This is a genomic window from Paenibacillus sp. MMS20-IR301 (genome assembly GCF_032302195.1).
In the GTDB taxonomy this organism is placed as follows: Bacteria; Bacillota; Bacilli; order Paenibacillales; family Paenibacillaceae; genus Paenibacillus_AQ.
Genome location: NZ_CP135275.1, coordinates 7138015 through 7368700 on the forward strand (window position 1 = coordinate 7138015; position 230686 = coordinate 7368700).

Annotated in this window: 199 protein-coding genes, 1 pseudogene and 2 riboswitches (2 of these 202 running past the window's edge); of the genes and pseudogenes, 156 read left to right on the top strand and 44 right to left on the bottom strand. The window is 51.4% G+C overall.

What is annotated here, in order from left to right; genetic code table 11:
* Window positions 1-1054, bottom strand: partial view of an NAD(P)/FAD-dependent oxidoreductase gene (locus tag LOS79_RS30705; protein WP_315414728.1) — the 5' portion only. Its footprint begins 8 nt before the window's first position; the window shows 1054 of its 1062 coding nt (coding positions 1-1054); it begins with the start codon at window positions 1052-1054; its stop codon lies beyond the left edge, outside the window.
* Between the two features lie 71 nt (window positions 1055-1125).
* The gene (gene mqnE / locus LOS79_RS30710; RefSeq protein ID WP_315414729.1) at window positions 1126-2232 is read right to left on the bottom strand and encodes an aminofutalosine synthase MqnE; all 1107 of its coding nucleotides are present in this window, start codon (window positions 2230-2232) and stop codon (window positions 1126-1128) included.
* Window positions 2233-2609: 377 nt separating this feature from the next.
* Between mqnE and LOS79_RS30715 the strand changes: the two genes are divergently transcribed.
* The 45 genes and pseudogenes from LOS79_RS30715 to LOS79_RS30925 all read left to right on the top strand — a co-directional run bounded on the left by LOS79_RS30715 (window position 2610) and on the right by LOS79_RS30925 (window position 45623).
* Window positions 2610-2969, top strand: a complete 360-nt coding sequence (locus tag LOS79_RS30715; RefSeq protein WP_315414732.1) for a HesB/IscA family protein — start codon at window positions 2610-2612, stop codon at window positions 2967-2969.
* A 348-nt stretch (window positions 2970-3317) separates the two neighbouring features.
* A riboswitch (cyclic di-GMP riboswitch) is annotated at window positions 3318-3418 on the top strand.
* 52 nt (window positions 3419-3470) lie between these two features.
* Window positions 3471-7631, top strand: coding sequence for a fibronectin type III domain-containing protein (locus LOS79_RS30720; protein ID WP_315414733.1), 4161 nt, complete (start codon window positions 3471-3473; stop codon window positions 7629-7631).
* 19 nt (window positions 7632-7650) lie between these two features.
* Complete coding sequence (locus LOS79_RS30725) at window positions 7651-10935, top strand: VWA domain-containing protein (protein WP_315414734.1); 3285 nt, start codon at window positions 7651-7653, stop codon at window positions 10933-10935.
* 30 nt (window positions 10936-10965) lie between these two features.
* Window positions 10966-11913: a hypothetical protein gene (locus tag LOS79_RS30730; RefSeq protein ID WP_315414735.1), complete on the top strand. Its 948-nt coding sequence runs from the start codon at window positions 10966-10968 to the stop codon at window positions 11911-11913.
* A gap of 14 nt (window positions 11914-11927) precedes the next feature.
* Window positions 11928-12815: a hypothetical protein gene (locus LOS79_RS30735; RefSeq protein ID WP_315414736.1), complete on the top strand. Its 888-nt coding sequence runs from the start codon at window positions 11928-11930 to the stop codon at window positions 12813-12815.
* Between the two features lie 26 nt (window positions 12816-12841).
* Window positions 12842-22570 carry an RHS repeat-associated core domain-containing protein gene (locus LOS79_RS30740; RefSeq protein ID WP_315414738.1) on the top strand — a complete coding sequence of 3243 codons (9729 nt, stop codon included), beginning with the start codon at window positions 12842-12844 and terminating at the stop codon, window positions 22568-22570.
* A gap of 15 nt (window positions 22571-22585) precedes the next feature.
* Entirely contained in the window at window positions 22586-23071 is a 486-nt protein-coding gene (locus LOS79_RS30745; protein ID WP_315414740.1) for a hypothetical protein, read from the top strand.
* Window positions 23072-23436: 365 nt separating this feature from the next.
* Entirely contained in the window at window positions 23437-23802 is a 366-nt protein-coding gene (locus tag LOS79_RS30750) for a hypothetical protein (protein ID WP_315414741.1), read from the top strand.
* Between the two features lie 15 nt (window positions 23803-23817).
* The gene (locus tag LOS79_RS30755; protein ID WP_315414743.1) at window positions 23818-24138 is read left to right on the top strand and encodes a hypothetical protein; all 321 of its coding nucleotides are present in this window, start codon (window positions 23818-23820) and stop codon (window positions 24136-24138) included.
* Between the two features lie 324 nt (window positions 24139-24462).
* Window positions 24463-24684: a hypothetical protein gene (locus tag LOS79_RS30760; RefSeq protein ID WP_315414744.1), complete on the top strand. Its 222-nt coding sequence runs from the start codon at window positions 24463-24465 to the stop codon at window positions 24682-24684.
* Between the two features lie 11 nt (window positions 24685-24695).
* A complete protein-coding gene (locus LOS79_RS30765) occupies window positions 24696-24947 on the top strand; it encodes a hypothetical protein (protein ID WP_315414745.1) in 252 nt (83 codons plus the stop codon).
* Window positions 24948-25009: 62 nt separating this feature from the next.
* Window positions 25010-25339, top strand: a complete 330-nt coding sequence (locus tag LOS79_RS30770; protein WP_315414746.1) for an RHS repeat-associated core domain-containing protein — start codon at window positions 25010-25012, stop codon at window positions 25337-25339.
* On the top strand, window positions 25266-25700 hold the full coding sequence (locus LOS79_RS30775) for a hypothetical protein (protein WP_315414747.1): 435 nt from the start codon (window positions 25266-25268) through the stop codon (window positions 25698-25700). The genes LOS79_RS30770 and LOS79_RS30775 overlap by 74 nt, the downstream gene beginning before the upstream one ends.
* A complete protein-coding gene (locus LOS79_RS30780) occupies window positions 25666-26355 on the top strand; it encodes a hypothetical protein (protein WP_315414748.1) in 690 nt (229 codons plus the stop codon). The genes LOS79_RS30775 and LOS79_RS30780 overlap by 35 nt, the downstream gene beginning before the upstream one ends.
* A gap of 143 nt (window positions 26356-26498) precedes the next feature.
* The gene (locus LOS79_RS30785; protein ID WP_315414749.1) at window positions 26499-26900 is read left to right on the top strand and encodes a hypothetical protein; all 402 of its coding nucleotides are present in this window, start codon (window positions 26499-26501) and stop codon (window positions 26898-26900) included.
* Window positions 26901-27046: 146 nt separating this feature from the next.
* On the top strand, window positions 27047-27361 hold the full coding sequence (locus LOS79_RS30790; protein ID WP_315414751.1) for an RHS repeat-associated core domain-containing protein: 315 nt from the start codon (window positions 27047-27049) through the stop codon (window positions 27359-27361).
* A gap of 238 nt (window positions 27362-27599) precedes the next feature.
* Window positions 27600-27938, top strand: coding sequence for a hypothetical protein (locus LOS79_RS30795; protein WP_315414753.1), 339 nt, complete (start codon window positions 27600-27602; stop codon window positions 27936-27938).
* An 8-nt stretch (window positions 27939-27946) separates the two neighbouring features.
* The gene (locus tag LOS79_RS30800; protein ID WP_315414755.1) at window positions 27947-28435 is read left to right on the top strand and encodes a pentapeptide repeat-containing protein; all 489 of its coding nucleotides are present in this window, start codon (window positions 27947-27949) and stop codon (window positions 28433-28435) included.
* Between the two features lie 290 nt (window positions 28436-28725).
* Window positions 28726-29610 carry a hypothetical protein gene (locus LOS79_RS30805; protein WP_315414756.1) on the top strand — a complete coding sequence of 295 codons (885 nt, stop codon included), beginning with the start codon at window positions 28726-28728 and terminating at the stop codon, window positions 29608-29610.
* A gap of 10 nt (window positions 29611-29620) precedes the next feature.
* The gene (locus LOS79_RS30810; protein WP_315414757.1) at window positions 29621-29995 is read left to right on the top strand and encodes a hypothetical protein; all 375 of its coding nucleotides are present in this window, start codon (window positions 29621-29623) and stop codon (window positions 29993-29995) included.
* A gap of 332 nt (window positions 29996-30327) precedes the next feature.
* Complete coding sequence (locus tag LOS79_RS33150; RefSeq protein WP_397386712.1) at window positions 30328-31656, top strand: toxin C-terminal domain-containing protein; 1329 nt, start codon at window positions 30328-30330, stop codon at window positions 31654-31656.
* The gene (locus LOS79_RS30820; protein WP_315414759.1) at window positions 31649-32215 is read left to right on the top strand and encodes a hypothetical protein; all 567 of its coding nucleotides are present in this window, start codon (window positions 31649-31651) and stop codon (window positions 32213-32215) included. Before LOS79_RS33150 ends, LOS79_RS30820 begins: the two co-directional genes overlap by 8 nt.
* Window positions 32216-32731: 516 nt before the next feature.
* Entirely contained in the window at window positions 32732-33130 is a 399-nt protein-coding gene (locus LOS79_RS30825) for a hypothetical protein (protein ID WP_315414760.1), read from the top strand.
* 17 nt (window positions 33131-33147) lie between these two features.
* Window positions 33148-33771, top strand: coding sequence for a hypothetical protein (locus tag LOS79_RS30830; RefSeq protein ID WP_315422540.1), 624 nt, complete (start codon window positions 33148-33150; stop codon window positions 33769-33771).
* A 313-nt stretch (window positions 33772-34084) separates the two neighbouring features.
* The gene (locus tag LOS79_RS30835; RefSeq protein WP_315414762.1) at window positions 34085-35275 is read left to right on the top strand and encodes an HNH/ENDO VII family nuclease; all 1191 of its coding nucleotides are present in this window, start codon (window positions 34085-34087) and stop codon (window positions 35273-35275) included.
* Window positions 35276-35290: 15 nt separating this feature from the next.
* Window positions 35291-35713, top strand: coding sequence for an SMI1/KNR4 family protein (locus LOS79_RS30840; protein ID WP_315414763.1), 423 nt, complete (start codon window positions 35291-35293; stop codon window positions 35711-35713).
* Window positions 35714-35920: 207 nt separating this feature from the next.
* Window positions 35921-36199: pseudogene (locus tag LOS79_RS33155) on the top strand (RHS repeat-associated core domain-containing protein); the annotation flags it as partial.
* A 67-nt stretch (window positions 36200-36266) separates the two neighbouring features.
* Window positions 36267-37025: a hypothetical protein gene (locus LOS79_RS30845; protein WP_315414764.1), complete on the top strand. Its 759-nt coding sequence runs from the start codon at window positions 36267-36269 to the stop codon at window positions 37023-37025.
* The gene (locus LOS79_RS30850) at window positions 36998-37369 is read left to right on the top strand and encodes a hypothetical protein (protein WP_315414765.1); all 372 of its coding nucleotides are present in this window, start codon (window positions 36998-37000) and stop codon (window positions 37367-37369) included. Before LOS79_RS30845 ends, LOS79_RS30850 begins: the two co-directional genes overlap by 28 nt.
* On the top strand, window positions 37366-37725 hold the full coding sequence (locus tag LOS79_RS30855; protein WP_315414766.1) for a hypothetical protein: 360 nt from the start codon (window positions 37366-37368) through the stop codon (window positions 37723-37725). Before LOS79_RS30850 ends, LOS79_RS30855 begins: the two co-directional genes overlap by 4 nt.
* Before the next feature lie 73 nt (window positions 37726-37798).
* The gene (locus LOS79_RS30860) at window positions 37799-38005 is read left to right on the top strand and encodes a hypothetical protein (protein WP_315414767.1); all 207 of its coding nucleotides are present in this window, start codon (window positions 37799-37801) and stop codon (window positions 38003-38005) included.
* 305 nt (window positions 38006-38310) lie between these two features.
* Complete coding sequence (locus LOS79_RS30865; protein WP_315414769.1) at window positions 38311-38841, top strand: hypothetical protein; 531 nt, start codon at window positions 38311-38313, stop codon at window positions 38839-38841.
* Between the two features lie 325 nt (window positions 38842-39166).
* A complete protein-coding gene (locus tag LOS79_RS30870; protein ID WP_315414770.1) occupies window positions 39167-39472 on the top strand; it encodes a hypothetical protein in 306 nt (101 codons plus the stop codon).
* 94 nt (window positions 39473-39566) lie between these two features.
* A complete protein-coding gene (locus LOS79_RS30875; RefSeq protein WP_315414772.1) occupies window positions 39567-39851 on the top strand; it encodes a hypothetical protein in 285 nt (94 codons plus the stop codon).
* A gap of 96 nt (window positions 39852-39947) precedes the next feature.
* Window positions 39948-40199 (top strand): hypothetical protein, encoded by a 252-nt coding sequence (locus tag LOS79_RS30880; protein WP_315414773.1) that lies wholly within the window; start codon window positions 39948-39950, stop codon window positions 40197-40199.
* 62 nt (window positions 40200-40261) lie between these two features.
* The gene (locus LOS79_RS30885; protein ID WP_315414775.1) at window positions 40262-40543 is read left to right on the top strand and encodes an RHS repeat-associated core domain-containing protein; all 282 of its coding nucleotides are present in this window, start codon (window positions 40262-40264) and stop codon (window positions 40541-40543) included.
* 9 nt (window positions 40544-40552) lie between these two features.
* Entirely contained in the window at window positions 40553-40990 is a 438-nt protein-coding gene (locus tag LOS79_RS30890; RefSeq protein ID WP_315414777.1) for a hypothetical protein, read from the top strand.
* 120 nt (window positions 40991-41110) lie between these two features.
* On the top strand, window positions 41111-41992 hold the full coding sequence (locus LOS79_RS30895) for a hypothetical protein (protein WP_315414778.1): 882 nt from the start codon (window positions 41111-41113) through the stop codon (window positions 41990-41992).
* 220 nt (window positions 41993-42212) lie between these two features.
* On the top strand, window positions 42213-42380 hold the full coding sequence (locus tag LOS79_RS33160; protein ID WP_397386824.1) for a hypothetical protein: 168 nt from the start codon (window positions 42213-42215) through the stop codon (window positions 42378-42380).
* Window positions 42381-42436: 56 nt separating this feature from the next.
* Complete coding sequence (locus LOS79_RS30900; protein WP_315414779.1) at window positions 42437-42838, top strand: YxiF family protein; 402 nt, start codon at window positions 42437-42439, stop codon at window positions 42836-42838.
* 792 nt (window positions 42839-43630) lie between these two features.
* Window positions 43631-43882 carry a hypothetical protein gene (locus LOS79_RS30905; protein ID WP_315414780.1) on the top strand — a complete coding sequence of 84 codons (252 nt, stop codon included), beginning with the start codon at window positions 43631-43633 and terminating at the stop codon, window positions 43880-43882.
* Between the two features lie 133 nt (window positions 43883-44015).
* Window positions 44016-44513: a hypothetical protein gene (locus LOS79_RS30910; RefSeq protein WP_315414781.1), complete on the top strand. Its 498-nt coding sequence runs from the start codon at window positions 44016-44018 to the stop codon at window positions 44511-44513.
* Between the two features lie 144 nt (window positions 44514-44657).
* Window positions 44658-44945, top strand: coding sequence for a hypothetical protein (locus LOS79_RS30915; protein ID WP_315414782.1), 288 nt, complete (start codon window positions 44658-44660; stop codon window positions 44943-44945).
* 86 nt (window positions 44946-45031) lie between these two features.
* Window positions 45032-45307, top strand: coding sequence for a hypothetical protein (locus LOS79_RS30920; protein WP_315414784.1), 276 nt, complete (start codon window positions 45032-45034; stop codon window positions 45305-45307).
* The gene (locus LOS79_RS30925) at window positions 45279-45623 is read left to right on the top strand and encodes a hypothetical protein (RefSeq protein ID WP_315414785.1); all 345 of its coding nucleotides are present in this window, start codon (window positions 45279-45281) and stop codon (window positions 45621-45623) included. The genes LOS79_RS30920 and LOS79_RS30925 overlap by 29 nt, the downstream gene beginning before the upstream one ends.
* Before the next feature lie 1848 nt (window positions 45624-47471).
* Here LOS79_RS30925 and LOS79_RS30930 read toward each other — a convergent pair.
* A complete protein-coding gene (locus tag LOS79_RS30930) occupies window positions 47472-47732 on the bottom strand; it encodes a hypothetical protein (protein ID WP_315414787.1) in 261 nt (86 codons plus the stop codon).
* 114 nt (window positions 47733-47846) lie between these two features.
* Here LOS79_RS30930 and LOS79_RS30935 point away from each other — a divergent pair, with 114 nt between their 5' ends.
* A complete protein-coding gene (locus LOS79_RS30935) occupies window positions 47847-48098 on the top strand; it encodes a hypothetical protein (protein ID WP_315422541.1) in 252 nt (83 codons plus the stop codon).
* 213 nt (window positions 48099-48311) lie between these two features.
* Complete coding sequence (locus tag LOS79_RS30940) at window positions 48312-48911, top strand: pentapeptide repeat-containing protein (RefSeq protein WP_315414788.1); 600 nt, start codon at window positions 48312-48314, stop codon at window positions 48909-48911.
* 193 nt (window positions 48912-49104) lie between these two features.
* On the opposite strand, the gene LOS79_RS30945 is transcribed toward LOS79_RS30940, so the two are convergent.
* The gene (locus LOS79_RS30945) at window positions 49105-49323 is read right to left on the bottom strand and encodes an S-layer homology domain-containing protein (RefSeq protein WP_315414789.1); all 219 of its coding nucleotides are present in this window, start codon (window positions 49321-49323) and stop codon (window positions 49105-49107) included.
* Window positions 49324-49673: 350 nt separating this feature from the next.
* Here LOS79_RS30945 and LOS79_RS30950 point away from each other — a divergent pair, with 350 nt between their 5' ends.
* From LOS79_RS30950 to LOS79_RS30960, 3 genes are all read left to right on the top strand, one after another.
* On the top strand, window positions 49674-50048 hold the full coding sequence (locus LOS79_RS30950) for a hypothetical protein (protein ID WP_315414790.1): 375 nt from the start codon (window positions 49674-49676) through the stop codon (window positions 50046-50048).
* Between the two features lie 218 nt (window positions 50049-50266).
* Window positions 50267-50758 (top strand): SitI3 family protein, encoded by a 492-nt coding sequence (locus tag LOS79_RS30955; protein WP_315414791.1) that lies wholly within the window; start codon window positions 50267-50269, stop codon window positions 50756-50758.
* 119 nt (window positions 50759-50877) lie between these two features.
* Complete coding sequence (locus tag LOS79_RS30960) at window positions 50878-51408, top strand: hypothetical protein (RefSeq protein WP_315414793.1); 531 nt, start codon at window positions 50878-50880, stop codon at window positions 51406-51408.
* A 207-nt stretch (window positions 51409-51615) separates the two neighbouring features.
* Here LOS79_RS30960 and LOS79_RS30965 read toward each other — a convergent pair whose 3' ends face one another.
* Window positions 51616-57516, bottom strand: a complete 5901-nt coding sequence (locus tag LOS79_RS30965; RefSeq protein WP_315414794.1) for a right-handed parallel beta-helix repeat-containing protein — start codon at window positions 57514-57516, stop codon at window positions 51616-51618.
* Between the two features lie 269 nt (window positions 57517-57785).
* On the opposite strand from LOS79_RS30965, the gene LOS79_RS30970 reads away from it, so the two are divergent.
* Window positions 57786-58265, top strand: coding sequence for a DinB family protein (locus LOS79_RS30970; RefSeq protein WP_315414795.1), 480 nt, complete (start codon window positions 57786-57788; stop codon window positions 58263-58265).
* Window positions 58266-58784: 519 nt separating this feature from the next.
* Window positions 58785-59495, top strand: a complete 711-nt coding sequence (locus tag LOS79_RS30975) for a hypothetical protein (RefSeq protein WP_315414796.1) — start codon at window positions 58785-58787, stop codon at window positions 59493-59495.
* 162 nt (window positions 59496-59657) lie between these two features.
* Here the strand turns inward: LOS79_RS30975 and LOS79_RS30980 are convergent, their stop codons facing one another.
* Complete coding sequence (locus tag LOS79_RS30980) at window positions 59658-62492, bottom strand: PglL family O-oligosaccharyltransferase (protein WP_315414797.1); 2835 nt, start codon at window positions 62490-62492, stop codon at window positions 59658-59660.
* A gap of 262 nt (window positions 62493-62754) precedes the next feature.
* Window positions 62755-62958, bottom strand: a complete 204-nt coding sequence (locus tag LOS79_RS30985) for a hypothetical protein (protein WP_315414799.1) — start codon at window positions 62956-62958, stop codon at window positions 62755-62757.
* 212 nt (window positions 62959-63170) lie between these two features.
* Between LOS79_RS30985 and LOS79_RS30990 the strand changes: the two genes are divergently transcribed.
* Window positions 63171-63833, top strand: a complete 663-nt coding sequence (locus tag LOS79_RS30990; RefSeq protein WP_315414800.1) for a YheC/YheD family protein — start codon at window positions 63171-63173, stop codon at window positions 63831-63833.
* A gap of 337 nt (window positions 63834-64170) precedes the next feature.
* On the top strand, window positions 64171-64314 hold the full coding sequence (gene sda, locus LOS79_RS30995) for a sporulation histidine kinase inhibitor Sda (RefSeq protein ID WP_315414802.1): 144 nt from the start codon (window positions 64171-64173) through the stop codon (window positions 64312-64314).
* A gap of 137 nt (window positions 64315-64451) precedes the next feature.
* On the opposite strand, the gene LOS79_RS31000 is transcribed toward sda, so the two are convergent.
* Window positions 64452-65426: an NAD(P)/FAD-dependent oxidoreductase gene (locus tag LOS79_RS31000; protein ID WP_315414803.1), complete on the bottom strand. Its 975-nt coding sequence runs from the start codon at window positions 65424-65426 to the stop codon at window positions 64452-64454.
* A gap of 324 nt (window positions 65427-65750) precedes the next feature.
* On the opposite strand from LOS79_RS31000, the gene LOS79_RS31005 reads away from it, so the two are divergent.
* Together LOS79_RS31005 and LOS79_RS31010 are read left to right on the top strand one after the other, a co-directional pair.
* The gene (locus LOS79_RS31005; protein ID WP_315414805.1) at window positions 65751-66944 is read left to right on the top strand and encodes an NAD(P)/FAD-dependent oxidoreductase; all 1194 of its coding nucleotides are present in this window, start codon (window positions 65751-65753) and stop codon (window positions 66942-66944) included.
* 1 nt (window position 66945) lies between these two features.
* A complete protein-coding gene (locus tag LOS79_RS31010; RefSeq protein WP_315414807.1) occupies window positions 66946-67224 on the top strand; it encodes a hypothetical protein in 279 nt (92 codons plus the stop codon).
* 100 nt (window positions 67225-67324) lie between these two features.
* Here LOS79_RS31010 and hemQ read toward each other — a convergent pair whose 3' ends face one another.
* Window positions 67325-68083, bottom strand: coding sequence for a hydrogen peroxide-dependent heme synthase (hemQ, locus tag LOS79_RS31015; RefSeq protein ID WP_315414808.1), 759 nt, complete (start codon window positions 68081-68083; stop codon window positions 67325-67327).
* A gap of 227 nt (window positions 68084-68310) precedes the next feature.
* Between hemQ and LOS79_RS31020 the strand changes: the two genes are divergently transcribed.
* From LOS79_RS31020 to dnaI, 3 genes are all read left to right on the top strand, one after another.
* On the top strand, window positions 68311-68607 hold the full coding sequence (locus LOS79_RS31020) for a YuiB family protein (RefSeq protein WP_315414809.1): 297 nt from the start codon (window positions 68311-68313) through the stop codon (window positions 68605-68607).
* Window positions 68608-68788: 181 nt separating this feature from the next.
* Window positions 68789-70342 carry a replication initiation and membrane attachment family protein gene (locus LOS79_RS31025; protein WP_315414810.1) on the top strand — a complete coding sequence of 518 codons (1554 nt, stop codon included), beginning with the start codon at window positions 68789-68791 and terminating at the stop codon, window positions 70340-70342.
* An 18-nt stretch (window positions 70343-70360) separates the two neighbouring features.
* Window positions 70361-71317 carry a primosomal protein DnaI gene (gene dnaI / locus LOS79_RS31030; RefSeq protein ID WP_315414811.1) on the top strand — a complete coding sequence of 319 codons (957 nt, stop codon included), beginning with the start codon at window positions 70361-70363 and terminating at the stop codon, window positions 71315-71317.
* A 666-nt stretch (window positions 71318-71983) separates the two neighbouring features.
* On the opposite strand, the gene LOS79_RS31035 is transcribed toward dnaI, so the two are convergent.
* Complete coding sequence (locus tag LOS79_RS31035) at window positions 71984-72142, bottom strand: YqzM family protein (protein ID WP_315422543.1); 159 nt, start codon at window positions 72140-72142, stop codon at window positions 71984-71986.
* A 422-nt stretch (window positions 72143-72564) separates the two neighbouring features.
* Here LOS79_RS31035 and trxA point away from each other — a divergent pair, with 422 nt between their 5' ends.
* Together trxA and uvrC are read left to right on the top strand one after the other, a co-directional pair.
* Window positions 72565-72882, top strand: coding sequence for a thioredoxin (trxA, locus tag LOS79_RS31040; protein ID WP_039306971.1), 318 nt, complete (start codon window positions 72565-72567; stop codon window positions 72880-72882).
* Window positions 72883-73097: 215 nt separating this feature from the next.
* Window positions 73098-75185 (top strand): excinuclease ABC subunit UvrC, encoded by a 2088-nt coding sequence (uvrC, locus tag LOS79_RS31045; protein WP_315414813.1) that lies wholly within the window; start codon window positions 73098-73100, stop codon window positions 75183-75185.
* 150 nt (window positions 75186-75335) lie between these two features.
* Here uvrC and LOS79_RS31050 read toward each other — a convergent pair whose 3' ends face one another.
* The 4 genes from LOS79_RS31050 to LOS79_RS31065 all read right to left on the bottom strand — a co-directional run bounded on the left by LOS79_RS31050 (window position 75336) and on the right by LOS79_RS31065 (window position 79855).
* A complete protein-coding gene (locus tag LOS79_RS31050) occupies window positions 75336-77045 on the bottom strand; it encodes a CPBP family intramembrane glutamic endopeptidase (RefSeq protein ID WP_315414815.1) in 1710 nt (569 codons plus the stop codon).
* A gap of 119 nt (window positions 77046-77164) precedes the next feature.
* Entirely contained in the window at window positions 77165-78733 is a 1569-nt protein-coding gene (locus LOS79_RS31055; protein ID WP_315414816.1) for a hypothetical protein, read from the bottom strand.
* Window positions 78730-79473, bottom strand: a complete 744-nt coding sequence (locus tag LOS79_RS31060; RefSeq protein WP_315414817.1) for an ABC transporter ATP-binding protein — start codon at window positions 79471-79473, stop codon at window positions 78730-78732. Before LOS79_RS31060 ends, LOS79_RS31055 begins: the two co-directional genes overlap by 4 nt.
* 1 nt (window position 79474) lies before the next feature.
* Entirely contained in the window at window positions 79475-79855 is a 381-nt protein-coding gene (locus LOS79_RS31065; protein WP_315414818.1) for a GntR family transcriptional regulator, read from the bottom strand.
* Between the two features lie 213 nt (window positions 79856-80068).
* On the opposite strand from LOS79_RS31065, the gene LOS79_RS31070 reads away from it, so the two are divergent.
* On the top strand, window positions 80069-81430 hold the full coding sequence (locus LOS79_RS31070; RefSeq protein WP_315414819.1) for a TrkH family potassium uptake protein: 1362 nt from the start codon (window positions 80069-80071) through the stop codon (window positions 81428-81430).
* Between the two features lie 14 nt (window positions 81431-81444).
* Window positions 81445-82113 (top strand): potassium channel family protein, encoded by a 669-nt coding sequence (locus tag LOS79_RS31075; protein WP_315414821.1) that lies wholly within the window; start codon window positions 81445-81447, stop codon window positions 82111-82113.
* Between the two features lie 126 nt (window positions 82114-82239).
* Here the strand turns inward: LOS79_RS31075 and LOS79_RS31080 are convergent, their stop codons facing one another.
* From LOS79_RS31080 to LOS79_RS31090, 3 genes are read right to left on the bottom strand one after another with little or no spacing between them, the layout of a single operon-like run.
* Complete coding sequence (locus LOS79_RS31080; protein WP_315414822.1) at window positions 82240-82929, bottom strand: hypothetical protein; 690 nt, start codon at window positions 82927-82929, stop codon at window positions 82240-82242.
* The gene (locus tag LOS79_RS31085; protein WP_315414824.1) at window positions 82926-83867 is read right to left on the bottom strand and encodes an ATP-binding cassette domain-containing protein; all 942 of its coding nucleotides are present in this window, start codon (window positions 83865-83867) and stop codon (window positions 82926-82928) included. Before LOS79_RS31085 ends, LOS79_RS31080 begins: the two co-directional genes overlap by 4 nt.
* Window positions 83864-84223 carry a GntR family transcriptional regulator gene (locus tag LOS79_RS31090; RefSeq protein WP_315414826.1) on the bottom strand — a complete coding sequence of 120 codons (360 nt, stop codon included), beginning with the start codon at window positions 84221-84223 and terminating at the stop codon, window positions 83864-83866. The genes LOS79_RS31085 and LOS79_RS31090 overlap by 4 nt, the downstream gene beginning before the upstream one ends.
* Before the next feature lie 337 nt (window positions 84224-84560).
* Here LOS79_RS31090 and LOS79_RS31095 point away from each other — a divergent pair, with 337 nt between their 5' ends.
* From LOS79_RS31095 to LOS79_RS31110, 4 genes are all read left to right on the top strand, one after another.
* The gene (locus LOS79_RS31095) at window positions 84561-86828 is read left to right on the top strand and encodes a helix-turn-helix domain-containing protein (protein WP_315414827.1); all 2268 of its coding nucleotides are present in this window, start codon (window positions 84561-84563) and stop codon (window positions 86826-86828) included.
* A 351-nt stretch (window positions 86829-87179) separates the two neighbouring features.
* Complete coding sequence (locus LOS79_RS31100; RefSeq protein ID WP_315414828.1) at window positions 87180-88136, top strand: ABC transporter permease; 957 nt, start codon at window positions 87180-87182, stop codon at window positions 88134-88136.
* Window positions 88137-88150: 14 nt separating this feature from the next.
* A complete protein-coding gene (locus LOS79_RS31105) occupies window positions 88151-89050 on the top strand; it encodes a carbohydrate ABC transporter permease (RefSeq protein WP_315414830.1) in 900 nt (299 codons plus the stop codon).
* 61 nt (window positions 89051-89111) lie between these two features.
* On the top strand, window positions 89112-90770 hold the full coding sequence (locus tag LOS79_RS31110) for a type 2 periplasmic-binding domain-containing protein (RefSeq protein WP_315414831.1): 1659 nt from the start codon (window positions 89112-89114) through the stop codon (window positions 90768-90770).
* A 166-nt stretch (window positions 90771-90936) separates the two neighbouring features.
* On the opposite strand, the gene LOS79_RS31115 is transcribed toward LOS79_RS31110, so the two are convergent.
* Complete coding sequence (locus tag LOS79_RS31115) at window positions 90937-91836, bottom strand: LysR family transcriptional regulator (RefSeq protein WP_315414832.1); 900 nt, start codon at window positions 91834-91836, stop codon at window positions 90937-90939.
* Between the two features lie 549 nt (window positions 91837-92385).
* Between LOS79_RS31115 and LOS79_RS31120 the strand changes: the two genes are divergently transcribed.
* From LOS79_RS31120 to LOS79_RS31145, 6 genes are all read left to right on the top strand, one after another.
* Window positions 92386-93051, top strand: a complete 666-nt coding sequence (locus LOS79_RS31120; RefSeq protein ID WP_315414833.1) for a succinate dehydrogenase cytochrome b558 subunit — start codon at window positions 92386-92388, stop codon at window positions 93049-93051.
* Between the two features lie 217 nt (window positions 93052-93268).
* Entirely contained in the window at window positions 93269-95011 is a 1743-nt protein-coding gene (gene sdhA / locus LOS79_RS31125; protein WP_315414835.1) for a succinate dehydrogenase flavoprotein subunit, read from the top strand.
* A 436-nt stretch (window positions 95012-95447) separates the two neighbouring features.
* Complete coding sequence (gene sdhB, locus LOS79_RS31130; protein ID WP_315414837.1) at window positions 95448-96212, top strand: succinate dehydrogenase iron-sulfur subunit; 765 nt, start codon at window positions 95448-95450, stop codon at window positions 96210-96212.
* Window positions 96213-96560: 348 nt separating this feature from the next.
* Window positions 96561-98246, top strand: a complete 1686-nt coding sequence (locus tag LOS79_RS31135) for a carbohydrate-binding protein (RefSeq protein WP_315414838.1) — start codon at window positions 96561-96563, stop codon at window positions 98244-98246.
* A gap of 105 nt (window positions 98247-98351) precedes the next feature.
* Window positions 98352-99644: a family 43 glycosylhydrolase gene (locus LOS79_RS31140; RefSeq protein WP_315414839.1), complete on the top strand. Its 1293-nt coding sequence runs from the start codon at window positions 98352-98354 to the stop codon at window positions 99642-99644.
* Between the two features lie 639 nt (window positions 99645-100283).
* The gene (locus LOS79_RS31145) at window positions 100284-100472 is read left to right on the top strand and encodes a hypothetical protein (RefSeq protein WP_315414840.1); all 189 of its coding nucleotides are present in this window, start codon (window positions 100284-100286) and stop codon (window positions 100470-100472) included.
* Here the strand turns inward: LOS79_RS31145 and LOS79_RS31150 are convergent.
* From LOS79_RS31150 to LOS79_RS31160, 3 genes are read right to left on the bottom strand one after another with little or no spacing between them, the layout of a single operon-like run.
* Window positions 100463-101314 (bottom strand): NAD-dependent epimerase/dehydratase family protein, encoded by an 852-nt coding sequence (locus tag LOS79_RS31150; RefSeq protein WP_315414841.1) that lies wholly within the window; start codon window positions 101312-101314, stop codon window positions 100463-100465. The two genes, LOS79_RS31145 and LOS79_RS31150, sit on opposite strands and share 10 nt — an antisense overlap.
* A 39-nt stretch (window positions 101315-101353) precedes the next feature.
* Window positions 101354-102577 carry an enolase C-terminal domain-like protein gene (locus LOS79_RS31155; RefSeq protein ID WP_315414842.1) on the bottom strand — a complete coding sequence of 408 codons (1224 nt, stop codon included), beginning with the start codon at window positions 102575-102577 and terminating at the stop codon, window positions 101354-101356.
* A 5-nt stretch (window positions 102578-102582) separates the two neighbouring features.
* On the bottom strand, window positions 102583-105393 hold the full coding sequence (locus LOS79_RS31160; RefSeq protein WP_315414844.1) for an alpha-mannosidase: 2811 nt from the start codon (window positions 105391-105393) through the stop codon (window positions 102583-102585).
* Between the two features lie 215 nt (window positions 105394-105608).
* On the opposite strand from LOS79_RS31160, the gene LOS79_RS31165 reads away from it, so the two are divergent.
* The 10 genes from LOS79_RS31165 to LOS79_RS31210 all read left to right on the top strand — a co-directional run bounded on the left by LOS79_RS31165 (window position 105609) and on the right by LOS79_RS31210 (window position 123039).
* Window positions 105609-107252: a response regulator gene (locus LOS79_RS31165; RefSeq protein WP_315414846.1), complete on the top strand. Its 1644-nt coding sequence runs from the start codon at window positions 105609-105611 to the stop codon at window positions 107250-107252.
* Window positions 107245-109056: a cache domain-containing sensor histidine kinase gene (locus tag LOS79_RS31170; protein WP_315414847.1), complete on the top strand. Its 1812-nt coding sequence runs from the start codon at window positions 107245-107247 to the stop codon at window positions 109054-109056. The genes LOS79_RS31165 and LOS79_RS31170 overlap by 8 nt, the downstream gene beginning before the upstream one ends.
* Window positions 109057-109255: 199 nt before the next feature.
* A complete protein-coding gene (locus LOS79_RS31175; protein ID WP_315414848.1) occupies window positions 109256-110233 on the top strand; it encodes an ABC transporter permease in 978 nt (325 codons plus the stop codon).
* 23 nt (window positions 110234-110256) lie between these two features.
* Window positions 110257-111141, top strand: a complete 885-nt coding sequence (locus tag LOS79_RS31180) for a carbohydrate ABC transporter permease (protein WP_315414849.1) — start codon at window positions 110257-110259, stop codon at window positions 111139-111141.
* 75 nt (window positions 111142-111216) lie between these two features.
* Window positions 111217-112776: an extracellular solute-binding protein gene (locus LOS79_RS31185; protein ID WP_315414850.1), complete on the top strand. Its 1560-nt coding sequence runs from the start codon at window positions 111217-111219 to the stop codon at window positions 112774-112776.
* Window positions 112777-112870: 94 nt separating this feature from the next.
* Entirely contained in the window at window positions 112871-118900 is a 6030-nt protein-coding gene (locus LOS79_RS31190) for a glycosyl hydrolase family 28-related protein (protein WP_315422544.1), read from the top strand.
* A gap of 278 nt (window positions 118901-119178) precedes the next feature.
* Window positions 119179-120021: a DUF3891 family protein gene (locus LOS79_RS31195; RefSeq protein WP_315414851.1), complete on the top strand. Its 843-nt coding sequence runs from the start codon at window positions 119179-119181 to the stop codon at window positions 120019-120021.
* Between the two features lie 390 nt (window positions 120022-120411).
* Window positions 120412-121311 (top strand): metallophosphoesterase, encoded by a 900-nt coding sequence (locus LOS79_RS31200; RefSeq protein ID WP_315414852.1) that lies wholly within the window; start codon window positions 120412-120414, stop codon window positions 121309-121311.
* A 235-nt stretch (window positions 121312-121546) separates the two neighbouring features.
* Entirely contained in the window at window positions 121547-122074 is a 528-nt protein-coding gene (locus LOS79_RS31205) for a GNAT family N-acetyltransferase (RefSeq protein ID WP_315414853.1), read from the top strand.
* A gap of 218 nt (window positions 122075-122292) precedes the next feature.
* Window positions 122293-123039, top strand: coding sequence for an NADPH-dependent oxidoreductase (locus LOS79_RS31210; protein WP_315414854.1), 747 nt, complete (start codon window positions 122293-122295; stop codon window positions 123037-123039).
* Window positions 123040-123208: 169 nt separating this feature from the next.
* Here the strand turns inward: LOS79_RS31210 and LOS79_RS31215 are convergent, their stop codons facing one another.
* Window positions 123209-124018 (bottom strand): histidinol-phosphatase, encoded by an 810-nt coding sequence (locus tag LOS79_RS31215; RefSeq protein ID WP_315414855.1) that lies wholly within the window; start codon window positions 124016-124018, stop codon window positions 123209-123211.
* Between the two features lie 60 nt (window positions 124019-124078).
* The gene (locus LOS79_RS31220) at window positions 124079-124981 is read right to left on the bottom strand and encodes a LysR family transcriptional regulator (RefSeq protein ID WP_315414857.1); all 903 of its coding nucleotides are present in this window, start codon (window positions 124979-124981) and stop codon (window positions 124079-124081) included.
* A gap of 397 nt (window positions 124982-125378) precedes the next feature.
* On the opposite strand from LOS79_RS31220, the gene LOS79_RS31225 reads away from it, so the two are divergent.
* The 5 genes from LOS79_RS31225 to LOS79_RS31245 all read left to right on the top strand — a co-directional run bounded on the left by LOS79_RS31225 (window position 125379) and on the right by LOS79_RS31245 (window position 130220).
* On the top strand, window positions 125379-125834 hold the full coding sequence (locus LOS79_RS31225; protein WP_315414858.1) for a chemotaxis protein CheX: 456 nt from the start codon (window positions 125379-125381) through the stop codon (window positions 125832-125834).
* A gap of 28 nt (window positions 125835-125862) precedes the next feature.
* Entirely contained in the window at window positions 125863-126639 is a 777-nt protein-coding gene (locus LOS79_RS31230) for an SDR family NAD(P)-dependent oxidoreductase (RefSeq protein WP_315414859.1), read from the top strand.
* A gap of 129 nt (window positions 126640-126768) precedes the next feature.
* The gene (locus LOS79_RS31235; RefSeq protein WP_315414860.1) at window positions 126769-128325 is read left to right on the top strand and encodes a DEAD/DEAH box helicase; all 1557 of its coding nucleotides are present in this window, start codon (window positions 126769-126771) and stop codon (window positions 128323-128325) included.
* A complete protein-coding gene (locus LOS79_RS31240; RefSeq protein ID WP_315414861.1) occupies window positions 128252-128998 on the top strand; it encodes an ABC transporter ATP-binding protein in 747 nt (248 codons plus the stop codon). Before LOS79_RS31235 ends, LOS79_RS31240 begins: the two co-directional genes overlap by 74 nt.
* A 1-nt stretch (window position 128999) precedes the next feature.
* Entirely contained in the window at window positions 129000-130220 is a 1221-nt protein-coding gene (locus LOS79_RS31245; RefSeq protein ID WP_315414862.1) for an ABC transporter permease, read from the top strand.
* Window positions 130221-130399: 179 nt separating this feature from the next.
* Here LOS79_RS31245 and LOS79_RS31250 read toward each other — a convergent pair whose 3' ends face one another.
* Window positions 130400-130510 (bottom strand): YjcZ family sporulation protein, encoded by a 111-nt coding sequence (locus LOS79_RS31250; RefSeq protein ID WP_238652264.1) that lies wholly within the window; start codon window positions 130508-130510, stop codon window positions 130400-130402.
* A 139-nt stretch (window positions 130511-130649) separates the two neighbouring features.
* Complete coding sequence (locus tag LOS79_RS31255; RefSeq protein WP_315414865.1) at window positions 130650-131510, bottom strand: helix-turn-helix transcriptional regulator; 861 nt, start codon at window positions 131508-131510, stop codon at window positions 130650-130652.
* Between the two features lie 133 nt (window positions 131511-131643).
* Between LOS79_RS31255 and LOS79_RS31260 the strand changes: the two genes are divergently transcribed.
* Entirely contained in the window at window positions 131644-132855 is a 1212-nt protein-coding gene (locus LOS79_RS31260; protein WP_315414866.1) for an MFS transporter, read from the top strand.
* A gap of 82 nt (window positions 132856-132937) precedes the next feature.
* Here LOS79_RS31260 and LOS79_RS31265 read toward each other — a convergent pair whose 3' ends face one another.
* Both LOS79_RS31265 and LOS79_RS31270 read right to left on the bottom strand, forming a co-directional pair.
* Complete coding sequence (locus tag LOS79_RS31265; protein ID WP_315414867.1) at window positions 132938-134239, bottom strand: aminotransferase class I/II-fold pyridoxal phosphate-dependent enzyme; 1302 nt, start codon at window positions 134237-134239, stop codon at window positions 132938-132940.
* Between the two features lie 59 nt (window positions 134240-134298).
* On the bottom strand, window positions 134299-134874 hold the full coding sequence (locus LOS79_RS31270; RefSeq protein WP_315414868.1) for a hypothetical protein: 576 nt from the start codon (window positions 134872-134874) through the stop codon (window positions 134299-134301).
* Between the two features lie 255 nt (window positions 134875-135129).
* Here LOS79_RS31270 and LOS79_RS31275 point away from each other — a divergent pair, with 255 nt between their 5' ends.
* Together LOS79_RS31275 and gpmA are read left to right on the top strand one after the other, a co-directional pair.
* Window positions 135130-135915 carry a helix-turn-helix domain-containing protein gene (locus tag LOS79_RS31275; RefSeq protein ID WP_315414870.1) on the top strand — a complete coding sequence of 262 codons (786 nt, stop codon included), beginning with the start codon at window positions 135130-135132 and terminating at the stop codon, window positions 135913-135915.
* Between the two features lie 88 nt (window positions 135916-136003).
* The gene (gene gpmA / locus LOS79_RS31280; RefSeq protein ID WP_315414871.1) at window positions 136004-136753 is read left to right on the top strand and encodes a 2,3-diphosphoglycerate-dependent phosphoglycerate mutase; all 750 of its coding nucleotides are present in this window, start codon (window positions 136004-136006) and stop codon (window positions 136751-136753) included.
* Between the two features lie 64 nt (window positions 136754-136817).
* Here the strand turns inward: gpmA and LOS79_RS31285 are convergent, their stop codons facing one another.
* Window positions 136818-137723 carry a ketopantoate reductase family protein gene (locus LOS79_RS31285; protein ID WP_315414872.1) on the bottom strand — a complete coding sequence of 302 codons (906 nt, stop codon included), beginning with the start codon at window positions 137721-137723 and terminating at the stop codon, window positions 136818-136820.
* A 146-nt stretch (window positions 137724-137869) separates the two neighbouring features.
* Here LOS79_RS31285 and LOS79_RS31290 point away from each other — a divergent pair, with 146 nt between their 5' ends.
* Window positions 137870-138421: a TetR/AcrR family transcriptional regulator gene (locus tag LOS79_RS31290; RefSeq protein ID WP_315414874.1), complete on the top strand. Its 552-nt coding sequence runs from the start codon at window positions 137870-137872 to the stop codon at window positions 138419-138421.
* Between the two features lie 148 nt (window positions 138422-138569).
* On the opposite strand, the gene asd is transcribed toward LOS79_RS31290, so the two are convergent.
* Both asd and LOS79_RS31300 read right to left on the bottom strand, forming a co-directional pair.
* Window positions 138570-139361 (bottom strand): archaetidylserine decarboxylase, encoded by a 792-nt coding sequence (asd, locus tag LOS79_RS31295; protein ID WP_315414876.1) that lies wholly within the window; start codon window positions 139359-139361, stop codon window positions 138570-138572.
* A gap of 91 nt (window positions 139362-139452) precedes the next feature.
* On the bottom strand, window positions 139453-140547 hold the full coding sequence (locus LOS79_RS31300) for a YheC/YheD family endospore coat-associated protein (RefSeq protein ID WP_315414878.1): 1095 nt from the start codon (window positions 140545-140547) through the stop codon (window positions 139453-139455).
* 283 nt (window positions 140548-140830) lie between these two features.
* Between LOS79_RS31300 and LOS79_RS31305 the strand changes: the two genes are divergently transcribed.
* From LOS79_RS31305 to LOS79_RS31325, 5 genes are all read left to right on the top strand, one after another.
* The gene (locus LOS79_RS31305; RefSeq protein ID WP_315414879.1) at window positions 140831-145597 is read left to right on the top strand and encodes a WIAG-tail domain; all 4767 of its coding nucleotides are present in this window, start codon (window positions 140831-140833) and stop codon (window positions 145595-145597) included.
* Window positions 145598-145849: 252 nt separating this feature from the next.
* Window positions 145850-146683 carry a glycosyltransferase family 2 protein gene (locus LOS79_RS31310; RefSeq protein ID WP_315414881.1) on the top strand — a complete coding sequence of 278 codons (834 nt, stop codon included), beginning with the start codon at window positions 145850-145852 and terminating at the stop codon, window positions 146681-146683.
* Entirely contained in the window at window positions 146683-147657 is a 975-nt protein-coding gene (locus LOS79_RS31315) for a glycosyltransferase family 2 protein (RefSeq protein WP_315422546.1), read from the top strand. Before LOS79_RS31310 ends, LOS79_RS31315 begins: the two co-directional genes overlap by 1 nt.
* Window positions 147654-148391 (top strand): glycosyltransferase family 2 protein, encoded by a 738-nt coding sequence (locus tag LOS79_RS31320; protein ID WP_315414884.1) that lies wholly within the window; start codon window positions 147654-147656, stop codon window positions 148389-148391. The genes LOS79_RS31315 and LOS79_RS31320 overlap by 4 nt, the downstream gene beginning before the upstream one ends.
* Before the next feature lie 47 nt (window positions 148392-148438).
* On the top strand, window positions 148439-149170 hold the full coding sequence (locus LOS79_RS31325; RefSeq protein ID WP_315414885.1) for a sugar phosphate nucleotidyltransferase: 732 nt from the start codon (window positions 148439-148441) through the stop codon (window positions 149168-149170).
* A 126-nt stretch (window positions 149171-149296) separates the two neighbouring features.
* Here LOS79_RS31325 and LOS79_RS31330 read toward each other — a convergent pair whose 3' ends face one another.
* The gene (locus LOS79_RS31330; RefSeq protein WP_315414887.1) at window positions 149297-149824 is read right to left on the bottom strand and encodes a GNAT family N-acetyltransferase; all 528 of its coding nucleotides are present in this window, start codon (window positions 149822-149824) and stop codon (window positions 149297-149299) included.
* Window positions 149825-150545: 721 nt separating this feature from the next.
* Here LOS79_RS31330 and LOS79_RS31335 point away from each other — a divergent pair.
* From LOS79_RS31335 to LOS79_RS31385, 11 genes are all read left to right on the top strand, one after another.
* Complete coding sequence (locus LOS79_RS31335) at window positions 150546-150839, top strand: nucleoside-diphosphate sugar epimerase (RefSeq protein ID WP_081751236.1); 294 nt, start codon at window positions 150546-150548, stop codon at window positions 150837-150839.
* A 27-nt stretch (window positions 150840-150866) separates the two neighbouring features.
* On the top strand, window positions 150867-151205 hold the full coding sequence (locus LOS79_RS31340; RefSeq protein WP_315414889.1) for an alpha-helical endospore appendage domain-containing protein: 339 nt from the start codon (window positions 150867-150869) through the stop codon (window positions 151203-151205).
* Window positions 151202-151492, top strand: coding sequence for a hypothetical protein (locus LOS79_RS31345; RefSeq protein ID WP_315414890.1), 291 nt, complete (start codon window positions 151202-151204; stop codon window positions 151490-151492). Before LOS79_RS31340 ends, LOS79_RS31345 begins: the two co-directional genes overlap by 4 nt.
* 20 nt (window positions 151493-151512) lie before the next feature.
* Window positions 151513-151914 carry a FliH/SctL family protein gene (locus tag LOS79_RS31350; protein ID WP_315414892.1) on the top strand — a complete coding sequence of 134 codons (402 nt, stop codon included), beginning with the start codon at window positions 151513-151515 and terminating at the stop codon, window positions 151912-151914.
* Between the two features lie 163 nt (window positions 151915-152077).
* Window positions 152078-152590 carry a GNAT family N-acetyltransferase gene (locus LOS79_RS31355; RefSeq protein WP_315414893.1) on the top strand — a complete coding sequence of 171 codons (513 nt, stop codon included), beginning with the start codon at window positions 152078-152080 and terminating at the stop codon, window positions 152588-152590.
* A gap of 183 nt (window positions 152591-152773) precedes the next feature.
* Window positions 152774-152872, top strand: a riboswitch (purine riboswitch).
* Between the two features lie 65 nt (window positions 152873-152937).
* Window positions 152938-154275, top strand: coding sequence for a 5'-deoxyadenosine deaminase (locus LOS79_RS31360; protein WP_315414895.1), 1338 nt, complete (start codon window positions 152938-152940; stop codon window positions 154273-154275).
* A 174-nt stretch (window positions 154276-154449) separates the two neighbouring features.
* Window positions 154450-155028: an RNA polymerase sigma factor gene (locus tag LOS79_RS31365; protein ID WP_315414896.1), complete on the top strand. Its 579-nt coding sequence runs from the start codon at window positions 154450-154452 to the stop codon at window positions 155026-155028.
* Window positions 155028-156278, top strand: a complete 1251-nt coding sequence (locus LOS79_RS31370) for a hypothetical protein (protein WP_315414897.1) — start codon at window positions 155028-155030, stop codon at window positions 156276-156278. The genes LOS79_RS31365 and LOS79_RS31370 overlap by 1 nt, the downstream gene beginning before the upstream one ends.
* A gap of 195 nt (window positions 156279-156473) precedes the next feature.
* Window positions 156474-158369, top strand: a complete 1896-nt coding sequence (locus tag LOS79_RS31375) for an LTA synthase family protein (protein ID WP_315414899.1) — start codon at window positions 156474-156476, stop codon at window positions 158367-158369.
* Between the two features lie 8 nt (window positions 158370-158377).
* Entirely contained in the window at window positions 158378-159811 is a 1434-nt protein-coding gene (locus LOS79_RS31380) for a glycan biosynthesis hexose transferase WsfD (protein WP_315414900.1), read from the top strand.
* A 96-nt stretch (window positions 159812-159907) separates the two neighbouring features.
* Complete coding sequence (locus LOS79_RS31385) at window positions 159908-160072, top strand: aspartyl-phosphate phosphatase Spo0E family protein (RefSeq protein ID WP_315414902.1); 165 nt, start codon at window positions 159908-159910, stop codon at window positions 160070-160072.
* A 99-nt stretch (window positions 160073-160171) separates the two neighbouring features.
* On the opposite strand, the gene LOS79_RS31390 is transcribed toward LOS79_RS31385, so the two are convergent.
* Window positions 160172-160954, bottom strand: coding sequence for an AAA family ATPase (locus LOS79_RS31390; RefSeq protein ID WP_315414904.1), 783 nt, complete (start codon window positions 160952-160954; stop codon window positions 160172-160174).
* Window positions 160955-161239: 285 nt separating this feature from the next.
* Here LOS79_RS31390 and LOS79_RS31395 point away from each other — a divergent pair, with 285 nt between their 5' ends.
* The 11 genes from LOS79_RS31395 (at window position 161240) to LOS79_RS31445 (ending at window position 172694) form a co-directional block, all read left to right on the top strand.
* Window positions 161240-162337 (top strand): CgeB family protein, encoded by a 1098-nt coding sequence (locus LOS79_RS31395; protein WP_397386713.1) that lies wholly within the window; start codon window positions 161240-161242, stop codon window positions 162335-162337.
* Between the two features lie 32 nt (window positions 162338-162369).
* A complete protein-coding gene (locus LOS79_RS31400) occupies window positions 162370-163503 on the top strand; it encodes a CgeB family protein (protein WP_315414906.1) in 1134 nt (377 codons plus the stop codon).
* A gap of 413 nt (window positions 163504-163916) precedes the next feature.
* Complete coding sequence (locus LOS79_RS31405) at window positions 163917-165404, top strand: glycosyltransferase family 4 protein (protein ID WP_315414908.1); 1488 nt, start codon at window positions 163917-163919, stop codon at window positions 165402-165404.
* A gap of 255 nt (window positions 165405-165659) precedes the next feature.
* A complete protein-coding gene (gene wecB, locus LOS79_RS31410; protein WP_315414910.1) occupies window positions 165660-166754 on the top strand; it encodes a non-hydrolyzing UDP-N-acetylglucosamine 2-epimerase in 1095 nt (364 codons plus the stop codon).
* Window positions 166744-167730, top strand: a complete 987-nt coding sequence (locus LOS79_RS31415; protein ID WP_315414911.1) for a polysaccharide biosynthesis protein — start codon at window positions 166744-166746, stop codon at window positions 167728-167730. The genes wecB and LOS79_RS31415 overlap by 11 nt, the downstream gene beginning before the upstream one ends.
* On the top strand, window positions 167727-168566 hold the full coding sequence (locus tag LOS79_RS31420) for a dTDP-4-dehydrorhamnose reductase family protein (protein ID WP_315414912.1): 840 nt from the start codon (window positions 167727-167729) through the stop codon (window positions 168564-168566). The genes LOS79_RS31415 and LOS79_RS31420 overlap by 4 nt, the downstream gene beginning before the upstream one ends.
* On the top strand, window positions 168563-169561 hold the full coding sequence (locus tag LOS79_RS31425) for an NAD-dependent epimerase/dehydratase family protein (protein WP_315414913.1): 999 nt from the start codon (window positions 168563-168565) through the stop codon (window positions 169559-169561). Before LOS79_RS31420 ends, LOS79_RS31425 begins: the two co-directional genes overlap by 4 nt.
* Before the next feature lie 2 nt (window positions 169562-169563).
* Complete coding sequence (locus LOS79_RS31430; RefSeq protein WP_315414914.1) at window positions 169564-170280, top strand: glycosyltransferase family 2 protein; 717 nt, start codon at window positions 169564-169566, stop codon at window positions 170278-170280.
* Window positions 170281-170324: 44 nt separating this feature from the next.
* Window positions 170325-170900 carry a class I SAM-dependent methyltransferase gene (locus LOS79_RS31435; protein ID WP_315414915.1) on the top strand — a complete coding sequence of 192 codons (576 nt, stop codon included), beginning with the start codon at window positions 170325-170327 and terminating at the stop codon, window positions 170898-170900.
* Window positions 170901-170931: 31 nt separating this feature from the next.
* The gene (locus LOS79_RS31440) at window positions 170932-171654 is read left to right on the top strand and encodes a glycosyltransferase family 2 protein (RefSeq protein ID WP_315414916.1); all 723 of its coding nucleotides are present in this window, start codon (window positions 170932-170934) and stop codon (window positions 171652-171654) included.
* Window positions 171651-172694, top strand: a complete 1044-nt coding sequence (locus LOS79_RS31445) for a glycosyltransferase family 4 protein (RefSeq protein WP_315414917.1) — start codon at window positions 171651-171653, stop codon at window positions 172692-172694. Before LOS79_RS31440 ends, LOS79_RS31445 begins: the two co-directional genes overlap by 4 nt.
* Before the next feature lie 147 nt (window positions 172695-172841).
* On the opposite strand, the gene LOS79_RS31450 is transcribed toward LOS79_RS31445, so the two are convergent.
* Window positions 172842-173918, bottom strand: coding sequence for a glycosyltransferase family 4 protein (locus LOS79_RS31450; protein WP_315414918.1), 1077 nt, complete (start codon window positions 173916-173918; stop codon window positions 172842-172844).
* A gap of 183 nt (window positions 173919-174101) precedes the next feature.
* On the opposite strand from LOS79_RS31450, the gene LOS79_RS31455 reads away from it, so the two are divergent.
* Complete coding sequence (locus LOS79_RS31455; RefSeq protein WP_315414920.1) at window positions 174102-175040, top strand: YhcN/YlaJ family sporulation lipoprotein; 939 nt, start codon at window positions 174102-174104, stop codon at window positions 175038-175040.
* Between the two features lie 163 nt (window positions 175041-175203).
* Here the strand turns inward: LOS79_RS31455 and nagA are convergent, their stop codons facing one another.
* The 7 genes from nagA to LOS79_RS31490 all read right to left on the bottom strand — a co-directional run bounded on the left by nagA (window position 175204) and on the right by LOS79_RS31490 (window position 184466).
* Window positions 175204-176406 (bottom strand): N-acetylglucosamine-6-phosphate deacetylase, encoded by a 1203-nt coding sequence (gene nagA, locus LOS79_RS31460; protein WP_315414921.1) that lies wholly within the window; start codon window positions 176404-176406, stop codon window positions 175204-175206.
* The gene (gene nagB, locus LOS79_RS31465; RefSeq protein ID WP_315414922.1) at window positions 176394-177122 is read right to left on the bottom strand and encodes a glucosamine-6-phosphate deaminase; all 729 of its coding nucleotides are present in this window, start codon (window positions 177120-177122) and stop codon (window positions 176394-176396) included. The genes nagA and nagB overlap by 13 nt, the downstream gene beginning before the upstream one ends.
* Window positions 177122-178000, bottom strand: coding sequence for a MurR/RpiR family transcriptional regulator (locus tag LOS79_RS31470; protein ID WP_315414923.1), 879 nt, complete (start codon window positions 177998-178000; stop codon window positions 177122-177124). The genes nagB and LOS79_RS31470 overlap by 1 nt, the downstream gene beginning before the upstream one ends.
* A 1118-nt stretch (window positions 178001-179118) precedes the next feature.
* A complete protein-coding gene (locus LOS79_RS31475; protein ID WP_315414924.1) occupies window positions 179119-180939 on the bottom strand; it encodes an FTR1 family iron permease in 1821 nt (606 codons plus the stop codon).
* Between the two features lie 104 nt (window positions 180940-181043).
* Window positions 181044-182399, bottom strand: a complete 1356-nt coding sequence (gene efeB, locus LOS79_RS31480; protein ID WP_315414925.1) for an iron uptake transporter deferrochelatase/peroxidase subunit — start codon at window positions 182397-182399, stop codon at window positions 181044-181046.
* 5 nt (window positions 182400-182404) lie between these two features.
* Window positions 182405-183298 carry an iron uptake system protein EfeO gene (gene efeO / locus LOS79_RS31485; protein ID WP_315414926.1) on the bottom strand — a complete coding sequence of 298 codons (894 nt, stop codon included), beginning with the start codon at window positions 183296-183298 and terminating at the stop codon, window positions 182405-182407.
* 190 nt (window positions 183299-183488) lie between these two features.
* Window positions 183489-184466: a LacI family DNA-binding transcriptional regulator gene (locus LOS79_RS31490; protein ID WP_315414927.1), complete on the bottom strand. Its 978-nt coding sequence runs from the start codon at window positions 184464-184466 to the stop codon at window positions 183489-183491.
* Window positions 184467-184947: 481 nt separating this feature from the next.
* On the opposite strand from LOS79_RS31490, the gene LOS79_RS31495 reads away from it, so the two are divergent.
* The 4 genes from LOS79_RS31495 (at window position 184948) to LOS79_RS31510 (ending at window position 189098) form a co-directional block, all read left to right on the top strand.
* Entirely contained in the window at window positions 184948-185172 is a 225-nt protein-coding gene (locus tag LOS79_RS31495; RefSeq protein WP_019908812.1) for a helix-turn-helix domain-containing protein, read from the top strand.
* Between the two features lie 316 nt (window positions 185173-185488).
* Window positions 185489-186748 carry a copper amine oxidase N-terminal domain-containing protein gene (locus LOS79_RS31500; protein WP_315414949.1) on the top strand — a complete coding sequence of 420 codons (1260 nt, stop codon included), beginning with the start codon at window positions 185489-185491 and terminating at the stop codon, window positions 186746-186748.
* A gap of 314 nt (window positions 186749-187062) precedes the next feature.
* Window positions 187063-188343, top strand: coding sequence for a GHKL domain-containing protein (locus LOS79_RS31505; protein WP_315414950.1), 1281 nt, complete (start codon window positions 187063-187065; stop codon window positions 188341-188343).
* Between the two features lie 29 nt (window positions 188344-188372).
* Entirely contained in the window at window positions 188373-189098 is a 726-nt protein-coding gene (locus LOS79_RS31510; RefSeq protein ID WP_315414951.1) for a LytR/AlgR family response regulator transcription factor, read from the top strand.
* Here the strand turns inward: LOS79_RS31510 and LOS79_RS31515 are convergent.
* Window positions 189070-189774 carry a PIN domain-containing protein gene (locus LOS79_RS31515; RefSeq protein WP_315414952.1) on the bottom strand — a complete coding sequence of 235 codons (705 nt, stop codon included), beginning with the start codon at window positions 189772-189774 and terminating at the stop codon, window positions 189070-189072. The two genes, LOS79_RS31510 and LOS79_RS31515, sit on opposite strands and share 29 nt — an antisense overlap.
* 182 nt (window positions 189775-189956) lie before the next feature.
* Here LOS79_RS31515 and LOS79_RS31520 point away from each other — a divergent pair, with 182 nt between their 5' ends.
* The 5 genes from LOS79_RS31520 to LOS79_RS31540 all read left to right on the top strand — a co-directional run bounded on the left by LOS79_RS31520 (window position 189957) and on the right by LOS79_RS31540 (window position 193591).
* Window positions 189957-190718 carry a SagB/ThcOx family dehydrogenase gene (locus tag LOS79_RS31520; RefSeq protein WP_315414953.1) on the top strand — a complete coding sequence of 254 codons (762 nt, stop codon included), beginning with the start codon at window positions 189957-189959 and terminating at the stop codon, window positions 190716-190718.
* A gap of 99 nt (window positions 190719-190817) precedes the next feature.
* Window positions 190818-191225: a hypothetical protein gene (locus LOS79_RS31525; RefSeq protein WP_315414954.1), complete on the top strand. Its 408-nt coding sequence runs from the start codon at window positions 190818-190820 to the stop codon at window positions 191223-191225.
* Between the two features lie 52 nt (window positions 191226-191277).
* Entirely contained in the window at window positions 191278-191700 is a 423-nt protein-coding gene (locus LOS79_RS31530; RefSeq protein WP_315414955.1) for a MarR family winged helix-turn-helix transcriptional regulator, read from the top strand.
* A 54-nt stretch (window positions 191701-191754) separates the two neighbouring features.
* A complete protein-coding gene (locus tag LOS79_RS31535) occupies window positions 191755-192582 on the top strand; it encodes an alpha/beta hydrolase (protein ID WP_315414956.1) in 828 nt (275 codons plus the stop codon).
* Between the two features lie 127 nt (window positions 192583-192709).
* A complete protein-coding gene (locus LOS79_RS31540; protein ID WP_315414958.1) occupies window positions 192710-193591 on the top strand; it encodes a DMT family transporter in 882 nt (293 codons plus the stop codon).
* 563 nt (window positions 193592-194154) lie between these two features.
* Here the strand turns inward: LOS79_RS31540 and LOS79_RS31545 are convergent.
* Window positions 194155-194340 (bottom strand): hypothetical protein, encoded by a 186-nt coding sequence (locus tag LOS79_RS31545; RefSeq protein ID WP_315414959.1) that lies wholly within the window; start codon window positions 194338-194340, stop codon window positions 194155-194157.
* Window positions 194341-194604: 264 nt separating this feature from the next.
* Window positions 194605-195066: a histidine kinase gene (locus LOS79_RS31550; protein ID WP_315414960.1), complete on the bottom strand. Its 462-nt coding sequence runs from the start codon at window positions 195064-195066 to the stop codon at window positions 194605-194607.
* Between the two features lie 400 nt (window positions 195067-195466).
* Between LOS79_RS31550 and LOS79_RS31555 the strand changes: the two genes are divergently transcribed.
* The 13 genes from LOS79_RS31555 (at window position 195467) to LOS79_RS31615 (ending at window position 213940) form a co-directional block, all read left to right on the top strand.
* The gene (locus tag LOS79_RS31555) at window positions 195467-196501 is read left to right on the top strand and encodes an ABC transporter substrate-binding protein (protein ID WP_315414961.1); all 1035 of its coding nucleotides are present in this window, start codon (window positions 195467-195469) and stop codon (window positions 196499-196501) included.
* Window positions 196482-197264, top strand: a complete 783-nt coding sequence (locus tag LOS79_RS31560; protein WP_315414962.1) for an ABC transporter ATP-binding protein — start codon at window positions 196482-196484, stop codon at window positions 197262-197264. Before LOS79_RS31555 ends, LOS79_RS31560 begins: the two co-directional genes overlap by 20 nt.
* Complete coding sequence (locus LOS79_RS31565; protein ID WP_315414964.1) at window positions 197258-198010, top strand: ABC transporter permease; 753 nt, start codon at window positions 197258-197260, stop codon at window positions 198008-198010. Before LOS79_RS31560 ends, LOS79_RS31565 begins: the two co-directional genes overlap by 7 nt.
* Before the next feature lie 500 nt (window positions 198011-198510).
* Window positions 198511-201045, top strand: coding sequence for an alpha-L-arabinofuranosidase C-terminal domain-containing protein (locus tag LOS79_RS31570; protein WP_315414965.1), 2535 nt, complete (start codon window positions 198511-198513; stop codon window positions 201043-201045).
* Between the two features lie 95 nt (window positions 201046-201140).
* The gene (locus tag LOS79_RS31575) at window positions 201141-202577 is read left to right on the top strand and encodes an ABC transporter substrate-binding protein (protein ID WP_315414966.1); all 1437 of its coding nucleotides are present in this window, start codon (window positions 201141-201143) and stop codon (window positions 202575-202577) included.
* Between the two features lie 222 nt (window positions 202578-202799).
* Entirely contained in the window at window positions 202800-205769 is a 2970-nt protein-coding gene (locus tag LOS79_RS31580) for an extracellular solute-binding protein (RefSeq protein ID WP_315414967.1), read from the top strand.
* Window positions 205766-206731 (top strand): carbohydrate ABC transporter permease, encoded by a 966-nt coding sequence (locus LOS79_RS31585; protein WP_315414969.1) that lies wholly within the window; start codon window positions 205766-205768, stop codon window positions 206729-206731. The genes LOS79_RS31580 and LOS79_RS31585 overlap by 4 nt, the downstream gene beginning before the upstream one ends.
* A 1-nt stretch (window position 206732) precedes the next feature.
* A complete protein-coding gene (locus LOS79_RS31590; protein ID WP_315414971.1) occupies window positions 206733-207593 on the top strand; it encodes a carbohydrate ABC transporter permease in 861 nt (286 codons plus the stop codon).
* 11 nt (window positions 207594-207604) lie between these two features.
* Window positions 207605-209092 (top strand): hypothetical protein, encoded by a 1488-nt coding sequence (locus tag LOS79_RS31595; RefSeq protein ID WP_315414973.1) that lies wholly within the window; start codon window positions 207605-207607, stop codon window positions 209090-209092.
* The gene (locus tag LOS79_RS31600) at window positions 209092-209706 is read left to right on the top strand and encodes a Yip1 family protein (protein ID WP_315414975.1); all 615 of its coding nucleotides are present in this window, start codon (window positions 209092-209094) and stop codon (window positions 209704-209706) included. Before LOS79_RS31595 ends, LOS79_RS31600 begins: the two co-directional genes overlap by 1 nt.
* A gap of 18 nt (window positions 209707-209724) precedes the next feature.
* A complete protein-coding gene (locus tag LOS79_RS31605) occupies window positions 209725-212064 on the top strand; it encodes a DUF5696 domain-containing protein (RefSeq protein WP_315414976.1) in 2340 nt (779 codons plus the stop codon).
* Between the two features lie 4 nt (window positions 212065-212068).
* Window positions 212069-212944 carry a carbohydrate ABC transporter permease gene (locus LOS79_RS31610; RefSeq protein ID WP_315414977.1) on the top strand — a complete coding sequence of 292 codons (876 nt, stop codon included), beginning with the start codon at window positions 212069-212071 and terminating at the stop codon, window positions 212942-212944.
* Between the two features lie 3 nt (window positions 212945-212947).
* On the top strand, window positions 212948-213940 hold the full coding sequence (locus LOS79_RS31615) for a carbohydrate ABC transporter permease (protein ID WP_315414979.1): 993 nt from the start codon (window positions 212948-212950) through the stop codon (window positions 213938-213940).
* Window positions 213941-214120: 180 nt separating this feature from the next.
* Here LOS79_RS31615 and LOS79_RS31620 read toward each other — a convergent pair whose 3' ends face one another.
* Window positions 214121-214948, bottom strand: a complete 828-nt coding sequence (locus LOS79_RS31620; protein ID WP_315414980.1) for a TerC family protein — start codon at window positions 214946-214948, stop codon at window positions 214121-214123.
* A 734-nt stretch (window positions 214949-215682) separates the two neighbouring features.
* Between LOS79_RS31620 and nifB the strand changes: the two genes are divergently transcribed.
* The 14 genes from nifB to LOS79_RS31690 all read left to right on the top strand — a co-directional run.
* Window positions 215683-217050 carry a nitrogenase cofactor biosynthesis protein NifB gene (gene nifB / locus LOS79_RS31625; RefSeq protein WP_315414981.1) on the top strand — a complete coding sequence of 456 codons (1368 nt, stop codon included), beginning with the start codon at window positions 215683-215685 and terminating at the stop codon, window positions 217048-217050.
* Window positions 217051-217056: 6 nt separating this feature from the next.
* Window positions 217057-217923 (top strand): nitrogenase iron protein, encoded by an 867-nt coding sequence (nifH, locus tag LOS79_RS31630; RefSeq protein WP_315414982.1) that lies wholly within the window; start codon window positions 217057-217059, stop codon window positions 217921-217923.
* A gap of 36 nt (window positions 217924-217959) precedes the next feature.
* A complete protein-coding gene (gene nifD / locus LOS79_RS31635) occupies window positions 217960-219417 on the top strand; it encodes a nitrogenase molybdenum-iron protein alpha chain (protein WP_315414984.1) in 1458 nt (485 codons plus the stop codon).
* Window positions 219414-220973: a nitrogenase molybdenum-iron protein subunit beta gene (gene nifK / locus LOS79_RS31640; RefSeq protein ID WP_315414985.1), complete on the top strand. Its 1560-nt coding sequence runs from the start codon at window positions 219414-219416 to the stop codon at window positions 220971-220973. Before nifD ends, nifK begins: the two co-directional genes overlap by 4 nt.
* A gap of 175 nt (window positions 220974-221148) precedes the next feature.
* Window positions 221149-222513, top strand: a complete 1365-nt coding sequence (gene nifE, locus LOS79_RS31645; protein WP_315414987.1) for a nitrogenase iron-molybdenum cofactor biosynthesis protein NifE — start codon at window positions 221149-221151, stop codon at window positions 222511-222513.
* The gene (gene nifN, locus LOS79_RS31650) at window positions 222503-223831 is read left to right on the top strand and encodes a nitrogenase iron-molybdenum cofactor biosynthesis protein NifN (RefSeq protein ID WP_315414988.1); all 1329 of its coding nucleotides are present in this window, start codon (window positions 222503-222505) and stop codon (window positions 223829-223831) included. The genes nifE and nifN overlap by 11 nt, the downstream gene beginning before the upstream one ends.
* On the top strand, window positions 223806-224216 hold the full coding sequence (gene nifX, locus LOS79_RS31655) for a nitrogen fixation protein NifX (RefSeq protein ID WP_315414990.1): 411 nt from the start codon (window positions 223806-223808) through the stop codon (window positions 224214-224216). The genes nifN and nifX overlap by 26 nt, the downstream gene beginning before the upstream one ends.
* Entirely contained in the window at window positions 224200-224766 is a 567-nt protein-coding gene (locus LOS79_RS31660; RefSeq protein WP_315414991.1) for a DUF269 domain-containing protein, read from the top strand. The genes nifX and LOS79_RS31660 overlap by 17 nt, the downstream gene beginning before the upstream one ends.
* A 15-nt stretch (window positions 224767-224781) precedes the next feature.
* Window positions 224782-225561: a HesA/MoeB/ThiF family protein gene (locus tag LOS79_RS31665; protein ID WP_315414992.1), complete on the top strand. Its 780-nt coding sequence runs from the start codon at window positions 224782-224784 to the stop codon at window positions 225559-225561.
* The gene (locus tag LOS79_RS31670) at window positions 225558-226700 is read left to right on the top strand and encodes a homocitrate synthase/isopropylmalate synthase family protein (RefSeq protein ID WP_315414993.1); all 1143 of its coding nucleotides are present in this window, start codon (window positions 225558-225560) and stop codon (window positions 226698-226700) included. Before LOS79_RS31665 ends, LOS79_RS31670 begins: the two co-directional genes overlap by 4 nt.
* A gap of 166 nt (window positions 226701-226866) precedes the next feature.
* A complete protein-coding gene (locus LOS79_RS31675; protein ID WP_315414994.1) occupies window positions 226867-227643 on the top strand; it encodes a Cof-type HAD-IIB family hydrolase in 777 nt (258 codons plus the stop codon).
* A 360-nt stretch (window positions 227644-228003) separates the two neighbouring features.
* The gene (locus tag LOS79_RS31680; protein ID WP_315414995.1) at window positions 228004-228498 is read left to right on the top strand and encodes a hypothetical protein; all 495 of its coding nucleotides are present in this window, start codon (window positions 228004-228006) and stop codon (window positions 228496-228498) included.
* A gap of 105 nt (window positions 228499-228603) precedes the next feature.
* Window positions 228604-230304: a glycoside hydrolase family 13 protein gene (locus LOS79_RS31685; protein WP_315414996.1), complete on the top strand. Its 1701-nt coding sequence runs from the start codon at window positions 228604-228606 to the stop codon at window positions 230302-230304.
* 112 nt (window positions 230305-230416) lie between these two features.
* Window positions 230417-230686, top strand: partial view of a class I SAM-dependent methyltransferase gene (locus LOS79_RS31690; protein WP_315414997.1) — the start only. It continues 465 nt past the right edge of the window; the window shows 270 of its 735 coding nt (coding positions 1-270); its start codon is at window positions 230417-230419; the stop codon falls past the right edge of the window.

The window sequence follows — 230686 nt, forward strand, 5'->3', positions numbered from 1 at the left end:
AATGGCGTTTGGACATCCAGAGCACACCGCTCTTGAGCAGGCGCGGAACGCGGCCCATAACAGAGCGGCGGCCCATCAGGCCGAAGCCGGCATTTTTACCAAGTGAACCGAGTGTTCCCTTGAGCTTGATCTTATGCAGCCTTGGTGTTTCATCACGCCACAGGGCCTGAATAATCTGCCCCACCTGCTCTCCCTGCGCCCCTGCCGCCTGTGCGCTGGGTGCAAAGGGCAGGCTGGCGCAGTCGCCGATGACGTATACCTCCGGGTAGTCAGCTACATTATAATACTGGCCGACGATAATCCGTCCTCCGCGGTCCTTCGGAAGCTCCAGCTGCTGCACGACCTGTACCGGCTGAATGCCGGCAGTCCAGACCGTAACATCAGAAGGAATTGCCTGGGTGCCATTGAAGATGGCATCCTTTTCTACATGAGAAACCGATACCCGTCCGATTGTCTCCACCTGATGCTCATTGAACCATTCCTCCACATAGCCGGACAGCTTGGCCGGGAAGGAGGATAATACCCGTTCCCCCCGGTCCAGAATCGTGATGTTGAGGTCCGGCCGGCTCTCCCGCAGCTCCGCAGCAATCTCGACCCCGCTTAGACCCCCGCCGACAATATTCACCTTTCCATAAGGCTTCACATCATTCAGCCGGCGGTACGTTTCCCGGGTTCCAGCGAAGCTCTGAATGCTGCCGGCGTATTGCTCAGCTCCGGGAATGTTATGATAATTATCCGTGCAGCCCAGAGCAATGGCCAGAATATCATAGGCTACGGGCTCTCCGGTGTCGAGAAAAATCAGCCGGCTCTCGAGGTCAATGGAGCCAACCTGCCCATAACGTACAGTCAGCCGGGGATGAACCGGAAACTGAATACGCAGATGATGATCGGCTACAGTCCCTGCGGCCAGTGCATAATATTCTGTCTTGATTCCCTGATACGGCATCCGGTCAACCAGGACGATTTCCACATCATGGGGGAGATGATGATTGAGCAATTGCTGAATGAGGGCAAGACCGCCGTAGCCGCCGCCCAGGACAAGTAGAGTTCTCATGCGTACTGATCTTCCTTTCGGATATGATGCAAGCTGTACATGCAGTTCCGCAGTCCTTGAAGCAGTATTAATTATTCGTATACTTTAATTTCGTTGTAGAAGGTATCGCGTTCTACCGGAATCCGTCCCGCTCCTTTGACAAGCCAGATCAGCTCTTCACGGGTCAGTCCTTCCGGTGTCAATGCGCCTGCAGCGTGGCTGATCCGTTCCTTCAGAATGGTGCCGTGCACATCCGATGCCCCGAAGCTAAGCGCCACCTGGGTCAGCTGTGCTCCGATATTAATGAAGTAAGCTTTAATATGGTCGAAATTATCCAGCATTAAACGGCTGACCGCAATGGTCTTCAGATCCTCATAAGCAGAGTTGCGGCGCATAATGCCTGCATTCTTGTTCTTAGGCTGCATGGAGAGCGGAATGAACACCATGAACCCGCCTGTTTCGTCCTGCAGCTCGCGGATTTGCAGCATATGGCGGATGCGGTCCTCGCGGGACTCAATGGAGCCGTACAGCATCGTGGTATGGGTCTTCATCCCCATCTGATGCGCTGTCCGGTGAACCTCCAGATATTCCTCGACATTCGCTTTGTCGACACGCATTTTTTTGCGGTACTGGTCAGACAGGATCTCAGCCCCGCCTCCGGTGAGTGTCTTCAGTCCGGCAGCGCGCAGCTGCTCCAGCACCTCGCGGATGCTGAGCCCGCTGATGCGGGTGAAGAAGTCGATTTCAGCGGCAGTATAAGCCTTAAGCGTAACTTCAGGGAAGCGCTCATGTAAGGCTCTTAGTGAATCAACATAATACTGGAAGGGTACATGATCATTATGACCCCCGACAATATGGAACTCCCGCACGCCGGGATGGATATGCTGCTCGACATATTGCACCATTTCCTGGCCGGAAAGGGTATAGGCGCCTTCTTCGCCCTCATCCTTGCGGAAATTGCAGAAGGCGCAGCGGGATTCGCAGACATTGGTGAAGTAGAGGCTCATATTTTCAATAAAATAAACTTTATTGCCGTTTTTACGCTGGTTAACCTCTCCCGCCAGCTGTCCGATCGTTAACAAATCGTTGCTCTCATATAAATAAACGCCATCTTCCAAATTTAATCTTTCTCCGCCGCGGACCTTCTCAATGATGTTCGCCATCCGGGCATCCATGTGTGGTGTTATAATAGTAGACATATGATTTCCTCCTGAAGGTAGGCGAGGCGAATGCATCGCAGAATCTTGTGCTAAAAACTAAGCCGGAAACGGTCTCCGTGACAAATTTCCGAATTTTTGCGTATAGCGCTTTACCTATTATAAACCTCTCCCGGGGGGTGAGCAACCGCTGGCAAAGACAGGATAATCCGCTGTAAAGCGCAAATCCGGAGAGTGTTTGTGACTTGAGGGTAAGGGAATAGTGGAGTATACTTAGTTTAAATCAGAATAAAGCTAGGATATACCTCATATTTACCCGTTTCTTAGCTGAATCGTTAGATTGTTACTTACAGCCTGAAGGCTGCTTGATACAAGGGCGTTAGAAGAGGCTGAACCATTTCAATTAGAGGAGGACAATCATGATTACAATCAGTGATACTGCAGCAGTACAATTGAAAGCTATGCTGGCTGAACAGGAAGTGCCGGATATGTTTCTCCGCCTGGGCGTAACAGAGGGGGGCTGCAGCGGCTTCTCCTACGCTATGGGCTTCGACGACAACGAGACTGAGCAGGATGTGTACATGGATGTTGCAGGCCTTAAGGTTATCGTAAGTAAAGATGATATCCGTTACCTGAACGGCCTTGAGATCGACTTCGAGGAATCGGGCATGACGGGCGGCTTCACCATCAATAACCCGAACGCCAGCGCCACCTGCGGCTGTGGTTCGTCGTTCCGTACGAAGGAAGAGGCGGGCAATCCGGCAGCGGAGCCTTGCTGATAGGCAAGTTCGACAACTTCTGAAATTAATGTTATACAATGATAAATTACCTCCTGAAATTGTGTTGATGCTCAGCACAAATTCGGGAGGTTTTTTTATGGAGCAGCAGGGTTTTGAAGAGACCAATTTTGAAATGGAAATATGCGCACTTCTGCATAACATGCGAAATTCCCGGGTTTTGCATCCGTTTTTCGTAAGTTTTCATGTTTTTATTGAAAAAATAGATAAAATACGACAATGTTCACAATAACGACGATATCTTCCTTTATAACTTTAGGGTATTATTACCATGCAGAGAATAGATTGTATATAGAGTTATGTAATGTTATTCGCAATAAAGACTATTTGAATTACCAAAGGCAAACCTGTACGAAAGTCAGGGACGCAAAGCCACGGGCCTTACATTACTGCATCTCACGATGCTGGATTATGGCAGCCGGGCCGCTTTTTCCGGTGGTTTTTTTGCGTTTTTTTGTTTGAAGAATGGAGTGGAGGGAATTTATGGGCAGGAACAAAAAATTTCTGGTTAAGCTGCTGTGTCTGCTGCTGGTAAGCCAGCTGGGGACGTCCTTCATAGGGGGGACAGCAATGAAAGTTTTGGCTCAGGGGGATACATTGAAAATTCATTTTCAGCCCCTTCATGGTTCAGTTCCTGCGGGATATATAGCTGACTATGGGGACATCTATGCTGCAAGGAATGGTCATGAGTATGGCTGGAATAAGGATCACACTACGGCAACAGTAACAAGAAGTACATACCGGGATTCATATAACAACGTATCTGCAACAGAAAGTACATACAGTGACAATATTCATGACACGTTAACGCGAATCAGCCCTGGTGGAGAGTGGGAGATTCAGGTGGATAACGGTAATTATGAAGTAGCTGTAACAGTAGGGGATGCTGTATATGACAGTAAGAATGCACTTGCTGTGGAAGGAACGGAATTTTGGAGCGATATGAACCTGAAGGCTGGAGAGCATGCGACCCGGTCAAAGATTGTAACAGTCACAGACGGGAAACTTACAGTGAGCCAGATTGACGGTCCAGATGTAGAGACGGCACTGAATACGGTAGAGATTACACTGGTGAATATGTTTACTCCGGTAATTTCACCTCCGAGGATCGGACTTCCCGCTGAGCAGAACAAGATTGCCGGGAACAAGGTTCTAATGTCCGGCACAATGATAAATGTACATAGTGCACCGCCGTATACATATGTAAATGGATTACGGGAAGAAATCTCCCGGCACATGAGTGAACAGGTTGCAGGCATCAGCGAGCAGGTACAGCAGTATGAGCATGCTGCAACTGTGGTGAACGGATCAGATGCTGCTGCTATACAGCAGAAGATTCTCTCAGAAACACAGAGTCCTGCTGTCATCAGATCCGGACACTTAAATCTGGAAGCGAGCGTTACCTTCGGAAGTCCGGATAAGCCGGTAATCCTCATCGTTGACGGGATCAATTCGAATCAGAATTTAACTATCACAGTCTATGGATCATTAATTCTGCGCGGCGGGCTTAATGCGAATGCACCCTTGACTGTTCAAATCATGAATAGCAGCAATACTGTACCGGATGGAAATCTGTGGGTACAGGGGGCTTTTCAACTGAATAATAACTTAAAGTTCCATGTGGATAATGAACTGTATGCCGGCTCACTGACTTATAACGGAGGAACCCTTCAGATTGAGGCCAAACGTGTACTGGTACAGGGCAATATGAATATCAACACTAATGTAACCATGAACATAGAAGAAGAGATGTCGGCAGGAGAGATCGTCTCTAATAATCTATTAGCTAATCTGAATGTTAAGAAAGGCGATTTGTTTGTTCGTGATAACGTCAGTGTAAATAATAATTTGAATATTACTACGGGAGGCTTGTTTGCTGTAGGCGGCAATCTGATTACCAATCAAAGACCGCAGATTCATACAGGAAATGGTACGGAAGGGCAGACCCTGCTGAAATATGTCCTATCGGGTCTGAAAGCGGAATATTTCAGCGGCAACAACTTTACCGGGCAAAAAGCTGTGAAGCTGGATGAGTCCGTCTTCTTGTCGGGACAACCAGTGCTTCCGGTATCCGGTATTGCCAATCAGCATTTCTCAGTCAGATGGACCGGGCAAGTACAGCCTAAGTATTCCGGTCTATATACCTTCTCTGTTAATACCGGCGGCGGGGTCCGGCTATGGGTAGATAATCAGCTGCTCGTCGATAAGTGGAATGCTCAGAACAATACCGGTCAAGGACTTGTTCAACTGCAGGCCGGAGTAAAATATGATCTGAGAATGGAATACGCAAACGATCAGGGAAATCCGCAGGCGAACCTGTTCTGGGAAAGCGACAAACAGTCCAGGGAGGCAGTGCCGTCTGTCTATTTACGTCCATTCGGAATTCCCGAGCCTATTCCAATTCCAGCCGCTACGGCCATCACCTTACAGTGGCCTGCCCAGTTCAATGCGGATGGATATGAAGTGGAGATAGATGGTGAAATTTCGCCGCTCGGGCCTGAAACCGGTTATGTGGCGGATCATCTTAGTCCCGGTACGGAGCATACCTACAGAGTCCGGGCGAATAGTGAAGATATAAAGGGAGAATGGTCACTGCTAACTCCTTATTGGACGCTTCCCGCTGTCCCTCAGAATATCAGCATGGCCTCAACGAGTAATTCTATAACACTGAATTGGGAGCCTGTTATTGGAGCAACCAGCTATGAGGTGGAGGTGAATAACAGCATTCAGAATATTGGAAATGTTACAAGCTATCTGGAAGATCAACTAATCCCGAATATGCAAAAAATCTTCCGTATACGGGCTGTAAACAGCAGCGGTCCGGGAGCCTGGAGCGGGATTATAGCCAAGTCTACTATTGTGGCTGCCCCGGGTAATCTGTCAGGTACTGCTGCAGATCAGTCAATTGCACTGCAGTGGGATGCTGTCTCCGGAGCCATTGCCTATGATGTAGAGGCTGATGGGACGCAGATTGAGAATATTACAGAAACCTCCTATTCGCACAACGGCCTGGAGCCGAACAGCATCCATGAATATAGAGTAAGAGCACACAACGAGAATGGAATAAGTGATTGGAGCAGTAAGATTACTGTATACACTACGCCTGGCATTCCCCGGAATCTTAGCGCCACCGTGGAAGGAAGTGCTATCCGTGTTACCTGGGATACGGTTAAGGGAGCATCGGGATATGACATAGAAGTAGATGGAAGCATCATAGATAACGGAACGGATACAGAATATAACCATACGGAACTAAGCTTGAATTCTGAACATACTTACCGGGTCCGGGCCAAAAATCAACAGGCGGCAGGGGAATGGACCTCCCTGATTGTATATACAACCCATGCAGGGGTTCCCAATAATGTACGAAGCACTGCAACCAGCAGCGAGATTACATTAACCTGGGATCCGGTGCCAGGTGCAACAGGCTACGATATAGAGGTGGATGGTACGGTAGTTCATGGCGGTTTGGATAACAGCTATATTCACAGCGGGCTTAAGCCGTTCTCCACTCACAGTTATAGAATCAGAGCGAGAAATGCCGGAGGTACAGGAGAGTGGAGCAGAGAGGTATCTGCAAAAACAGTTTTTGGTAAACCTGAGAACCTTACAGCAGTTGCCTACAATAGCAGCATTAAGCTTTCGTGGGACAAGGTGGAAGGGGCGACGGGTTATGATCTTCTGGTCGATGGAGAAATCATTGACAACGGTCAAATGACCAGCTATGAGCATACAGGATTAGAGCCGTATTCATGGCATGTCTACAGGGTTAGGGGCAAATATGGAGAGAGCCTTGGAGAATGGAGCAGTGCACTTACCAAATCTACGATTCTGGGCATTCCCGGGAATATTAAGGTGAAAGCACTGAGTGATCAGATTACGTTATCCTGGGATGCTGTTATAGGAGCAACAGGTTATGAGATTGAAGCTGACGGCAAAACGATAGATAACGGAGCAAAGCTCAGCTTCACGGACAGCAAACTGTCATCCAACACAAAGCATACCTACCGGATCCGGGCGAAGAACAGCCAGGTGATGGGAGAATGGAGTGACTGGACAACGACAATTACCAGTGTTACTGCTCCAGGAGTACCGCAGAATTTCACAGGTGTGGCAACTATAAATTCTATCGAATTATCTTGGGATAGTGTGGAAGGGGCGGCTCTGTACGATCTGGAGGTTGACGGCAAAATTATCACTGATATCACAGTCACAGAGTATAAGCATCTCGGCCTGGAGCCTAACACAATGCATAATTACCGTGTAAGGGCACGGAATTCCGGTGCGAGCAGTGATTGGACCGACAAGCTGAAGAAGGTCACTACCCCGGCCTTAACCATCCAGCCGGAGAAGGACAGCCAATTTAATTTTGTCATTATTGTTCCGCAGAAATCGGGGCTGACAGAGCGCAAGGTTACGGTCACCTACAGTGCTGAGGATCTGGAGGTTATTGATCTCCGGGCGGAGACGCCGGAACTTGAGACAGCCGCTGGGGCAATATCCGGAACTCCTATCGTTATCACCAGTTATGAGCCTGGAAGAATCGTCTATACCATTCAAAGCACAGGGAAGACGGTTATGAATACGATCAAATTGTCGGCCCGCACGAATGAGCTTACTAAAGTGACTTACAAGATAGAGTAAGGCTAAAGGAGAAACATAGATGAAAAAAATAATATGGCTGTTATGCCTGTGCCTAATATGCACAACAGTTATCCTTCCATCCCCTGCTCATGCCAACAGCAAGGTGGACATTGTGTTCATTATTGACCGTTCAGGAAGTATGGGCGGTTCGATTACAAATGTTCAGGATAATATTAATGCCTTTTGTAACCAATTGAATAACCAAGGTATAGATTTTCGTTTAGGACTTGTAACTTATGAATATGAGACTACAACTTATGATTTCACTTCTAATGTTAATGTGTTCAAGCAATATTTGAGCAGTATCGTTATCGACGGAGGTGATGAGGTCGGTCTGGATGCGATCAAAAAAGCAATGGACTATTACGCATTTGATGTGAATTCGACGAAGTATTTCATCTTGATTGGTGATGAAGAGATTAAGTCGCTATCTATGTACAACACTACAGATAGTGTGAAAAGCCAGCTTGTCAGCAATAACATTAAACTTACTTCTATAGGTGTAGAGTCTATAAAATGGCAGTTTGAGCAGCTTTCTAACGCCACCGGCGGGCTTTATTTAGATCTGTACAGCAATTTCAATCAAAATTTGACGACTATCTTTCAACAGATTCAGAAAATCCCTACGATGGAGATTGTTTCTCCTTACGGTGGACAACTCATTAGTGAGGGCTCGTTCATACCCGCACTTAAGGTAGCCGACTTGGATAATGAGCTTTTGACTCTCCGTTACTATCTCGATTCCGAACCCTGGGCCCGGGAAGAGAAGTCAGTAACCAATACGGCTACCGCCCAGATAGTTTCCTTCAGTGCGGCTAACATGGGGGCGATATCAGAAGGGGCACATACGCTCCGCTTCACAGTCAGCGACAGTTCAGCAACCGTACAGGATGTTGTGTCCATCTTCGTTGATAAATCCAATCCCTTGCTTGGCAGTATAGAAGTAAGCTCAACAGACTCCCAAATACAAATTACCGGGTCGGCTTCGGATACAGGCTCAGGGCTGGAAAGTGCACCTTACCGGTATACGATCGGAAGCCAGAGCAGCGGCTGGACAACAGCACCCGGTTATAGCGTAGGCGGCTTGTCTCCTAATACATCCTATTACACTAAGTTTGAAGCCAGGGACAAGGCGGGACATATTTCTGTAAAAGAGCAAAATATGCATACGAAAGCCCAAATCCCTGCTGTATCGGTGCAAACTACGGGTGAAACCACACTTAAGCTGGTGGTGAATGATTGGAATGCTTCAGGAGTGAAGTATGTCATTCAGTCCGGTTCTTCTTATGTAAGCTCGTCCGGGACACTGGTGGGTTCTCCTGCCTGGCTGACACTGGACGGCAAGAGTCTGGCGGTCAGCGGACTAAGCGCGAATACCGGCTACAGCTTTCAAGCCAAGGCCAGGAATAGCGAGGGTCTGGAGACCGCTTATGGGGCGGCAGTCAGCGGAACAACCTTAGCGTCTGCACCCGCGGGTATTACGCCAGACGTGTCGCAGCAGTGGATTAAGCTAACATGGCCCGCAGTACCGAATGCTTTGGGCTACGATGTAGAAGCAGACGGCACGGTAATCAGCAATGGTACGTCTAGTACGTTTATACATAATGGCTTGTCGCCCAATACACAGCATACCTACAGGGTCCGGGTGCGGAATTCAGGCGGAACAGGGAACTGGAGTACGCTAGTAACAAAGCTGACGCTGCCCGATCCTCCGGCCATTCCGGGACAGCTCTTCACGCTGCCCAGCCAGAGGCAGGTGACCCTCGGCTGGGACCTGGTGGCAAAAGCAACGAAATATGAGGTGGAAGCCGACGGGAATATCGTGGATAACGGCAACAGCAACAGCTATGTTCATCAAGGGCTGCAGCCCCAGACCGATCACAGCTACCGCGTGCGGGCCAGCAATCCGGGAGGCACCAGTGAGTGGAGCGCCCCGGTGAAGCAGCAGACCTGGCCGGATCCTCCGGCTACACCAACGAATATATCAGCGGTTACCGAGATTCATAAGATTGCGGTGAAATGGGACGGTATGGAGCGGGCGACCGGCTATGAAATTGAAGTGGACGGGTTAATCCTAGAGAATGACGGGCTAAGCAGCTATACCCATGAGGGGCTTGATGCGCTAAGCGGTCATACCTACCGGATACGGGCCAAGAATATCGGCGGAAAAAGCGCCTGGAGTGCGCCGCTGGATATTACAACTCACCCGGAAATCCCGGATGTTCCAACGAATATTATGACTACTTCGGATCAGACCGCAATTACGGCATCCTGGTATACCGTACCGCATACGGATAGCTATGATGTGGAAATCGACCACAACAAAGTGGTGAATGTTCCTGACAATTCTTTTGTACATGATCAATTGGCAGCGGATAGCGCACACACCTACAGAATCCGGGCCAATAATATCAGCGGCTCCAGCGGATGGTCCAAGCTGGTAACGATGAGCACAATGCCGGCAGGAACAGATGCGCTGGCGCTGACTAATATGGCGGCAATCGTCACCAACAAATCAATCACCTTGTCCTGGGATACAGTAGCGGCAGACGCCCGGTATGATATCGAAGTGGACGGCAAGCTGCTGGATAACGGTGCGAATACCATCTACAGCCACACTGGGCTGGGGGCAGAAGAATTCCATGTCTACAAGATCCGCGTGAAGCAGGGAACGGATGCCGGGGAATGGGTAGCGGTGCTGGCACTTTCCACGCTCTCGAATCTGCCGGATGCCCCGGAGAAGCTCGATGGCTTCGCCAAAGATACATCCATAGAGCTGCAGTGGAAGAAGATCGAGGGCGCTACAGGCTACCAGCTTGAAATTGACGGCAAGGTAGAGGAGTTAGCAGGGGCAAGCAAATATATTCATAACAATCTTACGTCGGGGACGGCACATACGTACCGTATCCGGGCAATGAATGCAACAGGAGTTACGGCCTGGAGTCCGGCTTTGCAGAAGAGTACAACCAGCCCGGATTATACCCTTGCAGTGAAGAAGGACAAGGAATACAGCCTGACGCTGCTGGCCTCGAGTGTTCAGGACTTTAGCGAACTGGTCTTCACGGTAACTTACGATCCGAATGAGCTTGAATTAGCAGATCTGTATGATTTCACACCAGCCCATGACCTATCGAGCGGCGTCATTCCAGACTCCAATCTGAGCGCGGTGTACAGCAGCGGGAAGATCATCTTCACGATTAACCAGAATGTGGTGCCAGGCTCTTCCTGGTCGGGTGAAATCACAACGCTGCTATTTAAATCCAAAATAAATGGAACAGCGAACGTGCATGTGACAGTAGATTAACAGATTGGCTTAAGGGAGCAATGAATTGAAATGAGCAAAAAGCGGATAAACAAATACATTGCGATCGCCGTAATGATTGCTCTGGTGGCAGAGCTGGCAATTGTTACTTTTCCCAAGCAGAAAAAGGACATGGCAGATCAAATGATTACTCAGCAGGATCAGCAGATTGCGGCAGACCTATCCAATCTGACTGGAGTTACCGCGGATCAGATTATCAAGATTAAACAAACAGGGATCACCTGGAATGAAGTATCCGAGCGGCTGAAGGATCAGACACCTGAGAATAGCAGTACGGATAAGCAGGACCGGAGTTCGCTGCTGAATGAAGCAGGAATCGGAGAGGAGCTGCTGGAGCAGCTTCGCCGGCAGGGGTTCAAAGATGGCGAGATCATGGAAGCCAAACTGTTGACGGAACGGGTTATGCAGCAATTAAAGGAAATTCAGGATAAAGACTCTGTAACCGGTATTGTACAGAAGCCTGCCGCGGGGATGTTCACGGGACAAACCGAGGATTCCGTTCTTCAAGAGGCTTACAGTACAATCAACGGAAGGTTTGTGGAGGGGCAGGCCGTCCGGCTGCTCCTTACCCTGCAGAAGGATTTCGGGTCTATGGAATCGGTGATGAATGAATACCTGCTCACTTTGCAGACAGGCCTGGAGCTTGAAATGTACCTGACCGATAAGAAGAAATATCTTGAGAATAAAGAAGAACATCTTGCAGGTCTGCAAGAGAATATGATCGTTACGATGGAGCTGCTGGAGAAAGCTATGCTGGAGCAATTGCAGCCAGACCATTCAGTAGCCGGGAACATCGGGGGAACGGAAAATACAAGTTCAGATACTACGCTTACTTCAGGTGCGGATGCAGGTTCACCGCTGCCTGAGATTGTCCCGCCGAGTCCGGGCGATGTCATGCCGCAGAGTCCTGCTGAAGCTGTGAGAGAAGAAATTCAAGCGATTGATCCTAACCGCAGATAGAGGAGTCCATAAGAATGAATAAACGCAGAGTAATTCAAATTACAGCATGCTCAATGATTATAGCGCTTGTGCTTCAAGCAGGTGTGTTTGCCTATTCCAAGGTGGCGGGCACCGAGAACAGCAAGACGGCCAATCCGGCGAAGAGCATGAAGACAACCGATAAACTGCAGGAGATTGCCAAAGTAACCGCTTCTTCCGGAGATATACCTGCTCAAGTATCTACAGCTCAAGCTGTTCAGAATGCTCAGCCGCTCCAATCTGAGGTCGTTCACGTAAGCTATCAGCAATTTCTTAATGCCTTTGATGTTCAGGATGTTTACCGGGAGAAGCTGAAGCAGTTGGCCGCCAGCGGGTATTCACGTGGGGATATATGCACAGCATATGATTTTTTGTATCAGAATTTTGGCAGTGAAGCAGATTTAGAAGCTATGCTTGCCTCTAAGTCTTCAGGGAAGACCTGGGAGCAGATTTTTACTGCCTTTACAGCGGAGCAGCCTAAGTTTGAGCCCCGTGCCTTTGATTCTGACGAGCTGGAGAATTTAATGAAGGCACAGAGTCTCACATCGGACGATATCATGATTGGTGACCATCTATCTTTTGTGACTGGTAAACCGTTCAAAGATCTGATCGGTGAAAGAATCGAAACGGGGGATTGGGGCGCTATTTTTGCGCGGGAGAAGGTCCTATATAGTGGTAAATCATTACCACGGGTTCAGATAACACAGGAGGAACTTCATCAATATACACAGCAAGGAACGTTTAGCGAGCAGCAGGTAGTCAAGGCATTTGTACTGGCACAGAAGGTCGGCGAGGCACCTGAGGTTGTGGTAGCTAAGCTGAAGGAAGGGACTTCTGAAGCAGCCATTATGGCTGACAGCTATTTGAAGAAATACGCTGAATAAATCCGGCAGCAGAAAGGGGTAGCTTTGTGAAACAATCGAAGGCATTATTACGGGTATTAACAGCAACTATGTTCATGATGATCTTGTTCCTGCCGGCAGTGCATGCCGAGACTTTGCAGGACCAGTTAAATAATCTCGTCGGACCGAAGCAGCAATATAACACAATGCTCTCGCCTGTATACTTGAGAACTAACGAAACAGTAGATGAAGTAAGTCCTCAGGGCGGATCATTAACGATTACACAGACGGATTACGTACTGCCGGGCAAGAACGGGCTGGATCTGGAATTCAAGCGGATTTACAAAAATGAATCGGCCAACGTCCAGGACATGGAGGTAGAATACATTGACGGAGCCTGGGTGGACAAAGTCCGCTCGAGCGCAAAGACCTCGTCTTTTTATGAAGACCGCTATAATCTCGGGATTGGTATGCGGTTCTCTTTTCCCGGCATGGAAATCAAGGCTAACACAGACGGCAGCAGCCACAAATTCCTGCACACGGAGAGCGGCGATGTCTACCGGCTGAAGCAATATACAATGGATGGCTCACTCGTCTATTTGCCTGAAGGCCAAACGGTGAAGGACGTTGTAGTCCGAGAGTCGGCAGCCTATCAGAATGGCCAGACCGATGGCACATCCAAATACCTAATGACCGGAAAAGACGGTAAAAATACATATTTCGCCGAAGATGGACGGATACTCGGGATTGTGGATCGGTATGGGAATAAGATTAATTTTGAATACAGCACGCTCAGCTACCAGCTGGACGGAGAGACGATTACCAAGAAACTGATATCTAAAGTCACAGACTCTGTTGGCCGTGTATCTACCCTGGAATATGTGGAGGATCCCGCCTTTACCGTTGGCCCTATCAATAAGCTGGAAGCGCTAGGTGCGAATGATTACTTCAAGGCTTCTGAGAATCCCAATACAACCGATTCAGGGGATTTAAACGGAAAATTCAAAGTTATTCTGCATCTCCCTGGAGACAAAAGCATTGTGTACGATAAATCGGCGGTGCTGGTCAGCGCCTCCAAGCATGTTATCCGCACCCGGCTGCAGCGGGTATACGATACAGATAACAAACCGAAATATTTCTACTGGTACGAGCAGCCTGATCTGGGCTTCACTTATTACAATAAGGCTAACTATTCCGCCTATAACAGGTATGAGAATCTCGTGCTTGTTGATGAAGTGAAAACGAATAAAGCAAAGCGTTTTGTCTACAACACATATACGAAGAAGCTGAATGAAGGCAGCATGCAGTACAGGAAGATTTTTGAGGTTAAGGAGCTTGTGAAGACAGGCTTTGATCCGGCCCAGGCAAATTTCCTTGATAAATTAATTACAGATACCAAGAATAAGAGTACTTATACATACACTAACGAAGCCGATGGATACGGAACTACCGGTTACAAGGAATACGATGATGCTTATCTTAAGGATACCTACCGTTACTATACAACAATCACAGATATTAACGGCAGCACAGTCAAATATACATATAACGGCAAGCAGGAACTGATTCTAACCGAAAAGCTGGGCAAGAATCATAAAGAGACGGTTACGAAAGAGCATGATGAGCTGAAGCTGGTCAAGAAGCAGGAGACTCTGACCTATCAAGTGACTGGCGGGCAGGCAACAGGTGAGCCGGTCCGTAAGATTGAGAATTACCGGTACGATGAATATGGTGATATGACCAGCTATACAGGGCCGATTGCTGAGCGGGACAGCAAGGGTTACCCGGTTAATAATGAGCACACTGTGCTCTACACCTATGATATTAACAAATTTCATATTCTGACCCAGAAGACCTGGAAGCTGGATCAGGATACAACGGCTCAAACCAATTATGAGCTGGACAGCAAGGGAAATGTGCTTAAAGAGAGTAAAGCAAATGACGATCCGGCGCATCCTTGGCTGATCACAGAATATGCCTACGATACCTCCGGCAATCTCATCCGCAAAACTGCGCATGACACTGCTCAGGACTTCACAACTTATTATGAGTATGGTATTGACGCCAATGGTACGGATACCAAAGGGGCATATCTGACTAAGCAGGTTCAGCAGTCTGAAGGTAAGAGCTATGCCAAAACCTATGCTTATGATATGCAGACAGGGAATATCCTTAGCGAGATTGATCCGAACGGCAATAAGACCTCCTATCAATACGACACGGTTGGCCGGCTGCTGAAGAACATCAGGCCGGATAACAAGGTGCTGCAGTACGAGTACCTGGAGAGTCCTTATGCCAACTTCAAGATTCAGTATACGGATGCCGGCAATTATAAATATCTGAACGAGTATGATATTCAGGGGAATTTGCTGAACAATAGTGTGAATAGCCAGGGAGTATGGAAAAGGTTATCCACACTGGAGTATGATGCTTTTGGCAATCAAACTAAAGAAATTAACAGTAACGGGCACAGCACCCGCTATGTCTATGACAGTAATCAGCAGATTGTAGAGAAATCCTACTATGAGAATGATAAGACACTTAAAGCTGGCGTGAAAGTAGATTACCAGATTGCTTCTTCACCCCAGGTTCCGCTGCTGATGACTATTACGAATGAAGAAGGTTATGGTAAGCGGTACTACTACGACCTTGAGAATCAGCTGGTGAAGCAGGAGGTTACACCAGATCATCAGAATTATTATGCCTCTGTCTTTAGTTATGACTATGTTGGCAACCTTATAACGGATACCGATGAAGGCAAGCATACTACCCAGTATTCGTATGATGCGTTGGGACGTAAGACTAGTACCGCGGATGCGCTGGGTAACACGACAACTTATACCTATAACATTATGGAGCAGCCCGTCTCCGAGAAAGCTCCCGGCGGCAAAATTACAGAATGGACTTATGATGGGCTGGGACGAAATTCAGTTCAAAAGATCTATCAAGCCGGGTCACCGGATTATTTCTACACTAATAGTCAATATGATGCCGGAAATAACAAAATTAAGATTACCCAAGGAATGTATTCTGCTGGATTAAGCAGAGATTCTTCAGTGGTTTCGTTCGCTTATGATTCTCTTAACCAGGTGACGGATCAATATACCAGCATTGACTCTGCTTCCAGTACACATACACATAACGATTATGATGCGAATGGCAACAAAGTGAAGGTTGTGGAATATGCAGATTCAGCCGGCAACAAGCTGATCGTGTACAATTATCAATTTGATTTTGCCGGAAATACAACTTCAGAGACAGGCTCATCCAAAGAAAAAATGGATGATGGAACATTCGTTGAAAGAGGTGCTTATGAGACATTAAATGAATACGACCTCGAAGGCAACCTGACTAAGAGTAAACAATTCAATGGTACTGATTATGACACAGAAGAAAATACGTACAATTATAGAAATCTCAAGGCTTCTACATCCAAGCCGTTTAATGACAAGGGGACAAGGCTTACCCGCTATCAATATGACAAGCAGGGCAATCTGATTACCGAGACGGCAGTGGTCGGCGGATCAGAGCAGACAACCTCTTATACCTATGACGGATTGGGTTTTGCAACGGGAACAACCGATCCTATGGGGAATACGATCCGTTATCTTTATGATACGATGGGCAATCTGCTTAAGACGGTTGATGCAAGATATTCTGCGCTTGCTATGGAGCAGGCTCCCGGTATTGAGAATGAGTATGATGCAGACAACCGGTTAATGAAGTCCGTTGCTTTTGACGGGACCAACCGTGAAGTTATTGCTTACAGGGAATATGATGGCAGAGGCAACGTAGTCAAGGATGTTGATGGAGAAGGGTACAACGCCAATCATCCGGAGCAGTCTGTAGGTACTCTCTATCAATATAACGTCATAGATAAGCCTGTTGAGAGCATCTCGGCTCAGATGGCTTATGACAATCAGCAGTTAGGTATCCGGAAAGTCAGCCAAAAGATAACCTATGATGGATCAGGCAATGTGTTGAGTGATACAGATGGGCTTGGTCATACCACCTCATATACCTATGATCTGGGGGGACGACTGAAGCAAACTACCTATGCTGACGGTACGCGTACAACAACTAATTATGATTTGACAGGTAAGTGGATTACTGTCAATACGGATAAAGCAGGACACCAGACCAAAATCTACAACAGTGTATTTGGCACCCCTTATCTGGTGGAGTACCCGGATGACACCACTGAAACCTTCCGTTATTCAGCCAAAGGAGAACTGCTGGAGCATATCGATCAGAATGGTAAATCCATATATTACGCTTACGATTCGGCAGGTAACCAGATTTCCCAAAAAGAATATATTCGTGCGGATGAAGCCAATTCTTATTACCGGCTGACCGTCATGAAATATGATGAGGCTGCCAAGCTGCTCTCTACAGAAACCTTCCAATATACTGTTTCTAAGAAAAATGGAGCTGCAACCCAGTCCAGTGCCGGTGATCTTACCCAGCAGATCTATGACAAGGGCGGAAAATTGATCCAGGTTACAGGACCTTTTGGCAGAGAGAGTAAGCAGGATTATGACCGGGCCGGGAATATTGTAACGACTTATCAGAAGATTAGCGATAATAATTATGATGTCACCCGGAACAGCTATGACTCCAGATCACGGCTTACAAAGACTGCCCTGCTGGTCAAGACTTCTGACATCAGCTCAGGTTTTTTGCCTGGCGCAGTTTTTGACAATGAATATGCGGACCGTCTGCAGGTGAATACCACCTACACCTATTCAAAGAATGATCAGGTGGTGACCCAGAGCGATGCTAAGGGAAATACGATTTCTTTTGAGTTTAATTACAATAAACAATTATTGAAGAAGACGGATGCACTTAAGGGTGCAACGTTGTATCAATATGACGATGCCGGCAATGTGCTCACTGAGACGAATCCCAAGGGAACAGTCACCGGTTATGCTTATGATTCGCTTAACCGTGTGCTGCGTAAAAGCCTTCCCGCTGCGGATGGGGAATTAGCAGTAACACGTTACGTATATGATTTAAGCGGGAATCTAATCCGGGAAATCTCGCCTAACCAATATAATAAAGAACTGGATAATACCGTTCAGGTTCTGGATATGAAGGGGATATCTTATACTTACGATACGATGAATCGGAGGTTGTCCACTGTATCTCCAGAAGGCGCAGGTCAGGAGTACATTCAGTATGACGCCAAAGGCCAGATATCCAAAAAAGTGGATGGTCTTAGGTACTCAGGTAATATGGGATCTTCCAAAGGTACAACCTATTTGTACGATGGGCTTGGCCGTCTAATCAAAGAAACCAATGCTTTGGGCGGCAGCAGGGTGTACGAATACGATGTACTTGATCATTTGCTCGCTCGGACGGATGAACTTGGGAATACAACCTCCTATGAAGTGAACCCTGACGGGACACCGGGCAGAATTATTAACGCTGATGGCGGAATTTACAAATATGCGTTTGATAAGCTGGGACGAAAGACTTCAGAGACGAACCCGCTGGGAGCTGTAACCACCACCAGTTATACTGCTTTTGGCAAAGAAAAAGTTGTGAAGGACCCTTACGGATATACGGTTGAGAACAAATATGATCCTAACGGAAATCTGGTATCGGTGAAAGATCAGGCAGGCAGCGTAAGCTTGTTCAACTATGATGCTGCAAACCGGCTTATCGAAAAGAAGTCGCCGCTTGCGCTCGATGACAGTACAAACGTTGTTTATGCTGTAGAGCACTACGCTTATGATGCCGCTGGAAATATGATCAGGAAAGTCCTGTCAGGAACTAAAGAGGACTCTGCTAACCGGGAAACTACTTATATCTATTATGATAATAATCTGCTCAAAAGCGTGGCGGACAACAGCGGAGCCAGCTCTTCTATGGAGTATGACAAGAATGGTAACCTCATCAAATCGGAGAGATTAAGAGATGCTGATCTTTCAGATGTGGAGCAATATGAGTATGATGCCCAGAACCGGATGGTCAAACGGATAGCATGGCTGGATAAGGACACCGTTGAAGGGTATTCGTCACTGCCTAATTTGGCTAGTCTACTGGATTCCTCCTATCAAGATCGAATCCGGCAGATTACTACTTACAGCTACGATGTGCTTGGCAACAAAATTCAGGAACTGGATCCTAGGGCGAATAGCTTCTTGTCCACGGATGTAGCTAACCAGAAGAATTACACAGTAAATTATACCTATGATGCTATGAACCGCCTGGAGAAGATTATTCGTACTCAAGGGTCAGCTGATATCATCAGACAATATGGTTATGATGCAGCCGGGAATAGAATTTCCGATAAGAATGAGCGGGGACACATAACAAAATATGCATATGATCCAGTTAACCGGATCACTGTGGTCACGGATGCGGAGGGCAGAAAGTTTACTACAGCCTACGATCTGGCAGGAAACAAGACGTCAGATACCAACGCCAAGGGCTACACCATGTCATATACCTATGACAAGCTAAACCGGCTTTCGTTAACGATTGACCCGTATGATAAGGTAGTCGGCAAGAAGATTTATGATGCGAAAGGCAATACTGTCAAGGTAATAGATGCTAAAGGTTATGCTGCAGGAGATACGGATGACTCACGGTATGGGACTCTTTACCGTTATGATTTAAGCAATCGTGTGACTGCTGTTATCGACCCTGTACTGGCTGACAAGAACGGAACAGACAAATTCACTACTGTTTATCAGTACAATACTTATGGCAACCTGACGCAAAAGACGGATGCTCTTGGCAACTCTATTCGCTATGAGTATGATAACGCCGGGCGTTTGACTAAAGTAATTGATGCACTGGATGTGGAAGTCAGCTATAGCTATGACCGTATGGGCAACAAGCAGTTTATGAAAGACGGACGGGGCAAAGTTACCCAATACCGCTACGGGGCCTTTGGGATGCTGCAATCCGTCACGGATGCCGGCAATGCAACCATTAGCTATACCTATGATCTAGCGCTGAACAAGCAGCGTATGATCGACCATCAGGGAAATAACACTTTGTATATCTACAATAACCAGAATCTGCTGAGTGAAATGAAAGTGGTTGAAACTGGCGACCGGATTAGCTACGGCTATGACGAAGCTGGGAACCGCATCCGTATGAATGACGAGAGCGGGGCGTACAGCTACATCTACAATTCCCGGGATCAACTGCTGAAAACCATGAAAGACGGCAAGGTTCAGATTCTGTACACGTACGATGAGATTGGCAATGTGGAGACAGTGACAGATGCGCTGGGCCTCACTACGGCTTACCATTACGACAAATCAAGCCGGATGGACCGTGTTGTCTATGAGGGCAAGGAAACGGCCTATACCTACGACAAGAACGGTAACCGGACAATGGTGCAGTATGAAGATGGCGTCAAAGAGGTCTATGCGTACGATCTGAACAATCGTCTGCTAACTTTAATTAACAAACGGAACGGCGGTTCTGAAATATCCAGCTACCGCTATACCTATGATGATGCCGGCAGACAGATTACCAAGACAGACAGCTTTGGAAAAACTTCATACAGCTACGATGACGCAGGCCGTATTGAGCAGGTGGAAGCTCCGGGGAAGACAACAGTCTATGCTTATGACGGAGCGGGAAACCGCAAATCTATGCTGGAGACCTATACTTCACTGCAGCCCAGCAGTTATATCAACCCGGATACCAAGCTGGCGCTTCAGTACAAACTGAAGAAGAGCGAATACCTGTATTCCTCCAGCAATCAGCTGGTGAAGCTGGAAGAACGGATGAGTGAAACGGCAGGCAAGGAGCTGCTGCTTAAAACGGTTGATTATCTCTTCGATAAGAACGGCAATGAGCTCAGCCAACGGACAGCCTATACGCAGCCGCACACAGCGGGGATGCACCAGTCAACCGGAGGAGATGCTTACGAGGCAGAGACTAAGGAGATTAACAGTCTCATCGAAAAAGTGAATCAAACCTACGACGGGTTCAACCGCTTAACGAAAGCGGTCAAGGTGAAGGCGGGAGACCGTACGACCGTAGACTATGTTTATAATGGTGACGGCTTACGGGTGAAGAAAACGGTGAGCAGTGCCAAAGCAGGAAGTGCAGTAACAGAAACGAATTATGTATATGACCGTCAGCACGTGATCCTGGAGACGGACAATAGCGGCAAGCTTGGTGTCCGTTACATCCGCGGCATCAATTATATCGCCAGAATGAATCAAGGCCACGCCTATAGCTATTATCTGTACAATGGCCATGGGGATGTCGTGCAGACCGTTACGCCGGGTGGCGAAATACAGAACCAGTATGACTACGATGTCTTTGGTAATCCGACCCTAAGTATCGAAACGTACACGGAATCCATCCGTTACGCTGGGGAGTACTATGATGGGGAGACAGGACTTTACTATCTGCGGGCACGTTACTACGATCCATATATCGGACGCTTCCTGTCAGAGGACAGCTACTGGGGTGAGGACAATAACCCGCTCAGCCTGAACCTGTATACGTATGCCAATAATGATCCGGTTCAGTATATCGATCCGACAGGACATGCGGCAACGGCAAGTTCACTCCAGAGTAAGATCAAGCAGAATGAAGCCGCGATGGATCGCCAAGAGCATCTGTATTTGGCACAAAAGAAGGCATCGACACCAGCGCCAGCGAAGCCAGCATCACCAGCCCCAGCGAAGCCTGCACAGACTACGAAGCCAGCGGCAACAGTGTCAGCGAAACAGGCACCAGCCAAAGCGGTCACCGCGGCACCGGTAACGCCGAAGCCAGCTGCAAAGACAAGTGCGCCAGCGACATCAGTGGCGCAAAGTAAGACAGCCGCTACAATGGCTAATCTGACAAAGCAGAATCAGCTGCTGGCGGCAGAATTGAAGATAGCGAAAAAGAATGAACAAGCCGCCCAGGCCACCAAAGCCGCAGCGAAGAAAGACCCCGTGCCGGTGAAGCCAGCAGCATCGGGAAAGGGAAGTACATCGGTACTTGATAAGGTTGCAACTGGAGCGAAAAACTTAGGTGTTGGAACCTATAACTTACTCGTTGGTGACGATATCAAGGGGGCATTCGGGAAGAACTCAACGACAACAGAACGATGGATAGGTTCGGCTTCCTTGGCCTTCACAGTAGTAACATTAGGTGAAGGGGCCTTAATTAAGGGAGGCATTAAGGTTGTAGCGCAGGGATTAGAAAAAGCGGTAGCAAAGAATTTGGTGGTAAAAGCTACTGTGAAGGAAACTGCGGAAGTAGTAGGGAATAAGGTAACGCAGCAAGGAGTGAAGCAAACAGGTACAGGAGTTGGGCGACAGGTACAGGAGACGTTGTCGGACAGTTCCAGTGCGCTAAATAAGCTTCAAAAGGGTAGCGTTCCTGCTGCTACGACTGCTGAAAGTACGAATAAAGCAGTTGTGGACGAATATGGTATCTTGAAGAAAAACACAAATATTCCAGGACAGGCTCATCATTTGAACCAAGATGCTGCTTATAGAGATGTAATCCCTTCAAGTAAAGGGATGTCAACAAAGCTAGAAGGGAACGCTTTTACAGAAGTGGATTCTCCACATTATAATGCACACGAAAGCCTAGAGCAGTTCTGGAATCAATATAGAAAGGGTGGAGCAAAATATCGTGAAGCACCCACAAATTTGGAGTACTCAAAGGCCATGGTTGATTCCTTAAAATCAGCCGGGTATACTCAACAGGAAGCGATGCAAATAGCAGCTAAAGCCGTTGAACAGCGCGTCCAACATGGTGTACTTGGAGGAATGCCAGTGCCAAGAATACCTGGTAGAATAAACCAAACCACAAGACCCTAAAAGAGGTGAGCTATATTGAAGATAAACAGACAGATTTTTGACAGAATTGATAACATTAACTGGTTCACGAATTGTGGCACACCACTTACGATGGAAAATGTTATTCAAGTTAGTAGTTGGGAAGAGGCTAAAAATTGGTATTCGGATCCTAATTGGGAAGATACAACACTAGAGGCGGGGAATGTTCTAACGGAATTCCTACACAATAAATATCCCAATAAATATTTAGAATGGAATAACATCGTAAGGGATGCAAAAAGGTATATTGAATCATCTTTGTCAGTCAAATTACTGAACTACCAGGAGCAATATAATCTAGATAATATCTTTGTTAATTGTGTTAAATGGGACGTGGTTAGTGCTATTATGGAGTTTGCATATTCTGATTGCAAGGGAATTTCCCATTTCTTCCTCGATTTACTCCTAGTTTACGAGAATGGAAATTTTCCGTGCGGGTGGGATGGGATTTATCCAAACAGTGGGAAATTAGTTGTATACTAAGATAGAGATTACCTTGAGCGGCTTAATGCCTTTCAAGGTTTCTTTTTTTGTGAGGGTGACGATTGAATCCATCAGTTAATCATTATTGGGGTAAACCATATTTTTTATCATTGAGCTGTATGAAAATGCAGGAAGGTTAAGACTATGCGTTGGGAAATGAAAATACCGATACAATTCGCAGGGCAGTTAGACCCAGCTTGAAGTTAAAGGCAAAGTCTCTTGGTATAAAGTGAATGAATCCGAGTATCTGAACATGGTGGAAGTCAGCGCAGAGGGAAAGTTGTCGGATAGTTCCAGTGTGCTAAAGAGCTTCAAAAGGGCAGTGTTCCTGCTGCTTCGATTGCCGTGGGGGGGAAGGTGGATGGTTGTCTGGAAAAACTGGAGAAGTAAACTGGAAGAGCAAACCTAACTTTGGGCATACTTTTGATACACATGGAGCAGGTAATAAGAATTTAGAATCATTAAAAGGACGCTCAAGAACTGTTAATGAAGTTGGGGAAACGACAGAACAAGGTCAATGGCTTGATAATCAGAAGTCAGCAGAATTTTTGAATTCGTATGGTAAAGTTGATAAGCCAACTATACTAGACATACCAGAAGGTTTAGGACAAGTAATAAAGCCTTCATGGGATATAGCATCAGTAACAAGATCTGTTATTCTTTCTAATTCAAAAACAGGAACACTAAAAACTGCGTATCCTGTAAATGACACATTCAAATTGAAAGAATAAAAGGTGGTGAAACCGGTGTTTAGAATGAATCTACATCATGAAAATAACTTTGATAAAGTTACGATTGAAGAAAAAGAGTATAGTGATGATCTTGATGATCACACAAGTATAATATCTGATATTTCCTTATTAACCACTTGTTCGACTTTTAATTCCTTTGATAATACTATTAGTAATTCTCGTAAACTTGCACTAGTTCTGTATAGTATGCCTCAGATGATCAGAAATACATTTTTGAGTTTCACAGCTCATGATGTTAAAGATTCAGAACTATTAAACAAACTAGAGGATGTTTGGATGGAGTTGGACGAACTAGTTATTGAATATCTCTCTTGAGTTTCAAACCTTGATGAGATTCGTTCTTATCAAGGTGTTTTTTGGTGGGATACAAGCGAACCCTAGTCATACCGCCTCGATAACTGGCGGAAAAGTCTAAGTGGGTATCTGGTAGAGCTGAATGCCTGCTGGAATATGGTGCATGTGATCGACGGAGAATCGACAGCTGCGTACATGTACGATTTGCGGAGTCGTTTGGTGAAGGCGGGGAAGCTGAAGCATCGAAAATGTATGATAGCATAAGAACATTAACTTCCGATGGTCAGCGATTTCTAAGATACAGAAATTAAAGAAAGTCGGATTCAACGTATCAAAGACCATGTATTGAATAATGAGCATATCAAGTCAAATGGATATGGTAAATTCGACCCTGACTTTGAAATCGCTCAAGCATGGCAAAGATTACAGAATGGTACACATACTCCAAATGATAAAACACTTTTGAAACATGAAATTTTTGAATCGAAATTTGAAGGTGTTTTCAAAACAGACTATAAAACAGCACATGATGCAGCAGAAAGCTCCGGTAGAATTTGGAGACCATAGGAGGGAATTAAATGGCGTCCTTTGTATTATTACTTAAAGAATTTGAGGACAATGAAAAGGTTGTTTACAGATTCGGGCCGAATGAACAAGTAATGGGGAAAATTGAATTAAATAAAGAAAAAGAGACTATCCAAGAAATTGAGCCAGTTCAAAATGCTAATAATGAATCAAAATTTTATTTCAAAAGGGCGGCACAAAGATTAGCTAGGTGTTTATATAATGAAGGCGGACATTTTCCTGAAAGAACTACATTTGAATCATAATGTAATTCTAACCTTGATTGGCTTCATGCCTTTCAAGGTTTTTTCTTTGCTGGGACTACCCAGTGCCGAATGAACTTATCATTCAACTAATAACACATCGAGAGATACAGAACCAGTATGACTACGATGTCTTTGGTAATCCGACCCTAAGTATCGAAACGTACACGGAATCCATCCGTTACACCGGAGAGTACTATGATGGAGAGACGGGACTGTATTATCTGCGGGCACGTTACGATTCGTATATCGGACGCTTCCTGTCAGAGGACAGCTACTGGGGGGAGGACAATAACCCGCTCAGCCTGAACCTGTATACCTATGCCAATAATGATCCGGTTCAGTATATTGATCAGGGCGGGACATGCGGCAACGTCAAGTTCACTCCAGAGTAAGATCAAGCAGAACGAAGCCGCGATGGAGCGCCAAGAGCATCTGTATTTGGCACAAAAGAAGGCATCGACACCAGCGCCAGCGAAGCCAGCATCACCAGCCCCAGCGAAGCCTGCACAGACTACGAAGCCAGCGGCAACAGTGTCAGCGAAACAGGCACCAGCCAAAGCGGTCACCGCGGCACCGGTAACGCCGAAGCCAGCTGCAAAGACAAGTGCGCCAGCGACATCAGCGACATCAGTGGCGCAAAGTAAGACAGCCGCTACAATGGCTAATCTGACAAAGCAGAATCAGCTGCTGGCGGCAGAATTGAAGATAGCGAAAAAGAATGAACAAGCCCCCAGGCAACCAAAGCCGCAGTGAAGAAAGACCCCGTACCGGGAAGCCGGCAGCATCGGGTAAGGGAAGTACATCTGTAATCAATAAGGTTGCAACGGGAGCGAAGAATTTAGGTGTTGGAACCTATAACTTACTCGTTGGTGACGATATCAAGGCGGCTTTCGGGAAGAACTCAACGACAACAGAACGATGGATAGGTTCGGCTTCCTTGGCCTTCACAGTAGTAACATTAGGTGAAGGGGCGTTAATTAAGGGAGGCATTAAGGTTGCAGCGCAGGGATTAGAAAAAGCGGTAGCAAAGAATTTGGTGGTAAAAGCTACTGTGAAGGAAACTGCGGAAGTAGTAGGGAATAAGGTAACACAGCAAGGAGTGAAGCAAACAGGTACAGGAGTTGGGCGACAGGTACAGGGGACGTTGTCGGATAGTTCCAGTGCGCTCTATAATAATCTAAAAAAACAAGGTATTCCTACTACATTAACGGACCAGGAGGTTAAAGCAGCTAACGCGGCGGGTCTGAAGATGCAGGCTGGGGGAGCGGGTAAATTTGAAGATTTTGCTGAAAAACCTTTCCTGCCCGATCAGTATTACAAAAATAATTATGCTCCAATGCAAGGAACTCCAGAAGCTAGGGTTGATTTCAGCCGATTAGGTTCAAGTCACAGACCCACATATGCATGAGTATATCTATCAGGATGCTGGAAAAAGTGTTAAAACTGAAACGAAATATTTTATGGACTTTTCTACAGGTAGACTGAGACAAGGCATAATTGATGAAGGAACAAACAAGATAAAATTTATTGGTAAGTGAGGAGGAATGTCTTTTGATTTCTATAAAAAATTACGAGAGTATTACAGATCAGTTAAATGCCCTTGGTTCTTGGACGTTTAAGGAAATAGTCGGAATTGAGTATGCTGTGGACCTTGATTATGAAGATAATTATACAACGCTATTAACCCTTTCATTTCATATTATGGTTATTGAAACAGGGCAAAAATTTAGCATGAAAATTAGATACATTAATGTTTCAGATTTTAGTGTAAGAAAAATAACAAATCTTTACCTGACAAGGAGTTTGATAGTGCATGATAAGAAAGAGTTAGGGTGGGATACGAGTCAACGATACCATGTTCATGACGATAGTGGGTATGGTGAGAACGACGGATACAACTTTATTGAGTTTTACTGCAGTTCTATGGAAGCTATATCATTGGAAGAATTCTAATTCTTCAAACCTTGATTGGTTTAATGCCTTTCAAGGTTTCTTTTTTTAAGAGAATGATGATAAATCCATAATTTAGGCATTATTACAACCGTCGAATACGTCACCCTAGTTTAATTTGTTCGCAACAAAGCTAAGCACAAAAGTGATTGTTACGACATGGAGGAGAATGCTGTGATTCGGGATCAGGACTGTACTATTTGCTTAAGCGTTACTACGATCTGTATATCGGACGCTTCCTGTCAGAGGACAGCTACTGGGGTGAGGACAATAACCCGCTCAGTCTGAACCTGTATGCCTATGCCAATAATGATCCGGGTCAATATATTGATCAGGCGGGGTATGCGGCAACGGCAAGTTCACTCCAGAGTAAGATCAAACAGAACGAAGCGGCCATGGATCGCCAAGAGCATCTGTATTTGGCACAAAAGAAGGCAAGGTTGCAACGGGAGCGAAGAATTTAGTTGTAGATACGTTTAACCTAGCGATTGGTGATGATGTCAAACTAGCTTTTGGTAAGAAAAGTACAGAGATCGCAGGAACCAAGGCGGTGCAACAAGGAGCGAAAGAAGCGGGACAGGTTGTAAAGAGGGGAATGTTGTCTGACAGTTCCAGTGCGCTCTATAATAATCTAAAAAACAAGGTATTCCTACAACACTAACGGATCAGGAGGTTAAAGCAGCCAATGCGGCTGGCCTGAGGATGCAGGCCGAGGGGACAGGGAAGTCTACTTGGAAACCTGGAATGGAGGTTACTGAAGAACATATTAGAGAAGCGATGAAAGATGCTCCCTTACAAACTCAACAATCAGCTGTGTCATTACCTGCGATTAATCTTTATACTCAACGTCTATCAAATGACGAGATGCCACCTCCAATCAAAGTTGACAATAAAATTATTGTTGATGGTAACCATCGTTATATCTCAGGTAGAGTGTCTGGAGTTGATATAACTATTACTCCTTATCTTGGTGGTATGCCTAATAGTGTTGTTAAATGGGGAAATGTGAAAATTGATCCTTTTGATTGGGGAAACAAATAATAAAGAGGGTGAACAAAATTATTATTATTAATAGTATTGCAAATGAACCAATACAACTTCAAATGGATTCCCTTGAAAATTCAAATTTAGACAATCTTAACCTGCACAGAGCTATTCTCAATAAAGAAAATTTATGCGGATCAAGTCTAGTAGGAACAAATTTACGGGGTGCTGAGATAAAAGAGGCAAATTTAAGTAGAACGAATTTAACAGGTGCTTTGCTAATGGTGGCAATGCTTGGATATTCTAATTTAAAATCTTCAAATCTTACAATGGCAAAACTTGCAGGTGCTGATCTAAGCAATGCTAACTTAATTAACGCTATTTTAGCTGGAGCCGATGTATGGAATGCTAATTTTAAATGCGCAAAATTAATGGGAGCTAATATGTTGTGTGAAAGATTACAAGATAGCATGCTCGAAGGTGCCTTATTTGATGATAATACCGTTTGGCCATTAATGTTTAACCCTTTGGAGTATGGAGCGATTAAGATTTGAAATTAAGTTCGTTAAGTAATAAATTTAGATATTATTTTTTGGACCTTGACTGGCTCTTGCCTTTCAAGGTTTTTTTTAATGTCAGATGCTCCATAGAATTTTAAATCATCCGCACGTTCATTTAGCTTATGCAACTGTTCTTTCTCAAATGGACATAATTGTAAGGAAGACAGTTGTTGATTTATTAATAGCCTTAAACAAGAAGACCCTGACATGTTTGCAATTTATGTAGATGATGTGCTGGCAACTGACGGCGAGTGGGAAAAAGGAAATCAGTTCCTGCGGCAGAATTGAAGATAGCAAAAAAGAATGAACAAGCCGCTCAGGCCACCAAAGCCGCAGTGAAGAAAGACCCCGTACCGGTGAAGCCGGCAGCATCGGGTAAGGGAAGTACATCTGTAATCAATAAGGTTGCAACGGGAGCGAAGAATTTAGGTGTTGGAACCTATAACTTACTCGTTGGTGACGATATCAAGGGGGCATTCGGGAAGAACTCAACGACAACAGAACGATGGATAGGTTCGGCTTCCTTGGCCTTCACAGTAGTAACATTAGGTGAAGGGGCGTTAATTAAGGGAGGCATTAAGGTTGCAGCGCAGGGATTAGAAAAAGCAGTAGCAAAGAATTTGGTGGTAAAAGCTACTGTGAAGGAAACTGCGGAAGTAGTAGGGAATAAGGTAACGCGGCAAGGGATAAGGGAAACAATTACAGGAACTGGCCGACAGGCAGCGCAGGAAGCTATGTCTGAGGCGAATCTGGGAACTAAGGGGCTGCCGAAAAAGCAAAACTCTGGTAGTGGTTTGTCGTCTCCGGGTTCTAGCAAACCTACACAAGGTGCTCCTGAACCAGAAGTTCAAAATTTCATTGAAAAATTCAAACAAGAATATCCAAACAGAGAATTTGACTCTGGACATAAACGTCAACATTCTGATGGTAGAGATATTGAGATAGACTTTGAAACAGATAATTCTATACTTGAATTTAAAGCCGGAAATGGTAATGGTCTTACAAGACAAGTGACTGATCGATTAGATTCTGTACTAAATCCACAAGGAAAGGTTGTTATAGGTGTACCTGGTTTGAAAATGAGCAAGCATGCTGCTCAGAGTGTTGAAAAAGCCGGAGGATTAATGACAAACGATATTAAATCTCTACTGGAGCTAATAAAGCCTTAGGAGGAAAACAATGAATGATATTTTCTTTTTAACCAATAAAATCATCTCCATAATAGACATAGAGAAAGTAATAAGCTCGCTAAAAATAATTCACAGTAGTTCTTCAAAAGTAGCTCAAATTTATTATACTATGGAAAGTTATGCAGAATGGGCGGAAATGAAATTAGAAGAATTTGATGATTCGGAAAACAGTGATATGTTAAAAGCAAAAGGAATAAAAAGTATTTTATGCATCTCACATCATCCAAGAGATATCAGCTTAATTATTCCTCAAATCAAGTCTGTGTTAATTACTTATGGCGGTTGGATAGGTAGTGATAGTGAGTCATTCGAACCATTATACAACATTGAGAATATCGATCAATTTGAGTATTTTTCGTCTTAAGATTCTTCTTAGTGAAATTCTTTAGTTGTCTGTACTCTTTAAAGGTTTTCTTGAGCAATTCAGTTTTAGATGGACGTATAACTCAATCAATATAATACCCTTACTTGGATTTCTCTATTTTGTTTTGACGTAAATCAGGGTTTTAATTGTATAACTTCGTCAAGTCAAACAGGTCGATTATGGTTATACCATGATTGATCTGTTTTGTTCTACAGTTGACAATTTCTTTAAAGATGAGGGCTCGTTAATACGATTCTTATATCGGACGCTTCCTGTCAGAGGACAACTATGAGGTGAGGACAATAACCCGCTCAGTCTGAACCTGTATACGTATGCCAATAATGATCCGGTTCAGTATATTGATCAGGGCAGGACATGCGGCAACGGCAAGTTCACTCCAGAGTAAGATCAAACAGAACGAAGCCGCCATGAATCGCCAAGAGCATCTGTATTTGGCGCAAAAGAAGGCATCGACACCAGCGCCAGCGAAGCCAGCATCACCAGCCCCAGCGAAGCCAGCGCAGACTACGAAGCCAGCGGCAACAGTGTCGGCGAAACAGGCACCAGCCAAAGCGGTCACCGCGGCACCGGTAACGCTGAAGCCAGCTGGAATGACAAGTGCGCCAGCGACATCAGTGGCGCAAAGTAAGACAGCCGCTACAATGGCTAATCTGACGAAGCAGAATCAGCTGCTGGCGGCAGAATTGAAGATAGCGAAAAAGAATGAACAAGCCGCCCAGGCCACCAAAGCCGCAGCGAAGAAAGACCCCGTACCGGTGAAGCCGGCAGCATCGGGGAATGCGGCCAGCAAGGCACTTACGGTAGCGAAGACGGGCCTCGCGGCCGATATGAAAAAAGTTGCATCGAACGTAACTACGGCCGTATCAGGAGCAGCGAGGGCAACGCTGAATGTAGCGGTAGGCGCGGCGCATTCGATCGTCAGCAATAACAGCACCGCTGGAGTAGCAAGTGCGCTGTATAAACCAACGGCTTCGCAAGGAGCATCGACCAGCTATAAAGTCGGAAAGATCATTGGACACGTAGCCACGCTGGCGCAGTCCGCTGTAGAACTGGCACTGGCGGCCGGCGGGGATGTCGGAGGCGGGGCGTTAAGCCTGAGCGGAGTCGGAGCAACAATCGGGGTTCCAGTCATCGCAGTATCGACTGCGTTGGGCGTGCATGGCGCAGCTGTAGGAGCCCAAGCAGGCTCCAACCTGCTGGGTGATATTAAGGTGAGTAAGAGCTCCAGCGGATCGAGTTCGGGTTCAAGCTCTAGTTCGGCTAAAAGCTCGGGGACTGGTAATGATGCTTATGGTGGATATTATGATCGTAAGCAACAAAGAACCGATGATTACAATAATAAAACAGGGACATGGACCCCGGCAGAAAAGACATCACCACCTAATGGACCGTATCGAACTGATAAAGAAGCGGACGTTGCAGCTGAAATGCTGGGTTATAAGCGAGTTCCAGAAAAGTCACATGGCAGAGCGGTGTACACTAACGGAAAGGATTATATCTCTCCAGATACACCAAGAAAAACAACTGGTTCTACAGATAACGGTGGGGTTTGGAAAAAGGCAGTATCTCCGGAAGAGTTGATTAGTAAAGGTACCAGACAAGGGACTTTTGATAAATATCTAAATAGAATAGGTGATTGATATTAAACATTATTGGCAGATTAGCAAGTATAAGGAGATTGAACTTCCTTTATATGGGCAAGGGGCAATCCCATCTTGGACATCAGTTTCCGATATTGGGAAAGAGATAAATGGTAAAGTCCTAACTGTTAATGAATATTTAACTGTTGAGGATTTATATATTCAAGCTATTAAGATTTTTATGATGTATTCAAACATAAGTACTTTGATTATTGAGCAACTAGAGAAACCATTTGATATAAATGTAATAAAAGAAAAAAATTCTCGAAAAGGGATAAATGACAGTAATTCAAATGTATTATATGATTTTTACCAATTAGTCACAGAAGGAATGGTTGTTGGTATACATGAAATAGAATATATCAGTCGGTTAGCTCTCAGAGAAAATTTATGGGCTCAGTTACAATCTGAATCAATGTTTTTAAGATTTGATTATGATTATTACATGGATATTGGAAGTACAGAAGTATGTGAAGAGGTTATAACAAAAATACGTGAATTGGGACTTACTATAAATCAATGGGATGAACCTTATCCATTTCCCCCATCTACTAATTAGAGGGATTAACCTTGATGGCTTCGTGCTTTTCAAGGTTTCTTTTTTTGGTGGGTGACGAATGAACTCAATATTCAACCAAAAACACGTTTAACCACTGATATCTGCATGAAGATTTCATCATTTTACCAATAAGGCAGTCGCCACTATAGCAGCCAGAGCGAAGAAGACAGTGGCTGTGGTCGTGAACACGGCCAAGAAAACAAAACGTCGGCGCATTCGATCGTCAGCGATAACAGCACCGCTGGAGTAGCAGGTGCGCTGTATAAACCAACGGCTTCGCAAGAAGCATCGACCAGCTATAAAGCGGGAAAGATCATTGGACACGTAGCCACGCTGGCGCAGTCCGCTGTAGAACTGGCACTGGCGACCGGCGGAAATGCCGGAGGCGGAGCGTTAAGCCTGAGCGGAATCGGGGCAACAATCGGGGTTCCAGTCATCGCAGTATCGACTGCGGTGGGCGTGCATGGCGCAGCCGTTAGAGCCCAAGCAGGCTCCAACCTGCTGGGTGAGATTAAGGTGAGTAAGAGCTCCAGTGGATCAAGTTCGGGTTCAAGCTTAAGTTCGGCTAAAAGCTCGGGGACTGGTACTGAGGGTGCGGGGGATATTCCAAAAAGGAATTATGAGCTTAGCCCTAAGCATGGCCCTCAAAGTGGATGGGGAAGCCCTAATCCAATACCTGATGTGAAAACTGGGCAAGAGCTACTAGATGGCGCTTATTCGTCCTCAAAGAACAAACAACTTTACAATATTTATGAAGACAAGTTGGTTAAGTTTCAACCTGATGGTGAAGCAGGGTGGCATCCTTATGAAGTTGTTAATCCTGCTAAGGAAGTACCTGCCGATGTGCTGAGACAAATGGTTAATGACGCAAAAATTTCTAAAGCAGATAATAAAATGATAAAAAATAATAAGTGAGGTGATTAGGCTTGAGAGTGTTTGGTGATACTCATATATTTGCAATTAAATATGACTTTACAAAGAATCCCTTTAACGAAAGGGGATTGCTTGCTGAATCGTGGGGGAAGTTTGAGCTTTGGGTCAATGGGAAAGAACTTTGTAAGTTTTCTAGGAACAATCAAGATACCACTTATGAATGGAACTTGATTCACTTAGTAGAATGGTTAAGTGAAAATCTGCCGACCATTTTAACTGATGAAGAGTTTCCTTTACCTGTTCAAGGTAAAACCTCGATTGAACTATTAGCTAGCAGTTTGGAATTTGATTCAGACAACGATGATGAATTTGATGAGTGGTTTAGCACAAAACAAGACTGGGAGTTCAAACATTCTTGGTTTTCTAGTAGGGGAGGCTCATACCTGTCTGAGGTTTATTTCAGAAATTTTGGTAATAAAATAGAAATATCGTGGAATAATGAAAGTTTATATTCAGATGAGATTTCTTTTCCATATTCGACTGGATTAGAATATGTTCCAATCTATGTGTTTGAATCAGTTATTAAGGATTATATTCATGACTTTTTGCAGATACTGGGACTAAAAACTGAATGTAATGATGAATATGTGAAATTTTCGGAAAAAGTATTGAAAGTTAAATAATATATTGCTCTCTTCCTTACCTTGATTGGCATTATGCCTTTCAAGGTTTTTTTCTTGCTGAGGGAGCGGATTATGCTCATAATCTATACAATTTCATCTGGATGATTTCAATTATATTTAACTCATGTATAACGGTTTGAAGTTTTCTCCATTTCAGTTGTACTTATATCGATTACAGTAAGAGGACAATAACCCGCTCAGCCTGAACCTGTATACGTATGCCAATAATGATCCGGTTCAGTATATAGACCCGACGGGACATGCGGCAACGGCAAGTTCACTCCAGAGCAAGATCAAGCAGAACGAAGCCGCCATGGATCGCCAAGAGCATCTGTATTTGGCACAAAAGAAGGCATCGACACCAGCGCCAGCGAAGCCAGCATCACCAGCCCCAGCGAAGCCAGCGCAGACTACGAAGCCAGCGGCAACAGTGTCAGCGAAACAGGCACCAGCCAAAGCGGTCACCGCGGCACCGGTAACGCCGAAGCCAGCTGCAAAGACAAGTGCGCCAGCGACATCAGTGGCGCAAAGTAAGACAGCCGCTACAATGGCTAATCTGACAAAGCAGAATCAGCTGCTGGCGGCAGAATTAAAAATAGCGAAAAAGAATGAACAAGCCGCTCAGGCCACCAAAGCCGCAGCGAAGAAAGACCCCGTGCCGGTGAAGCCGGCAGCATCGGGGAAGGGAAGTACATCTGTAATCAATAAGGTTGCAACGGGAGCGAAAAATTTAGTTGTAGATACGTTTAACCTAGCGATTGGTGATGATGTCAAACTAGCTTTTGGTAAGAAAAGTACATTTTTGGAGCAAAGTATAGGTTCTGCATCCTTGCTCTTGAATGTGGTTACTCTTGGTGAAGCGGGAGCTATTAAATCAGCGATCAAAGGTGCAATTCAAACGACGGAAAAAGCTATCACAAAGAATTTGGTCGTAAAAGCTACTGTGAAGGATGCTGTAGAAGTAGGGAATAAGGTAACGCAGCAAGGATTGAAAGAGACAGGACAGGTCCTTAAGAAGGAGACGTTGTCGGGTAGTTCTGGGGGGGTAGGGAATGGAAAACTAAAACCTACAAAACTAACTTCGGATAAAATTCAATTAGACTCTCTACCAGATAAATACACTGCTGTAGAAGTAACTGGATCTGTTAAGGTGGCAGGACAAGATGTGGATGTATCAAGAAGAGTGTACCAAATCGAGATTGATAAAAATTATGTGCCGAAAGATCCAGCTGCAATCGTGCAAAGTAATAAGGAGTTAATGTCTAAAGGGAAATCTCCTTATGTTGTAAAAGACGGAGTGGAAAGTAAAGTTGAATTGCACCATTTGATCCAAAAAGAACCAGGAAATATGGTTGAAATTGCTGAATCTACCCATGATAAATTCAGCAGCCAATTGCATGGTTTAATAGAAGATGGAAACAGCTTCAGGAATAATCCATCGCTTGAAAAACAGTATAATAATTTTAGGAATAATTACTGGAAAATGCGTTCAAATGAAGATTAGAAAAGAGGTTATGCCATGAATCAGGAGATAATCAAAATGATTGAAGAACACGGTGAAGAAAAGGATTTTTTCGGAGGAACATCGGAGCAAATTATTGCGAATTCTGAGAAAATACTTAATTTAAAGTTTCCTCAAAAATACCGAGAATTTCTAAAACAATATGGCTCAGGAGGAATATGTGGTGTTGAAATTTTAGGCGTTGAAGGTGATTTTGGGGCGTCTGTAGTAAAGGCGACTGAAAGATGGAGGGAAATGGGGCTTGATATGGGGCTTATTGTGATTGAAGATTCTGGGGAATTTGTTCGATGTATGTATTCTGCTGATTTTAATGATGAAAGAGTATTTAGTTGGAATAGAGGGGGGGGGCTTTCTGAACGCTATGATACCTTTGATGATTACACAATAGATATGTTTCAAGAAGGTATTGATAACTTATAAATATGATGGTCTTGCCAGTACCAAAGCACATTAACTGTTCTGAACAAACCTATGATTTAATAAGTAGCAAATATAACCTGAGAAATGCCCATATATAGATTTCTTCAGTTTGTTTATCTACACATCATTAAACAGGTCGTTTATGGTCAAATCCTACCATGATTGACCTGTTTTTTTATCTTAGTTTATTTATTTTTTTCATAATCAATTGCAACTGTAACTGCGCTTTCAGAGGGCGAAGTACAGAACCAGTATGACTACGATGTCTTTGGTAATCCGACCCTCAGCATCGAAACGTACACGCAATCCATCCGTTACGCTGGGGAGTACTACGATGGAGAGACGGGACTGTATTATCTGCCGGCACGTTACTACGATCCATATATCGGACGCTTCCTGTCAGAAGACAGCTACTGGGGTGAGGACAACAACCCGCTCAGCCTGAACCTGTATACGTATGCCAATAATGATCCGGTTCAGTATATTGATCAGGGCGGGACATGCGGCAACGGCAAGTTCACTCCAGAGCAAGATCAAGTAGAACGAAGCCGCCATGGATCGCCAAGAGCATCTGTATTTGGCACAAAAGAAGGCATCGACACCAGCCCCAGCGAAGCCAGCGCAGACTACGAAGCCTGCAGCAACAGTGTCAGCGAAACAGGCACCAGCCAAAGCGGTCACCGCGGCACCGGTAACGCCGAAGCCAGCTGCAAAGACAAGTGCGCCAGCGACATCAGTGGCGCAAAGTAAGACAGCGGCTACAATGGCTAATCTGACGAAGCAGAATCAGCTGTTGGCGGCAGAATTGAAGATAGCGAAAAAGAATGAACAAGCCGCCCAGGTCACCAAAGCCGCAGCGAAGAAAGACCCCGTGCCGGTGAAGCCGGCAGCATCGGGAAAGGGAAGTACATCTGTAATCAATAAGGTTGCAACGGGAGCGAAAAATTTAGGTGTTGGAACCTATAACTTACTCGTTGGTGACGATATCAAGGCGGCTTTCGGGAAGAACTCAACGACAACAGAACGATGGATAGGTTCGGCTTCCTTGGCCTTCACAGTAGTAACATTAGGTGAAGGGGCGTTAATTAAGGGAGGCATTAAGGCTGCAGCGCAGGGAGCCTTGAGCGAAAATCCTCAACACCTAGTAAAGTTGAAGTTCCAAGTCCGAAAAAGCCATCTGTTGAAGGAACTCCTAAAGCAGGTTCGGGATCGAGTAAGCCTAATTCATCGGGAATTGTTGCGAATGAGGTTAAGGCGGCTGAGGGTGCGGGTAAGATTGAAGGAATGCCTCCGATTGTTCAGTCTAGAGTAAACTTAAGAAATGGGAGTGCAGAAGAGGGGGCAGGTTTTAATCATGTACTAGATAGACATTTTAACCCTTCAAAGAATGCTTCCCAATTCTCAATTACACCTGATGAACTAAAGGGAGTTCTTCAAAGTAAAGAAGTTGTGAACACTCCAGTTTCGAGAGTTTTATACTCAGACATAAAGTTAGCAAATGGGACAATTGAGAAGCAGGCTAGATATGTAAGGGAAGTTACATTAGACTCAAACATAGGTATTGACAAGTTTAGTGGTTCTCCTACAAATATTATGACGGTATTAACTGATAAGTATGGGAATCTAGTTACTGCTACTCCAGGGGTGATAAAATGAAACTAATAGGAAGCAAACAGGAACAGGATTTCAGAAAGGAGTTAGAAGGCTCGAATATAGTTCTGGCTCAAGATGCTAAAGCAGAAGCGATATTGAATGTTTTAAGAACTACTTTCGGAGAAGTGAAAAGTGCATATATTTTGAATTGGACACCTGAACAAGGCGAAGATATTTTCACTATTTTAGTTGACCTTGATAGAATTGCTAAAGTTGAAATTAGCAGAGTCAATCCTTCGGAAGCTCCTATAATCGAAACTTTTAATCTGAAGGATTTCCAAAGAAGGTTAAGTAAAATCTTTCAAATTAAATTAGCAGTGGCGATTGATTTGGCGAAAAAGGAAGATCAAAACGGTTAAATAATGTATTGTGAAACCTTGATTGGCTTCGTGCCTTGAATTTTCAATGTATCTTGGGAGCGCTAATTTTGTTGTGATTACTGGTAAATATTCAGGCGTACTTACAGGGAATGTACTAGTGGATTCAAATGATAGTTCAAAGGAATTTGTAATTAATAATGTAGTGCACATGGGTTATAAAAATCCACAAATGTATAAAGATACTATTTCCTTAAATCTCAAACCAAACGGGTATGAGGCAGAGGAATTAGTAGGTAAATGCTTAATAAGTCCCAATTAACTTTCTAAAAACCTTGATTGAGTTAGTACCTTTCAAGGTTTTTTTCTCTCATAGAACTTAAATTTGTCTACACCGCCAGCACCAGCCCCAGCGAAGCCAGCAAAACTTTTGAATTCGTATGGTAAAGTTGATAAGCCAACTATACTAGACATACCAGAAGGTTTAGGACAAGTAATAAGCCTTCTTGGGATATAGCACCAGTAACAAGATCTGTTATTCTTCCTAATTCAAAAACAGGAACACTAAAAACCGCGTATCCTGTAAATGACACATTCAAATTGACAGAATAAAAGGTGGTGAACCCGGTGTTTAGAATGTATCTACATCATGAAAATAACTTTGATAAAGTTACGATTGAAGAAAAAGAGTATGATGATGATCTTGATGATCACACAAGTATAATATCTGATATTTGTGGGTATTTGCATCAAACTGGAGAGATATATTTTATTGTTTCAGGCTTTGGAAGTGAGAGATGGCCTGTAGATTGTAGATTTGATCTTCCAATGATAATTGAGGAATTGCCAGATATAATTCAAATTTTTAACAAAAATGAATTTAGTTTCTGCTTAGGTTTTTATGAACAAAATGTGATGAGAGAGATAACTTTTAGTGAAAAAGAGGGGAGTCTACATCTAGCTTGCAAAAGTCTAACGCAAGGATGGTTACCTTCTCCATCACATTTAATAATGGAAAAATTATCTGTTAAAAAAATGTTAGAAGGATTATTCCGGGATTTTATTTTTTGTAGCCAAAAAATATGTCCAGGGCTGCTAGATGAAAAGCTTTTTAGGGATTGGATTTCCTTGTATCCTATCCGAATATATGAACAATAAATGTGGTAACTGTAAGAAACACTTCTTGTATGATGGTGGGCTACCCAGTGCCGATTAAACCCATCATTTAACCAATAACACATCTAACTATGTAGTACCCGTATAAAGATTTCTCCATCTTGGTTGTATGCACATCCAATGCTATTATTTTATAACCTAAATAACGCTATTACGTTACATCAAACAGGTTAATTATGGTCAGATACCAACGTAATTGACCTGTTAATTATGTCTGCTTTCTCTCGGATTTTTTTTAAATGCTTCGCAACTATTGGATAAGCAGTTTCCAGATGCTATTAATCTTTTTCTACCATAGGAGGATAAAGTGGATAGTGAGTTAAAGGGGAAAATATTAAATAATACTTTTATTGATAAAGTCAGGAATGAAATGGTTGTTGATGAAGTCGAGTTTGAAGCACTACGAGAATTATTAATTGAATTATCAAAGGAGTTAAAAGCCGAACAAGTGGTTAATAAGGAGCTTGCACTAGTTCTGTATAGTATGCCTCAGATGATCAGGAATACATTTTTGAGTTTCACAGCTCATGATGTTCAAGATTCAGAACTGTTAAACAAACTTGAGGATATTTGGATGGAGTTGGATGAACTAGTTATTGAATGTCTCTCTTGAGTTTCAAACCTTGATGAGATTCGTTCTTATCAAGGTGTTTTTGGTGGGATATAAAAGAACCCTAGTCCTTACAATAGCGCCTTGATAATTGGCGGTGAATTCTAAGTGGGTATTAGGTAGAGCTGAATCCCTGCTGGAATATGGTGCATGTGATCGACGGAGAATCGACAGCTGCGTACATGTACGATTTGGGGAGTCGGTTGGTGAAGGCGGGAAAGCTGAAGCATCGAAAATGTATGATAGCATAAGAGCATCAACTTCAGATGTTCAGGGGATTTCAAAGAATACAGGAATTGCAGAAAGCCGGATACAGCGCATCAAAGACCATGTATTTAATAATGAGCATATCAAGTCAAATGGATATGGTAAAAATCTTTGAATCCAAATTCGAAGGTGTTTTCAAAACAGACTATAAAATAGCACATGATGCAGCAGAAAGCTCCGGTAGAATTTGGAGACCATAGGAGGGAATTAAATGGCGTCCTTTGTATTATTACTTAAAGAATTTGAGGACGATGAAAAGGTTGTTTACAGATTCGGGCCGAATGAACAAGTAATGGGGAAAATTGAATTAAATAAAGAAAAAGAGACTATCCAAGAAATTGAGCCAGTTCAAAATGCTAATAATGAATCAAAATTTTATTTCAAAAGGGCGGCACAAAGATTAGCTAGGTGTTTATATAATGAAGGCGGACATTTTCCTGAAAGAACTACATTTGAATCATAATGTAATTCTAACCTTGATTGGCTTCATGCCTTTCAAGGTTTTTTCTTTGCTGGGACTACCCAGTGCCGAATGAACTTATCATTCAACTAATAACACATCGAGAGATACAGAACCAGTATGACTACGATGTCTTTGGTAATCCGACCCTAAGTATCGAAACGTACACGGAATCCATTCGTTACACCGGAGAGTACTACGATGGAGAGACGGGACTGTATTATCTGCGGGCACGTTACGATCCGTATATCGGACGCTTCCTGTCAGAGGACAGCTACTGGGGGGAGGACAATAACCCGCTCAGCCTGAAGGGTTTCTCAATTAAATTTAAGCCATCAAGTAAATAGGAGGTCAACATGCAGAATGCGGATAAAGTATATGGTGCTTACACAAAGGTATTTATTCAATACGAAGGTTCTTTACAAGACTTAGGTTCAAAATTAGAAAAAGAGCTAAATATACCTAGATTAAGATATGAGAATATGGACGATGAACCTTATGATTTAGTGGGTTATTCTGAGGTTTTAGGTTTTGAGGTTGAATTAAGAAGCATACAGGAGAGTGAAAAATGGTCTGATTATCAATATTTCCTTGGAACAACTACTACTGATTCATTCCAAGAAGTATTTAATGACCGAATGTTCGATATTTCACTTTGGATGGCACGGTACATTTCACTTATTTGTGGGGTAACCACGATGGCGGAAAACTTAGATAAACAAACAGGTCAAGCATTCTATTTCAATAAAACTACCTCCAAAAGAGAAAGTAGTATCATTGAAGTAAGGAAATAGTTAGGTAAGCCATAGGGAATCCTTTTTCTCTATGGTTTTTCTTTTTTGGTGGGGGCTACCCTGTCAGAGGACAACTATGAGGTGAGGACAATAACCTGCTCATCCTGAACCTGTATACCTATGCCAATAATGATCCGGTTCAGTATATTGATCAGGGCGGGACATGCGGCAACGGCAAGTTCACTCCAGAGCAAGATCAAGCAGGATGAAGCCGCGATGGAGCGCCAAGAGCATCTGTATTTGGCACAAAAGAAGGCATCGACACCAGCGCCAGCGAAACCAACATCACCAGTCCCAGCGAAGCCAGCGCAGACTACGAAGCCTGCAGCAACAGTGTCAGCGAAACAGGCACCAGCCAAAGCGGTCACTGCGGCACCGGTAACGCCGAAGCCAGCTGCAAAGACAAGTGCGCCAGCGACATCAGTGGCGCAAAGTAAGACAGCGGCTACAATGGCTAATCTGACGAAGCAGAATCAGCTGCTGGCGGCAGAATTGAAGATAGCGAAAAAGAATGAACAAGCCGCCCAGGCCACCAAAGCCGCAGCGAAGAAAGACCCCGTGCCGGTGAAGCCAGCAGCATCGGGGAAGGGAAGTACATCTGTAATCAATAAGGTTGCAACTGGAGCGAAAAACTTAGGTGTTGGAACCTATAACTTACTCGTTGGTGACGATATCAAGGCGGCTTTCGGGAAGAACTCAACGACAACAGAACGATGGATAGGTTCGGCTTCCTTGGCCTTCACAGTAGTAACATTAGGTGAAGGGGCGTTAATTAAGGGAGGCATTAAGGCTGCAGCGCAGGGATTAGAAAAAGCAGTAGCAAAGAATTTGGTGGTAAAAGCTACTGTGAAGGAAACTGCGGAAGTAGTAGGGAATAAGGTAACGCAGCAAGGAGTGAAGCAAACAGGTACAGGAGTTGGGCGGCAGGTACAGGAGACGTTGTCGGACAGCTCCAGTGCGCTCTATAATAATCTAAAAAACAAGGTATTCCTACAACGCTAACGGACCAGGAGGTTAAAGCAGCTAACGCGGCTGGCCTGAAGATACAGGCTGAAGGGACGGGGGAAACTACTAGAAAACAAGCCTTTAATCAAGCTAAACGTGACTCTGAAATACCTAGCTCAGCTACTACTACGAAACAAGGCCAAGTAAAAGACTATAAAAACTCTGCGAATGATAGAAGAGTATATGAATATAATGTTGATGGACAAAAAAGTATATCATCGAGCATCAGAATGATCCATTTGGTAGAGGGCCGCATTTTCATGGTGCTAAACAGAAGTATCCGGGGCAAGATTTATTTAAGGTAGATGAGAGGTATAGACGGCTACCTGATACACAAGGCCACTATCTAGAAGACTTTGGAGGGTTTAGGAAAAATGGAAGATAATGTGGAAAAAAATGGCGAGGCTAAGGTCTTTGAATAAAATGAACCAGTCCAGAATATTGGTGATTAATAAATTCTTTGATTATACAGGGATGAGCTTGACCGATGAATATTTTTTGAACCCAGAGGAATCTATCACCGCTAGAACAATGGTATATAATCTAGTGAAGAAATATTGTAACACAAAGCCATTAAAGGATATCAGAGAAGTAATTAATGATTTAAAATCAATTCTTGGATCAAATCAACATATGAATAACAAAAAGGTCGCACTACTACATTACCATGATGTTGAATCAGGGGCACTTTCTTTGACCTTTTCAGAGTTCGCGGCTCATTTTGAGGGAATTATTGAATTCCTAAGTGGACAAGAGATCGTTTTATTTCAAATTGAAGGGGATTTCGGTATTTGTTTTGAGGCCGAAGAATACAATTATTTGAGAACAGTTTGGGGAATTTGATGGGCATGACCTGGGAGGGGGTCAATCTTTCCAGGTTTCATTTATTGGGGTTACCCAACATTAATTGAATTAATTATTCAACAAATAGGACATCAACCTATGTAAAACCTGTATAAAGATTTCCATTTTCGTTTGTATGCACAAATTATTTAAATTAAATATCGAAATTTCCTTATGGAATACAGGTCGGTTATGGTCAGACACATCCATAATTGACCTATTTTTTGTTAGCTTCGTTTTCTAGGGTTTTCTTTAATAGCAACATATTAGAATATATAATTGTTGGAGGTAATTAATTCTAAAATGACAAATAACATGATTGACCTGTTTTATGTTAGCTTCATTTTCTACATTTTTTCCAAAATCCATCGCGACTGAACAATACCTTATCTCGATATAGACACAGTATGACTACGATGTCTTTGGTAACCCTACCTTAAGTATCGAAACGTACACAGAATCCTGAGTTTTTGTATGAAACTACATTAAGGTTTAAAAATAACATATATAATAACGAATTATGTTTTTTTTGCAAAAGAAAATATATACTTAGAAAACTATTCGTATGTTTGGGATAATGGATGTTTTGCTGAAGTTCTTAAGGGGCGTAGATTGGGACAGGCATATACTTTAAGTGAAAAAAGAGAAGTCAGGCTAATTACTGACCTTTCTATCAAATCAAAGAAGCCGAGAGAGTATTTACAGGTAATGTCCTATCATTATATAGAGCAGGGGCTATAATTAACCATAGAATCAGGTCGTCCATGGAACCCTTAAAGGGAGGAAACGATCTTGGCTGCATTCGTATTATTGCTCAAAGAAATGGAAGATGAAGAAAGAGTAGTATATAAATTTGGACCAAATGAAGAAGTGATGGGCAAAATAGAACTTAATAAACTAACAAGGAAGTCTGCTGAGATAGAACCTATCCCTGATAATAATATCTCCACTAAATTTTATTTCGATAGGGCCGCTCAAAGGATATCATTTTGTTTAATTAGGGAAAACGGACGGTTCCCCGATAGAAAAACATTTGAATCTTAATATCGTTAACCTGTATTGATTGTGTGCCTTTTAAGAATTTTCTTTAAAAGACGGTATCACTCCAAGTATAGAAGAGTTAGGTGAACTTGTTACGCCTACAGGTTTGCTTATAATTTTGAAGGAAGTGAGTTTATTGAAAATAAACAGACAGATATTTGAAAGAATTGATAACATTAATTGGTTTTCAAAATGTGGAGTTCCTATAACTGGTGAAGGTATTAATCAAAATGCCGTTCAAGTTAGCAGTTGGGAGGAAGCTCATGTATGGTACTCAGATGTTAATTGGGATAACACAACATTAGAGGCGAGAAATATACTAACTGTATTTTTGCACAATAAATATTCCGATAAATATCAAGAATGGAACAACATAGCGAGAGATGCTAGTGGATATATTGAATCATCTCTGTCATCCGGATTAGAAAGTTATAGAGAACAATATAATCTCGATAATATCTTTGTTAATTGTGTTAAGTGGGATGTGCTTAATGCTATTATGGAATATACTTATTACAATTGCAAAAAGCTTCCTTTATTTTTCTTAGACCTACTCCTAGTTTACGAGAATGGGAACTTTCCGTGTGGGTGGGATGGAGATTATCCAAAGACTGGAAAGTTAGTCGTGTACTAAGATATTACCTTAATCGGCTTAAGGCCTTTCAAGGTTTTCTTTATTTTTGCGCACAACAATCCGATTCTGTTCCTGGACCCAACGGGTCACTGGGCAGCAGGAGACGAGAAATTAAATGTAGAGGCGCAAGCAAAGATCATTGCGTTGACGAATGCGTATTATAAGGCTGAGACCAAGGGTGAAAAGGCAGCTATAACAGCACAAGCCCAAAAACTTAGAGATGATAAAAACAATACAAAGCCAGTGGATACGCCGCTACAGATTCAAAGTCAGCAGATCACGCAGATCGTAGTGAAAGGAACGTCAAAAGGGTACGCGACTGAATCAGAGTGGGATAAAGCATTAAAGAGTGTGGGAATAGGAACTTCAACCAATACCACCCATCAAGATAAAATGGGTACAGAACTTTTACTTCAACCGACAAATATGTAGGTGAAACTGCTAATGCAATTGAAGCAAGATTTCCTGGTAAAGTCGTTGATGTAAATAAGAAAGTTTATAGAGCAGATGGAACACCTTTGACAGATTATGATATAGAACTTGATAACGCGATAATTCAAGTTAAACAAGGTGGCGGAAAGGGTGCGACTCGGCAAGCAATAAATACTGCCTCAAGTACGAATAAAGAGGTTATTGTTTATTTACCTAATCAGAGTCCGAATTCCGCTGTTGTAAAAGGGCTTCAAAAAGAAGGAATCCAAGTGTTTACAAATGAAGCGGACTTAATTAATCATGTTGTAGATAACAAAGAAGGGAGAATGCGATGTGCAATGGATAATTCTAATTGGAAATGAAGGCTTTAATCTTAACCTAATTCGTAATCTACAACATTATGGTGAGAATAAATCCACCAGTCTTACTGAGAATAGGTTTGTTGTAGATTACGGTAACGATCATGTTTTCTATGACAGTGCAGAAGATATTATTAATGATTATGAGGAAGGTGATAAAGTACGAATTCCATTTCCGAATCCTCAATTCATTATGATGACGTATACGAGTGAAAATTTGATGAAACAAATATTGTCTCAAGAAAATTTTCCGAGTGGCATCTATATTGATGATGACAATGGAAATATAATGCCAATAGAAGATTTTATTGTGTCTTAATTTTTAATTCGACTTGACCTTGATTAGCTTTATGCCTTTCAAGGTTTTTTTCTTTGGGAGCTACCCAGTGCCGAATGAACCCATCATTCAACCATTGTACGCACATCAATGCTTGAATTTTGTAACCTAAATAGTACTATGACGTTACATCAAACAGGTCGATTATGGTTAGTTACCACCATGATTGACCTGTTTCTTGTTAGCTTTGTTTTCTGCGGTTTTTTTAAAATCCATCGCATCTGAACAATGCCCTATCTCGATATAGACACTGAGAAGGCAATCTTCCGAAAAACTATCGCAACTAATCGAAGGGATAGCCCGACTACTATACTGTCAGTACGTAACTGAACATTCTTTATCGGGAAGGTCATGTGTTAAAGGCTAGCCACCAGCCCTCTAATTAAGCGCAAAATTCATCAAAAAATTCGGGAGGGGGCGGCACATGAAAGGGGTCAGTCTATCCATTGACTGTATTGTCATTGCTTTTTAGGCGTTCATTGGGATTTATTCAATGGGTTCCATAAACGTATCTGCCACTTCTGCGGGGGCAGGATGATGGTGAGGGAAAGAGGTTTTCAATACCTTATCAGAATCAATATGGGCGAACACTTCCTGATTACCTCCAAAAGTTGGTATTTACTCCGAAAACTCGTAAGAACACGCTCAGGATAGAAGCCTATCCAAAGTCGCTTGTTTATTTCTGTTATTGACTCGAACAAATCCGAGAAGATGCCAATCAAGTTTTGTTTGTAAGGTGCGATGTAGCTTTTGACATTCCCGTTCGCATAAGCGACCTATTCACGAAGTCTACGAAGGGTCGTATGCTACGGCTTGTAAACATTATCTACAGCATGATGAAGCACAAGACGGAGTATCGGGCGGTAAGTATAACCGAGCATCTGGGACATATTCTAACAAAACAATTCCCGGAAAGGTTGAAATCTGGACAAATGAAGGAACTATTACACATCCATAGTAGGAGGGGTGTCAGTGGCAAGATTACAATGTAAGTGTGGTGTGTTACACTTTCGAATTCAAATTCACCTAATGACATAGAATTAAGGGTTTATACAGATAGAGAATGGGATAATATTATTAATTTAGGAGATTCGATTGACCCAGTTACAATACCATTTCCTCGATACGATGTTTGGAGATGTACTGGATGTGAGAGAATTTATGTATTTGATGGAAATACAGTAATAAAGACATATGTGTTAGAGAAGGATGAATAATCAGCTGCTGGCGGCAGAATTGAACGAACGTAAATAAAATAAAAAAAACCTAGAAGGCTTCCCAAGTTGGTATGACCAAGTCCTCTAGGTTTTTTTAAAAATTCATGCCATTATTTTTTTGCTTTTAAAAATAAAACATAGATAAAAAGTACAATCATTACTAATATTGGCCAGATAAGAGGTTGCATAAGGTTGCCGATTGGCATGGAACTGACGAAAGAAATGATATAGTTCATAAGAGCAATGCCTATAAATAAAACAGTGTTCAACAATAAAAAATGCATTAATATTTTTGTGTTTTTTCCCTTGTGAATATGAATAACCATAAAAGATATAAGGAAAATAACGAAAAAAATAATTTCAAAGGTCGATACCCACGTTCCAAACTGTTTAATGGAAGTGAACTCTTCGGGACTGATTCCATTTTTTGATGATAAATAGAATGACTTATTTAATCGATGTCTATCCAGGAGTACATAAGTATAATAAATAACTGCCATTAAAATGATATATCCGCTGGATATTTTTACGTTCTTGTTGGAGAAAGAATTCAATGTACCCACTCCTTAAGACTTAAAAGCTGAAAAATTAATAATATTTTAGCATAAAGGAGCTAATGTTGCATTGCTGATGGATATGCGTTAAATGAATCTGTATAGCTTCCAAAGTCATATGTTACGACACCATTAGTTCCTCCAGGAAAAGGAACGCTAAGGGATGCTTTCAATTGGTAACTTGCAACAAACGTTGCTGTGTAGCCAGAATAGTAACTATTAGTATTAACATTATTAAGAGATGCAACGAATGCTGCTCCGAAGTTTGCATATAAATTAGCGGTTGGACCTTGAATTGATACATTATCTCCCATGGCCATAACCGATAATTCTAGACCGGTTTGAAGGTATATTTAAGACAAACTATGAAACTGCTCACGAAGCTTCTGTTAGGCTAGGCCGTCCGTGGGAAATAGATGAGAGGTGACAAAAAAATGGGGGCGTTTGTTCTACTTTTGAAAGACTACGAGGACGAATCGGTTGTAATTTATAGATTCGGTCCAAAAGAAGATATAATGGGGAAAATTCAACTAGACAAAGAAAGAAGTATGTTCTCCGAATTAGAATCAATAAACAATCCAAATCATTCAAATCAATTTTACTTTGATAGAGCTGCTCAAAGAATGGCAAAATGTTTCATTAAAGAGGGTGGTGTCTTTCCTGAGAGAATGACATTTGAATCCTAATGAAGTGATCTTGATTGGTTTCATGCTTTTTAAGATTTTTTTGAGGGGAGATCACGAATGAGACTATCTTACACCAATAACACAGAATGTGATGGTAGACACCCGAAGCCTATCTTCTTCTGATTTGACACAACTTAAAAACGAGGTTGTGAAACAAGGTTTGGGAGACAGAGTCAAATTTTTGCCATAATAAATGAAAGGTCTATAGTGCTAATGAATGATGTGATAAATGAAAAAATTAAGCTTCATCGAACTTGGCTTAAGTCATTGGGGAATAATGGTACTCCATTGTATTTATCTGAAATCGACTTATCTGGTATAGATTTATCAAATGAAAATTTAACATCAGTAATATTACCAGAAGTAACTTTTAAAAGCGCCAATTTAGAAAATGTGATTTTTAATTATTCGAATTTAGCATCCTGTAATTTTTTTATGGCGAATTTAGGAAATGTACAGATAGTTAAAGCAACAGCAGATTATGCGGATTTTGAAAAGGCGAGGATGCAAAACTCAAATCTCTTTAGGTCTACTTTTTTTGAGTCGAATTTAACAAGTACAGATTTAAGTGGAGCTAATTTAGAAAAAACCTTATTTTCTGAAGCTAACTTAGTGGATGCAATACTTACAAATGTAAATATAACAAATGCTTCACTTAAAAAGTGTCGAGTGTATGGGATTAATTTACAAGGGGCTATAGGGATTGAAACTGTACAAGTGGATTGGATTGATATTGGTAAAAAAGGAAGCCCTGAGATATTAATTGGAAAGGATGCAGTTAACTGGTTAGTTAAAAGAGCAGATAACTCTTAATATTACCCTAAAGTTAACCTTGTTTCGGTTGTACGAATATCAAATGCTTTAATGTTATACCCAAAACGGAAAATCCCCAAAGGGTTTTACGCAAAATGAATTGTAACTTTAAAAACAACCCGGTACGGACAACGCCTGTACCAGGTTGTTTTTGGTTCATCCGCCCATCATCCAACACTCTTCGCCATATCCTCTATAGTGACGGCGCAGCCGCCTCTGCTTGCTGCATAAGAATTCTATAGATCAGCATCGACGCTTCGGCACGAGTCGAGTGTGCAATTGGCATGAGCTGCTGCAGGGCATCTCCCTTAATGAGACCCTCTGCTGCCAATGCTGCAATATCATCTGCCGCATAACTGGAGATTTGGTGATGGTCCGTAAAGCCGGCCCCGTCTACTGCATTAAGCTCCAAAGCTCTGACTAGAAAAAGTGCTATGACAGTAATCAGCAGATTGTAGAGAAATTCTACTATGAGAATGATAAGACACTTAAAGCTGGCGTGAAAGTAGACTACCAGATTGCAGCTAATAGATTGTTAGAGACGATCTCTCCTGCCGACATCTCCTCTTCTATGTTCATGGTTACATTAGTTTTGATATTCATATTGCCCTGTACCTGAAAGAATCTTCTGCTGTATAGCAGCATCTTATCCGTTCACCACAGTTGTAGATAGGACGAACAAATCTGACGGTAAAGGTAGATTCATCCACCACACATACCTCGGATAATAAGATTATAGACAGAGCAAGTGCTTCGCTCGCCATGGAATACAAGGTCACAGCGAATGAACTGAAGTTTATAGCAGATACAAGTTCTTACATGGGATCGCTGGAGAAGTCACTATATGTCATCGACGCGATCAAGGCAAACAAAGGGCAAATAACTTCTACAATTCTCAAGGATGCCCAGCTTCAAGGAACAAAAGGCCCTGGTGGAACAGTGGATATGCTACAATTCACGTACGATATGGCCGAAAAAGGATTTACGGTAAAAGATGCACTTAAAATGTATAAAGAAGAGGTCACCGATCCAAGACTGGCCGAGGCTTATGCAGTAGCTACATTAAATGTGGCAGGCAGTGGTTTCAGTCTAAAGAGAATGGCACAAGCAAAAAGTGAGGTTAGTGTAACCAGATAACCTAATACTTCTCCAAGAAATATAGGCTCTACTATACAGGGGAAAGTAGATGCAGGTTAGACTGATAGAGTAGTTTTAAATCTCTCAGATTGTTAAGGCGATATGAATGCACTAAAGAAGCAGTTATCTGATTGGCCTATTTCTGGATTGAAAGAATTAATAACGGTTGATAGCAACGGTACCATTATTCGTTTATATCCATGACATGGAGGTTAAGCATGGCTATTGAGTATTCACTAAAAGTAGAAAAAAAAATATCTGAAGAACTTTTAATACAAGAACTCGAATCAATTGGATATGCAAATATTCAAATAGTAAGGCTAACTAAAGGAATTGAGATTAATCAATTTGAAAAAACGTTTGGTTTGAATTTATGCTTAACTGATTCTAGTGACTATCCGTATAACGCTATGGATACGCAGTTTTTGAGAAATGAGTTTGTGTATGAAACTACATTAAGTTTTCGATTTATAAATAACATATATAATAATGAATCTTATAAGTTTATGTTATCCCTCGTATTCAATTTGTTGAGAAATCACAACTTAAATGCTCTATTATTGTCGAATGGTGATAATGAATTATGTTTTTTTGCAAAAGAAAATATATACTTAGAAAACTCTTCGTATATTTGGGATAATGGATGTTTTGCTGAAGTTCTTAAGGGGCGTAGTTATTATTATTATTATGATGGGAATTATATTTTTTAAACTGTTGTTTTTTTCGAGAGTATTTACAGGTAATGTCCTATCATTATATAGAGCGGGGGCTATAATTAACCATAGAATCAGGTCGTCCATGGAACCCTTAAAGGGAGGTTGGATTTAAGTTGAAAATAGATATTTCCAAGGAAAGATTTGAGTTGCTTGATTTGATGGAGTCGGCCATTATTATTGATTATCCTTCCATGTCGGCTACTAATTTGGAATTCAGAGTGTGGGGAATAACTTTACCTCTTAGTGTCTATGGCTTAGAAGCGTATGGGCTAACTGAACATACTAGACCATTCAATGATGATATTTATGTTTCAGGCTATAGTAAGCTCCAATTTCATGATGTGACTAGAGTAAACATAGAAGCTGTATTATATGGTAATACTCCCCCTTACCCCCTGCTAAGATGGCCAGATAATAGCATAATGGGAGTCAGCAAAACCTGGGGTGATGTACATGAAGATGACAATGCCAATACTTATGAAATTGAGGCAACACTCGCATGGCCCTACGGTAGATGTGATTTATCTGTAGTAACCAGATCGGATTTATCTATTGAATTAAACAGCGCTGATTTTATACCTGCAAGAGAATATGTCCTTAATACAAAAAAATATGGATGGAGTCGAGATTTTACTAAATTTTAATGCTGGTTAAGTTTACGAGAATGGCTCCTTACTTAGTACAATGTAGTTGTAGAATATGGATAGGATTTCACCCTATAAAACGGAAAATCCCCAAAGGGTTTTACGCAAAATGTATTGTAACTGTAAAAACAACCCGGTACGGACAACGCCCGCACCAGGTTGTTTTTTGTTCATCCGCCCATCATCCAACACTCTTCGCCATATCCTCTATAGTGACGGCGCAGCCGCCTCTGCTTGCTGCATAAGAATTCTATAGATCAGCATCGCCGCTTCGGCACGAGTCGAGTGTGCAGTGGGCATGAGCTGCTGCAGGGCATCTCCCTTAATGAGACCTGCTGCTGCCAATGCTGCAATATTATCTGCCGCATAACTGGAGATTTGGTGATGATCCACAAAGCTATCTATTACAGAGGCAGCCGCCGTACCCGGCTTCAAGACCTCTGCTGCCTGTAGAGCTCTAGCGGCCATAACGAACATCTCTTGCCTGGATACCGGTTCATTCGGCTGGAAGTGTCCATCCGGCTGGCCGGTCACAATGCCAAGCTTCTGGGCTGTCATAAGCTCCTTGTAGTAATAATCACCCGGTGATACATCCGTGAAGCCGGTCCCGTCTACTGCATTAAGCTCCAATGCTCTGACCAGCAACAATGCGAAATCTGCGCGTGAGACGGCCTGTTCCGGCCTGAATTCGCTGTCTGACATACCGTTGATGATCCCCTTGGAGCTGAGTACTTCAATTACGGACTTAGCCCAATGTGACGGAGGGATATCCTGGAATGTCTTGTGATGATAGACTGCTGCATACCGGCCGGAGGCCTGTGTCGTTGAGACAATGGCCTGCTGCTTTTCTGCATTATACTCCCCGTGTATTACGGGCTGGATGATTCCCTGTTCATTGACCTTCCAGACTACAATGAAGGCATTCTCCGCTGCAGGAACGGCGGGTGAATGGGGGAGTCCGATTAGCAGGGCTGACTTTAGAGTGTCAGGCTGCCGGCTTACCCCATCCAGCAGAAGCTCGTATCCGATGAGCGGGCTGGCGCCTAACTTTGTTTGCAGCTGCCCCTCGGTCTCAATGGTTCTTAGTGATAATGTAACCGCCTTAGCACCGTTCAGTGTCTCCGCAGAGAATATACTGTCAGGTATCCCGATTGTCGCGAGTGATGAACGGATCTCAAGCTGCAACTGAGCGTCTCCTGACCGGAATGCTGAAGCAGGGAGGCTTAACTCAATTTCCTCAATGTCTTTGGCCGGACCTGCAGTAAGCTGAATCCGTATAGTCTTGTTACCTGTTGAATCAGCTTTGGCTAGAGCTACTATCTTGTGCAGGGAGGCTTCAGTCAATGTGGCTCTCGCCTTCCCTGTACTAACCGTTACAGGTAATTCAATGCTTACGCTGCCGTCCAGCAGGAGAACCGTAGTAGAGGAATCCCCGGTAGCTGAACTAGTGCTGCCTGTGTTAGGCGCTGCAGTCGGACTAGGTGTAGCAGTCGGACTAGGTGTAGCAGTCGGACCCGGCGAAGACGAAGGACTTGGTGACGGACTGATCTCCGGCTGTGGCTCCGGCACTGGCTGTGGTTCTGGCTCCGGTTGCGGCTCCGGCTCCGGCTGTGGTTCCGGCTGCGGCTCGGGTTCAGGTTGCGGCTCAGGCTCCGGCTGTGGCTCCGGTTCTGGCTGTGGTTCTCCGAAAGGAATGAATTTCAGAAAGTCACCCCAGAGGACATTGCCCTCGGCATCCCTTAAATAGGAAGCCACCGGCTGTAAACTTCCAAAGTTAGCCTCCGTCAGCTGCTTGCCTGACTTGTTGACTGACGCTGTACCGTCGTACATGAAGTTATTGTCGGCGGCCAAGGAAGCCGGGTACTGGTCCTTGCCGATGCTCTTCGTCTGGTAAGATACAAAGCCGTTAATTTTAAAATCCGCAGTGATTGAATCATACGTGGTGAAGCTCAGGTTACCGCGTGTATTATTGAATGCGATATTGTTAGTTGCAATAACACCCGGATTACTGTTGCTGGTGAAGCCATAGGCGCCATTTCCGAAGGCGATAGAATTACGGATCGTATGCGCAACGTGAATGCCTTCCCCGCCCAGCTTGAACCCGTTTTTATCGCCAGCTCCGATCGTTCCGTCTGTTAAATACCCGTTATTGAAGGCGGCGCTGTTCTCGATTAATACCGGACCGATTGCGCCTGAGCCTGCCTTGGTGTACAGGTCCCAGCCGTCGTCAATGTTGTTATGTGCCAGGCAGCCTCTGAAAATATTCCCAACGCCGGAAGTTAATTTCGCGGCAAAGCCATCTGCATTATTGTCAGACGGATCGCGGTTATCGAAGGAGGTGCTGTTCAGAATCAGATTGTAGGACGGCCATTCGGCGATCTCCTGTGCCGTTCCGTCCGTCCGGCTGATCTGCAGCCCTGTGTCCCCGTTAGCATAGAAGCGGCTGTTCTCAACGATGTTATAGTTACCGCCAACCGTGAAGCCCTTAGTATTAGCAGCCGAGCGGGTGAAATCCAGTCCCTTCACATGCCAGTAGTTCCCGCTGAGCAGCACACCTTCTGTTTTTTTGTCAAAATCTATGACGGGCCTTGCACCAGGCGCTGCTTCCAGATACTTCTTGGCGGCCTCGGTGCCATCATTGTACTTTGGAATGACAAGTGGTGATTTCCGCATGTACCGGCCGTCAAGTACAATGATATGCTGACCTGGCTTGACATAATCAATTGCGGTATCAAGATCAAGCGGGAGAGCCATGGTGCCATCCCCGGTGCTGGTTCCTGCAGGAGAGACATAAATATCGTCCCCGTCGCCATAGCTGCTCATGGTTACAGTGAAATTCTGGACGATTTTATCGTAAGAGGTTAAGTACTGGGTATCCTCCGGCCAAAAAGTCACACTGAAGTTCGTATCCCCTTGCGCACTGAGTACCGCCGGAATCGTAAGCCGCTGATTGGCTGTTGCCAGGGCATCCTGTGTGATGATCTTGGAACCTTGCTTCACCGTCACGGTTCCGTTCACATTAGGTCGAATAATCATCGGATATTTCGGCGAAGAGGTCTTGCCTAAAGACAGTATGCTAAAGCCAGGTGTTACCGGAGTTGCCGGCGGTTCGACTTTCGGAGAATCTGTAGCTGCACTTGTCACCGTCAATTGGATATTACGGACATCTATCGTAGCGAGACGTGCCACATAGAATCCGACATACATAGTGGAGTCTTGTACTTTTAGAATATCCGGCTGGAAATGGATAGCTTCCTGACCCTTATTGAGCTGGCCGGTGAAGCCGCTGTTCGTCTTGGCCAACGTTAACCGGTAAGGTGCTGCAGGGTCAGTATTGCCGGGCCCAGGCCGTTCTTCCCTCAGCATAATCGTCTTAATACCCTTGCTTCCGGTTCCATCAGACTTCTCTACCCCGGAACGGACAAACAGCTGGGTGCCCAAAGGGCTTCTTGTACCGCCGCTGTACCCGCCGATTGCAGCGATATTCGCAGCGAATACGCTGGAATTCCCGGGTGTCCCGATGGCATCCCGCGCCATGATACCGAATGATTCCTGCCCGTCATATGGAGTTTTGGCATAAGTTAGCACCTCTATATCCGCAGACAAAACGAAGTTATCTTCTGCCGCATTGAGCTCTGTGTAGTAGAAGGTAATGCCATCGTGGTCTTCCGTAACCTTGCCGCCGCCCTCAAGGGCGATCAGCCGCACAGTCCCATCGTCTTTGTGGAGGATCGTGTTATTCGCAGCAGATGTAGACTGGCCGAAAGCGATGCTGTGCCATACGGGCTCTATCTTTTCTTTTACCGTGACCGCATATGAAATTGGATGAATGGATGAATCATCGGGGATGATGTTAATCTCGTATACGCCAGCCTGCTGGCTATTGTAATTGGAGCTGTCCAGCGTGAACCCGCTTAGAATCTCCCGGTCGGAGTTGTCATACACCTTCGATACAATCAGCTGGGTGCTGTCAAAGTTCTCGTTTACAAAGAAGGTGGTTGCCGGATAGCTTGTTATTTCGATACCAGTCAGCTCTTTGATTTTGACCTGAACCGTGAATTTTGCGGTTATTCCTTTATGAGTTACTGTGATTTCCTTATCTCCCGGTGCCTGAGTGTTAAGGGGGGAGACGGTGTATTCATCTTTGGTCAGCCTTACCTGAGCATGATCAGCATAATGAGCATAAACAGAGAGCCCTTCCAGTTGGATGGAGTCACCAATGTAATAGACGGTTTGCTTGGGCTCATGTCTGATCTCTAATTGGGACAGGGTAGCATCAATGACCTTGACATTTAATGCTGTAGTGATGGCTTGAGCCTCTGCGGATGTGATCATTACTTCATAGGTACCCGGCTCGGCAAAAATATAGGGAAGCTCTTCTGTTACGGGTTGACCGTTAATGGAGAGCGTATAGAGGTCGCCCGTCAGCTCTTTGATCAGAAAGCCGTCATTATATGTGGCAGTGACAACAAGTCCCTCTGAATCAAAAGTATCCCCTGGATAATAGATGGTTTTGGCCGGCTCATATTTGACTGCTAATGAAGTCATGGATAACGGCAAAATTTGCAGTGCAATGGTTGCGGAAGCGCCGTTATAATTGATGGTTACTGTGTTAGTACCAGGCTGGCTGCTGTCAAAGCCGGTTACAATATAGTCGGCAGGAGACAGGATGGCCTCACTGTTATCGGAGAAGACAGCTTTAACAAGCAGCCCGGTCAGATCCAGGGGTTCACCTGCCAGATAGGAGGTTTTCGCCATCCCGCTCGTGTCGGCAGACAAGCCTGTTACACGTTTGGTCTCGGCCTGAATGTCTATTTCACTGAAGGTTACGGTTGCATCTCTGGCCACATAAATCCCGGCAAAAATCGTATCGCTGAACGTATCCTCCAGGGTCACGATTTCAGTCTGCCCGTTACTGCTTAGCAGGTACGTATTGCCCGACTTCCTGATGCTGAGATCGTAGGCTTCTCCCGCGGCAGGAGGATTACTCCCGCTGAACGGATTCAGCTTCACTTGGGCAGCCTTCTTATAAAAGCCTTTCATCACTAAATCCAAGGCACCGACTGCAGCGTAATTGGAGGTAGTTGTGCTGGAATCCCCATTTAAACCAACAGTATCCCGGAGCATCAGCCCGAAGGATTTCTGATTAGGTGTGCTGACGCTGCTATTAGTATTGAATGCGGTAACTACAGCTTTGGCTTTAAGCTCAAAGTTCATATCAGCGGGAATCTCCTTGTAATAGAAAGATAGTCCCTCATCGCTGCTTGAGATCTTACCGCCGTAAGTAGTCATCGTTACTGTAGAAGGGTTCTCCACAGCAGGCTCGGAGTTCTTCACCGGAGTTGTGTTTCCCCCGAAAGCGCTGAATGCCCATGGCCCAAGATCTACTTGTCCTTCCTGGTTTAATTGGATGTTGCGGAAGGTGACTGTTGTATTTCTGGCCGTATACAGACCGGCATATTGTATGGAGCCATTGAAGCCTTCGATGATCTTGACTTCGTTTCCAATCCGTACGGTATACAAATCCCCGGTTTTCTTGATGCTTAATTCGTACTCTTCCCCCTGGGCCGGACGGCTTGCCTGCTCAAACCCGAGCTTCTGTAAGCTTTTATCAGTCTGTAATTTGTGAAACGCTTTCATTTCTTGGTCCAATGCACCTGCGGATACGTAGTCTCCGGTGTACGCTCCGGATTGGTTATCCCACACATTGCTGCGCAGCATGATACCGAAGGATACCTGATTATTTGCCGTCCAGGCATCTACATGGGCTGTCGCAGTTAATTCGAAATTGACCGCGGGATCAATCGCTTGATAATAATAAGCAATTCCTTCGGTAGTGCCGGATATTTTGCCTCTGTCGTTTGCGCTTCGGAGGGTAACCGCTCCGCTGCCCTGCTCCGTGATTTCGAAGTTGGCCGGCGTAATTTTGTCCTGACCTCCTACATCACCAAACACACTGCCCTTCCACTTATTCTGATTGTTATTCTGAATGTTGATCATTCCGTGTAAAGGATCAGTTATTTCCTCGGCAGATGAGGATAATGGCACGGACGAGAACAGCAGCAGGAAGATTACAAGCATGGCTAACAAGCGTTTTCGTTTTTTCACAATGATTACAACCTCTCCTTATTGGATCCATTTTGAACAGCGCTAAGTCTGATCCCCGAAATTATACGTTATCCGTGAAAAGTACAGCTATAATCAATACTTCACAAATTGCTGTATACCGGGCATAAGAGAGAGGATGTGAGTTAATGACACCCCGTTTACGTTAAATGGAATTCCCACCTCTTATTCACAATTAGCAGGAATGCGGAAGGATATCGCGAATTTGGATAGTAGAAGATATGAAATTTATGAACACTGGAGGCAACGACATGCTGAAGCTATTCGAGTATAACTGGCAAGTGCGTGAGGACTGGTTCGGCTGGTGTGAAACGGTGGGGATGGAAGAGCTGATGAAGCAGCGAACCGGAGGAATGGGCTACATTCTGCCTACGCTTTATCATATTATTGCAGTGGAGTACGGCTGGATCTGCGGCGGCATTGAAGGTAAGGAGATTGAGTTCCCTCTGTTTGAGGAAGTGGCCAGCCTGCAGCAGATCAGGGAGCTGTCGGCCCGTTGTCACGGGGAGCTTGCCCCGTTTATCTATGGCTGGAATGAGAGCATGGAGGACCTTATTATGATTGATATTACCGATGACGGGGAACGGGAGCCCCATCCTTACGGCGAAGTGCTGCGTCATGTAATTGCTCACGAGATTCATCACATCGGCCAGCTGTCTGTATGGTCCCGGGAGATCGGCAGGAAGCCGGTTACTGCAAACCTCATCGGCAGAGGGTTGTACGGAATTTAGGAATTAACTGATGAAGTGATTTTAGGTAAACCACTTAAAGAGGTTAGAATCCTCCCATTTCACAAATCTGGATTAGCTTAATTGTACTTCGTACAACTAAAATCGTTTATTTCTCTGCCGTTCCAACGTTTAGTTGTAGTTGCTGCAGTTAAAGTACCTGTTGTGGTTGGCTTAAGCCAAATTCAGCAGATTTAGTTGTACGAACTGCAGTTATAAGATGTCGGCATCCCATTCTGTTACTTTTAGCTGTACAAAATACAACTATCCCTGAGTTCGTCCTTGGAATTGAAGATATCAGTTCTGCTGTAGTTCCTTTACCTGGACGATCCCTATGGTCATAAGAATAACGGGATTGCCATTTGTTGTCTGCTATGACTGGAGGCGGAGCCAGAAGTTCATCTGCACAGAAACTCTACATCAAAATTCTCATAGGCGGAAATTGTAATATCCGGATGTAATAACAAGTATGGGGGTTTGCTGGACAACATGATAAGAATCAGTAATAACCGGATTAAAATAATGATCGCAGCAGGAGTAATGTTCATATCTTTACTCATCATTTCACTGATAGCCTATGCCAAGCCTGTCCATGCCGCCCTGGTTAATTATTCTGCGATGGTTGAGCTCAGCCCCGATATTTATATTGAGCCTGATTTGTCTCAGGACATCAAGGAAGAGCTGCTCCATTACGTTGACCGCTCACGGGATAAGCTAGAAGCCGTTTTTGGCGGGAGAAGCTCAGAACCCTGCCTGATTCTTGCCTTATCTGCTAAGCAACTGGACAAATACGCGGAGAACCCGACCGGGCAAACCTATTATCTGCCCTGGAGGAATTATATTGTGATTGGTCCAGACGGGTTTAATGAAAATGTGATCTCTCATGAACTCACTCATGCAGAACTCAGGGAAAGGCTGCATAACAGGAATGTGGTGCCTGTATGGTTCGATGAAGGGCTTGCTTCGATGGTGGACGGGCGGTTTGCGAAACTTACAACACCGGGAGAGACTAAGGAACAGGATGCCGGTCTTGCCGGATTGGAGCCTTTAGACACTCATGAGGCCTTTAATTATGGTACTGCAGAGGCCTGGAAAAACTACATTACAGCTTGCTCTGAGGTTACGCGGTGGTACTCTATAGCCGGACAAGATGGGCTTCTCCGTCTGATCCATGCGTTGAATCAAGGAGCGGATTTCACAGAGCAGTACATAAGAATTGAACAAGAAGGGTGAGTATTCCATTTTGCAGACTGAATATCCGGCAGCACGCGGCTGAACCGGAGCTTACAGTGGTTACAAGTGAGCTTAATTTATACTGATCTAAGCAACAGACAAAGAGCGTCCTGCCATCCGGCAGGCGCTCTTTGTCTGTTATCTAGGCTTTTGCGGATAGGGTTAAAGCTGCATGCCGGTAATTTCGCCGATCTTGACCGCCTCTTCCGGATCTGCTGCAATCAGCTTGTCATATACCGCCTGATCGAGCGCGGCATTCTTCCGCTGCAGTGCCGCCAGGTACCAGCGGGCCGCCTCGCGGTTCACGGTATCACTATAATCCTCAGTAAGGCCAGACTTCAGTGTGTCAGCGGCAGCCTGGAGCTGTCCTGACATATATTGCAGCTTGCCGGCGTTCAGCCGGATAGGGGCTGTTACTCTTGGTTCTTGATATAGATCCCCAGCATCCGGTTGTTTGCTTAGCAGTTCCTCGTTCGTAACAGCATGAGCATAGGCATCCAGTCCGGTCCGGTAATACCGCTGCTTGGTAAGCGTCTCCTGATCCCCCAGATCATTCTGCCCCAGCGCATAAGCTTCCTGTGCCCGCTTCAAGGCAGCAGAACCTAAATCATAGGAGCGGCTGATCACTGCGCTGTACCAGTCTGTACCCCAGTGGGTTCCGGGCTCTGCCAGGTCCTCGTAACCGTTAATGAAGCCTTTCTTCAGCGTGGCCAGCGCCGCTTCTTCTTGTCCGGACAAGTATTCTACCCGGCCTGCATTCAAGGCAATGGTTGGCGTGATGAAGAATTCACGGCCCTGAAGCTGCTCGGGAGGGAGTGTCTGCAAATGAACAATGCCGTCTGTCACATGCTGATATGCAGCGAGTGCCACGCCCCAGTAGGTTTCTTTTCCCGCCTGATCCTGATGCGCATTGTCCTTCTGTCCGAGAAGAGCTGCCCGGCTGATCAGCTGATCATACCAGTTTATATCCCAGTTGAACTTACCGGCATTATCCAGGTATACGCGGTAAGCCTCATCACTCTGGTCTCTTAAATCATAGTAACTTACTAACTGGGCGAGCAGATCCTTGTTATAGGGCTCATCCTTCAAGGCGCGGGTTAACACGGCATAGGTTTCATCCAGGAATTGCACATCCTGCGTCTGGACGAATACCTTCTGATCCAGCAAGGAGAGATAAGCTGCTGATTCCGGATGATTAGGACGGTTCTTAAGCGCCTTTACCAGCGGAGCTTTGAGCTCTTCATACGATTGGCTGACGCCCATCAGCTTCTTGGCTTTGTAAGCCTCAGAGCTTGAACTGATATAACCGAGGGACAGGAACAGGAGGTACCCCGTAGCTATACCCAGCAGGCCGAAATATCCGGCTCTGAACCAGCGTTTGTTCCACTGCAGGCGCAGCGGCTTGCTCTCCATGGCGACAGCCATCCCCCCCAGTGAGAGGAAGACCAGGATTCCCATGAAGGCATAGCTCATATTGAAATCAAGCAGACTGTGGACAAGAATGGATAACGCGATAATAAGGTAAAAGAACCCGTTGTTGTAATCATCATTCCGGCGCTTCAGATACCCCTTGATATATTTGTAGAAAATAAACAGGATAAAGCCCATACACACGAGGAAGCCGAGAATGCCTACCTCGATCAGGTACTGGAGGAAGAAGTTATGGACCTGCCGGCTCACATAGGGGTTGTTCTGATAATGCTCATAGAGTGATGCCCATCCCCCGCCTCCTGCTCCGAGCACAGGGTAATCCTTGACAACCTTCATGGCATCCTTATAAAAAGTAAACCGTTCGAGTACACTGTGCTGCCTGAAGTTGATATTCTCCAGCCGTGTCCCGATATTCGCCGGTAAAATATTACGCGCGCTGGTTCCGATCAACAAGAAGGCGATTAATGCTACCCCGGCGACGGATACCACAGGAATCCACAGCCCGCTCCAGCGGCGTGTCTCTGCACTGCCCAGCTTGCGATAGAGCCAAGGGGCCAACCAGCGCTGAATGACCAGGGCGATTGCTGAAGCACAGGCTGAGGCGCCCAGCAGATAAGCCCAGCCTTTGAGGGCTGCTGCGGAAGTGAAGGCCGTATTCAGCTCAAGACCGAGCCGGGTTACCGGATTCGTGATCAGCAGAGACAGTACACCTGCGACAGCAAGCTGGATGATCCAGAGAATCTGCTGCACAGGCTTCAGGAAGAGCAGCAGCAGAATGAAGACTACCGGAAGCAGGACCAATCCGCCGCGGGATAAGGTAAGCAGCAGCGAAACAATGAGCGGGACGAGCATGAACCCGTGCATCAGCTGCCCGTACCATTTCCGGGAGCGGATTAGGGCGAATAAGGCCACGAACAGGAAGGCCATCAGGAAGGCTGCATATGTATTGGCGTACTGGAAAACTGAGGTCAGGCGCAGGCCGTTAGAGTCAGTCATTACAGCCTCGCTGTACCGGCCGCCTTCTACAGCATCGGTGAACCATCCGGTAAGGCTGCCGGCAAGTCTCCAGCTTCCGAGCCAGTTCAGCAGGCCGAAGCCGACGATCAGATAAGCAACTGCAAGCACCGCAAGCTGAAGGAGCTGATTGAGCTGCTTCTGCTTAAGCAGATACACACTGGTAATGAAGACAGCGGCATAAGTGAATTGGATGAACAGCAGGTTCATCGCTGTATAATGTGAGGCGGCGTTAATCAGCGATAGCGCATAGGTGAGCGGGAGCAGGATTGCGGCTACGCTGAGCAGTTCCAGCTGCCCGTCCAATTTGAAGGATTTGCAGGATAAGGCGATGGAGAACAACAGGAGCAGGCCGCTTATGAGGGCTGCTACATAAATGGGCTTATCGAATTCAATTCTTGTTCCGTTGAATAATCCGACCTGAAAAGGGGTCCAGCCGAGAAACAATACGAATGCCAGACATAATGCCCATACAAGCCCGGACACCGGTCCGGAGTCTTTGGCGTCCGCTCTGATTTGAGCGGCTTGTTTGCCGTACACAGGTTTTGACACGAGATAATCTCCTTTTTCGAGTATTTACGCTATTATTTTAACATAGATACATTTCAGGGATATTGTGTAAGTTGATGATAATGTGAAATTTTGGATGAGAGTGCAGCTATAATTCAGCGGATGAAGCTGTCCATCTACACAGTCCAACCCTGCACAGTTTCATAAAATATAGTATCTATTAGAGCTGAGTAGAGCTGAGGGCAGGCACAAAAAAAAGAATGGCCATCTGCCGTTCTGCGGCGGAGGACATTCTTCTTCACAGTCAAAGGATAAACTTGAGATTAATCATAAATACAATCAGGGCAGCAGCCCCCAGGGAAAAGGCGATGCAGCCGGCGCCGAGGACTCTGCGGCGGTCTCTGATGAATTTGAAGCCCAGCAGACAGACCAACACCGTGGTTCCTGCCAGGACAACAGACATGCCGATCATCGCAAGCCAATACAGGATTTCAAAAAGCTGTGCCATCAGGAAATCCTCCCCTCCAGCCTATAATACAACGAATTTTAAGAATATTCCAGACCTGGAACAGGCGGAATACCGGGACATAAAGCCTCTGCGGCTATATGCCCTTTTTTGCTGTAGCGACCCGGTTACACGGACAATCATACAGGAGGGCACGCTCTTTCGTGAGTAATCTATAGGGTAGGCTGGGAAATGCGAAAGGGGAGGGCGTAATCATGGCAGGGAGAGAGCTGGCAAGCAAGCTGCTGAAGACCGCAGCGCTGCTTAGCGATTCACGGGTTGCCGGTTATATTCCGCGGACACGGGAATATAGTGCTGCCGGATTGTTAGCGATGCTTGGAAGATACGGGAATGTGGTAATTAAGCCGGTAGTTGGCGGCGGAGGGTACGGTGTAATTAAGGTATTCCGCGATCACCGCGGATATGGCTTCACGTATATGCATAACACGCGTGTGTACCGTGATTTCGCTTCGATGCGGCATGCCTTGGACAGATTTAAGGTGAAGCGGAGATATCTAATGCAGCAGGGCATCTCGCTTGCCCGTGTATCCGGGCGTCCGATTGATTACCGGGTCAAGGTGGTCAAGAACGGCGATCACTGGGAGTTCCGCTCGATGGTAGGCCGGGTGGCGCGGCCGGGGTTGTTCGTTACGAATCTTTGCAAAGGGGGAACAATGCTCAGCTGCCGGCAGGGACTGAGAAGATCATTGCCCAGGGTCCGGACCTCGGCCAAAAAAGCGGAGATGCGGAGGCTGACGCTGATTTGCACCGAACTGCTGGAGCGGCATTTTCCCGGAATCGGGGAGCTTGGCTTTGATTATGCTGTAGATCAGCGTGGGAAAATATGGATTCTCGAAGTGAATACGAGACCGAAATAATTAATTGTATTTTTAGTAATTGACGATAAATATAGTTATAAGCTAATATTGCGTTTAGTCATGTCAATTCAGAGGTAAGAGGTAAGTAAGAAAATAAAAAAATCCCAGCCAATTATGAACTTTCTGCAAATTTATCGGACGGACAATTGGATAAATTGTCCTGTGCATAACTATTATCCCCATAGTCCACCGTACAATCTCTGGCTTTGCTGGCCTTACTAACATTTTATACACAGGATCTCCACAACAGCTTGTGGATAATAAGAACGCTTGTTCGGAAAATGATAGTTTGCTATGATAGATTCAGATTCAAATAAAGGAAAGGTAGGTGAACGTTATGGTTGAATTGTCGGATGAGATGCTGCTGGACTCTTATCATAGAGCGATAGAGCTGCAATTGGAGCATGATTTCATCGCTCTGTTACTCGCTGAAATTCTCAAACGGAACTTACACTCTCCAGTCCATGCGGTTCTTCATTAAAGAACAGAGCCACAGTTACAGCATCGCAATTAATCTAGCCGCAGCATCACAGAATAGGGTATCTTTTCAAGTTGAGGTGGAATCAACCTGAAAGGATACCCTTTTATTGTAAGCATTTAACTGGAGATGGTCCCGTTCTAAAGCTTGAGGTTGCTGCTGTGTCCCGGCGAGAGCTTCGCTTCGGGATCAATATAGACCTTGGCGTTATTCACAGCGGTTGGCGCTTCACCGAAGCCCACAGCGATCAGCTTCAGCTTGCCCGGATAGGTAGTGATATCGCCGGCTGCGAAGATACCCGGAACGCTGGTCTCCATGCGTGAGTCAACCACAATGGAGTTGCCTTCAATCTCGATGCCCCACTGCGCAATCGGTCCCAGCGAAGAAACGAAGCCGAAATTGACAATAACACTGTCCACTTCGATTTCTTGTGTTTCCTTGGTCTTGATATGGGACAAGGTTACCTTGGTAATGAATTCTTCACCGTGCAGCTCAGTGATCTCGGAAGGTGTAATTACGTTAACCTTGGAGGCCATCAGATTCTCGACGCTGTGCTCATGTGCGCGGAATTTATCCCGGCGGTGGATCAGGGTTACCTGCTCTGCGATAGGCTCGAGCATCAGCGCCCAGTCAACAGCAGAGTCGCCGCCGCCGCTGATCAGCACTTTTTTGCCTTTGTAGGCATTCAAATCGCTGACGAAATAATTCAGATTAGCTTTCTCGAAACGCGCTGCATCAGGAACTTCCAGACGCCGCGGCTCGAATGCGCCTACACCTGCAGTTATGATAATCGCTTTGCTGTGATATTCTGCTTTATCGGTGGTGACAACGAAGTGGCGTTCGTCCTGCTTCACGACGGATAGAACCTTCTCCTCCAGGCGGATATCGGACTGGAACAGCTCCATCTGCCGTGAAAGGTTGTCAACCAGCTCCTGTCCGGTGACCTTCGGAAAGCCGGCTACGTCGTAAATATATTTTTCGGGATAAAGAGCAGCAAGCTGCCCCCCCAATTGGGGCATACTTTCAATAAGTGTTACCGAAGCCTGGCGCATGCCGCCATAGAAAGCAGCAAACATACCGGCCGGTCCCCCACCTATGATGATCAGATCGCTCATAGGAACGGATTGCTCTAGTGTCACGTAATATTGCACCTCCGAGTTGATAGTTTCAAATTGCCATACTTGCGTACCTACTCATTATAAACATTGTGGCACCTGCCTGCAAAGGCTTTGATTACGCTGAAAAATGTGACATTTTGTTGTATGATTGTATTTGATTAAAACGATACTAAGGTTTACAATGGATATGGTTATTTTAGAAATCCTTTAAGTTTAATTGGAAATTCTTCTGAATTTAAGTGTATAAATTCACAAAAGAACCTGAATTATTTTACAAAAAATAACACATAGACAGATTCACCTGTTGGAAGGAGCCGGAACATGAGCAGTATTCCCAAAATCGTTATCCTAGGCGCGGGATATGGAGGTATTTTGACCGCCCAGCGGCTGCAGAAAGCTTTGAATTATAATGAAGCTGATGTAACCCTGGTGAACCGCCATGAGTATCATTATTTCACGACCCATCTGCATATGCCTGCAGCGGGGACGGACAGCATTGAGCATACACGCGTATCGATCTCCAAATTAATCGATGAATTCAAGATCGATCTTGTGAAATCTTCCGTACAGGAGATCCGCACCCAGCAGAAGAAGGTTATCCTGGAGGACGGAACCCTTTCTTATGATTATCTCGTAATCGCTCTTGGCGGCGAGCCTGAAACATTCGGGATTCCGGGACTGGACAAATATGCATTGACGATCCGCAGCATTAACTCTGTGCGGCTGATCCGCGAGCATATCGAGTATCAATTTGCCAAATACAAGAATGAGAATAATGCCCAGGAGCATATTAACTTTGTTGTGGGCGGGGCAGGCTTCAGCGGTATTGAATTTGTGGCTGAGCTGGCTGACCGGATTCCGGCACTGTGCAAAGAATATGATGTCGATCCAAGCATGGTCAACATCTATAATGTAGAAGCTGCGCCGACAGCCCTGCCGGGCTTTGCGCCTGAGCTGGTTGAGCACGCTATGACCGTGCTTACGAAGAAGGGAGTCACCTTCAAGATTGGTGTTGCCATTAAGGAATGCCTGCCAGGCGGTGTAATCCTCGCAACCGGTGAAGAGATCAAGGCTTCAACCATCGTCTGGACCGGAGGCATCCGCGGCAACCGTCTGATTGAAGCGGCCGGCTTTGAAGCGATGCGCGGACGGGTGAAGGTCGATGAATACCTGCGTGCTCCGGGGCATGAGAATATTTTCATTATCGGTGACGGTTCCCTTATGATTAATCCGGAAGGACGCCCTTATCCGCCGACGGCACAAATTGCCATGCAGCAGGGAGAGTGCTGTGCGCATAATCTCGTAGCGGCAATCCGCAGCCAGCAGCCGAAGAAATTTGCCTTCAGCAATAAAGGCACTGTAGCCTCACTGGGCAAAGGCCAGGGTATTGCGGTTGTAGGTGACAAGACTTATAAGGGCTGGACAGCCGCGCAGCTGAAAAAGGTTGTAGATATGCGCTATCTGTTCATCATCGGCGGCATTCCGCTGGTACTGAAAAAAGGAAGATTCTTCTGATATGCGCCATTGCAGCGTGCAGGTCCGGGGATTGTTAACACGTGAAGAGCTCGACCGCTATAATGCCCTGATCGAGGTGGGAACCTATCTTGAGGATCAGAGCCGGTATGATCTGGCCTACCCGGTCCAGAAGGAGATTGATCTGCTCATTCAGCCCGCTATAGAGCGGCTGAAGGATAAGGGCCGGGCCCGTGACCGGGCGACGGCTGAGTATCTGGAGAGCCTGCGGGACAGGGAAGACGGTGACAACAGCGAAGAGATGGAAGAAGAGCAGAAATAGAGGTTCTTCTGCCGCACTAATAATAGTACAAAAGGTTGTATCTCGTTAAGCAGAGATACAACCTTTTTTTGAAGAATAAGTATTCTACATGTGTGATATTTTACAGCTTCAGCATCTCTTCGAAGGATTCCTCTGTCAGCAGATTGCCGACATAGAAGGGGCCGAACTCCCCGTAACGTGCACTCACTTCGTCAAAACGCATCTCGTAGACAAGCTTCTTGAACTGCAGCGCATCTTCAGCAAACAGGGTAACGCCCCATTCCCAGTCGTCGAATCCGACCGATCCGGTTATGATCTGCTTGACCTTGCCGGCATACCCGCGGCCAATCAGGCCATGTGAATACATCAGCTCGCGCCGTTTGTCCATATCAAGCATATACCAGTTGTCAGCCAGCTCACGTTTCTTGTTCATCGGATAGAAGCAGATATGCTTCGCCTGCGGCAGAACGGGCTTCAGCCGGGCAGCCACATGCGGATTCTGCAGCGGATCGCTGCCGTCCCCGGCGCTTCCTCCGGCAGCATAATTACTGAGCTCAACGATACTTACATATGAGTAGGCTTTGGTTGTATATTGGGCGAAGGCAATTTTGTTAAATGCCGTTTCAAGCGCATTCAGCGCTTCCAGGCTCTCACGCAGAAACATCATCACGAAATCAGCCTTCTGGCCAACGATGGAATACACGGCAGAGCTGCCTTCCTTGGCTTCCTCCACAGGCCCCCACTCCTGCATAAATCCGTGCAGCTCCTCCAGGGCGACTGCGCGTTCTTCATCATCGGCTGCTGTCCAGGCAGTCCAGTTCAGAGAGCGGAAGTCATGCAGTGCGTACCAGCCTTCCAGTGTCAAAGCGGCTTCGTTCATGTTCTCACTCCTTCATTTTTTACATACCAATAATATGTACGAACTTAATCCTATTTGCATTGTATCGCATGCGAACGGCCAAGAGCAAACGGAGCTGTACTTGTATGACCGGAACTTAAAGAAGCTGGACGATAATGTTCATTGCTTCGCTACATTTTTTCTAGTAAACTTACTATTAAATAAGGTTTGATGTGCGGTTCTTTATAGAGAGAGGGGATGGCGGTACGATGGGATTCATTCCAGTGTTTGTTCTGGCCGTTTTGTTCTTTGTGATGATGTTCGGTATCGGCTTTATTCTTAACATGTTAATGAAGACCACCTGGTTTCCCGCCTATCTGTTCGTCATCGTCATTCTGCCTATAGTGGTCTACTCCATCTGGGACCGGAGCGCGATGTCACTGTGGGAGCATCTCTCTACGTTTCACTTCGTTGATTATCTTACCGGGGTTGCCGGCCTGGCCGGTGCAGTGCTGAGCGGATGGACGATCCAGAAGCTGCGGCTTGGCGGGTACAAGATGTTCTGAAAGACTGCTTGGAGCAATGATGATAAACGGCTGATCCTCTTCTACAAGGGTGACGCCGTTTTTTGTATGTTCGGTAAGCAGAATCAGCAAGGATTCATCTTTTTTTTACATTTCCGGCCGGGTGTTTTGTGATAGAATAGAAATCTACATGATTTTGTATAGTAGAAAGGGGTATCCGCAGATGCGCATGAGCAACCTGCATCATTTCACCGAACATCATCGGTACTGCGTTTCCCGCGAATTCGGTCTAAGCCATGTCGATGGGCGTATGCTGGGCTCGGTCTATCAGCCGATGGTCGGCGCTTTCGCTATAAGCTTGTACAGGCTGCTATTCGAGCATATTCCGGCTGAGTCTATCGGTTATTCCGGTGTGGAGCAGCAGCGCAGGCTCTTTATGACCCTGGGCGTGGAGCCTAACGAGAAGGGCCGCAAATATTTAGTTGACCAGGCTTCGCGGCTGGAAGCGGTAGGGCTGCTGCAGACCTGCCGGATCTATGCTGCGGAGAACGATGATTATATGTATGAATACGAGTTAATGCCGCCATTGTCACCGTCAGATTTTTTTGCAACGCAGCATTTGACGCTGCTGCTCCGGGACAAGATCGGCAAGTTCGCCGTATTATCGCTGCGGGAGCAGTTCTGGAACCGGGAGCCGGAGGACTGGAGCCGGCGCGGGGTCGGCAAAGAGAATATTTCCGTGCCCTTTTACGATATCTTCGAGCTGAATACCCATGTGATTGATTATGAGCTGGAGCAGGCACTGGCCGAGGTGGCCTCTGTACGCCAGCCGGGAGCCGTGCAAGCCGCCGAACCGGCTATCGGCTACAGTGACATTATTCTGCGCTTCCCGCGTGAATCGGTCAACCGCAGGCATGTGGAGAAGCTGCGCTTCGATCATAACCAGATGGGTGTCATTAATTATGTAGCCCGCAAGTATGAGCTGGGACCGCAGGATCTTTGCCGCCTGCTGGATGAAGATGATATCTTCACACCGGATGGCGAGGTTATTCTGGACAGTCTGCAGCATAAGGCAAGCCAGCATTTCCGCCAGGATATGAAACGCCAGGAGAAACGGGAGATTGCTGCCGCCAAGGTCGTATCCCTGCGTTCCGCAGCGTCCGAGGACAGCGACTTGTCCGCGGCACCGGTGGAGCAGCCGGTCGAAATGGAGTTTTATGTCGAAGTGCCTCCGCAGTTTATGTCCAAATGTGATATACACCAATATAATATGATGCTGCGCAACGAGCCTTATACACGGCTGCTGCAGACATTTTTCCCTGGAGCGGTTCCGGGCCAGCTGATGGATATATTTGAGAAGATAGATTTGAATTACAAGCTTAACGGGGAAGTAATCAATGTACTTATCCATTATTTAATGACGATGGTTGCCTCCGGCGGCGAGCAGCGGATGAACCGGAATTTCGTGGAGGCGATTGCCTCCAACATGCTGGTTAAGCAGGTGAACACGTACGAGAAGGCTGTGAAGTATATCCGCGACCAGTCCAAGGTGAAAGGCAAGGGGGCTGCTTCGGGAGCCTCCGGGTCCTCGGGTACGGCGGGAACACGCCAGCGCTCGTATACGAAGAATACGGGACGCTCAGGCAAGGCGGAAATTCCGATTGTGCTCGATGACGGCAGCGCCGGAACGGTATCGGATGAGGAATTCGCGGCGATGATGAAGAAAGCGGCCGATATTAAGGCCAGCAAGAAAAAGGGCGCCCTGAGAACGCCCTGAAGAAAGTGAGGTGCAGCGATGGAGTCTATGGGCGATGTGCTGCGTTCGATGAACAATCCCGCTCTGCGCCAGCGTTCACGGGATTTGGAGCAGGGGCTGCTGAACAATCCTCTGGTCAAGCAGCTTCAGGCGGAGCATCCCGAGCTGGATGATTCGCGGCTGCGGCTGAACTTGAGCCGGCTGTACCAGTATGTTGCGGAAGACCGCAACTGCAAGAACTGCCCGGGCCTGGCGAATTGTCCGAACGACTTCCAGGGCCATTACAGCAAGCTTACCGTGGAGACCGTGAACGGTATCCCTGATCTATATGAGCGCAAGACACCCTGTGAGCTGAAGATTGCCCAGGATAACCAGGACAGCATCCGCAAGCGGATCCGCAGCTTTTATGTGGATGAACGGGTGCTGAACGGCGGCTACGATGAGATGGATATTATGGGCAAGGACCCCCGGCGGGCCAGTGCCGTGAATAAAATTTTTGACTATATTGCCACTGTGCGGGCAGAGGGGCTGACTTCGCGGGGGATTTATCTGCAGGGCAGCTTCGGGACAGGCAAGACCTTCCTCATGTGTTATCTGCTTCACGAGCTGGCTATCTCCGGCTACAGCGGCGTAATTGTGTACATGCCGGATTTCATTGAGGAACTCAAGCTGATTATGATGGATAATCAGAAGCTTAAGGAAATGGTCGATACGATGAAGAATTGCGACCTGCTTATATTCGATGATATCGGTGCCGAGAATTTGAACCCGTGGGCCCGTGACCATGTGCTGGGCGCAATTCTGAATTACCGGATGAACCGCAAGCCTACCTTCTATACTTCAAATTATCCGCTGGACGGGCTGGAGAAGCATCTTAGCATTACCAGCAAGGATGGCGAAGAGGTCTACAAGGGACAGCGGCTGATGGACCGGATCGCCCCGTTCGTAGAGGTCATTCCGCTGCACGGGGAGAATCAGCGCGGCAGAGCAAGATGATTTGATTATGCGGGACCATTAGCGGGAAGCAGCGTGGGAATTTCACTGCATGAGAGGCGCAGAACCGCGAGATTGTTTCATTGCAGGATATGCGTAACTGGACGGAACGTTTATAGACCTGGAGCTTAGCTGGCTTAGCTGACTCCGGGGTTATGAGCGCTCCGTTTTTTTGTTGTTGAGGCATAGTAGCGAAGGTATTTGTCAAAGACATGTTCAACCGGGCTAGAGGACTCTTGCTATTGAAATCGAATGTGGCGCAGGAGCAGGAAATAGGGGGGGATTTCCACTAAGGTAAGCCGAAGGTACTGCTGAGCGGATTATTGAGGGCAGAAGCCGTTTGTCCGGGTCAAAATCGAGCTTCATCTGATTACTTGCGGACACCACAGCCCTTCTCCGCCCCAAATCGGTCTGTTTGGCAGGCTTGCGGACATCACGGACCTTATTCGGGACTTTTCAGGTGTCAGCTCCACTTTTTTAGCGAAATAACGTCGCTGGGGTCCGTAAAACCCGAATGCAGGTGTTTTTCGCAGGCTTAAGGTCTCTCCTGTCCGTAACGCTGAGCGATTAACTTGAACAGCGGGACCCTGGACAAGAAGCCCCTGGCCCCGCTGTTTGTTAATTCCCTGTATGCAGGTTAACCGGACGGTGCTGCCGCTGAGGATGAGCTCAGGCAGACATTATAAACTTGATAATTACCATACCGAAGAACACTACAGTCATAAATCCGGTCATACCGAAGAAACCAACCAATAAATCGCCAAGATCGTTACGGGGCTCCTCGTTGATATGCTCCCGGGGGTCACGGAACTTTGCATTGACATCCATCATTTCTTCCTCCTTGCTGTTGCATGACTGCATGAAGTGGGTTACAGTTATACAGGTAACATGTGAGAGAAGTCATTGACAATTAATGCGCTTTCTTCAAGTATACGGAGTTGCCGGGAAGTTGTAAAGATGCGGCCTGCGCCTAATAATTGATTTTATGCAATATAATTTTATAAAATATATAACAAAAGCATGATAATTATGTTATACTGTTCATGTGTCGGTATATGGTAATCTGGTTATCATATTACATGAAGCACTGCATCCCGCTATATTTCTCGGAGTAATTTCTGCAGACTTGGCCCAGGCTATAGAGGCGGATCTTATTTCGTTCAATTTGAGCCTAGGCTTCTGAAGTAGTTTTTGTACAATTCTGTTTCAGGAAGCGGATGCTTACACAACTTTTAAGGAGGAACAATATCATGGCTATCGTTAACGTGTCTGACCAATCCTTCGTGAATGAAGTGGAAGGTCAAGGTACTGTAGTAGTAGATTTCTGGGCACCTTGGTGCGGCCCTTGCAAAATGCTTGCCCCTATTCTCGAGGAATTGTCCACCGAGCTGGGTGACGGCGTGAAGATTGCCAAACTTAATGTGGATGAGAATCCTGAGACTGCTTCCCGTTTCGGAGTAATGAGTATCCCTACTCTGATCTTCTTCAAGGATGGCCAGCCAGTGGATAAGGTCGTAGGACTGAACTCCAAGGATTCCCTTAAGAATATCGTAGCTAAACATCAATAATTCAATATATCTGCATCATCTGAGGGCGCCCGAGCGGCCCCTCCAGCACAAAGCGCCTTCGGTCCTCCGGAGGCGCTTTGTGCGTCAGCGCAGGCTGAAGCTGTTGTTCACACGAACGTTTGTGCTATAATAATCAGGTCAATTCTTACCGCCACTGCGCTGGCGGGCAGTTGACACTTGCCTTATAAGGTGTAGTAACAGGTGGGGGAGAACTTATGGATTATATGGATAATATCCGCAACAAACTGGCGCTGCTGCCCGATCTGCCCGGCTGCTATCTGATGAAGAATGATGAGGGTACGATTATTTACGTGGGCAAGGCCAAGGTGCTGAAGAACCGCGTGCGCTCTTATTTCACCGGCAGCCATAACGGCAAGACGCAGCGGCTGGTCGCCAATATTGTTGATTTTGAATATATCGTTACCTCGAGCAATATGGAAGCACTTATTCTGGAGTGCAATCTCATTAAGAAGCATATGCCGCGTTACAACGTGCTGCTGAAGGATGACAAGACTTTTCCTTATTTGAAAATCACGAACGAAGCGCATCCGCGTCTTGAGGTTACACGCCGGGTGCTGAAAGATAAAGCGAAATACTTTGGCCCATATCCGAACGGGTATGCGGCCCAGCAGACGAAGAAGCTGCTCGACCGGATGTATCCGCTGCGCAAATGCGGGGTTATGCCCAAGGAGGTCTGCCTGTATTATCATATGGGCCAGTGTCTCGCGCCTTGTGAGAAGGAAGTGCCGAAGTCGGCATACGAGGAAATCATACAGAATATCTCCGCCTTCCTTGGCGGGGGCCACGATGCGGTGAAGAAGGATCTGCAGAAGAAGATGCAGGAGGCTGCCGAGGAGCTGTATTTCGAGCGGGCCAAGGAGCTGCGTGACCAGATCATTCACATCGATGCCCTGATGGAGAAGCAGAAGATCAATACTGCCGATACGAAGGACCGCGATGTCTTCGGCTATGCAGTGGATAAGGGCTGGATGTGTGTGCAGATCCTGTACATGCGGCAGGGTAAAATGATTCAGCGCCACTCGTCGGCTTTTCCGTTCTACGGGGAGGCGTACAGTGATTTCATGTCCTACGTGACGCAGTATTACAGCGACAACCCGGCTCTTCCGCAGGAGATCCTGCTGCCGGATACGGGAAGTGCCGGCGCGGTCAAGCCATCCGCGCCGGGGTCCGGCTCCGCTGCTGCGGAGCCGGCAGTGACCGGGGCCGCCGGGCTGCTGGGCGGCCGGGAAATGCTCGCAGCCCTCGAAGCAGAGGATGCTGCTGAGGCTGCAGGGGTGCCTGCCGAAGGCGCAGGCACAGAGGCTGACGCGCAGGCTGCCGGCCTGTCCGGTCCGGAGGAGCTGGCGGCTGCGGTGCGCGCCGCCGCAGAAGCGCCGCAGGACCAGGCGGAGCAGGAAGCCGCCGCCGAAGGCACGGTGGATGCGGCCGGCGGGGCAGCGGCCCTGCAGGAGTGGCTGGGCGTCAAGGTGCTGGTGCCGCAGCGCGGGCTGAAGAAGCAGATGGTCGGCATGGCCTGCCAGAACAGCCGCGTGGCGCTGGACGAGAAGTTCCGCCTCATCGAGCGGGACGAGGAGCGCACCTCCGGTGCGGCGAGCAGCCTGGGCCAGAGCCTCGGGCTGACCTCGCTGAACCGGATTGAAGCGTTCGATAACTCCAATATCCAGGGGAGTAACCCGGTCTCGGCGATGGTCGTCTTCATCGACGGCAAGCCTGCCCGGAAGGAGTACCGGAAATACAAGGTACGTACCGTGCAGGGGCCGGATGATTATGAGACGATGCGCGAGGTCATCCGCCGCCGCTACGAGCGGGTGCTCAAGGAGAATCTGCCGCAGCCGGATCTGATTGTCGTCGACGGCGGTAAGGGGCAGATCTCATCCGCTGTCGATATTCTGGAGAATGAGCTGGGGCTGTTCATCCCGGTCTGCGGACTGGTCAAGGATGACAAGCACAGAACGGCGCAGCTGCTGATGGGGGATTCCTCCGAGCCGGTGCCGCTCGCCCGGGACAGCCAGGAGTTCTATCTGCTGCAGCGGATCCAGGATGAGGTTCACCGGTTCGCGATTACGTTCCACCGGGAACAGCGCGGCAAGTCGATGGTCACCTCGAAGCTGGATTCCATTCCGGGCATCGGGGAGAAGCGGCGGAAGGCGCTGCTGAAGCATTTCGGCTCGCTCAAGAAGATCAAGGAAGCGTCCCTTGAGGATTTCCGCGCCCTGTCGATCGGCGAGAAGCTGGCCGGGCAGATTCTCGAAGCGCTCAGGGATGAAGAACCGTCATTATAGCTTTCATGAAATCACCTGCACCGCTCACAGAAACGGCTGCGCTCCCTTGAGACAAGGAGGCGCAGCCGTTTCTATTTGTGTATGCATGGCATGAAGAACGGACGGTTGATCCAACGTCTGGAGCTGTGCCGTTCCGGCACTGCCCAATCCCTAATTCAGCGGCTGTACCGGCTGGGCCTGGTCCGGCTTATGCGGAGGATTGAAACGGTAGACGATGTAGCCTACGATGAACGGCAGGATAATGGTGACAATCCCGGCACCGACATTTACCTTGTCCTGCATGAAGATCAGCGTGGCCCCCATCAGAATGCTGTCAAATACCACATGGCTGAACATGACGGCAATGAAGCCGTAGCGCAGGAAAATATAACTGAACAGCAGCCCGATTACGGTAAGCTCAATCGGCCGCGAGCTGATCGGATAGATCGGGTAGAGCGTATGCCCCAGCGCCCAGACCAGCGTGGTAATCAGTGAGGCGATAAAGGTACTCCGGACGAGCTTCTTCACCATGCGGATGCCGAACAGGCGGTAGACCGCCTCTTCCGAGAGCCCGGCCAGCCAGGCGACAACCGGCAGCAGCCAGGCATATTTCATATTGTAGGGCGACTGGCTGGCATCGGTGGTGGACCAGTTGTTCAAGGTAAGCGATAGGATAATGAACATGATTGTCTGTACTCCGAGCAGAATGAACGCCCATACATAACCCGCGCGGATACTGTCCAGTACATACTGGCCGTAGCCAGGCTCTTTGGCCCGCGGCCAAGGGTTAAGCCCCTCTTCCTTGCGCCACAGCCCGTCGCCTCCGACCAGGGAGAAGTAGAGGAGCAGCGACATCAGCAGACTGTACAGGACATAGATAATGAACATAATGACAGCGGTAACCCTCGCTTCGGCACTGCCGCTGCCCGATTCGGAGAGCACATTGTAGCTGCTGACCATCATAATCAGGAAATGGACGGAGCTCAAGAAGATCCCGCGTTTGAACGAAGTGTACTTTTGCCGAAGAATGCTGTAGATGAGTGCCAGAATACCTAGCAGCAATGTGGGCAGCCCGTACCCGAACAAGGTGAGCTTCTTGGCCAGGGAGGTCTGCTCATCAACATAAGTGTCATGCCAGGCAGGGGCCGAGAAGCCGGCCCGGTAATAGGAAACAGAGCTGCCGGTGAAGTTGAAGTTATAGTGCAGCAGGGATTCCCCAAGCTTCACTGAGCTGTCGGTATAGACAAGCCCGTAATTGCCGCTGTTTGCCTCAATCTGCAGGTTGGCCGGGTTCACATTCCATTGCTGCAGCCAGGGTGCGGCAAGCTTTTCTTTTTGCTCGAGGGAGAGGCCAGGTTCGCTGCTTGCAAGGTTTGCAGTACTGCCGCTCTTAACGGCAGCCTTAGCAGGCATTTCACCGTAATCCAGTCCCGGGGCTGCTGCGGCATCTGCTCCCCGGGCGAAAGCAACGGCTTCACCTGTATACATATTGAGATCTACCGTGAGCAGGGCATCTACTTCCCCGGAAGTGTAGAGTGCGGCATGGTAGACATCAAAGGGATACCGCTGATCCAGCTTGTTCTTGGAATAATCCTCAAGCAGCTTCTCCCGTGACATATAGCCATAGAAGGAGGAGTCTGTCTTGTACAGAATAACCCATTCATCCCCAGGACTTGCTTCATAGCCGAGCCGGGAGGCTGCGAAAGCAGCGGCCTGGGCCTGGGCTTCACTTTTACTGATGATGGCTGTATTACCGCCTGAACCCGGCAGAAGCTGGGGCATGATCTGGAATAGGGCAAATACGATAAGTCCCACAATTCCGGCAAGGATTAATTTAGTGGTAAGGGGCCGCTGCTGCAGGGGCTGGCCGACGGAATTCATGAAACGCCTCCTTGAAATGAAATGCTGTGCTCTGAAGCCGTACAGCATTTATTATAGTATGAGTTGCCGGGCAGTTACAAAAAAAGCCGTATTATCCTTTTACGTGAAAGTGTCCGGGCTTATGCCTGATTTGTTGCGGACTGCGCTTTATTTGTTGCCAGTGACAGATGAAAATATTTGGCCCCGAGAGCAGTACAGCCGGCGGCCAGCGGCAGACCGAGCAAAGCAATCCAGCCCAGCAGCGGCCATGACGGCTGTAGTGTACTGCTGAAGTGTGCGGGAAACAGGAACTTATTAACCAGCATACTCTGGAATCCCATGGCCATTGCCAGCGGAACAATGAGCGGTGTCAGTATCTTGGATTTCATCAGGAAATAGATACTCGGCAGCAGTCCCAGTACAAGTGTCAATACCAGTGTGTACACAACAAAGGAGTAGAACAACCAGGACAAATAAACGGCAATATCTTGTGTTCCGTTATTGCCTGCGGTGAGCCCGGCCAAAGTTCCGATCATTGCGGAGCAGGCCAGCACAGTATTAATCCGCATTACGAATACCCATACTGCTGAACTTCCGGAGAATATAAGACTCAGCCGGCTTTGCGGGAACAAGAGCCACCAAGGCAGCTGCTTCTGTTCGATGCCGCTCCTGCTCATCATCCACAAGGAACCGAATATGACCGGCAGCGTAAAGGGGATGCGGACAGTAGACTGGTATGCTTCCAGATCTCCGGTTAAGAAGTAGGCAGCTACAATCATAAGAACAGGTAAGGCAAGCTTCAGCACGGTTACGACCCGCAGCCGTTCGAACTGGCGCAGCCGGCTTGCATCCAGCCGGTACAGGGTGAGCAAAGGCGACCGGCTGCCGGCAGTACGGGGTAAAGAACGGGGCTTTGCATTCCTGGACGAGCTCTGCGGGAAGGCGAATACCTTGTTCTCCGGCTGGGCGGGTATGCTGAATCCCCTCTTTGCAATCAGGGGCAGCAGGAAATAGCAGGCGGCCAGATCCAGTATAAGCAATACGGCGCTGTACAGCATTACAAAGGGCGGCGATATGTATTTAAGCTCATAAATAGAGGATGCAGCCTTGGCATTATTCAACAGAACCCCGGCAAATATCGGTGCCAGTGAGAGCAGTGTGTAAGGAACCGTCAGCAGCAGAAGCAAGGAAAGGCTGCGGATAGACATCAGCACGCTGACCAGCAGGCCGGTTGTGATAACCAGCGGAAGCATGGCCAGAATGAATAAGGCGTAAGCGGCAATCATGAAGGCCAGCTCTCCTGCAGGAAGCGGCTCATAGCGGCCGGATAAGACAGATAGGCCATATAACATAACGGCTGCGGCAGTGAGCAGCCCGGCAATCTTCAGACTCTGCTGCAGTAGGCTGATGAATTTGGCCTGGAGCAGTGTAAGCCGGGAATACGGGAAGGTGAGGAACCAGTCCTTATGCCGCTGACCATGAAAGCTAATCATATGTACAGCAGAAAAGATCATCACTATAATCCACAGCAGCAGTGCGGCTGAAAGAAATGGAGCCTCCGGGGAGGCAGAGGCCAGCGGAAGCGCCAGGCCGGCGATCATCAGGACGGCTAATGCAGCCAGCAGCAGGCCGATTCTCGGCAGTATACCCTGCGGCTTCAGGCGGTAACGGCTGCATTCCAGCTTGACCAGAACACTGAGCGCCGTCATGCGAACACTTCCCGGTAACGTGATTCCACGGATTGGCCGGAGCGCCGCAGTTGCTCTACATCTTCAATGCCCTGAATCGCTCCGCCGCCGATCAGAATCAGCCGGTCGAATAGCAGCTCCATCTCCCGGATATCATGTGTAGCAATCAGGAAGGTCCGGGTACCGTCTGCCATTTCACCTACAACGGTTGCAGCAATAACCTCCCTGGAGATCATATCCACACCGGTGAACGGTTCATCGAGGATGATCAGCGGCGCGCGGCGCGACAGGCACGTTAAGAGCTGCAGCCGGGCTTCCTCGCCGCGGGACAGGGTAGAGATCAGCGCATCCGCTGAGACGGACAAGCTGGCGAGCAGCTCTTGTGCTCTGGCCTCTTCCCAGTCCGGGTAGATACCTGCAGCGAAGCCCAGCCATTCCCGGACAGTCAGCCATCCGGGCAGGCTGCTGCGGTCCGGAAGCATCGACAGCTCTCCCAGCCGGGCTATGCCTGCGGGCTGGCCGTTTATAGATACAGATCCGGCTTCTGCTGGAGTCAGGCCGGTAATAATCCGCAGCAGAGAGGACTTACCTGCACCGTTGGGCCCAAGCAGCCCGGTGATGCTCCCCTGCGGAATAATGAAGCTGATATCATTCAGGATAACCTTGTGCTTGACCTTGAAGCTTAGGCTGCGGCATTCCACGGCTGCAGGGGCATCGGGTACCTTAAGGGCCTGGCCCTCAACGTTATTTATCGTCATCATTTCATTCCTCCTTATCGAATTGCAGCATTTGCTCTGCAGTAAGCCCCAGTGAGCGGGCGGTGTCTTTGAACTGCCGGACGGCCTGGCGGATAATGGCTCTGCGGGCCTCGGCGATGATGCTTTCCTCCCGGGTTACAAAGGTGCCCTGGCCGCGGTAGGTAACGATCAGCCCCATCCGCTCCAGCTCCTGATATGTGCGTGCTGCCGTGGTCGGGTTAACCCCCCTGCCTGCGGCAAGATCCCTTACGGAGGGCAGGCGTGCGCCAGGCGGGATGATTCCGCTGACGATCCGCTCCCGGATTGCTCCGACAAACTGCTCATAGATCGGAAGGGACGGATTGATCAGAAACGGCTCCGGTAATAGCTCGAAGGATGATTCCACCGGCGGTCTCCTTTCGCGAATATTCATTATGGCGTGTATGGATACTGACCATACACTTTTATGACCATAGTGTACCACCTGACACCACACAATTTCAAGCGGGATTTTTGCAGAAAAATGAGTCTTTGTGAAGTTGGGCAATTCCGTATATAATTTTGTATGTTTGTTCAGATAGGTTACTTACAATTATGGATACCTGAAAGGGTGAGGAGTTTGGCTTCAACGTTTCCCAAAATTACGAATTTCAGATTCCTCAAGCTTGCTCCGCCGCAGATTCTGGTGTTAAGCTTCGCTGCTGTCATTATCATCGGGACTCTGCTGCTCATGCTTCCTGTAGCGAGCGTATCCGGACTGCCGCTTAATTTCATGGATGCCCTCTTTACCGCAACCTCTGCGGCATGTGTTACCGGACTTGCTGTTGTGGACACCGGGACTTATTTCACCGGATTCGGACAGGCGGTCATTCTGGTGCTGATTCAGATCGGCGGGCTCGGCTTCATGACCATGGCCACGCTGTTCGCCCTGGTGTTCAAACGCAGAATCTCGCTCAGGGACCGGCTCATTCTCCAGGAAGCGATGAACCAGAGCTCCATGGAAGGGATCGTCCGGCTGATCCGTAAAGTGCTGATCTATTCCCTGATTATTGAGGCTGCCGGGTCGCTCCTGCTGTCCATCCGCTTTGCTGTGGACATGCCGCCGGTGCGTGCACTCTATTACGGCTTGTTCCATGCGGTATCAATGTTTAATAACGCCGGATTCGATCTGTTCGGCGGCTACTATAACAGCTTGACGGATTATGTTGGTGATCCGGGAATTAACCTGGTTGTGATGTTCCTGATTGTATCCGGGGGCATCGGCTTCATCGTCATGTCTGACCTGGTGGAATTCCGCCGCAAACGCCGGCTGTCGCTGCACAGCAAGGTTGTGCTGTCGATGACCGCAGGACTGGTTCTGACAGGAGCACTTGTCATATTCATCTTCGAATTCACCAATGCGCGGACGCTGGGGCCGCTGAACCTCGGGAGCAAAATATGGGCCTCTCTCTTCCAGTCCGTAGCACCGCGTACGGCCGGAGCCAACACGCTGGAGCTGCCGGGCATGCGTCAGGCTACACAGTTCTTCATTGTCATTCTGATGTTTATCGGTGCCTCTCCCGGTTCAACCGGCGGGGGAATCAAGACAACGACCTTCACGCTGATGATCGGGGCGGTGATCTCGATGCTGCGCGGCCGGGAGGACATTGTGCTCTTCCGTTACCGGCTGGCCCAGGAGCGTGTTTTCAAGGCGCTGACCATTACCCTGCTGGCGCTGCTGCTGATTGTATCCGTCTCAATGATGCTCTCGACAACAGAGGAGCTGCCGTTTCTGATTCTTCTGTTTGAGACGACCTCCGCTTTCGCCAATGTAGGGTTAAGCCTGGAAATGACGCCGGAGCTGACCGGAGCCGGCAAAATTCTGATCTGCCTGACCATGTTCGCCGGGCGGCTTGGACTGCTGACGCTGGCCTATGCACTCGGTCCGAAACAGGGTAAACCATTGTATAAGTATCCGGAAGGCAAAATGATAATTGGATAAGGGGAAATCAAGTGATGAAGGCACAGCAATTTGTAGTAATCGGCCTGGGCCGCTTCGGTTCAAGCCTGGCGCTTGAGCTGATGTCCATGGGCTATGAGGTGCTTGGAATTGACCATCAGGAGGAACGGGTGGAGGAAATGACCGGCAAGCTCACTCATGCGGTAATGGCGGATGCTACGGATGAAGGGATTATGCGCTCGCTTGGCGTGCGTAATTTCGACTGCGGGATTGTGGCGATCGGCGACAATATGGAGCGGAGTATTCTGGCGGCCATCCTGCTCAAGGAGCTGGGGGTCAAGCAGGTGGTCGGCAAGGCGATCTCTATTCTGCACGGGCGTGCGCTGTCGAAGCTTGGGGTGGACCGGGTGATTTTTCCGGAGCGTGATATGGGAATCCGCGTGGCGCATCAGCTGGTGACACCGAACCTGCTGGACTATATTGAGATCTCCAAGGATTATAAGATCGTAGAGCTGACGGTGCCTGCCTGCATGGACGGCAAAAGCCTCTCAGAGCTGAATACACGCGCCAAATACGGCTGCAGTATTATCGCACTCAACCGCGAGGACGGCATTATCGTTGCCCCGACGGCTCATGACTATGTGCATAAGGGAGATATTATGGTGGTGATCGGCTCGAATGACAGCATCGGGGAGTTTGAAGATGAAGCGGTGAATGCGGAGTAAGCTAATTCCTGCTTAGACAGCGGAGCCTCCCGAAGCGGAAAAATAGGGGCACAAATGCCCCTGATTTTCCCGGAAGCGTCCCGGAAGTTACTCCGAGCTGGAATCGGTTGGTCTGCTATTGGTCTCCTACATCCGCACGTCTGTGCGCCGGTACACAAACCAGCCTGCTGTTACGCACAGGGCAATGATTGCCCACATGAGCAGCGTGGTTCCGGGCCGGGTGAATTCAGACGGGGAGAAGATTACGGAATCCTGCATATATTCCAGTGAAGGGAACAGCCGCGCAATCAAAGCGATACTAAAGAAATACAGATTGGCGGAAATGATGCCAATGATGATTTTGAATCTGTAAAAGCAGCCGCCGATCAGGAAGGTCACCACAGAGATATCGAGCAGCGTCATTCCGAACTCATACGCGGAAGAGGCTAGCGGCCTGCCAACATCAACCGGAAGCCCGATTGCAGGCAGTACGGCCCGGCCAATCAGATAAATGGCGCTTTCTGCGAGTGCGGCCGTTATGCAGAAGGCCAGTACGGCCAGCAGCGAGCTGAAATAGAAATCACGGCGGGTTACACTGAAGCTGCTCATCAGCGGGAAGGTAATTGCAACCGTAACAATCATGCTGACAAGCATGAAGATAGACATAATATTCCGGTTGACGCTGAAGATGCTGTCCGCTGAGCCCATATCCAGGGCCGGAAAAAGCTTCATCAGCAGTACGAAAGCGATATCGACGCATACCAGGATGCTCAGCAAAATCAGCGCTCCCCTGCGGTAATCCTTCAAGTGGAATTTCATCAGACTCCGGTAACTCATCGTTTTCCGCCTCCTTGCGTGTTCGCTGCATCGCGCAGCGTCAAATAGACGAACAGCTTTTGCAGGGGAACTGGGGACAGCTCTACACCCTGATCCTGCAGCATCCGGCGCTCAGCCGGGTCGGACAGCTGCTCCAGCGCGAGCAGGAGCTTGCCGCCCAGCCGTTCACTGTGCAGCAGCCGGGCATCAGTAAGCAGCTTCTCCAGCACTGTGGCTGGTCCGGAAGCATAGGAGGCACCCGGCGCAAACTCCTCTACCGGGCCTTGGAAATCAACCCGGCCCCGGCGGAGGTAAATCATCTGTTCGAACAGATTCTCTGCCTCCTCGATTAGATGGGTAGTCACCACGAAGGTACGGGGAGCACTGCTGTAATCCTCAAGCAGTGTCCGGTAAAAAATTTCGCGCATCGAGGCATCAAGGCCGGTCACCGGCTCATCCAGCAGTGTGAGCGGAGCACGGCTTGCCAGTCCTACGATGATTCCCGCCATCGACTGACCGCCGCGTGACAGCTGCTGGTAATTCTTCCGGCTGTTCAGCTGGAATCTGTCCAGCAGCTCGCGGGCCAGCTGCCCATCCCAACGGGGAAAGAGAATGGAGGCGAAGCTGAAAATTTCCTTCAGTGAATAATTGCTCCAGGAGCGCTCAGAGGTTTTGATCAGGCAGATTTGCTGCAAAGCAGCTGCCTGGTGCTGTATCTGCCCGCCGCCGTAGGTGATCAACCCTTTGTCCGGCAGCCGCTGTCCGGCGATGAGGGAGAGCAGGGTGCTTTTGCCGCTGCCGTTAGCTCCGATCAGTCCGTGAATGACCTGGGGCTCAAGGGTGAAAGACACATCATGCACGCCCTGGCCGCCGCGGAATACCTTGCTGACATGGCTTAATTCGAGCGTTGCCTCCGGCTGGACTGCCGCCGCTTCAAGTTGATTCCCCGTACTCATCATCGTTTCTCATCCCCCTTGGTAATCATTTCGGACAACTGCTCCGTAGTGATACCGAGCTTCGCAGCCTCCCGGATCATTGCCACTACATACTGCTCATAGAACTGCTGTCTGCGCTTATTGGTTAATTCCGAGCGTGCACCTGTTGCCACAAACATTCCAATCCCCCGTTTCTTATACAAGATTCCCTGCTCTACGAGCAGATTCACACCTTTCGCTGCCGTTGCCGGATTGATGCTGTAAAAGGCTGCGAACTGGTTCGTGGAAGGTACTTGTGATTCCTCAGGTACGGTTCCATCGATAATGTCATTCTCAATCTGCTCGGCAATCTGCATGAAGATCGGCCGGCTTTCATCCATTTGGAATCCCACTACTTCACCACCTAACTGGTTGATTACTTATGTAACTAACATTAGCGGATGAATCGCCGGCTGTCAAGGGACATGAGGGTATGAAATTAAATATTTTGATTTGTTTGCAAAAATTTCCTATGCACATATGTAAAATGTAATTTGTAATGTTAAAATAAAAATATTGAATTATCCGGACAGGCATGACGCTGCAAGATACTGAATATTTGTTCCAGGGGGTTGGAATATCGTTATGTAAGCGGTAACGTATTAGTGCATCCATTTTATGTGCGGAAGGAAGCCAATTTCCAGGCAGAGAGATATATAATCCTTAGGGGGATACCAAATGAAAAAAATACCGATGATCCTGCAGCTGGCATTGATTCTATTCTGCATCATGGCCATTCCCACAGCCATCCTGACCTGGTACAGCGGGTCACAGATCATTGAGAACTCAGAAGCGGCCATCGGGGAATCTACACTTGCCGGACTGAACGCCAACCGCAAGTTAAATGAGAATGCACTTGCGAATCTGGCCCAGGATACATCGCGCCTGGCGGCGACGAACATTTTTGACCGGATCCGCAGTTATGAGACCTATGACGAAATCAACTCCAACTATAACAGTGTGAGTCTGGCGCTTTCTGTTACGAAAGAGCTGCTGAATCTGAACCGCCGGGTAGACGGGGTCTACTCCTCTTTCTTTTATCTGAATGATTCAGATTATGTGTTCAGTACCGACAACAGCATCACAACGCTGGAACGTTATGAGTCGATCAGCTGGATTACGGCAGCGCTTGAGGGGCGCCGGGGAATCAGCGGGGTATGGGTCCCCCGTAAGCTGGAGTCAGGCATCAATGTAGTGTCCTATGTATACCCGCTCAACCGTCTTTCCTCTACGACCAGCGGAATTATCGTAGTGAATATGAAAGAGAGCCAGATCGGTAAATATTTGCATGAAACAGAGGTCGGCGACAGCAACTATCTGCTGCTGGACGGCAGCGGCAAAGTGATATCCTACAGCGATCAGTCCCTGCTGCTCACTGACGGCCGGCAGCTCCCCTACCTTCAGGAGATTCTGAACCAGGAAGCAAGTGAAGGGTATACGTTCCGCGAGCTGGACGGCAACCGGATGGTCTATGCCTGGAGCCGCTCGTCCATATCCGGGTGGTGGAATGTCAGCTGGAGCTCTATGGATAAGCTGATGATGAAATCGCGGGATATGCAGGGGAATATTGTCTTGCTGACCAGTGCGATTATTCTGCTCGGGACGGCTCTGGCGATCTTCCTGGCAACCTGGCTGTCCAGGCCGCTCAGACAGCTGGTGCGGACCATCCGCCTGAAGAGTGATCTGGGGGTGGTGAATAAGAATGAGCTGGCCTTTCTGGATTTGGCGTTCAAGCGGATGCAGGAGGAGGAGGAAAGCCTGTTCCGGCTGCTGCAGGAGCGTGAGCAGGATACCCGCAGCCTGGCGGCCCACCGGCTGCTGCGCGGCGAGATTCCGCCGCGGATTACGGAGGCTTTTCCTGAAGCGTGTTACAGGATTGTTATTGTGTCTATTGACCAGTACAGGCGGTATGTGGGCAATACCAATGTGGAGACGCGCAGCTATCACCGGTATCTGCTCAATGCGAAATACGAAAGCTTCTTCCCGGAGGGGATACTGGCCCGCAGTGTCTATCATAACGATGGCTGTATTGTCATTGTCCTGAACTTTGCGCCTGAGGAGGAAGGGCAGAACCTTCTGCTGATCCGGCAGGCGCTGGAGAAGATCCGTGATGAGTCGCTGGCCCTGCTGGAGCATTCGGTAACGATTGGGGTCAGTGATGCGGCGGATGCGCCTGAGCTGGTCACCCACCGGTTATTCGAAGCGATGGAGCTGATTAAGCAGCGGATGATCATCGGCGCCGGAAGTATTATGTACTGGGAGAAAGAGGCGGAGAATAACCGTAAATATATCGACCCGGAGAGCAGCGAACGGCGGATTCTGAATTATCTGGATGTCGGCAACCTGGACGGGATTTTCAAAGAGCTTCAGGGTATCCGTAATCTGATATCCTCCGAAGACAAGATATCCTACGATAACATCATGTTCATCTATAATCAGCTGATGGGGGCAACCATCAAACATCTGCGCGAGAATCATATTGCTACAGGACGGATGATTATGGGGAAGGGCAATGTATACTCGAATCTCGCTGCGATGGATACGCTGGATGAACTGGAAGAATATCTGCATGAGTTTTACTGTGAAATCGTGCAGAGCCTGGACCGCAGCACCCATGAGACGAACCACGGGGAGCGGATTATTCATTACTTGAAGGAACATTACCGCGAAGAGATTGTATTTGAGGATATGGCTAAGGAAATTGGCATCAGCTATTCTTATATGCGCAAAATTGTGTACGAGCAGACAGGTAAAAGCATGATCGATTTCGTGAATCAGCTGCGGATCGAGCAGGCTAAGGAGCTGCTGATGGATACCGAGCTGTCGATCAAGCAGATTGCCGCCGAGGTTGGCTATTATAATGTTCAGAGCTTTAACCGTTTTTTCCGCAAGTATGAGGGGATGCCGCCGAGCAGCTACAAATCAGCCAAGAGCAAGAGCTCCTGAGAGCTTGAGTATGTACAGTGTTACACTATCCGGTGTAGTCCGGGGAATTATCCTTCAGTATCACGGGGCTATCCCAAGAGCCATGCAACGGCTGCCTGGGGTAGCTCCTTATTGTTTATGAACACTGTCCGGAAAAAGATGCTCCCCAACAAATGAAAGCGTTTTATTTTTGGGAATGCCTATCAGTTTTGATCATAATGCTGCTGTAAAGCCCAATAAAACCGTGATTCAATCAATTTTGATATTGATCATCAATACTCATGATTTTCAAGACGTGGCAAAGGGGATAGCATAGGAATCGGGCCGGTGATCAAAATCGGCGACAGAACATCCGGGCTAGGAGGTGAAAATTTGAAAGTTGCAAGCGCTTCACAAACCAATCACAGTCCTCTATTAAGAAAGAAACAAGGGTTCACGCATTATTTGCAGCGGGACTGGCAGCTTTACCTGCTTGTTATGCTTCCGCTGGCTTTTGTAATCGTATTCAAATATTTGCCGATGACCGGGCTTGTAATCGCTTTTAAGGATTATAAGATTGCCAGAGGCTTCTGGGGCAGTGAATGGGCCGGGCTGGAGGTCTTCCAGGAGTTATTCGCCAAGGCTGACTTCATCAAAGCCGTCCGCAATACGCTGCTGCTCAACGTGCTTGACCTCTGCTTCAGCTTCACGATGCCGATTGTGCTGGCCCTGCTGCTGAATGAAATCAAGAGCATAGGCTTCAAACGTGTAAATCAGACGATTCTCTACCTGCCTCACTTCCTGTCGTGGGTTATTATCGGGGCAATTGCCTACCAGCTGCTCAGCGAGGGCGGCGGTGTGGTCAACAATCTGATAGAACTGATGGGCGGTACCCGCGTTCCCTTCCTGCAGGAGGATACCAACTGGCTGATCAGCTATCTGGTCATTGGTGTATGGCAGAGTATGGGCTGGGGCACAATCATCTACCTGGCGGCGATGAGCGGGATTAACCCGGAATTGTACGAAGCGGCAACCGTTGACGGAGCCGGACGCTGGAGAAAGGTGTGGAATATCACGCTTCCTTCCATCCGTGCGACCATTGTTACCTTGCTCATTATGGCTCTGGGTAAAGTAATGGACGGTTCCTTCGAGCGTATTTACTCCCTGCAAAATAAGGCGACCACTGAGTTCACAACCACGATTCCGGTGCTGGTATACCGCTGGGGGATTGAGAGCGGCAATTTCAGCCGGGCGACAGCCATCGGCCTGTTCCAATCCGTCATTGGCATCATTCTGGTCATCTCTGCTGACCGCATAGCCAAGAAGCTCGGTGAGGATGGAATTCTGTAGAAAGGAGAGGGACCATGAAAGCAACAACCGCGGGTCCTGCCGCACCACATAAAGCACGCATAGATATCTACGGCTTAATCATCGGCTTTGTCATTATCCTGGCTTCCCTGGTGTGTCTGCTGCCGTTCATTCATGTCGTAGCGAAATCCCTGAGCTCTGACTCCTTCGTCATTGCCAACAGAGTCTTTCTGTGGCCGCAGGGCTTCACTATCGAGGCGTACCGGAAAATCTTCGCTGATGCCAGTATCCTCCGGTCATTATACATCACGGTAATCGTAACCGTATTGTTCACCATCCTGGGGATGATTCTGACAATCTGTGCCGCATATCCGCTGTCAAGAACCCAGTTCAAGGGCCGCCGGGTCATCACCTTCATCTTCCTGTTTACGATGTATTTCAGCGGCGGGATCATCCCGGACTATATGAACATTAACAATCTGGGTCTGATGGATACGATCTGGTCACTGATTTTACCGCTCTCGTTCAGCGTCTTCAATCTCCTTATTATGAAGACCTCACTAACGAGCAGCATTCCTGTAAGTCTGGAAGAATCTGCACGGATCGACGGGGCCGGACATTTCCGGATCCTGTTCAGCATAGTGCTCCCGCTATCCAAGCCGATCATGGCGACACTTGCCCTGTTCTTCGCGGTTGGACGCTGGAATGCTTACCAGGATGCCTTATTCTATATTAAGCATGAGATTTCCCTGCGCCCGCTGCAGCTTAAGCTGTATTATCTCGTCATTCAGGCCAGTGAAAGCTTCCAGCTGGAAGCAACCCAGGTACAGCTCAGCAATCCGGAAGTTCTAAAAGCATCTGTTGTGGTATTTGCTACTTTACCTATTCTCTGCGTATATCCGTTCGTCCAGAAATACTTCGTTCAAGGTGTTATGCTCGGAGCGGTTAAGGAGTAGTCCTGCGCTCTAGTATATAGTAATACAATTGAATCCGAAAATTAAAAGTGGGGGAATTGCGATGAAGACAAGACAAGTGTATTCGCTAATGATGGCCTCAGTTATGGCAGCCGGCCTGCTGTCCGGATGCTCCGGGGGAAATAACAACGCTAAGAATGCGAACGCTGAGGCGACCAAGGCTCCGGCTGCGACAGAAGCAGCTGCTACCAATCAGGCGGAAGGGGCTTTCCCGGATTACTCCAAAGGCTTCGAGAAGAAGGTCTCGCTGGATATTCCGGTCTACGAACGGGCGTATGAGGGCTGGAATGTGTCCGACAACTACTATACCCGCTGGGTACAGGCAGAATTCGGTGACAAGTATAATATCGAAGTCAATTATGTGCCGATCACCCGTCAAAAGGAAGTAACGGATTACGAGCAGCTGCTGGCATCGCATAAGGCTCCTGATATCATCTTCCATTACGACATGCCGCAAGCGCTTACTTATTACGGTGAGGATGTCATGCAGCCGATCGACTATGCGGAACTTGAAAACTATGCGCCAACCTACTGGAAGAACATGGGCTCTACTATCGAGCAGTACGGTACCGTTAATAACGAGAAAATTTTCTTCTTTGCTGCACGTCCTGAAGCCGACAACTTTGTTAACATTATCCGCAAGGACTGGGTGGAGAAGGTCGGTATGAAGGTTGAAGATCTGACTTCGCTTGAGAAATACAATGAGATGCTGGCCAAATGGAAAGCGGCCGGAATCGGTGTAACCGGCGGCAACCTGCTGCAGAACTTCTACAACTTTAACTATGCCTTCCGTGACTGGCCGGTCGATGCGAAATACCGTGCGCTTTACTCTGACCTTAGCGTAGCTGATCTGACTACGAAGGATACAGAAGCTTACCTGCGTAATCTGAACTATCAGTATAACAACGGCCTGATTGATAAGGAATTCTATCTGCGCAACGATGAGCCTAAGGTTAAAGCTGAATTCGTTGCCGGCAAAACAGGGAACTTCGCCTTCTATCTGGCTAACAATACGGATGTCTTTGCAGCTACCCTGCAGAACAACCCGGATGCTGAATTTGCCGTAATTCCTCCTGGTGCCTTTGTTCCGGAAGGTAAGCAGCCTCAAGGACGCGCTTACTGGCCATTCGGCTTCATCATGGGCATTAACTATGAATCCACTCCTGAAGAACGGGCCGCGGTCTGGATGTATCTTGAATGGCTCAGCCAGCCGGAGAACCTGTTCAAATTCCAGAACGGGATTGAAGGCGAGAACTATACGCTTGATGCAGACGGCATCGCGCTGAAGAATCCGGACTATAAAGGCGAATCTGTCCTGGCACAGAATAATAACAAAGACTATTGGGGCCTTGTAACGGAAATCGCCCAATATCCGGATGCTGCAAAAACACGCACGGCTAACCTGCGCAACTGGGCACCTGCCGGTTATGAGACGCTCGCTGATGATCTGGTGAAGTACTATGACGAAGTAGCGGAATTCCGTACTCCGGATGCGCTGTTCAGCGTTGTACTTGAGAAGGTGAACGAATATAAAGCGGATCTGAACACATTGTTCCAGGAACTGTATGTGAAGGTTGTACTCGCTCCTGAAGCTGATTTCGATGCTACCTATGAAGCTGCCAAGAAAACTTATCTGGATGCCGGCTATCAGGAAATCCTTGATGAGAAGCAGGCTGCCATTGATGCAGGCAATTTCCGCTAATCTAATCGCTAGGGGAAATAAACTGAATAGCCAGGAGAGTTAAAGCAATCACCCGCCGGGTCCAGTGGACCGGCGGGTGTTCTGCATACACTGTAGCTGACCGTGTATGCAGAGCAGCAAGCAGCAGACGCTGCAGCGGCATAGAAGCCCGGTGGATGAATGCCCTTTATTCCTGTCCGGACAGGAATACTTCTTCCGTCACCTGGACGAGACAGCGCGCCGCTGTACTGAGCCCTCCGCTGCCCTGATAGATCAGGCAGGTTGTCCGCTGCGTCTGCTCCAGCTCCTTGATATGCAGGGAGACGAGTCCGCCGCCGTTCAGCAGCTCGGGGCGGAGGTAGGAGTTCGGCAGCAGGGCCGCAGCCTTGGTAGTCGGCAGCAGCCGGACAATGGCTTCGAAGGAGTCGATCTCCATCCGTACATCGGGATCTACCCCGCAGCGCTGAAAGAGATCATCGGTAGTCCGGCGGTACCAGGTGCCCTTGGAGAAAAGAATCATCGGCAGCCGGGAGAGATGCTCCATAGTAAGTCTTGGAGTAAGTGTCAGCGGGTGCTGCTCGGAGACAACCAGCCGCAGCTGATCCTCGAACAGCGGAATGCAGCGCAGGCCCGGCTCCTGAACCTGCGACGCAATAATGCCGACATCGCATTTGCCTTCGCTGACCGCGGTAACCATCTCATGCGTCTTCCCGGTGATCAGCTTCAGCTCGGCTGCCGGATATTTGTCCATATAAGCATTCACCAGCGGCGGCAGTGTGGTCTGCAGGGTAGTCAGACTGGCACCGAGCGTGACTACCTGCGGCTCGCCTTCCCTGAACTTGGACAGCGCTTCCAGAAACTTGGTACGCTGCTGGCGCTGCTCCAGGGCGTAGGTATAAGTGAGGCGTCCCACCTCTGTAAGCTCGAGCCGCTTGCCGAACCGGTTGAACAGGGCAACGCCGAGCCGTTCCTCCAGCTTGGAGATTTTGCGGGACAGGGCAGGCTGGGACAGGTTGAGCTGGCGTGACGCCCGGTTCAGGCTGGAATGCTCCACAACCGCCGCAAAAGCATCTAAATCATCATACATACCTGGTGCTCCTTCACTCTAATATTCAAACAATTTCCAGTATCTATAGTGATAAAAGGCATAGCTGCTACATAAGCCAGACCTTGATTTATGCGGAAAAAAGCCCGGTATGATGACATTTCCTATTCTAAATGAGAATTATTATCATATTAAAAATATTCTTATGCGTTTATTGTATAACGATTAATAATTAGATTGCAATTCCCTTATAAGTGAAAAAAGAGTAACATGAAAAGTGACACAAGATATTCACATATTGTGAATAATAAAGCAAAGTCCGGGAAATCAATGGAAAGTGGTGCAAATAGACTATTTGCGGGTTTTGTACCCATGCCGCTGCCCTGTTTCAACTGTATTCCCGGCGGTGTATGCTCTTTAAAAAGATAAGTATTTATTGCTTCACGCAATTAATACTCCTTATCTTTCCCGCTGAAACGGATACTGAAAGCGATACGCAGTATCGTTGCTTCGGAAGCATTAGCCTTTAAAGGCACTGCAGCCGTTTCTACTTGTGAAAACGCTGTTATAATCGGAAAGGGGACACTTTGCATGAGAGGATTTTATTCCAGAAAGATTCATTCCTTGCTCGGCGTTATCCCGCTCGGGGCCTTCTTCCTTGAGCACATGCTGACGAACTTTGCAGCAGTTGAGGGGGGCGCTTCCGGTTTCACTGACAGTGTGCTGTGGCTGAACAGCCTGCCGCTCGTCTTCTTCCTGGAATTGTTCGGCATCTGGCTGCCGCTGCTGTACCACGGCGTATTCGGCCTGTACATCGCGTACCAGTCGAAGCCGAACCTGAACCGCTACAATCTGGAGCGCAACTGGCGTTATACCCTCCAGCGCATCAGCGGGGTGGTCACCTTCATCTTCATCGTATGGCATCTGTACGATACCCGGGTCCAGGTGGCACTCGGCAATGTAGAGCATGATGAGCTTGGCGGGGTCATGCACAACATTGTAACCCAGCCGCTGCTGATGGCCCTCTATATCGTCGGAATCATAGCCGCCTGCTTCCACTTCTCGAATGGCCTGTGGTCATTCCTGATCAGCTGGGGCATTACGGTCGGGCCGCGTTCCCAGCGGGTGTCCTCCATTCTGTGTCTCGGCTTGTTCGTAATTGTTACCTTCATGTTCGTGCTGTCACTGGTTACCTTCCGTGACGATGAATTTCAAACTGCGGCAGCAGCGGTCCAGTCGCTGCGCAGCTTTATCTAGAATATAGCGCATATGCTTCCGAAGCGAGTTTTGTACGATGAGAAATCAGGAAGCAGACGCTCACAAAACTTAAGTGTATGCTTCCGAAGCAAGTTTTGTACGATGAGAAATCAGGAAGCAGACGCTCACAAAACTTAAGTGTATGCTTCCGAAGCAAGTTTTGTACGATGAGAAATCAGGAAGCAAACGCTCACAAAACTTTTAGGAGGGAACAATCATGGCATCAGCCGATATCATCATCGTGGGCGGCGGTCTCGCCGGCCTGATGGCTACCATCAAGGCCGCCGAAGCCGGCGCGCATGTACATCTATTCTCACTGGTCCCTGTCAAAAGATCGCATTCGGTCTGTGCGCAAGGCGGCATTAACGGCGCTGTAAATACAAAGGGTGAAGGCGACTCGCCCTGGGAGCATTTCGATGATACCGTCTACGGCGGCGACTTCCTGGCGAACCAGCCCCCGGTCAAAGCGATGTGTGAGGCTGCTCCGGGCATCATTCACCTGATGGACCGGATGGGCGTCATGTTCAACCGTACGCCGGAGGGGCTGCTCGACTTCCGCCGGTTCGGCGGGACGAAGCGCCACCGGACAGCATTCGCCGGGGCAACTACCGGCCAGCAGCTGCTGTACGCACTGGATGAGCAGGTACGCCGCTGGGAAGCCGAAGGCCTCGTGACCAAAAGCGAGAACTGGGAGTTCCTCTCGGTCATTCTCGACGATGAGCGTGTCTGCCGCGGCATCAGCGCCCAGAATCTGAAGACGATGGAGATTCAGACCTTCCCGGCGGATGCGGTGATTCTGGCGAGCGGCGGGCCCGGGATTATTTTCGGCAAAACAACGAACTCGGTCATTAACACAGGTACCGCTGCAAGCGCAGTATATCAGCAGGGTGTACATTATGCGAACGGCGAATTCATCCAGATTCATCCGACGGCGATACCCGGCGATGACAAGCTGCGGCTGATGTCGGAATCTGCGCGCGGTGAGGGCGGACGCATCTGGACCTACAAGGACGGCAAGCCGTGGTATTTCCTCGAAGAGAAGTATCCGTCGTACGGCAATCTGGTTCCGCGTGATATTGCCACCCGCGAAATCTTCAATGTATGCGTGGATCAGGGACTGGGTATCAATGGTGAGAACATGGTCTATCTGGACCTGTCGCATAAGGATCCGAAGGAGCTTGACGTTAAGCTTGGCGGCATCATCGAGATCTACGAGAAATTCATGGGCGATGATCCGCGTAAAATCCCGATGAAAATCTTCCCGGCCGTGCATTATTCCATGGGCGGCATGTGGGTCGACTATAACCAGATGACCAATATCCCCGGCCTATTCGCCGCAGGGGAATGTGAATACCAGTACCACGGGGCGAACCGCCTTGGTGCGAATTCGCTGGTGTCGGCAATATATGGCGGCATGGTCTCCGGGCCGAAGGCCGTAGAATATATTAAAGGGCTGAAGAAATCGGTGCAGGATATCTCCTCCACAGTATTTGACAGCTTCCACAAGACACAGACGGATAAATATGAAGCTCTCCTCGGGATGACCGGTACGGAGAATGCTTACGTCATTCATAAGGAGCTTGGCGAATGGATGACGGCGAACATGACCGTGGTGCGTGAGAACAAGCGGCTTGAAGCGACCATCGGCAAAATTAAAGAGCTGAAGGAGCGCTACCGTAACATCAGCATGAGCGACACGTCGCGCTGGAGCAACCAGGGGGTGGCGTTCACCCGCCAGCTGTGGAACATGCTGGAGCTGTCGGAAGCAATGACCCTTGGAGCACTGCTGCGCAATGAGAGCCGGGGGGCGCATTACAAGCCGGAATTCCCGAACCGCAATGATGAGGAGTTCCTGAAGACAACCAAAGCCAGCTGGAGTGCCGACGGCCCGCAGATCTCTTACGAGGAAGTGGATGTATCGCTGATTCCTCCGCGGGTGCGGGATTACTCGAAGGACTAAGCGGGGTAGAATTCAAACTTCACTGGACTGGTCTTAACTTGACCTGACTTGAATTACACTAATTTCTCTTGCCGCTGGAATATGCCGGATGACTGGTTATGCTCTCTGGATGGAATTCGGTATAAGTGTATTTCGTGCAACTAATTTAGTCCTCTTTCGGTACAGGAGTTGTATAACTGTATTCTGTGCAGCTAAAGTCTCCCGAACAGGCGGGAATAAGCTTATTCCGGAAGTATAATTGTACAGAATGCAGTTAAATCGCAAATTTAACAGAATTCCCTGGTTTTAATTGTACAAAGTGCAGTTAACGCGGGAAGCTTAAGCGGAAATTCTTCATGAATGATACAACTTAAAGCGCGGGCTTCCGGGGCCGGTATGAATAAGCGGGTTCGGCGGAGGCTAGCAGTCCTATTCAAACTTTTAGGAGGTAACCGATATGGCGGAAACAGCAGCAGCTCCCAAAAACGTGAAATTTATCATTACCCGCCAGGATGAACCGGAAACGAGCCCATATACTGAAGAGTTCGAGCTTGCGTACCGTCCGGGCATGAATGTGATCAGTGCGCTGATGGAGATTCAGCGTAATCCGGTCAATGCGAAGGGTGACAGTACGGTCCCGGTCTGCTGGGAATCCAACTGTCTGGAGGAAGTATGCGGCGCCTGCTCCATGGTCATCAACGGCAAACCCCGCCAGGCCTGTGCGGCACTGATTGATAACCTGGAGCAGCCGGTGCGGATTGAGCCGATGAAGACCTTCCCGGTTGTCCGGGACCTCGTGATTGACCGCAGCCGGATGTTTAATGCCCTGAAGCGGGTCAAAGCCTGGATTCCGATCGACGGTACTTATGATCTTGGTCCGGGACCGCGGATGCCGGAGAAGAAACGCCAGTGGGCGTATGAATTGTCCAAGTGCATGACCTGCGGTGTCTGCCTGGAAGCCTGCCCGAATGTCAACGAGAAGACCAACTTCATTGGTCCCGCTGCTATTTCCCAGGTGCGCCTGTTCAACGCCCATCCTACGGGTGAGATGAACTCCGACGAGCGCCTGGAGGCGCTGATGGAGGACGGCGGCATCGACGGCTGCGGCAACTCGCAGAACTGCGTGCGCGCCTGCCCGAAGGGCATTCCGCTGACTACATCCATCGCCGAAATCAACAAGCAGACCACAAAGCATATGTTCAAGCGCTGGCTGGGTGTTTAACCCCGGCTGCAGTACTTGGTAATGCCTGGCAACAGTTAATAGAACCATCCCGCGGCTTAGGGTTTCCGCCCAGCCGGGGATGGTTTTTTTTGTATTTTCTGATCTTCGCCTGCAAATCCTGGTTTGCGGATTTACTTTTGCAATGCCCTGTTTTATTTAATATCGCCTTATGGTGGCTCCGTGTTGCCGGGAGGTATGCTAAAGGAAGTCAATCATCGCCAACGCGGCGGAAAGCGGGGTGAACAGGGGCTGCAAGCAGGCGGAGCACATCAGGAGCAGCACACTTCATCAGGTCTGCCTTCTTCCGGCCGGTCTGCAGCAGCGGCGAACTACGAATGGGAGGGTATCATGATCAGATCCGCAGGTAACATAAGACAGCGTTTTATGATGTGGCTTGGCATGGCTGTATTGATTCTGGCGGTCAGCCTGCCACTGGCTCCTGACGTTGTGTCGGCGGCTTCGGCCTTTACCCAGACAGCGGCTTCCGGCTACAGCAGCCAATCCGGGATCCAGCTGGAGGCATCCAGTGAAGGTGGGCAGAATGTCGCATTTATTGACAACGGTGATTATATTGCTTTTAACAATGTGGAATTTGGCAGTGGTGCAGCTTCTATCGACGTCAGGGTGGCAAGCAATAACAGCGGCGGGACGATTGAAGTACGACTGGACAGCTTGAATGGAACGCTTCTCGGCACGGTTGCCGTTCCGGGCACCGGAGGATGGCAGGCATGGCAGACCCAATCGGCCACGGTCAGTCCTGTAAGCGGAGTGCATACACTGTACCTCAAATTCACAGGCGGAGCAGGTAATTTATTCAATGTGCTCTGGTTCAAATTCAATGCCCCGTCCGCCGGCGGGGATGTGGTAGGCAAGCTGTTCGCGGGCTATCAGGGCTGGTTCAATGCAGCCGGAGACGGCTCGCCGAACGGGGGATGGGTACACTGGTCCAAGAACAGCAGCGCACCCGCGGCCGGCAGCACCGTGAATTTCGATCTGTATCCCGATCTCCGGGAATACTCGAAGCTGTATCAGACCAGTCTGGCTAATCTGGGGAACGGAGCCGCGGCGAAGCTCTTCTCCTCCTATGATCAGGAGACGGTGAATAAGCATTTTGAATGGATGCAGACCTACAATATTGACGGGGCCGCCCTGCAGCGCTTCGGTGCGGATGAGAGCGATGCGCCAAATGGCTGGAAGAGTAACCGCGACAGTGTGGCCGTCAAGGTGAAGAGCGCGGCAGAAGCCTACAACCGCAAATTCTATGTAATGTATGACATCACCGGCATGAATGCGGGCAACTGGGTGAACGCGGTTAAGCATGACTGGACGGTCAACGTCGTGAATGCCATGCACCTGCCATCCTCTTCAGCTTATGCGAAGCAGAACGGCAAGACGGTGGTCTGCCTGTGGGGCATCGGCTTTACCGACCGCCCGGGGACTGCAGCTGAATCGGCAGAACTGATTAGCTGGTTCAAGAATCAGGGGATTTACGTGATTGGCGGAGTGCCCACCTATTGGAGGGATGGCATTAATGACTCCAAAACCGGTTTCCTGAACGTCTACAAATCACTGGACATGATATCTCCCTGGTATGTGGGGCGCTTTGGAATGGCGGAGGCCGACAGCTTCAAGACCAATCTGCTGCAGCCGGATTATGCCTGGACCGGGCAGAATGGAATCGCCTATCAGCCGGTAATCTTCCCGGGATTCTCCTGGGCCAATATGACCGGCGGCCCGCAGAATCAGATTCCCCGCGCACACGGCGACTTCATGTGGAGGCAAGCCTACAACATTAAGAGCTCCGGCATCAGCACCGGTTATATTGCCATGTTCGACGAGTATGACGAGGGAACAGCTATCGCCAAAGCGGCAGAGAACAGCTCGATGATTCCGGCGAACCAGTATTTTCTGACCCTGAATGCGGATGGTGTAGCCGTATCCTCAGACTTTTATCTCCGGCTGGCGGGTGACATTAACCGGCTGTTCAAAGACCAGATTCCGCTGACGGTGAACCATCCCACGAGTCATCAGTAAGGCGGCTATGAACTTCAGAGCCTGCGGGAGGCACGGTTCCCCCGGGGGCTTTTGCCATGAAGCAGAACGTATCTTAAATGAATTCAAGGACTCCAGGAGGAACTTATGAGCATGAGAAATATGAACCCTGCAATTACAAGTATTTATACCGCTGATCCCTCGGCACATGTATGGGAGGACGGCAGAATGTACATTTATGCTTCCCATGACACCGATCCGGCGAGAGGCTGTGATCTGATGGACCGGTATCATGTATTCTCGTCCGGGGATATGGTGAGCTGGCGTGACGAAGGGGAGATTCTGGGTTCAGCGGATGTGAAATGGGGCAGACCGGAAGGCGGCTTTATGTGGGCGCCCGACTGCGCCTATAAGAACGGCACCTATTATTTCTATTATCCGCATCCCAGCGGTTCGGATTGGAACCATACCTGGAAGATAGGAGTGGCAACCAGCACGGAGCCGGCCCGCGGCTTCACCGATCAGGGTTACATTGAGGGGCTTGGCGGGTTCTCCATGATCGATCCGGCTGTATTCGTGGATGAGGACAACCGTGCCTATATGTATTACGGGGGCGGCGGGACATGTGAAGCCGGGGAAATGAACGGGGATATGATGTCCATCCGGGGCAGCATGCAGGAAATGGAAGGCCTGGAGGACTTTCATGAAGCAGCCTGGGTCTTCAAAAGAAACGGCGTGTACTATCTGACTTATGCGGACAACCTGGAGGGCAGCAACCGCATGCGTTACGCCACCAGTGATCAGCCGCTTGGTCCGTGGACATACCGGGGGATTTTTCTTGAGCCGACCGGCTGCCCGACAACCCACGGCTCTGTAGCAGAATTTAAGGGCCAGTGGTATTTGTTCTACCATAACCAGGAGCTGTCGGGAGAGGAGACGCTGCGGAGTATATGTATCGACGAGCTGCATTTCAATCCGGACGGATCGATCCGGACGGTGGTGCAGACCCGTGAAGGTGTGAAGCCGGCGGGAGAAGCTCCGCAGCCGCACCCGGAGATGAAGGTCTATGCAGCAGCGGACAGCGAGGCTAGCGGCGGTGCAGTTATTATAGCTGCGGAGGGCGTAAGTGCTGTCGCCGGTCTGGAGGCTGCAGATGCCTGCTGCCAGTTCCATGAGGTGGACGGCGGGGTACGGGGCGGCAGGGCCGAGATCCGGCTGCAGTATGCTGCGGCAGAGCCTCTTTCCAAGCTGCGGCTTACGGTGAACGGCAGGGACTACTCGCTGGTCAATGCGCCTTCCACTGGAGGAACCGCAGTCTTCACCGGCTGCACCGGACTTACCGTGAAGCTGGAGCCGGGCAGCGGCAACCTGATTACCTGGACAGCCGGCAGGGGGGATATCCGGATCTGCAGAATGACGGTCAGCCCGCTGGGGGATTAAGGCCTGCGGCAGAATAACAAAGACCCGTGAGGCGAGGCAGCCAGGCTGCGACGCTCTTCACGGGTTTTGTTGTGGTACCGGAAATTCTGCAACTTGAAAGTGACGGCTGAAGAAATTTGGAACGGCCGGAGCGCTAGCGAACAGGGGCCGGAGGTCCGATGTTCATCGTTGCGGGGGCTATGCTTAATGCTTAAAGCTTAGAGTTCGAGGCCGGAAGCCCGAAGCCGGAAGCCTGAAGCCCGAAGCCAAAAGCCAAAAGCCAAAAGCCAAAAGCCAAAAGCCAAAAGCTTAAAGCTTAAAGCTTCAAGCTTAGCTGCGCCTATCAGTGCCTGGATTGTCCGGTGCTCCTGAAATAAGTGGATTTTCTCCACTTGCTATGGAGCGGAGGGAGTGACTGCCGGATAACAGTTGGAAAAAGAGCACTTAATTTTCGGGAAATTCGTCCAAATAAGGCAAAGGTGATAAATTAAGTGACGTTTATCCAATTAAAATCCGAAATGGAGGAAAAATGATCAAATTAAGATGCATTTTTCCACTTAAAATCTTAGTGGGGAGCGGACCGGCGTCATCCAAAGTGATGAAGCGGCTACTCACAAGGAGAGCCATCGCTGGAACAGTGAGTAGCAGCCGAGCTGCCGCATGCCGGCCAGCCGAGCTGCCGCATGCCGACCAGGCCAGCTGCCGCATGCCGACCAGGCCAGCTGCCACATGCCGACCAGGCCAGCTGCCGCATGCCGACCAGCCGAGCTGTCGCATGCCGACCAGCCCAGCACGCCCGGAGGCGGATTTGCTCCGGCCGATTACAGCCTTATGCGGCGTCAGGTTTGAGATGCCTGACGTCCCTCCATCCAGGAGTAGCGCGGCTGCCAGTGCAAGGTCTCTTTAGCCAGCCGGTTGCTGACGACAGCTTCCCGGCCTTCGAACCGGCTGCGGCGGTCAAGCACCTCCGGATAGAACTCATTCAGCAGACGATCTGTGGGCCAGGCGCTCAGCGTATCATCCGCTGTAATATTGAGATTGCCTGGCGCAGCTTCCCCATGCTTCAGGGCTGCAAGGCAGGCAGCTGCGGCATCGCGGATGTCGATATAGCTCCATAGTGTTCTTACATATCTTTCCGGCTGGGCAGGCTGGATATGAGCGTATTCGGCTTCGGTCATCACGGTGGAGAAGCGCAGGGAGACCGTCTTCATTCCGCCCCTGCGGCTGAACATGGCGGCAGTCGCCTCATTGACCACCTTGGATAAGCCGTAGCATTCCCTGGGCTGCTGGGGATGCTGCTCATCCACCGGCACATATTCAGGGGAGAAGGGCTGCGGTGCCCAGGCGAAGCCGTAGGAGGATTCGCTGGAGCCCAGCACCACCCTGCGGATACCCAGCAGCCCGGCAGCTTCCAGGACGTTATAGCCGGAGAGTACATTATTGGTGAAAATATGGGCCGGCGGGTACAGCAGCGGCGCCGGAATCGCAGCCAGATGGATGACTGCGTCAGCGCCTTGCAGGGCGCTTGCCAGCTGGCCGAGATCGCTGAGATCTACGATCAGCTGGCGGCAGGACAGCTCCCCTGATGTGCGGCGGTCAATGGATACGGCCCCGTATCCGGCGTGCTGCAGCGCCCGGATCACGGCAGAGCCGAGCTTGCCGCTGCCGCCTGTTACGGCGATGGTTTCCATAAGCTAGAACCTCCTTAAGATTAGTACAAGCCAGCGAAGTCAGGGACGGACCAGCGTCCCGTCTGCTTTGCGGTCCAGCGGATAGGGATGATAATAGGCTGATCGTTTCCAGCCGGAGTGCAGCAGCCCCTTCGCTTTCACTTCATCCAGCTCTATGCCGAGTCCCGGCTTTTCTGCGGGATACAGGTATCCGCCCGAGCGCCGGATATGCCCGGGGAAGGCTTCCAGCTCCTCTTCCCGGAAATGATTGATCTCCTGGATGCCGAAGTTCCAGGCAGCCAGGTCCAGGTGAACAGCTGCAGCCTGGTTCACGGGATCATTCTCGCCGCCTTCCTGCCAGGCCGTCCGCACGCCGAAGGCCTCACAGACAGCGGCGATCTTGCGGCAGGCGCTGATTCCTCCCGCCTTAGACACTCTCACGCGCAGGAAATCTATCAGCCGCTCCTGAACCAGCGGCAGCCATTCCTGCGGGTTCGTGAACAGCTCGCCGACAGCCTGCGGTGTTGAGCTCTGCGCGCGCAGCTGGCGGTACCAGCCAAGCTGCTCAGGCGGCAGGGCATCCTCAAGATAGAACAGGGAATACGGCTCCAGCAATTTGGACAGCTGGATTGCGGCAATCGGCGACAGATGCTCATGCACATCATGCGTCAAGCCGACCGTACTGCCGAATTCGGCGCGGAGCTGCTCGAACATGTCAGGTACAGCCTGGAGATAGGCCTGCTCATCGAAGGCCCGCCCTTGAATCCAGGACGGCTCGGGCAGGCGGGTCTGCCCGCCGGGCACGAAGCCGCCCCCGCCGTAGCCGCCGAGCTGGCAGCGGATGACCGGGTAGCCTTCTGCCAGATAACGGTGAACCTCCTCCTTCAGTTCGGAGACGGTATGGCCGGAGGCATGCCCGTAGCAGGGAACGGCGGATCTGACCGCTCCCCCGAGCAGACGGTATACCGGCAGGCCCGCTTCCTTGCCGAGAATATCCCACAGGGCCATGTCGATGCCGCTGATGGCCGTCTGTGTAACCGAGCCGTTCCGCCAGTAGGCGCTGTGCTGCATGGTCTGCCACAGCTCCTCGATATAGGCGGTATCCCGGCCGGTCAGCAGCGGGGCGAACAGCTGCTCAATAACCTGCACGACCGCTTCCGGGTTATAGAGATCAGAAGCGGAGCCAAGGCCGTACAGCCCGTCGCAGTCAGTAAGGATCTGGACAATGGTCCAGCTTCCGTCCGCCCTTGTGCGGATACAGCGGATGGCTTTGATGATGGCCATGAGGATTACCTCCCTTCCTGCCGGAGAGTGCCGGGAAACCCTACGGTAACGATCTTGAAGCCCTGGACAGCAAGGGCAGAGTCTATAGGAGTCCCCCCGGCCTCTCCCAGAATCGTAGTCTCATATGCTGCTGCCGAGTCCAGCTTGAGCTGCGTATCCGCTGCCGAGAGATTGTACCAGCGGGCGACGGCATCCCCGCTGTGCTCGGCAATGGTGAGGCTGGAGAAGGCCAGGCGCTCACCCGACCATGGCAGCCATCCGGCCTCCGGCGGGAGCTCTCCCTCATGCAGCGTTGCAGCACAGGTGAGGGCCGGGACCGGGAATGCGTAAGCATCCCGGTAGGCTGCATAGCGTTCAGCCGCTCCGCCGTGTGGAATGATCATCCATTCAGCTTCACAAGGGCCAAGACACTGGGCCTCAGGTGTCGGGAACACGCCCCAGTCCCCCAGCTCGCCCACGGAACGCAGCAGCGTTACAGCCATTGTCCCCTGTCCGTCCTGCAGCACTTCATATTCATTGAGCCCTTTGCCGGCGATCACCAGCCCCCGGTCCGGACCATGTACATCGACGAATGTCTGCATGTGGTGGCAGTAGCTGGGATTCTTCCACTCCGGTGCCGGAACGCTCTGACGCTCAGCCACCTCAAAGACCGAATCGGCATAATGCGTGTCCGCTGCAATACCGGCGGGGAAGAGCACACGCAGCCGGTGGTCACGGGCCTGATTATGGAAGGAAGCAGACACCTTCACTCCCCGGCCTGAACGCTCCAGGCTGACCCGGGTTACGATCCGCAGCGGTACGGTGCCGGCAGAGCGTCCCGCCTGGCGCTCATTAAAGAGCACCATGGTCCGTATCTCTTCGGCCAGCCGTTCGTCTGCCGCAGCCGGAATCTCGAGCTGATGCACAATCTCCAGGGTGGCCCGCCATGGCGTATCCTCGGCCAGGGTGATCTCGGCCGGAAGTCCTGCGGTTGTGACTGGGATATCGCCAAGCGGCTGGTAATAAATATATTCATTCCCTATATCTCCGGTATCCTCATAGACTCCCAGGCCTGTATACGTCCCGCCGGTCTTCTTGTCGAGGAGGTTCAGGCTTCCATCCGGCTGCACGGTTACCCGCAGCAGGGCGTTCTCCAGTGTATTGGCGGCTGCCGCCAGGGAGCGGCGGCTGTCTTCACCGGCATCCCCAACGGCATGACTTTCCGGCAGCTCTCCCTCTGCAGCAGCCGCAATTTGGGCTGTTGCAGTACCGTCGCCGGACGCGCTGCCGTCAGAGGGAATCCAGGCGAAGGAACGGTAGCCCATTCCGGGCAAATCCTCCGCCTCAAATGTAATCCGTAGTGCCCGTGCCATATACGGCTGTCTGAACCTGTCGTCCGGCAGATCGTAGCCGAAGCGCACTCCGAGATCGGTGATTCCGGCGGCGAGCTTCATGCCGCAGGCATCGATCAGCATGCCTGCGGCATGAGAGCGCTGCTCCACCCCGGCGGCGATTTCCGCCGGATTCTCACTCTGCTTGAAGTAGCGGCGGCTCCACTCCAGCTCGAGGGTTACCACCCGCGATTCCCTGTAGCCGCTGGTATTATAAACCGTGAACGGTACAGCATCAGCCCCGTAGGCGGAGAAGACGGAGGTATCGATGCGCGAGCTGATGAACTCCGCACTGCTCCGGGCAAGCTGCCGGCCGACCTCCATGCTCTTGGCGAACCGGGTGTCCATTTCCCGGTACACCTCGTCTACGCTGCAGCCGCAGATGCTGTCATGCGGGTGATTCTGCATCAGGGTCTTCCAGGCATAGCGGAAGAGGGCATGCGGGTACGGAGAGCCCAGCGTATGGGCGAGGGCCGCCAGCGGTTCAGCGGTCTTCTCCAGCAGTGTCTGCGCCTGCTGGTTCAGCTGCTTGATCCATACGCGCGCCGAAGCGGTGTTGACGAGCGAATACCAGCCGTCCGTGCGCTGGCCGCGTAATTCACCGCGGATGCGGGTCAGCTTCTCCGGCAGCTCCGCGCGCAGGCTGCGGATATAGGTATCATAGTCCGAGTGCAGGAACTCGGTCTCCGGATACAGCTCCCGGGCGGTGCGGAGCGCAGCGGACAGATTCTGCTGGACGGGCTGATGGTCACAGCCGTTCAGCAGCAGCAGATGCGGAGTGGAGGCGTAGCGTGCAGCCTGCTCCAGCTTCTGGTCCCAGTAGATCCTGGCTTCCGCAGGCTCCACAGGAATTTCCATGCCGTTGTTGTACCAGTTGGCGAAAAGGATGCCAAGCACTTCGGAGCCGTCCGGCGCTTCCCAGATGAGCTCCGAGAAGGGGGACTCGAGCTGGCCGCTGTCTCCGACCTGGTTATTGAACCCGGTCGCCTTCACGCCCCGGCCGAATACGGCAGTGCTGATTCCGGCCTGGCGTAGAATCTGGGCCGCCTGCCCCATATTGCCGAAGGAATCGGGAAAGTAGCCGAGCCTCGATACCGTACCGATCTCCTCAGCATCACGCAGGCCGATCTGGAGATTGCGGATATTGGCCTCGCTGCTGGTCAGGAATTCATCCTGCAGCACATACCAGGGGCCGGCAGCCAGCTTGCCTTCGCGGCTCAGCTGCTGCAGCAATTCTTTTTGCTCAGGGTGAACCTGCAGATAATCCTCAAAGACGATCGTCTGCCCATCCAGATAGAAGCTGCGGAAATCGGGATCACGCCCGAAGGTATCCAGTAGTGTGTTCATCGTTTCAATCAGCCGGACATGATGGGCTTCATAAGGCATATACCATTCCCGGTCCCAATGCGTGTGGGAAATAACATGAACCGTTTGTTTCGCTGTCATGGAGGAGCCTCTTTTCCTTGGGTTGTCGGATATACATCCCTCATTGTAGAAAGGGCAGGGGAGACGGACAAGGAGACGATCGCAAACTTTAGCGGGGATTATTGGCCTATTGCTGCGGACCGCTTGTTCGCCCAGGCGGGTGGAGGCTAAAATAAGGGCAACGGCTTTTGCCTTATAACAAGAAGATTAAAGAACGAAATATACATCAGGGGACGGTGGCGTATTTGCTGGCACTTATAGTAGATGATGAACTGGAGATCAGGGAGGGGCTGCGCTCTGGTTTTCCCTGGTCTGACTATGGAATTGAAAGCGTTTTAACGGCTGATGACGGCGATACGGCACTCGAGCTGGCACTGGCCCGTAGACCTGATCTGATTGTGACTGATATCCGCATGAAGCGTATGTCGGGGCTTGAGCTGATCGGGGCGCTTGCCAGAGAACAGCCGGACGGCTGGAAGGCCATTGTCATCAGCGGCTACGACGATTTCGATATGGTCCGCCAGGCGATGAAGCTCGGGGCGATGGATTATATCCTGAAGCCGATTAACACAGCGGAGCTGGGAGAAGTGCTGGGACGCGGCATTTCCCGGCTGGAGCAGGAGCGGACCGACCGGAAGAACCGGCAGCTGCTCAATGATCAGGTCGACAGCGCATTGCCCAAAATCCGCGGTGAGCTGCTGCGCGAAATTCTGGAGCATGATTACGATCCCTACCGGGAGACCCGGCTTCTCCACCGGCTGCGGACGCTTCAGGCTGACTGGATTGCCTGCGGTCCTTCTGTGGTCCTGCTGCTTGAGGCCGACGATCTGAAGGCGGTGGAGAACCGCGAGGGGCTCCGCCGGGAGAAGGAGCTGATTCTGTTCGGCATCGGCAATGTAGTGAAGCAGACGCTGGAGGAGGATTATCCTGAGCCCTTCATCCTGTATGAGGATTCGAAGCAGCGCTGGGTGGCTGTGCTGAGAACCGCCAAGGGGGAAGGCACAGAACGGATCGAGGAGCTGGGCAATCTCTGTATTGAGCGCATCCGTGACTTTGTGAAGGTGAACGCCAGCGCTGCGCTGTGCACGGTTCCGGGTACGATGTCCGAGCTGCATGCCCGGTATGCCGAGGCGGAGGAGATTCTGGAGCAGAAAGCGGTGTACGGGGGGCAGCGCCTTCTGACCAGCCGCGGCTGGGAGCTGGAGACGGAGCTGGACAATCCGCCGATCACGAACCCCGATGAAGTGCTGGACCTTATCCGTTACGGCAGCGAGGCTGACATCCGGGCGGCAATGAACCGTTTCTACGAATTGGTCCAATCCTGGTCCCTCGGCCAGATCAAAGATATCCAGCAGCATATTTTCGAGTGGCTGCTCGGCATCTTCAAGAAGGCAGCCCAACTGGGCTGGAGTGAGCAGGGCTGGCAGCGTAATCCGATGATTCTCTGGGACCGGCTGGAGCGCTATGACACCCTGGAATCGCTGCGCGGCCAGGCGGAGCTCTGCCTGCTGGAGATGGCGCGCGATTTTGCCGAGCTGGCTGCATCCCCCGGACAAATCATTCAGGAGGCGGAGCGGTACATCCTGCAGCACTATGCGGATAATCTTACCCTGCAAAGCGTGGCAGCGGAGGTGCATGTAACTCCGGTCTGGCTCAGCAAGCTGTTCAAGAAGGAGAAGCACCAGACCTTTCTGGAATATCTGACTGAAGTGCGGATGAACAACGCCAAGAAGATGCTCGGCGAAGTGAAATATAAGATCTACCAGATTTCCTCGCTCGTGGGCTATAAGGACCCTGTTCATTTTACCAAGCTGTTCAAAAAACAGGCGGGCTGTACCCCGAAGGAATTCCGCAAGCTGCAGGGTATCGCAGATGAGTAAGGTACGGATCACGCTGGGCTCGCTGCGCAATAAGATCATTCTGATTTTTTTTGCCATCCTGATCGTGCCGTTTCTCCTGTTCGCCTATTACACTCATGTCAAAGCGATCGAAGGGATCTCCAACGCCAATACCTCCGCCTCCCACAGCTTTCTGATCCAGGCGCGCAAGAGCTTCGAGGTCTACCTGTCGCAGCTGAACAGCCAAATGAACGACTTGATCGGCAATAAGCAGCTGCAGGAGCTGCTGAAGACGGCACCGGCAGGCTGGGAGGAGGAAGAGCAGTTCACGGTCAATATGCTGACGCTGCTTAACAATCAGGCCCCTGCAATCGATGCGTTCCGGGTCCATGTCTATCCCGTTGATCCAGCCGGCTATACAGACTACATGAACACCATCGGAGAACCTGATCTTGCGCTCCGGGAGGAATGGTTCCGCGAGGCCCGGGCTTCGATCAGCCCGGCCTGGCATCTGTCGATGCCGAGCAGCGGCCGTTATGCCAAACCGCTTCTGACCTATACCAAGCGGTTCACGGGCCTGTACGACCGTCATCCGCGGGGGATTATTGCTGCAGATGTATCAGAGGATCAGCTTGCGCGTTATATCTCCCCGTCGGGGAATATCGCCGGGCAGAAGCTGCTGCTCTTGAACGGGGACGGGAGCGTCCTGTACGATTCCTCTGCCAATGAATGGACGGGACGGCCTGAAATGGCGGGCCGTTTCCACAATCTGACGAGCCGCCCGGAGCTTTCACAGACAATAGTAATCGGAGGGCAGAAATACCTGGCCTCCAGCCTGAAGCTGGACAGCCGGCCCTGGTATCTGGTCAGCCTGTCACCGCTAAGCGAATTAACCGGAACGATCGACGAGATCAACAGGGTGATGCTGATCTTTCTGGTGCTCTATCTGCTCTGCAGCCTGGGTGTGGTCATCTACTTCACGGTTCATTTCACCCAGCCGGTCCTCCGGCTTGTAAAGCTAATGCGCAAGGCGGAGAAGGGGGATTTCCGCAACTACTCTGTGTGGTCGAAGCGCAATGACGAGGTCGGCTGGCTGTACCGCGGCTTTGCCAGTCTGACGAGCCAGATTGAAACCTTGATTGAAGAGGCTTCGCGTTCGGAATGGAAGAAGAAGGAGCTGGAATTTCAGGTGCTGAGCCACCAGATTAATCCCCATTTCCTGTACAACACGCTGGAATCGATCCGCTGGAAGGCGGAGACCCACGGCCGCAGCGATATCAGCGAGATGGTCGCGGCGCTTGGCAACCTGCTGCGGCTCAGCCTGAACCAGGGCAAGGAGATTACCACCCTGCGGCGTGAAATCGAGCAGCTTCAGGCCTATGTGCAGATTGAACAGGCCCGGATGGGCCAGACTATCCGCATATTGTATGCCATTGACCCCGAACTGCTCCCGCTGCCGTTCATGCGCCTGCTGCTGCAGCCGCTTGTGGAGAATGCGATCCAGCACAGCATCCGTGACAATTTCGAGCAGGGCAAGATTCTTGTGTCCGCCCGGAGCGAGAAGGAGGATATCGTCATAGACATTATCGACAACGGCAAGGGAATCCCGCCGGAGATTCTGGATAAGCTGAACCGGGATATCCGGGAGGAATCCGGCCAGTCCACCGGCAGCAAAGGGGTAGGCCTCAGGAATGTCAACGAACGCCTGCGGCTGTATTTCGGGGATGCCTACCGGCTGCAGATTGAATCCGGCCCTGCCTACGGCACGAAGATCGCGCTGCGCCATCCGGTTATGAAGCAGGAGGAACCCGGCCCTGAACCTAAGGATGCGGCTGCAGGCGGGTAAGCCCGGGATGGTCCTCCGCACAGCTGTATCTGTACTGCCGTCCGCCTGCCGGACGGCAGTTTGCCGTATACGGGACCAGGCGGAGGCTCTTTGGGCAGAAGCCAATTTTAGACGGGGAAAGAACAAGATCGGCTCATGGTGCTTCCCCTGGAAGCGGCGGTATCATTAAAGCATCACCTAAACAGAAAGGTACATGCTAATGAAAACAATAACAGCGACTTCACGCGGGCAGTCCAGCCGCATCTCTGTCCGCAGGAAATCAGGCGTGCTGAGGGATCTCTACAAGAACCGGTCCCTGCTGGCAATGTTTCTGCCGTTCGCGTTCCTGCTGCTGCTGTTCAACTACCTGCCGATGGCCGGGCTGGTCATTGCCTTCAAGGATTTTGATTTCAGCAAAGGGATCTTCGGCAGCTCATGGATGAGCCCGCTGCTCAGCAACTTTGAATACCTGTTCTCCTCCGATGCCGCTTTCCGGGCGATGCGCAATACGGTCCTACTCAATATTCTGTTTATTACAGTCGGACTAGTATTCGAAGTGGGCTTCGCGCTGATCCTGAATGAGCTCCGCCACAAGCTGTTCAAAAGAGTCACGCAGTCGATCACCTTTCTGCCGTTCTTCATCTCCTGGATCGTCGTCGGCGTATTCTCTTATAATCTGTTGAACTATGAGAGCGGATCCATCAACCGGCTGATAGAGTGGCTGGGCTTCTCCGGGATCGACTTCTACAGCAGCTCCGGACTGTGGCCGCTGATTCTGACGGTTGCTATCCGCTGGAAGGCTACAGGCTATGGAACCATTATTTATCTGGCTGCGCTGACCTCCATTGATCATTCCTACTACGAGGCGGCGGCCATTGACGGTGCTTCCCGCTGGCAGCAGATCCGGCATATCAGCCTGCCGATGCTCCGGCCGACGGTCATTATCCTGACGCTGCTTGCGGTAGGGCGGATCATGAATGCGGACTTCGGCATGTTCTACGCGATGGTCGGCGACGCTTCCCTGCTGTTCCCGACAACGGATGTTATCGATACCTTCGTGTACCGCAGTTTGCGCAAGACCGGTGATATCGGAATGGCCTCGGCTGCAGGGTTCCTGCAGTCAACGGTGGCCTTCGTGCTGGTGCTGAGCAGCAACTATGCCGCCCGCAAAATTGACAAGGATTCGGCCATTTTCTAATCTGCCAAGGAGGTTCTACCGGCATGACAGCCAAAAAATTCTCAATCAGTCAGCTGATCCTCATGCTCATAGTAGCCTTGTTCAGCGTAACCTGCCTGTACCCGTTCATCATGGTCATCTCAGGCTCGCTCAGCAATGAGCAGGATATCGCCGCTTATGGCTACACCCTTTTGCCCAAACATGTCACCTTTGATTCCTACCGTATTCTGCTGCTGGGCTCTCACCGGATTGTGAATGCCTATGGGGTCAGCTTGCTTGTCACCAGCGTGGGCACAATTCTTTCGCTGCTGCTCACCGCAATGGCCGCCTATTCACTGTCAAGACGGTCTTTTAAGCTTCGCGGTGTGCTGTCAGTCTACGTCATTATCACGATGCTGTTTAACGGCGGGCTGGTGCCCTGGTACATCATTTGTGTGCGGTACCTGGATTTGAAGGATACGCTCTGGGCGCTGATACTGCCTTCACTGGCCAATGCGTTCAATCTGTTCCTCATCCGCAATTTCATGCGCTCGATCCCTGAAGAAATTCATGAATCGGCCAAAATCGACGGTGCCGGCGAATTCCGCATCTTTTACCGGCTGATTGCCCCGCTGGCACTGCCTGTGCTCGCAACGGTGGGGCTGTTCATGGCCCTTGGCTATTGGAATGACTGGTTCCTCGGGCTGATGTTCGTCGACAAGCAGGAGCTTCAGCCGCTGCAGCTGCTGCTGCGCACCCTGATCTCTAACGTCGATTTTCTGCGGAATTCCGGCAATGCAGCGGCGATGCAGCGGATTTCGGCACAGATTCCTTCGGAGTCTATGAAGATGGCCCTGACTGTCGTCACGATCGGCCCGATTGTTTTCCTGTATCCGTTCCTGCAGCGTTATTTCGTCAAAGGCCTGATTGTAGGCGCTGTCAAAGGCTGAAGCACCCGTTCACCGGCTTTACCGGCTCCGGCCGTGAAAGGCATATACATTAACGATCAAGGGGAGAGGTTCTACATGCGTAAAAGGAAACAGGGGTTATTCCTGCTTACTGCCATCCTGCTGCTCAGCTTCACATTATCGGCCTGCGGAGGGGGCAATAATTCCGGAAATGCGGCAAATAGCAGCACCGGCGGCAACACCAGCGGCGAGCAGAACGGCGGTACTAAGTCAGCTGAACCGGAAGTGACGCTTAAATTCTACTTCGGCGGCGATAAAAAAGCGGCTACAGACGAGGTATGGACGCAAATCAGCGACTACGTCAAGGAGAAGGGGCTGAATGTGAAATTTGATATCAATACGATTCCCTTCGGTGATTTCAAGGACAAAATGCTGGTCATGGCGGCTTCCGGCGACAGCTGGGATATGAATTTTGACGGCGACTGGCTGTCCTACAAGCAAATGGCGGCTAAAGGCTCCTATATGGCGCTGAACGATCTGCTGCCCAAGTATGCTCCGAACCTGTACAAAAAATATGAAGAGCAGGGCACCCTGTCTGCCGCAACGGTAAACGGGGATATCGTAGGCCTGCCGTGGACCATGAAGATGAATGAACGCAAATTCGCCGGCTGGCGCTCCGATCTTGCCGAGAAGGCAGGACTTCAGCTGGAGGCCAATTCCGTGAAGACGATTGAAGATGTCGACAAGCTGCTCCGTGCATTCAAAAAAGCCTATCCGAATGATAAGCTGTCCCGCACTACCCCGCTGTCGATCTATATGATCCGTGATGAATGGGTGGATCTCAATTTCCATGGCCTCGGCTTCTATCTCAGCGATCCGAAGGTAACGGTTCAGCCGGTCGAGCAGCAGCCGTTCTATCTTGAATCCGCCAAGCTGTCCAAAGTCTGGTATGACGATAATCTGATCAACCGGGATGCCATGATCGACAAGGAAGGTGAAGAGGTACAGTGGAGAAACGGCAAGAAGTTCTTTACGATCACTTCGCATGAATGGGCATATGCCGATCCCGGCTTCGTAGATCCTTCCTACAAACAAGAGATGTCCCTGCTCTATCCGGATAAAAAATATGTCAACCGCACCGCGCTGGCCAATGTGCTGGCGATCAACCGGAACTCCGAGCATCCTGATCTTGTGCTCCGCTTCCTTGATATGGTTGAGACCGACAAGACACTGTATGATCTGCTGCAGTACGGCATTGAAGGCAAAACCTACAAGCTGGACGGTGAAATGGCAATCTATCCGGAGGGAATGGAATCCTCCACCAGCAACTATATGGAATGGGGCGGGCAGTGGGCCTTCTGGAAGCCGCAGTTTATGCGGCCGACGCAAACCTACGGCGCAGGCTTCTGGGAAAGTGAGGCTGCTTTTGCCAGCGAGCCGAATAATGTGAATTCACCTGTCGACGGGCTGTTCATCGCGGAAGACAATGTGAAGAATGAAATTGCCAAACGCGACCAGGCCTCCGATGAATTCAGCCGCCCGATTGAATTCGGTGTCGTTAAAGATGTTGAGAAATCGGTTAGCGATTACATCGGCATGCAGCAGAAGAACGGTCTGGATAAGCTGCTCGCTGAAACGCAAAAACAGGTGGATGCCTACCTCGCTAATCAACAATAAAGGCAAGACAACGAAGAGCGCCCATAAGCGAATTACGCCAGGGGCGCTTTTTCTTTGAACCTTTACTTACTAAATGAATGGAGGCACAGAATTGATGGGACAACGATGGACGACAAGGCTCAAGCGTCTGACTTCTTCTCTGCTGGCTGCGGCGCTTGTGACTGCAGGCTTGTATATGCCCGCTGCTTCAGCGGAGACAGGTGCTGAAGCTGGTATAAGCGTGATGCTGGGGGAAACCCCGGTAACAGACGGCATCAGCCCCCGGGCCGGAGATAACCCCGGCGGACTGCAGACCGGCACCCTGGACGGCAAAACCTATTGGGAGACGAACAAGGCGGAGGACGGCCCGCAGACCGTATATTTCTATATGGATGCTGATGACCAGTACCTGTATGAGAATAAGGAATACTCGGTATCCGTTACGATGGAGTACTACGATGAAGGCAACGGCTCGGCAGTGCTGCAATATGACAGTGAATCGGGGGCTTTCAAGGATGCGCCGCTCTTCACTTATACGGATACCCGTGCCTGGAAGACCCACACGTTCGAGCTGAATGATGCCTGGTTCGGCAACCGCACGAACGGCGCTGACTTCCGGCTCGGCATCGAAGGCGGGGGAGCGAGTGCGGGAACCAACAGGGATTTGAAGCTGGCCTCGATCCGCATCACCAAAACCTTGAAACCGCTGCCAACTGATGAGGCTGGTATTACGCTTGGCGCAGCACCGGTAGCGCAGGGCATCACCGCCAGAGGAGGCGATTATGAACCGGGCGTGCTGACCGCCACCCTGGCCGGCAGGGGGTACTGGTCGACCAACCGTACGGCTCCTGAGGGCGGGACACTCTATCTGTACATGAATGTTGCGGATGATTACCTGTACGATAATACAGATCAGGATGTATATGTTACGGTGGATTATTATGACGAAGGCAGCGGCAGCATGGTGCTGCAATATGACGCCGTCTCTGCACCGTTCAAGGATGCTGCCCTGTTCACCTATACGGACACGCAGCAGTGGCTTAGCCATACGTTCAAGCTCAGTGATGCGAAATTTGCCGACCGCACGAACGGCGCTGACTTCCGGCTCGGCATCAGCGGGGCAGGTGCGCCGGATAACAATCCGGATCTTAAGGTGGCAAAGGTCACGGTGAAGAAATCGCCGCGGATTATAGCGCCTTCCCGGACCGCTGTTGTGCAGACGGTCTACGAAACGAAGGATATTGTAATTGCCAATATCAGCGTTAAGGATTACGGAGCTAAGGGAGATGGGACCGCCGATGATACGGCTGCGGTCCAGAATGCGCTGAATGCGGCTTCGGTCCAGGGCGGCGGGGTAGTATTCGCACCTGCAGGAACCTACCGGCTGAACGGGCATCTTGTTATTCCGACTGGAGTGACACTGCGGGGTGACCGGCCTGAACCGGCTGCCGGAGATTATACGGTCCGGGGCACCGTTCTGGCCGCTTATGAAGGACGGGGGGAGGAGAACGGGACCAGCCTGATCCGCATGGAGCCGGTCAGCGGAATTACGCATCTCTCCGTGTGGTACCCGGAGCAGTCGCTGGATCATCCGGCAGCCTATCCCTGGACCCTGGAGCAGCTGTCCGGGGACAGTGCCACCATCAGCAGCGTTACGCTCGTTAACAGCTATAACGGGATTAAGATCGGCCCGGTCTGGAACGAGCTGCACTATATCAGGGATGTGTACGGGGCATCACTGAAGACAGGCATCTTCCTTGATTTCACCACCGATATCGGACGTCTGGAGCGGGTGACACTGGCTCCGGAGATCTGGTCCGGCTCAGGTCTGCCCGGTGCACCGGAGCAGCCCGCGCTGTTCGGTTATATGACCAGCAACGCTGAAGGTGTGGTCATGGGACGCTCAGACTGGGAATATATTTCTGAGCTGTCCGTCTCCGGCTACAAGACCGGCCTGCGGGTGACCACCCGGACGAATTCGCTGGAGACGGCCAATGCGCAGCTGTACCGGGTCCGCATTAAGGACTGTAACGTGGCGCTTAAGATTGAGGGCGTCAATGACTATGGCCTGCTCATCACGGACAGCAGCTTTGAGGCAGGAATAGGAGCGGCGCCGGTGGCTATTCATGCCACCAAGGGCTTCCATTCCATCGTCCAGTTCAATAAGGTGACCGCCGGCGGCAATCCGCTGTATGCGGTGGTGAATGAAGGCAGCGGAGTGCTGTCCTTTGAGAACAGCAGCTTCGCGGCCTGGAACGGGGAAGCGGGCGGTTATGCCATCAGGGCCGACAGCGGTTCCCTGCTGCTCGGCCAGTCGTCCTTCGCCGGACCCGGCAGGCATGTATGGCTGGGAGACGGCGTGCGTACAGTGAATGCCGTCAATTCCGGCTATGACGGCAAGCTTGAAATTACAGATGACAGCATGGCTGCGGAAGTGAAGGTTCATCAGGAGGAAGCTTACGCACTTGAGGTGCTTCCGGAGGGGATTGTTACCGATAAGGCGGTCTATCCGAAGCCGGCGGGCAGTCTGCTGTTTGATGTGACCGCCGGTCCCTATAATGCCGACAGAAGCGGCCTGCTTGATGTATCTGCGCAAGTGCAGCAGGCGCTGAACGATGCCGGAGCAGCCGGCGGCGGAACCGTGTATCTCCCGGCCGGCACTTACCGGATCAGCACCAGACTTACGGTTCCGTCTGGTGTTGAATTAAGAGGCTCCTGGGATGTGCCGCATCATACCATTGGCGGCGGAACGGTAATCTTCACGGATTACGGCGAGGGCAAGCCTGAGGACGAGGCGCTGATTACACTGGAGGCCTCAGCGGGAATCCGCGGAATATCCGTCTATTACGACCAACAGAACTGGAGTGAGATCAAACCGTACGCCTGGACCGTCCGGGGCAAGGGGCATGGTGTATATGCCATTGATGTTACGCTGGTAAATCCTTATCAGGGCATTGACTTCGGCAGCTACGATACCAGCGGGCATTATATTGATTATGTTGCCGGTTCTCCGCTGAAGGAGGGGGTCTTCGTCGGCGGTGGGGCTGCCGGTGGGTTCGTGCGCAATGTGCAGTTCAACCCGCATTATTACGGCAGAAGCACCTATCCGAACCATCCGGATAACGATGCCGCCTTCAAGCTGGTATGGGACTACCAGAAGGACAATCTGGATGCGTTCCGGATTGCCGATGTCAGCGGAGAGACTGTATTCAATACCTTCGTCTACGGCTCAGAGTACGGCATTCATTTTGCCGCGCAGGCCGGCCGGGGGCCGCAGGCGGTTGTGATCGGACACGGAACGGACGGCAGCAAAAAAGGGGCGGTTCTGAACAGCGCAGCGCCCGGAGGGCTGACACTGATCAATACCGAGCTGGTCTCCCTCAGCGCTTCAGATAAAGTGTATGTAACGGTAGGCCGGGATTTCAACTCCAAGGCCACGCTGTTCAATTCCTCCATGTGGGGCGATACAACCCGGTCATTTGATATTTCCGGCGGTACCATAAACATCCAGCAGGCCAATGTCACTACAGTGGGTGAACGGGGACTGGGGGCCCTTGGCGGCGATATCGCCCTGTATAATTCCTATTTCCAGCAGGCGCGGACGACCCATGTCTATGCGGACCCTGCAGTCGGGCGGCTGATCCTGACAAATAACCTGTACAGCGGGGGGCTGCAGCTGGATAACCGCGCGCCGTCCAAAGTGACGGGCACCGATCTCGTGCCGGTGTCACTGCAGCTTGCTGTGGCGCCGTTTGATGAAACGGGAGGACAGCCGAATGCGGTGCTGACCCTCACCAATCTGTCCCTGCCGCAGCCGCTGAAGGGCCGGATCGAGCTGCTGGAGCCTGCTGTGTATCAGGGTATCCTGCAGCCGGTACGCTTCGAAGGGCTGACGCTTGGCGGCAGCACCGATGTCCCGCTGCCCTTCCTGGCCAGCGACTCGCTGAAATTCAGGATTACGCTTGATGGCGGAGAAGCCTACGTAACCTCCGTCAAGCTGGGGCAGTCCTTCGCCGCCTCTGGTGCGGACGGTGCCGGAGCCGGGGCGGCCCCTCCCGTTACCGTGGCTGATGCCGGGCATTATTTCAGCCTGGGCGGCCAGTGGGAAGGTGCCGGCGATCTCAGCGCTGAAGCGAAGCTGCGGTGGGATGAGGAGCGTCTGTACGTAACGGTGTCCGTGCGTGACGATGTTCATGCGCAGAGCTGGACGGGCGGGGATATCTGGCAGGGCGACAGCCTCCAGCTCGGAATTGATCTGTCGCGGAAGGACGGCAGCGCGAGTACCGATGTCAGTGAGCTCGGCTTCGCCCTGAACGGGCAGGGGACTATAAGCTCCTGGCGCTGGAGAGCGCCGCAAGGGCTGAGCACCGGAGCTCCGGCTGGAGTACAGGCGGAGATCAGCCGTGATGCAGCGGAAGGTGTGACCCTATACGAGCTTGCTATTCCGTTTACGCAGCTTCACGCTCCCGGCACTGTGTTCACACCGGGGGACGCTATCGGCTTCACGCTGCTGCTGAACGAGAATGACGGAGCGGGCCGGGCCGGCTTCATGGAATACAATCAGGGCATCGGCACAAGTAAGGATGCTACTCTGTACGGCGATTTGTATCTGCTGCAGGGAACCTTTGCCGAAGCTCTTGCAGCGTCGGCGGCAACGGCAGTGGCTGCTGCGGAAGCTGCAGCAACAGTAACAAACGTGGATGCTGCAGCCAATTTCGTTGTCCTGCTGCCGGAAGGCAGCGTGAAGGCCGGGCTGGAGCAGCGGCTGGCACTGCTGGATTCCGGCACGGCTGTGCCGACTCCGACCCCGACCCCGACCGTTACGCCTGCGCCCTCATCTGTCCCGACCCCGGCGCCGACTGCAGCACCTGCGCCGGCAGCAACGCCTGCGCCAACTTCGGCGTCCGGAGCTGCAGTTCTGCCGGCTGCACCTGCAATTGCTGTCAACGGGGATGGAACGGCAGTGATTACAGCGGAGGCAGTGGCTGCTTCCGGGTCACAGACTGCCAGAGTCCCGCTCTCCGCTGAGCTGCTGGAGAAGGCATTCGGACTGGCTGCAGAGATTGGCGGAGTCCGGAAAGTAAGCGTTCAGTTTACCGGATCGCCGGGATTGCAAGGCTACGGCATGGAGCTGCCTTCGGTTCTTCTTGGCCGCTCCGGACCGGACAGGGTTATTGAACTCATAACCCCTGCGGGCACACTTATACTGCCCGGCAATATGCTGGACGCAGCAATGCAGGCTGAGGCCGGTCCCGTTCTGACGGTGTGGCTCCGGGAAGCAGACCGGCAGGGCTGGGATGTTAAGCTGCTGGGGCAAAATGCCGGACGCCCGGCGATAGAGATAAGCCTCACAGCCGGTGACCGGAAGCTGGACTGGCACAATAGCGGTGCGCCGGTGACCGTATCGCTTCCTTACACACCTGCAGCCGGCGAAGAACCTGAACTGCTGGCTGTCCGCTATATTAAGGATGGCGGACAGGGGACTGCTGTGGCGAGCGGCCATTACAATGTTCAGGCCGGCCGGATCAGCTTCCGTACCGCTCACTTCGGCGAATATGCAGTAGTCTCTGCTGCCCCGGCTTTCGGTGACCTGCACCTGGCTCCTTGGGCGAAGCAAGCCATCGGGGCTCTGGCGGCCAAAGGCATTATACGCGGCCAGTCGGAGACCGTATTTAATCCGAAGGCACTGGTCACAAGGGCGGATCTGGTCATGCTGTTGTCAGCGGCTCTGGAACCGGAGCCTGCACCGGCCTCCGGCCAGGCGAAGGCTTATGCGGATGTACAGCCGGATGCTTATTACGCGCAGGCTGTCGGCAGCTTCCGGGCACTGGGAATCGCTGAAGGGCCGGGCGGCAACCGCTTTGAGCCGGAGAAGCCGGTCAGCAGGCAGGATGCCGCCGTGCTGGCTCAGCGCGTGCTGGATTTGAAGTCCGGTATAACCGCGGTGCGGTATGCACCGGAGCAGCTGTCCGCTTTTGCCGACGGGAAGGAAGTCCCGGAGTATGCCCGTGACAGCATCAGCCGGCTGCTTGAAGCCAAGCTGCTCCAAGGAGATCAGGGCAGGCTTCATCCTCAGGCCCGTTTGACCCGTGCAGAGGCTGCGGTTCTGGTCTATAACATTTACAATTATATTTACAATCCGTAAGTAACTCAGAGTGCATCTCCGGGCCTGTCAGGGAATTCTGGCAGGCCTGTTTACTATTTTTGAAATTAATATTAATGATAAAGTATCCACATTATCCCTTTGCGGGAATGTTTCTTTCTGACCTTAAAAAGGGTACATTCTTAGACAACCTCAAATGAAGCACGTGGGAATACATAGAGTGGACAGAGACCTGATTTTCCAATAATTACAGGCGGATATGTTATAATCTACGTAGCTAAAAGCCGGATTCAGGCAGCGGATAACGGGGAGGAATTACTGTGATTTGTCGTGAGCAGGATGGAGCGTTTGTGATGGTGAAGCAGCATGAGCACGGGCTGCTGGCCGGGGAATTTGCGAAGTGGTTCAAGGAGCAGCATACACCGGCGGAAGGCCGCAGGGCTGAGGTGCTGCGGGCGGTGGGCAATCATGACCGGGGCTGGATTGACCTGGATGAGACACCGTTCTGGAATGATGCGGAAGGAGCGCCGTACAGCTTCATTGACTTCCCCGTTGTGCCGAAGCTGACATTCTACAGACGGGGCATTGACGAGGTGGAGGCGGATACCCCTTACGGGGCGCTGCTGTGCAGCGCGCATTTCGAGCGGCTGATTGAGGTGTCGGGCGAGGAGGGCCCGGAGCTGGCGCAATATCTGCAGGATGAGGCGGAGCGCAGAGCCCGTATCCACCGGGAGCTGGAGCAAAGCAAGCCGCTTGGTGAAGGTGAGCTGTATTATGATGCCAGGCTGCTGCAGTTCTGCGATGACCTGTCGCTGTTCCTCGCGCTGAGCGAGCCGGGAAGCGCCGAGTCCGAGAAGCATCCATGGTTTGCAGACGGCTTCTCCGGCAGCGGGGATTTCAGCTTCACCTCCGGCCGTGCAATTGAGGCCCACTGGCAGGACCAGTCTACGCTGACGCTAAGCCCGTTCCCGTTCACGCAGGAGATCGAAGTCAGCTTCAAGCTGCGCCGGGTCAGCCGGAAGGAGATTGAACAGAAGGGCCTTGCCCGGGCATACCGGGAGACGCTGGAGGAAGAGTGCCGGATTACTGTGACCCATGGACCGGATGAAGCACCGCAGGCGAAAGCTGATGCCGGTGAGCGGAGCGCGGGTCAAGGCGTGTAGTGAATAAATTGTAAGATTTATAGACAGGCCGGAATCCGGGGACAGGAGTACAAAGCCTTGGCATGGTGGATGCGGATCTTTAATGTTGCTGTAATCCTGCTGCAGAGGTTCATTCATCCAGATGAAACCGGCATAGCAGGAAGCGTGATAGGGGCAGCAGCGGCGAGCTTACGGACAGGAGAGCCTTTATTTCCTGCATTAGCCCTGTTTTTTCATGCTAAAGGACACCAGAGCCTTTATTTACTGACAATCGCCAGGTAAAGTCGCGCTGTAGCCATAATAAGAGCGCTCATGTCCGTTAGCCCGGATAAATACGCCAAATTTCGAAAATAAGCGCTGTGATGTCCGTATAGAATTCCAGATTCATAATACAGAAAGGAGAATCTCCCAATGAGCAGAAAGCCGTTCGGGGACTCTCCCGGCCCGGGTGTTCCGGTTGAAGCAAGCGGCCGCCGCCCCATGACCCGCCGCCAGTTCCTGAAGCGGGGAGCAGCAGCTGTGTTCGGCGCAGGCCTGCTTGCCGGCGGCTACGCCTGGAAAGGCGAGCCGAACCGGCTGGAGATTACGCGCAGAGAGCTGCCGCTGAAGGAGCTTCCGTCATCATTTGCCGGGACTAAGCTGGTGCATTTCAGCGATGTCCACTTAGGCTTCAATAAGGATACCCGTGATCTGGCCCGGCTGGTGAAGCACATCCGGGAGGAGCAGCCGGATCTGATCTGCTTCACCGGAGATATCGTGGACAGCTATGCAGAGGATTTGACGGACTCGGTATCCATACTGGCTGAGCTTGAAGCTCCGCTCGGCAAATATGCGATCCTTGGTAATCATGATTATAAGAACACGGAGCTGTTGACCAGTCTGCTGGCGAAATCCGGGTTCACTGTGCTCCGCAACCAGTCGTACCTGATCAAGCAGGGCGGCGCAGTAATTGCTGTAGCCGGGCTTGAGGATCTGCTGCACGGCAAGCCTGATCCGGTAGCAGCGCTCAAAGGCGTGCCGGACGGCTGCTGTACACTGCTGCTGATGCATGAGCCGGATTACGCCGATACGGCGGAAGGGTATCCGTTCCATCTGCAGCTCTCCGGCCACAGCCACGGCGGACAGATCCGCCTGCCGTTTATCGGTGCGCCATTCACGCCTTACGGTTCACATAAGTACATAGAAGGGCTGTACTACACAGAGAATAAGGCGATGCCGGTCTATGTGAACCGGGGGTTCGGGGAAACCTCGCTGCCGCTGCGTTTTCTCTGCCGGCCCGAGCTTACCGTCCTGACGCTGCGCCGGGAATAACCCGTGATGTGCCCCCTGGAAGAGAGGTCCACGGAACTCCTGCCGTAAGCTGCAGCTGAATCTGAATTCCGCGGCCCGGGAACGGCTGGTTCTCCGGTGCTCACCGCAGGCAGTGCCACGCTTCAAGTTCAAGGCTTAAATCAGACTTATCAATGCTTTAATCTGTTGTTATCGCAGAGAGAACCAAGGGCGCAAGCCTACAGGGAAGAAGGTGGGTAAGACGGGGACATACGGAATGGTTATGGGACTTAGGCTGCAGGGAACAGCGGTGGAGCTGAAGACGATGGCGCCTGGTGACGGAGCGGTGCTGAAGACGCTGCTCTCCCACCCGGAGGTGAAGCCGCATATTCAGCTGCGCCAAGGAGCAGCTTCACAGCAGGGCGTACCGGATCAGCTGGTGAAGCGGATGCTGCACGGCTATGATCCCTGCGCGCTGCATGCGGGAATCTATATGAAGGACCAGCCGGAGCTGATCGGTACGGTCTCCCTGCAGAACTGGAACCGGCATGAGGGCAAGGCCTTGCTGGGCTATATGCTGAATCCGTTATGGTGGGGAAGAGGCTTCGCCACGGAAGCAGTGGGACTGCTGCTGGCCTACGGCTTCCGTGAGCAGGGGCTGTTAAAGGTGGAGGGGCGCTGCCGCGGGGATAACAGCAGATCGGAGAAAGTGATGCTCCGCAGCGGCCTGACCCTGGAACGCATCCTGCCGATGCCGGGCAGCCCGGACGATGTAATGAAAGTATTCACTTTGTTACACAATTGAAATAATGCCGAAACCTAACTCTAACAGTGTCCGGTTAAACTAAGTACATGACCCCCTTTTGAAAATATAACTGCTGCTGGGACCCGATGATTCGGGTCCATTTTTTTTGTGCTCTGCCGCATGGCGGCGGAACTACTGCTGCTTCTGCTGGCGGTCTCCAGAGACATTAAGCTATGATAGATATACATAACGAGCATCTTACGAGGAGGATATGATTCTTGAACGAAGTAATCAGATTACTTACCAGTCACCGCTCCTACCGGCAGTATACGAAGCAGACAGTAGAACCGGAGAAGCTGAAGGCAATTATTGAAGCGGCTCAAGCCGCCCCGTCCTGGGTGAACGGCCAGCAGGTATCCATTGTGGCGGTGCGCAGCGAAGAACGGAGGCAGCAGCTGTCGGTGCTGAGCGGGAACCAGAAGCATGTAGCGGAAGCGCCGGTATTTCTGGTGTTCTGCATGGACTTTCACCGGGCCCGCCTGGCGGCAGAGCTGGAAGAACAGCCATTTGAAGCGGCCGGGGATATAGACGCGCTGCTTGTCGGTGCTACAGATGTGGGCATTGCCTTATCGAATGCGGTGGCTGCCGCAGAGTCGCTGGGACTAGGGATTATTCCGATCGGCGGCATACGCCGCAACACAGCGGAGGTCATTAAGCTGCTGCAGCTGCCGGAATATGTATTCCCGGTTGCCGGGCTGTGCATCGGTTATCCTGCTGGGGAGCTGCCGCAGAAGCCGCGCCTTCCGCTGGAGGCTGTATATCATGAGGAGGTATATAATCCCGATCAGAAGGGTCTGATCAGGAACTATAATAAGCTCCACCGTGAATCACTTAAGGCTCAGGGAGTAACGGAACGGGACTGGAGCAGCACGATTGCCCGCTTCTATGCCCTCAATCCGCAATACGGCGACGCCGGGCGGACGCTTCCGCGGCAGGGGTTTACCAGCAGTAATCTGGAGAATTAGTGCGCTGTCAGATTAAGTGTGGAGATAACTATACAAATCAGCTGAATTTACAGCAAAGTTTGTTATTTAAATGCACAGATTACAGCTATTCATGGTAGCTAAAAAAAAGGACGCTCGAAGCCATATAAGGCTTTCGGGACGTCCCTCTTTACATTACGCATTATGCAGGTTACAGCGCTACGGTCTGCTTTTCTTTCCGCTTGTAATATACCCAGTGCCTGAAGCCGATCTCCCGGAGCCGTGCGGCAACCTGCTCACGCTGGTCGGCTACCCGTGAAGGCAGATGGGCATCGGAGCCGAAGGTGACCTCCACGCCGTAGTGCAGCGCCCGCTCCAGAATCTCATCCGACGGATACCAGCCGCCGCACAGCTTCGTGCCGCCGGAGGTGTTGATCTCGATGGCCTTTCCGCACTCGCCAATTACGCGTAAGGCCTCGTCAATTTCACCGGAAGCGGGAATTTGCGAGAACTGCGGATAATTGCCTTTCATCGCATCGATATGCCCGAGGATCTGGAACATGCCGCTGCGTGCCGATTCCGCAATCAGCCGGTAGTACTCGGCTTTGGCGGCCAGCTTCTGCTCCGGGCCGAGGCCCTTCCAGCGGCTTTTATTGAAGATGCTGACTTCATCCACGCTATGAACCGAACCGATTACATAGTCAAACGGATACGCGGCCAGTGTACTCCGGTACAGCTCCGTATGCTGCGGGAAATAGTCCGACTCAATCCCGAGCAGGACATCAATCCGGCCGGCATATTCCCGCTGCAGCGACAGCACCTCTTCTACATAGTGGACGAATTCGGACTTGGCCATGGCAATCCGCGGAAAAGCATGTTCGGACGGGCTCCCGAAATAGGGTGTATGATCGGAAATGCCGATCACATCAAGACCGGCGGCGATTCCGGCTTCAATATAATCCCTGATGCTGCCGTCAGCATGACCGCAGCGGAAATGGTGGGTATGCAGGTCGAAATTCATAGTGGGAACATCTCCTTTGGCCAATATGGCAGAATGGGGTAAGGCTATTTACACGGCAGCTTATTCCGAGCCGATGAACTGGGTTTCGGGCATCCCCTTCAGGTCGCTCAGAAACTGCCTCATCGCTGAATTGACGTACTTCCCGGACTTCGTAATGACACCTACGGGATGGGTAACCTCCAGTTCGATAATCGGGACGATTTTGAGCGTGCCGCTGCGGACTTCGGCGGTTATGGACTGCTTGGAGATGACAGCTGCCCCAAGATCAAGCTCAACCATGCGCTTCACTTCCTCGCTGCTGGTCAGCTCCATGATCACCTGGGGCTGGATGCCGTGCCTCGCAAGCACCTCATCGACGAATTTCCGTCCGACTGTGTCCGGCGAAAGCAGGATCAGCGGTGTTTTGCCTAATGCTTCAATTCCCGCTGACTTGACCTGGGCAAGGGGATGCCGGGGGGAGACCACCAGCTCAAATGTGTCATAATACAGCACGGAGGTCGTCATACCCGGACTGCGGCCGATCAGATAGCCGATGCCGACATCAACCAGCCCGCTTTCGACATGCTGATAGATCTGGGAGGAGGACATGGACGAGATCGATGTTTTGATATGCGGGAACTGGTCCTGGAAATAAGACAGAATCCGCGGCAGGATCTGAATGGCAATAGAGGTCGTCGTACCGAGAATAATATGCCCCTGGGGATTCTCCTCGAGATCCGCAAGACGCTGCTTAAGCTCTTCAACGATTCCTACGATCTGCTCTGCATGCGTGAGGAACACCCGGCCCCTGTCGGTCAGTGTTACCGGCTGGTTCCGGTCAACAAGCTGGGTCTTGAATTCTTCCTCGAGACTTTTGATCTGGGCTGATACCGCAGGCTGGGTCAGGTTGAGCAGTTCCCCAGCCTTACGGAAGCTCATGGTCTTGGAGATGGTAATCAGTGTTTCGAGTTGGCTGATGTTCATGGACATTCCCCCTAATGGCTACCGGATGGTGCCGCCGTATATTTGTATATGCTGATCAAAGCAGCTGTTTTAAAGAGGATGTTTGTGCATGGGCCTGCTTCAGAAGGTTGGAGCCGGTACTGCGGACGATGGGCAGGGAATAGGGAAAGTGAGTGTCAATGAGTGCTGTACCCGAGGGTTGTGCGCTATATAACTTACGCTTCATGTCGGTATTTTATTAAATTATAGGAGATTACTCCCGGGAGGGCAATGCAGCCGTCCAAACTATCTTGTGAAATCATTCGACAAGACCATTAATTTTTGGTGAATAATGCCGATATATGAAGTATAATTAATCATTATTGCTTAGGACTTTTGGTGTATGACTAAAGCCTGGTCAAGGGGGGACAGCACTTTCATGAAAGCAGAAGTAATTAATCCGTTTCTAGAGTCTGCGCGAATTGTAATTGAACAGGTGATTCAAGTCTCGCCATCCACCGGTATGCTGGGAGTTAAGGATATTGAACTGATCGATAATCATATATGGATACAGGTGGGAATGACAGGTCAGCTCAGCGGGAATATTATTTTCGGAATAGCCGAACAGGTGGCGCTTAAGATGGTTTCGGCGATGATGGGCGGCTATGCCATTACCGAAATGGATGAGATGGGCCAGAGTGCAATTTCTGAGCTGGGCAATATGATCAGCGGCAACGCCAGTACTATCCTTTCCAATCAAGGGGTGTCGGTAGACATTACCCCGCCGAAGCTGGTGAAGACAGAGGGCATGTCTGTACTGCCGCGCAAGGCGCTGAGCATTCCGCTGCTGATGGAAGGTATCGGTGAGCTGGATATTCAGGTTATGATCTCATAGGCGGATAATCAGGAGCTGAGAAGATTTCATGGCACTACAGGGTAAAGTGGTTGTGATTACAGGAGCTTCGAGCGGAATCGGTGCCCTAACGGCGCAGATGCTCAGCCAGCGTGGGGCTATCCCCATTCTGCTGGCCCGTTCGGAAGACAGGCTGCAGGAGACGGCTGCCGGAATTCCGGGCGAATACGGGCTGTTCGTCTGTGATGTGACGGATGAAGCGGCGGTTGACGGTGTATTCAAGTCGATTGTTGCCCGCTACGGAAGAATCGATATTCTGCTTAACAATGCCGGATACGGCAAGTTTGCCGGTTTCACCGAGATGGAATCCGGGGAATTCGCGGATATGATGGATGTGAACTATATGGGAATCGTCCGCTGCACGAAGGCGGTAGTTCCGCATATGCTGGAACGCGGCAAGGGTCAGATTGTAAATGTGGCCTCCATGGCCGGCAAAATCGGCACAGCCCGCTCGGTTGCCTATACGGCTACCAAACATGCGGTCCTCGGCTTCACCAATGCGCTTCGCCAGGAGCTCCGCAAGAGCGGAATTATTGTCTCCGCCGTTAACCCCGGACCTATCGCTACCGAATTTTTCAAGACCGCCGATCCTTCTGGCAACTATGAGAAAAGCGTAAGCCGGATCATGATGACTCCGCAGTATGTCTCTGCAAAGATTGTGCAGCTGATGGAAAAGGGCAAGGAGGAAGTCGATCTTCCCCGCCTGGCCGGCTTCGGGATCCGGCTGTACGGACTGTTCCCGCGTCTCGCGGATAAGCTGACCTATAACGCTATGAACAGGAAATAGGTGTAAGCAGGCAAGCTGCATAGGACTTTATGGCTTGAAAATTGGAATTTGCGGCCTTCCATTTGGTGGAGAGGCCTTTTTGGCATATAATGAACATATTATCTTAAGCGAAAAGGATGAACTACTATTATGAATAAAGCTTCTTTTGCAGCCATCGGCATTCAGGAAGATCTTGTTGCCCGATTGTCTGAATTCGGCATCACCGAACCATCCCCGGTCCAGGAGCAGACGATCCCGCTTCTGCTGGCGGGCAGAGATGTGCTGGCCGCCTCCCAGACAGGAACAGGCAAAACGCTCGCTTACCTGCTGCCGCTGCTGCAAGGGATCAATCCGGAGCAGAAATCGCTGCAGAAGCTGGTGCTGGCTCCGACCCAGGAGCTGGCGATGCAGATTCTCCGCGAAGCCGAGCGCTACGGGGAGCACCGGGGAATCAAAGCGATGGGGCTGATAGGCGGAGCCGCAGTCAAACGCCAGATTGATAAGCTGCGCGAGCATCCCCAGCTCGTTGTCGGCACACCGGGACGCATCCGGGAGCTGATCGGCCTGCGCAAGCTGAAGATGCATGAGGTGACGACGATCGTGCTGGATGAAGCGGATCAGATGTTCCAGCTGAGCGGCGCCGGTGAAGTAACGAAGATTGTCAGCAGTGCACTGCGTACCCGCCAGCTGGTCATGCTGTCGGCCACCATCGGACCGGAGACTAGGCTGCTGGCAAACCGGGAGATGAAGAATCCAGCGGAGGTGGGCATTGATCCCGGCATGATGACCGCGCATACGCTTGAGCATCACTATGTGGTGGCTGAGGAACGGAACAAAATCGATATGCTGCGCCGGGTCATCCGCCACTACAAGCCGGAGCGGTCGATTGTGTTCGTGAATGCCACCGACGATATTGCCGAAGTGACGGCCAAGCTGAACCATCTCGGCCTTCCGGCCGCAGCGCTGTACGGTGATGCCGATAAGGTTACGCGGGCGAACGTGCTGGCCCGCTTCCGGGACGGCAAGATCAAGGTGCTGGTCGCCAGCGATGTGGCGGCCAGGGGCCTCGACATTGAGAATCTGACGCTTGTCGTCAGCTTCGATCCGGCCTTTGACTCCGAGCACTATGTCCACCGTGCCGGACGGACGGGGCGCATGGGCAAACGCGGGCTGTCCGTAACGATTGTTACGGAGCAGCAGACGTTCATCATGCGCAAATTCGCCCGCGAGCTGGATATCCAGCTGGACGAGCGGGAGATGGCCTTCGGCAAAGCGCTCACGGAGAGTGAGCGCGGTGAATACCGCGGCGGCGGGGGAGCAGCCCGCCGCGAAGGCACTGCCCCGCGCGGCAGCGAAGCTGCGCCGCGCAGCGGCAAGCCGCAGGCGCGGACCTCGGCGGCTGGCACAGCCGGGGGAGCAGCGGCGCAGCTCCGGCACCGCAGCCGGGCGCAGCGGCTGCCGGCGGTAACGGCGGCGCGCGGCGTGAGCCGCAGCACCGCCCGGGCATCGCCGCCGGCACGCGCAGCGCGGCTCCGGCCGGCAAGGCCCGCAGCAGCAGCGAGCGGGATAAGGACCGCAAGAACAAGGGAGCCCCGAAATGGCTCAAGAACAAAACCCCGAGAGGTGACGGTCAATGAATACAGCTCCCGTATTGCAAATTACGGGCTTAAGCGGAGGCTACAGCCTGAACAAGCCGGTGCTTCATGACATCGGCCTGCAGGTGCAGCCCGGCGAAATGGTCGGGCTGATCGGACTGAATGGTGCGGGCAAAAGCACCACCATGAAGCATATTCTTGGACTGATGTCCCCGCATAAGGGCGAGATCACCGTCCAGGGCAAGACGCGCAGCAGCGATCCCGAGAGCTATCACAGCGCATTAACCTTCGTGCCGGAATCACCTCTGCTCTATGAAGAGATGACCGTCCGGGAGCATGTTGAATTCACTGCCAGAGCCTACGGCGTGGAGCGCAGCGATTATGAATCGCGCACCGGCCAGCTGGCCGCACTCTTTAACATGGAAGACAAGATGGATACCCTGTCCTCCCATTTATCCAAGGGCATGAAGCAGAAGGTGATGATTATGTGCGCCTTCGTGGCCCGTCCGGCGTTATATGTAATCGATGAGCCGTTTCTGGGGCTTGATCCGCTGGGCATCCGGTCACTGCTTGATTTCATGCTTGATCTGAAGAAATCCGGGGCGTCGATCCTGCTCAGCTCACATATCCTCTCTACCATCGAGAACTACTGTGACCGGTTCATTGTCCTGCACCGCGGAATGGTCATCGCGGAGGGAACCCTCGCCGAGATGACCGCAAAGGCCGGGCTGCAGGGCCTCAATTTGGAGCAGCTGTTCTATGAACTGGTTCAGGGAGGGAAATGATATGGATTTGAAGGAGCTGCGCCGGCAGCGGCGCAGCCGGTTCACAGGAAGCCTGATTCCCTATATGGGGTATATCATCCAGAGTGGTGTAGCGATGGTGTTCCTGCTGGTGCTGATCATCTTCTCCGCCTGGTACACTTCACTGCTGCGCGATATTCCGGCAGGGATTCCGATCCGCTGGATCATGCTTGTTCTGCTGGTGCCTGCGGCGGTGCACAGCAGCTTCCGGACTTATCTGCAGACGCCGGATACGATCTTCCTGCTGCCGCAGGGCCACCGGATGAAGGAGTATTTCGCCCCGTCCTGGATCAGCGGCAATGTGTGGAAGATTCTGCGGCTGGCTTTTGTACTCATTACGTTATGGCCGCTGTACATACGCACGGACGATGCCCATAAGGGACTGCTGGCTTCGCTGCTGGTCCTGATCCTGGTCAAGCTGCTTGCCAGCTACGGGTTATGGCGGGAGACGGCGATGCTCTCCCGTCCGGCTGCCGCAGGCTACCAGCTGCTGCGCTGGGCCGTGGGTGCCCTGATGATTGCCGCCTGGATCTGGCAGCCTTCGCTCCGGGCTATCCTCTTCAGCTTAATTCTGGGAGCAGCCTACTGGGTGGCACTGGCTGTTCCCGGCCGGCATTCCGTTCCGTGGGAACGCCTGATCACTATGGAGAAGAATCAGGGAACACGGGCGCTGATGGTGCTCGGCTGGTTCGTCGATGTTCCGGGACGGGAGCAGCGGGTCTACGCCCGGCGTTACCTGTCTAAGTGGGGACGCGGAATTGCCTGGCAGCGCAGCAGCGCTTACCGCTTCCTCCTGACCAAGAGCTTCGCCCGCGGCGACATCTTCGGCATCGTGCTGCGGATAGCCGTTCTGGACCTGTTTCTCGTCTGGTGGAACCAGGCCAGCTACACCGGCAGCGGTATCTATATATTCTTCCTCTTCCTGATGGGCGTGCAGCTGTCAGCGCTGCGCAAGCTGCACAGTGAGTCCTTCTGGCTGACGGTGTACCCGCTGCCGGAGGGCAGCCGGAGCAAGGGGACGATCCGGTTTATTTACCGGGCCCAGCTGGTGCTGGCCCTGCTGACCGGCCTGCCGCTTCTGCTTCAGCTCGGCAGCCGGCCGTTGCCGGTGCTCGGAACATTTGCCTGCGGGTTCCTGCTGGCCTATCTGTTCCGGGCCTACTCCACGCGCAAGGACGCGCAGCTGGATGAGGATGACCTGTAGCATCCGCAAACAAATGACCTCAAACTCCGCCTGGCGCGGTGCTTGAGGTCATTTATGTTTTGCGGGGGTATTTTACAGGGCGCTAACGGCCCTTACGAATGCCGCATGGAGCAGGGAATGCTGTAACTCGGGGAGTGGGGAGAGAGCGCGGGGCTCCCTCCGGACAACTCAGGTCCCGGTTAGACAAAGAGTGAACGGCTGATGATAACCAGCAGGATAAAGAGAACCAGAATCGCACCAGTACTTGTGAATGGACCGTATCCGTATCCGCCTCTAACTTCTTCGCTCATGTTCATTCCCCTTTCGCGTTTGTGTTTGTTGTACTTGAGTACATCGTATTGTATGTGCGGAGGGAACAACGTGTATAGGCCATTGCCATACAGCAGGGCAAAAAAAATCAGCCCGGCCGTCCGGAGCTGATTATTTGCGTCATTCCTTGTTGTATATACCAGGCGTATGACTATTACGAAATTTGCTGGGGGAGATTCCGATCACTCTGGTGAACAAAATAGAGAAGTAGTTGGGATTGTCGTATCCGACCAGCTTGGCTACCTCCCAGATCTTCTTATCCGTTGTAGCAATCAGCCTCATCGCTTCTCCCATCCGGCGCTGAATTAAATAACTGATGGGGGCGATACCAAAGTTATTCTTAAACATGTGGACCAGGTAATAGGAGTCAATGTGAAATAGCTGTGCCAGACCGGTAAGAGTCAGCTTTTTTCTGTAATGGATATCTAAATATTCTTTAATTTCGCTGGCTAATGAAGCTTTCTGCTCTTTCTCCGTCCGGTTCTGCAAGAAAATCATTCGTTCAAGCAGCAGCAGGATAGCTTCCAGCAAATGCTGGGAGATCAGCTGATACCCTCTGTTCCGCAGGGAGAATTCATTGAACAGGGCTTTCATCAGCACCGAGAACTCCTCTGAGAAATAATTAGGACGGATTACAGGCTCCCGCTCTCTGGGTATGAGCCAATCCCGCTGCTCCGACACCGGGGGGAGGAAGCGGAAACCGCAGGAGTAGGTGACCAGCGGATCTTCGGGATTGGACTGCTCCTGATGCAGAATGCCCTGATTATAGATGAGAATATCCCCTTTTCGCGCAGTATACTCCTTGCCGTCAATGACAAAGAAGCCTTCCCCGTCTTCAATGTAAATAATCTCGTGCAGATCATCGTGCTTGTGAAGCGCAAATTTCCATTCCGGATTATCCCTCACTGTACCTGCGTAGATTAACTGGCAGTTGAATGCCCCCGTATTTAAGTTCATCAGTGAATCCGCGCTATCCTTCATGTCAATCCTGCTTTCATCTTTAGTTCCGCAATATATATCATTATTTGCTCAAAGGCAGCAATAACCTTTATTGTTGCCCGGAGGGTTTATTTATAAAATTAATTCAAAAATAGGATAATGGAGAAAATGAAACATGAAAACAGTAAACGAACGCGGTCTGGTTTTTGCTTTTACATTTATGGCCTTTGTACTGGGAACAACTGAGTATATCATCGTCGGCTTGCTGTCCGAAATTGCGGCTTCTTTGCAGATCACACTGGCGGTTGCAGGCAGCCTTGTTTCGGGGTTTGCCATCGCTTATGCAGCCGGAACGCCAGTGCTGATGGTGCTTATAGCCCGGTTTCCGAAGAAACAGACGATTCTGGCGGCCATTTGTCTGATTATTCTGTTTAACCTGTTAAGTGCAGCTTCAGGAACTTACGGAATGATGTTATTTACCCGGGTCGTCACCGCCGTGCTGTGCGGACTAGCCATCTCTCTTTCCTTGTCGGTGGTAAGTGAAATTGTGACTCCTGCCCGCCAGGGGCGTTCCGTCTCTTATATTCTTGGGGGGTTCGGAGTCGCTAATGTACTCGGTGTACCTGTCGGCACCTTTGTAGGCCAGCATTTTGAATGGCAGGCTGCCTTTATTTTAACGGCATTGCTCGGCGGGTTAGCCTTTGTGTTTAATCTGTTTGTCATTCCCGCCCATCTGCAGAACCGCAAGGGCTCCCTGAAGAAGCAGCTAAGCCTGTTAACGAACGGCCGTATTCTGCTCGCTTTTCTGATTCCGGTATTCGGGACTGGGGCGGTGTTCAGCATCTATACGTATATAAGACCGGTAATGGATAAAGTAATGTCGATTCCCGTGACCTCGGTAAGCTGGATTCTGCTTGGATATGGCCTTGCTACTATATTCAGTACATGGATCGGCGGCAGAATTGCTTCCGGTAATGCTCTGGGCAAATTAAGAATTGCCTTTCTGATTCAGATGGGTGTCTACATCCTGTTCTTCTTTGCTGCACCTGTTCCCGTTCTCGGGGTAATCTTTCTGATACTCAGCGCGTGCATGTCCAATATTCTGAATGTTACTGCACAGCTATACCTGATTGAGCTGGCTGTAGAGCAATCTGCTGAGGCCCGGGATTTTGCCGCTTCACTGAATCCGGTGGCAGCCAATACGGGAATCGCAGGCGGGTCAGCCATCGGAGGCTTCGTAGTGGCCACGAGCGGCTTATCCGCATTATTCTGGACGGCCGCTGCGATTGCCCTGGCCGCCTTCGCGGTTACCGCAATCAGCTACCGGCTGAAGCGCCGCAGTAAACCTCTGCTGATGCATGAAGAAGCCGGCCAAGTGTCTGCTTGACCGGCTTTATTGTCAGGGTACGATAAAGAATAGGTGTACTCTTCAGCTTACAATTTACAGCTTACTTGCACTCTATACAGAATCAGGCTTTCTCCAGATCACGGATGCCGGCATAGATCAGATCGAACAGATCCTCCAGCTGGTCCTCCTCGATACAGGAGAAGGCCACGCGCAGATCGCTCTCGCCGAGGGCGATGGTGCCGAGGCCGTAAGTATGAATCAGGTGAAGCCGCAAATCTTCAGCCGGTACGGTAAGCAGCTTCAGGCACATGAAGTACCCGGAGTTGAACGGATAGTAGGTCCAGACATCGTCGCCGTATTTGCCGCTGTCCAGCAGCGCCTTCACTTTGTTGGCCCGGCCCTTCATGATCTGGAATTTCTCTTCCTTCTGCGCGGCGAACTCCGGCGCTTTCAGGGCATCGAGGACAAAGGTCTGTGACGGATGTGCTCCGCTGGAGATGGTGGCCCGGATAATGCCGAGTGTTTTCTGCTCCAGGGCAGCCAGCAGCTCCTTGTTCTCGGAAGCATAAGTGATGAAGCCGACGCGGAAGCCCCAGACAAATTCCTCTTTGGTGGCTCCGTCAATCTTGACCGCCAGCACGCGCGGGTGCAGACCGGCCAGCTTGCCGAACAGCGATTCCTTCAGGGAATCCTCGAAAAAGAGTCCGAAATAAGCATCATCGCTGACCACCACGACATTAATGCCTTCTTCGGCGGCACGCAGAATGGCAGCCACGATAGCGTCGCCTTCCTGGGCACCCGGTGTATAGCCGGTCGGGTTATTCGGGAAGTTAAGCAGGACAATCGCTTTGCCGCGGTCCTTCTGGGACAGCAGCGCATCCAGCAGGCCGTCGCTGTTGAAGCTTTGATCCTCGGCGAACAGCGGGTAATTCACAGTTTCAGTCAAACGGCGGATTCCGAAGGTCAGCTCGTAATTCTCCCAGTTTTTGTCCGGATAGATGACAGCATCGCCTTGTTCCGCGAACAAATCGGCAACTATGCTAAGCCCGTGGGTCAGGGCATTCGTTACAACAGGATTACTGAAGGATTTGCCTTCAAGCGACGGGTTCTCGCGCAGCATCTTCTCCCGCCATACGGTGCGCAGCTCAGGTTTGCCTGCCGGAGGCGCATAGCCGTAGAGGTCCTTGGGGCTGTAAGCGGAAAGCTTATCCTGGATCACACCAAGATGCATCGGAATGCCCTTCTCGGTGGCAATACCGATTGTTGCATTGTACTTCTTGGCATGAGCTGTTGCTTCTGCGGATTGGCTCAGAATTCCCTCTTTGGGGAAATAGATGGCCTTGCCGAGATTAGAGAGCATATCATACACATGTTCATTGCCTGCCTTGATGCTGTCGTTCAATTGTCCAGCCAGTGGATTCATCAGTTTCATCCTTCCGGTATTCTTCTGGGATATATACGCTAACATTGCCTAACATTATATCACCGTGCACTGCCGCCGTCACTGAGGAAAGCCTCGTTTTCATAAAATGTTTTGGAAGGGGCCGGAGGCTCCTCCCAGACCTGAACCTCTATATAACGCTCGGGGCCGAAGGCGCCGGTGGCGTTCCAGTGCTGCGGCAGCCCGTATTCCCGGATGAGGCCGCGGATTTCCTCCAGCGTATATACCTGGCCCCTGTAAGGCTTGCCGTCCGGGTAACGCATAGTGGGGAAGAGGTCGCCGTAGGTAAAGCTGATCCGCTCCGGGGAAAAGGCCGTTACCGGAATCTTCAGCACGCGGCCATCCGGATACCAGTCCAGCAGCCAGGGGCAGCTGCCGAAGGTCATATAATGCGGCTGCTGCCGGAGCGGCCGGCCGCCTTTGGCAATGAACATGGCTCTGGCGCGTTCCTCCAGCCCCCGGCGGATCTCCAGATAGTCCGGAGAGCGCTTGCTCGCAAAGCCTTTATTCTGCTCCCGGATACCGCTCAGCACCGACTCTGCGGCTGCGGGGGCGAGGTCCGAGAGATTCCGGAAAGGCCCGGTAGATTCATCATAATAGTGATAGAGACAGTCCATCTGCTTCCCGCCATTCCTGTTTAATTAACTATACTTTAGCATCTGCGGATGCGGCGGGGAAGATGTACAAACGGGAACCTGACAAGGTATTATGAAAGGTAAGCATAACGTGTATACTTAACGGGGAAAAAGGAATAATCCGCAGGCTTACCGTGAAATGCTCTGTTACGCATTAATCATATGCTGTTTCCGCGGCAGATTGTGCACACAATACTCCCGGAGGCTACGCTCATAATAGTTATAGGAGGGAAACGTATGCTGCATGCATCGCCATCCTCGTTTGTCATTCTGCCTGCACTGGCGAAGATTGTCTGTGAACCGGGCTGGAAATGGCAGAAACGGGAGAAGCCGCTGCAAAATTATGATTTGTTCTATGTGTGGAGCGGGGAGGGGACCGTTGTACGCAATGGCGTTCCGTATCAGGTTGGCAAGGGAAACTGCTTCCTGTTCCGTCCGGGTGACCATACCAGCGCTACCCACAATCCGCAAAAACCGCTTGTCCTTACATATATTCACTTCGATGTTGCCGAAGAGGTGACGGATATTCCGGCGCCTTACCATGAGCTGAGCGAGACTGTAGAGTTCGAGCATCTGCTGGCCCGTTACGTCAGGCTGTTCCTTGTGCAGACCTATGCCGCTGAGGAGGAGGGCCGCCTGATTCTGAAGCAGCTGATGATCCATCTGCTGCGGCAGGATCAGGTCATGCCGGTCGAGCGGCATGTCAGCAACCAGCTGGCTGAGGTGATTCATGAGGTCGCCAACTATGTCAGCCAGCATCCCGGTGCGGCGCACCGGGTAGAGGATCTGGCCGCCCGCGCCGGACTGTCGCCGCGTTACTTCTCGATCAAGTTTAAGGAGATTACCGGCTCATCGGTCCAGTCCTATGTCATCCGCACCCGGATTGAACGGGCTCAGCATCTGCTGCTGTATGCAGGCATGAATGTGACCGAGGTGGCGGATGCGCTTGGCTACCGGGATATCTTCTTCTTCAGCCGCCAGTTCAAGCAGCACACCGGCAAAAGCCCGTCGGAGATCCGCTGAGACCCCCTGAAGTTGAAGCGGAAGCCCGGCTGTGACAAAATATAAGTATGAAGCAGCTAAATACACATGCGGGAGAGGGAGATAGCTTATGTACGAAATAGTACTGATACGGCATGGAGAGAGTGAATACAACCGGCAGAATCTGTTTACGGGCTGGAGTGATCCCGATCTGACGGACAAGGGTGTGGAAGAGGCCAAGAAAGCAGGCAAGCTGCTGAAGGATGCGGGGTATACGTTCGACCTGGCTTTCGCCTCCGTGCTGAAGCGTTCCATCAAGACACTGAATTATGTGCTGGATGAAATGGATCTGCTGTGGATACCGGTGCAGAAATCATGGAAGCTGAATGAGCGCCATTACGGTGCGCTGCAGGGACTGAGCAAGTCGGATACCGCGTTAAAATACGGCGAGGAGCAGCTCCATATCTGGCGCCGCAGCCTGTCCGTCCGTCCGCCGCTGCTTACACCGGATGATCCGCGTTATGCCCGCCATGATATACGCTATAAGGAAGTCCGCCCCGGCGATATTCCGCGCGGGGAGAGTCTGGAGGATACGGTGCACCGGGTCGGAGATTTCTGGGGCAACCGGATTGTGCCGCTGATCCGCAAGAAGGAGCGGGTGCTGATCTCGGCGCACGGCAACACGCTGCGGGCGCTGATCAAGTACATGGAGGATATGGATGAGACCGAGCTGCTTGATCTCAACATTCCGACCGGTGTTCCGCTGGTTTATAAGCTGGACGATGATGTGAAGCCGATCAGCCGCTTCTATCTCGGCGAACCGGAAGAGGTACAGGAGAAAGCCCGTGAGGTGGCCAATCAGAGCAAGGTCACGGAGTAGCTGCCCGCGGTTCCAGTGATTTGCGATTCAGCCCTGCAGAATGATCTGCAGGGCTTTTGGATATTTACGTGACCCCATTTTGGCTTAAAAATTTCGATAGATCCTTATTAAGCTGCACAATTTCCTTGTTTGCATTATTCGCATAAGCCGGCAGAAGCATATCCTTAACCATATTAGTCCGCAGCCATATCATAAAGAACAAATCCAGAATCAGGTTTGGACATAGAAGCACAAATTTGAATACAGATGGATTAATGGCAACGCCCGCCTTTTGAATTTTCTTTAAATACGTTTTTAAAGTGACTGTGATTTGGTGTGCCGTTTTCCGGGTTCTGGCTGTTTTTTCGTCAATGATCTTATGTCCAGCATGTAAACTGCCAACGAGTGCAATGTCCGATACTGAATGTGTGATTAGATACGCCTTCATATCCTTATGAATTGAGCAGGGGAGCTCTGCTGTTCTAAATAATTTTGTGAGGTTTTCTACACGTTCTGTCACTACACCGTTTACTTCACCAAACACAGTAGCCACCAGAAACTTTGGCGGAAACCGGGCATACAAAACCTCCTTTTTAATCTGTCCGCCGGCACCCGGAAAAGCCGGTAACAGCCTGTTTCCCACAATGTCCTGCCACGCAGAGAAGCCGATTGAATTATTAGTCATTGTAACAATGGTTTTGCTCTGATTGTCTTTTAGCGCTGGCAATGCGGATCCGGCTTGATCGTAACGCACGGTAACGAAAATAAAATCATATACATCATCATTTTCAAGTGTATCAATAACCTTTACTTTCAAAGATTTAACCGTACCTTTGTCGTTATACTGCAGGCCCTTTTCCTGCAATGTTCTAAATCTGCCGGAACGTGCAAACAGGGTGACGTCAGTCCCTGCCTCCATGAATTTGATTGCGTATGCGCTCCCTATCACACCTGCGCCAAAAATTAAAATCCGCTGCTGTTTCCCTGACATGAAAATCACCCCTGTGTTTTCTTCTTTTCTCTTGACTATCAGACAACGTGTTGTATGATGTGATCATAAAGCTTTACTATCCCTTCATCAACCAGCAGATTCTCAGGATTTGTCGGATGGTATCCTTGTTTGCATAGGAGTATACAATGAAAAAGCAGCCCGAAATTACGGATAAAACAAGACGGATTTTTATAGGTGTTTTTTGTGAGTTATATAGTCAAAAGCCGATCGAAAAAATCTCGATTCAAGAGATTGCGAATAAGTCGGGGTATAACCGCAGCACATTTTATCAATACTTTACGGATATCTACGATTTGCTGGACTTTGTTGAAAATGATTTATTGAACTACATCAAAGAAGGTTTGGCGGATAAAGAGCTGTCAACCTACACGGTGCAGAATGCGCTTCATTGTCTGGAGGATAAAGAACATTTCTCGGCGCTGCAGGCCCTTTTGGGCGATTATGGGAGCATCCGTTTTCTGGAACACCTGAAAAGAGAAATGACCCTGGATAGCCTGGCATTGAACTTTCCGCAAAATGATCCCATCACGCCATACTTAATTGAGTTTCACATCTCCACATCGCTTTCTTTATTCCGGCTTTGGCTTCAGCGGGAGAAGGATTTACCGCCGGAAGAATTTTTCAAGCTGATGGATAGCCTGTACACAACGGGGGTAACGCCATATACTAAAAAATAATTTGGCTCAGGGTGCATTCCAATGTGCTATGGCTGGTATATAATAAAAACCCCGCTTAAGGTACACTCACGTGTCCTTAAGCGGGGTTTTGTCTTTCCTATGGTTTCATCTTATGTGGATTCGTCTGAAACGGGATACGGCTAGTCTCTTAAGTAGCCCGCCGCATTTCCCCCAGCAGACTGCCCATCTTCACCTTGGTATCTGCTTTAAGGCCGGGAGCCGGTGTAAAGGTTCCGCTCTCCAGTAACAGGACTACGGTGGAGCCGAATTCGAAATAGGCCAGATCGTCACCCCGCTGCCACTCCCGGGCAGCTTCATCCGTATAGCGGATGCTGCTCACATTCATTGCGCCAACCTTGACTACGGCTGCTTCTCCGCAGCTGCCGGCAATATAAGTAATCAGCCGTTCGTTGCGGCTTAGTACAGTCTTCATGTTCCGCATTCCGAAATCATTCACGGGATAGGCGCGTCCGCGGATATAATCACTCTCTCTCAGCTGGCCGGTCAACGGTGAATGAATCCGGTGATAATCGGTCGGACTCAGGTAAAGGACGAAAAAGTAGCCCTTCTTATACAGCTCGAGGTGAGGTGAATGATTGAGCAGCTCTTCCAGGGTGTAATCCTGCCCCTTCACATTCATGATCGTACCGCAGTTAATCTCGCCCATCGCAGTAATCATAGCATCCACAGGACTTGCTACAGTGTGGTCACCGCTTGCGACCGGGCGCATTCCCGGCTTCAGGCGGCGGCTGAAGAATTCATTAAGTGTACGGTATTCTCCGGCAGTTTTCTCCGCCTCAGCGGCCGGAATATGGTAAGAACGAATAAATACCGGGATCATAAAACGGCTGATTCTGCTGTGGGCAAAAGCACCCATTAACCGGGACAGCCATCTGTATGAGGATAGCTCGGTCATCAGCCGCAGCAATTGTTTAACCATGCCCATCTCCCTTCCATCATGCAGGGGTACGGTTCCTGTGCCAGGGACCTCCACCCGCTCTGCATTATATTGACATAGAATAGGAGACAAATCAATAAGAGTTATGCATTGCGGCAGCTTCATACAAGTACCTGGCATAACCCATGGGCCGGCGGTAGCTGTCTTTCCAGAGCCCGTCAAGTCCGGCTTTGCGGAAGCCGTAGCGCTGGTCGCGGCCGTTACATTCGATGAAAAAAAGGCGGCCTGTGTCCGTAATGCCGATGTCCAGCCCGATGTCGGCCAGCCCCGGGAGGCTCTGCTCCAGTTCCCGGGCAACTGCGAGGCTCAGGGTAAGAACGGACATGCGCAGCTGTGCTGCCGCCTCCCCTGGAAACGCCTGCTCCAGGGCGAAGGAGGAATTCAGTGCTTCACCGCCTCTGGCAATATTCGAGACGAAGCCGCCCCGCGCAGCCAGCTTGGCGAACATGCCGGTCACCTGCCACTCTCCGCCCCAGCCGCGCTGCACACTAACGCGCAGGTCGAAAGGGCGTCCGCTGATCTCGGCCAGCGGTATTCGCTCCTGCACCAGATAAGGCACCGAGGTGAGCCTTGCGCGCAGTGCGCCGGGGAGAACCTCGCGGTCCACAGGAATGGTGAACCAGCGTTTGGAGCCGGAAGGGGAATAGCTGAGCTTCCAGCGGCGCGTGCTGCTGCGCTTCAGCCGCATTACCCCGTTACCGACGCTTCCCCGGCAAGGCTTGAGGATGAGGTCCTGGCAGCTCTCCATCATCTCCCGCAGCCCGGAGAGGCCGGATTTTGTAGCGGGCAGATGCATACGCAGTTCCGGGCTCCGCTCCAGAAGACCCTGTATCTGGTCCTTGCCGTAGCGGTTGCAGATATTGTATACCTGAATTCCTTGCCGGAGCAGCCGCTCTGTCCCGCTGCTGCCCGGATCATAGATAGCCCGGTTATGAATAACCTCCGGTGTCGGGATGACCACCTTCTTGTATCCTTGAGTACCCTTTATATAGGCCCTGCTGTAGCCGGTCTGCGTATCGATGTCGGACAGCTTCAAATAGCAAGGGGTTAGTCCGTATGCGGCGGCGGCCTCTTCATAATTGGCCAGAGATTCCTGTCCGGTTTTTAACCGGGGAACGCCCCCGTGCACAGCGGCATTTAGCAGTATTCCAACGAGCTTTTGCCCCATGTTCGTTCCTCCCGTTATCTGTAAGTGGCTTCCCGCCTGCTTCCCGTCTCCTGTCATTGTATGTTTGTACGTGCTGCCGGGGGATGGACGGATGCGCGGCGGCAGATGCCCTTTTTTTAGAAAGATCAGAATTTATACAATTGTGGTCCCGCAAAGCTGCTGAGTAATCCGCAGGGCTAAAGCCTGATTTTGTAGGGAGATCACCCGGGCAAATGGTGTCATCCGCCTATTCCACTGCATATGATGCCTAGAAGAAACAACAGATGGAAGGAGGAGACTGCTTGTGAAGAGCTCCAGAAAAAATCAGCAGCGCAATGCCAATGCCAAGAAACGGCTTTATTATGTGGATGATCCCAATAAGACAGAACTTAGCATGCTGAGAAGCAGTCCCAAAATACTTGAGAGTACAGAAGCCGCTGCAGCTCAGGCGGCAGCTGCGAAAGAAGAAACGATACAGGTTAGCGGTGTAGGCACGCTGGAAGCAGCAGAAGCGGCCCCGCAAACACAGCCGGAACAGGAAACTGTAGCAGAAGCGGCGGCCGAAGGGCCTTCCCTGCCGGAAGAAGAAGTGACTCTGATCCAGACAACAGTGCCCGCCCCGGTGCCCGCTCCTGTGGAAAAGGAACGACTTCAGCCGGTATACACCGATGATATCTCCGATGCAGCTGTCACCGGTGCCAAAATTGCGCCGCGTACCATTGACGGCTCCAAGCTGAAGTTCGGCAGTATCGGCACGCCCTGGCTGCAGGATTATGCCGTGCAGAGCATTAATATTGCGGATAAGGCAGTGACTTCGGCGAAGATTGCCCCGGAGTCCGTCTCCGGCGAGCATCTGGCGGAGAGCAGCATCAGCGGCGGCAAGCTGCTGGATCATTCCATCGGCGGTGAAAAGCTTAAAAACGGCAGCATCGGACCGGAGAAGCTGGCTGACCGGATCATCGGCGGAGGACAGATCGCAGACGGGGCAATATCCAGCCGTCATCTCAGCGAGTTCATCATTACCAGCGATCTGCTGGAGGAAGGCGCGGTTACAGGCGAGAAAATTCTCAGCAGCAGCATACTCAGCCGCCATCTCGGCAATGGCAGCGTGGACCGCTCCAAACTGGCGGATGAAGCGGTGTCCGGCGACAAAATCGCCAATGGCGAAATCAGCAGCGCTAAGCTGAGCGATGGGGTGATCGAGAGCCGCCACCTGGGGGACGGTGTTATTACCGCCAAGCATCTGGCGCCGGGGGCAATCGGCCGGGAACAGCTGGCTACGCGGCTGATCGGCAAGGAGCAGCTTCAGCCCGGTATTATTGACAGCGCCCATCTCGGGGACGGTGCAGTAGGCTCGCGGCAGCTTGGAGACAAGGCAGTACGCAGCCAGCACTTGAATCCGGAAAGCATCAATGCCGGCCATATTGCGGAGGGGGAGATTAACGGGCGGCATCTGGCCGACCGCAGCATTTCCTTCGTGAAGCTGACTGAAGGGGCGGTAGGCACTGCGCAGCTGGTAGAACAGGCAGTAACCTCCTCCAAAATTGCTGACCAAAGCATTCTGTCCCATAAGCTGGCCGATGAGGCAGTGACTACACGGCATATTGCCAAATCTGCTATCCGCGGGCCTCAGCTTGCGATGCAGGCAGTCACTTCGGCCCATTTACAGCGTGAGTCTGTTGATCATACCCATCTGGCCGAAGCCTCAGTTGGTTCTGCACAGCTTCAGGAGCAGGCTGTACTCACTGCTCATCTGGCTGCAGGTGCCGTGACAGAAAACCAGCTGGCCTATGAGGCGGTTACCGGCGAGCATCTCAGCCCGCACAGTGTCACTTCTGTTAAACTGGCGGACGGAAGTGTTATTTCCGCCAAGCTGGCAGCGGGAGCAGTTGGCGGAAATGCGCTTGCCCGCGAAGCGGTAAGCGGTGAGCATATCGCTATCTGTGCCGTAGAAGAGAAGCATCTCTCGGACGGAAGCATCAGCGGGCGTGTACTCCAGGAAGCGGCAGTAGATGCAGAGCATCTGGCTCCGGGAGCCATAGAGCGCCGTCATCTGGGTGAGAACAGTGTGACGGCCTCTGCCCTGCAGGCCGGCTCGGTATCTGCGGATAAACTGGCGACTGGCGCGGTCAAGGAGATTCATCTGGCTGCCGGCGCAGTCCAGCCGCATCATCTGGCCGATCATGCCGTCACTTCATTGAAATTATCGCCGGAGAGTGTCTCAACGGATAAGCTGGGAGATCTGGCGGTTACCTCTGTCAAGCTGGCGGACGGCAGTGTGGAGAGTGTGAAGCTGGCTGCGCTTGCCGTGCAGACGGAGCATGTCTCTGCCGGGGCTATTACTGCCCAGGCTATAGCGGATACGGCGGTGCAGGGCAGACATCTCGCGCCGGGCAGTGTCGGCGGAGCCCATATCCGGCCGATGTCAATCGGCAACGGGCATATCATCCCGAGCTCCGTCTCCTCCATTCAAATCCAGGATGGAAGCATCGGTGCCGCCAAGCTGGCGGATGGTGCAGTTGCCTCGCGCCATCTGTCTGCCGGAAGCATCGCAGGGTCTCATCTGGCCGATGGTGCAGTGTTAAGCCGTCATATTGCAGACGGTGAGATTACACTGGCCCATCTGGCTGAAGAGGTACGAAGCAGTGACCTGCTCCCGGACGGCAGCATCGGAGCCGATAAGCTGGCTGAAGGAGCGGTGAACGGCGGCCATCTGGCCCCGGCAAGCATCGAAGGCATTCATCTGACGCCGGAGGCGGTAACCGGGCTTCATATCGGCAGCGGAGAAATTACGCTGGCCCATCTGGCTGACGAAACGCGCAGTGCAGAGCTGCTTCCGGACGGCAGCATCGGCGGACAGAAGCTGGCAGCACAATCCGTGGGCCCGGATCATCTGGTCCCCGGAAGTGTATCAGGCAGCCACCTGGCTGCGGACAGTGTAGACAGCCGCCACATCCGTGCCGGCAGCCTCTCGCTGCAGCATTTTGCGAAGGGTGAATGGACAGCTGAGCTGCTGGCGGACGGCAGTGTCAGCGGCGACATGCTGGCCGCCGGAGCAGTGAATTCTTTGCATCTGCAGCCGGAGAGCATCTACGGTGAGCATCTCGTCGGCGGCAGCGTGCAGGAAAGACATCTGCGTGCGGGGATCATCAAGCTGGCGCACCTGGCGGAAGAGACCCGCAGCGCGGAGCTGCTGCCGGACGGCAGTATCGGAGGCAGCAAGCTGGCGGAGGGTGCCGTAGAGCAGCGGCATCTGCGCAAGGGCAGTATCACGCTTGCCCATCTGGCGGAAGAGACCCGCAGTGCAGAGCTGCTGCCGGACGCCAGCATTAGCGGCAGCAAGCTGGCAGAGGGGGCTGTGAATGCCTTCCATCTGGCACCGGGCAGCGTATATGGGGGACATCTGGCACAGGGTGCGGTCGGCAGCCGTCATGTCCGGCCCGGCAGTATTACGCTTGAGCATCTGGCGCTGGAGACGCTGACTGCGGAGCTGTTGCCCGATGGCAGCATTCACGGCAGTAAGCTGGCCGGAGTATCCGTAAGCACGGAGCATCTGCAGCCGGAGAGCATTCACGGCAGCCATCTTGCCGACGGGATTATTGAGCAGCGCCATCTGCGCAGCGGCAGCATCACGCTCGCGCATCTGGCACAAGAAACCCGCAGTGCAGAGCTGCTGCCGGACGGCAGCATTGCCGGAAGCAAGCTGGCTGAAGGTGCAGTAGACGCTGTTCATCTGGCACCAGAGAGTGTATATGGCGGACATCTGTCAGAAGGCGCAGTAGAGGGCCGTCATATCGCTCCCGGCAGTATTGTGCTTGAGCATCTGGCACCGGGAACGCTGACCTCGGAACAGCTGCCGGACGGCAGCATCGGCAGCGGCAAGCTGGCTGCCGGAGCGGTGAGTGCCGAGCACCTGCAGCCGGAGAGCATTCACGGCAGCCATCTTGCGGATGAGGCTGTCGGCGAGCGTCATCTGTGTGCAGGCAGCATCAAGCAGGGCCACCTGGCGGATGGAGTAATTGAGGAGCGTCATCTGCGTGCCGGCGTTATTAAGCAGGAGCATCTGGCGGACGGAGTGATTGAGGAGCGCCATCTGCGTGCCGGCAGCATTAAGCTTGCGCATCTGGCGGAAGAGGCCCGCAGCACAGAGCTTCCGGATGGCAGTATCAGCAGCAGCAAGCTGGCAGAAGGTGCAGTAGATGCCTTCCATCTGGCGCCGGAGAGTGTCTATGGGGGACATCTGGCCCCAAGCGCGGTGGAGGGCCGTCATGTCCGGCCCGGCAGTATCACGCTTGCGCATCTGGCGGAAGAGGCCCGCAGTACAGAGCTTCCGGACGGCAGTATCAGCAGCAGCCAGCTGGCAGAAGAAGCGGTGGGTGCGGAGCATCTGCAGCCGGCAAGTATTCACGGGAGCCATCTGGCCGATGGAGTAATTGAGGAGCGCCATCTGCGTGCCGGCAGCATTAAGCTGGAACATCTGGCGGAGGAGGCCCGCAGCAGCGGAGCGCTGCCGGACGGCAGTATAACTTCAGCGCAAATAGCCGCAGGAAGCATTGGAACAGAGCAGCTTGCAGCCGGAGCTGTAGGAGCGGCGGAGCTTCAGGATGAAGCGGTGGATGGTTCCAAAATCACCTCATTCGCTGTGCAGTCCCGCCACCTGGAAGAAGAAAGCGTGCAGGGCTATCACATAGCATCCGGTGCGGTTACCGGCGAGCATATTGCCCAGGGCTCGCTGACTGCAGAGCACCTGTCCTTCAGTCCGGTACAGAGCGTGGGGAACCGCGAGGTGCTGCAGCAGTTCGGCATGACGGCGTTTATGTTCACCGGTACCGTGGAGAGTGTAGATGTAACGGTAGCCTTTGACGAAAGCTTCGGCCATACCGGGTATGTGCTCGTTGCCATGACCAACCAGCCGTTCTTCCATGCTTCATTAAAAAGCAGAGCAGGCAGTGAAGCAGTCATCCAGGTAAACCGGCTGCGTGATACACCGCATTTCTACGGGGTGTTGTCATGGATTGCCATCGGTTCACCGCTCGTGAAGCCTTCTACGGAACGCCGCGCTTTTGATTAAGCCGGGAAGAAAGAATGATATGAATCTGGCGCAGCCGTCGGCTGCGCTTTTTTCTTGTGATATAAGCACAGCTGCGGGGGAAGGCTGGCAAGCCCGCTGCGGATGTGAGCAGAGGAAGAGAGATGCCCGGGCGGCATTTGTCCAATTATGCAGGGCAGGGGAGACACTTGCCGTTACATGGGACGGACGATTACATAGACTGTGTTGTAACCCTCAGCCCGGAAGCAGCCCTGGAAGGAAGGTGGATGAGCAATGAAGCATAAACGAACATCAGCCCGCCGCACGGGGCGGCGGGGATCCCGGACGATAATCCGGCCGGTGCGGTCTGCTGCGCCGCTGCCTGCGGTGAATCATCCGGAGCCGTATGTGTCGGTCATCATTCCTGCTATGAATGAGGAACGGACGATATTAGGAGTGATTGCCGGAGCCAGGGGTGTACATCCCCGCTGTGAGGTTATTGTGGTTGTAAACGGTTCTGCTGACCGGACGGCAGACATTGCGCGCTCAGCGGGAGCGGATGTAATAGTGTATGAACAGCCGCTCGGACATGATGTCGGGCGAAGTGTCGGTGCATCAGCGGCCAAAGGAGAGATCCTGCTGTTTACGGATGGAGATCTGGTCATTCCCGCACCGCAGCTGCGCCCGTTTGTAAAGGCGGTCGGCGGCGGTGCGGATATTGCCTTGAATGATTATTCCGGTCCGGTGCGCAGCAGTATTCCGCACCCGGTAGTGTTATCCAAGCATGTCCTGAATCTCCTGCTCGGACGGTCCGATCTGAAGGGCTGTTCACTGACGGCTGTTCCTCATGCGATCAGCCGCAGGGCACTGGATATGCTGGGTACTCCCCTGCTGTCCCGGCCCCCGCTGGCCCATGCCCGCGCTGTACTGGACGGATTGCAGGTGACCGCGGTGCGCGGTGTGCCCGTGGGCAGGATGAATGCAGTGCGCCGGAAGTCAGGCGGCAGTGACCCCTTGAAGGAGGTCATCCTCCTGGACCATCTGGAGGCGGTGGCCTTGCTGCTGGAGCGCCGGGGCCAGCGTGCCGGCTTCAGTGACGGGACCCGCCGAAGGGAGATGGTCAAGTGATGGCAAAGATATACCGGACAGTGCCGGCCGCACCGGCCCAAGACAGAAGATCTGGCGGCAAAGGCCCGGCCGTCCGGAAACAGGCTGCCCGACGGCCGGTTGGCAGCCGGGCGGCCGGGAGCCGCAGCAAGCGGGCAGCGGCAGGCCGCCCGCTGCGCTCCCGGACCCGGCAGGCTGCCGCATCCGGCCGGGCAGTGTTGGCCTTTCCGGCAAGGCGCGGCGCCTTGTCGGTAATTATCTCGGCAAGGAACGAGGAACGGACCTTGCCGAAGCTGCTGGAGCAGGTGACGCTGCTCCAGCCGCTGGAAATTATCGTAGTGCTGAACGGCTGCGACGACCGCAGCTTCCAGCGCACCCGGCTGTGCCGCCAGGCGACCGTTATTCATATTCCGGAGTCTGCCGGACATGATGTAGGGCGGTCGATCGGCGCCAAGCTCAGCCGGGGGGATATCCTGCTTTTTCTGGATGGCGATATGAGTATTCCCGCCCGGCAGCTTGCAGGGTTTGTGACGGCAGTGGATGGCGGAGTCGATGTGGCGCTTAATAACCTTGACCCGCTTCTGCCTTCCTTCGGCCTGAGTGATGCTGTTACCCGCTGTAAGCTGTATTTGAACAGCGCCCTCGGCCGGAGTGATCTCGGAGCCAGCTCCATGACGGCTGTACCTCACGCTTTGTCCCGCAGGGCACTGCAGGTCATCGGTTACCGGGAGCTGATGGTTCCGCCCAAAGCGCAGGCTATTTCAATCCTGAGACAGCTGCGGGTGGAGAAGGCGGGTGCAGTCGATGTGATTAAGCATAACCGGCTGCGCCAGGGCAACACGGGGACCGGAAATGCTATGGAGCAGCTGATTGCCGGTGACCATGCGGAAGCTCTCGTCCAGGTTCTGGAACAGCACCGGACCGGGGTGCAGCTCTCCGAGGCCCATCTGCTGGAGCAGCGGCGTCAGCTGGCAGCCTGGAGGAATGCTTTATGACGCTGACCAGTATTATCATTCCAACATATAACAGGCTTGGGCTGCTGCGCTCCTGTATTGAATCCATCCGGGAGCATACGGGCTCGCCCTATGAAATTATTGTGGTTGATAATGGTTCAAGTGACGGTACGGATGCCTACTGCCGCGCCAGCAAGCTGACCTTCATCTCGCTTCCGGAGAACCGCGGCTTTCCGCTGGCCTGTAATATGGGACTGACGCTTGCGGCAGGCGATGAGCTGCTGCTCCTGAACAACGATGTTATTGTGTCGAAGGGATGGCTGGATAACCTGAAGCGCGCCTTGTACAGCGCCCCGGATATCGGAATTGTCGGGCCGGTAACCAATTATGCCAGCGGGCGGCAGCAGGTGCAGACCGGGTATGCGGATATTGCGGGTTATCATGCGGAAGCCGGCCGGGCCAATGTCCCGGATGCGGCGAAATGGTCAGAGACCCGGAGGCTTGTAGGGCTGTGCTTTTTATTCAAAAGACAACTGCTGGATGCTATCGGCCTGCTGGATGAACGGTACTCGCCGGGACATTATGAGGATGATGATTACTGCTACCGCGCGCGGCTTCAGGGCTACCGGCTGCTGATTGCCGGAGATTGCCTGGTGCACCATGAAGGCAGCGCCAGCTTTAAAGAGGTTTATCCCGCTTCACTACAGGAACTGGTAGAGCGTAACCGCAGGGTTTTTATCGAGAAATGGCATGTGGACCCTGCGATATTCATCTGAGGCACCTGGCCGAAGGCTAAAGACACAGATAAAAGGGAGGAAAGTAAGTGAAAGGAGTCATACTCGCGGGCGGAACAGGAACAAGACTTTACCCGCTCACCCGGCTTATGAACAAACATTTGCTTCCGGTCGGTAAATATCCTATGGTGTGCTATGGTATTGAGCGGCTGCGCCGGGGGGGTATAACCGATATTCTCCTGGTCATCAGCAAACAGTCTGCTGGGCAATACACCGACTTTTTGGGCAGCGGGGCGGAATTCGGCGTATCCCTGACTTACAAAATCCAGGAAGCCGCAGGAGGCATCGCCGAAGCGCTTGAGCTGGCGAAAGGATTTATTTTGCCGGGGGAACGGTTTGTTGTGCTGCTTGGTGACAATCTGTTTATGGATGATCTGAAGCCTTATGTGGAGAGTTATCTGCAGCAGCCGGAAGGAACGGCGAAGGTGCTCCTGAAACCGGTCGATGATGCGCGGAGGTACGGGGTCCCGGTGTTTGACAGCAGTGATTCCTCGCTCATAGCGTACATCGAAGAGAAGCCGGAGCATCCGAAGACGAAGTTCTGCGTTACCGGGATCTATATGTACGATGAGGCGGTGTTCGATATCATCCTCCGGATCTCGCCTTCCAAGCGGGGGGAGCTGGAAATTACCGATGTGAACAATATTTACGCCGCAGACCGGAAGCTCAGCTATGATGTGCTTAAGGGCTGGTGGAGCGATGCGGGAACCTTTCAGTCCTTGCGTGAAGCCGGTGACAAGCTTAAAGATACGCTGCCCTGAGGGGCGGCGTTTTTTCTGTATAGCGGGAAGGGGCTGCTGCACACCGTTTATGCACGGAGACCGTCTTAACTAAGCCGGCCTCCGTGCGTGCTTGAGCTGGAGCTGAAGCTGAGGTTGGAGCTTCTATCACCCAGCCTTCACCGGCCGGGCAATCCTCCACCAGAGGAGATCTTCAGTCTCGCGGTACAGCTCAGCGCCCAGATGCTGCAGGACGCGGTGCGAGGCTATGTTATCCTTCTCAGTATCTGCTATGATCCAGTGCGCTTCCGGGTGGCTGAAGATCCAGCGGCTGATCCCCTGCAATGCTTCGGTTGCATAACCTTGGCCCCAATCCCGCTCATCGATGACGTATCCGACGATAACTTCGCCCTGTTCATTCGGGGTCCCTTTGAGGATGAGGAAGCCGATAATCCGCTGCTCTTCCCGGTGTATAATAGCCCAATTGGTCAGCCACGGGCAGTTCTTCTCGTCCTGCAGGACTTTGGTACGCCGTATCCGCATGACGTACTGCATCTCTTCATCATCCAGCAGTGTCCCGTTTGTGGTAACCTTTAAGCCCAGCGTCTGCTCCAGCTCTGCATAATTCTCTATAGCTAAGGCCAGTTCAGCAGCAGCCAGCGGCCGCAGATCCAGGCGGTTGTCTGTAAGTTTCATAGAATGCCCCCGTTTCTAAACGATAAGATACATAGTAAACCATAATGTTTGCCGGATAGATTCCGATCTGGTATTTACATTTTAACCCAGCATAGTCCCGGGGCCAGCTTTTTGTCAATCTCCCTCAGCGGTTCTCTTTGTTGAGAGAAAGCTGCCCCCCCTGAGGATGCTATTGCCGCTCTGCCTAGTGTGTAATAAGCCGTACATCTGCCGCTCGCCGCCGCTATATGAAGGAAATAGTTGGATTTTCTACACTTAAATATCTGGATTTCCCTTCACTTCCGGAAATAAGTGGATAAATGACATCTATATTCTCCTCTATGCCTGATAATGCTCAATTATGGTCTGAATAAGTGTTGTTTTTCCAACTATTTTCATAAGGAACCTATAATACCAATGAAATAAGTGACGTTTTTCCAATTATTTCCGGTTAGGTCCTAGAATGTAACCACCATAACGCCACATGCCGCAACTCCACGCTGCCAACGCCAGTCCCATCCCCGCCAACCATAACTCCAAGTTACTAACGCCCGCCCGAGCTCTACGCACGTCTACATCCTATGCTGACAACCCCATCCACCACTACCGCCGCCGCAACACCCCCCCCCCCCGCCCTCATCCGTCCACTCCCCTCATTCCCCTCCGCAACTTGCGGAGTTTCTCCGGCACCGTCACGGCTGATGCCGCATATGCTGTAGCAGGGCGTTTGAGCAAAGGAGACATGAAGGTGCAGAGTAAAATAACGAAAGTCCTGCAGCACATGGCCCATACGCACGAACAGATGGCACGGATTCTCGACGCCGAACGCCACGTAGCCGTCCGTATGTCGCAAATAGTCCACGATCTGCCGGATGCGGACCCTGATTTTGGCGGATTCAGTGGGCTGGTGGAAAGCTCAGGTCAGGTTAACAAGAACATTATTGCTTACCTCAACGCACTTGCCGATCTTGAAGAAGCGATGGCTGAGGGAGTAGGCAGAGTGATCAAGGAATTAAACGGCCAGGAAGAAGAGTAAGGCGTAACCTGAGCAAGGAGGCGGAAGATGAGCAGAGAAAAGGCTTATCTGCAAATGCTGGAGTCGACCGCTGTAATCCAGTGGAACATCGCGATGATCCTGGAGGCCAAGGCGGTGGAAGCGGAGAAAGTGAAGCAGTGGACCCATCATCATGTCCACGCCAGAGCGTTCGACTCCCATGAGGACCAGCTGAAGGAATCAATCTCCATCCACGAGGTGATTGTGGAGATGGTTGAAGGGCTGACGAAGCTGGAGAACGGGCTTTACAGCAATCTGAAGGCGGTGCTGGGCAGCGGTGAGGATGAAGGCGGCGGCTTCGGCGGAGACGGTGAGGACGGCTTCAGCTTCGGAGACGACAGCAAATGAGCGGCGGGCTTCTCTCCGAACATGCCGTCAAGCTGGAGATGATCCGCTCGATCGCCCGCAGCCAGGCTGCGCTCGCGGCCATCCTGGAGAGCATTGCCGAAGTTACGGGGCAATCGGAGCTGACAGCCCGCAAGCTAAGCGATAATGTCAGGATTCTCAGTGAGTACCAGAGTACGATGTGCCGGATGATCTCCGGCATTTCGCTGCATGAGCCCAAACAGGGTGTTCCTGCTGCACCTTGGCTGAATAAGGCCTGCTCGGAGGGCACCGCTGCAAGAAGGACATGAAGTACAGGAGGAGTAGAAGGATGAAGAGAAAGAGACTTGGCAAGCTGCATCCGGGCAGCAAGCGGCGCAGACGCACACTGCTGCTGTCACGGAAAACGCGCGTGCGCAAAACCCTTGGACGCAAAACGCGCAGAGGACTGATCCGTAAGGCAGGCAAGAGACCGCTGCTGCTGCGCAAAAAAAGAAGACTCCGCCGCCGGCTTAGCCGCCGGGTACAGGTGGCTAAGCCGGTACAGGTGATTCCGGCAGTTGAAGCCCCGCCGGCGCCGCAGGTTGTCCCGCTCCCCCCGGATCTGGGCGTCCCTCCGGAGCTCCCGCCGGGAGACGCCTTTCAGCAGGGCTACACCGAAGCATACAACGTGGGGTTCGACGCAGGTTTCGCCAAGGGCTTCGAGGACGGGCATAAGCTGGAGCTGGGCTGAAGCATCTGCTGCCGCAGTGTAGCTGAGGCGCTATAGAGGTTGGCACAATTCCCCGCCGCCTCTATAGCATAAGTTGGACTATCGGAATTTGCACCCGGATGTGTTAGACTTCTTAACAGACCTTTACCGGGTCCAAAAGACGACAGGAAAGCGGGGAAGCTGCATGAGTGGGAATGAGATACGCAGAGGCCGGCAGAAGGAAACCGGGGAAATTATGAATCTGATTTCCAAATGTGTACAAGTTATGCAGGCAGGCGGAAGTGATCAATGGGACGAGCATTACCCGAACCGCGAAGTCATCACGGAGGATATTAACAAGGGTACCTTATTTGTCCTTGCGGAGGGCGAAGCCATCGCCGGCATCATCGTGCTGGATGAGAATCAGGCGCAGCAATACGGGGCCATCGAGTGGAAGGAGCAGCAGGGGCCTCAATTAATTATGCACCGGCTTGCAGTTCATCCTGAGATTCAGGGCAAGGGGATTGCCCGCCGGCTCATTGCTTTTGCCGAAGAATTTGCCCGCAGCGGCGGTTACAGCAGCATCCGGCTTGATACCTACGCGAAGAATAGCAGAGCACTGAAGCTGTATCCCGCCCTTGGATATGCACAGCGGGGTGAGATTCATTTTCCCGGACGTACAGCAGCTTTTCCTGTATTCGAGAAGGTACTGGCATAGAAATATGACATTAGCACACCTTGAATCAACCTCAAATTATTACCTATATGTTATTTTATATAACGCAAAGTAACTAATTTACAGTAAATAGTTACTTAAATAGATATTAAATTAAGTTTGTGTAATGTTTAATAACTTTCGTTGACAATAAAGTTGTCTTTGATTTATGATAGGACTATTCTTAAGCAATAGAATAGTCCTTTTCGTATATCCTTAATAATTGGTTTAAGGGTCTCTACCGGGAACCGTAAATTTCTGGCTACGAAAATATGCTGAGGCATATTTTTGTGGCCTTTTTGTGTTATACACCAGCTGGACATCGACAAGAGGATAAGGGGGAGCGGGTTATGGCGAATATCCTGATCAAACATGCGGAGATCATTACAATGAATAAGCAGGAGGACATTATATACGGGGATATCCGTATTAAGGACAATCTGATCGTGGAGATCGGCAGCGGCCTTGAGGTACAGGGGGATGAGACCGTGATGGATGCGAAGAACCGCACGGTAATCCCTGGTTTTGTACAGACCCACATTCATCTGTGCCAGACGCTGTTCCGCGGCAAAGGCGATGACCTGGAGCTGATGGACTGGCTGCGCAAGCGGATCTGGCCGCTTGAAGCAGCGCATGATGAGGAGTCGCTGTATTATTCCGCCATGCTCGGTATTGGAGAGTTAATTACCAGCGGCACCACGACGATTGTCGATATGGAGACGGTGAATCATACGGACTTTGCGTTCCAGGCGATTGCGGCAAGCGGCATCCGCGCCTTGTCGGGCAAGGTGATGATGGATCAGAAGAACCCGGATGCCCCGGCGGCGCTGCAGGAAGAGACGGCGGCATCACTGCAGGAGAGCGTGGATCTGCTGGAGAAGTGGAACGGCTACGGCAACGGCCGGATTAAGTATGCGTTCTCCCCGCGTTTTGTTATTTCCTGTACGGAGGCGCTGCTGAAGGAGGTGCGGGACCTCTCGGCACATTACGGGGTCAAAGTGCATACCCATGCTTCTGAGAATCAGGGGGAGATCGAGATTGTGCAGGCGATGACGGGGATGCGTAATGTGGTCTATCTGGAGCATCTGGGCCTCGCGAATGAGCGCCTCATTCTGGCTCACTGTGTCTGGCTGGATGAGGAGGAGAAGCGGATTCTCCGTGACCGCGGGGTACATGTCAGCCACTGCCCCGGCTCCAACCTGAAGCTGGCCTCCGGCATTGCCGACACTCCGGGGATGCTGCATAATCATATTCACCTCAGCCTGGGAGCGGACGGCGCTCCGTGCAACAATAATCTGGATATGTTCAATGAGATGCGTCTGGCGGCGGTCATCCAGAAGCCGCAGCACGGTCCGACGACGATGGATGCCAGAAGCGTGTTCCGGATGGCGACGATTGGCGGAGCGAGGGCGGTAGGCATGGAGCAGGAGATCGGCAGCATTGAGGTCGGCAAAAAAGCGGATCTGGCCATTCTGAACCTGTACAATTTCCACACCTTCCCGTCCTATGATGTTGATCCGATCTCGCGCATTGTCTATTCCGCCACCCGCGCGGATGTGGAGACGACGATTGTTGACGGGGAAATTCTCATGCATAAGGGTCTGCTGAAGACCGTAGATAAGGAAACAGTGCTTCAGGAAGCTAACCGTTCGATTAAGAGACTGCTGGTGAAGACCCCGCTGGGATAGCGGCTCTATTGGCCCTTTCTATAGCGGAGCTGAACCGTAATAGGCAAACGCCAGTTTAAGCTATATACTTTGCAGGGGACTTTGGTCCTCTGTTTTTTTTATTTTCAGTAAAAGTGCGGAATGTTTTGATATAAAATGAACCCTTCCTCCTTTCTTGAGGTCAAATATAGTGAGGTGAGCCCGTTGGAACTGGATGGACTGGAGCAGGCTGAAGCAATTACGGAAGAGCAGCTGCGGGAAATTATGAAGCTTTATGGAGAAGAGGTCTGGAATTATATCTATTTTCTTACCAAAAACAGCGATCAGGCAGATGAACTCACGCAGGAGGTGTTCATCAAATGTTATTACCGGATCAGGACATACCGCGGCGCTTCGTCACTGAAAACCTGGCTATTCACGATTGCCCGCAATACGGTGTTTACGTACCGGAAATCACGTTTCTACCGTTCCGGGCTGTGGGGCGGAGTGCAGCCGTTAGCGGCCGCGGGGCAGGAACAGCTTGCAGCAGCGGGAGGCGGCAGTGTATCCCGTTCAGCCGAGATGGAGTATCTGGGCAACCGGCAGGCGGATGAAATCTGGAGCCTGATTATGAAGCTGCCGGATAAGCTGCGCGAGGTGCTGGTGCTTGATCTGAAGGCGGAGCTGACGATCCGTGAGATTGCCGGGCTGATGCAGATCTCCCCCGGAACGGTCAAATCCAGGCTGCACCGTGCGCGTAAGCTTATCCAGGACAAATTAAGGAGGATGGAGTAATGGAGAAGCATGAGCAGGAGCCCCAGTGGTACGATACCGCCCGGAAAGGGCCCTTCCGGGAAATGAAGTTTAAGGAAGCGGCCGCGGATCATGTGATCCGGCAGATTCATGCGGGCGGGGCGGCCGAAGACCTTGTGACACCAGCTGCACCGCGCCGCAGAACATTCCGTGTGCGAATGCTCTCTGCAGCGATCATCCTCCTGATGCTTGGCGCCGGGTTGCTGTATCTGGAGCTTGACGGAAGCGGGTCTGCGGGTGGATTCAATCCTACGGCAGCGGCGGCCCGGACCGGAATTTTCGAACCGCCGGTGGCGGGCCAGAGCGTGCTTACAGATGACGGTTTGATAGAAATTGCTGATCAGACTATGCAGGCGCAGCTTGGCAAGAAGCTGCCAATTCTGTTTCTGGAGCGGCTTAAGGCGCCGGAGGAGGGCATCGCCGCTGTCCACTACAAGGAAGGAGAGGATTCGGCTGTAGTCTGGATTGACACAGCGACGGGTGAGGTCATCCGGACGAACATGAACGCCTATTATCCTCCTGAGGAGCTTGATCCGGCGTTCATTGCAGAAGCGCTCGGTCATCTGCAGGATGCCGGGTATAAGGGAGAATTCACAGTTACAGGTCTGAAGCATTTTGTGCACTACGGGCTGGACAGCGGGCGGCAAGGTGTACAGGTCACTGACGGTCTCATCGGGACCGAAGGGCAGATTGATTATGTTGATGGTGAATATGAGCGGTCAACCTTCAATGTTGAAGCGGGAGAGGCGACTTCAGTCGTACAAGCGGCAGGCCTGAAAGCGCTGAGACTGCTTAGAGGGCAGAGTGCGGAGCAGACAGATCATCTGTACTCGATTAAGCGGACGGTAGCTCCGAAATGGGATATCCTTGTTTTGACCTATGGAGACAACGAGTATGGTTCAGCTATAGTTATGATGGACTATGCCACCGGGAATATCCTCCAAGTCTTCGACTACACGCTGAGCGATGTAAGATCATCTGATTCCAAAATCCGCGGCGAGCAGGATACGGAGCTGCTCAATATGGACACAGCGGAGCTGCAGCGCTCAGCTGCTGCCATAGTGGATGAACTTTTCGGCATCCGCCTGGAAGATTATACGGTTGATACAAATATGAAATCACCGGGGATATTAACCTTCACCAGCCCTGACGGGGCGGCTCCTGTAGTAGCTTCGTATAATTTGGACGGTACGTTTTATATGATTCAGCAGAGTTTAACGCCTGCCGAATAATCTCTTCTCCTCTCCGCAAATGATAAGAACGCGCGCCCCCATAAGGGCAGCGTTCTTTTTGCATTTTATGGAAGTCACCGCTTTGATAACTATTTCAACTATTGCTATACTAGAGAAATCTGAACTTTTACAGAAAAATGGAATAGAGTTTACACAGTTTTTCAATATGAGAGAGTAAGAGGAGATATCATCATTATGAACGAGCGGAAAAATAAGCCTCTGCAGGCACATTTTTATATTGTCGCAGGACTTCTGTGGCTGAAGCTGCTGCTGCTGCGCGGGCTCTTTTTTGACCGGATTGCCTGGCAATGGATTGCTGCCGATCTCGCACCGGTGCTGCTGGTTATGGGCGTGCTGGCGCTAATTACTCCGGGACGGATGAAAAAAGCGGTTTTCTGGAGTCTTAACATTATATTATCGCTGCTGTTCTTCGCGGCCAGCGTCTACTTCAACCACTTTGGCTCGGTGCCGACCTACCTGGCGCTTTATGAGCTGAACCAGGTATTCCAGGTCAAAGAGAGTGTGGAATCTACAATTGAACTGGTCGATTATCTGTTTTTTGCCGATCTGGCGGCTGTGATGCTCTATTCGCTGTTCCGCAGGTGGAAGCACGGTTCGGTGCGGCACTTCAGCAGTCAACCCTCACGAAGCGCCCGGAGAGTATACCTGGTGGTACTGCTCGTAGCCATTATCGGCGGCGGCTCGCTGTCGGTGTATTCCATTGATTCTGCACGGGGCATTACCAATGAGCTGGTGCAGGCGGAAAGTGCCGGCTTCCTGAATTATGAGGTGGTTGCGGCGCTCAAAGCGCAGGAGGATAACGGCCTTATTGGCACCGGGGATATTAATGAAACGATTGCCAAGATTGCAGCGCTGGAAGCAACATATCCCTACAGGGACTCAGCAGGTGGATTGCCGGTGTATTTCGGCTCGCAAAGCGGTAAGAATGTAATTATCATCCAAATGGAGGCGTTTCAGAATTTCCCGCTGCATCAGTCGCTGGACGGCCAGGAGCTGACCCCGGTGCTGAATTCCCTTGCTGACGAAGGCTTTTATTTCCCGCGTGTCTATCAGCAGATTGGTCCCGGCAATACTTCCGATGCTGAATTCATGAGCAATACCTCAATCTACCCGATTGGGACGCTGGCCATGTCCACGGGCTTCGGAGACCGGGAGCTGCCTAGCCTGCCGCGTCTGCTGCGGGATCAAGGATATGAAGCCTACACCTTCCATGTGAACAAGGTAGGATTCTGGAACCGCAATGAGCTGTACCCGGCGCTGGGCTTCAATGGGTATTATGACAAGGGTTACTTCAACAATGACCATTTCAATGCTTTCGGTGCCTCTGACGAGCAGCTGTATGCGACCGCTGTGGATAAGCTGGCAGCGCTGCAGAAGAAGGGAACGCCGTTTTACGCCCAGCTGGTGACAGCGTCGAGCCACCATCCCTTCCAGATCCCGGACAGCTTCAAGAAGATTACGGTTCCTGACAATCTGCAGGGCACGATGCTCGGCGATTATCTGACAGCAATCAATTATACGGATTATGCGATAGGAACTTTAGTTGAGAGATTGAAGCAGCAGGGCCTGTGGGATAACACAGTGCTGGTGATGTATGGTGACCACTTCGGTCTGCAGCCAAAGGATGTTCCGGCGGAGCAGGTAGAAGAAGCACTTGGAACCCCTTATGATGAACGGGTCAGCCGTTTCAACATTCCGCTTATCATGCATGTGCCGGGTATGACGCAGGGGAGTGTAGTGGAGCGGACCGGAGGCCAGCTGGACATTCTGCCTACGGTAGCCAATCTGCTGGGAGTCTCACTGAAAGACGAAGGGTTTACCGCCTTCGGGCATGATCTGCTCAATATTAACAGGAATGTGATAGGGATGCGGTATTATCTGCCTTCAGGTTCATTTTTCAATGATGAAGTGATGTTCGTACCGGGAAAAGGGTTCGCTGACGGTCAGGCCGTCTCGCTGGATACGCTCCAGCCGGTAACCGACATCAGTAAATATCAGGGCGATTATGACTACATCCTGAAGCTGATGGGCTTATCGGATGAATATGTGAAGCTGCTGCCGCAGCGCTAGGAGGAGCTATGAAGAAAATATTAAAATCAGAACATCTCGTAGCCGTGGCGGGCTGCGGACTGATCATCTATCTGCTGTTCGTGCGTCCCTTCACCGGGGTTGCCGACAACGGCGATTTCCTGCGGATGATGAATACGATCGGATTGAATTACTACGATGCTGCTGAGAGTTACGCTGACCGCTTTTTCAGCTTCAGCCATTCCCGGTTTTCTTATGAAAATATATTCCGCGGCTTCTATCCTTCCTCGCAGATTCTGCTCGTGCTGGTTCCGCGGCTTCTCGCGGGGCTCGTGCACGGAAGCTATTTCGATATCCGCCTGCTGGGGGCGGTATATGCCCTGCTGCTGCTGGCGGCTACGTGGATGATCGTCAAACTGGGGGCCAGGGAATCTTATGTAACCGGACTGCTGCTGGGTGCGGGCATCTTATTTGTTTTTTATGATATCGGCTATCTGGCCTACTTCAATTCCCTGTTCGGCGAACCGGTATCGATGGTGTTTATGCTGCTTACCTTTGCGCTGGGGCTGCGGCTTACCGGGCAGGAGACGCCGACGGCGAAAGGGCTGACGCTGTTCTTTGTGGCCGTACTGTTCCTGATCTGCTCCAAAATCCAGAATGCGCCGGTCGGCCTCGCCTTCGCCCTGATCTTCCTGCGTCTGCGGACGCTGGACGGAGCCGGGAACTGGCGTAAGCTGGCACTCCGGTTCGCGGTGGCAACAGCGCTTGTATCCGTAATCATGTACGTTGCCGCGCCGAAGGAGCTGAAGCATATCAATCTCTATCAGACGGTGTTCTTCGGTATCCTGAATGAGTCGCCGGATGTGCGCGGGGACCTGCGGGATCTGGGGCTGCCTTCGCGGCTTGAGGTGCTGGCGGGAACGAATTATTTTCAGGGGGATACGGCGATTAAGCAGGATGATCCTTCGCTTAAGGCGGATTTCTATGACCGGGTATCGCATAAGGACGTACTTTTCTTTTATATGAAGCATCCCGTCAGGTTAATAGACAATATGAAATATGCTGCCGGGAACAGCATGTCTATCCGTCCTTATTATCTCGGAAGCTATGAGAAAAGTGCGGGCAAGCCGGCAGGAACGGTAGCCTTCGCCTACAGCGGCTGGAGTGAGTTCAAGAATAAACATCTGCCTGACTCGCTCGGGTTCCTCGCCTTATTCTATCTGGTCTATTATGCCGGAGTCCTGTTCTATTATTTCCGTACAAGGGAGCCTGCGGGGCGGATTGCCGGAGAACTGCTGATGCTGCTTGGACTGATCGGACTATTCTCCTTCCTCGTGCCTATTCTTGGTGACGGAAGGGCGGATATCGGCAAGCATCTGTTCCTGTTCAATGTCTGCTTCGATATGATGGCCGTAGCCATGTTTGGGTGGATTGTGCATACGATCGTGAGATTTGTAAAATTTGCTGCTTCTGCAAAGCGTTAATTGACCCGTGATAAATTATAGAATACAATGTGTTTGGAACTTTAGTAAAAGTGTGGAAAATGGCTTGGAACAGCCTCATTCTGCAAGGGGGCCGCTATGGGTAGTGAGGAATACAAGGACAGGATTGAACAGGCAAGACAAGAATTGAACAAATTAGCCCTGGAGTACGGCATGCAGGATGTACGGGTACTTCGCCAATCTGTGAAGCTGGATGCGCTTCTGAATGGATACAGTGAATGTCATCCGGAGAAGGACGACTAGCTTTATCCAATTGGGAATTACAGAGTATTGATGTAAATTCAAAAGACACTTTGACGGCAGCTGCGCCGCAAGGTGTCTTTTTTCGTTATGAAACCTGATTCAGCTGCCCGGAGGGCTATACGCATCGCCCAGCAGCTCGCGCAGCATTTTCTCGCGGTCGGTCATGAAGGCCCGCGTAACCGTGTAGTGATCTGTGTCCTCCAGCGCAACAGGCGTAATATTCTCACCCTCCAGCTGGAATATATCCGCTCCCGGATAAGACATGAGAATCGGGGAGTGGGTGACAATGATGAACTGTGAATTCTGCTCTGCCAGCTCATGCATCCGCACCAGCAGCGACATTTGCCGCAGCGGGGACAGGGCTGCTTCCGGCTCGTCCAGAATATAGATGCCTTGCCCGCCGAAGCGGTGAACGAATGTCGAGAAGAAGGATTCCCCGTGTGACTGCTCATGCAGTGAATTTCCGCCGTAGGAGTCTTTGATCAGGGGGCCGTTGCCCGGTTCCTCATCCAGCTCATCGATATAAGTAGCCACGTTGTAATAGCTTTCCGCCCGCAGGAAAAAGCCGTCCTTCGGCCGCCGCACACCTTTGGCAATCCGCAAATATTCATATAAGCCTGAATGGGAGGCACGGGTGCCAAACGAGAAGTTCAGCGTCCCGCCTTCCGGGTTGAAGCCCCAGGCTGCAGCAATTCCCTCCAGCAGCGTCGATTTGCCGGTTCCATTCTCCCCCACAAGAAAAGTGACCTGCTTCCGGAAAACAAGCCGTTCCAGTACCCGTACCACGGGCAGGTTAAACGGATACACCCCGAACGAAGGCACCTGCTCGCGCAGCAGCTCCGCATGCCGGAGATACAGCATCGGGCCATGCAATGAACTCATTTCTGAATTCCCCCTTTTTAGCCAAGTTACACGGATGGTTGTTCTTTTGATTCTATATGAATTCCGGGGTCCCCGCAAAGTACTTGAATAAGCTTCGGTGAGTGGACTGCACTTTGTGGGGGATGTTGGTGGGGCATGTTTGTGGATGAAATCGCCGAAGGTGCGGGCCATGCGGGCGAAAGACAGGGGGCATGTGCCAATTTCGCCAGAGTACAGACAGATGACCATGAGGCGGATGCTGACTCCGCATATAGTACTACTGTCTTGAGAATATGACGGGGCAGGGTGAAGGCCGTGAAAGCAAAAAATAGAAACTTGCGTCCGCGGGACTACCGCGACGGTTACCAGGAGGGATATCATCTGGGCTTATGCGAGGCCGTGAAGACTCTGAATTCTCCTGAGGTGGGAGCATGCCGTCCGTTCAAGCTGATGTATGTCCCGCAAGGGTTTCAGGCGATTGACACTGGAGTGACGGAAGCGCTGCGGCTGCTCGTAAGCGAGCTGCTTATCTGTTCTCCGGAGACCATGCTGGAGGTAGCGGCCCGCGAGTCTCCGGGAGCGGTGCTGGTGATGAACGGGCTGCATGTGTTTCCCGAGAACCATCTGGAACAGATTACGGAGATAAGAAAGCTGGGCATTCCGGCAGCGATCTGGTTTGTTGATGATCCCTATTTTACCGAAGATACCTCAGAGATCTGTAAGCATTATGATTATGTATTTACCCACGAGCTGGGCTGTGTGGAGTTTTACCGCTCACTCGGTGTGGCGTCCGTGCATTATCTCCCGCTGTGTGTTAACCCGCAGATGTTCTACCCGCGCCGCACCGGTCCGCAGCATCAATTCGATATTGTGTTCATCGGCAACGCCTTCCGTAACCGGACAGAGCTGTTTGATGAGCTGGCCCCTTTTCTCCGCGGGAAAAAAGTGCTGATCGCCGGCGGCTTCTGGGAGCGCCTGAGTACCTTCGACGAGTTGTCTCCCTTCATTAGAAGCGGCTTCATCCCTCCGGAGGAAACGGCTAATTATTACAGCGGCGCCAAGCTGGTCATTAATATCCACCGCCCCTGGGAGGGCGGGCAGGATAACCGGAACACCTTCCAGCTGCCGTCCCGTTCGATTAATCCGCGGACCTACGAGATCAGCGCCTGCGGAACGATGCAGCTGACTGATATCCGCGAGGATCTGGATCTTCATTACCGTCCGGGCCGTGATCTGGAGACCTTTGCTTCTGCGGATGAGCTGAAACGCAAAATTGACTATTTCCTGAAGCATGAGAAGGAGCGCCGCCAGTATGCGCTGCGGGGGCTGCAGACGACACTGCGCCATCACACCTTTACCGCACGGTTGCCCCATCTGCTGAATGTTCTTGCTGCACAACGCTAAAGTCCACTATGGGATAGAAGGAGCGAATACTCATGAACAATGAATTTATCATGCCTGCCCCGCCGCTGCCGCGGACCCCTGCGGAAGAACAAAAGCTGAGCGGACGCCTGACCGGCTTCAAGGTGGGATACGATGAGGGATACCTGCGCGGACGTCTGGCCATACTCGATGGCCGGCCGGAGGAGCCGGTTGCGGTCCGCAATATCCATGTCATGTATGTAGCCTCAGGCAAGGGGTATCCGTATTCCCCGCTTGATGATGCCGTGCTCTTCGCGCTGCAGCGACTGACCGCCCAGGTCACCATTACCGATGTCCGCCAGAATCTGGTGGAGCTGGCTTCGGCCCAGCGTCCTGATCTCGTGCTGGTGCTCGATGGTCTTGATCTGCCGCTGGATCAGGTGGCTGTTCTGCGCGGCAGAGGGATCAAGACAGCGATTTGGCTGACCGATGACCCGTACTATACCGATTTCACTATGAAAATCGTTGCCCACTATGACTATGTCTTCACACTGGAGCGCAATTGTGTAGAGTTCTACAAGGGCCTCGGCTGCACAGAGGTGCATTACCTGCCGTTTGCTGCCCACCGGGAGCATTACCGCCCGACGACCGGACGTTCACCAGTCAGCCGTGATGTCAGCTTCATCGGCTCTGCGTACTGGAACCGGATTAATTTCTTCCGCGATATTATGCCGGAGCTGATGAGTTACAACACAGTGATTAACGGAATCTGGTGGGACCGCCTGCCTGAAGCGCCTCTCTACGGCGAGCGGATCGAGATCGGCAAGTGGATGTCCCCGCAGGAAACGGCAGTCACCTACAGCGGCTCGAAAATTGTCATCAACCTGCACCGCTCTCATATCGATGAGGTGGCGAATAACAATACGCTGTACATTCCGGCGGTATCCCCGAATCCGCGTACCTTCGAGATTGCCGCCAGCGGTACGCTGCAGCTCAGCGATGCCCGGGATGATATGGGCTCATTCTACAAGGTTGGCGAAGAGATCGATACCTTCTCAAGCCCGCAGGAGATGATGGATAAAATCCGTTATTACCTGACGCATGAGGAAGAACGCCGGAATATGGCTTTGCGCGCTTTCGAACGGACGCTGAAGGACCACACCTACACCATACGCCTGAACCAGCTGCTTAGTGTCATCTACGGCTAAGACAAACAGCAGGGTCCCGGCTGCAGCCGGAGCAGGCAAAAATGTGCGTATCACCGGGGACAGGTGTCGTGCCGGCATCTGTGCCCCCTCAATATACTGGTTGAAGTACCGGGTTAGGATGTTTGCCTGCCTCCGGTGCGGAGCGTACACCGCCTTCTGACGTCTGCCCGCGGGCTGGCTAACGGACCAACGGCTCTACAGTCCGTAAGGGAGAAAAGGGGACCCGCCGGAGATGCACAGCCGGACTTAAGCGGATGCTCCGTAGTAAGGCTTATGGTGAAGAAGTACCGTGTAGTGAAGCTTCGTACAACTTAAGCGGATGCTCAAGAAACGCCATGCTGCTAATGTTTCGTAAAACTTTCAGGGAGGTGAATGGCTGCTCCACAGCCCTCGCGGAGGAGCGCCGAGACACCATGGCCGACAAAGCTACAATCGTCCTCTTTTCCCATGTTTCCAATACACGCAGTATAACAGGTGCGGAGAAGCTGCTGTTGTTCTTCAGCCGGGAGCTGTCTCCTTACTTTAATTGTATTCTCGTAGCCCCGCAGGACGGAAAGCTTACACGCCTGGCTCGGAGCTACGGGATCAATGTCCAGCTGCTGCCGATCCCGCTTGTCTATGGTATGTATACTCCGTATGCAGGCCTTCCGGCTGATATCCGTAAGCTTCAGGAGGCCCGGGAATACCAGGAGCTGGTCACCTGGCTTGCGGGTCTGCGCCCGTCGTTTATTATATCCAGTACCTGTGTGCATGCTCTGCCGCCGATGGCGGCGAAATCGCTGGGAATTCCGGTGGTCTGGAAAATCTCCGAGACCATTACGGACAACGAGTTCACCCCGCTCAGCGTAGAGCTGATTCACAGCAACAGTGATGAGATTCTGGCTATTTCGCAGACGGCTGCGGCCTGTTTCCCGGAGGATATCCGCGAAGGCAAGGTGACTCAGCTGCCTCCGTCATGGAATGATGCGGAGATGATGTTTGAAGCGTGGAGCAAGCTGCGGGGGGAGCGGCGGAATGAACTGCAGATCGCTCCGGAAGAACCGCTGGTCGGTTATGTCTCTTCCTTCATTAATAAGGAGAAAGGTCTGGAGCATTTCGTCAAAATGGCGGTGCTGGTGAATGAGCAGCATCCGGCTGCGCGCTACATGGTCGTCGGTTCCCCCGGAGATAAAAGCTACTACGAACGCTGTGTCCGCAAGGTGAAGCTGGAGGGTCTGACTTCCCGGTTCAAATTTGTCGGATACGAGGAATGTCTGCCGGCAGCTTACTGCGCCATGGATCTGCTGGTTGTACCCAGCCTGATCCGTGAAGGCTTCGGAATGACCGCACTGGAGGGCTACGCCTTCGGCAAGCCTGTAGTTGCCTATGATTCCGGCGGCTTACGGGAGATTCTGAACGCCGCAGGCTGCGGTGAGCTGCTTGTGCCTGCGGCGGACATCGGCACGCTTGCCGCGCAGGTGAACATGCTGCTGGCCGCTCCGGTCATGGCTGCGGCCATCGGCAGCCGGGCGCGCGAGCGCATCGAGGCCGTTTACGGCCCGGCGGCGTACCGCGCCCGCCTGCACGGCTTAGCGGAGAGGTGGTATCTCCGCTACTGCCTCCTGCCGCCGCAGACTGCCGGCGGCGATGATCCCCCGCCCGCAGCTCCGCCGGCGGGCGCGGGGACTGCCGCGGCTGCTGAGGCGCCGCGGGCTGGAACCGCGCGCCGCACGGCACGGCTGCGGCGTGCGAAGCTCCGGCGCGGCAAGCTCCGCCGCGCCAAATCCCGGGCGCGCGCAGCGAAGCGCCCGGGGCGTAAAAAGCGCGCGGCACGCTCCGCGCGCAGGAAGGCCGGCGGCGGGAAGCACCGCCGCGCGGGCCGTGCACGCCGCCGGGGCCACCGGCGGCGGAAGGCGGCCTGAGGTCCGCGGGGGAGGCGCGGACCGGGGGTGCCCTTGGCCGGCGCTGCGCCTGCCGGCCTGCACCATTCAGGGGCGTAACTGCCCCTGAACAGGCATCATCCGGCGGAACCGCCCGGATTAGGGGCAGAAGTGCCCCTAAATTGCTGCCCCCAGCGCCGGCGCTGCAACACATCCGCCTCAACCTCGGCGTACAGCTCAGACAGGACCGCCTGCCATCATCCTGGCGGCAGGCCATAATCAAAGGGGAGTGAACCCATGAAGATCATGACGATTTTGGGCACACGGCCCGAAATTATCCGGCTCAGTGTCATCATTCCGCTGCTCGACCAGCATGCAGAGCGGCATGTGCTGGTGCACACGGGGCAGAATTTCACAGCCAGCCTCAGCGGGATATTCTTCGCCGAGCTGGGACTGCGTGCACCGGACTATGTGCTGCAGGATAAGCAGGCCGGACTCGGGGGCCAGCTGGCGGCAATGTTCGGCAGCCTGGAGAGCATTCTGCTGCAGGAGAAGCCGGACCGGATTCTGCTGCTCGGCGACACCAATAGTGCGCTGTGTGCTATTTTGGCCGAGCGGATGGGTATTCCTGTAGTCCATATGGAAGCAGGCAACCGCTGCTACGATCTGAAAGTGCCGGAGGAGAAAAATCGCCGTGTCATAGATGCCGTATCCACCATAAATATGCCGTATACCCAGCAGAGTAAACGGCATCTGCTCAGCGAGGGGTTCCCCAGCCAGCGTATCGTGTTAACCGGCAATCCGATCCATGAAGTGATTACGCATTATGAAGACCGGATCGGCGCCAGTGATATTTTATCCCGGCTGAACCTTACGGCCGGCCGGTATCTGCTGGTTACAGCCCACCGGGCGGAGAATGTGGATGATCCGGCATCCCTGCTGCAGATCATGAGCGGACTGAACCTGGTGGCTGAGCATTTCGGGCTCCGCCTGATCTGCAGCATCCATCCCCGCACACGCTCCAAGCTTACAGAGCAGTTCCCGCTGACCATGAATCCGCTGGTGGAGTTCCATGAGCCGTTCGGATTCTTCGATTTCGTCCATCTGGAGCGCTACGCCCTGTGCGCCATTACCGACAGCGGCACCGTTCAGGAGGAATGCTGCCTGATGGGAGTGCCGACGGTAACAATCCGCCGGACCACTGAGCGCCCGGAGACCGTCGATTGCGGAAGTAATGTAGTGTCCGGCGTAGAGCAGAACAGCATTCTGCGCTGCACCGTGCTGATGACGTCGCTTAAGCCTGATTGGGAGGCGCCGGAAGGGTACCTGACTCCCGATGTCTCGATCAAAGTAGTTAAATTTCTGCTTGGAGGGAACCTGCATGTTCAATAATAAACGGATTCTGGTTACAGGCGGTACCGGTTCCTGGGGGCATGAGCTTATCCGGCAACTGCTGCCGCAGCATCCCAAAGAAATCATCGTATTCTCCCGCAGCGAGTCTGCACAGGTAGCCATGAGCCGTGAATTTGAAGATAAGCGCCTCAGCTTCGTCATCGGTGATATCCGGGATAAGGACGCTCTCGTGGCTGCATGCCGCGGTGTGGATTATGTGTTCCATCTGGCGGCGCTCAAGCATGTTCCGGTCTGCGAAGACCAGCCGTATGAAGCGCTGAAGACCAACGTGGTCGGAACGCAGAATGTTATTGAAGCGGCCATTGCCAACAATGTGGAAAAAGCGATCTACATCTCCACCGACAAAGCGGCTAATCCGTCAAACTTCTACGGGATGACTAAGGCGATCGGCGAGAAACTGTTCGTATATGCCAATCTGATCGGTTCAGGTACCCGGTTTGTTACCGTGCGCGGCGGCAATGTGCTTGGCACGAATGGCAGCGTAGTCCATCTGTTCATGAAGCAGATCAAGGATAAGGGGCAGGTACGCATTACCGACATGAACATGACCCGGTTCTTCTTCACCCTGCGCGATGCCATCACGCTGCTCTTCAAGGCTTCGGAGGTCAGCATCGGCGGCGAGATCTTCGTAATGACCATGCCTACCTGCAGGATCGTGGATCTGGCCGAGGTGCTGATCGAAGCTTCGGGCCGGAAGGATGTCAGCATGATTGAGGCCGGGATCCGTCCGGGTGAAAAAATCCATGAGATTCTCATGAGCGATTTCGAGAGTCTGACTACCGTTGTCTACGATGAGCAGTATCTGGTCATCCTTCCTACGCTGGATATGCCCGGGCTGAAGGAGCATTACCGCCCTTATCCGCATGTGTCCTTCAACAGCTTCAGCTCGGAGAATAATCTGATGGATCAGGCAGAGATCAAAGATATTCTGATCCGGGGAGGATTCCTGAAATGAAACTGCTTATCCTCGGAGGAAACGGTATGGCGGGTCACATGCTGGCGGAGTATTTCCGCCGCCAGGGCAAGCATCACGTCTTCCATACAACCCGGGATAAGAGTGATCTTGGCGGGCTGTATGTAGATGCGGATGATATCGCCGGAGTAGAGAAGCTGGTCGAAATCGTGGCTCCCCATTGCATTATTAATGCAATGGGGGTGCTTAACCAATTTGCCGAACGCGACGCAATCGGCGCGTACCATGTTAACGGATTTCTGCCCCACCGCCTGCGGCGGGCAGCAGACGGCATTCATGCCCGGCTCATCCACATCAGTACCGACTGCGTGTTCGAAGGAACACGCGGAAGGTACACGGAGGAGGATGTGACTGATGGCACTTCGGTCTATGCCATCACGAAGAGCCTGGGAGAAGTGCGGGCCCCCGGCCATCTGACGATCCGTACCTCGATCATCGGTCCGGAAATCCGTACCGGCGGCATTGGGCTGATGGAATGGTTCCTGGCCCAGAAGGGCCGGGTAACCGGTTATGAACGTGTGATGTGGAACGGGGTAACCACGCTGGAGCTGGCCAAGGTTATCGGCTCTCTGCTGGACTCGGACCTTTCCGGCTTGATCCACCTTGCCCACCCTGGCCCGGTGAGTAAATGTGAGCTGCTGCAGATGATGCAGTCGGCTTTTCATAAAGACGATGTGGAGATCATCCCCGAGCAGCTCCATATCCAGGACCGGACACTGGTCAGCACCAGGAGCGATGTGAGTATCAAGCTGCCTTCATATCCCGAGATGCTTGCTGAGCTTGCAGACTTCATGCATTCTGCAGAGATGACGACATGAAGGGCCGGCGGCTGCTGATTACCGGAGCCGGCGGATTTACCGGCAGGCATGCCGTGGAATACTTCGCAGCCGAAGGGGCAGAAGTGACTGCTGTGGTGCGCGGCACCGCAGCGGAAGCTTCAATCTTTCCCGCCGGAGTTCAGCAGGTGGCCTGTGACCTTGGTGACCGCAAAGCCGTATCCCGGATGATTGAAACGGTCCGCCCGGAGCTGGTGCTGCACTTGGCCGGCAAGAATTCGGTTCCGGAGTCATGGCGTGACCCGCTGCTCTACATGGAGACTAATGTAATGGCTACCCTGTATTTGCTTGAGGCTCTGCGTGCCCGGCCGGCCAGCCGAATTCTGGTGGCCGGCTCCCGGCTTAAATACAGACCGGATTCCGCAGCAGGACCACCTCACCCCTATAGTCTAAGCAAGACGCTGGAGGAACTGGTTTCCCTGGCCTGGGGAACGCTGTTCAAGCAGCCGGTACTGATGGCGGAGCCTTCCAATCTGATCGGCCCCGGCCCTTCAACCGGCTTCTGTTCTCTCCTGGCACAGCATATTGTGCGCAGTGAAGCTGCTGCGGCTGCCGGGGAACCCGCGCCGGCTGCGTTCCGCCTCTCCTCACGCCATGCACAGCGTGACTTCCTGGATGTACGGGATGCCGTGAGGGCATACCGCTATATTCTGGACTCAGGGGAGACCGGGAAAATCTACCGGATCGGCTCCGGCACACAGCGGGAGCTGGGGGAGATTGCCGGGAAACTGCTGGCTCACGCTGCGGCACCGGTGGAGATCGACTGGGGGCCCCAGGCTGAGCAAGAGCGACAGGCAGAGTCTTCCCCGGCATCAGCCGTTCCGGAAAAGCCTCCGTCTGCATCTGCTGATAAAGAAGTGCCGCCTGCAGAGCCCGAGGACGATGCTGCTGCTCTCGGCTGGAGGCCGGAGACCCTATTTGCCCGGTCGCTTGCGGATATTATCGGCTATTACAGGGCCGGCAAGGAAGGAAGGTAGTTATGAAGCCGAGAGTATCCGTGGTCATTCCTTTTTATAATTGCCCTTATATTGAGCAGGCGCTGCAAAGCGCCCTTTCTCAATCCTGGCAGCCTTATGAGATTATCGTGGTTGATGACGGTTCAACGATGCATGCGGAGCGGATCACTCCTTATCTGCCCTATATCCACTACCTGGGTAAGGCTAACGGGGGGACTGCCTCTGCACTGAACCATGGAATTACCCATGCTACGGGGGATTATGTTGTCTGGCTAAGTTCAGATGATATGTTCTACCACGATAAAATCAATAATCAGGTTCTGTTCATGGAGCAGAACCGTTTGCTGATCTCGTATACCAATTTCAATTTCATTAACGGCTATTCGCAATGTACCGAGATGAACGCATCCTTGATGTTTGGAAGCCAGCTTGATTACTTGCGCTGCTTCCTGCAAGGCAATCCGATCAACGGGTGTACGGTGATGTTCAAGCGGGAGATCTTTGCAGCCATCGGCCTGTTCAATGAAGCTCTGCCCTATACCCATGATTATGATCTGTGGTACCGGGCGATTCTGAACGGTTATCCGCCGGTGATGCTCAACCAGTCATTGACCGCCTACAGGCGGCATGATGGAATGGGGACCCTTAAGCATTACGATGTCATTATGGCAGAAGCCGCTGCCACTAATGCCCGCTATCATGCCCCGCTCAGCCAGCTGATCGCTTCCATGGGCGGCTGAAATGGTTAATTGCTCAATCTACTTAATCTGGGGAGGGAAAGCATATGTACCGGGAAATCGAAGTGAAAGACTTCCTGCCGGTCCTGCTGGAGCAGCTGAAATTCTCCGAGAGTATTCTGGATATCGGCAGCGGAACCGGTACGCTGCTTGAGCGTTATGAAGCGGCTGTTGTACTGGGACTGGATATCCACCGGCCGTATCTGCTGCACCGCAAGTATAAGTCGCCGCACATCATTCCGGTTCACGCCGATGCCAGCCATATCGATAAGCTGTTCCTGCCGGGCACCTTCTCCGCGGTTACGCTGATTGATTCGCTGGAGCATTTCTCGATGAAGGATGGTGTGGAGCTGCTGAGAAAGGCGGAGCTGATTGCCGCGAGCCGGGTGGTTGTATTTACGCCGCGGGGTTTTTTTCCGCAGGAGGGCAAGGATCATTTCAATCTGCAGGGTGAGTATTATCAGCGGCACTGGAGCGGCTGGGAGCCGGAGGATTTTCTGAACCTGGGCTACGCTGTAACAGTGCTGAAAGGCTATCACCATGCAGAGAATCCTTCCTTCCGGGAAGCGTTCGGTGACGATCATGCTCCGCTGGATGCGCTTCTCGCCTGCAAAACAGTCTAAAACACAAACCGGGAAGGAGGAGGATGAGCATATGAACCATAAATCCAGGGTTTCAGTGGTTATTCCGTTCTACAATTGTCCCTATGTGGACCAGGCAGTCGAAAGCGTGCTGGCCCAGACCTATACGGATATTGAACTGATTGTCGTGGATGACGGATCAACGCGCTATATGGAGAAGCTTGAGCCGTACAGGGACAGAATTGTGTATATCCGCAAAAAAAACGGCGGTACCGCCTCAGCGCTTAACCTTGGAATCAAGGCGTCCAGCGGAGCCTATTTTGCCTGGCTAAGTGCTGATGATCTGTTCCATCCGGATAAAATCCGCAGACAGCTGGAGACCATCCGCAGCTATGGCACCTCCTTCTGTCATACAGCCTATTACTATATCAATGAGCTTGGGGAAAGATTCTCCGGAGTGATCGGTATGCAGTTTGACAGCAGAAGCCACCTGATTGAGACGATGATGTCCGGATGCCCGGTGAACGGCAGCTCTGTGCTGCTGGATATGCAGATTTTTTCCCGGGTAGGGATGTTTAATGAAGGCTTTCTGTATACCCAGGATTATGATTTGTGGCTGCGTATTCTGCCGCATTATAAGTGGTCTTATATTGCGGAGCCGCTGCTCGATTACCGTGTGCATCAGGAGATGGGCTCAGTCATCCATAATGAGGCGCAGAACCGGGAGATTGCGCTGGTGCAGGCGAGGCATAAAGGCATTCTGACACAGCTGCTGAGAGAGGAGAAAGCGAAATGAGGCTGACATTCCCGATTCTGACCCTGTCCAGAGGCGGCGCCCAGCGGATGCTGGCGGAGCTGGCTAACCGTCTGTTTGAAGCCGGCCATGAGGTTGTGGTGCTTATGCCCTCTTACGCCACGGTAGAATATGAAATGAAATGTCCGATTGTGATCTCTCCTTCAGCCGTGTTGACTGAACATGATTTCCCCTACGGGGATGTGATCATCTCCAACTACTATACAACAGTACCGGTTTCTGAGCGGGCCAGTGCACAGGGGAAGGGGCTGCATGTCCGGCTGGCCTTATGTTATGAGCCGACATTTTTGCCGGATAACAACCAGTCCTTTGCTTCCTATAACAGTACCCGCAATCTGCTGGTGCTGTCCCGCTGGCAGCAGGAGATTATCCGGATTAACCATGGCATTAAGGGCCGGATTGTCCCCATCGGAGTAAATCCTGATTTCAGCAACACCCATCTGCGCGGCAGAGGGGGAGGGAAGATTGTTATCTCGGCAATCATGAGGAAGCCGGAGGGAGGGTTCTCGGGCCACCGGGAACAGGACTATCTGCTTCAGGAGCTGGATACAGTGAAGCAGCTTCATCCGGAGGTGGACATCTATATTATTACGCCTCCGGCAGAGTATGCTTCGTCTTCGTATCTGCAGAAGCTTTTCGGCGAAGGGCGATATGAGATCCGTACACCGGGGAACGATTCGGAGCTGTCTTATCACTATAATGAGAGCGATATTTTCGTCAGCTCCAGCACATATGATACGGGCTCGCTGCCCGGGCTTGAAGCCATGCGCTGCGGGGCTGCGCTGGTGACAGTGTATTCCGGGGGGAACCTCGAATACTGTGTCCACGGGCATAATTGCCTGATGTCCTACAGGTATGAGAACCGGCTGGCAGAGGATATTTCAGCACTGGTGAAGGATAAGGAGCTGCGCCAGCGCCTGGCGGCAAGAGGAGAGCTGGATTCACAGCGCTTTACGTGGGAGCGGAGCATGCAGATTTTCCAGTCAGAGCTGTTTGAAATTGTGTCAAGACAAGGCGGATGATTCTGCAGGGCAGACAGATGCTGATGCGTTCGTTCAGCTCAGAAACAACCCCAAAACATAGTTAAAAAGAACCTTCAGCCCCGTAATCTGCGGGATTTGAGGGTTCTTTTGATATTTGGCTGGTCAGCGTCCAGCGGATCTTAATCGTTAGAAGATGGAGAAGGAGTTCATCATCTCCCGGAAAGAATGGGCATATTTCTCGAATCCGAAATGGGAAACCATATGCTGGCGGCCCTGATAGCGGATTACTTCGCGCAGCGGAATGTTATCCATCAGCTCGAGTGCCTGGGTTACGGCTGCATCTACATTGCCGAGCGGATAGAATTTGCCTGTAATGTTATGTCTGATGAACGATCTGACCCCGTCGGAATCCGTACTGAGCACTGGACAGGTACAGCAGACAGCTTCGGCCACCGCATAACCGAATCCTTCTGTAATCGAGCTCGACAGCAGAAAGCCGCCTGAACCGGCAATGGATGAATAATATACCGGCATCATATGGTTCGGCATATTCGTGAATACACTTAGCCGGTCGTTCAGGCCGAGGGCATGAAGCTCTTCATGAAACTTTTCCTTTTGATTGTCGGCAGCCAGATTAGGATCGTGGAACATCCAGAGGTGAAGATCAGGTTTATGGAGGCGGAGCTGATATGCAATCTTGAGATACTCACTCCAGTTCTTGTTGGCTTCAAGCCGTCCTACCCAGGCAATAACCGGATCGCAGGGCAGTTCGCCGGGAATATACCGGAATGAGTGTACATCAACGATATTCGGAATAACATAACGGTGCAGCCAGGGGCAGATTTCTATGAACAGCTCCAGCAGGTGGTCCGTTGGCGGGATCAGCACCGCATTGCAATAAGACTGCAGATAAGGCACTGCGTCAATAATCATATCCCGCGCATCGCTGCGTTTGCCCAGGCCTTGCGATTCATATATCAGTATGCCGTTGTAACCCAGCCGGCGGATACGTTCCATCAGCAAATAATCTGAAGTGACAATAATAGCATCATAGTTATGCTCATCCAGGAGCCCTTTCAGTTCCGTATCCTCGGAGGTGATGAACACCGGGAAAGTGGTCTTGTTGTGACTTCCGGACCCCGGCATTAAATAGAGCACATGACATTCGATCCCGCTGCGCTGAAGACTCTCACACCGCAGCTTGTTCAGTGTTTCCACTCCGCCGCTCGGTACATAAAACGTAAATAAAACCTTCAAGCTCACCCCTCCTGACATTAACCTTACGGAGAAACACTTCTGCTGTTTATAAGATACGCCAGAGGCTCCTTACGCGTGACGGTAATAGGGGCGATGTACCAAATCCTTTCAGCATAGCCCGGCTGGCCGGAGGTCATGCTAAAGCTTGTTACGCTGCACTTCACAAATCTGTAGATGGGGGATGAATGGATGTTACGGTCGAAATTCGGTTTATCTGTTTCTGCAGCACTGCTGCTTGGTGCGGTAAGTATTACGGGCTGCGGTGCCAATAACACTGCAACAGGCAATGTGGAGACGAAAAGTGTACGGGGCACAGACGGGCGTATTCACGTGAATTCTGTCCAGAACGGGATGCGGGCGGGCGACTTTGACAGTATGGAGGTAAGCAAAGAGCTGGCAGACCGCGTGGCGGCTATGCCGGAGGTGCGTTCGGCTAATGTCATGCTGGTCGGCAAAAGCGCTTATGTCGCCGTGATGCTGGAAAATGCCTCGGGTGGCGTTCATGCCAAAGGTACCCGGGGAGTACAGCCATACAGCTTCGGCAGCGGCACAGCCGGCATGCTGGGCGGGTCAGGCAGACCTGGCGGGCTGGAAACCGGGATTGGCGCGGGAATGGGCGGAAACGTTAGTGGAACCGGAAGAGGGACAGCTGCCGGTAATCCCGGTATGACCGGAACAGGCGGTTCAATTGCCGGAATTCCGGGAAATCTGACCGGTACAGGTACGGTAGGCGGCACAGGCATGACAGATCCGGCCAATTATCCCGGGAACGGAAATAATGGCATCATGTCAGGTAATAATATGGTTGACGGGTCCCGGCTCAAGCAGGATATTGATGAAAGCATGGGCCGGAGATCTGTGGGCATCCGCAGTGTAACGCCGGACAATGGAACACAGGTAATCCGGGATAATGATACTCTAACCCAGGATCTGAAGGACAAGATTGCCGATCAGGTAAAAAAATCAAATCCGGACATTAAAAATGTATATGTGTCCGCAAATCCTGATTTCGTGGAACGCGCAGATTATTATGCCAGGGAGTTCCGTGCAGGCCATCCGCTAAAAGGCTTTGCCAATGAATTCCGGACAATGGTTGAACGGATTTTCCCTACGCGCAGCGGATATTAAGCTCCAGCCTGCCTGGATTAGGATAGTATTCCAGCGGAAGAGGCAGCTTATACAGACCGGCTGTGCCGGCACAGCCGAACAGAGAAATAAAAAGCAGCAATGCAGCCATCAACTAATGGAGGCTGCATTGCTGCGTTATACATAAGAGGTTATTTTGTTGTGCTTACTCGCAGTCAGACTCCAGCTTCTGTCCGCCGATCCAGACGCCGCGAAGGTTCAGGCTGTCATCGAGCAGCAGAATATCAGCTTGTTTGCCTGCCTCTATTGACCCGATGGAGCGCTCCATGCCAAGGGATAGGGCCGGGGTAAGGCTGGCCGCCTGCGAGGCCTCCAGCAGACTGAGTCCGACCTCTTCCACAAGGTAGCGGAAGCCGCGGATCATGGTCAGTGTACTTCCGGCCAGTGATTCGGGATGCTCCTTCAATGTAGCAATCCCGCCGCTGACAATGACGGGCAGATCGCCGATGGCATACTCTCCGTCGCTCAGTCCGGTTGCCGACATCGCATCTGTAATCAGCAGCAGATTCTGCTTGTTCTTCAGCCGGGTGACGATGCTGATCGCTGCCGGATGGACATGAATTCCGTCAGCAATAATCTCGGCGCGAATCCTTGCATCGAACATTACTGCACCGGCAGTTCCCGGCTTGCGGTGATGCAGCGGCGTCATGGCATTGAACATATGCACGGCCTGATTCAGGCCGGCATCCGCAGCAGCAATAACCTGTTCAAATGAGGCATCGGTATGCCCAAGCGCTGCTGTAATGCCGTGCCGGCGCAGCCACCCGATTGCTTCGAGTGCACCTTCACGTTCCGGAGCCAGTGTAACCTGGCGGATCATGCCCGGATAACGGTCTTCCCATTCTTCCAGCCAGGGAATGCTCGCAGGAACAATGTGCTCAGGATTCTGCGCACCGGGCCAGCGCTGGCTGATGAACGGCCCCTCCAGATGGACACCGGCGAGCTTTGCGTAAGGCATGCCGCCTTCGGCAGCGCGATAAGCATCCACTTCCGCTAATACCCGGTCAATATCTTCTTTGGCGGCAGTCATGGTGGTAGCCAGCATAGATGTGGTTCCTTGCGAAGCATGGAAGCGGGTTATGGTGTCCAGAGCAGCAGCATCACTGTACATGAAATCATAACCGGCGCCGCCGTGCACATGCACATCGACAAATCCGGGAATCAGGAGCCCTTTAGGCTCATGGGTTGCCGCCTCCCAGTGTTCGTAAGCAGCCGGCAGCCAGGCGGCTTCCCCGGCGTACTGGATCAGACCTTCCGCTACAGCGATTACGCCGTGCTCTACGACCCCGGCTGGGGTCAACACTTTACCGTACAGTAGTGCACCGTCTGCAGCTTTTATTTCAGCCATTTTGCCGCTCCTTCGTCAAGCAGGACTACGACATTCGGATGGCTCTGCAGCAGGGAGGCCGGGCATTGGGTGGTGATCGGCCCCTCCAGCGCATTCTTCACGGCTTCGGCCTTCTCTTCCCCGCGCACCAGCAGCACGATCTGTTTAGCTTTAAGGATGCCGCCGATACCCATCGTTACAGCCTGCTGCGGCACATCCTCCAGCTTGTCGAAGAAACGGGCATTCGCCTCCCGCGTTTCCTCCAGCAGATCAACAACATGGGTGCCGCTGCTGAGGCTGGCATCCGGTTCGTTGAAGCCGATATGGCCATTGCTGCCGATGCCGAGGATCTGCAGATCCACTGGGCCGTTATCCTCCAGCATCCGGTCATAAGCGAGGCATTCAGCAGCGAGGTCCGGAGCATTTCCGTCAGGGACATGTGTACGGGCCGAATCTATATCAATATGGTTGAACAGATGCTCATTCATGAAGCTGCGGTAGCTCTGCGGATGATCTGCGGGCAGGCCGACATATTCATCGAGGTTATAGGAGGAGGCTTTGGCGAAGCTCACGATTCCTTTGCGGTGCATATCCACGAGCCTTGCGTATACGCCGACCGGAGAGCTTCCGGTAGCCAGGCCGAGTACAGCCTTGGGATTGCTCTGCAGCAGGCTCGCGATAAGGTTTGCTCCGGTCACCGCGAAATCTTCTTCATTCTGGAATTTTAAAATATTCATTAATGTTGACCTCCCCGTTTATGACGGTAATGTTGGACGTTCAGATAAGACTGCTCCAGCTTAGGGATGAAATCCCCGAACCGGGTGCTGACCATGCCGGTGAACAGAATATCGATGATATGCAGCTGGGCGATGCGTGAAGCCATATCTCCGCGCCGCATGCCCTGCTCAAGGGACGAAGAGAACAGCGGAATATCAGCCAGGGCCGCCAGGGTGCTGCTTCCATAAGAGGTGAGCGATACGGTAGCGGCGCCGCTTGCGGCAGCACAGGTTAAGGCGTCGATGGTCTCCGGGGTTTCCCCTGAATAAGACACGGCAAAGGCCACATCACCGGCAGATAGCGAAGAAGCGGAAGTAATCTGCATATGTGAATCGGCAAAAGCTGTGCAGTTCACGCCAATGCGGATCAGCTTCTGGTAGAAATCCTGGGCGACAATGGAGGAAGTGGCCATTCCGTACAGATCAACCCGCTTTGCCCGGCACAGCAGATCAATGACACTTTTCAGCCGCCCGAGATCAAGCAGTGAAGTGGTATCCCGGATCGAAGCCAGATGATTGGCCTGCATCGCCTCCACAATGAACGGCAGCGGGTTGCCTGCCACGATGTCCTGGTAAGAGGACCCGCCGTCCTGCGGCAAAGCCTCGCTATGGGCCAGCTCAGCAGCCAGCTTGACCTTGAAATCGGGGAACCCTTTGAAATGCAGCATCTTGCAAAACCGCGTAATCGTCGCCGGGCTGACCCCGCATTCCTCCGCGAGCTCCGTAATCCCCATATGAACAATCTCTCCCGGAGAAGCCAGAATCCGCTCCGCCAGCTTGCGTTCCATTTGCGACAGCTTGGGCTTGTCATGCTCTAGAGCATGTAAGATAGGGGACAAGTATTCACCTTCTTTTGTTGGTAGTTGGTTCTTTCCTTTTTTGGTTTTTAGTTTTTGTTTTGTGTGCAGAAAATAGGCCGTAAGCTGAAAATGTTATTTTGAAATTATTTTAGTTTATTTACTCATATTAAAGAAAATTATTTTCATATTCAGAATAAATCAAAATGCCAAAGGAAGCAATAGTCAGTTTGCCTCAAGGGTAAAATTGGAGAGAATACAAACCCGCTACTATGGATTAATGTAGAACTGCGTAATCCATTGAGCATCGCCAAAGAACTAGTGTATCCGTCATAGGCCCACTTTAGTTCTGGTGTATACTCGTTGCAGATCCGCCGCAGACTCACTGCATTTCTGCCGCTAGCTCACCGTAGTTCTGCTGTAGATAACCCTCAATTTTGATGTCCGGCTGAAAGAATGCCCAAAGAACTTCTTGCTGAACGGCCGAAATTCATTCTATTATTTCACCGCCACCCGCGCGACAGCTTATTGTACACGATTGTTGGCGTTCGGCTCCCACTACTAAGGAAGCCAACCGTAGGGGGAGCAGGTTATAGAGAGCCAATCCCATCTGTCTGGTTCAAATACAATTCTAAGCTGACCTTTACGGACGCCACAGCCTTTATTCGCTCAAAAAAGGTCATTTGGGCGGGCTTACGGACATGACGGCCCTTATCCGCCGCTTTTCATGGGCAAACTCCACTTTTCCGGTGAAAAAACGGCGCTCATGTTTTAATTCTGTAACTCAGGGGGTCGCTAGTGCCCCTACACATGAAGGACAAAGCTTATGGGCAGTCTGAAGGGACATTTGCTCACAGCGGGAGCCGGGAGAGAGAGGACCGGGGATGTAAGTGAGATTCTAACTGCAGAGTAGTGTATAGAAGTCAATGGGCGAAGGATAGAGGGTTGGGGGCGAGGCTGGAGTGAGGACGGAAGGCGGAAGGAAAAAGAATCAGGAGGAGTTGAGATTGAGATTGAGCTGAGCCAATGCCGGGGAACGGAGGTGCAGGAAGCGATGATAGCGAAGGGGGCTAAGTAAAGGGATACGTAATAGCGGCCTGTAAATTTTAAAGTTGCAGCCTGTGTGTTTGTGATGAGTCACGCAAGCTGCAGTAGTTTGATTACTTGGTTAACCGGTTTGTAGTGCGCGCTGTGACTGCGGATCGTCTGCCGCGCAGCAGCGTAAGCAGGATGAACGCAAGAATAAGCAGCTGAGGCACGAAGGTCTCCCAGGTCGGGTACAAGCCGAGCCAGCTGATGGATGGCAGGCTGCTCTCTGCATGCGCAGGGATTTTGCCGGCTACCTGCAGGGAGTGGATACTCTCTCCAAGGAAACGGAATACAAGATAATAGATCAGTATGGCGGCTGCCCGGAAGAAGGCGGCAACCGGCAACTTGGCGCTAAGCACAATAATGGCATAGGCCAGGATGAACAGCACCACTAGTGCGCCCGCAATTCCGAGCAGCAGCTGTGAGGCGGCGATAGAAGTAGCCATACCCGCGTAGAAAATTGTCGTCTCTGCTCCTTCGCGCAGAACAGCCAGTGCGGAAACAAAGAACAGGGACCAGAGGTTGCCTCTCTCCAGCGCGCCTTGAACCTGGCTTCCAACATACTTATTCCAGGCGGCTGTGCTGGATTTGCCATGCAGCCAGCGGCCGATGGTGAGCATCATTACTACCGCGAACAGCCCGGCGATTCCCTCAATGAGTTCCCGTGCGCCCCCGGAGGCCGCCTGGGAGATGGTATAGGTCAGCAGTACAGCCAGGGCGATGCTTCCGGCCAGTCCCGCTGCTGCTCCGGACCAGACCCAGCGCCGGGCTGCCGGCGCCGCTTCCCTGCGGAGGTAGGCGAGGAGTGCAGAAAGCACAAGAATTGCCTCCAGTCCTTCACGCAGCAGAATCAGTGCGGCATCCCAGGCTGTGTACGTTTGCTCCACGGTCAGCGGTGTCAGCTCATTAAGCATGTTGTCCATGATCTTAGTTGCTTCGGCAAGCTTCGGGGGATCGGAGAGCAGATAGCCGGTGACTGCGGTGCTTTCATTCTCAATGTTCGCATAGACCTTGGATGAAGCGATCTGCACTGCGCCTTCTGCCGAAGGCCAGGCCGTGATGAATTGCTCCATCACTGCTGCCGCTGCCGCGCTGTCTCCTGCAGCTGCTGAGGCTGAGGCTTTGTTCAGGTAGCTGATCAGCCCCTCAATTGAGGCTGGTTCTGCTGCCCCGCCGGTATCAACCGCCTTGCCTTCGCTGTAGTCGGCCAGCAGCGAGGACAGCGCTTCAGCTTCCGCGAGCGCGGCCTCCTCGCGGAGCGGCTCTGCCTGCAGCGCAATGCGCAGCAGGCTCATCTTCGTCTCCAGCAGGCCGTAGACGGCGGGATTGTCCCCGCGGATGCCGCGCTCTGCCGGCGTCCAGCCGCTTACGACAGCGCGGTAGGCTTCCGCCGCCGCGCTCCAGTCGGCGCTGCGCGCCGCATCCCGCGTGCGCTCCGCCGCGGGAAGCAGCTCCGCCGCAGCTGCGCGGCCGGCGGAGCCGGTGTCACCGCCGCCATCGCCTGCGGCGGCGGTGACGTACGCGTCCACGCTGCGGGCGAGCGTGGACAAAGCGGCCTTGGCGGGCGCTCCGCCGCCGGCCGCAAGGGCCTCCGCCGCGGCGCTCAGCGCGGCGTCGACAGCAGCAGCCGGACCGGCGAGTGCCGGGTCCGGCGTGCTCTCGTTCGCGGTGCGCCACAGCGCTGCGAACGCATCCACATCGGCCGCCGCCGCCTCCCAGCGGCTCTGGCCGGCCTCAACAAGCGCGCTGCCTACAGGCGGCAGCAGCTCATCGGCCGGTGCGCCTGACGCAGAAGCCGGCGCGCTGAGCAGGAGCAGGCAGCTTAGCAGCACAGCTGCCGCGGACTGCCGCCGCCATGAATGAAATATTGCAATGAATGCCATCCGGATCATCCCTTCAAGAATAAATATAACATCCCCTGCCTGTATATTTAGACAGGCCAGGCCTACAGCTCTCGGAACAGCCACGGGCAGCAACACTGCCGGGCGGCAATGGCCTAGCCCAGCAGCGTTTCCCCGATAGTTCCGCCTTCCCGCACACCGGGGAAGCAGGCGAATACGGCGCTTCCGGTGTGGACCATATATTCATTCAGCCGGTCATTCCTGGAGAGGCGCTCCTGGATGCCGACGAACTGCTTCACCAGATCCTTCTGGAAGCTGATGAAGACTAGTCCCGCATCCAGCTGTCCGGTCTTCAGATCCATCCCGCTCGAATAAGAGTAGGAACGGCGGAGCATTTTGACCGAGCCGTCCCCGTGCGCGAGGGCGGAATGGGAGTCCGGCGGAATGACCGGCTTGCCGCTGGAATCGGTTGCCTCAAGATTCAGCTTGGCGAATTCATCACTTGCCCCGATAGGTGCCCCGCTCTGCCGGTGCCGCCCGAATGTGGCCTCCTGGTCGCTCAGGTTCGAGCGGTCCCAGACCTCAATGCGGAACCGCACGCGGCGCAGCGCCAGATACGTGCCGCCGTTCATCCAGGCCGGCTCGTCCGCGCTGCCGCTCCAGACGACACTCTTCATCTCGGCATCATCGCTGACGTCGGGATTGCCCGTGCCGTCCTTGAAGCCGAGCAGATTGCGCGGTGTACCGCCTGCGGGATCGGCACTGCCTGTGCGCTGGAAGCCTTCCTGTGTCCAGCGGAGTACCGCAGTGCCGCGGGCGATGCGGGCAAGATTGCGGATTGCATGGAATGCTACCTGCAGATCATCGGCACAGGCCTGCACGCAGAGATCACCGCCGGACCACTGCGGCTCCAGGCTGTCTCCCCGGAATGCGGGAAGGTCAGAGAAGGTAGCGGGCCGCCTAGCAGCGAGGCCGAACCGCCCGTCGAAGAATGACGGTCCAACCCCGAACGTTAGCGTGCATTTCGCCGGGGTCAGCCCATCCGCTTCGCCGGTATCCGTGGGCGGAAGATTAGGGTTATCATTCACGCTGCCAATCAGCGTGCCGGAAGTGAGGGCTGCCGCAGCCGCCGTCCAGGCCTGGAACAGCTGTCGAACCTCGCTGAGCTTCGCGGTCGTCAGATCAAACGAAGCGAAGCAGAGGAAATTCTGCGCAGGAGTAAGGATACCGGCCTGATGCTCGCCGTAGAAGGGAATAGTGTCCGCTGCAGCCCCGGCGCCTGCTGCCTGCGGGACTGAGGCGGCGGGGCTTACCGCCTTGCCTTGTGCAGCCATAATACTGAAAGTACCGCCGCCGCCCAGCAGCAGGCCGAGACCGGAGGCGCCGGTAAGCCGCAGCATATCGCGGCGGCTTACTTTTTTAGCTAATAGAGGGGAATCGTTAGAACCTTTCTTGAGCTGCTCATGCTGAGCATCCGGGCTTACACCGGCAGCTTTATTTCTCCGTTTCATGCCGGTCACACTCCCAGAATAGTTCCCATGTTGGACAGAGGCTCAGCTAATGCATCCAGATTCTGGCTTAGCCTGCGGATTTCATCTTCCTTCAGTGTTTCGTAAGAAACGTATCCGTCTCCGGATTTGAACGGTGCCAGCTCATTCAGCAGGGCGGTGAAGCGTTCGCCAATAGTTTGTTCCAGGGCAGGGTCTTTTTTGGCCAGCTCGGGCTGCAGCAGCTCATAGATTTTCTGGGCACCCTCCACATTGGCGACAAAATCATACAAGTCCGTGTGGGAGTAACGCTCTTCCTCACCGGTTACTTTGGAGGAGGAGACTTCATTCAGCAGCTCCACAGCTCCGGTAACGAGCAGATTGGCATCAATATCAACCGTCTCTACCTTTGCCCGCAGCAGCTGTGCATCCTTCAGCAGTTGATCGGCTACATCCGTCATGCCTTCCGTAGTATTATTCTGCCAGAGTGCCTGCTCAAGCTTATGGAATCCGCGCCAGTCGGCGGCATCTACATCATTCTCACGGGCATCGATATTCGGATCAAGGTCCCCCAGAGCTTCAGCGATAGGCTCGATCCGTTCATAGTACATGCGTGACGGAGCATAGAGCGCCTTGGCTTCTTCCAGCTTGCCTGCTTTTACAGCATCGGTGAAGCCTTCGGTCTGCTTGACGAATTCATCGCATTGCTCGATCACGTACAGCCGGTAGTTTTCGGTCGCAGCGGTAAAATCTGCTGTGCCGGCAGCTGCCGGAGGGCTGGTTACCCCGCTCTGATCCGTAGCCGCAGCATTATTACCGGAGCTGCTGCCATTCGTATTATTGTTGTTATTATTGCTTGCACAACCGGCAAACAGCAGGGAAGCTGCCAGCAAGCCTGCGGGAACTGCATAACCTATCTTCATTCTGGACACCCCTTCTTTTTATACGTGACAATGATAATCGTTATCAATAATGGACTTATCATAATTCGCTCTAATACAGCTGTCAACAAAAATGTGATAATTATCATAGCGGGCTGAATACACAAAAAAACGTCTCCGGAGCAGAAGACGCTGTTCAGCAATATTTTCAGTTTTTATAGCCGGAACCGGCCTATACTGTAGACCGCTCAATAATCCGGTGATCCAGCTTGCGGTAGACCGGTCCGCCGCAGGCTCCGTTAATCTGTTCATGAATAATACGGAAGGCGGCTGTCCCCATCTCATACAGATGATTATCTATAGTGGTAATCTCCAGCAATCTGCCGATCGGCTGGTTATCAAAGCCCAGCACGGCGAGATCGCCGGGAATGCTGAGACCTGCTTTGCGCGCTTCAATAATTAGCCCGGCAGCTACATGATCACCTGTAATAATCATTGCATCAGGCCGCTTCGGCATATCCAGCAGGGAACGTGCTACAGCCGCGCCATCCTCCTCGGTGGTACAGTCAAAGATCATCCATTCTTCACGGAAGTCCAGCCCGTTCGCTTCGATGAATTCGCGGTAAGCCGTTTGCCGGATCAAGGCGCTGTTGCCGTGCTGCCTGCCTTCGCAGTATCCGATGCCGCGGCAGCCCTTATCTGCCAGATACTGCAGTCCCTGCCGGAAAGCGGCATAATGCTGGGTATATACCGAAGAATAGCGGCGCTGTCCGCTGTCCTGGCAGGACACAATCGGACCATAGGCCGTATATTCCTCGATCGTTTCCGGCTGGAGCGCCGTCGATACGATAATTACGCCGTCGATTTCTTTATTCCGCAGCATCTCCAGCACCTTAAGCTCTTCATCGGCCACGTAATTGCTCTGGCAGAGAATCAGCCGGCACTGGGCCTGCAGCGCCTCATGGGCTAGTCCGTTCATAATAATCGAGAAGTAAAAAGCGCTGATATAAGGCAGAATTACCCCCACTGCACCGGTACGGCCGGTAATCAGATGAACCGCGTTCATATTGCGGGTATAGTTTAATTGCTCGATGGTTTCCAGCACGGCGGCTCTTTTGTCTTTACTGACATAAGGATGATTATTCAGCACCCGTGAGACCGTGGTTACGGAAACTCCGGCAATCCGGGCGATTTCTTTAATATTTGCCATGGCGAATGCTGCCTCCTGATCCGGGAATGGAATGGTTTTATTTTATCATAGAAGTTTTTAGATTTTCGCATATTTAAAGCTTGCTATGGAATCCATTTCATAAATTACACTGGGGGTGCAAGAGCATTACCGGACTAAACCGGCGTGACCGCAAGGGCGTGACGGACCGGTAAGGTTGCTGTGCATGCCTGCCGGCAGACAGATTTCATCCTCACCTTTTAGCTAACCACCGGGAATTGTATTTGATCGGAGTATGACCTGTACGGCTGATGCCTAGAACGACTGCGGGCTGCAGCCGTTTTTTCTGTTTTTTTGGGTCAGGCTGTCCTTGGTTGCTCCTGGTTGTCCCTGATCCGCGGCTGTCCCCGCCCATTTTAATACTGCAACAGCACCATTAAGTGCCCCCCTACATAGTATGTTTTGACTGTATCCCTTTACCTTGTTATACCAAACAAACCCAGGGCAAGGAGGGGTGACACCATTGAAAGGGAACGAACATCATAGCAAATTTCTGTTGACGCATCGTGAGCGCGAAGTATTCGAGCTTCTGGTTCAGGACAAAACAACACGGGATATTGCAGGACTGTTATTCATCAGCGAAAAAACCGTCCGCAACCATATCTCCAACGTCATGCAAAAATTAAACGTAAAAGGCCGTTCGCAAGCGGTTGTCGAGCTGATCAAGCTTGGGGAGCTGAAAATATAGCTGCCGTGCTTCAGAGGTGACGCGTTTAAGCCTTCTCTTATCCTACGGGGTGAGGGGAGGTTTTTTGTTTTGCATAAATGGAAAAAGACTTCCCATTCTTGACTACAGTCCATGCTCGATACCGTGAAAAAATCGGGATTTTATGATTACGGTTGGATTTAACCGAACTACAGTGGTGATATTCAGGTGGTGATGTTTTTTTGTTGCCGCTTGTCTTGTTTGTTTAACCATAGCAAAAAATTCATATACAAAGGAAAGCTCTGTAAGTAATATGTAACTGATATTGCATGAATGCTAACTTGGGAGGGAATTGATTTTGAAACGCATCTGGTCATTTTTATTAGTCATAAGTTTCGTCTCTGTGTTTGCTGCAAGTGCAGAAGCGGCTTCCGGCAATAAAGATATTACGGTTATTATTGATGGAGTCAAACAGAATTACAGTGCAAAGCCGGTAAATGTGAAGGGTTCCGTGCTTGTGCCGATGCGGGCGATTTTTGAAACACTGCAGGCCAAGGTGTATTGGAATCAAGCCAAACAACAGATTACAGCAGCCAGAGGCACCTCAATTATTACGCTCACTCTTAATTCCACAGATGCATCTATTGATGGGAAATTAACTACACTCAATGCACCGCCACAGACTGTGAATGGCAACACTATGATTCCGCTGCGTTTTGTCGCAGATGCGCTGCGTGCTGATGTGAAATGGGACACAGCCAGCCAGACCGTTACAATTGACTCTAAAGGGCATTCTACAGCCGTATCCAATGTCGCGCCTCCGGCAGCCAATCCCGAAGAGGACAAGGCGCAAATTGTAGCGGTTCTTGCCCAAAGTATTGATTCTTTAAGTAATGGGGATGGGCCAGGGTACCTTGATGCTTGGGATAAAACTTCTGAGACGCTGCAGAGCTTGGAGAACTACTTCAGCACCCAATCTTATCGCTACTCCATGGAAGGCACTCCACAGATTCAATTAAACGGCTCAAGCGCTTCTGCTCAGTTAACACAAATAGCTTCGCGGGTTGAGGATAAGGGCTTGGCGAGTGAGCGGCCAGAGTCTGTTCAACGTGGTTTTTATACTGTGAACCTGATTAAACGAACAGGTGGATGGAAAATACAAAGCTTAACTCTATACCGTACACCAGAGAATGTCCCGGTTGCCGACTCCAAAGTAGATTTCGGGGTATACGGCCTTATCCGCAATATGACCGTAGCTGAGTATGACCGGGATATTCAAGCATATACGAACAGCTTCACCGGCCAGTCTCCTTCGACGGAGGCGATCCAGCAATGGATGGACCGGATTCATCTGAATGAAACGCTTGTGCCGGGCTCCAAATTAATATCCGCCGAAGGAACAGCCTTTAGTGGACCTGCAGCCAGCCTGGAAATAACAATGAACGTCTTCCCCATTGATGCAGGCGGTAATTTCCTTGAGAATCAGGCACCGTTCGTTGTTGTTTATACGATTGATGCTGCCAAGGAAAATGATGTCTGGAGAATTACAAGCATCAGGCTGAAAAGCAAACTTGAGCCGGAACAGGCGAAGCTGCTTAGTCCTTACGTTCAGCAGTAGTTTTTCGAGTGCATGAGGGATATCTCTTTAGCAAAAAATGAGTGTTTACCTTGTAACAAAACAAACCAAGCGATTACTGTCATGGCTAAATGGCGTCGCTTGGTTTATTTAATAAGCTCATAACCATAAGATTCTTAAATCGAAACAAACTGAATTTATAAGTAACCTATCTAAGGTTATTTCCATCGGAGAGATTACAAAAAACAAGGAAATTAGTCCCATTCTGTCGAATACCTTTACCCGTACCCTAACAATTCCAATCCAAAAAGGAATTCACCAAACCAATGCGATTAAATAAGATCAGGTTTAACAAGATGCTTACCTATTTCGTGGGGCTTTCTTTATTTCTTCTGTGCAGCCTGACCGGGATGAAGGTGCTGATTACTCACTATTCGGTCGGGAAAGCAGCGCAAATAGCGCTGGCCGAGCAGTATATTGGGATCGCTGAGAATATCGCCGGGCAGCTTGATAAAGAAGCTTATGAACAGTTTTTGCTGACGAAGCAGGATAATGCGCACAGACAAGAAATAAAAACATATTTGGAGCAATACCGTGCTCCCATGGACGCGCTTTTTGTATATATATTGCTTCTGGACGAAACGGATATCTCTAAAGTAATGGTATCTGCCCTGCCTCCACACGTAAATGATGTTCCCATCGGCTCGCCTTGTACAGTCCCTCCTGCTAAAGTGATTCAAGCGAAAAATGGGCTTAGCTACTATACAGATATTGTAAAGGGAGAACATGACGGCTCTTATTTATCGGTCGGGGTGCCTTTTTATAGTAAAGACGGGACTATGCTTGGCGTACTGGGGATTGATATTGATGCTAAGGATTTAGCGGATGTGAGCCGGCAGGTAGTGAGCAGCGATGCCTTTATATATGGTATTGATGTAATCTTTGCGGTTGCCTTATTGGCTGTAGTGTTCATCCTGAACCGGTTGTACAAATCACGGTTGAAGCGGAATTTGAAGGAAACGGAAGAGGTCTACCTGTCTGAGCTTGAAAAAGTGATGGATACGATAAAATCAAGCAGGCATGATATCATGAATCATCTTCACGTGATAAGCGGGTTGATCGATATGGAAATGTATAGCGATGTTGCTGAGTATTTGAAGCAGTTGAAGATTGAATCCCAGCCGTTAGACTTGTCGCTGCGGGTTAAGAGTCCGATTCTGCTGGTATTGTTCCATAGTAAGTGGGAGCTTGCCTATTCGCTTAATATTCAGATGAGCTTTGAGACGGACTGGCAGGAGTATGACCGTATAGAATCATTTGACCTGGTTAAGATCTACGCAAATCTGCTCGATAATGCATTGGAAGCGACAGCGGTATATTCCGGGCAGCAGCCCAAAAATATTCACGTAATCTGTAAGTCCCTCGGGAAAAAATATGTGTTTGCTGTTGAAAATACAGCCCTGCTATCACCCGAAGCACAAAAGAGGCTTTTCCAAAGGGGATATACAACGAAAAAAAGCGGGAAATCCGTCCGCGGGAATGGCCTGACGATTGTAAAGAATACGGTGGAGAAGTACCAGGGCGATATTTATTATCACTATGAGCAAGAAAAAGTGTTTATCCAAATTATGTTATAGACAAAGGTGATGTAATGATCCAGGTTCCATTGAATTTGCTCATAGTGGAGGACAATCCTGCACAACTCAGTCTGCTGAAGGCTCATCTCGCAGCAGTGCCGCATGTGAAGATTACCGATTGCGTTACATCGGCGAAGGAGTACATCAACGCGCTCACTGTTAACAATGAGATTAATGCGGTTATGCTTGATGAAGAGCTGAGCGGGAATATGAATGGATTAGAGGCGTGCGGCCTGCTGCAGATCCGCGGTATAAAGGTCCCCACCTTATTAATGACCGGGCATGTCCCGTCTGCCAGTCATGCAGCTGATTTAGGCATTATTGATACGCTGGAGAAGCCCTTTACGGCCAGCAGATTAAAGACAGCCTTGGAGAAGCTGCGCCACCACCTGCACTATCAGCATTATTTAGCCAGCGGCGGTGTATTTGTACCGGTCATCTCCGAACATATTGTTCAATTGCTGCCGGATGATATTTATTTCATCGAATCCATTAACCGGACAATATTTGTACATACGCAAAAAGGAATTTATGAAACAAAGGTTCCATTAAAGCTCTATGAAGAATATTTATCTTCGTTTGAGTTTGTATTGACCCACCGGTCCTGTTTGGTGAACCTGCAGAAAATAAAGAGAATCGATCTGGATACCATCCATTTCCGGGATTATTCACGTACGGCAATTATTTTGGAGGATAAGGCCGGGGATATCATGCGGTTGTGGCAGGCTACCTGTTCCAAAGCGGAATTCTTTTGACAGAGGAAGTCTCAGTAACTTCAAGGACCGTAAGGCCTGTATTACCGGCAATAAGCCTGACACCACGGTCATTGGATACGAGGCAGGTGCTGCAGGTTTCTTTATCATATTTCAAGTAAGCAGCGACAATCCGGTTATCCGTAGTATCATTAAGTCTAAACTCCTTAATCGTGTCCAGCTCAGGAGGGGGCAGGATTGTAATCCGTTGGCCGTTCCTCTGCGCTGCTTCCACAGCTCTCGATGCATGCCGGGCACTCAAAGACACGGTTTTGTCCAGGCTGTATTTCTGCCCGTTCACTTCATTCTGAACCTCATGGCTGATCAGGATAGATTCATTCTTTAGCGCCTCAAAGAGTTCGTCCGGAAACTGCATTAACATACTTGTATCTATTCCAAAAGCAATGCCTTGGCTGAGTTGTGCTGAAAGGGCTTGCTTAACCTGTGTAAACGACTTGCTGCGCTGCAATTCCCGGATACGGGCAGAGAACAGCGAAAGAGAATAGAGCAAGAGTGAAAATGCCGCTAGTGAAATGAAGATCCTTATGTATGCTGCAGTCTTCGCGCTGCTCAGGTTATGCATGTCCTGAAATCTATCATTGCCCGCAAAGACGGAATAACAGATCATAAGTAGCCCTATGACGGATAATGTAAGGCTAAATGTAAGCTGTTTTTTCATTGCTAATACTCTCCCCTGTTAAGTACTACTGTTTATTGTAAGTGAAGAAGGAGAGGATATCAGGAAATTCGGTTAAGACAAAGATCATTCGGTTATGACAGAACTAAAAGTGAATGAAATCACAATCTATTTTTGCCGGAGTGGTAAAGTTAAGCTATCAAGATAAGCCAGGAGGATCTGTTATGACCAGGTATGAACAGCAAAGAGCGTTTCTGAAATCCAATTTCCATGAATTCAAACATATCAAAACAGATAAGATCAAGGGCCTTCCCCAGCCGCCGGTGGTTAAGCCCTTTGATCCGGAGTCAAGGCTGATTGATCTGCCGAAGGTCAGCAGGGAGGTTGTGGGTCATGCGGATATTTATGATTGTATTGACCAGAGAAGAAGTACGAGGTTCTATTCTGCAGAAGCATTAAGCCTGGACGAGCTGTCGTATTTATTGTGGGCGACCCAAGGGATTACCGGAATGAGCAAGAACGGGCTTACCCTGCGGACGGTACCTTGCAGCGGAGCGACTCACACCTTCGAGACTTACCTGCTGATTATGCGGGTAGAAGGCGTAGATCAAGGCATCTACAGATACCTCCCGGCAGAGCATAAGCTTTTATTCATGTTTGAACTGGATCAGCTCGAACAGAAGGTGGATGCGATTACGCTGGATCAGCCCTTCGTCCCTAACTTTGCCAAGAAGGCTTCGGTGATGTTTGCCTGGAGTACCACGCCGTACCGTTCCGAATGGAAATATGATATTTCAGCCCATAAGAAGATCCTTATCGATGCCGGGCATGTCTGCCAGAACCTCTACTTAGCCAGTGAATCCATCGGTGCCGGCGCCTGTGCTGTCGGGATCTATGATCAAAAGCTGATCGATGAGATTCTGGAGCTGGACGGCGAGGAGGAATTTGTGATTTATATGGGTGCGGTGGGGAAGAAGCGGGAATAGCAGAGTAGCAGTAATTCAATGTAATGTATTTGAGCCTTCTTTTACTCTTGGCGGTATTTAAATGATTATTTAAGAAATGGATAAAGGAGCTGACCAGCTATGCCAAATATTAATAATCTTGATCTGATAACTGCGAAAGTAACTGACTTCACAATTAGTGATTTGAAATTCGTTACGGATTTTAGATATTGGGTTGAAATAGATACGGTACAGCTCTTCGATGAATACAACATTCCCATGCTGCTGATTAATTTTGTTTTGATTCCTAAAAGGGGAGCAACAACCTTTAAGATCACCATTCAATTTAGTAAAGTCGCCAGCCTGCAACTGGCTTCTGGAGGAGCGGTAATTCAATTGAGCTTGTTTGAAATTCTAGATATATCGGATAGTGGCTGGGATTCCGTCAAGTATTGCGTCAGAGATATGGAAAGTGAAGAAAACTTTAAATTTTACTGTGATAACATTGAAGTTATTGCTGTTGAGGAAATGGATTGGGTTGTTGGCTAGCTGTGAAATTTGCATCATTGACATTAGTTTGATATCAAACTATAATCCAATCATGGAAACTAGAGATGTAATATCACTGATCTCGAAGATCAGGGAGAAGGTTAACCGGTTCATTGTCCAGGAGATGGAGAAGCAGGGGGTAGAAGGGATCGGCACCTCGCACGGGGATATTATCTATGCGCTGCTGCAGAAGCCGAAGATGACTATGGCGGATATTGCCCGCCGGATTCATAAGGATAAATCGACAGTTACACCGCTGGTCAACAAGCTGGCCGGGCTGGGCATAGTGACGAAGGAAAGGGATAAGGAGGACACAAGGTTTGTGTATGTGACTCTGACTGCTAAGGGGCGTGAGCTGGAAGGTGTTTTTGAAGTGGTCTCGGCTGAAATGCTGGGGCAGTTTTACCGCAATGTCTCCGAAGAGGAGCAGGAAATACTGCTGCAGATTTTGCTGAAAATCAATAACAACTTCTAAAAAAATATGCCATATAGTTTGATATCAAACCATTATTGAAAAGGAGCGGTTGAGATGAGAGATTACACGAAAGAGCTTCCGCAGCATACAGAGAAGTATGTCGGTGAGCACGATTTGTTCCTGGAGATATATGCAGGAGCGAATATCCGGGACGATGCCGGCAACAGGCCACCGTTGCTATTCGTGCATGGTGCCTATACCGGAAGCTGGATGTGGAGCAAATACATTCCCCATTATGTCAATGCCGGGTGGACCTGTTATGTCATGAATCTGCGGAGCCATTACAGAAGCAGGGTGCTGGATATGAGTGTGATTACTTTTGAGGACTATCTGCACGATATCAGGGAGATTATTGCCGAATGCGGCACTCCACCCGTGCTGATCGGGTTCAGTATGGGCGGGATCTTAGGCCAAAAGCTGGCGGAAACGGCAGAGCTGGCCGGACTGGTGCTGATTGATTCAAGTCTCAGTAAGGAGGTCCATGAGCTTATGCCTTATCAGGATATCATCCCGGCAGTACCCGGCCTCATTGTACCTGCTCCGGCTCGTAAAGAGCTTGCGAGCATCGATGAATCGGCAGAGGACATAGCTTTTCAAAGGAAATACTTAAGTATGGAGTCCGCCAAAGCGTTTAGCGCATTCTCCTTCCACTTTGGTGCAGCAGGAATTTCTGTAGACAGCCGCCGCATTGCATGCCCCGGCCTGGTTATTCACGCAGTAAACAGCGAAGAGGATGACCGCCGGGGCAGAGTGAATGCCGGCTATTTCGCTGCAGAATATAAAGGTCTGTGGAACACCACTCATACCGGCCTGCTTGTAGGACAGCGGTATCTGGAACCGGCTGAGACGGTTTTGAACTGGCTGGCTGCGAAATTACTTTAGAGGGGCCGGAGGGGGATGCGGTGTAACGCAACAGGAAAATTCTGTTGACTAATAACCCCCCTAGGGGGATACTTGGAGCAGTTGTTACAGACAACTTTATACTCTAAGGAACAGGCGGGATACTGAATTGAAGACCAAATCCAAAACTGCGGTAACGTGGGCGATTCTTGCGGCTGCTCTGTATGCAATCAGCACGCCGGTGTCCAAAGAGCTTTTGCATGAAATTCCGGGAGTGATGATGGCTGCGCTGCTGTATCTGGGGGCGGGAATCGGAATGTCGGTGCTCGGATGGTTTCGTTCCAGACAGGGGACCGTGAAGCAGGAAAGGCGGCTGACCAGAGAGGAGCTGCCTTTTACAGTGGGGATGGTTGTGCTCGACATTGCCGCGCCGATTTTCCTCATGATTGGATTGACAGTGACTACGCCGGCCACAGTCTCACTCTTGAATAATTTTGAGATTGTGGCCACCTCGCTGATTGCCCTGCTGTTATTCAAGGAATCGGTTCATTCCAGGTTGTGGATCGCCATCGGCCTCATTACGGTTGCCAGTGTAATTCTTTCAGTTGAAGACATCGGCAGTATCACCTTGTCCTGGGGCTCGGTCCTGGTGCTGCTTGCTGCCGTCTGCTGGGGCCTTGAGAATAATCTGACCTCTAAGCTCTCCGCTAAAGATCCGTTGCAGGTTGTAGTCATCAAAGGTTTCGGCTCCGGGCTGGGGTCACTATTCATCGCCATCATGCTTGGTGAGACTACAACACATATCGGTTACATCGCCATCGCTCTATTGCTGGGATTTGTAGCGTACGGGCTGAGTATCTATTTCTACGTATATGCGCAGCGGTATCTGGGGGCGGCGAAGACGAGTGCCTACTATGCCATCTCTCCTTTTATAGGCGTACTGCTGTCGCTGATTATGTTTACAGAAATACCGGCATTCTCCTTTATTGTTGCGCTGATTATTATGATTGCCGGCACCTATTTCGCCTCCACGGACCGCAGGAGTACTTAAGAAGAGGATGGCAAACTGGAACTGGCCGGTGTCTAAAGAGGCTTATGCGGGATGGACGGCGGGACTTTTATCTGTACACTGCGGCTAAGACGCGGGATACGATGTAATAGTAGGGACTAGTAGGGACTAGTAGGGACTAGTAGGGACTAGTAGGGACAGTAGGGACAGTACTTAGTACGGACCTGTATGGGCCTATACGGACCTATAATCACTTGTAATGACTTGTAATGACCCGTAACGGACATGAGCGCTCTTATTTCGCTGCATATCGTTCTTTTGCCCGGCTTACGGACATGAGCGCCGTTATTTGCTGCAGATGAACTGAATTGGGGCGATTTGCGTGATGATAAGGTCTGTGGTGTCCGTTAGCCTGCCAGAATAGACGAATTGGATAGAATAAGAGCTGTGGTGTCCGCAAGGCTGCGCTTAGACAAGCAAATTGGAACAATAAGAACCGGCACTTCATCCCGGGTAAAATAAAAGGCCGCTTGACCGGATTGCTCCGGTACTGGCGGCCTTATGGCAATATAGTAATCAGCAGTCTGTATATGCATCCACCTGAATTAGTGGAATTTGACAGTCTTGATGCGGGATTCCTGCTCGTAAGTAAGGGGACTTGGAGTTGGCGGCGTGTGCAGATGGCGGTGAGCGTTGTACTCCATCTTCTGGTAGTCTTCTTCTCCCGAAGTCATCCCTGGCTGCCACATTCCGGTTACCCAATTCTTCAGTTCCTTAATTCCTGCCAGCATTGCATTCATCCTCCTTGGCGATGAAATCCGATGAAAGATTTTGGTTGTGAACTCTTTTTGTTTACGCTTTCATTATAACATAGAAAACCGGAAAATCAATTGTGTGTCCGTCTGAAAAAGACAAAAAAACAGAATTAATCGTGTTAATTAGCGTGAATGTGCACCGTATAAAGAAATATGTCCTCGTGGAGAGGACGTTTAAAGAAAACAAAAAAGCGGCTGCCGGATAAAAGGCAGCCGCTTGCGTTAGAATGAATTGAACCGTTATTTAATCCGCTTAAGGGCGGCTTCCTGATCGATAGAGCGCCGGGCCAGCATATCTAGTGTGGCATCATGCCCGCTTAATGTTTTATCAATCCGTTCAAGTGTATCACGGGTGGTAATGACTTCCGTATTCACTTCAAATACCGCCTGCTGAATAAGCGGAATAAGCTTCGTATCTTCCTTAATACTCTCAATATCAGCTTTCATGGTACTTAGATCAGACTTAACCTCGCCCAGCTCGGATTTAACGCTGCTCAGATCAGACTTAACCTCGCCCAGCTCGGACTTAACAGTGCCTAGATCAGACTTAACCTCGCCCAGCTCGGATTTAACGCTGCTTAGCTCTGACTTAACCTCGCTCAGCTCTGTATGGATAATTTGTACATCTGACTTCAAATCGGTGATTTCGGACTTCATGCCTTGTAGTTCTGTCAGAATCTGCTGGAGAATAATGTCGCTCATCGTCTCAGCCTCCAAAGATATCTTTGTAAATTATTATTTGCTCAGGTAAGTATAACATAGTTCAGGAGGACAGGCCCCAAGCGATTGAATAATATTCGCGGCAGAATCATGTCCGTGAATTATTTCAATTTATAAATATACAAAATAGGGCAATGGGTGTAAAATTGCATTACTTAGGTGTTCCGGAGAGCATGTTACGAATAGCTTTACATGGAAACGAGAACCGCTGCCTTAAGGGCGGCGTAACCGTTTCTACTTTTATGCCTATATGTGAATAAATGCGCATGCGCTTCTGGCCTGGGAGGCTGCATGTGAATTCACTAGAGTTAGCTGCTGCCGGAAGCTGAAGTGAAGTAACAGCAAGAAGAGAAACAGAACAGAGATGGAGGAGTCAGGGTTCATGGAAAGAAAACAATGGAAACACCTTATGATGTTATTTATGCTGATCGCTGCGGTCAGTATGGTGGCAGTCGGCTGCGGGTCTAATAATGCAGGCAATGCCAATAATGCAAGTGCAGGAAATGCCGGAAATACAGAAGGTACAGCCAGTGCCGGAGAAGCTGCGGCAGACACCTCTGCTGAGCCGGTAACCGTATCGCTGGGGCTGCTGCCTTCGATTGATGCCATTCCTTTTATTATTGCCCATGAGCAAGGATTCGATAAGGAGCATAATGTAAATCTGGATATTCAGACCTTCAAGAGTGCGAAGGACCGCGATGTAGCCTTCCAGGCTGGTAAGGTAGACGGGCTTAGTGCTGACCTGGTAGCAATCTCGATCTACAATGAGGCAGGCCTTGATGTGAAGATTACCAGCACAACGACAGGTGAATTTGATCTGCTGACCGGAAATGATGAAGTGAAAGAGGTTAAGGATCTGAAGGGCAAGACAGTGATTCTGTCCAAAAATACCTCGACCCAATATACAGTGGCAATGATGCTGAAGCAGGCCGGCCTGACGGAAGACGATATTACGGTAACAGAAGTGCCGCAGATTCCTACCCGCCTCGAGCTGCTGAAGAATAACAAAGCAGATGCGGCGGTTCTGCCGGAGCCGTTCGTGACGATGGGCAAAACTGCGGGTCTGCGCGTCCTCAGCTCCACCCACAGTGCCGGAATTAATCCGTTCGTGCTGGCTTTCCCGCAAAGCGCCATTGATGCCAAGGGACAAGCCATCCGTGACATGTACGCGGCTTATGATGAAGCTGTTGCTTATATGAAATCCCATGACCAGTCGGAATACATCGACCTGATTATTAAGGAAGTGGGCTACCCGGACACGCTGAAGGACGAAATCACTGTACCTGAATACCTGCCTGCCTACCAGGTCGATACCAAGGAAGTGGAAGCTGCGTTCGCCTGGGCGCGTGAAAAAGGACTGCTGACCAAAAATATATCGGCTGAAGATGTGATCTCCGATGTCCAGTTTAAAAAATAGCGGACTCCGCATACACGAACTGCAAGTCGAATACAAAAACGGCCAGCTGGCTCTGGGCGGGATCAATCTGACCTTGCCGGAGCACGGCATCCATACGGTCATCGGTCCTTCGGGCAGCGGCAAGTCGACCATGCTGCGGGCGATTGCCGGGCTGCTGCCTGCCTATGAGGGGGAGCTGCTCTTCAACGGCAGGCCGGTTCATGAGAAGGATACGCTAATCGGTCTGGTGCCGCAGAATTACGGGCTGCTGCCCTGGAAGACGGTCCGCGACAATATCCGCATTGCGATGAGGATTGCCCGTTCCGGAAGGGGGCAGCCCAGCAGGCAGGAGCAGGATGCGCAGATTATGCACTGGCTCACATCCATGGGAATTGCAGAGCTGGCCGGCCGGTTCCCGCTGTCGCTGAGCGGCGGACAGCAGCAGCGGGTGGCAATTGCCCGCGCTTTCGCTATTCAGCCGACCATTCTGCTGCTGGATGAGCCGTTCTCGGCTCTGGACGCGATTACGCGGGAGGGGCTGCAGCAGATTTTTATCGACAATTGGCAGACTCATCCCGCAACGACACTGTTTGTTACCCACGATGTGGAAGAGGCAATTCTCCTGGGGCAGAAGATTATTGTCATGCCGTCAGGACCGCAGGATCACCCTGAGATTCTCGATAATTCCGCTGTCTTTGCTATGAAGCATGGTGACAAACGGGAGAGCAATGAGTACTTTGCGCAGAGTAAGACAATCAGAAAGGTAATGATGGAGAAATGGTGAAAAAACGGCATCTCCCTCATCTGCTGCGGCTGCTGTTAGTTTTTGCGGGGATGAATCTCATCTGGTATATTGCTTACCTGCTGATGAATCATGCCATTCTGCCGAGCCCCGGGGCGGTATATGAAGCCATGTTCCAGCTGGGAGTGCGCGATGTGGCGCTGAATGTCGGCTACAGCCTGCTCCGGATCTTCGAAGGAGTGCTGCTTGCACTGCTGCTCGGGCTGATGGTCGGTCTGTTAATGGGCCGCTCCCCGCTCTGGAACAGATTGCTCGACCCGGTGGTCTACCTGACGTATCCGATTCCCAAGATTGCACTCCTGCCGGTAGTGATGCTGTTCTTCGGTCTGGGGGAGACTTCGAAGGTACTGATGATCATGCTGATTCTGCTGTTCCAGGTTATTATTTCTGTACGTGACGGTGTGAAGGCAATCCCGGAGAGCACCTATGATGTTCTGACAAGTATCGGCGCCAGCTCCATGCAGAAATTCTGGAATGTCACGCTGCCCGGCGCACTGTCGGTCATTCTTAGTACAATCCGAATCTCGCTCGGAACAGCGATTTCTGTACTGTTCTTTACCGAGATTTACGGGACGGAGCACGGCATGGGCTTTTTCATTATGGATGCCTGGCTGCGGCTGGATTACCCGGAGATGTATGCCGGAATCATGCTGTTCAGTCTGGTCGGCTTCATCCTCTTCCTGCTGGTCGATCTGCTGGATTACCGGTTCATGAAGTGGCGGAATTAAGGGAATATATCATGCAAGATGAGCTTTCTTATGTCCTTATTGGGCGTAAGGAAGCTTTTTTTAATAGGGCGAGAAGGGGCAGAGGGCGTTGTCTAGTGGCAAAAAATCAAACTTATTTTTGTTGCAGCCAAATATAAAGTAAAAAATAAATTGATAAAATAAACTTGAAATCAAAACTGGAAAAGTGGAGGATTTCCCCTCAAACCCGCGTTTAATTCATGTAAATATAAACAAAAGTAAGATGAGGCAATGATTTTGTTTTAAAAAAGTTATAAAATTCTCGCGAAATCAGCAAAAACGAAAATATTAAGTTCATATAAATATAAAATGGTTTAGTTAAATATGTTTACATTGTAATTTGAGTATGGTATTTTAATTTTGCAAACGGATTCATTTAGGTTTTATGAAATGATTTCATATATTTTCAAATGTAAGTAGTATGGAAGCGCATTTTGATAAAGGAGTGGGGGATTCTGGGCAGATTTAGAAAAAGGGCCGGAGTGGCAGCAGCATTCCTGCTGATTTCTGCCGGTGCGTTGTATTACGGGGCTTCCGGAAAAACGGGTGACAGCCAAACCTCGTTAATGGAGGCAGATTCCGTGCAAGACAAAGTCACTTTAAGTGCTACACCGGCTCCCGCAGCTGACAGCGGCCCGGCTTACAGCCTGACAGTGGATACGGCGAACCCCGGAGCGGAGATCAGCCCGATGCTGTATGGAGCTTTTTTCGAAGAGATTAACCATGCGGGCGACGGAGGGTTATACGCAGAGCTGATCTCGAACCGCTCCTTCGAGGATAGTCCGGATACGCTGTTCAACTGGTGGGTGGAGGAGCAGGGCGGAAGCCAGGGCAATATTTCACTGATCAGCAGCGGACTGCTGATTGATGTACAGAAGAGAGCCATGAAGCTTGATGCCCTGGCTGCCCCTGAGGGCGGGCGTGTCTCGGCAGTCAATAACGGCTTCTGGGGGATTCCGGTGGTGAAGGATGCTGAATACAAGCTGTCGTTCTATGCTAAGCCTGAGCCGGGTAAAGGTATGCCGCTGCGGATAACACTGGAGAGTGCTGACGGAAAGCAGGTTTTTGCCGAGCAGGTTGTGGACGAATGGAAGGAAGGCTGGAATCAGTATACATATGCCCTGACCGCATCGGGGACAGCCGGCAATGCACGGATTCTATTCTCGGCTGACCAGCCGGGGGCGATCTATCTCGATATGGTTTCATTATTCCCGCAGACCTGGAAGGACAGGGAGAATGGCCTGCGCATAGATCTTGCCGAGAAGGTCGCGGCCATGAAGCCGTCATTCGTCCGTTTCCCGGGAGGCTGCTTCGTGGAAGGGAAGACGCCGGAGAATGCCTACCGCTGGAAAACAACGATAGGCCCGCTTGAGACGCGGCCGGGTCATGCGGCTTACTGGAATTACCGCTCTTCAGACGGACTGGGCTTCCATGAATATCTGCAGTGGGCCGAGGATTTGCAGGCGGAGCCGCTGTACGTTGCCTATATCGGTATCTCGCATGACGGTGACCCGGTTACCAAAGCCAATACGGTGCCGCTGAATGAAATTCAGCCCTGGATTCAGGATGTGCTGGATGCGATCGAATATGCGAACGGTCCGGTTACCAGCAAGTGGGGGGCAGAGCGGGCAGCTAACGGACATCCGGAGCCGTTTAACCTGAAGTATGTGGAGATCGGCAACGAGAACAACTTCCAGTTGAGCGAATATGTCCAGCGTTACGGCTTGTTCTACAAGGCCATTAAAGAGAAGTATCCCGAAATGAACCTCATCGCTAATACCGCGGTGGAGGGTGAGACGATTGAAATGATTGATGAGCATTATTACGAGTCGTCGGAATGGTTCATGAGCAATGCCAACCGGTATGACACCTATGACCGCAGCGGTCCCGGCATCTATGTCGGCGAGTATGCCGTCACCAAGGGGGCGGGTGAAGGGAATCTGAATGCTGCACTTGGTGAGGCGGCCTTCATGACGGGAATGGAACGCAATTCCGATATTGTGCGGATGTCCTCCTATGCGCCGCTCTTTGTGAATACGAAGGACCGGACCTGGAACCCGGATGCGATTGTGTTCGACACCTCATCCAGCTTCGGAACACCGTCCTATCATGTTCAGCAGATGTTTGGCAGCAACAAAGGCGATGTTGTTCTGCCTGCGGTACTCTCAGCCTCCGGCAGCGGTGAAGCAGATGTGAAGGCGGCCATACAAGGAGGCATCGGGCTGGGCACCTGGTCAACCCAGGCAGAGTACAGCAATGTGAAGGTTACCCAGGGCGATACGGTCCTCTTCGCAGATGATTTCAGCACTGATTCCGGTGCCTGGACCGTGAAGAGCGGCAGCTGGGAGCAAGCGGACGGTGTCTTCAGACAGACCAGCAGTGATACCGATATCCGGGCTGTTGCCGGAGACGCTTCCTGGAGCGATTACACCTTGTCGCTGAAAGCCAGAAAGACGGGCGGGGCGGAAGGGATGCTGATCATGTTTGGCTCGAAGGACGACGGCACCTTCTACTGGTGGAATCTTGGCGGCTGGGGCAATACACAGAGCGCAATTGAGAAGTCTGTCGGCGGTTCAAGATCTGTGATCGGGCAGACGGTTCCCATCAGTATCGCTACAGGGGAGTGGTACGATATCCGCATTGAGCTGTCAGGCGGCAATATCCGCACCTACCTGAATAATCAGCTGATTCAGGAAGTAAATGATCAGAACTCATCCGGACCTATGTTTACGACCGCCAGCCGTGATCTGGCCACCGGCGAGATTATCGTCAAGGTGGTTAACAGCGGGGATACTGCGCACAAGACGAAGCTGGTGCTCGCAGGTCTTGAGTCCCGGAAACTGACCGGAACGGCAACGGTTCTGAAGTCGGATGATCCGAGTGATCAGAACAGCTTTACTGCACCGGACAAAGTTGCACCCGTATCCAGTGAAATCCAATGGACAGCAGGTAGTCAAGAGTATGAATTCCCGAAATACTCAGTCACAGTTCTTAGACTAAAGGAAGGGGGCGCATGACAGCCAAGTAGGGAAGCAGGCTCTTTTACTATAAGTAGGAATTTACAAAACATGAAGCAGGCATTCAGGTATTTATTCAAGGGGAGGTTCTATTGATGACAAGAAAGACAAGCAATCTGTTATGGTGCGTCCTGCTGGTTTTTGTATTGATTCTCTCAGCATGCAGCAGCGCTCCAGCCACATCCACAAGCAATAATGCGGCTAACAACGCAGAAGCGACAGCCGCTACAGATGCTGGAACAACGGAAGCCGCTACGGAAACTACCGAGCCGGCAGCCGGCGAAACGGCAGCAGCAGATACCGCAGCGACCGAATTGCCGAGCAAGGACATTACAGGCGAAGTTACCGTCTGGGCGTTTAATGAACAAGTATTTGATGAGATCGGTACTGCCTTCATGGCTGAATATCCGGGCATCAAGCTTAAGACTGTAGTTATGCCGTTTGGCGATCTTCACGACAAGCTGCAGACGACGATTGCTGCCGGCAGCGGCGCACCTGATGTGGCAGAGGTTGAAATGTATCAGCTTAACCGCTATATGGCCGGCCATGTGCTGGAGAACCTGCTGGAAGAGCCTTATAATGCCGGCAAATACAAGGATCTGGTTCACCCGTTCAACTGGGAACGCTGGATGACACCGGACAGCTCCGAGCTGCTCGGAATGCCTTGGGATATGACACCGGGAGTGTACTATTACCGTGCGGATATTTTTGAAGAGCTGGGCTTGCCTAGCGACCCGGCTGAGCTCGGGGAATATATTCAGGATGAGGAGAACTTCCTGAACCTGGTGCAAATTTTGAAAGCTAATGGCAAGTACTTCATGGAGTGGAATGATGGCCCGGCTGTGTGGGCCGGAGATGAAGTCGGCTATTTCGATAAAGATATGAACTGGACGCGCAATACAGAGAAGATGGTCAAGGTGCTCGACATTACCAAACGCGGCCAGCAGCTGGGCTGGGCACCGCATATCGGATATGCCTCGGATGAAGGAAAGCAGCTGGTACTGAAGGGTGATCTGGTCGGTGTAGTAGCCGGTTCGTTCGGTGCACGCGGTCTGCAGGAAACCTTCCCTGAGCTGGCCGGCAAGTGGAGAGCTACCCGCCTGCCAGTCGGAATCAACGTCGGCATGGGCGGTTCCAGCTTCGTCATTCCGGCACAAAGCAAGAATAAAGAAGCGGCATGGGCTTATATCCAGTGGAGCATGAGAAGTGAGAATGCCTGGAAGATCTGGACCAAGCACTCTATTCAGCCGGGCTACAAGGATATCTCCAGTCTGGACTGGTATGCCAACACCAAGAATGAGTATTTAGGCGGCCAGGAGGAATTCAAGCTGTATGAACAGCTCAGCAACGATATTCCAATCAAGCACCTGACACCAGTCGATAATAAGGGTTGGGAAATCTTTATTGCGGCAATCGGCGATGCGCTTGCCAAGAATACCGACTCCAAAACGGTTATTCAAAAAATCGGCGATGATGTAATGGCTCAGGCCTCCAAGGAAATCGCGGCCTTTAAGAAAGCAATGCAGGAATAACCGGAAAATTATAACAGGGGGCAGCCTGATTTTCCGGAGCTGCCCCCTTATAGAATTTTTATGTTTTTGTAGGTTTGGTTTATGGGGCCCCCGCAAAGTACCTGAGTAATCATCGAAGCTAAGGCTCCACTTTGTGGGGATTCTTTGTGGGGAAAGATTTTGTGGGGATTATTTGTGACGGGAGGAGATTAGCGAGTGTTGCGCATACTGCGAAAATATAAAGTGAGTCTGTTGGTTCTGGTCCTGTTAGCGGTCTCCCTCGTGCTCTGGAATCAATCCAGGGGATTTGACAATGCGGCCATGGCGGGCATCCCTGTCTACGCCGATGTGGATGAGAGCTCTGTTCTGGAAAGTGACAGTGTGAGCTCGAAGCTGGAGCCATCCTATTCAAGCTACTATACAGAGCAGGAAAAGAATGGAGCAGCAGACGCTGCGGAATTCGCACTGGTGCTTCCGGCAGCCGGTTACTCCGCGGTGAGCAGCGGGGGAACAGAGCTGCTGGCTGAGCTTGGAGGTAAAGCCGGGCAAGTGCTGGCAATGAATACAGAGGACAGCTGGGCAGAGTATACCTTTTCTGTACCGGCTGACGGCTTCTATCAGATGGGGATGGAATACTACAGCCTTCCCGGTAAACGCTCTTCGATTATCCGCAGCCTGAAGGTGGACGGGAAGTATCTGTTCTCCCAGGTGAAGAAGATGGAATTCCAGCGGATGTGGCAGGAGAGTGCAGAGCCATGGAAGGATAACCAGGGAAATGAATTCAATCCGAAGCGTGAAGAGGTAAGCGGCTGGCAATACCGCGAATTCCGTGATGCTGAAGCCCGCACTGCTGATCCTTTCCGTTTCTACCTGACCAAGGGAGAGCATACGCTGCGGCTGGAAGCGATCCGCGAGCCGGCTGCGCTGAGCGAGCTGCGGATTGTCTCACCGCAAACGCTGCCTTCCTATGCAGAAGTGAAGCAGGAATATGCAGCGAAGGGCTATCAGCCTGTGCAGAATCAGACTGTTAAGATTCAGGCGGAGACCGCATCCCTGCGCTCTGACCCGACACTCAAGCGGATTGAGGACCGCGAGCCGCTGACCGAGCCTTTTGACAAGGATGCCATTGTGCTGAACAGCTTCGGCGGTGTCGGCTGGCGGACCGGCGGGCAATGGGCGGAGTGGAGCTTCGATGTTCCGGAATCCGGGCTCTACAATATCGGCATCCGTTACGGGCAATGGTTCCTGAACGGTATTCCGGTGGAGCGGCGGATTATGATTGACGGCAAGGTGCCGTTCCAGGAAATGAACGCCCTGAAGTTTCCATATAAAGCGGAATGGCAGGTAAACAGGCTCGGCAACGAGGATGGCGCCTACCTCTTCTATCTGGAGCAGGGCAAGCACACGCTGCGCATGGAGGTTCAGGTGTCGGGTGTAGGCCCGATGATTGAAGCTGTTCTGAATACGACGCACAAGATGTCGCTCCTGTCGCGGGAGATTACCCAGGTTACCGGGACGAATCCCGATCCGAACGGGGACTGGAAGCTGGAGCAGAATATTACCAATCTGGTGCCGCGTCTGCATCTGATGGCACGTACGCTTGATGATGCGGTACAGGCGATGTATTCCTTTGGCGTAGAGGAAGGCAGCTCCGAGCTGAGCACCCTGTATGAGGCGCGCGACCGGTTCCTGGAGATGGCGGAGGATACCACAAGTATTCCGTCGCGGCTGCAGCAATTCACCGATCTGCAATCCTCGCTGGGCCTTTGGGTCAATGGCTTAATGAAGCAGAGTATTGTTATGGACTACATCGAAGTGAAATCGGAAGATCAGGCCTGGCCTAAGGATGCAGCTCCCTGGTACACAAGAGCAGGAACGATGAGCTATGACTTCCTCAGCTCCTTCACCAAGGATTACAGCGGTATCGGCAACACCTATAAGGATGGCAAGGTGCTGGATGTCTGGGTCTCACGCGGACGCGACTGGGCCGAGATCATCAAACAAATGATTGATGAGGACTTTACACCAAACACGGGCATCAAGGTGAATGTCAACGTCATTCCGACGGTTGCCGCCGATCAGAAGCAGATCCTGCTGCTGGCCAGCACAGCCGGGCTCGCACCCGATGTAGCACTGGGGGTCGAGGGTGAGGTTCCCATTGACTTTGCTGTACGGAATTCACTCGTTAATCTGAATGAATTCGCGGATTACAAGGAAGTGGCCAGCCGCTTCAGAGCGGGCGCACTCATTCCTTATAAATATGATAACGGCGATTTCGCCCTGCCGGAGAATCAGAATTTCAGCATGCTCTTTTACCGGAAGGATATTATGGAGCAGCTTGGCATCCGGGAGGAGGACATTCCGGATACGTGGCAGGAGGTTATGGACCTGATTCCGCTCCTGCAGCAGAACGGTATGGATTTCTACTACCCGCATGCTCCCAATAATACCAGCCTTGCGATCAATGAGTTTGCTCCGTTCCTGTTCCAGTTCGGCGGGGATTTCTATAAGAATAACGGAACGCAGTCCGGCCTGGATTCACCGGAGGCGCTGGCTGCGATGAAAATGTGGACCGGTCTCTTTACGAATTACAAGCTGCAGAAGCAGGCGGATTTCTATAACCGCTTCCGCTCCGGCGAAATGCCGATCGGGGTAGCGGACTACTCCACCTACATTCTGCTGTCTACAGCCGCTCCCGAGCTTACGGGCTGGTGGGGCATGAAGCCGATGCCGGGCATCGTACAGGAGGACGGCCGGGTTAACCGTTCCACCGGCGGGCTGGCCCAGACCGGAATGATCTTCAAGGACTCCGAGATGAAAGAAGAATCCTGGGAATTCCTGAAATGGTGGACCAGTGCGGATGCGCAGGAGAGCTTTGGTTCTGAGCTGGAATCACTGCTGGGGGTTGAAGCGCGCTGGAATACCGCAAATATTGAAGCGCTGAAGCGGCTTCCATGGCAGCAGGCTGATATTGACGCCATTCTGGAGCAATGGGACTGGTTCAAGGAGCGCGAGGTAGTGCTTGGAGGATATTATACAACCCGCTATATCGCTAACATCTGGAATGAGATTGTGCTGAACGGTAAATTCCCGCGGGAGGCGATGGAGCAGGGTGTGCGTGAAATTAATAAAGAGCTTAATAAGAAACGCGAAGAATTCGGGCTTGAGCAGGCTGGAGCTTCAACTGATTCAGTGGAAGGAGGTCAGAAATGAGCAGTGAGATCATTACACCGGCAGAGGCCGGAGGCGCAGCGGTGATGAAGTCCGGAGCACCCGGCAAATGGGCGCAGCTGTGGATGGATATCAAGAAAAATAAGGTTTCCTATTATTTCCTGGCCCCGTTCCTGCTGCTGTTCTTCATCTTTACCATCGTGCCGATTATTATGTCTGTTGTACTCAGTTTCTCTTACTACAACATTATTGAGACGCCGAGATTCATCGGGTTCTCCAACTATAAGCTGCTGTTTGTGGATGATGATATCTTCCTCAAGGCCGTCGGGATTACGCTTAAATTCGCCTTTATTACAGGCCCGATCGGTTATATTCTGGCCTTCCTGCTGGCTTGGCTGATCAGCCAGATTCCGCAGAAATACCGGTTCTTCTACACCTTGTGCTTCTATCTGCCTTCTATTACCAGCGCGGTGGCAATGTCGGTCGTCTGGCTGTATTTCTTCGCAGGCGACCGCAAGGGACTGCTCAACCATTATCTGATTCAGCTCGGGATTCTCAATGAGCCGTATCTGTTCCTGCAGAATGTCGATTCAATCGTCCCGGTCATTATTATTGTGTCGCTGTGGATGAGCATGGGCGTAGGGTTCCTGGCCTTTCTGGCCGGACTGCAGAATGTGCCGACAGATTTGTATGAGGCCGGCTCAATTGACGGAGTGAAGTACCGCTGGCAGCAGCTGTGGTTCATTACCGTTCCGTCAGTGAAGCCGCAGCTGCTGTTCGGTGCGGTGATGCAGGTCGTCAGCTCGCTGACTGTATTCGATGTCAGCATGCGGCTCGTCGGATTTCCGAGCCCGCTGTACGCGGGCCATACGATCATGGCGCATTTGTTTGACTATGCATTTACCCGGTTCGAAATGGGTTATGCTTCGGCGATTGCCGTACTGCTGTTCTTTCTGATGTTTGGGATGAACCGGCTCATCTTCAGAGTGCTGGGGAGGGATTAGGATGCACAAATTTAAATTACGGCGCCTTGATTACGGCGGTATCTTCCTGTATTTGTTCCTGACTTTATTCGGGCTGCTGATGCTGCTGCCGCTTATTTATATGGCAGTAACCGCTGTTAAGCCGACAAGTGAGCTGTTCATGTTCCCGCCGCGGTTCTTCGTCGTCAATCCGACGCTGATGAACTTCCGCGACCTGCTGCTGATTACCGGAACCTCGGCGGTGCCGTTCTCCCGGTTTATCTTCAACAGCATTATTGTTACGAGTGCTATTGTGGTGGGCGGGGTTGTCATATCGGCCATGGCGGCTTATCCGCTGGCTAAGCATAATATGCCGTTCAAGAGCTTTATCTTCAATATGATTGTTGCCGCATTAATGTTCTCCCCGCTGGTCCTGCAGATTCCGCAATATTTGCTGATCAGCCGCAGCGGACTGATGAACACGTACTGGGCAATGATTCTGCCTTACCTGGCTGCGCCGATGGGGATGTTCCTGATGACGCAGTTCCTGCGCCAGCTGCCGGACGCGCTGCTTGAAGCCGCCCGGATCGACGGCGCTTCCGAATGGAAGGTGTTCTGGGTGCTGGTCATGCCGATGCTGAAACCGGCCATCTCAACCTTTGCCCTGTTCAGCTTCATCTCTGCCTGGAATGATCCGTACCCGTCTATGGTCTATACGACAGTCCAGGAAATGAAGACATTGCCGCTTGCTATCCAGACGATCAGCGGCGGGGCGGGCGTTGTAGCCAGAGTAGGGACCCTGGCGGCAGCGAGCTTCCTGATGATTATCCCGACTATCCTGGTCTTTATCATTACACAGCGGATGGTGCTCCAGACAATGGCCCATTCCGGGCTGAAGGAATAGGGGGCGACTAGATGACTACTCGGCATAGAGTGAAAAAGACACTACTCGGCGTCCTGCTTGTCACGCTGATTCTTCCGCTGCTGCTGCCCCCGGGGCAGGCTGCGGCAGATGCTCCGTACAAGGGATACACCTGGAGCCAGAGGGGCAGTGAGGTACGGTCGATCAACGGATATTTGTATGACTCCTCGATTGATCCCGGAGATACAGAAGCGGGTGTACTGAAAAACCCCGAATCGCTGTATATCGGGGAGGATGACAGCTTATACATTGTCGATACCGGCAACAGCCGGATTCTGCATATGGATCAGAACGGCGGACTAATCAAGATTATCGGCGATGCGGAAGGAAGCGGTAAGCTGCTGGAGCCCAAGGGGGTATATGTCAAAGCGGACGGTACGGTATACGTCGCTGATACCAAAAACCAGCGGATTGCAGTGTTTACTCCGGACGGGAAGTTCGAGAAGGAATTCCTGAAGCCGGAAAGCACGCTGCTTGGGGCAAATTTCTCGTATTCACCCTCCAAGCTGATTGTCGACAAGCGTGATTACATGTATGTGGTCAGCGACGGTAATACCCAGGGTCTGATGCAGATTGACTCGGGCGGCAAATTCAAAGGCTTTTACGGGGCGAACCATGTAGGCTTCTCCTGGACGCGGCTGCTGATTAAGCTGGTAGCCACGAAGGATCAGCAGAGCCAGCTGGCGACAGTGCGCCCATCCGAATTCTCCAATGTGGATCTGGACCAGGAAGGCTTCATTTACAGCACCACGCTCGGTGAAGAGACGAACCAGATTAAGCGCCTCTCGCCTGTAGGTGTGGATACCCTGAATATCGGGAAACACCGGTACGGCAATTATTATACGGACGGCCCGTTCAGTATGGCCTCCTTTATGGGGATCAGCATCGATGCGAACGGGTTCATTACCGCTCTGGACCTGCAGAGCAGCAGGATTTTCCAGTATGACAAACTGGGGAATCTCCTGTTCAGCTTCGGGGGCACCGGTGAGCAGAACGGCCTGTTCGTTACGCCTTCTGCAGTGGATCAGACCTCTGACGGGATGATTTATGTGGTCGATAAAGGGCGGGGCCGGGTTGACCGCTTCCGCACGACACCCTTTGCCGATCTGGTGCATAAGGCCTCCCTGCTGTATGTAGACGGCAGATACGATGAAGCGGAAACGCTGTGGCATGAGGTGCTCCGGCTGAATGCCAATTATGATATGGCTTATCTGGCCATCGGCAAGGCGCTTTATAAAGCGGAGAAGTACAAGGAAGCGATGGGCTACTTCAAGCTGGGAAGCTCCAAATTTGATTATTCCTCATCGTTCCGCGAATACCGCAAGTTGTACATCCGTGAGCATTTCACGCTATTTTTCACCGGTGCCATTGTCTTGCTGCTGGTGCTGTACTGGAGTGTGCCGAAGCTCTACCGCAGATTCCATATATGGCTGTACCGGCGGAGACCGGCTGACCCTGTTCCGGTAAAGGAGGGATTGTGATGAACACTTTGCGGATGATCCACCAGGTGGTTGCCCATCCTTATGAGTTCTATCATGACATTCAAGGTAAACAGCGGATTGCCTGGTTCCAGGCAATTCTTATTATTCTGCTGACCTTTGCAGCGAGAATGATTTCGATTCTGATTACCGGGTATGCGTTTCAGACGCGGGAGCCGCATGAAATTTCGATGTTCCATGAATTCATCTGGCTGGTTGTTCCCTGGCTGACCTGGTGTGTATCGAACTGGGGCGTCAGTACGATTCTGGACGGTGAGGGGAAATTCAAGGAGATTTTTGTAGGCAGTGCCTTTGCCCTGGCTCCTTATATGCTGTTCATTATTCCGGTAACCCTGCTGACGCTGGTGCTCTCGCTGGATGAAGCCTCTACCTTCAATCTGCTGCAGAAGTTCGTAGTGGTATGGGTGGCCTGGCTGATTCTGCTCAAGGTCAAAATCCTGCATGATTTCGAAATCCGCAAGGTGATCTTCATTACGGTGATCAGCCTCGTCGGCATCGCAATTATCTGGTTCGTCGGCATTTTACTGTTCGGCATATCCAATCAGTTCGTATCATTTATCGTTGATCTGCTCAAAGAGCTGAGATTGCGCGCGTAGGGAGGGGAAGGGAACAAGATGATGAAAAAAATGAAGCTGCGTGGCATCCTGCTGATCGTGCTGGTGCTGCTGGTTGCAGCTATAAATATCCCGCCGCTCTATGGCGCTGCCGGTCCGTCTGCTGAACCGTCCGCTGCCCCGCAGGCAGCCGGGGCGGAAGCGGGAAGTGAAGATCAGGCGCAGGAGCCTGCCGCAGAGCAGGAAGCTGTTGAAGCTGCGGCTCCGGCTTCGGCTCCGGCAGAGCCGGCCGTCAAGGCTGAGCTGCAGCCGGTTACGCCGGGAACGAAGGCGCTGGAGAATGACCGTTACATCCTGTATGTGGATGAGAAATCGGGCAATCTGCAGATTACGGACAAACAAACAGGCAAGCAGTGGCTCGGATCGCCGCAGCTGGAGAAGACGGCGATGCCGAACGTCAAGAAGTACACGTCAGCGCCGGTCTATGCCAGATATACACAAGGGGCGGATATTACGCAGATCTACCCGCTCAAGGATGAGGATTCAAGCGTCAAGGTTACGATTGAGCCGGAGGTGGTCCGTGCCGAGTTTGCCTTCGCCAGCCTGAAATTGTCATTTGCGCTGGAGTACCGGCTGACGGATAGCGGCTTTGAGGCGTCCATTCCTGAGGAGTATCTGAAGGAAACCGGCAGTGCAAAGTTTACAAGCATTGAAGTGCTGCCGTTCTTCCATGCAGCGAGGGAGGATCAGAACGGAGCGATGCTGCTGCCGGACGGCTCCGGGGCACTGCTGGAATTCCGCGAGAATCATCCCGGGTATCTGAAGGGATACTCCGAGTACATTTATGGCGGAGACGAGACCTTCGTGAAGCAGAATCATGAGATTACCGATAGCCATTGGCTTAAAGATGCGGCCATGAAGAAGGCCGTCGCCCTGCCTGTCTTCGGAATCTACCAGGAGGATACCGGTTATCTGGCGATCGTGACCAAAGGCGAGACGGATGCGAAGATTAACGGTGTCCCGTCAGGAATCCGTGCAATCTCACTGTACCGGGCATCCAGCGAATTCACACTGCGCAAGGATGATGTCATCTTCGTCGGCACCTCCGGACAGATTCCTTATTATCAAGGAGAGCTGATCAAGAGTGAACGTGCGGTGCGTTATGTGCTGCTGCAGGATGAAGAGGCCGGTTATGTAGGTATGGCGAAGGCATACCGCAATTACCTGCTGGAGGAGGAGCAGATCAAGCCCGCGGCAAGCGGGGATACACCGCTCTATCTTCAGGTACTCGGCGGAATTTCCCGCGATGAGGTCATCGGCTCTACCTTCATCGAGATGTCTACGTTCAAACAGATCAAGGAAATGATCGACCGCTATTATGCCGAGGGCGTATCCCGGCTGGAAATTACCGTATCCGGGTGGTCGAAAGACGGATTATACGGCAATCAGCCGGACCACTTCCCGGTGGCGAAGCAGCTCGGCGGAAGCAAGGGGCTGAAGGAGCTTCAGGCGTATGCGGCGGAGAAAGGCGTAACGCTGTATTTGAAGGCCAATTATGTTAAGCCGTATCAGGAGTCGAATGGGGTTAAGGCCAGCAAGGAGGCCGTACGCGGAATTAACCGTGAAGTGCTCAAGCAGTATATCTATTATCTCTCCAGCGGCTGGAATACGGATAATTACTTCTACCTGCTGAAGCCGGAAGTTATCGCGAAGCGCAGTGCGGCGGAATTAGACGATTATCAAAAGCTGGGGACTGCCGGTGTGCAGTTTGATTATTTCGGCAGCCTGCTGTATTCCGACGAGGATAACAAATCACTGACGGACCGCAAGGAGGCGGAGCGCACTTATGTAACAACACTGGATAATTACCGTCAGGAAAATATCCGTACAGCGGTTGATTACGGCTACGCCTATACGCTTGGACATGTGGACCGTGTGGACGGAGTGCCGCTCGATTCCAGCGGGTTCGTCTATACCGACCGTTCCATTCCGTTTTATCAGCTGGTGGTGCACGGGCTTGTTCCGTATACGGCCAGCCCGGTCAATCTGCTCGATGATTCCCGTGGCCAGGTGCTGCGCGCTCTGGAATATGGAGCGCTTCCGAGCTATGAATTGACGTATGCCAAGTCCAGCGATCTGCAGCGGACGCTGGAGAACCGGCTGTTCAGCTCCGAGCTGAATGACTGGCTCACCCCATCCGCCAAAGCTTATCTTGAGCTGAAGGACGTGTACGATGACATCAGCGGCCAGCAGATGATGAACCATGAGGAGCTGCAGAGCAAGGTCTTCCGGACCACTTATGCAGGCGGTGTCAGTATCATCATTAACTATAATAATCACCCGGTTGGAATATCCGGCCAGACCGTAGAGGCTTACAGCTATGCTGTGACAGGAGGATGAAGAAGTGAAGAAATCAAAGTTATCGATGCGGGCGCGTTATTTCATGGAAGGCTACTCCTTCATCTCCTTGTGGCTGTTCGGCTTCCTGATGTTCATGGCCATCCCGCTGGGCCGTTCGATGTATTATTCCTTTCATGCGCTGAAAGTCAGTAAAGACGGGCTGATCGCCACCTTTGTCGGGACTGAGCATTTCCGGGCGGCGTTTACGACCGATGTGAATTTCCTGCCGCTGCTCAAGGAGACCATGGTGTCGACCTTAACCCAGGTTCCGCTGATCCTGATCTTCTCGCTGTTCTGCGCCATCCTGCTGAACCGCGGCATGATCGGCAAAACCTTTTTCCGCGGCGTCTTCTTCCTGCCGGTGATTATTGCTTCGGGAGCGATTCTCAGCAAGCTGATGGATCAGGGCGCAGCCAATCTGCCGATTTTTTACAACCAGAATCTGTACAACAAGCTATCGGCCTTCATTCCCGGTGATATTCTGGAAACCCTGCTCAAGTATGCTGAGTCGCTGACGCTTGTCATGTGGGATTCCGGGGTGCAGATTCTGATCTTCCTGGCAGGGCTGCAGACAATTTCCATCTCATTGTATGAAGCCGCCAAATGTGACGGGGCAACGGCATGGGAGAGCTTCTGGAAAATTACCTTTCCAATGATTATGCCTATGATGCTGGTCAATACCCTGTTCAGCATCGTCAGCTCCTTCACCAAGGCAGACAATCAGATCATGAGCCATATTCTGAATGTCGTGTTCAAGAACAATGATTTCGGCTATGGCTCCGCTATGGGCTGGATCTACTTTATCTTTATCTTCTTGATTCTGGGCGTAGTATTTCTGCTGTTCCGCAAGTCGCTCGGTGCAACTGAAGGGAGGAAATAAAACATGCTCAAGGAATCGGCAAGTCCGGTCCGTACTGCTAGCGTCGAGTCTGTTACTACCCGACTGAGAGCAAACGGACAGCTGGACAAAACGGCGAAACGCTCACTTCAGGTCATCCATACCGCTTTTTATTATCTGGTCATCCTCAGTTTGAGCTTTGTATTCCTGTATCCGCTGCTCTACATGTTATCCAAATCGATGATGCAAATGCAGGATGTGGCCGATGCCACGGTACAGTGGATTCCCACCAGGCTGAGCTTCCATAATTACACGCTAGCCTGGAAGGCGCTCAATTTCTGGGGCGGCTTCGCCAACAGCGCCATTATCTCCTTCGGCAGTGCGGTGCTGCAGATTCTCAGCTGCTCGCTGGTCGGTTACGGCTTTGCCAGATACCGGTTCCCGGGTTACATGGTCTGTTTTGTACTGCTGCTGTTCACGTTCCTTGTGCCGCCGCAGACGATTGTAGTTCCGCTGTACCTGTTCTTCAGCGATCTGGGCTGGATCAATACCCATCTGCCGTTCGTTATCCCTTCGCTGTTCGGGCATGGTCTGAAGGGAGCACTCTTCGTGCTGATCTTCATCCAGTTCTACCGGAGAATGCCGAATGTGCTGGAAGAGGCGGCCCGTATCGATGGAGCAGGTCCCTTCAGAACGTACTGGAAAATTATGTTCCCGCTGGCTAAGCCGGCGATGCTGATCGTATTCCTGTTCTCGGTCGTGTGGCACTGGAACGACAGCTTCGAGCCGAATACGTATCTGACTACGCCGGATTTCTATAATCTGTCGCAGCGCCTGGCTATGTTCTACGGTACCAATAATCAGGCGGCGGAGGCGATGTCCCAGATGACCTCCGGCTCGATCGGGATGGCCCCGACGGGGCTGAACCAGATTATGGCCGGCTGTATCCTCGCCATTCTGCCGATCCTGATTCTGTATCTCTTCGTGCAGCGTCATTTCGTGGAAAGTGTGGAACGCTCCGGGATTGCCGGAGAATAAGCACTCTAGCCGGCCTGTGCCTGATCATACTAAAAGCCCGCTTCTGCCATTACGGCAGGAACGGGCTTTTGCTTGTGTACTACTGTGGTTGCTTATGTGTTAATGCAGCGTCTTCCTATACGAAATAATTGGAAAAAGTACATTTATTCGTCCGGTGTCAGCCAGCCAGAGCCGCAAAGCTTACTTCCCGAGCTGCTTGTCGACTTCCCGTACGGGGTTCTCGCCGACATTTGTTTCTTCTACCTTGCTGCTCATGAACCATCCGGTAGCCGCAATGATAATCAGGACCACGTAGAAGGTAAGCTTCCACCAGGTGCTGTGCGCGAAGTCTTCGGACAATACACCAAGCGAAGGGTGTGCCAGGGTGATGACAGCGAGCTTGATCCCTACCCAGCCGACAATGAAGAAGGCGGCAACTTCAAGACCTGGACGGGTATGCAGCAGCTTAACGAAGACGGAGGCCGCGAAACGCATAATGACCAGACCGATGAATCCGCCCGCAAAGATGACGAGGAATTGTCCACCGTCGAGGCCGCCGATCTTGCCGATTCCGCTTGGCGGAAGAGCAACGGCGAGGGCAACAGCTGCAAGGATGGAGTCAACCGCAAAAGCGATGTCGGCAATTTCTACCTTCAGCACGGTAAGCCAGAAGCTGGATTTCTTTTTGTTTACAGCTCCGGCCGTGCCGCTTTCAGCAGCTTCTTCTGTGACAGGTTTCTTGAACAGCACTTTCCTGAAAATATGATTTCCCGCTATAAACAATAGATAAAGCGCGCCGATGGCTTGTACCTGCCAGATATCGACCAGGAAAGAAATGACGAAAAGTGATCCGGCCCGGAACACGAACGCTCCTGCCAATCCATAAAAGAGCGCCTTCTTACGTTCCTCATCAGGAAGATGTTTAACCATGATTGCAAGTACAAGTGCGTTGTCTGCGGCGAGCAGGCCCTCCAGTGCGACCAGAACGAGCAATACCCATCCGTATTCTAATAATAATCCCCAATCCATTCCTGTTTCCTCCTCATGTGGCTCTGGATACTTTTTTGATAAAAAATACCCTTATTACCATTATTGTAACCAAAATTATATAAAAAAGACCTTTACCAAACAGATTAGCCTTTGGGATAAAGGACTAACCTGATTGGTAAAGGTCTCGCTAACAAATGATATATTTGCCGATAAAACCGGAGAATATCCTCATATTCTCGTATTGACGATTTTATCTAACAGCTACTCCCCTTTACGGGATATGAAATTTAAGAGTTATACCTTGGAACCTACAGGTATCATATATGACTTATTAGCTGTTGTCAATGCTTATGAGAACAAATATCAATAGAAAATGACTCTTCTGAAAACGGAAACATGATATGTTCAAGTTATATAACTTGACATCTGATTTGTCAAAACGGAAAACATGAGGAAATAAAAGGGTTTTCAAGCTTTTAGCTAATTGACGGTACCTGCTAATGAAAATATGATGAGACTAATTAAAGCGGTCAAGCGAGGTTGGTGTTATATAACATGACTCAAACTAAACGCGAAGCCAAAATAAGTGTCGTACCGGTTAGGATGAAGGAAGATAAGCTCACAAAACTTAAGCCTATGCTTCCGAAGCGAGTTTTACTGCGAAGAGGTTTCAAGAAGTGATGCTCCGTAAAACTGAGCCTATGCTTCCGAAGCGAGTTTTGCACGCAGATTATTCAAGATGCTAAGCTCACAAAACTTTTAGGAGGTGGGAAATGATGCAGCCGTCATGTATATCAAATGAAGCAGAGGAGGAGATCAGCCGCCACCCTTGCTACAGTGAGGAGGCCCACCGGTTCTACGCCCGGATGCACATCCCGGTTGCTCCCGCCTGTAACATCCAGTGCAATTACTGCAACCGCAAGTTCGACTGTGTGAATGAGAGCAGGCCGGGTGTAGTCAGTGAAGTGCTTACCCCGGAGCAGGCAGAACGTAAGGTAAGAGGCGTTGCCGCCCAACTGATGCAGCTCTCGGTTGTAGGGGTAGCCGGACCCGGAGATCCGCTGGCGAATCCGGAGCAGACCTTTGATACCTTTGCCCGGGTCAAGCGGCATGTGCCGGATGTCTCCCTTTGTCTAAGTACCAATGGACTTACGCTGTACCGGCATATGGATGAGATTATCGAGCTCGGCATCCGCCATGTCACCATCACCATTAATGCGATCGATCCTGAAGTCGGCCAGGCAATTTATCCCTGGGTATCCGATGAAGGGGTCCGGTACGAAGGAAGGGAAGCAGCCGAGCTGCTGATCAGCCGTCAGCTGCTGGGACTTGAAATGCTGGCAAAGCTGGGGATTCTGGTTAAAGTCAATTCCATTATGATTCCGGGGGTCAATGATCATCATCTGCCCGCAGTGTCCCGGAGAGTAAAAGAGCTCGGGGCTACGCTGCACAATGTAACGCCGCTGATTATCGCGCCGGGCAGCCAGTACGAAGCGGATGGGCGCAAGGCGCCCCGTCCGAAGGAGCTGCTTAACCTGCAGGAGCTGCTCGGCAGGGACGGCATGAAGGTTATGCGCCACTGCCGGCAATGCCGGGCTGATGCCATCGGGCTGCTGGGCCAGGACCGCAACCAGGACTTCCCGCTGGAAGCGATGGAAGAGGAACCGGCCGTTAATGAAGAAGCCAGGGCCATGTTCCAGAGTGAGCTCGATACCAAGATCCGCGAGCGTGTCAAAGCCAAACAAGCCAGGCGCCTGCGGGAAGGCGGGCCGAAGACCCGAGTTGCAGTGGCTACAAGAGGTGGTGACAAGGTCAACCAGCATTTCGGGCATGCGACAGAGTTCCTGGTATACGATACCGACGGAACGGATGTACAGCTGCTCGGAGTCCGCAAGATTCAAGCTTACTGTCATGGCACTGCAGACTGCAACGGCGACAAAGCCGCCACGCTGCAGGAAATCATCTCGATTCTAAATGACTGCCGGATTCTTCTCTGCTCCGGGATCGGCGACGCTCCAAGAGCCAGCCTGAACAAAGCCGGAGTACTGCCGCTCGTCCGCAAAGGCGGAATACAGGAAGCCATTCTCGAAAGCGTCAAATACAGCTCATATTTTGAAAATATAAACATTTCGAAGGGATGATGAACAATGAGACAAATAGCTTTCTACGGTAAAGGCGGTATCGGCAAATCGACAACTTCACAAAACACCCTGGCTCAGCTGGCTACAAAATTCGGACAAAGAATTATGATTGTCGGCTGTGACCCTAAAGCCGATTCAACCCGTCTGATCCTGAACACGAAGGCGCAAAACTCTGTACTTGAATTAGCGGCTGAGCTTGGCTCGGTAGAGGATCTTGAGCTAGAAGATGTGCTGCAGACCGGCTTCGGCGACATTATTAATGTGGAATGCGGCGGGCCTGAACCGGGTGTAGGGTGCGCGGGACGCGGGATTATTACCGCCATTAACTTCCTGGAGCAGGAAGGGGCCTATCAGGATCTGGATTTCGTCTCCTATGACGTACTCGGTGACGTGGTATGCGGCGGTTTCGCCATGCCGATCCGCGAAGGCAAGGCGCAGGAAATATACATTGTCTGTTCCGGTGAGATGATGGCGATGTATGCTGCGAACAATATTGCCCGCGGGATTCTGAAGTATGCCACCAGCGGCGGCGTCAGACTCGGCGGCCTGATCTGCAACAGCCGTAACACGGACCGAGAAGATGAGCTGATTATGGAGCTGGCCCGCCGACTGAATACGCAGATGATTCATTTTGTGCCGCGTGACAATATCGTTCAGCATGCCGAGCTGCGCAGAATGACGGTTGCCCAGTATAATCCTAACCATTCGCAGGCGAAAGAATATGAGAAGCTGGCCGAGAAGATTCTTAACAATAAAATGCTGACCATCCCTACTCCGATTTCAATGGAAGAGCTGGAAGAGCTGCTGATGGAATTCGGCATCATTGAAGACGAAGAAGCGGCCATCAAGAAGCTGCAGGCATCCGGCCAATAAGATATCAGCCTGTTCCAAGATAAGGAGGGTCAACCCATGGGACTGAATATTGAAGAGAATCAGAAGCTGATAGATGACATTCTGGAGGCTTACCCGAAAAAAGCGCGGAAAGACCGCGAGAAGCACTTTCAGGTTGCGAGTGAGAAAGCGATCGACTGCGGCACCTGTGCAGTAAAGTCCAATATCAAATCCCGTCCAGGTGTAATGACTCCGCGCGGCTGCGCCTATGCAGGCTCCAAAGGGGTTGTATGGGGTCCGATTAAGGACATGGTTCATATCAGCCACGGGCCTGTCGGCTGCGGGCAGTACAGCTGGGGCTCGCGCCGCAACTTCGCAAACGGAACGCTGGGGATCGACAACTTTACGGCGATGCAGATCACCAGTGATTTTCAGGAGACGGATATTGTCTTCGGCGGGGATAAGAAGCTGGCGGTGATCATGCGTGAGATTACGGAGATGTTTCCGCTCGCCAAAGGGATCTCCGTGCAATCCGAGTGCCCGGTCGGTCTGATCGGTGATGATATTGAGGCAGTCTCCAAAAAGATGTCCAAGGAGCTGGATATGCCTATCGTCCCTGTCCGCTGCGAAGGGTTCCGCGGGGTCAGCCAGTCACTGGGCCATCATATCGCCAATGATGCGATCCGTGATTTCGTGATGGGACGCGCGGAGCTGGCGGAGACCGGACCTTATGATGTTAACATTATCGGCGACTACAATATCGGCGGGGATGCCTGGGCTTCCCGTATCCTGCTGGAAGAAATGGGGCTGCGCGTCATTGCCCAATGGTCCGGCGACGGCTCGCTTAATGAGCTGGAAGTGGCGCATAAAGCAAAGCTGAACCTGATCCACTGCCACCGTTCCATGAACTACATGGTCGATCATATGGAGAAGGCGTACGGCATTCCCTGGCTGGAATACAATTTCTTCGGACCGACCAAGACTTATGAGAGCTTACGGGCAATTGCCGCACTGTTCGATGCCACCATCCAGGAGAACTGTGAGCAGATGATCGCCAAATATAAGCCGGTCATGGATGCCGTTATCAATAAATATAGACCCCGCCTGGAAAATAAAACCGTCATGCTGATGATCGGGGGCCTCCGTTCCCGCCATACGATCGGCGCATATGAGGATCTGGGGATGGATATCGTAGCCTCCGGTTATGAATTCGCCCATAAGGATGACTATGAGAAGATGCTTCCGATGCTGGAAGAAGGAACGATTGTTATGGATGATCCAACAGCCTATGAACTGGAAGAGCTGACCAAGAGAATGAATATTGATCTGGTGGGGTCGGGCGTGAAGGAGAAGTATGTGTATCACAAAATGGGTGTTCCGTTCCGCCAGATGCACTCGTGGGATTACAGCGGCCCGTACCATGGCTTCGACGGCTTCAAGGTTTTTGCCAAGGACATGGATATGACTGTGAACAGTCCGGTATGGGAGCTGGTATCCCGGAAATCCAAAATCCAGGCAGAGGAGGCGAGCATATGAGTAAGGATGAACTGAACATTAAAGACAACACCAGTCTGTTCAAGGAAGAACGTTACGTTCAGCAGCGGGAGAACAAGAAACAGTTCGAAGCGCCCTGCAGCGAGCAGGAAACGGCCGAAGCGCTTGCCTACTCCAAATCTGCTGAATATATGGAGAAGAACTTTAACCGCCAGAATGTGGTCATTAATCCGCACAAAGCCTGCCAGCCGCTCGGTTCCGTTATGGCAGCGCTCGGATTCGAGAAAACACTGCCGTTCGTTCACGGGTCGCAGGGCTGTAATGCTTACTTCCGCAGCCATCTCAGCCGTCACTTTAAAGAGCCTACGCCATCTGTCTCCACTTCCATGACTGAGGATGCGGCCGTATTCGGCGGGATGAATAACCTGATCGACGGCCTTGAGAATAGCGTAGCGCTCTATAAACCGGAGATGGTAGCGATCTGTACCACCTGTATGGCTGAGGTTATCGGGGATGACCTGAACTCTTTCATCGGGAATGCCCGGATTAAAGGGGTGATCAGTGAAGAGTACCCGGTCGCTTACTGTAATACACCAAGCTTCGTAGGTTCACATATTACAGGTTATGATGCCATGATCAAAGGAATTATCAGCTACCTCTACACCCGTTCGGGGATCGAGAGCAAGCCGGGGAGCGGAGCGGAAAGCGGGGAGAAGCTGAATGTCCTGCTCGGCTTCGAACCTTACACCGGAAATTTTGCGGAGATGCGCAAGATTCTGGGAGCGTTCGATACCCAATATACCCTTCTGGGAGATCACAGCGGAAACTATGACTCGCCGGCTACCGGAGAGTACGAATACTACTATGGCGGCACGAAGCTTGAGGATGTACCGCAGGCGGCCAATGCCCTGGGAACCCTGTCCCTGCAAAAGTATACGCTCAAGAAAACGCAGGAATATATCAGCGGCACCTGGAACCAGCAGATTACTGCCTTATCGACACCGCTGGGGATTAAGGGTACGGATAAATTGCTGGAAGCGGTCAGCGAACTGACCGGCCTGCCGGTTCCGGCTTCCCTTAGCGAAGAACGAGGCCGCGTAGTGGATGCGCTCATGGACAGCCATCCTTACCTGCACGGCAAGCGGGTTGCGCTTGTAGGGGACCCGGATCTGCTGATCGGACTGATCGGCTTCTGTCTGGAGACCGGGATGGAGCCGGTGCATATCATCTGCTCGAACGGTGATGTGGATTACAATGAAGTGAAATTCAAGGATGAGGCAGAAGCGCTGCTGGCGTCCAGCCCGTATGGTTCAGAAGCAGCTGTGCATGTCGGCAAGGACCTGTGGCATATGCGTTCGCTGCTGCTGAATGACAGCGTTGATCTGGCAATTGGCAGTTCGCATCTGAAGTTCGCCGCCAAGGATGCAGAGGTGCCTCTGGTACGGATCGGCTTCCCGATCTTTGACCGTCACCATATGCACCGGTATCCGATTATCGGATACCAGGGCACGCTGAATCTGCTCAGCCTGATCGTTAACACGATTCTTCAGCAGCTTGATGATAATAATTCCGGTTTTAATTTTGAACTGGTGCGTTAGAGAAAAATCCGGAGCCAGCAGTGAATTATAAATACAAGTATTTGAATATATGTAAAATATAACTCTCCTGGCCCTCACGGGCCGGGATTCTTGCCATCATGTACATTTGCCGCCTCAGGAATGACTCAAGATTCGCGTGATATCCAGCATCTTAAGCGAAGGAGATGAAGAGCCGATGGACCCTGTTCGACAAGACGAATTTGATTCCGAGGCTTGCGGGAGCATAGCTCCCAAAGCAAAGCCCTGTCCGCGGCCCAAGCCGGGTGAAGCAGCTGGAGGCTGCTCCTTCGACGGAGCCCAAATTACGCTGCTGCCGATTATGGATGCTGCCCACCTGGTCCATGGACCGATTGCCTGTGCCGGAAACAGCTGGGAGAGCAGAGGAACCCTGAGCAGCGGGCCCTCCTTGTCCCAATACGGCTTTGCTACAGATCTGACGGATTCCGATATTATTTTCGGCGGCGAGAAGAAATTGAAGGAAAGCATCGACTATATTGCCGGGCGCTTTGCGCCTCCGGCAATATTTGTATATTCAACCTGTGTAACTGCGCTGACCGGTGAAGATATGGACGCTGTCTGCAAGACTGCTGCCGAGCGGATTGGAATTCCGGTCATCCCGGTGAACAGTCCCGGGTTTGTAGGCAGCAAGAATCTCGGCAACCGGCTGGCGGGGGATGCGCTGCTGCAGTATGTCATCGGCACGGGAGAACCGGAGCCGGGGACTCCGCTGGGCGTGAATCTGATCGGTGAATACAATATTGCCGGCGAAATGTGGGATATTGAGAAGCTGATGAACAGTGCGGGAATCTCAGTAACCTCACGGATAACGGGAGACGCCCGCTATAAGGAGATCACCTGGGCCCACCGGGCCAAGGTGAATATGGTGGTCTGCAGCCGGGCGCTGCTCGGCCTGGCCCGGGAGATGGAGTCCAGATACGGGATTCCTTACTTTGAAGGCTCCTTCTACGGTGCGAAGGAGACGACCTATTCGTTGCGCCAGATGGCTTATCTAATGAATGACCGCGAGATGGAGCGGCGGGTGGACCGGCTGACGGAACGGGAAGAGGCGAGGCTCAGCCAGGATCTGCGGCCTTACCGGAAGCTGCTGAAGGGGAAGCGGGCCGTGCTCTACACCGGCGGTGTCAAAAGCTGGTCGGTCATTTCGGCGCTTAAGGAGCTTGGGGTGCAGGTAGTCGGAGTGGGCACGAATAAAAGCACGGAGGATGATGTGCGGCGGATTGCCGACCGGGTAGGCGATGATACCGAATATATTCCGGAAGGCGGAGCGAGCCGGATTCTCAAGACGGTAAAAGAACGCAAGGCGGATATTATGATCGCCGGCGGGCGCAATATGTACGTGGCGATGAAGGAGCAGATTCCGTTCATCGATATCAACCAGGAGCGGCATAAAGCGTATGCCGGGTACGAGGGAGTGCTGCGGCTGGCCAAGGAGCTGACCTATTCATTGGCGAATCCGGTCTGGAAGCTTGCGGCAAGCCCTGCTCCATGGGACAGGGAGGGGCCGGCTTATGAACGTTAACCGGAGAAAGAAGCCCGCCTCAGTCAATCCGCTGAAGATCGGCCAGTCGCTGGGTGCTGTGCTGGCGCTGCAGGGCTGCTACCGGGCAATGCCGCTGATTCACGGCTCCCAGGGCTGCTCCGCTTTTCCGAAGGCGCTGCTGACCCGGCATTTCCGGGAACCGATTGCAGTGCAGACCTCGGCGCTGCAGGAGATGGACGTGATCTTCGATGCCAACCGCAATCTGGAGGAGGCGCTGAATCTGGTGCTGAGCAAACACCGCCCCGATATTATCGGCATCATCGGAACCGAATTGACGGATGTGGCCGGAGTGGATTATCAGACGATGCTCAAGACCTATAAAAGAGAGCGGAATATGCGCGGAGGGCTGGCCTTCTCCGTGGTGCTGCCTGATTTCCGCGGATCGCTGGAATCCGGCTACAGCGCCACTGTGGAAGCGATGATTGATGAGATGATCCAGCAGGCCGGGCACAAGGGCTCCCGGAGTGTCAATACCCGGCAGATCACGCTGCTGCCCGGCTCCTTCCTGACTCCTGCTGATGTGATGGAGCTGAAGGAGATGATCGCCTCCTTCGGATTTGAGGCGATTGCCCTGCCGGATATCTCAACCTCCTTGTCCGGACATCTGCTCACCGGCTTCTCGCCGCTGACCCGGGGAGGCGTTCCGCTGGACTCCATGCTGCAGAGCCTGCAGTCCGGACTGACCATTGCCATCGGCGGCAGTATGGAGCGGCCGGCAAGAAGGCTGCATAATGCTCTGGGTACACCCTATAAGGTGTTCGGAGGGGCGATGGGTCTTAAGGCTTCCGACGAGCTGCTGTATTTCCTGCATCAGATCAGCGGTGAGCCGGTACCCGTACGTTATTGCTGGCAAAGGGAGAATCTGCTCGATACTATGCTGGATGCCCATTTCCAATTCGCGGGAATGTCGGCTCTGGCAGCTCTGGAGCCGGATCATTTGTATTCAGTCTCCGGGTGGCTTACGGAGCTTGGGGTAGAGCAGAAGGCGCTGATTGCGTCTTATGAAACCCCGCTCGTTGCCGGCATGGACCGTGAGATTTGGATAGGTGACCTGGATGATGCCGAGGTACTGGGCAAAGGGGCTGATCTCTGGATCAGCAACTCTCACGGCCTTGCGGGAGCCGGGCGGAACGGGGCGGCCTTCATGCCGGCCGGATTTCCGGTCTGGAGTGAGCTTGGCGCCTATATGTCGGTCTCAGTCGGTTACAGGGGAGCCTTGGAATGGACCAATAAAGCAGGGAATCTGCTAATGCAAAGGGAGGCAGGGCGCCGTGAAGATCGCATTCGCCACAGATGATGGAAACCGGGTTAATGCCCATTTCGGCCAAAGTCCGATGTTCGCTGTCTATAATGTAACGAAAGCCGGTGCGGAGCTCATTGAACTGCGTAAGCTGCCTGCAGTGCTCAATCAGGATGAAGCCGGGAAGATCGACAGCCGCCTGGAGGCTGTAGGAGACTGTACGCTGATTTTTATTATGCAGATCGGTGCATCTGCAGCCGCGCGTGTGACACGGCGCAAGATCATGCCCGTCAAGGTTCCGCCGGGCAGTCCGATTGATGAACAGCTGAAGAGGCTGGTGGAGATGCTTCAGGGCAAGCCGCCGATGTGGCTGGCGAAGGTGCTGCGGGCCGAAGAAGAAAACGGGAGCGAAGGGGGAGACGCAGATGGAACCCATGGCTAATGAGAATGCTGCGCTACAGGAGCGTGAGTTTACAGGAACAGCGGCAATAAGACCCCGCAGCCGGAAAGTGCGCAAGGAACCGGATCAGGAGCTTGCGGATGCACTGGTCCGCCGGTTATGCCAGCTGCTGGATGCTGGGGATTTCTTCGGGCGGCATGCCCTGCTGCCGCCGCTGGAGAAGCTGGAGAAGCTGTACCTGGCGTCCTCTGAGGATAAGAGCCAGTCCGAATTCAACTGTGCGGTATCACCGAAGGTACGCCAGCAGGTGCCGCTGCTCTTTCAGGCGATGGCAGGAGTGATGGAAGAGCAGACCGGGTTTATGATCCAGAGCACAGCTGAGATTAACGGCGAGGGCTTCGGGCGGGGGCTGCTGTACAGCGGCCGGGTCATTCTGGTGCTCCGGAGCCTGCGGGCCGGATTTCCCTTCCCGTTCACTTCGGCCGAGAAGACCATCCGTTACGGGGCCGAGTGTATAGAGGAAGGGCTGGCTTTTCTGGACAAATATAAAGAAATAACCTCACAGCACGGGCTGCTTAGCCTGGAGGGGTAGAGCAGGGATCCGTACTTGAATCAATCACAGGGGGAGTCAGGAATGGAGCAGCTTGCCGGAGAGTTGGAGCTAGAGCGGTATGCCCGGCAGCTGAAGCTGCTCGGGGAAGACGGGCAGAAGGCACTGAAGGAAGCGGTGGTGATGGTGGCCGGGATCGGCGGACTTGGCGGAACGGCTGCGCTATACCTGGCAGCCGCCGGCGTCGGCAAGCTTATCCTCGCTCATGAGGGAATCATCCTGGCCCCGGATCTGAACCGGCAAATTCTGATGGACAGCGGCCATCTGGGCCAGGAGCGGATGAGCACGGCCGTTGCCCGGCTGAAGCAGCTGAATCCGCATGTGGAGATTGAAGGCTATAATTCCAGAATTGAAGCTCACGCGGCCAGACCCTGGGTGGAGGCTGCTGATATAGTCATTGATGCGCGGTATGATTTCCCTGAGCGGTATGCCCTGAACCGCCTCTGTGTTGAGATGAATACGCCTATGGTGGAAGCGGCCATGTACGGTTTTGAGATATCGCTCACGACTGTAATTCCGGGATTAACACCTTGCCTCGAATGCCTCTATCCGGATGTGCAGCCGCAGTGGGAGCCGTTCGGGTTCCCCGTGCTCGGGGCAACCTCCGGGATTGCAGGTTGTCTCGCTGCGCTGGAGGCCGTAAAATGGATTACAGGGGTAGGGACAACTTATGCGGGCGTAATGCATCGCTTCAGCTCACTCGACTTCGCCTGTTATAGCGTCCGTATTACCCGTAATCCGAATTGCGCTTGCTGCGGAGAAGGAGGTACACCGTGAAAAGTCTCAAGCTATGTGACACGACACTGCGGGATGGTGAACAGGCGGCTGGAGTTTCATTCACGAGGGCGGAAAAGCTGGAAATCGCAAAGTTGCTGTCGGAGTGCGGAGTAGAGCAGGCTGAGGTAGGGATTCCTGCCATGGGTAAACGGGAGCAGGAGGATATTGCAGCCATCGCTGAGCTGGGCTTGCCCATGAAGCTGATGACCTGGAACCGCTCGGTCCCCGGTGATATTGACAAGGCCAGGGCTACGGGAGTTAGCTGGAGTCATATCTCGCTTCCTGTGTCAGAGATTCAGCTGCAGGGTAAGCTCGGGCTGTCCCCTGCGGAAGGCCTGAACAAGCTGCTGCGCGCAGCAGAGTACGGGCTTAGGATGAACATGACGGTGTCGGTCGGTATGGAGGATTCCTCCAGAGCGGATATGGATTTTCTGATCCAGGTGGTGAACCGTTTATATCTGGAAGGTGTCCGCAGATTCCGCTACGCGGATACCGTCTCGGTGCATCATCCGGGGGGGATGGCGGAGCGGATCAGCAGGCTGCTCGGAGCTGTGCCTGCTGATGTAGAGCTTGAGGTGCACTGCCATAATGATTTCGGGCTGGCCTGCGCGAACACGCTCAGCGGCATTGCTGCGGGGGCGGTGTGGGCCAGTACGACAGTCGCCGGTATCGGGGAACGGACCGGCAATGCGGCCATGGAGGAGGTAGCCATGGCCTGGCGCTATTTGTACGGCGGGGAATGTGCCGTCCGGCTGGACCTGCTCAAGGGACTGGCAGACAGGGTCATTGCTGCTTCCGGCCGGAATGTCGGCGATGCGAAGCCGATAGTGGGCCGGCTTGCCTTCACACATGAATCCGGGATTCATGTGGACGGGCTGAGGAAGGAGCAGGCGACATACCAGTCGTTCGATCCGGCGGAGCTGGGCCGGGCCCACCGCTTCGTGCTCGGCAAGCATTCGGGCAGCGGCGGTGTGACGCATGTACTGGAGCAGCGGGGCCTTGAGGTCAGCGCTGATACAGCCGGACGCCTGCTGGAGAAGGTCCGTGATTATGCGGAAAAGCGCAAAGGTACTGTTCCGGAATATATGCTGGTACAGTGGCTGATGGAAGAGCAGCAGCGGGCCCAGAATGCCGTTTAGAACCGCTCCGGCGTATGGATAATACAAGCAGCACCTGTTTTCCTTATGGAGGACGGGGCTGCTTTTTGCTGTTTTTTCTGAAAAGATAGCTTGCATCGTTTACAGGGAGCATCTACAATCTGAGCAGGATATTAATCCGGAATAGAGCAGGAAGAATGGAGCAGCGATGACTTTGAAAAAAACGGTCTTCTTCGATATTGACGGCACAATTTATGATGACGATAAGCAGATTCCCGCATCAGCGAAGGAAGCGATTGCCGAACTGAAAAGACGCGGGCACACGGTGGCTATTGCTACCGGAAGAGCGGACTACATGTTCGAAGAGCTGCGTGAGGAGCTGGATATCCACTCTTATGTATCGCTTAACGGACAATATGTAGTGCATGAAGGAAAGTCGGTATACAGTAATCCGCTGGATCAGACCCTTCTGAAGGATCTTACGCTGTTCGCTGAGAAGCTCGATCATCCGGTAGCTTACACAGATACGGCCGGGATGAGGGTGAATGTGGCGGAGCATGAGTATATCAAGACAAGCATCGGCTCACTGAAAATGGTGTTTCCGGCACATGATCCGGAGTATTATCTGAATCATGAGATCCACCAGGCGCTGATCTTCTGCCCGCAGGAGAGCCAGGCGGCATACATGGAGCGGTATCCGGAGCTGAAGTTCATCCGCTGGCATCCGTTCAGTATGGATGTGCTGCCGGGTAACGGGTCGAAGGCGAACGGAATCGCCCAGATGCTGAAGCTTCTCGGTGTAGACAAGGAAGACGTGTATGCTTTCGGGGACGGGCTGAATGATGTAGAGATGCTTGGATATGTCGGCCACGGCATTGCCATGGGCAACGGTGAGCCTGAAGCGAAGGCTGCTGCAGCTTATGTGACCACGCCAGTCAGCGAGGACGGGGTGCTGAAAGGCCTGAAGCTGGTCGGACTGCTCTAGGTGGGGCGGGTGAACGGTGCAACGGATCAAGCGCAGGACGTATGCGCAGGTTGAGGTTTGTACTTAACTGTACTTTGTACAACTAAATTGTCTACTGTTCAGCAGATCATCCGTTTAGTTGTACAGAATACAACTATCGCTGGCGTTCGTTAAATAAAGAGTATTCCATTGCAGTGTGTGCAATAGAATGCTCTTTTTTGGTGTCCGGAAGATTATCTGTTGCATTTAGTGCAGCAGACTACTTTTTTCGGCAGAAGTGAAGTTACAGCATTAGTAAAAACCCGCAACTTTGCCGTTAAGTCTCCGTCTGAATATGTAGTTTAACCGGAAATGAATCCGGAAAGTTAGGATGGTGCACATATGAACGCAAAGCTGGAAACTAAAGTGAACCGCGGGCTGCGGATGCTGATACTGGTGTTGTCGATTGGACTCTGCCTGCTGGCAGCGGGCTGCGGAATGACGGAGAGCTCCGCCCCGGAGCGGGCACGTATTCTGACGCAGGAGGAAGTTACGGCTGTTTTTGCTGATGAGGATTTGCTGCTGCTGGAGGGGGAGGAGGTCCCCGGCGCTGTTTTTCAGCTGGAGCTAAACGGTGTTAAGCCTCAGTTGTACGTTTTGAACGGAGTGGAGCTGCCGATCTACCAGTTCTCTTCAGCGGAGGAGCGGGCTGCAGGGTGGAAGGCCTTCGGGGAACAGACGGCTACTGCGGACCTGGTTCCGTATCAAGCCTATCAGGAGGATTCCATTCTTATGTTCTATGTTCATGGCGAGTCCGTACAGGAGGGGCTGAAGTGGAACGGGCAGCTCGACCGGCAGCTCAAGGCGGCTGTTCAGGGATTGGTTGCGGCGCAGTAGGGACATCCTCTCAGGGCAGCTTGTTATTCTCTTCCTCCGGGGTGGTTAAGATATATTAATATGTCTTTCACAGGCAGACCCAAAGAGAAGCGGAGGGAACCCGGAGTGAATCCTAAATGGTGGAAAGAGAGTGTGGCTTACCAGATTTATCCGATCAGCTTCATGGACAGTAACGGTGACGGGATCGGTGATCTGCGCGGAGTGCTGTCAAAGCTTGATTATCTGCAGGACCTTGGGGTGGATGTGATCTGGATCTGCCCGGTCTATAAGTCACCGAACCATGACAACGGTTATGACATCAGCGACTATTGCGAGATTATGAAGGAATTCGGGACGATGGAGGATTTTGACCGGCTGCTGCAGGGGCTGCATACCCGGGGCATGAAGCTGATGATGGATCTGGTGCTGAATCATACCTCACATGAGCATCCGTGGTTCATCGAATCCAGAAGCTCGAAGGACAACCCGAAGCGGGATTATTATATCTGGAGAAAAGGCAAAAACGGCGGCCCCCCGAACAACTGGGAATCCTATTTCAGCGGCTCGGTCTGGGAGCTTGATCCCCGCACGGATGAATATTATCTGCACCTGTATTCCCGGTTTCAGCCGGACCTGAACTGGGAGAACCCGGCAGTGATAAGCAGGCTCCATGAGATGGTGCAGTGGTGGCTGAAGAAGGGGGTTGACGGCTTCCGCTTTGATGCCATTGCCCATATTGTGAAGGCTGAAGGCTATCCCGATGCGCTGAATCCCGGAGGAACACCTACGGTCCGCGCATATGATATGTTCTCGAACCTTGCGCATGTGCACACGCTGCTGCAGAATCTGCATGATCAGGTGCTCTATTACTACGATATTATGACAGTCGGCGAGACTTCGGGCCTTGGCCCGGAGCAGGCGCTCGATTATGTCGGTGACGGACGGCGGGAGCTGAATATGACGTTTCAGTTCGAGCATATGAATCTGGATGCAGCCTCTCCGGGGAGCGGGAAATGGGATGTCGTGCCCTGGAAGCTGAGTGAGCTGAAGAAGATCATCAGCAACTGGCAGACGGTCCTGCATAACCGGGGCTGGAACGCCAACTATCTGTGCAACCACGATCAGCCGCGCTCGGTGTCACGGTTCGGCAATGACCTGTACTACCGTATCCCGTCCGCCAAAATGCTGGCCACCTTCATCCACATGCTGGAAGGCACGCCGTACATCTATCAGGGGGAGGAGCTTGGAATGACCAATGCGGCCTTCGAGTCGATTGACGACTACCGGGATGTGGAAACCCTGAACTATTATGAGGACAAGCGGTCCAGCGGCGTTCCTGAAGCCGATATTATGGCTGCTATCCACTCCAAGAGCCGGGATAATGCCCGCACGCCGATGCAGTGGGATGACGGGGAGGAAGGCGGATTTACTACGGGGGTTCCCTGGATCAGAGTCAACTCGAATTCCCGGGAGATTAATGCGGCAAGCAGCATCAAAGATCCTGATTCCATCTACCATTATTATAAAAAGCTGATTGCCCTGCGGAAAAAACACCAGGTGATCGTCTACGGGGAGTACGGGCTGCTGCTGGAGGAGCATCCCGAGATTTATGCGTACACCCGGACGCTCGGGGATCAGCGGCTGCTGGTCATCCTGAATTTCTATGAGCGGGAGCCGGTCTTTGAGCTGCCTGAGGATTTCGGGGGTGCCGAGAAGCTGGAGCTGCTGATTTCGAATTATCCGCCTGCCAAAGGGGACGACCTGCATAACCTGAAGCTGCGCCCTTATGAAGCGCGCGTGTACCTGCAGCATACGGACAGCTTATAAAATGAGATTCTAATCCTATGTTTCTGCAGCAAAAGACAGTACAATAAGCGTTAATTAGAGAATGGCCCAGAGGCCATACTGTGGAACAGGCTGTGGAGGGAGTTGGCAGGAGATGAATGAGTGGTATGAAACCAGCTTTGGCGAGGATTATTTAATTGTCTACCGGCACAGGGATTTCTGCGGCGCAAGCCATGAAGTGGAGAAGATGATCAGCTGGCTGGAGCTGCCTCCGGGAGCCGGGGTGCTGGATCTGTGCTGCGGAATGGGCCGCCATTCGCTGGCGCTGTCGAAGGCCGGTTACGAGGTGACCGGTGTAGATCTCTCCGAGGTGCTGCTGCGTGAAGCGCGTTCCCAGAAGGGGGCGGAGCGTGTGACCTGGCTG

Coding starts and splice junctions, on each gene's coding strand:
- LOS79_RS31135 (WP_315414838.1), top strand. CDS start 96,561: ATGATCAGATCCGCAGGTAACATAAGACAGCGTTTTATGATGTGGCTT.
- LOS79_RS30780 (WP_315414748.1), top strand. CDS start 25,666: ATGAACAAGCCCCCAGGCAACCAAAGCCGCAGTGAAGAAAGACCCCGT.
- LOS79_RS31285 (WP_315414872.1), bottom strand. CDS start 137,723: ATGTCAGGGAAACAGCAGCGGATTTTAATTTTTGGCGCAGGTGTGATA.
- LOS79_RS31170 (WP_315414847.1), top strand. CDS start 107,245: ATGAGTAAGGTACGGATCACGCTGGGCTCGCTGCGCAATAAGATCATT.
- LOS79_RS30985 (WP_315414799.1), bottom strand. CDS start 62,958: ATGGCACAGCTTTTTGAAATCCTGTATTGGCTTGCGATGATCGGCATG.
- LOS79_RS31585 (WP_315414969.1), top strand. CDS start 205,766: ATGAGCAGTGAGATCATTACACCGGCAGAGGCCGGAGGCGCAGCGGTG.
- LOS79_RS31660 (WP_315414991.1), top strand. CDS start 224,200: ATGGAACCCATGGCTAATGAGAATGCTGCGCTACAGGAGCGTGAGTTT.
- LOS79_RS31530 (WP_315414955.1), top strand. CDS start 191,278: ATGGAAACTAGAGATGTAATATCACTGATCTCGAAGATCAGGGAGAAG.
- LOS79_RS30940 (WP_315414788.1), top strand. CDS start 48,312: ATGAATGATGTGATAAATGAAAAAATTAAGCTTCATCGAACTTGGCTT.
- LOS79_RS31230 (WP_315414859.1), top strand. CDS start 125,863: ATGGCACTACAGGGTAAAGTGGTTGTGATTACAGGAGCTTCGAGCGGA.
- nifB (WP_315414981.1), top strand. CDS start 215,683: ATGATGCAGCCGTCATGTATATCAAATGAAGCAGAGGAGGAGATCAGC.
- LOS79_RS31600 (WP_315414975.1), top strand. CDS start 209,092: ATGAACACTTTGCGGATGATCCACCAGGTGGTTGCCCATCCTTATGAG.
- LOS79_RS31360 (WP_315414895.1), top strand. CDS start 152,938: ATGGCGAATATCCTGATCAAACATGCGGAGATCATTACAATGAATAAG.
- LOS79_RS31575 (WP_315414966.1), top strand. CDS start 201,141: ATGACAAGAAAGACAAGCAATCTGTTATGGTGCGTCCTGCTGGTTTTT.
- LOS79_RS30735 (WP_315414736.1), top strand. CDS start 11,928: ATGAATAAACGCAGAGTAATTCAAATTACAGCATGCTCAATGATTATA.
- LOS79_RS30720 (WP_315414733.1), top strand. CDS start 3,471: ATGGGCAGGAACAAAAAATTTCTGGTTAAGCTGCTGTGTCTGCTGCTG.
- LOS79_RS31245 (WP_315414862.1), top strand. CDS start 129,000: ATGGATTTGAAGGAGCTGCGCCGGCAGCGGCGCAGCCGGTTCACAGGA.
- LOS79_RS31275 (WP_315414870.1), top strand. CDS start 135,130: ATGCTGCATGCATCGCCATCCTCGTTTGTCATTCTGCCTGCACTGGCG.
- asd (WP_315414876.1), bottom strand. CDS start 139,361: ATGGTTAAACAATTGCTGCGGCTGATGACCGAGCTATCCTCATACAGA.
- LOS79_RS31345 (WP_315414890.1), top strand. CDS start 151,202: ATGAGCGGCGGGCTTCTCTCCGAACATGCCGTCAAGCTGGAGATGATC.
- LOS79_RS31390 (WP_315414904.1), bottom strand. CDS start 160,954: ATGAGTTCATTGCATGGCCCGATGCTGTATCTCCGGCATGCGGAGCTG.
- LOS79_RS31350 (WP_315414892.1), top strand. CDS start 151,513: ATGAAGAGAAAGAGACTTGGCAAGCTGCATCCGGGCAGCAAGCGGCGC.
- LOS79_RS31370 (WP_315414897.1), top strand. CDS start 155,028: ATGGAGAAGCATGAGCAGGAGCCCCAGTGGTACGATACCGCCCGGAAA.
- LOS79_RS31095 (WP_315414827.1), top strand. CDS start 84,561: ATGAAAAAAATACCGATGATCCTGCAGCTGGCATTGATTCTATTCTGC.
- hemQ (WP_315414808.1), bottom strand. CDS start 68,083: ATGAACGAAGCCGCTTTGACACTGGAAGGCTGGTACGCACTGCATGAC.
- efeB (WP_315414925.1), bottom strand. CDS start 182,399: ATGAAACGGAGAAATAAAGCTGCCGGTGTAAGCCCGGATGCTCAGCAT.
- LOS79_RS31140 (WP_315414839.1), top strand. CDS start 98,352: ATGAGCATGAGAAATATGAACCCTGCAATTACAAGTATTTATACCGCT.
- nifD (WP_315414984.1), top strand. CDS start 217,960: ATGGGACTGAATATTGAAGAGAATCAGAAGCTGATAGATGACATTCTG.
- LOS79_RS31190 (WP_315422544.1), top strand. CDS start 112,871: ATGGGACAACGATGGACGACAAGGCTCAAGCGTCTGACTTCTTCTCTG.
- LOS79_RS31035 (WP_315422543.1), bottom strand. CDS start 72,142: ATGGATGTCAATGCAAAGTTCCGTGACCCCCGGGAGCATATCAACGAG.
- LOS79_RS31060 (WP_315414817.1), bottom strand. CDS start 79,473: ATGATGACGATAAATAACGTTGAGGGCCAGGCCCTTAAGGTACCCGAT.
- LOS79_RS31420 (WP_315414912.1), top strand. CDS start 167,727: ATGAAACTGCTTATCCTCGGAGGAAACGGTATGGCGGGTCACATGCTG.
- LOS79_RS31010 (WP_315414807.1), top strand. CDS start 66,946: ATGCGCCATTGCAGCGTGCAGGTCCGGGGATTGTTAACACGTGAAGAG.
- nagB (WP_315414922.1), bottom strand. CDS start 177,122: ATGAATATTTTAAAATTCCAGAATGAAGAAGATTTCGCGGTGACCGGA.
- LOS79_RS30725 (WP_315414734.1), top strand. CDS start 7,651: ATGAAAAAAATAATATGGCTGTTATGCCTGTGCCTAATATGCACAACA.
- nifH (WP_315414982.1), top strand. CDS start 217,057: ATGAGACAAATAGCTTTCTACGGTAAAGGCGGTATCGGCAAATCGACA.
- LOS79_RS30855 (WP_315414766.1), top strand. CDS start 37,366: ATGAAACTAATAGGAAGCAAACAGGAACAGGATTTCAGAAAGGAGTTA.
- LOS79_RS30895 (WP_315414778.1), top strand. CDS start 41,111: ATGCCAATAATGATCCGGTTCAGTATATTGATCAGGGCGGGACATGCG.
- LOS79_RS30880 (WP_315414773.1), top strand. CDS start 39,948: ATGGCGTCCTTTGTATTATTACTTAAAGAATTTGAGGACGATGAAAAG.
- LOS79_RS31505 (WP_315414950.1), top strand. CDS start 187,063: ATGCTTACCTATTTCGTGGGGCTTTCTTTATTTCTTCTGTGCAGCCTG.
- trxA (WP_039306971.1), top strand. CDS start 72,565: ATGGCTATCGTTAACGTGTCTGACCAATCCTTCGTGAATGAAGTGGAA.
- LOS79_RS30850 (WP_315414765.1), top strand. CDS start 36,998: ATGCCTCCGATTGTTCAGTCTAGAGTAAACTTAAGAAATGGGAGTGCA.
- LOS79_RS31315 (WP_315422546.1), top strand. CDS start 146,683: ATGGCAAAGATATACCGGACAGTGCCGGCCGCACCGGCCCAAGACAGA.
- LOS79_RS31115 (WP_315414832.1), bottom strand. CDS start 91,836: ATGTATGATGATTTAGATGCTTTTGCGGCGGTTGTGGAGCATTCCAGC.
- LOS79_RS31525 (WP_315414954.1), top strand. CDS start 190,818: ATGCCAAATATTAATAATCTTGATCTGATAACTGCGAAAGTAACTGAC.
- LOS79_RS31515 (WP_315414952.1), bottom strand. CDS start 189,774: ATGAAAAAACAGCTTACATTTAGCCTTACATTATCCGTCATAGGGCTA.
- LOS79_RS31475 (WP_315414924.1), bottom strand. CDS start 180,939: ATGATCCGGATGGCATTCATTGCAATATTTCATTCATGGCGGCGGCAG.
- sda (WP_315414802.1), top strand. CDS start 64,171: ATGGTTGAATTGTCGGATGAGATGCTGCTGGACTCTTATCATAGAGCG.
- LOS79_RS31020 (WP_315414809.1), top strand. CDS start 68,311: ATGGGATTCATTCCAGTGTTTGTTCTGGCCGTTTTGTTCTTTGTGATG.
- LOS79_RS30840 (WP_315414763.1), top strand. CDS start 35,291: ATGAATCAGGAGATAATCAAAATGATTGAAGAACACGGTGAAGAAAAG.
- LOS79_RS30970 (WP_315414795.1), top strand. CDS start 57,786: ATGCTGAAGCTATTCGAGTATAACTGGCAAGTGCGTGAGGACTGGTTC.
- LOS79_RS31300 (WP_315414878.1), bottom strand. CDS start 140,547: ATGGGGCAAAAGCTCGTTGGAATACTGCTAAATGCCGCTGTGCACGGG.
- LOS79_RS31260 (WP_315414866.1), top strand. CDS start 131,644: ATGAAAACAGTAAACGAACGCGGTCTGGTTTTTGCTTTTACATTTATG.
- LOS79_RS31335 (WP_081751236.1), top strand. CDS start 150,546: ATGAAGGTGCAGAGTAAAATAACGAAAGTCCTGCAGCACATGGCCCAT.
- LOS79_RS31005 (WP_315414805.1), top strand. CDS start 65,751: ATGAGCAGTATTCCCAAAATCGTTATCCTAGGCGCGGGATATGGAGGT.
- LOS79_RS31175 (WP_315414848.1), top strand. CDS start 109,256: ATGAAAACAATAACAGCGACTTCACGCGGGCAGTCCAGCCGCATCTCT.
- LOS79_RS31385 (WP_315414902.1), top strand. CDS start 159,908: ATGGGTAGTGAGGAATACAAGGACAGGATTGAACAGGCAAGACAAGAA.
- nifN (WP_315414988.1), top strand. CDS start 222,503: ATGAACGTTAACCGGAGAAAGAAGCCCGCCTCAGTCAATCCGCTGAAG.
- LOS79_RS31535 (WP_315414956.1), top strand. CDS start 191,755: ATGAGAGATTACACGAAAGAGCTTCCGCAGCATACAGAGAAGTATGTC.
- LOS79_RS31675 (WP_315414994.1), top strand. CDS start 226,867: ATGACTTTGAAAAAAACGGTCTTCTTCGATATTGACGGCACAATTTAT.
- LOS79_RS31265 (WP_315414867.1), bottom strand. CDS start 134,239: ATGAATCCACTGGCTGGACAATTGAACGACAGCATCAAGGCAGGCAAT.
- gpmA (WP_315414871.1), top strand. CDS start 136,004: ATGTACGAAATAGTACTGATACGGCATGGAGAGAGTGAATACAACCGG.
- LOS79_RS31110 (WP_315414831.1), top strand. CDS start 89,112: ATGAAGACAAGACAAGTGTATTCGCTAATGATGGCCTCAGTTATGGCA.
- uvrC (WP_315414813.1), top strand. CDS start 73,098: ATGGATTATATGGATAATATCCGCAACAAACTGGCGCTGCTGCCCGAT.
- LOS79_RS30990 (WP_315414800.1), top strand. CDS start 63,171: ATGGCAGGGAGAGAGCTGGCAAGCAAGCTGCTGAAGACCGCAGCGCTG.
- LOS79_RS33150 (WP_397386712.1), top strand. CDS start 30,328: ATGCCAATAATGATCCGGTTCAGTATATTGATCAGGGCAGGACATGCG.
- wecB (WP_315414910.1), top strand. CDS start 165,660: ATGAAGATCATGACGATTTTGGGCACACGGCCCGAAATTATCCGGCTC.
- LOS79_RS31490 (WP_315414927.1), bottom strand. CDS start 184,466: ATGGCAAATATTAAAGAAATCGCCCGGATTGCCGGAGTTTCCGTAACC.
- LOS79_RS30950 (WP_315414790.1), top strand. CDS start 49,674: ATGGAATACAAGGTCACAGCGAATGAACTGAAGTTTATAGCAGATACA.
- LOS79_RS31080 (WP_315414822.1), bottom strand. CDS start 82,929: ATGAGTTACCGGAGTCTGATGAAATTCCACTTGAAGGATTACCGCAGG.
- LOS79_RS30730 (WP_315414735.1), top strand. CDS start 10,966: ATGAGCAAAAAGCGGATAAACAAATACATTGCGATCGCCGTAATGATT.
- LOS79_RS31415 (WP_315414911.1), top strand. CDS start 166,744: ATGTTCAATAATAAACGGATTCTGGTTACAGGCGGTACCGGTTCCTGG.
- LOS79_RS31240 (WP_315414861.1), top strand. CDS start 128,252: ATGAATACAGCTCCCGTATTGCAAATTACGGGCTTAAGCGGAGGCTAC.
- LOS79_RS31430 (WP_315414914.1), top strand. CDS start 169,564: ATGAAGCCGAGAGTATCCGTGGTCATTCCTTTTTATAATTGCCCTTAT.
- LOS79_RS30810 (WP_315414757.1), top strand. CDS start 29,621: ATGAATGATATTTTCTTTTTAACCAATAAAATCATCTCCATAATAGAC.
- LOS79_RS31565 (WP_315414964.1), top strand. CDS start 197,258: ATGGTGAAAAAACGGCATCTCCCTCATCTGCTGCGGCTGCTGTTAGTT.
- LOS79_RS31160 (WP_315414844.1), bottom strand. CDS start 105,393: ATGACAGCGAAACAAACGGTTCATGTTATTTCCCACACGCATTGGGAC.
- LOS79_RS30775 (WP_315414747.1), top strand. CDS start 25,266: ATGCCAATAATGATCCGGTTCAGTATATTGATCAGGGCGGGACATGCG.
- LOS79_RS31090 (WP_315414826.1), bottom strand. CDS start 84,223: ATGGATGAAAGCCGGCCGATCTTCATGCAGATTGCCGAGCAGATTGAG.
- LOS79_RS31380 (WP_315414900.1), top strand. CDS start 158,378: ATGAAGAAAATATTAAAATCAGAACATCTCGTAGCCGTGGCGGGCTGC.
- LOS79_RS31235 (WP_315414860.1), top strand. CDS start 126,769: ATGAATAAAGCTTCTTTTGCAGCCATCGGCATTCAGGAAGATCTTGTT.
- LOS79_RS31615 (WP_315414979.1), top strand. CDS start 212,948: ATGCTCAAGGAATCGGCAAGTCCGGTCCGTACTGCTAGCGTCGAGTCT.
- efeO (WP_315414926.1), bottom strand. CDS start 183,298: ATGAAGATAGGTTATGCAGTTCCCGCAGGCTTGCTGGCAGCTTCCCTG.
- LOS79_RS30955 (WP_315414791.1), top strand. CDS start 50,267: ATGGCTATTGAGTATTCACTAAAAGTAGAAAAAAAAATATCTGAAGAA.
- LOS79_RS31445 (WP_315414917.1), top strand. CDS start 171,651: ATGAGGCTGACATTCCCGATTCTGACCCTGTCCAGAGGCGGCGCCCAG.
- LOS79_RS31075 (WP_315414821.1), top strand. CDS start 81,445: ATGAAGGCACAGCAATTTGTAGTAATCGGCCTGGGCCGCTTCGGTTCA.
- LOS79_RS31320 (WP_315414884.1), top strand. CDS start 147,654: ATGACGCTGACCAGTATTATCATTCCAACATATAACAGGCTTGGGCTG.
- LOS79_RS30795 (WP_315414753.1), top strand. CDS start 27,600: ATGCAGGCCGAGGGGACAGGGAAGTCTACTTGGAAACCTGGAATGGAG.
- LOS79_RS31455 (WP_315414920.1), top strand. CDS start 174,102: ATGTTACGGTCGAAATTCGGTTTATCTGTTTCTGCAGCACTGCTGCTT.
- LOS79_RS31400 (WP_315414906.1), top strand. CDS start 162,370: ATGAACAATGAATTTATCATGCCTGCCCCGCCGCTGCCGCGGACCCCT.
- LOS79_RS31375 (WP_315414899.1), top strand. CDS start 156,474: ATGAACGAGCGGAAAAATAAGCCTCTGCAGGCACATTTTTATATTGTC.
- LOS79_RS31545 (WP_315414959.1), bottom strand. CDS start 194,340: ATGCTGGCAGGAATTAAGGAACTGAAGAATTGGGTAACCGGAATGTGG.
- LOS79_RS31155 (WP_315414842.1), bottom strand. CDS start 102,577: ATGGCCATCATCAAAGCCATCCGCTGTATCCGCACAAGGGCGGACGGA.
- LOS79_RS31560 (WP_315414962.1), top strand. CDS start 196,482: ATGTCCAGTTTAAAAAATAGCGGACTCCGCATACACGAACTGCAAGTC.
- LOS79_RS31085 (WP_315414824.1), bottom strand. CDS start 83,867: ATGATGAGTACGGGGAATCAACTTGAAGCGGCGGCAGTCCAGCCGGAG.
- LOS79_RS31550 (WP_315414960.1), bottom strand. CDS start 195,066: ATGAGCGACATTATTCTCCAGCAGATTCTGACAGAACTACAAGGCATG.
- LOS79_RS31215 (WP_315414855.1), bottom strand. CDS start 124,018: ATGAATTTCGACCTGCATACCCACCATTTCCGCTGCGGTCATGCTGAC.
- LOS79_RS31220 (WP_315414857.1), bottom strand. CDS start 124,981: ATGAACATCAGCCAACTCGAAACACTGATTACCATCTCCAAGACCATG.
- LOS79_RS30715 (WP_315414732.1), top strand. CDS start 2,610: ATGATTACAATCAGTGATACTGCAGCAGTACAATTGAAAGCTATGCTG.
- LOS79_RS31050 (WP_315414815.1), bottom strand. CDS start 77,045: ATGAATTCCGTCGGCCAGCCCCTGCAGCAGCGGCCCCTTACCACTAAA.
- LOS79_RS30765 (WP_315414745.1), top strand. CDS start 24,696: ATGGCGTCCTTTGTATTATTACTTAAAGAATTTGAGGACAATGAAAAG.
- dnaI (WP_315414811.1), top strand. CDS start 70,361: ATGGAGTCTATGGGCGATGTGCTGCGTTCGATGAACAATCCCGCTCTG.
- LOS79_RS31225 (WP_315414858.1), top strand. CDS start 125,379: ATGAAAGCAGAAGTAATTAATCCGTTTCTAGAGTCTGCGCGAATTGTA.
- LOS79_RS30890 (WP_315414777.1), top strand. CDS start 40,553: ATGCAGAATGCGGATAAAGTATATGGTGCTTACACAAAGGTATTTATT.
- LOS79_RS30845 (WP_315414764.1), top strand. CDS start 36,267: ATGGATCGCCAAGAGCATCTGTATTTGGCACAAAAGAAGGCATCGACA.
- LOS79_RS31025 (WP_315414810.1), top strand. CDS start 68,789: ATGCGCATGAGCAACCTGCATCATTTCACCGAACATCATCGGTACTGC.
- LOS79_RS31145 (WP_315414840.1), top strand. CDS start 100,284: ATGCCGGCCAGCCGAGCTGCCGCATGCCGACCAGGCCAGCTGCCGCAT.
- LOS79_RS31255 (WP_315414865.1), bottom strand. CDS start 131,510: ATGAAGGATAGCGCGGATTCACTGATGAACTTAAATACGGGGGCATTC.
- LOS79_RS30930 (WP_315414787.1), bottom strand. CDS start 47,732: ATGGCCATGGGAGATAATGTATCAATTCAAGGTCCAACCGCTAATTTA.
- LOS79_RS31310 (WP_315414881.1), top strand. CDS start 145,850: ATGAAGCATAAACGAACATCAGCCCGCCGCACGGGGCGGCGGGGATCC.
- LOS79_RS31680 (WP_315414995.1), top strand. CDS start 228,004: ATGAACGCAAAGCTGGAAACTAAAGTGAACCGCGGGCTGCGGATGCTG.
- LOS79_RS31590 (WP_315414971.1), top strand. CDS start 206,733: ATGCACAAATTTAAATTACGGCGCCTTGATTACGGCGGTATCTTCCTG.
- LOS79_RS31205 (WP_315414853.1), top strand. CDS start 121,547: ATGGTTATGGGACTTAGGCTGCAGGGAACAGCGGTGGAGCTGAAGACG.
- LOS79_RS31605 (WP_315414976.1), top strand. CDS start 209,725: ATGATGAAAAAAATGAAGCTGCGTGGCATCCTGCTGATCGTGCTGGTG.
- LOS79_RS31435 (WP_315414915.1), top strand. CDS start 170,325: ATGTACCGGGAAATCGAAGTGAAAGACTTCCTGCCGGTCCTGCTGGAG.
- LOS79_RS31200 (WP_315414852.1), top strand. CDS start 120,412: ATGAGCAGAAAGCCGTTCGGGGACTCTCCCGGCCCGGGTGTTCCGGTT.
- nifE (WP_315414987.1), top strand. CDS start 221,149: ATGGACCCTGTTCGACAAGACGAATTTGATTCCGAGGCTTGCGGGAGC.
- nagA (WP_315414921.1), bottom strand. CDS start 176,406: ATGGCTGAAATAAAAGCTGCAGACGGTGCACTACTGTACGGTAAAGTG.
- LOS79_RS31290 (WP_315414874.1), top strand. CDS start 137,870: ATGAAAAAGCAGCCCGAAATTACGGATAAAACAAGACGGATTTTTATA.
- nifK (WP_315414985.1), top strand. CDS start 219,414: ATGAGTAAGGATGAACTGAACATTAAAGACAACACCAGTCTGTTCAAG.
- LOS79_RS30835 (WP_315414762.1), top strand. CDS start 34,085: ATGGATCGCCAAGAGCATCTGTATTTGGCACAAAAGAAGGCATCGACA.
- LOS79_RS31150 (WP_315414841.1), bottom strand. CDS start 101,314: ATGGAAACCATCGCCGTAACAGGCGGCAGCGGCAAGCTCGGCTCTGCC.
- LOS79_RS31425 (WP_315414913.1), top strand. CDS start 168,563: ATGAAGGGCCGGCGGCTGCTGATTACCGGAGCCGGCGGATTTACCGGC.
- sdhB (WP_315414837.1), top strand. CDS start 95,448: ATGGCGGAAACAGCAGCAGCTCCCAAAAACGTGAAATTTATCATTACC.
- LOS79_RS31180 (WP_315414849.1), top strand. CDS start 110,257: ATGACAGCCAAAAAATTCTCAATCAGTCAGCTGATCCTCATGCTCATA.
- LOS79_RS31055 (WP_315414816.1), bottom strand. CDS start 78,733: ATGACGGCGCTCAGTGTTCTGGTCAAGCTGGAATGCAGCCGTTACCGC.
- LOS79_RS31105 (WP_315414830.1), top strand. CDS start 88,151: ATGAAAGCAACAACCGCGGGTCCTGCCGCACCACATAAAGCACGCATA.
- LOS79_RS31270 (WP_315414868.1), bottom strand. CDS start 134,874: ATGGACTGTCTCTATCACTATTATGATGAATCTACCGGGCCTTTCCGG.
- LOS79_RS31330 (WP_315414887.1), bottom strand. CDS start 149,824: ATGAAACTTACAGACAACCGCCTGGATCTGCGGCCGCTGGCTGCTGCT.
- LOS79_RS31555 (WP_315414961.1), top strand. CDS start 195,467: ATGGAAAGAAAACAATGGAAACACCTTATGATGTTATTTATGCTGATC.
- LOS79_RS31405 (WP_315414908.1), top strand. CDS start 163,917: ATGGCCGACAAAGCTACAATCGTCCTCTTTTCCCATGTTTCCAATACA.
- LOS79_RS31250 (WP_238652264.1), bottom strand. CDS start 130,510: ATGAGCGAAGAAGTTAGAGGCGGATACGGATACGGTCCATTCACAAGT.
- LOS79_RS31440 (WP_315414916.1), top strand. CDS start 170,932: ATGAACCATAAATCCAGGGTTTCAGTGGTTATTCCGTTCTACAATTGT.
- LOS79_RS31620 (WP_315414980.1), bottom strand. CDS start 214,948: ATGGATTGGGGATTATTATTAGAATACGGATGGGTATTGCTCGTTCTG.
- LOS79_RS31595 (WP_315414973.1), top strand. CDS start 207,605: ATGACTACTCGGCATAGAGTGAAAAAGACACTACTCGGCGTCCTGCTT.
- LOS79_RS31355 (WP_315414893.1), top strand. CDS start 152,078: ATGAGTGGGAATGAGATACGCAGAGGCCGGCAGAAGGAAACCGGGGAA.
- mqnE (WP_315414729.1), bottom strand. CDS start 2,232: ATGTCTACTATTATAACACCACACATGGATGCCCGGATGGCGAACATC.
- sdhA (WP_315414835.1), top strand. CDS start 93,269: ATGGCATCAGCCGATATCATCATCGTGGGCGGCGGTCTCGCCGGCCTG.
- LOS79_RS31520 (WP_315414953.1), top strand. CDS start 189,957: ATGACCAGGTATGAACAGCAAAGAGCGTTTCTGAAATCCAATTTCCAT.
- LOS79_RS31340 (WP_315414889.1), top strand. CDS start 150,867: ATGAGCAGAGAAAAGGCTTATCTGCAAATGCTGGAGTCGACCGCTGTA.
- LOS79_RS31185 (WP_315414850.1), top strand. CDS start 111,217: ATGCGTAAAAGGAAACAGGGGTTATTCCTGCTTACTGCCATCCTGCTG.
- LOS79_RS31120 (WP_315414833.1), top strand. CDS start 92,386: ATGAGAGGATTTTATTCCAGAAAGATTCATTCCTTGCTCGGCGTTATC.
- LOS79_RS30935 (WP_315422541.1), top strand. CDS start 47,847: ATGGGGGCGTTTGTTCTACTTTTGAAAGACTACGAGGACGAATCGGTT.
- LOS79_RS31000 (WP_315414803.1), bottom strand. CDS start 65,426: ATGAGCGATCTGATCATCATAGGTGGGGGACCGGCCGGTATGTTTGCT.
- LOS79_RS30975 (WP_315414796.1), top strand. CDS start 58,785: ATGATCGCAGCAGGAGTAATGTTCATATCTTTACTCATCATTTCACTG.